We start from the raw sequence: 230,686 nt of genomic DNA on the forward strand, positions 1-230,686 counted from the left end.
AACCCCAATTGCGAAAGCAGTTGGGGTTTTGTTTTGCCTGCGAAAAAGTGGCTGGCCGATTCTGCGGGCTCGAAGCGAGAAGCCGCACGAATCAGAACTTCAATCCTGCACAAAGCGCACGAATCTCGAAGGATCCAATCGTCGCCACGACAACCGTCTGAGGAATTCCTCATGAAGTAACCATTCGGTTTTTGTTATGGTGCAGCTCGTTTTTTTAACGGACTGATGTCTCGCCCAAGGATCGGCGCTCATTTTTCGTCAAAGAGTTGCTGTAGAAATGCCTGAACCGATACCTATCAAGGATCACGAAAAAGAGACGAAGCTGGTCAACAAGAGGTTGATCGCCTGTGCTTTGTTCGTCTTCGCGGTCAGTTGCGCGCTGGTCGTGCGCTTGTACATCCTGCAAGTGGTGGAGTTCGACTATCACTCCACGATCTCCGAGAACAACCGGGTTCACGTCCTGCCAATCCCGCCGACACGCGGCCTGATCTATGATCGTAACGGTGTGCTGTTGGCCGACAACCGCCCCAGCTTCAACCTGACCATCACCCGCGAACGCGCGACCAACGTCAATCAAGAGTTGGATGAGGTCATCAATCTTTTGCACCTGCCGGCTGAAGATCGCGGAGTCTTCGACAAAGCCATGAAGCAGTCGCGCCATCCGTTCACACCGGTGACGTTGTTCTATGAGCTGACCGAAGAACAGATCGCGGTGCTGGCCGTGAATGAGTTCCGCCTCCCAGGCCTTGATGTCGAACCACAGTTCGTCCGCAACTATCCGCTGGGCGCGCACTTCGCTCACTCTATCGGCTACGTCGGCCGGATCAACGAGAAAGAATCCAAGACCCTCGACTCCGTGGAGTACCGTGGCACGCAATCCATCGGCAAGACCGGCATTGAACGGTTCTACGAGCCGCAACTGCATGGCCACGTCGGTTACGAAGAAGTGGAGACCAATGCCCAGGGCCGGGTCTTGCGAGTGTTGAAGCACACTGATCCGGTGCCCGGTAAAAACATCGTCCTGAGCCTCGACGTCAAACTCCAGGAGGCTGCGGAAGCTGCGCTGGGCGATCGGCGCGGCTCGGTGGTTGCGCTGGATCCTTCGACCGGTGAAGTGCTGGCCATGGTCAGCAATCCGAGCTTCGACCCGAACCTGTTCGTCACCGGCATCAGTTCCAAGGAGTATTCGGCGCTGCGTGATTCCATCGACCGGCCGCTGTTCAACCGCGTTTTGCGCGGGTTGTATGCGCCCGGTTCGACGATCAAACCGGAAGTGGCGATCGCCGGCCTCGATGCCGGGGTGGTCACGCCGCAGACCCGGGTGTTCGATCCGGGTTATTACCAACTGCCGGACTTCGATCACAAATACCGCAACTGGAACCACAGCGGCGACGGCTGGGTGGACATGGACGCCGCGATCATGCGTTCCAACGACACCTACTTCTACGATCTGGCACACAAGCTGGGTATCGATCGTCTGCATGATTACATGGCGATGTTCGGTCTCGGCGAGAAAGTCTCGCTAGACATGTTCGAAGAGTCGCCTGGCCTGATGCCATCGCAAGCCTGGAAGCGCGCAACCCGTCGTCAGGCCTGGTTCCCCGGCGAAACCGTCATCCTTGGCATCGGCCAGGGCTACATGCAGGTCACGCCGCTGCAACTGGCTCAAGCTACGGCGCTGATCGCCAATAAAGGTGTCTGGAATCGTCCACACCTGGCCAAGACCGTCGATGGCGTCGCTCCGGTGGACGAACATCCGATGCCGAACATCTTGCTCAAGGACCCGCGCGACTGGGATCAGGTCAACCACGGCATGCAGATGGTCATGCACGATGCTCGGGGTATTGCCCGCGCGGCAGCGGCGGGCGCGCAATATCGTATCGCCGGCAAAAGTGGTACGGCGCAGGTGGTGGCGATCAAGCAGGGCGAACGCTACAACCGCGAGAAAACCCTCGAACGCCATCGCGACAACGCCTTGTTCGTTGGCTTCGCGCCGGCCGAGCATCCGAAGATCGCGATTTCGGTGATGATCGAGAACGGCGAGGCCGGTGGCCGGGTTGCCGGCCCTGTGGTGCGGCAGATCATGGATGCCTGGCTGCTGGATCAGGACGGCCACCTCAAGCCGCAATACGCGGCGCCGACCAAGGCGCCGGGTGATCCGCACGTATAACCGCTCCAGTCGCAGTCCCAAGTGTCGCAAGGCTATTGCCATCGCCCTGACGTTAACGTAAACATTGGCGTCAGGGCGCTGAAATAATAAAAGCGCAAAGCGGACCGCTCCGGAGCGCTTGATGACACTTATAAAAACAACCGATCCCAAGTCCCCTCACGAAGCCCGTCTCGCCCGGGAAAAACTGCATCTCGAAGGCCAGGTGCCGGACGGCGTGCTGCGTGCGGAGATCGACGCCTCTTGGCGGCGCAGCCTGAGCCACGGCGTGCATTTCAATGGCAAACATGAGCTGAGCCTGGAGTCCAGCGCCAGCCTCGACGTGCTGCTGGCGAGCAATCGCCTGCTGATCGACGCCGCGATGCCGGCCATCGATTACCTTGCCGAACGCCAGGGCAAGGAAGGTCTGATTATCCTCGCCAACTCCGATGCCACCATCCTCGCAGTCGAGGGGCGCGCCGATCGTCTCAAGGGCAGTGGTCTGCAAGACATCACGCTGGGTGCCTGCTGGAGCGAAGCCGCCCGTGGCACCAATGCCCTCGGCACCGCGCTGGTGGAGGCACGGCCCACCCTGATCGACTGTGGTGAACACTACCTCGACCGCCTCACCGATTTCTCTTGCACCTCGGTGCCCATTCACTGTCCGCAGGGCGAAATCCTCGGTGTCCTCGACCTGACCCGCGAAGGCCCGCTCGGCCGGGTGCATGACAGCACCGCGTTGCTGAGCATGGCGGTCAGTCAGATCGAGAGCCGGGTGTTCAATAACAGCTTTGCGGATCAGATCGTTCTGGCGTTTCACAGTCGCCGGCAGTATCTCGAATCGCCGTGGCAGGGCCTGCTTGCGGTCAGCCTCGGCGGGCAGATCCTGGCGGTCAGCGCCCAGGCCTGCCAGTTGCTGCGGGCCGAGCGCTCGGCGTTGGTCGGGCACCGGTGCGAGGAGTTTCTCGGAGTCGATGGCGTGCAATTGCTCTCGCGCCTGCAGCAGGGCTGTATCGGCAGTCTGCAAACCGCCAAGGGTGAGTTTTTCTACAAAACCCTGCGGGCACCGGTGCGCTCGGTCAACCTCGGCGGCTCGCCGCGCAGCGTGGCGAAAACCGCCAAACCGCAACCGGATCTCGACGCTCTCGCCGGCAGCAATACCCGCTACGCCCGTGCGCTGCGCATGGCCCGGCAAGGACTGGCCAACGAGTTGCCGGTGTTGCTGCTCGGCGAAACCGGCACCGGCAAGGAAGTGATCGCCCGCGCGCTGCACATGGCCGGCAGCCGCTGTGACAAACCTTTCGTTGCGGTGAATTGTGCAGCGATTCCCGAAGGCCTGATCGAGTCGGAACTGTTCGGCTACCGCGAAGGCGCGTTCACCGGTTCGCGCCGGGGCGGGATGATCGGACGCCTGCAACAGGCCCACGGCGGCACGCTGTTTCTCGATGAGATCGGCGACATGCCACTGGCCTTGCAGGCGCGGCTGTTGCGGGTGTTGCAGGATCGTAAAGTGGCGCCACTCGGTGCGGGGGAAGAACAGGACATTGACGTCGCGCTGATCTGCGCCACCCACCGCGACCTCAAGCGCCAGGTCGAGGACAAGCAATTCCGCGAAGACCTGTTCTACCGGGTCAACGGTATCAGCGTGATGCTGCCGGCCCTGCGCGAGCGTGATGATTTCGCCGCTTTGGTCGAGCGTCTACTGAGCAAACTCGATGCACCGAAAGTGCTGCTGCACGATGACCTCGAACGACTGCTCGGCGCCTATCACTGGCCGGGTAACATCCGCCAATTGGAGATGGTCCTGCGCACCGCGCTGGCGATGCGCGAACCCGGCGAAACCGTGCTGACCCTCGATCACCTGCCTGACAGCATGCTCGACGAACTGTCCGCCAGCGAGAAACCCCAGGCCGGCAGCATTCGCGAGAACGAACTGGAAATGATCCGCCAATCCCTCGACACCCATCAGGGCAATGTCTCGGCCGCCGCCGACGCGCTGGGCATCAGCCGCGCGACCCTGTACCGCAAACTCAAACAGTTGCGCTCATGATGCAGCGCCTGATCGTGCGGCTGATCGACAGCCACAACCCAGCCGCGCTGCAAGCGGCGTTGCGCTGGCTGTACGGTTTCGTGCGGCCGCAGCGGCTGGCGATTGCCGGGTTGCTCGGGTTGTCGGTGTGCGCTTCGTTGCTGGTCCTGGTGCAGCCCTGGCTGGTGAAGTTGCTGATCGACGACGGGCTGCTCGCGCGCAATTTCCCGATGCTGGTGTTGATCGCGGTGCTGATGATCGTTGCCGGACTGCTCGGCACCGCGTTGTCGGGGATCAATCGCTACCTGCACACGCGTCTGTCCGGGCGAATTCTGTTTGCCCTGCGTGACGACCTCTACCGGCATTTGCAGACCCTGTCCCCAGGCTTCTACGGTCAGCGGCGGATCGGCGACCTGATGTCACGGCTCGACGGCGATGTTGCCGAGATCCAGCGCTTTGCGGTCGACTCATTGTTCTCGGCGGTGTCGAGCGTGATTGGCCTGGTAGTGGCGATCGCGATGCTCTTTACCCTCTCATGGAAACTTTCATTACTGGCGGTGGTGCTGATCCCGCTCGATGTGTTGTGGCTGCGCTGGATGCGGCGCAAGGTCGAGCGTGATGTGCGGCAATTGCGCGAGCGTTCGGCGGACATGTCGTCGTTCATGGTCGAGACCTTGCCCGTGATGAAATTCATCCAGTCCGCCGGCCAGCAGCAGCGTGAAGCGCGGCGCCTGGAAAGCCTCGGCCAGGGCTACATGAATCAGTTGCTGCGCCTGCAAGTCACCGAGTTTTTCACCCAGGCAGTGCCGGGCACGTTGACCTCGTTGTCCCGTGCCTGTGCGTTTCTGATCGGCGGTTACTGGGTGGTTCAGGGCACCTGGCAACTGGGCGCGCTGATTGCGTTTTCCACGTACCTGGGCATGGCGGTCGGGCCGGTGCAGAGCCTGTTGGGGTTGTATGTGGCGATCCAGCGCATGACCGTCAGCCTTGGCCGGGTCATGGAGTTGCGCGGTGAAGAGCCGACGGTGCGTTCGCCGGTCACGCCGCAACCGTTGCCGAGTTCTGGCGAGCTGCGTTTCGACGATGTGCATTTCAGTCATCCGGGACGCGCGAGCACCCTGAGCGGGATAGCGGCGACGATCCCCTACGGTTTGAAGGTCGCGTTGAGCGGCGGCTCCGGGGTCGGCAAATCGACCCTGATCGATCTGCTGCAACGCCATCACGATCCACAGTCCGGGCGGGTGCTGCTGGGAGAGGTGGACCTGCGGGAACTGAATCTGTTCGAACTGCGCCGCCGCATTGCCGTGGTCAGTCAGGACATCGTGCTGTTTCGTGGCAGCCTCGCTGACAACCTGGCCTACGCGGTGCCGGATGCCAGTCGCGAAGCAGTTGCCGAAGTGGCACGACTGGCGCAACTCGACAGCCTGATCGCGTCCTTGCCCGAAGGCCTCGACAGTCCGCTCGGGGAGCGCGGGCAGCAGTTGTCCGGCGGGCAGAAGCAGCGTATCGCCATCGCTCGGGCGCTGTTGCAGGATCCGTTGATTCTGGTGCTCGACGAAGCGACGTCGGCAGTAGACGAAGCCACCGAGCGTGAAGTGATCGAAGCCATCGACCGTTTGTTTGCCGGGCGTACGCGGATCCTGATCAGTCACCGGCCGTCGACCCTGGCGGATGCCGACCTGCGCTTTGAACTCCTCGATGGCGTGCTGGTGTCGAAGACGGTGCTGCATGAAGCCTGAATGGCGTATCGGCGTGGTCGACAGCGGACACTCGGCGGCCCAGCGGGTGCAAGTGGTCGCCGGGCGCCGGTTTACCCTGCTGGAAGACGGCTTGGTGATGTCGGAGTTGCGCGACGATCCCCTCGGTCATGGCAGCGCAGTCATCGAGGCGATCAGTCGTCGTGCACCGGCCGCGCAGATTTGCGTGGCCCAGGTGTTCGATCAGCGCGGCGTGACCAGCGCGTTGCAAATCGCTTCGGCCATTGATTGGCTGGTGGCCGAGGATGTGCGGCTGATCAACCTGAGTCTGGGGCTGCGTCAGGATCGCAGTCTGTTGCGCGCAGCCTGCGAAGCGGCGGTGGCTCGCGGGGTCTTGTTGTGTGCATCGAGCCCGGCGCAGGGCGCTGCGGTGTTTCCGGCGAGTTATCCGCAAGTGTTGCGGGTGACCGGGGATGCGCGTTGCACCGATGAGCAGTGGTCGTGGCTCGACAGCGCCCAGGCGGATTTCGCCGCGTGTGTGCATGGCACGTATCCGGGGCAGTCAGGCGCGAGTCTGGGGTGTGCGGCGCTGAGTGGGCATATCGCTGCTTTTCTTGTGGAGCATCCCGAGGCGAGCAATGCGGAGGTGATTGACTGGCTCCGGCAAAACGCCCGCTATCGTGGACCAGAACGGCGAACGGGGCCATGACGACCCTGGTGATACTCGGCGCGGGGCCGGCGGGCGCAGCGGTGGCGCTGGGGCTGCGACGGTTGGGCTACGCGGTCACGCTGGTCAGCGAGTGGCGACGCTTTGCGGCGCTTGAGGGCGTCTCGCAACGGGTGCTGGAGGCGTTACGCGGAGCAGGGTTGCAACGAGCGCTGACGGACGCGACATTGCCGTCCCAGCGTCAGGTGGCGTGGAACGGCCAGCAGCATGCGCAGAACATCGAGTTTCTGCTGGACCGACCGACCTTCGATCGTGGTTTGCGCGAAGACTTGGCGTTGGCCGGGGTCGAGTTGATCGAGGGCCGGGTGCTCGGTGTGCAATCCACATCGGGCGGGCATCGGATCGAACTCGATGGCGGCAAGGCTCTCGAGGCGGATTTTCTGGTGGAGGCTCGCGGGCGTCAGGCACCGGCGTCGGGCAAAGGCCTGCGCGGGCCGGAAACCGTCAGTCTGCTCAATCGCTGGCAAGGCACGCCGGGCGCGACTGCCAGTGCCGTGGAAAGCCTGGAGGATGGTTGGGCGTGGATGGCGCGCCGGGCCGATGGGCAATGTTATTGGCAGTGGACGGTGGATGTGGCGAGCGCCGGGCTGCCGGGCAAGGCGCAGTTGCTCGATTACTGTTGTGAGCGGCGCCGGCGTTCGGGTTTTGCCCAGGCCTTTTTTGCCGGCGGTGCCGAATCGGATCTGCAACTGCACGCCCGCAGCAGCACGGCGATTCTGGCGCCGCAGGTCTGTGGTGAAAACTGGATTCGTGTCGGCGATGCGGCAATGGCGGTGGACCCGCTGTCCGGCAACGGGATTTTCCAGTCACTGTCTTCGGCGTTGCAGGCGCCGGTGGTGATCAACACTTTGTTGGTCAAGCCTGAGCGAGCGTTGTTGGCGCAAGCCTTTCATCGGCAACGGGTGGAGCAGTTGTTCATGCGCTTTGCGCGGATCGGCCGGGATTTTTATGCCGATGAACAGCGTTGGGCCGAGCAACCGTTCTGGCTGGCGCGGCGGCAGTGGCCGGATGCGGAAGTGGCGCATGCGGCAGCGGACTTTTCGGCGTTGCGGATCGAGCGGATGCCGGTGCTGCACGACGGGTTGGTCGATGAGGCCGAGGTGGTGATCACGGCGGATCAGCCGCTGGGGATCTGGCATGTGCAGGGGGTGGAGTTGGCACCGTTGGTACGGCAGTTGCGGGTCGAACCGGTCGGGCAGGTGTTGGCGGGGTTGAGCGAAGAGCAGGGCAGGGTGATCCGGGGATGGTTGTTGAGTCAGGGATACCGGCCCTGACCCTCTCCCTATGGGAGAGGGAACCTGCTCTGGGGTGAGGGACTTTTGATCTTCTACAACTTGATCAACACCGATTTCAGTTCGGTGTAGTGCTCTATCGCCGCATACCCCATCTCCCGTCCAACCCCCGACATCTTGTAACCGCCAAACGGCAGCGCCGGATCCAGCGCGCTGTGACAGTTGACCCACACCGAGCCCGACTTGATCCGTGGAATCATCCGATGCACCGCCGCCAGATCATTCGACCAGATACTGGCGCCCAGGCCATAAGGACTGTCATTGGCCAGGCGCAACGCATCCGCCTCGTCATCGAACGGAATCGCCACCAGCACGGGGCCAAAGATCTCTTCCTGCACCAGCGAATGCTGTTGATCGACATCGACGATCACCGTCGGCTTGACGAAGAACCCCGGCCCGAACTGCTCGCCACCGCAGGCGATGGTCGCGCCGCTTTCCCGGCCCATTTCGATGTAGCGGTAGACGCGCTCCTGCTGGCGCGCGGAAATCAGTGGACCCATCTCCACGCTCGGGTCGAGGCCGTTGCCCAGTTTCATGGCGTTGGCGATGTCGCTGATGTCCGCCACCACATTGTCGAAATGCTTGCGCTGCACATACAGGCGCGAACCGGCGCAGCAGACCTGCCCCTGGTTGAAGAAAATCGCGCTGGCCGCACCGGCTGCTGCGGTTTTCAGGTCGGCGTCGGCCATGACGATGGTCGGTGATTTGCCGCCCAGCTCCAGGGTCACGCGGGTCATCGAATCCATGGCGATCTTGCCGATCTGTTTGCCGACGGCAGTGGAACCGGTGAAGGTCAGTTTGTCGACCAGCGGGTTGTGGGTCAGGGCCGAACCGGCGGTGATCCCGGTGCCGGTGACCACGTTGAACACGCCTTCGGGGTAACCGGCCTCAAGCACCAGTTCCGCCAGTTTCAGCGCGGTCAGCGGGGTTTCGTCGGCAGGCTTGAGCACCACGGTGCAACCGGTGGCGAGCGCAGGGCCGAGTTTCCAGCAGGCCAGCAGCAACGGGAAGTTCCAGGCGACGATGGCGCCGACCACGCCCACCGCTTCGCGGCGAATGAAACTGTGGAACTGATCGCCAGGCATCAGTGGCAGCGATACCTCGACGCTGGAGCCTTCGATCTTGGTCGCCCAGCCAGCCATGTAGCGCAGGAAGTCGATCGCCAGTTGCACGTCCATCACTTGCGCCACGGCCGCGCTTTTGCCGTTGTTCAGGCATTCCAGTTGCGCCAGCAACTCGGCGTCGCGCTGCATCAGGTCGGCGAGTTTCCACAGCAGGTTCTGCCGCTCACGGGGACGGGTGCAGCTCCAGGGCGAATCATCGAAGGCCTGACGTGCAGCGAGTACCGCGCGGTCGACATCCTCCGCAGTGGCCCTGGGCACCACGCACAGTATTTCCCCGGTGGCGGGGTTGTGGAGCGGCATGGTCTGGCCGTCGGCAGCTTCGACCCAATCGCCGCCGATCAGCATGCGTGGCGGGCGCTGGATGAAGGCCGAAGTGGCGGGAAGCAGATAGGGCAGGGACATGGCGGGACCTCTTGTTCTTCGATGGTGTGAGCAGGGTTTCGCAATGGCTGTGCCAACACTCCGGAAAGGGCGTGCAGCGCTGTCATGCGGGGGGGAAGGCAGAGCGTGGAGGGTGTGATGAGAGGGAATTTGTCGCAAAACGCGACAGTCATTGAGATGCAAGATACGGATTGGAGCCGTGTTGTCGGGCTCGGGACAAAACAGTGGCCGATCTGCTGTAGGAAGAGTCGCTGGCCTGTTGGTTTACAGCGGCTGGTAGATAAAAGAGGTTCGAGCTAACGTCCTTTTCCATCGGCGTCTCGGGGGTGGACGCGGATTCGGCGGGTGATTCGTTGCCGCCGGTTTTTCAGCTTTGTCTGCCATGGAACCGGCAGGTTCGGGTTTTCACAAGGATGTCGATGAACAACAAAACCATTCGATGGACGACCAACTTAATGATGGGTATGGGGACTGGATTCATGGTGACGGGGGCTGCTGCATTCGTGATTGGCAACGTGAGTGATGCCGACACGATCCGCACAAGTGCTGCGATGACGGTCAGCAGTTTTTTCGTCATCGCTGCCTCTTTCGCCGTAGCCCTGCTCGAGGATAAATCATGACTTACCCAATGATTTTGGGCTTGTGGGTACTCGCGATCGCTTTGCTTATCGCGTTCGCGTTTTACCGGGATTATCGGATTGAAACCAAATCGCGCGGCACCAGAGAGTTGGCCGCAAAAGCGCAAGTACAGGAGACGAACTCAATGGTTTGTGAGTCTTGTGGGCGCTACAGGGTTCACCCGGACAACTCCGTTCGCTAGCCCCGAATGGGCGCTTGCCAATACAGGTCCGCCCGAGGGTGAGACCTGTATTGGCAAGGAGAATCGGTCAGCGCTCAGGGTTGGTATAAACCTTGTGCCCACCTTTCCAGGTTTCGCAGACCTTGATGTCACGGATGCTGGTGGCCGGGACGTTTTCGTCGAGCGGGTTCTGCCCGAGGATCACGAAGTCGGCGAAGTATCCGTCCTGCAACGAGCCGGTGAATTTATCCGCGTGACATTGCCAGGCCGCGTCATAGGTGATGGCTTTCAACGCCTCTTCTCGGCTCAGGCACTGGGCCTTGTTGAGCACCGGTTGTTGCGCTGGATCATCAATGAAGGTGCCGTCCTCGCCGCGTTTGCCTTCGAGTTTTCGGGTCACCGCCTGTTCCATGGAGCGCAGCGGTCCCAGTGGCGTGACCGTGCAATCGCTGTGCAGCGAGATGCGCAGACCGCGGCCCAGGGCGTCCTTGCACAAGTCGAGCATGTCGGTGGCTTTGGATTCGAAAATCGCCTGCTCGAACACATAACCCCAATAACCCACATGACCGATCAGGAAGCTGGGCGAGATGCCCAGGGTCTGCAGTTGATCGAGGGTGTCGGTTTTCAGCAGTGAGCAGTGTTCGATGCGATGACGTTTCTCCAGGCCGCTCTGACCGTTCAGCGCAGTCTTGTACGCCTGTAGGGTGAATTCGATCGCACGGTCGCCGTTGGCGTGGATCATCAGCGGCCAACCCGTGGCCACGGCCTTGTTCAGGGTCGTCTGATAGGCGTCGGGGAGGGTGGTCGGTGTGGTGTTTTCCGCGCCGGGATCACAGAAGTTGAAGTTGCCTTTTTCCGCTGTGGTCTCGCAGCAGTAGCGATGCTCCTGATAACCCGTCAGCCCCTGGTTCGAGCCGTCGGAGATCAGTTTCACCGAGCCCTGGTAAAACAGCCGGGCCGCTTCTTTGGTCACCGGTTTGTAGGGCGCGATGTGGCTGAAATCCACGCCGTCGCAAGCCGCCGCGTAACCCACGCGCAGGTTGCGTGAATGGGTCAGGCCGTACGCTTCGAGAATCAGTTTGGAGGTCTTGTCCACCATCGCGTCATACAGCAGGGTGATGCCGCGTTTTGAGGCCGTTTCAAAGTAGTGCTTCATGTACTTGAAGATATTCACGACATCCAGCGCCTGCGCCAGCGGGATCGACAGGATGGCCGGCATGATGCCGGCTTCTTCCTGCAGCCTGCCCTGGGTTTTCTCGAGGAAGTCCTCGTAGCTGGTGTAGTGACTGCGCAGCTTCTCGCTGGCCTTGTTCTGATGGTGATACACGGCGTCGCACGCGGCGGTATTCAGGTAAACGGTGTGCATCGAGGCGCTGATCATCAACAGCGGGCGGTCGGACACGATGCTGTCAAGGTTGCCGGTGTTGTCGGCGTTTTTGTCGAAGTGCCGGTCGCAGTAAAAGGACGTGAGGGTGTTCAATTCACCCTTTTTCCTTGCCTTGACGAAGGGCATCAGGGCGGGGTCGACCATGCGTCCCAGAAACCAGCTCGACTTTCCGTCGGGAAGGTTTTCACTGATCCTTTTTTTGAGCCAGCTCCAGTCATAACGGGGTTTCAAGCGCTGCGTAGCGTTGTCGATCGGCCCCAGATCGACCCAGCCTTCCATGATGCAGGACTGGACGATATGCATGTGCGGCTCGATCAGGCCCGGGATCAGCGTCTTGCCGTTCAACGGATAGGTCTTGTAATGAATGCTCCTGTCTTTCATGCACTGCTGAACGTAAGCCAGGGTGCCCGAAGCGACCACGTCGCCGCCATGGATGCCGAGCGCGTCGACCCGTTCCTTCATGTTGCCGTCTTTGAGGGGATAGATGATGCCGTCGGTGAAAATCAACGACTCGCTGCCGGGTTCCGGCAGCAGGCCGGCGACCGTGCCTGTGAAGGCTTTGAGGTCGACCGTGTGCTTGAGTGCGTTCCATACCGGGTTTTCACAGCCGCAGTGCGTGCAGTTGTGACCAGTTCCTTGTGATCCCATGATTCCATTCCTCAGGTTGTCGGTGGTGTGAGGTGTGTCGCACTGAACATGCGAACAGCAAGCGTAGCAGGCACATTGATATCAGACGGTCACTCGTCGGCCGTCCGCTGGCGGGCACGGCAACTATGCTTGTCTCACACTGCAACAGCTGTCGCGAAATTGGACGCTGGTGAACATCGCCACTGTCGTAAAGGCGCAGTGATCTTCACGTAACTGCTTGATTGAAAAGCTTATCGGCAAGCTGGCACGCTCCGTGTATTGCTCATCGCAGACGTTTCGCTTGCCTCCGTTCGCGGCGTGCCGCCAACGGCAGAAACCATAAAAACGATAAGCCACAACAATAAGAAAGCACCGTGCGAGGTTCGACGTTGATGAAGAGAAAACTCCGATCAGGCATGAGCGCCAGCCTGCTGGCCGTGGCCGCTTGTGTCGCCCTGCATTCCCCCCACAGCCTGGCGGCGCGCGATGCGCAGACCATCCTCAAGGAAACCTGCCAAGGCTGTCACACCCCGGAAGCCGATAATGCCCTGAGCCGCATCAGCCACCAGCGCAAGACCCCGGAAGGCTGGCTGATGAGCATCGCCCGCATGCAAACCATGCACGGCCTGCAGATCAGCGACGATGATCGCCGCACCCTGGTCAAATACCTGGCCGATACCCAGGGCCTGGCGCCGAGCGAAACCGATGGCGTGCGTTACGCGCTGGAGCGGCGGTTGAACACCGTTGAGCAGTTCGACGAGAAAACCGCGCAGATGTGCGGCCGCTGCCACTCCGGCGCGCGGGTCGCCCTGCAACGGCGTCCGGCACAGGAATGGGAACGGCTGGTGAATTTCCACCTCGGTCAATGGCCGTCGCTGGAGTATCAGGCCCTGGCCCGCGACCGCGACTGGTTCGATATCGCCCGCAAGGAGATGGTGCCGCTGCTGGCCAAGCGTTATCCGCTGGACAACCCGGCCTGGCAGAAGTGGCTGAAAACCGCACCGAAAGCCGACGCGCTGGTCGGTGACTGGAACTTCAGCGGCCACCTGCCGGGCAAGGGCGAACTGGCCGGCAGCATGAACGTCAGCGCCGACGGCAGCGACACCTTCAAGGTCAGCGTCAAGGGCCAGTACGCCGATGGTAGCCCGTTCAATGGCGACGGCAGCGCGATCCTCTACAGCGGTTACGAATGGCGCGGCAACGTGACCATCGACGGCGTGACCATGCGTCAGGTGTTCGCTGCGCAGGGCAATGCCATGCAGGGCCGGATGTTCGAGGCCGAGCATGACGAGCGCGGTCTGGACTTCGTGGCAGCCAAGCAGGGTTCGCAACGCTTGCTGGCGGTACAGCCGGGTTACGTGAAGGCCGGCAGTGAAACCGAAGTGACCCTGATCGGCAGCGGTTTGAGCGGCAAGCCGAACTTTGGCAAAGGCGTGGAAGTGGTCGAAGTGCTCGAGCAAAGTGCCGGGCAGATCAAGGTCAAGGTCAAGACGGCGGCCAATGCCCCGGCCGGGTTGCGCGCGGTCAGCGTCGGCAGCCTGAAAGGCCCGAGCCTGTCGGTGTACAGCCAGATCGACTCGGTCAAGGTCGTGCCGGAGTTTTCCGTGGCGCGGATCGGCGAGGGCGGCGGCTCGACGCCGAAAGTCCAGGGCCGTTTCGACGCGGAAGCCTGGGGCAAGGGCGCCGACGGCAAGCCGTATCGCATTGGTGTGTTCCCGGCGCAGTGGAAGGTCGAAGCCTTCGACGAGCGTGCCAGGGAGGACGAGGACGTCAAGTTCGCCGGCACCATGCAGGCCGATGCGGGCGTGTTCACGCCGGGTGATGCCGGGCCGAATCCGGCACGCAAGATGTCCACCAACAATGCCGGCAACCTCAAGGTGATAGCCGCCGTCGACGACGCAGGGAAATCCCTCACCGGCGAAGGGCACATGATCGTCACCGTGCAACGCTGGAACAATCCACCCATTCCGTAAGGCTGGCCAGAAACGCTTCCAGACACTTTTCGGAATGACCGCAGGCCTCGCCGGACGGGGCTTGCACAGGAGGTTTGCAATGGGCGCTATCTTGAATCTGGTCGAGCGTAACCTGCACGAAGTGCAGGTTGACGCCGACCGCATGCTGTTCCACATCCCCAGCAGTTCGCTGTTCGCCAGCGATGAGCTGACCGGCACCATCATCGACGCGTTGCGCGGCCCCGGTTGTTCTTCGGAAGACCTGATCCAGCGCCTTGGCGCGCGTTTCAACGGCGAGGAAATCCACGAGACCCTGCGCGAGCTGATCTCGCTGGAGCTGGTCAGCGACGGCTCGCCACTGACCCCGGACATCGCTGTCAAACGGGTCGAGCGCACGGCGATCAACACCGTGGTGCTCAACGTCAACACCGGTTGCAACCTGAGCTGCACCTACTGCTACAAGGAAGACCTCGACAAGCCGTCCGCCGGCAAGAAAATGGACGTCGAGACCGCCATCGCCTCCGTGGAAATGCTGCTGCGCGAGTCCCCCGACGAAGAGCGTTTCACCGTGGTGTTTTTCGGCGGCGAACCGCTGAGCAACCGCAAGCTGATCGAGTACATGGTCGACTACTGCGAAAAGCGCTTTGCCGAGGCGGGCAAGTTCGTCGAATTCGTCATGACCACCAATGCCACGCTGCTCACCGAAGAAACCGTGGACTATCTCAATGCCCACCGCTTCGGTTTGTCGGTGAGCATCGACGGGCCGAAAACCGTGCACGACCGCAACCGTATCACCGTGGGCGGGCAGGGCACCTATGACGTGGTGCGGCGCAAGGCCGAGATGCTGCTGTCGCGCTACAACAGCCGTCCGGTCGGCGCGCGGGTGACGTTGACCACGGGTGTCACCGATGTCGAAACCATCTGGGATCACCTGTTCAACGAGTTGAAGTTCGCGGAAGTCGGGTTTGCCCCGGTGACCTCCGGCGACATCAGCAGCTTCAACCTGAGCAACGCCGAACTGGTCGAGGTGTTCGCCAGCATGAAGCGCCTCGGTCGACGTTATCTGGACGCGGCACTGGAACATCGCAACATCGGCTTTTCCAACCTGCACCAGTTGATCACCGATATCCACGAAGGCCACAAAAAGGCGCTGCCGTGCGGCGCGGGATTGAAGATGCTGGCGGTCGATCACAAGGGCGAGCTGAACCTGTGCCACCGCTTCACCGGCTCATCGCTGCCGACCTTCGGCAACGTCCACAACGGTGTGAAACAGGTTGAACTGAACGACTTCCTGTCCCAGCGCCTGGATCGCACCAACACCGGTTGCCACGACTGCCGGATCCGCAACCTGTGTTCCGGCGGCTGCTACCACGAGAGCTACGCCCGTTACGGCGATGCGGCGCACCCGACGTATCACTATTGCGAACTGATGCGTGACTGGGTCGATTTCGGCATCGAGGTCTACACCCGGATCATGGCCAATAACCCTGCGTTCATCAGCAGCTACATCACTCCGCGCAAGGCTCACTGATATGAAACATCTCAAGGCAATCAATAACAAAGCGTTGAAGCTGGATCAGGCGGCGGACGAGAACCGCATTGAAGAGGTGGTGGCGATGAGCTCAGTCGCCGGTTGCGCCTCGACCACCGATCCGGGCTGGGAAATCGATGCGTTCGGCGGGGTGTCGTCGCTGTGCCAGCCGATGGAGGCGGACCTGTATGGCTGCTCCGACCCGTGCTGGTGGCCGGCCCAGGTGCCGGACATGATGAGCACCTACCCGGACTGGAACAAGGATGCCCAGGCGTCCAACGAAAACTGGCGCAACCTCGGCACGGTCTTCCCGAAAGACAAATGATGCCCTTGAACAAGCAGCGTACAAGAAGAAGGATTCCAGCATGCCTAGCATCAACACAGCCTGCGGCCTGGCCGCGTTCGCCGCGCTGAGCGTTTGTTCGCTCAGTGTTCTGGCCGATGAGAACACCGCGCTGCAGGATGGTCACGAATACATGTTGACCACCAATTACCCGAACAACCTGAACGTCATCGACCTGGCCACCGACAGCCTGTACAAGACCTGCAAGATGCCCGACGCTTTCGGTCCCGGGACCGTGCAGCTGTCGCCGGATCGCAAGACCGCCTATGTGCTGAACAACCATTACGCCGACGTTTACGGTGTCGAACTGGACAACTGCAAACAGGTGTTCCACGCCAGCATCACCCAGCAACCGGGGGAAAAGGCGCGGTCGATGTTCGCCTTCACGGTCAGCCATGACGGCAAGGAAATCTACACCGTCGCCAACCCGACGCTGATGCTCAACGACCGCTACGAGGTCAGGCAGCCGCGCCTGGATGTCTACGCCGCTGACGCCGGGATGAACGCCAAACCGGTGCGCAGCTTTGCGGCGCCACGGCAGTTGACGATCATGCAGAGTGGCGATGACGGCACGTTGTATGTGGCCGGTGCCGATGTGTACAAGGTCGATGTGAAAACCGGCAAATTCGATGTGCTGATCCCCAGCCGTCACTGGAAGCGCCCCAACTACAGCGCACCGGACGTGCTCTACGTGTGGAACCAGCAGACTTATCGCCACGACTTCTCGCTGCTCTACACCGCTGCCAAGTTCAAGGACAAGAAGCAGGACCCGGCCACCGCCGAATACCTGTACGGCCTGTTCAGCATCGACCTGAAGACCGGCAAGACCGAAACCACCGACTTCGGCCCGCTGACGGAAATCTACTTCAGCGGCATGCGCTCGCCGAAGGACCCGAACCTGATGTTCGGCGTGCTCAACCGCCTGGCCAAGTACGACATCAAGCAGAAGAAGCTGATTCAGGCGGCGACCCTGGATCATTCCTACTACTGCATTTCGTTCAACAAGGAGGGCACCAAGATCTACCTGGCCGGGACGTTCAACGATGTGGCGATCTTCGATGCGGAGACGATGAAACAGACCGGCAGTATCAAGTTGCCGGGTGGGGATATGGCGATTACCACGGCGCAGGTTTTCGTCCGGTAATTTGCCTCACCTTAACTGCCGCCATCGCGAGCCAGTCGAGTCGTTGTACCGAGTCGACTGGCTCGCGATGAGGCCGTCACAACCTTCAAGTCATCAGGCCCCAGGCACCGGGCACCCCAAATCACCTTCCTCACACTTCAAATACTGCTTGAGCGCCTCGACCCGTGCCTTGGTCACGCCAGTCATGCAGTTGCTGTAGATCAGCGGATAAACACTTCCGCCCGTCACCCCGGACGCAGAGAACTTGCACTCCGCATCGCGAAACCCGATCCACGCCCGTTGCGCGCCCACCAGCAGCTTTTTGCCGTCGGGGTTGTCCTTCAGTCGCGCGGTGATCTGCTGGTAGACAGTGTTCAGTTCCTTGTCCGCCGCCTTGAATTCCTGCCCGGCGCATTGGTTCATCGTCGACTGGTCGCTGGCGTTGGCACAGTCGACGGCGGCATGGGCCAGGGAGGTGAACAGCAATGGCGTCAGGAGCAAAAAGAGGCGTGGGGACATAAGGGTTCTCACTGTGATGAATGGACGTGCCGAGCAGTGTAGTGACTTCAATGCACTATTGAGATTCGCGCAGCCTGGACGCCTTGAACAACGGGTCAGCCGTCGCCGCGATCGAGCGTCCGCACGGGATTGATACAACTTCGCATTGGACATGTGGTCATACAAGCCTACTGTTCAAAACAGGAGGTGACGTATGAAACCAGTACCTAACAGCTTTGAACGTAAAATCACCCTAAAGTCGCCGCGTTCCCACGTCTGGCGCGCCCTGGTCGATGCGGAGGCGTTCGGCCAGTGGTTTGGTGTTGCGCTGGAGGGCCGGCGGTTCATCGCCGGTGAGTGGACGCAGGGGCAGGTCACGTATCGCGGTTATGAGCATGTGTTATGGAATGTGTTGGTGGAGCGCGTCGAACCGCAGACCTTGTTTTCCTTCCGCTGGCATCCCTACGCGGTGAATCCGAAGATCGATTACTCCACGGAGCCGACCACGCTGGTCAAGTTCGAGCTGGAGGATTACGAGGGCGGCACCTTGCTGAAAGTCTCCGAGACAGGCTTTGCGCACATCCCCGATTTTCGCCAGAAAGAGGCGTACTACATGGACAGTCGCGGCTGGGAGGAGCAAATGAGCCGGCTCGAGCAATTCCTCATTGAAAGTGATCGGGCCCGGGAGCGTGAGGGTGGCTGACGGCGACCTGTTCGAGCCGTGGCTGCAACGCTGGGCGCTGGTGCCGGACGGCGCGCCGATCATCACCCCGGGCAGCCGTCTGTTGCCGGTGCGCCGGGGCGATACCCCGGCGATGCTCAAGATCGCGGTGGATGCCGAGGAGAAGTACGGCAATCTGCTGGTGACCTGGTGGGATGGAGACGGCGCCGCCTGGGTGCTGGCCCAGCATCAGGACGGGTTGCTGCTGGAGCGGGCCATGGGCCGGCGTTCGTTGATGCACATGGCGCTCAATGGCGAGGACGACACGGCCAGCCGGATCCTGTGTACGGCGCTGGCGCGCTTGCATGCGCCGGGTCCAACGCCGCCACCGCCGCTGGTGGAGCTGGCGCCATGGTTCGCTTCGCTGCGAATGGCTGCCGCCGAACAGGGTGGGGTGTATAGGCGCAGCTTGCAGACCGCCGAAGCCTTGCTCGCCGAACCTCAGGAGGTTGTGGTGCTGCACGGCGACATGCACCACGACAATGTGCTGGACTTCGGCCCGCGTGGCTGGCTGGCCATCGACCCCAAACGGGTACGCGGTGAGCGCGGCTATGACTACGCCAACCTGATCTGCAACCCCGAGTTGCCCACCGCCACCGATCCCGAACGCTTTCGGCGACAGGTCGAGGTCATCGGCGAAGCGGCAGGGCTGGAGCGCCGACGTTTGCTGCAATGGGTACTGGCGTTCGCGGGACTGTCTGCTGCGTGGTTCCTGGAGGATGACGAGCAAACGGCCGCTGCGGGGCAACTGAAAGTCGCACAGCTCGCGGCTTGCGCGCTCGATGCCTGACAGGGCTAAGGGTTTTCGGAAGGGGCGCTATGGCGAATGTCTTACACGCGATGGTAGCTATGTCGACTATTGCCGATTGGATCCGAAGCGTAATCTAGCCTCATCAACTGAAGCACAGGGAGTGTTTCAGGATCACGGATGATCGACCAATGCAAGGATCGCTGCCGACAGGGAGTCGATATGGTCTTGGGAAAAACCCGCTTCGGCGGGTTTTTTTTCGCCTGTAGGAAAGTGCCGTCTCCAGCCGTGTTTGCAGATCGTCCCCCGCGCGGAGCGGGGGAACGATCAAAGCGGATCAAGAGGCAATCAACTGCCGCAACACGTAATGCAGGATTCCGCCCGACTTGAAGTATTCAACCTCGTTCAGGGTATCGATGCGGCACAGCACTTCGATTTTCTCCTGACGCCCGTCTTCGCGGGTGATCACCAGCGTCAGGTTCATGCGCGGTGTCAGCTCGACGCCGGTCAGGCCCTGGATTTCCAGGGTTTCCTTGCCGGTGAGGTTGAGACTCTTGCGGTTCTGATCGAGCTTGAACTGCAAAGGCAACACGCCCATGCCGACCAGGTTGGAACGGTGAATCCGCTCGAAACTCTCGGCAATCACCGCCTTCACGCCCAGCAGATTGGTGCCCTTGGCCGCCCAGTCGCGGCTGGAACCGGTGCCGTATTCCTGCCCCGCGATCACCACCAGCGGGGTGCCCGAGGCCTGATAACGCATGGCCGCGTCGTAGATCGCCAGTTTCTCGCCGGTAGGGATGTAGATCGTGTTGCCACCTTCTTCACCGCCGAGCATTTCGTTGCGGATACGGATGTTGGCGAAGGTGCCGCGCATCATCACTTCATGGTTGCCCCGGCGTGAACCGTAGGAGTTGAAGTCCCGTGGCTCCACGCCTTGTTCGCGCAGATAACGCCCGGCGGGGCTGTCGGCCTTGATGTTGCCGGCCGGGGAAATGTGGTCGGTAGTCACCGAGTCGCCGAGCAAGGCCAGCACTCGCGCACTCTGGACATCCTTGATCTGCGGCAACGGGCCGGCGATGTCATCGAAGAACGGTGGATGCTGGATGTAGGTCGAATCGTCCTGCCAGACATACGTCGCGGCCTGCGGCACCTCGATGGCTTGCCATTGTTCGTCGCCGGCGAAGACTTCGGCGTACTCCTTGTGGAACATCTCGGTGTTAACCCGCTCCACCGCGTCGGCAATTTCCTTGCTGCTCGGCCAGATGTCGCGCAGGTACACCGGATTGCCCTGTTGATCGTTGCCCAGGGGCTCGCTGCTGATATCGGTGCGCACGCTGCCGGCCAGCGCGAACGCGACCACCAGCGGCGGCGAGGCCAGCCAGTTGGTTTTCACCAGCGGATGCACCCGGCCTTCGAAGTTGCGGTTGCCGGACAGCACCGAGGCCACAGTCAGGTCAGCCTTCTGGATAGCTTTTTCAATCGGTTCCGGCAGCGGACCGGAGTTGCCGATACAAGTGGTGCAGCCATAACCGACCAGGGAAAAGCCCAGTTGGTCCAGATACTGGGTCAGCCCGGCGGCCTTGTAATAGTCGGTGACCACTTTCGAGCCGGGGGCCAGGGAACTCTTGACCCATGGCTTGCGGGTCAGGCCTTTTTCCACGGCTTTTTTCGCCAGCAGCCCGGCGGCCATCATCACGCTCGGGTTCGAGGTGTTGGTGCAGGAGGTGATCGCGGCGATCACCACTGCACCGTTTTTCAGGCGATAGGTGTGGCCGTCGGACTCATAGTCGGCTTCGCCCACCAGATCGGCATTGCCCACGGCAACACCACCGCCGCCCTCGCTTTCCAGACGACCTTCTTCCTTGCTGGTCGGCTTGAATTGCAGGTCGAGGAAGTCACTGAACGCCTGGCCGACCTGCGGCAGCGAAACCCGGTCCTGCGGACGTTTCGGTCCGGCGAGACTGGCTTCGACGCTGGCCATGTCCAGCGCCAGACTGTCGGTGAACACCGGCTCCTGGCCCGGCAGGCGCCACAGGCCCTGAGCCTTGGTGTAGGCCTCGACCAGTTTCACCACTTCGGCGGGACGGCCGGACAGACGCAGGTATTCAAGGGTCACGTCATCGACCGGGAAGAAGCCGCAGGTCGCGCCATATTCCGGTGCCATGTTGGCGATGGTCGCGCGGTCCGCCAGCGGCAGGTCGGCGAGGCCGTCGCCATAGAACTCGACGAATTTGCCGACCACGCCTTTCTTGCGCAGCATCTGGGTCACGGTCAGCACCAGGTCGGTCGCGGTGATGCCTTCCTTGAGTTTGCCGGTGAGTTTGAAGCCGATCACTTCCGGAATCAGCATCGACACCGGTTGCCCGAGCATCGCCGCTTCTGCCTCGATCCCGCCGACGCCCCAGCCGAGCACGCCGAGTCCGTTGATCATGGTGGTGTGGGAGTCGGTCCCGACCAGGGTGTCGGGGAAGGCGTAGGTGCGGCCGTCCTCGTCCTTGGTCCATACCGTACGGCCGAGGTATTCGAGGTTGACCTGATGGCAGATCCCGGTGCCCGGCGGCACCACGCTGAAGTTGTCGAAGGCGCTCTGGCCCCAGCGCAGGAAGGCGTAGCGCTCGCCGTTACGCTGCATTTCGATGTCGACGTTCTGCTCGAAGGCGCTGGCGCTGGCGAACTTGTCGACCATCACCGAATGGTCGATCACCAGGTCCACCGGCGACAACGGATTGATCCGCTGCGGATCGCCGCCGGCCTTGGCCATGGCGGCGCGCATTGCGGCGAGGTCGACCACGGCCGGGACGCCGGTGAAGTCCTGCATCAGCACGCGGGCAGGGCGGTACTGGATTTCCCGGTCGGAGCGGCGCTCCTTGAGCCAGGCGGCAATGGCCTTGAGGTCGGCGCCGGTGACGGTTTTGTCGTCCTCCCAGCGCAGCAGGTTTTCCAGCAGTACTTTGAGCGACATCGGCAGCTTGTCGAGATCGCCCAAACTCTTGGCGGCATCCGGCAGGCTGAAATAGTGGTAGGTCTTGTCGCCAATCGGCAGGGTTTTGAGGGTTTTCAGGCTATCGAGGGACGGCATTACGATCACTCCTTTGAATCCGCACGGCTACGGACTGAGGGGATGAATAGAGCTTTAAACCTAGCCCCGTTTTAGGTAGCTGGCTAATAACTGGACTCTATGGACAGAACCAAGGTTCCGACATGGGCTATCATGCGCCGGTTTTCGTGACAGGCTTTGCGTCAGCGCAAGCCTGGACATCGCGCAGCGGCCGAATGATCGCCCGCTGCCCAGGAGTAAGAATGAACACCCTATTCATGCATTGCCGGCCAGGCTTCGAAGGCGAAGTCTGCTCGGAGATTTCCGATCTTGCCGCCCGGTTGAACGTCGCCGGCTACGCCAAGGCCAAGCCGGCCACCGCTTGCGCCGAATTCGTCTGCACCGAAGAAGATGACGCCGAGCGTCTGATGCGCGGCCAGAATTTCGCCGAGCTGATCTTCCCGCGCCAGTGGGCGCGGGGCTTGTTCATCGATCTGCCGGAAACCGACCGCATCAGCGTGATTCTCGCGCAGATGGCCGGATTCCCGGTGTGCGGCAGCCTGTGGCTGGAGGTCGTCGACACCAATGACGGCAAGGAACTGTCGAACTTCTGCAAGAAATTCGAAGGCCCGCTGCGCAAGGCCCTGACCGGTGCCGGCAAATTGGTGGACGACGCCAGCAAACCGCGCCTGCTGCTGACCTTCAAGAGTGGCCGGGAAGTGTTCCTCGGTCTGGCCGATGCCGGCAATTCGGCGATGTGGCCGATGGGCATTCCGCGCCTGAAGTTCCCTCGTGAGGCGCCAAGCCGTTCGACCCTGAAGCTGGAAGAGGCCTGGCACCACTTCATCCCACGGGAGCAGTGGGACGAACGCCTGCACAGCGACATGACCGGGGTCGACCTCGGCGCGGCGCCGGGTGGCTGGACCTGGCAACTGGTCAATCGCGGCATGCTGGTGACCGCCATCGACAACGGCCCGATGGCCGAGAGCCTGATGGACACCGGCCTGGTGCAGCACCTGATGGCGGACGGTTTCACCTTCAAGCCGAAACAACCGGTGGACTGGATGGTCTGCGACATCGTCGAGAAGCCCGCGCGCAACGCGGCGATGCTCGAAGAGTGGATCGGCGAGGGGCACTGCCGGGAAGCAGTGGTCAATCTCAAGTTGCCGATGAAGCAGCGTTACGCCGAAGTGAAGCGTTTGCTGGAGCGCATCGCCGACGGCTTCAAGGCGCGGGGCATCAAGGTCGACATCGGTTGCAAACAGCTGTACCACGACCGCGAGGAAGTGACCTGCCATCTGCGCCGCCACGACGTGAAAAAGCCAAAGTCCCGCTGACACCGCCAATAAACCTGAGGGAGCGCATTTGCTCCCGCAGGTGTGGCGCAACGCCACAGGTGACCCGGCACCCGGCAATGCGCGACAATGCCGGCCAGTTTCAGGAGTGAATCATGAGTGAAATGATCGATACGCCGGTCGACGGCACCCTCGACGCCACCGGCCTCAACTGCCCGGAGCCGGTGATGATGCTGCATCAGCACATCCGCGATCTGGCACCCGGCGGCCTGCTCAAGGTGATCGCCACCGATCCCTCGACCAAGCGCGATATCCCCAAGTTCTGCGTGTTCCTCGACCATGAACTGGTGGGACAGCACGAAGACGCCGGCACCTATCTGTACTGGATCCGCAAGAAGTCCGCTTGATCGGACACAAAAAAAGACCTGCTTATGCAGGTCTTTTTTTATCGGTGATCAGCCCGCCGAGCGACTGATACGAATGCGCTTGCGGGCGCTGCGGGTCAGGCGGACCGACAGCATCAGCGCCGCGCAACTGAGGCCGACGATCAGGCCTTGCCACAAGCCGCTCGGGCCGCGTGCCTCGCCGAGCCAGTCGGTCAGGCCGAGGGCGTAACCCACCGGCAGGCCGATGCCCCAGTAGGCGAACAGGGTCAGGATCATCGTCACCCGGGTGTCCTGGTAGCCGCGCAGGGCACCGGCGGCGGTGACCTGGATCGCGTCGGAGAACTGGAACAGCGCCGAGTACACAATCAGCATCGCCGCGATGTGAATCACCATCGGGTCGGCGGTGTAGATCGCCGCGATGTGCTCGCGCATCAGCAACATCATGCTCGCCGACAGGCAGGCATAGGCCAGCGCGGTGCCCATGCCGACGCCTGCGGCGAACCGCGCTTCACGGGGTTCTTCACGGCCCAATGCCTGGCCGACCCGCACCGTCACGGCCATGCCCAGCGAGTAGGGGATCATGAACACCAGGGAGCTGACGTTCAACGCAATCTGGTGCCCGGCCACCACGGTGGCGCCGAGGCTGCCGATCAGCAGCGCGATCACCGCGAAAATGCTCGATTCGGCGAACACCGCAATGCCGATCGGCAGGCCGATGGCCAGCAACCGCTTGATCACCGCCCATTGCGGCCAGTCGAAACGGCTGAACAGCTCGCTCGACTGATAGGCCGGCGCCCAGCGCTCGTAACCGGCCAGGCCCAGCGCCATCACCCACATCACGATCGCCGTGGCCCAGCCGCAGCCGACGCCGCCCATGGCCGGCACGCCGAAGTGGCCATAAATGAAGATGTAGTTCAGCGGAATGTTCAGTGCCAGGCCGCACAGGCCCAGCACCATCGCCGGCCGGGTACGGCCCAGGCCGTCACTGAAGCAGCGCAGCACATGGTAGAACGCCACTGCTGGCAAACCGCTGGCGATGCCGTGCAGGTATTGCATGCACGGGCCGATCAGTTCCGGATCGACTTTCATCAGGTGCAGGATCGGTTCGGCGGCGACCAGCATCGACGTCGCGATCAGGCCCACCACCAGCGCCAGCCACAATGCCTGACGCACCACCGGGCCGATCTCGCTGTGGGTGCCGGCGCCGAAACGCTGGGCGACTTTCGGCGTGGTGGCCAGCAGGGTGCCGGTCATCAGCAGAAACACCGGCACCCAGATCGAGTTGCCCAGCGCCACCGCCGCCAGGTCCCGTGGCCCCACGCGGCCGGCCATCACCGCATCGACGAAGCCCATGGCCGTTGTCGCCAGTTGCGCGATGATGATCGGCAAGGCCAGGGCGAGCAGATTCCTCAGCTCCAGGCGAACCCGGGCGGGGCGATTGAGGGAAACGGCGGCAGGGCGGTCGGTCACGGAATTCACAGGCAAAGCGTCCACGGAGGTTGATGCGCAAGGCGGCGCATTCTACGCCCCTGACGCCTTGGTCAGGAAAAATCCTCTGTTGCGGATTTGTAAGCGCAAACCTGCTGGCCCATCGCGGCATCTGCACCTAAACTGCCGATCCGCCCAAGGAGCCTTGCCATGCTGATTGTTGCCGACGAAAACATCCCGTTGCTCGATGCATTTTTTGCCGGTTTCGGCGAGATTCGCCGCGTGCCGGGCCGCTCCATTGACCGTGCCACGGTCGAACAGGCCGACGTGTTGCTGGTGCGCTCGGTGACCAACGTCAATCGTGCGCTGCTTGAGGGCAGCCAGGTGCGCTTCGTCGGCACCTGCACGATCGGCACCGATCATCTGGATCTCGAATACTTCGCCGAGGCCGGCATTCGCTGGTCCAGCGCGCCGGGCTGCAATGCGCGGGGGGTGGTCGACTACGTCCTCGGCAGCCTGCTGACCTTGGCCGAAATCGAGGGTGCGGACTTGACCCGACGCACCTATGGCGTGGTCGGTGCCGGCGAGGTCGGCGGGCGTTTGATCAAGGTCCTGCAAGGGCTGGGCTGGAACGTGAAAGTTTGCGACCCGCCGCGTCAGGCCGCCGAGGGGGGCGACTATGTGAGCCTGGAGCAGATCATCGAGCAGTGCGACGTGATTAGCCTGCACACACCGTTGACCCGTAATGGCGATGGCGCAACCTGGCATCTGTTCGACCAGCAGCGCTTGCAGCGACTCAAACCCGGCACCTGGCTGATCAACGCGGCTCGCGGCCCGGTGGTGGACAACGCCGCGCTGCGCAAAGTGTTGCTGGAACGTGAAGACCTGCAAGCGGTGCTCGACGTCTGGGAAGCGGAACCTGAAGTCGATGTGGCCCTGGCTGAGCTCTGCGTGCTGGCGACTCCGCACATTGCCGGTTACAGCCTCGACGGCAAGCAACGCGGTACGGCGCAGATCTATCAGGCGTACTGCGAGTTCATCGGCCAGCCTGCCAGCATCCAGCTCGCCGATCTGCTGCCGTCGCCGTGGTTGTCGCAGGTTTCCCTGCATGCCGAGAGCGATCCGGCCTGGGCGCTGGCGATGCTGTGCCGTGGCGTGTACGACCCGCGCCGGGACGACGCGGACTTCCGTAACAGCCTGATCGGCAGCGTCGGCGAACAGCGCGCGGCGTTTGACGTGTTGCGCAAGCAGTATCCGGTTCGGCGCGAAATCGAAGGGCTGAAGGTGCGGATCGAAGGGGATTCGCCGCTGTTGCGCAAGATCGTGACGGCACTGGGCGCGGTACTGGTCTGATCGACCGGGCAGAAAAAACCCGGCCCAAGGGGCCGGGTCAGGAAGACGGTGGCTATATCACTCTTGTTCGGCAGGCTGCTTGACCAATCGCTTGTCCAGTTCGCGGCAGGCGTCCTGGATCATGTCTTCAGTGATCGGTACTTCACGGCCATCCTTATCGATGATCGAGCAACCCAGGGGCTGGCCGGGTTTGGTGCGGATCACTTGAATCTTGTCATCGCTGCTGTTTTGCAAGGACATGGCCTGTCTCCTCATCAGGTTGTGTACCCAGAATAAAACCGCCAGGTGACCGGGCTGTGACAACTCCCTGCGGTCGCTCTGGAACGGCATCTCCACTCAAGCAGAAATGACCGCTCGTCTCAACCCGGACTTTAGACCGATAGCGTCTAGGGGCTAGTCTTGGCGGTCATAATTAACCTGACTCATTGTGATTTGCAGAGTTCCACCCCATTGAATGTCCAGGCTGGCCCCATCCATCTGCACGAAATGTGAACCTGAATGATCCCGATGCTTTCCTCGCGCCATCGCCGCGCCTTGCGCCTGACCAGTCATTTTCTTGCGCCTTACCGCTGGCAGGCGTTCGGTGCATTGCTGGCGCTGATCGTCACCGCCGGCATCACCTTGTCGATGGGGCAGGGTATTCGTCTGCTGGTCGACCAGGGTTTCATGACCCAGTCGCCGCACTTGCTCAACCAGTCGATCGGCCTGTTCATGCTGCTGGTGCTCGGGCTGGCGCTCGGCACCTTCGCCCGGTTCTATCTGGTGTCGTGGATCGGTGAGCGCTGTGTGGCGGACATCCGGCGACAGGTGTTCAACCATCTGGTGTACCTGCATCCGGGGTTTTACGAGGACAACCGCAGCTCGGAAATCCAGTCGCGCCTGACCGCCGATACCACGTTGCTGCAATCGGTGATCGGCTCGTCGTTGTCGCTGTTCCTGCGTAATTTGCTGATGGTGATCGGTGGGGTTGTGCTGCTGTTCATCACCAACCCCAAGCTCACCAGCATTGTGGTGATCGCCTTGCCGCTGGTCATCGCGCCGATCCTGATCTTCGGTCGGCGGGTGCGCAATCTGTCACGGCTGAGTCAGGACCGGATCGCTGATATCGGCAGTTACGTTTCCGAAACCCTCGGCCAGATCAAGACCGTGCAGGCCTACAACCATCAGGTGCAGGACGAGCAGCGCTTTGCCACGACCGTCGAGCAGGCGTTCGAGACGGCGCGCAAACGGATCTTCCAGCGCGCGTGGCTGATCACGCTGGTCATCGTCCTGGTGTTGGGCGCGGTGGCGGTGATGTTGTGGGTCGGCGGCATGGACGTGATGGCCGGGCGCATATCCGCCGGTGAGCTGGCGGCCTTCGTGTTCTACAGCCTGATCGTCGGCAGCGCCTTCGGCACCTTGAGCGAAGTCATCGGTGAGTTGCAGCGCGCGGCCGGCGCCGCCGAGCGCATCGCCGAGCTGCTGCGTTCGGAAAACATCATTCAGCCGCCCACAAGCGGGCTGGTGACGTTGCCGGAGCGGGTCAAGGGCGAACTGGAACTGCAAGACGTGCGTTTTTCCTACCCGTCGCGTCCGCAAAGCTACGCGGTCGATGGCTTGAGTCTGACGGTCAGGGCGGGCGAAACCCTGGCGCTGGTCGGACCGTCCGGCGCGGGCAAGTCCACGGTGTATGACTTGCTGCTGCGTTTTTACGATCCCGGCGAAGGGCAAGTGCTGCTCGATGGCGTGCCGCTCACCAGTCTTGATCCGCTGGATCTGCGTCGCTGCTTCGCGCTGGTTTCACAAACGCCGGCACTGTTCTTCGGCAGTGTGGAGGAAAACATCCGCTACGGCTGCCCGACAGCCACGTCGGAGCAAGTCCGCGAGGCGGCGAAAATCGCCCACGCCCACGACTTCATCGAACAAATGCCCGACGGCTATCAGACGCACCTGGGCGACGGCGGCCTCGGCCTATCCGGCGGTCAGCGCCAGCGTCTGGCCATTGCCCGCGCGCTGCTGGTGGACGCGCCGATCCTGCTGCTCGACGAAGCCACCAGCGCCCTCGACGCGCAGAGCGAACACCTGATCCAGCAAGCCTTGCCCAGGCTGATGCACAACCGCACCACCCTGGTCATCGCCCACCGCCTGGCGACAGTGAAAAACGCCGACCGGATCGCGGTAATGGATCAGGGCAAACTGGTCGCCGTGGGGACGCATCAGGCGTTGATCGCGAGCAATCCGCTGTATGCGCGGCTGGCGGCGTTGCAGTTCAATGATGGTCATGGCGCCTAGACCGACCAAGTAACCGACCAAGTAATCGACTAAGTAATCGACTAAGTAATCGACCTGGAGGGGCGCCATAAAAAACGCCCGCATCTCTCGATGCGGGCGTTTTGTTTGTACGAAACTATCGGTAGTGCGGGTATCCATCACTGATCGTCAAAATACCGCTCATGCCAATCCACCAGCGGTTGTGGCGAGTTGAGTTTCTGGCCGTAGATCACCGAATAGGACAGCACGTTCTGCACGTACTGGCGGGTTTCGTCGAACGGGATGCTTTCCACCCACACGTCGAAACTCAGGTGGTCGGCGCCGCGCAGCCATTGGCGCACGCGGCCGGGGCCGGCGTTGTAGGCGGCGGAGGCGAGGACGCGGTTGCCGTTGAACTGGCTGTGTACCTGGCTAAGGTAGGCAGCGCCGAGCTGGATGTTCTTGTCCGGGTCCAGCACCTGCTGAGGCGAAGCCAGCGGGATGCTGAACTTGCGTGCGGTTTCCTTGGCGGTGCCGGGCATCAGTTGCATCAGGCCGCTGGCGCCGACGCTGGAGCGGGCGTCGTCCATGAAGGCGCTTTCCTGACGGGTGATGGCGAATACCCAGCTCGAATGCAGGCCACGCACCTTGGCTTCGCGCACGAGGGTGTCGCGGTGAGCCATCGGGAAGCGAATGTCCAGGTCATCCCAGTATTGCGCCTGGCTGATGGTGCGGATCGCCGGGAAATACCATTTCAGGTCATAGGCCAGTTTGGCCTGGGCCACCATCTCATCGCGGTTGAAGTGACGGCTGACGTGATACCACTCGCGGCGACCGTCGACGATTTGCCCACGGGCGTGGAACTCCAGCGCGCGGCGTACACCGGGAGTGTTGCGCACCTTGTTGATGGTGGCCTGGCTGAGCACCAGCGGTTTGTTCACCAGCGAGTAAGGCGACTGCGAGCGGTCGGCCGCGAGGAACCCGTAGAAATCACGTTCCCGCGCGAGGTTCTTGTACAGCGTCTGCGCTTCCGGGTTCTGCGGCTGGGCCAGCTCCAGGCTGCGCGCCTGCCAGTAGCGCCAGCGGTTGGTGGTGGCCAGGTCTTGCGGCAGGCGTCGGGTCAGTTGATAGGCATCGTCCCAGCGCGCCAGGCGCAGCAACAGGCGCAGGCGCCATTCGGAGACGGTGTTGTCGCGCAGTTCCGGATCGTATTTGGTCATCACGTCCAGTGCGCGGCTGTCGAAACGCCGGGCCAGGGTCAGGCCGATTTCCCGGGCGATCGCGACTTTTTCATCGCGGGAAAAACGCATGCTGCTGGCATAGCCGTCGAGCAGGTCCATGGCCTTGTCCGGGTCCTGGCGGGCAAGACGGCGCAGGCCGAGGCTGACCACATCGGACATCGGCTCGTCGGCCGGGGTGAAGCGTGACGGCTGATTGAGCAGTTCGGGTTTCTGCGCCACGTCCACCAGCAGGCGACCGCGCGGGCCGAGGGTGGTCAGGCCGCTGACGAGGCTGTTGGCCAGGGGATAGTTGCGATGCTGGGCGGCGAGCTTGGCCCGCTCCCAGCGCTTCTGCTCGGTCAACTGGCCTTCGGCAGCCCACATGCCGAACAACGCATCGCAGGCGGCGGGTTGCGACTTGCCGGTGAGCCAGAGTTTCTCGGCGTTGGCGAAACCTTCGGCCTTTTTGTTGTGGCTGATCTGGTACTGCGCATTCAGGCAGTCCAGTTCGGTGAAGTTGAGTTTCGGATCGTAATACTTGACGAAGGTGGCCCAATCGCCGCGATCGGCCAGCCAGCGCAGCCAGCGCAACTTCATCCAGTTGGCCTGGGGCAGGTCACCGTGTTCGGCGAGGAATTTTTCGATTTCGGCATTGCTGGCGGTTTTCAGGCGAGCGGTCAGCTCGTCATAGGCCAGGTACGGCTCCAGCGGATAATCGGCCAGGGCCTGGCTGTAGCGGAAATAAGGGCCGGTATCGCCCTTGGCCAGGGCGCGTTTGGCTTCATCGTAATATTGACGTTGGGTGGACAGGTCCACCGCCTGAGCGGATTGAACGGCAGCGGCGGAAAGTAGCAAACAGGACAAGACACTGAGAAGGCGACTGCGCATGAGACATCCGGGCAGAGAAATCATGAATAAGTGCCGACCATTGCCGACACTGAATTATCCGTAGCTTAGCCTTTTGCCAGCAGGCGGTGAAAGCTTTGCGGGCCTTGTCGCACAAGTTCGCAACAAATGTTGTGCAGAGTGCGTCGACAGACAAATTGCCGGCCTGCTGAAGTCTCAAGTCAGGTAGAATGCGCGCCCGGTTTTTGGAGAAGCTCATGACCCTGCTCAAATTCAGCGATGTGTCCCTTGCATTCGGCGCGATGCCGTTGTTGGACAAGGTGTCCTGGCAGATCGCCCGTGGTGAGCGGGTGTGCATCATCGGTCGCAACGGCACTGGCAAGTCCAGCATGATGAAACTGGTCAAGGGCGACCAGAAGCCTGACGACGGCGCGGTGTGGCGTGCCCCCGGTCTGAAAATCGGCGAATTGCCCCAGGAATTGCCGGTGGCCGACGAACGGACCGTGTTCGACGTGGTCGCTGAAGGCCTGGACGGCGTCGGCGCATTGCTCGCCGAATACCATCACTTGAGCCAGAACATCGTCACCGACGCCGATCTGGAAAAACTGATGCACGTTCAGCACGACCTTGAAGCCCGTGACGGCTGGCGTCTGCAAACCCTCGTCGACAGCACCCTGAGCCGCCTGCAACTGCCGGCCGACAAGACCCTCGCCGAGTTGTCCGGCGGCTGGCGTCGTCGCGTGCTGCTGGCACAGGCGTTGGTGTCCGAACCCGATCTGCTGCTGCTCGACGAGCCAACCAACCACCTGGACATCGGTGCGATCGCCTGGCTCGAAGAAGCGCTGAAGGATTTCCAGGGCGCCGTGCTGTTCATCACGCACGACCGTTCTTTCCTGCAAAACCTCGCCACCCGCATTCTTGAACTGGACCGCGGCGGCCTGATCGACTGGAACGGCGACTACGCCAGCTTCCTGGTGCATAAAGAAGCCGCGCTGGCCGCTGAGGAAACCGCCAACGCGCTGTTCGACAAGCGTCTGGCCCAGGAAGAAGTGTGGATCCGCCAGGGCATCAAGGCCCGTCGCACCCGTAACGAAGGCCGCGTGCGCGCCCTGAAAGCCTTGCGCGTCGAACGCAGCGAGCGCCGTGAACGCACCGGCAAGGCCAACATTCAGCTGGAAACCGCCGAGAAGTCCGGCAAACAGGTGATGGTGCTGGAAAACGTCAGCTTCGCTCACCCGGGCGGCCCGTTCCTGATCCGCGATTTCTCCATGGTGCTGCAACGCGGCGACCGCATCGGTCTGCTCGGCGCCAACGGTACTGGCAAGACCACCCTGCTGAAACTGATGCTCAGCGGTCTGCAGCCGACCAGCGGCACGGTGGAAGAGGGCACCAAGATCGACGTGGCCTATTTCGACCAGTTGCGCCATCAACTGGAACTGGAAAAAACCGTGATCGACAACGTGGCCGAAGGTCGCGACTTCATCGAAATCGACGGCCAGAACCGCCATGTCCTGAGCTACCTCGGCGACTTCCTGTTCAGCCCGCAGCGCGCCCGCACGCCGGTCAAGGCGTTGTCCGGTGGCGAGCGTGCGCGTCTGTTGCTGGCCAAACTGTTCAGCAAGCCGGCAAACCTGCTGGTGCTCGACGAACCGACCAACGACCTCGATGTGGAAACCCTCGAACTGCTCGAAGAAGTGCTGCTGACCTTCAGCGGCACTGTGCTGATGGTCAGCCACGACCGGGCATTCCTCGACAACGTGGTCACCAGCACCCTGGTTTTCGAAGGCGAAGGCAAGGTGCGCGAGTACGTTGGCGGTTATCAGGACTGGATCCGTCAGGGCGGTTCGCCGCGCCTGTTGGGCGTGACCGAAAGCAAGTCCGGCAAAGCCGACTTGAACTCGGCGGTGGTGACCGCTGAGCCAGCTCCGGTGGCGGCGCCTGCTGCGGCGGCGCCGGCGGCCAAGAAGAAGCTGAGCTACAAGCTGCAGCGCGAACTGGAAGCCCTGCCGGGTGACATCGACGCCAAGGAGCAGCAGATCGCCGCTGTCGAAGCTGAAATGGCCGAGGCCGGTTTCTATCAGCGTCCGCCGGCCGAGACAGCCAAGGTCATCGCAACGCTTGAGCAGATGCAAGCCGAGCTGGACGCCCTGGTGGAGCGCTGGGCCGAACTGGATGCCTGATTGGCTCCCGTCGTGAAAAAGCCCGGCTCATTTGCGTGAGGCCGGGCTTTTTGTAGGTGCTTGAAGGGCTAGCGTTTTACCAGATGCACCGCCAGCACATCACAAGGCGCGCCATGCAGCACATCGTTGGCGGTCGAACCCAGCAGTAGCGCCAGGCCATGCCGGCCATGGCTGCCGACCACGATCAGGTCGCATTGCTGCTCCTTGGCGAAGTGGTGGATTTCCTGGCGCGGCTGGCCGTAGGTCAGGTGGCAATTGGCGCCTTCGAGTTCGTTGTACTTGTGCTTCAGGCGCTCGAGACGCTCCTTGGCCTGATCGAACTGCTGCTGTTGCAGTTGTGACAGATCCATTGGTACGTCACCCCCGAAGGCCATGGCCATCGGTTCGACAATATGCACCAGCGACAGCTTGGCGCCATTGCTCACCGACAGCTCTCGGGCGCGGTGAATCACAGGGTCGCACTCTTCGGTCAGATCTACGGCGACCAGGATATGGTGGTAGGGCATGAGGTGCTCCTCCTGAGGTTTCAATATTGTTAAGTATGGCTGGTTTCAAGCGCATTGGTTCCAAAGTGACACAATGGGCTCATCTAAAATCGGGAGTAGAGATATGACGGTCTGGTTGGTGGTGTCAATCCTGCTGGTGGTCTTGAGTCCGCTGGCGTGGTTGCGACCGTCGCGTGTGCAGAGTGGACGAATGGCCCTGCGCATGGAGGCCAGGCGCCTTGGCCTGGCCATGCAACTGGCCCCTCAGGAGTGGCCGCACTGGCTGGCGCCAGAGCCGCCGAACCCGTGCGCGCAATACCATCGTCCACGACGCGGCAAGCAGCCGGCATGCTGGACGTACTGGCAGAAGTCGCCGGGTGTGTGGGTCAATCAGTGGCAGGAAGTGTGTGAGGATCCGCTGCTGGTCAATCATTTCGAAAAATTGCCGGGCAACGTTTTCAAGATCGAAGCGGACAAACAGATGATTGCTCTTTACTGGGGCGAGAAGGGCGAAGCGACAGTTTTGCACGACATAGACGCCACGCTGAAAGCGCTGGCATGACTCGCGGACTTTTCGCGCTGCAACGGTGCGAAACGTCCGGCAGACGAGCAATAAAAAGCCCGACATGCTTCATCGGGCGGGATTGGCCAGGCAGGCCGGTAAATTTTTGCGCAGTGATCGGTTTCGGTCGGGCAGCAAAAGCGCGCCTGTTTTGCCCCGTAGTCCAGCCAGCGTAGCCTTTTAAACAGGGCGCGCCGTGAATTAGGGCGAATTTTCTAACAATTGATTCTATGAATGGCTTTCCATGCAACGGCGGGTTGCTGGCCTTTGTCTTACGGAAATGACTGCAAGGTCGCATTTCAACCCCTATTTCGGGCGATTGACAATTGTCGGAAATTCCGTGAAGGTGACATACCCAAATCAAACGGGCGTATGAATTGAGCGTTTGTATTGCAGAACGCTCCTACAGAATCCCGACTATCGCGTTGGCGGGTGTGCCGGGTGGATTGGCGTCAGCATCGACGAAAAAGCGTCCTGCCGAGTCATTCGCCTGCGTCCGACGTGTACTGTTCAGCTTCCATATCGTGGAGATCAGTTGATGATTTACGAAGGTAAAGCCATCACGGTTAAAGCTCTTGAAAGTGGCATCGTCGAACTGAAGTTCGACCTCAAGGGTGAGTCCGTCAACAAGTTCAACCGTCTTACCCTGAACGAGCTGCGTCAGGCCGTAGACATCATCAAGGCAGATGCTTCGATCAAGGGCGTGATCGTCAGCAGTGGCAAGGACGTATTCATCGTCGGCGCCGACATCACCGAATTTGTCGACAACTTCAAGCTGCCGGATGCCGAGCTGGTTGCTGGCAATCTCGAAGCCAACAAGATCTTCAGCGATTTCGAAGACCTCAACGTTCCGACCGTAGCCGCGATCAACGGTATCGCCCTGGGTGGCGGTCTGGAAATGTGCCTGGCGGCGGACTACCGCGTCATGTCCACCAAGGCCAAGATCGGCCTGCCGGAAGTCAAGCTGGGCATCTACCCTGGCTTCGGCGGGACCGTGCGTCTGCCGCGTCTGATCGGTGCCGATAACGCCATCGAGTGGATTGCCGCCGGCAAGGAAAACCGTCCCGAAGACGCGCTGAAAGTCGGCGCAGTCGACGCCGTGGTTGCTCCAGAGAAGCTGCAGGACGCTGCCCTTGAACTGATCAAGCGCGCCATTTCCGGCGAGTTCGACTACAAGGCCAAGCGCCAGCCGAAACTGGAAAAACTCAAGCTCAACGCCATCGAGCAGATGATGGCTTTCGAAACCGCCAAAGGTTTCGTGGCTGGCCAGGCGGGTCCGAACTACCCGGCACCGGTCGAAGCGATCAAGACCATCCAGAAAGCCGCGAACTTCGGTCGTGACAAGGCTCTGGAAGTCGAAGCCGCCGGTTTTGTGAAACTGGCCAAGACGTCGGCCGCACAGAGCCTGATCGGCCTGTTCCTGAACGATCAGGAACTGAAGAAAAAGGCCAAGGCCTACGACGAAATCGCCCAAGACGTGAAGCAGGCCGCCGTTCTGGGCGCCGGTATCATGGGTGGCGGTATCGCCTATCAGTCGGCGTCCAAAGGCACGCCGATCCTGATGAAGGACATCAACGAGCACGGTATCGAGCAGGGTCTGGCCGAAGCCGCCAAGTTGCTGGTTGGCCGCGTTGACAAGGGCCGCATGACCGCCGCGAAAATGGCTGAAGTGCTCAACGGCATTCGTCCTACGCTGTCCTACGGCGATTTCGGTCATGTTGACCTGGTCGTGGAAGCGGTCGTCGAGAACCCGAAGGTCAAGCAAGCCGTTCTGGCCGAAGTCGAAGACAAGGTCAAAGAGGACACCATCCTCGCGTCCAACACCTCGACCATTTCCATCAGCCTGCTGGCCAAGGCCCTCAAGCGTCCGGAAAACTTCGTCGGCATGCACTTCTTCAACCCGGTACACATGATGCCGCTGGTGGAGGTGATCCGTGGCGAGAAGTCCAGTGAACTGGCCATCGCCACCACCGTTGCCTACGCCAAGAAAATGGGCAAGAACCCGATCGTCGTCAACGACTGCCCGGGCTTCCTGGTCAACCGCGTGCTGTTCCCGTACTTCGGCGGTTTCGCCAAACTGGTCAGCGCCGGTGTGGACTTCGTCCGTATCGACAAGGTCATGGAAAAGTTCGGCTGGCCGATGGGGCCTGCGTACCTGATGGACGTGGTCGGTATCGACACCGGCCACCACGGTCGTGACGTCATGGCCGAAGGTTTCCCTGATCGCATGAAAGACGATCGTCGTTCGGCTGTGGACGTGCTTTACGAAGCCAAGCGTCTGGGTCAGAAAAACGGCAAGGGTTTCTACGCCTACGAGGCGGACAAGAAGGGCAAGCAGAAGAAAGTCGCCGATCCGTCGGTGCTGGAAGTGCTCAAGCCGATTGTCTACGAGCAGCGCGAAGTCACTGACGAAGACATCATCAACTGGCTGATGATCCCGCTGTGCCTGGAAACCGTGCGTTGCCTGGAAGACGGCATCGTCGAAACCGCCGCCGAAGCCGACATGGGTCTGGTCTACGGTATTGGTTTCCCTCCATTCCGTGGCGGTGCGCTGCGCTACATCGACTCGATCGGTGTTGCCGAGTTCGTTGCCCTGGCCGACCAGTACGCTGATTTGGGCGCGCTGTACCACCCGACCGCGAAGCTGCGCGAAATGGCCAAGAACGGCCAGAGCTTCTTCGGTTAAGCGCCCCCAACTAGAGTGAGAGTGAACTTATGAGCTTGAATCCTAGAGACGTCGTGATTGTCGACTTCGGTCGTACTCCGATGGGCCGCTCCAAGGGCGGCATGCACCGCAACACCCGCGCCGAAGACATGTCGGCGCACCTGATCAGCAAATTGCTGGAACGCAACACCAAGGTCGATCCTGCCGAAGTCGAGGACGTGATCTGGGGCTGCGTGAACCAGACCCTGGAGCAGGGCTGGAACATCGCGCGCATGGCGTCGCTGATGACCCAGATCCCGCACACTTCGGCCGGCCAGACCGTCAGCCGTCTGTGTGGTTCGTCGATGAGCGCCTTGCACACTGCCGCGCAAGCGATCATGACTGGCAACGGTGACGTCTTCGTCGTTGGCGGCGTCGAGCATATGGGCCATGTGAGCATGATGCACGGTGTCGATCCGAACCCGCACATGTCCCTGTACGCGGCGAAAGCTTCGGGCATGATGGGCCTGACCGCTGAAATGCTCGGCAAAATGCACGGCATCACTCGCGAACAGCAGGACGCCTTTGGCTTGCGTTCCCACCAACTTGCCCACAAGGCGACCGTGGAAGGCAAGTTCAAGGACGAAATCATCCCGATGCAGGGCTACGACGAGAACGGTTTCCTGAAACTGTTCGACTACGACGAAACCATTCGTCCGGAAACCACCCTGGAAAGCCTGGCGACCTTGAAGCCGGCGTTCAATCCAAAGGGCGGCACCGTGACTGCCGGTACTTCGTCGCAGATCACCGATGGTGCTTCGTGCATGATCGTGATGTCGGCGCAGCGTGCTCAGGACCTGGGTATCCAGCCGATGGCGGTGATCCGTTCGATGGCGGTGGCGGGTGTGGACCCGGCGATCATGGGCTATGGTCCGGTACCAGCGACCCAGAAAGCGCTGAAACGTGCGGGCCTGGGCATCAACGATATCGACTTCTTCGAGCTCAACGAAGCGTTCGCTGCACAGGCGCTGCCGGTGCTGAAGGATCTGAAAGTGCTCGACAAGATGAATGAGAAGGTTAACCTGCACGGCGGCGCGATCGCCCTGGGTCACCCGTTCGGTTGCTCCGGTGCACGGATTTCCGGCACTTTGCTGAACGTGATGAAACAGAATGGCGGCACCTTCGGGGTGGCTACCATGTGCATTGGTCTCGGCCAAGGCATCTCCACCGTCTTCGAACGCGTTTAAGCGTCTCGTCGATGGAAGCCGGGGCCAAGTGCCCCGGTTTTTGTTTTTGCGGGTTTATTTTGTTTTTATTTTGAAAAAAAATTGAGAGAGGGCCGAAGCATGCCGATACAACCTGGGCTCTACCAACATTACAAAGGTCCGCAGTACCGCGTATTCAGTGTCGCGCGGCACTCCGAGACGGAAGAGGAAGTGGTCTTTTACCAAGCCCTGTATGGCGAATACGGCTTCTGGGTTCGCCCCTTGAGCATGTTTCTGGAGTCGGTCGAGGTTGACGGCGAGCAGGTGCCACGCTTTGCTTTGGTGCAGGCCGAACCGAACCTTTTTTCCAAGCCATAGGGCGAGTACGCGCAGAACCCTGCGCTTGACCTCACCTTGTAGCCACTATATATAGCGGTGCCGCGTCAGGCGCCAACCGCCTTTCACTTTTAGAATTCAGGAATTTTCTGATCCATGGGCAAATCGCTGGTCATTGTGGAATCCCCGGCTAAGGCCAAGACCATCAACAAGTATCTGGGCAACCAATACGTGGTGAAGTCGAGTATCGGCCATATCCGAGACCTGCCCACCAGCGGTTCGGCTAGCGCCAGCAAAGAGCCTGCCGCCAAGCGCGGCAAGGCCGCCGCAGGCGAAGGTCCCGCGCTCACGCCGAAAGAAAAGGCGCGCAAGCAGCTCGTTTCGCGCATGGGTGTCGATCCCGATCATGGCTGGAAAGCCAAGTACGAGATCCTCCCGGGCAAGGAAAAGGTCATCGAAGAGCTGCGCCGGCTCGCCAAGGATGCTGACACCATCTATCTCGCAACCGACTTGGATCGCGAGGGGGAAGCCATTGCCTGGCACCTGCGCGAAGCCATCGGTGGTGACGACAGCCGCTACAAGCGCGTGGTGTTCAACGAAATCACCAAGAAGGCGATTCAGGAAGCGTTCTCCGAGCCGGGCGAGCTGGACATCGACCGCGTCAACGCCCAGCAGGCGCGCCGTTTTCTCGACCGTGTCGTCGGCTACATGGTTTCGCCGCTGCTGTGGGCCAAGATTGCCCGTGGTCTGTCCGCCGGTCGTGTGCAATCGGTTGCCGTGAAACTGGTGGTTGAGCGTGAGCGTGAAATTCGTGCGTTCAACCCGGAAGAGTACTGGGAAGTGCATGCCGATCTCGGCAGCGCCAAAGGTTCGACCGTGCGTTTCGAAGTGGCCCGTGAAAAAGGCGAAGCCTTCAAGCCGCTCAACGAAACCCAGGCCATGGCCGCGCTGGAGAAGCTCAAGTCTTCCAGCTACAGCATCGCCAAGCGCGAAGACAAACCGACCAGCAGCAAGCCGTCGGCACCGTTCATCACTTCCACGCTGCAACAGGCCGCCAGCAACCGCTTGGGCTTTGGCGTGAAGAAAACCATGATGATGGCCCAGCGTCTGTATGAAGCCGGCTACATCACGTATATGCGTACCGACTCGACCAACCTCTCGGCCGATGCCGTGGCGATGGCGCGTACCTACATCGAAAGCGAGTTCGGCAAGAAGTACCTGCCGGAAGCGCCAAACGTCTACAGCAGCAAGGAAGGCGCACAAGAGGCTCACGAAGCGATTCGTCCGTCCGACGCCAACACCATTCCGAGCAAGCTGTCGGGCATGGAGCGCGACGCTGAGCGCCTCTACGAGCTGATCTGGCGCCAGTTCCTGGCTTGCCAGATGCTGCCGGCGCAATACCTGTCGACCACCGTCAGTGTGGCCGCTGGCGACTTCGAGCTGCGCGCCAAGGGCCGTATCTTGAAGTTCGACGGTTACACCCGCGTTCTGCCGCAAATCGCCAAGCCGGGCGATGACGACGTGCTGCCAGACATGGCGCAGGGCGACGTGATGAAGCTGATCAAGCTCGATCCGTCCCAGCACTTCACCAAGCCGCCGGCCCGTTACTCGGAAGCCAGCCTGGTTAAAGAGATGGAAAAGCGTGGTATCGGTCGTCCTTCGACCTACGCCGCGATCATCTCGACCATTCAGGATCGCGGATACGTGACGCTGCACAACCGTCGTTTCTATTCGGAAAAGATGGGCGATATCGTCACCGAGCGTCTGTCAGAGAGCTTCTCCAATCTCATGGACTACGGCTTCACCGCCGGCATGGAAGAGAACCTCGATGACGTGGCCCAGGGCGAGCGCGACTGGAAAAACGTGCTGGACGAGTTCTACGGCGACTTCAAGAAGAAGCTCGAAGTAGCGGAAAACCCGGACGACGGCATGCGTGCCAACCAGCCGGTGATGACCGATATTCCGTGCACGACTTGCGGTCGTCCCATGCAGATTCGTACCGCGTCGACTGGCGTATTCCTTGGCTGCTCGGGTTACAGCCTGCCACCGAAAGAGCGTTGCAAGGCGACCGTCAACCTGGTGCCGGGCGACGAAATCGCTGCGGACGACGAGGGTGAGTCGGAATCCCTGGTGCTGCGTGGCAAGCACCGCTGCCCGATCTGCAGCACGGCGATGGATGCTTACCTGCTCGACGAGAAGCGCAAGCTGCACATCTGCGGTAACAACCCGGATTGTGCCGGCTACGAAATCGAAGAGGGCAGCTACCGGATCAAGGGCTACGAAGGCCCGAGCCTGGAATGCGACAAGTGCGGCAGCGAGATGCAGCTCAAGACTGGTCGCTTCGGCAAGTTCTTCGGTTGCACCAACCCGACCTGCAAGAACACCCGCAAATTGCTCAAGAGTGGTGACGCGGCGCCACCGAAGATGGATCCGGTGAAGATGCCGGAGCTGAAGTGCGAAAAGGTCAATGACACGTACATCCTGCGTGACGGCGCGTCCGGCCTGTTCCTGGCAGCCAGTCAGTTCCCGAAAAACCGCGAGACCCGTGCTCCGCTGGTGATCGAGATTCTGCCGCACAAGGACGAAATCGATCCGAAGTATCATTTCCTCTGTGACGCACCGCAGAAGGATCCTGATGGCTTGCCGGCGGTGATCCGTTACAGCCGCAAGACCAAGGAGCAGTACGTCCAGACCGAAGTCGACGGCAAGCCGACTGGCTGGAAGGCGTTCTTTGACGGTGGCAAGTGGACCGTTGAGGACAAGCGTCCGGCGGCGAAGGCTTAACGAGGCGTTCGTACTGAAAAGGCCGCATGAAACTTTCGGGTTTCATGCGGCCTTTCTGTTTTGGGCTTGCGGTGGGATCGGCTGATCCATGACACTGTCCGGCCTGTGTGAAGCAATTATTTCGTTGTGGAGAGCGCCGTCATGGCTCAAGAACTCTATACCCGTACCAATCAGAAGATCTATTTCGCTGGCTTGTCGCTGGAAGCCCTAGCAAGAGCCGAAGAGGGGCGGGCGATGAATGCTCTGGCACTGATTCAGGCCGGGCGCGAGTCGGCGCTGTTTCATCTGTATGGTGCGTTGTTGGGGCTTTGCCATGAAATTGCCGGGTTTTACCGACTGCCCGAGGCCAATGCACAGCGGGCTGAAGCGCTGTTGACCCGTGAGTTGCTGGAGTCGATCGCGATTCCGGAACTGGCTGAGATGATTGAGCTGGCTGGGAATCCGGAAACCTGGCTGGCCAAACTGTTGGCGGCGCATTCGGCGATGTTTCAGCCTCCGCGAGTGCCTCACAAGCCTAAAGGCGACGTGACGCAACCGCTGATTCAGGCAGTGAATCTGGATGAGGAAGAGGCGCCGCAAGAGCTGAGTCGCCAGGAGTTGGAAGTGTGGCGGCAAAACCTCAAGAGTCTGGCGATTCGCTTTCGCGACGGCCTGAACGAATGCTGAACGGGTTCGGGGTGATGGCAATCTGAAACATGCTGCTGGTCAAGATCCCGAGCGAAGCCTGAACGATGTCTATATAATCCCTGCCTTTCGTGGAGAACAGACCCCTATGCCAACGTCCTTTCTAGAAATTGTCGAGTTACCAGACGGCCGTATCGAGCTGCGCAGGGCCGAGGACGAGGGTTCTTTGGTTACTCTGGATTTCTCCGAGGATGCCAAGGCGTTCCTGCAGGGTCAGCATGTGGAAATCGCCAAGGCGATGCTCAGTGTCGGCGTCCAGATGGCAGGTCGCATGGTTGAGGGCGAGTTTGACAAGGATGAGGGGCAGCGGGTTCTTCATTGATCCCGGCTCAGTCGTTACCGCATCAGATCGGCTTCTCTGTCCCTGGAGAAGCCCTGCGCTTCACACAGCGCGCGTTACGTACAAGTGAATCAACCCAAGCGAATATTCAGGCTCTGCGCATCGCCGATGCGTGCGGCGCTGACCAGTTGTTGCCGCGAACTTGTGTTCAGAGGGTTGAGCCAAGTGACGACAGTGTGGCTGCGCCCCAGGCGCAATGCTTCGCAGGCCAGTTGCTGAGCACTTTGAGTGCCGCGCGGTTGCAACAGCAGAATGCGCTCCCTGTTCAGGCCGGCCTCCCGCAGCCAGGTCTGGGTGAGGCTGGCAGGTGGGGCGATCAAGGTCAGCCATCGCGCATCCTGATCCTCACTCAATTCGCGAAGAATGGGCGCCAGCAGGCTCAGACAGTTCCCGGCCGCACCACGCAATGACAGTTCGCTGAAGACTTCGGGTTGTGCATTCCAGGAGCGCTCGACCACGTCGTTGAGGATCGGGGCCAATGGCTGCGCCAGAAACGCATCGAATAACGGCAATTGTGTTTGCTGAGGTGCGTGTGGGAACTGCATGGAGCCTCCTTTAGCGGCGAATGACGCCGACACTCAAGCCTTCGATGACCAGTTCCTGGTCGTTCAGGTTGACTTCGATGGGCGCGAATTCCGGGTTCTCGGCAATCAGCCAGACTTTGCTGCCGTCGCGCTTGAAGCGTTTGACGGTCACTTCATCGCCGATCCGGGCCACGACAATCTGGCCGTTGCGCGCTTCGCGAGTGGTGTGAACCGCGAGCAGGTCGCCGTCGAAAATACCGATGTCCTTCATGCTCATGCCGTGTACGCGCAACAGGTAGTCGGCGCGCGGATGGAAGAAGGCCGGGTTGATGTTGCAGGATTCTTCAATGTGCTGTTGGGCGAGGATCGGGGCGCCGGCGGCCACCCGACCGATGATCGGCAACGTGGATTCGTCGTCCTTGGCCTCAAGGCCGGGAATCCGAATGCCGCGAGAGGCGCCAGGGGTCATCTCGATGGCGCCTTTGCGGGCAAGCGCCTTGAGATGCTCTTCCGCCGCGTTGGGCGATTTGAAACCCAGCTCCTGAGCGATTTCGGCGCGTGTCGGCGGGTAGCCGTTGTCTTCGAGGCAGCGTTTGATGAAGGCCAGAATCTCGGCTTGGCGTGGCGTCAGCTTTAGCATATTGATCGCTCTGTTTTTTTATACAGTGGCTGGGATTATATACAGTGAAGCGACCTTGGCAATGCCCGTTTTTTTGCCAGCTGCCGGACGGTCGGCGCGGGCGCGGATGGAAGCGTCTGCCTTGTGTGGTTAAATAGCTGACCGACCATTCCCAAAACGACTTCGCAAGCTTGACAACACACAGGCTGAAACGTATGTTTCAAACAAGTGTTTGTCAGGCGGAGTAGCCATGGCCCAGTCGGAAACCGTTGAACGCATTCTTGATGCTGCCGAGCAGTTGTTCGCGGAGAAAGGTTTCGCCGAAACCTCGTTGCGTTTGATCACCAGCAAGGCCGGGGTCAACCTGGCGGCGGTCAACTATCACTTCGGCTCAAAAAAGGCGCTGATCCAGGCGGTTTTCTCGCGTTTTCTCGGGCCGTTCTGCATCAGCCTCGATAAAGAGCTTGAGCGGCGTCAGGCCAAGCCCGAAAACAAGCCGACCCTGGAAGAGTTGCTGGAGATCCTGGTCGAGCAGGCATTGGTCGTGCAACCGCGCAGCGGCAACGACTTGTCGATCTTCATGCGCTTGCTCGGTCTGGCCTTCAGCCAGAGTCAGGGTCACCTGCGGCGTTATCTGGAAGACATGTACGGCAAGGTTTTCCGCCGCTACATGTTGCTGGTCAACGAAGCCGCTCCGCGCATTCCTCCCATCGAATTGTTCTGGCGTGTTCACTTCATGCTCGGTGCGGCAGCATTCAGCATGTCCGGGATCAAGGCCTTGCGCGCGATTGCCGAGACCGATTTCGGCGTCAACACATCCATCGAGCAGGTCATGCGCCTGATGGTGCCGTTCCTGGCCGCCGGCATGCGTGCCGAAACCGGCGTCACTGACGATGCCATGGCCACCGCTCAGTTGCGCCCGCGCAGCAAGACCGCACCGGCGGTTGCCAAGGCCTGATCGACTGCGATATCCGGGTGGGCGCGGCAGCTGACATCCGCTAAGCTAGCCGCCCATGCCGACTCTCGTTCTGAACCCGTCTCCATTGAAATCGCCGCCTGGGATAATCCCGGCGGCGTTTTCGTGTGCGACGGGTTTTTCGTTTTAAAGGAATCTCTATGACTGCAGGCCTGCAAGGCTCGTTGATGGTGGACGTCGCCGGTACCTGGCTGACGGCTGAAGATCGCCAACTGTTGCGCCAGCCCGAAGTGGGCGGCCTGATCATTTTTGCCCGCAACATCGAGCATCCACGCCAGGTTCGCGAGCTGAGCGCAGCGATCCGCGCCATCCGTCCGGATCTGCTGCTGGCGGTGGATCAGGAGGGCGGTCGCGTGCAGCGCCTGCGTCAGGGTTTCGTGCGTCTGCCGGCCATGCGCGCGATTGCCGACAATCCGAATGCGGAATACCTGGCCGAACAATGTGGCTGGATCATGGCCACCGAAGTGTTGGCGGTCGGCCTCGACCTCAGTTTCGCGCCGGTGCTGGATCTGGATTACCAGCGCAGCGCCGTGGTCGGCACCCGCTCGTTCGAAGGTGATCCCGAACGCGCCGCGTTGCTCGCCGGGGCCTTCATTCGTGGCATGAACGCAGCCGGCATGGCGGCCACCGGCAAGCATTTCCCCGGTCATGGCTGGGCAGAGGCTGACTCTCACGTCGCGATCCCCAACGACGAGCGCAGTCTCGACCAGATCCGCGCCAATGACCTGGTGCCGTTCGCCAGATTGAGCAAGCAATTGGCGGCGGTCATGCCGGCCCATGTGATCTATCCGCAAGTCGACGCACAACCTGCCGGTTTCTCCCGTCGCTGGTTGCAGGACATTCTGCGTGGCGAGTTGCAGTTCGATGGCGTGATCTTCAGTGATGACTTGTCGATGGCCGGTGCTCATGTGGTCGGCGATGCGGCCAGTCGTATCGAAGCGGCGCTGACGGCCGGTTGCGACATGGGCCTGGTGTGTAACGATCGCGCCGCCGCCGAGCTCGCCCTGAGCGCTGCACAGCGCCTGAAGGTCAAGCCGTCGGCGCGTATCGCGCGGATGCGCGGGCAGGCGTTCGCCAATACCGAATACCGTCAGGATCCACGCTGGCTGGCCGCTGTCGGCGCGCTCAAAGACGCTCAACTGATTGATTAAGGATTTTTCGCTATGACGGTTTACGCAATCATCGGTGGCACCGGCCTGACCCAGCTCGAAGGCTTGAGCATTCGTCAGTCACTGGCGGTGGACACGCCCTACGGCGCGCCATCGGCCGACGTGCAGATTGGCGAATACGCCGGCAAGGAAGTGCTGTTCCTCGCCCGTCACGGCCATCCGCACCGCTTCCCGCCGCACAAGGTCAACTACCGCGCCAATCTATGGGCGTTGAAGCAGGCCGGGGCCGAGGCGATTATCGCGGTCAACGCCGTGGGCGGGATTCATCCTGCAATGGGCACCGGGCATTTCTGTGTGCCACATCAGATCGTGGACTACACCAGCGGTCGCGAACACACCTATTTCGCCGATGACCTGGAACATGTCACGCATATCGACTTCAGCTTTCCCTACAGCGAGCCGCTGCGTCAGCAACTGATCGCCGCGCTGGCCGCCGAAGGCTGCGAGTACAGCGATCAAGGCGTCTACGCCTGCACCCAGGGGCCGCGCCTGGAAACGGTGGCCGAGATCGTGCGCCTGGAGCGTGACGGTTGCGACATCGTCGGCATGACCGGCATGCCGGAAGCGGCGCTGGCCCGTGAGCTGGAGCTGGATTACGCCTGCCTGTCGTTGGTGGTGAACCCGGCCGCGGGCAAGACCACGGCGGTGATCACCATGGCCGAGATCGAGCAGGCCTTGCATGACGGGATGGGCAAGGTGAAATCGACGCTGGCGCGGGTGCTCAAGGGCTGAGTCCGGTTTTGAATTGAGTTGCCCCTTTCGTGAGCAAGCCCGCTGCCACAGGTTTTGTATGACGCCTGTGGCAGCGGGCTTGCTCGCGAATGAGATCTGACAAGCGCTGAGATTCAGCGCTTGTCGAACTTGTCCGGCAACGGCGCAAACAACGCGTCGATATCGTCGTTCTGCAGTTTCCAGTCTCCGGCCTTGCGCCCATCCAGCACGCCCGCCGCCAGGTCGGACTTTTCCTTTTGCAGGTGCTGAATCTTCTCTTCCACCGTGCCTCGGGCAATCATCTTGTAGACGAATACCGGCTTCTCCTGGCCGATTCGGTAGGCGCGGTCGGTGGCCTGATTCTCGGTGGCCGGGTTCCACCACGGGTCGTAGTGAATCACCGTATCCGCTTCGGTGAGGTTCAAGCCAACGCCGCCGGCCTTCAGGCTGATCAGAAAGATCTGACGCTTGCCGCTCTGGAATTCCTTCACTGGCGTGCGCCGGTCACGGGTCTGCCCGGTCAGCAGGGCGTAGGCGACGTTGCGTTTTTTCAGTTCGTCTTCGATCAGGGCCAGCATCGACGTGAACTGCGAAAACAGCAGAATCCGCCGACCTTCCTCGAACAACTCTTCCAGCATCTCCATCAGGCTGTCGAGTTTGCCCGAGGTGCTGCCACGAGCGGGCAGGGGAGCGTCGTTGACCAGGCGCAGATCGCAGCAGACCTGACGCAGCTTGAGCAGCGCCTCGAGAATGATGATCTGGCTGCGTGCCACGCCCTTGCGGGTGATCTCGTCGCGGACTTTCTTGTCCATCGCCAGACGCATGGTTTCGTACACGTCGCGCTGGGCTTCGTTGAGTTCGACCCAGTGGATGATCTCGGTTTTCGGCGGCAACTCGGTTGCCACCTGTTCCTTGGTGCGGCGCAACAGGAATGGCTTGATCCGGCCGTTAAGGTGCTGAAGCCTGACTTCGCTGGCGTGTTTTTCAATCGGCACGCGGTAAGAGGCATTGAAGCTTTTGACGTCGCCGAGCCAGCCGGGCAGCAGGAAGTGAAACAGCGACCACAATTCGCCCAAGTGGTTTTCCAGCGGCGTTCCGCTCAGGCACAGACGCTGGCGAGCGTTGAGTTCGCGCGCGGCCTGCGCCGCCTTACTGTTGGGGTTCTTGATGTATTGCGCTTCGTCCAGCACCAGCACATGCAACGGTTGCTGCGCCAGACGTTCGACATCCTTGGGCAGCAACGCATAAGTAGTGAGGATCAGATCGTAGTCGGCCAGATGTTCGAAGTGTTTTTTGCGACTGGGACCGTACAGCGCAACCACCTTGAGTTGCGGGGTGAAGTGCGCTGCTTCGTCGAGCCAGTTCGGAATCAGGCTGGTGGGCATCACCACCATGCACGGACGATCCAGGCGTCCGGCGTTTTTCTCGCTGAGAATGTGCGCCAGGGTCTGTAGGGTTTTGCCCAGGCCCATGTCGTCCGCGAGAATCCCGCCGACTTCGAGTTCCCGCAGCGATTGCATCCAGCTCAGCCCTTCGAGCTGATAAGGGCGCAGTGTCGCGTTCAGGCCTTTTGGCGCCTTGGCGTTGTAGCTGCGAATATCGCGCAGGCGCTGGGCGAGGCTGCGAATCTGGTCGCCGCCCTCCCACAGCAAGGGAATGCCTTCCAGTGCATTGAGTCGGGTGGCGTCGGCCTTGCTCAGACGCAAAGTGGTTTCGCCCGGCTCTTGCAGGTAGAAGTTGCCGAGGGTCGCCAGCACCGGTTTCAACCGACCCAGAGGCAGCGCCACCTGCAACGGCCCGTGTTCGCTGTTGCGTTGCGGAATGTTGACCAGGATCAGCTCATCGTCGCGCCGGCGGGCGAGGCGCTCGGGGACAAGAATCTCGGTGTGCGAGCGCATCAGGTTGAGCAGAATCGGCAGCAGGCTCAGGCGCTCGCCGTTGACGATGATCCCCAGTTCCAGGTCGAACCAGTCGCGTTCCGGCGTCTGCTCGACGGTGGCGTACCAGTCGTCGACGGCGGTCAGGTCGAAACCGAACTCGTCGTCGATCTGCAATTCCCAGCCCTGGGTGCGCAGCTTCGGCAAGTCATTGAGGGTAAAGGTCAGCCAGGCGCTGTCATTGACCATCTCGTACAGCTCGCCGGCGCTTTCCGGCAAGGCCTTGCTCTGCCGGGTGGCGATGCGGAAACCGAGGATGCGCAGTTGCTCGCGATACGTCTGCTCGACGTCCGGATGACGCTTGATGCGCAGGGTCTGGGTTTCCTGGCGAATCAGGATGTCGCTGTTTTTCTGCCCGCTGACGTATTCGTCGAGATAGCTGAAAGACAGTGCCGCGCGATGCTGGATGTAGCGCTGCATTTTGCCGTTGCGTGGCTCGAAGGCGCTGAACTCGACGCTCGCCAGCCACAGGCGCGGCATTGGCTGGACGTTGTCCACCAGCACTTGCGGCGGCGCTTTGGGGCTGCGGTTTTCCAGCACGGCCTGGAGTTTCTCCAGCAGTTCGGCGTCCTTGGCGGCGGCGGGGTATTCGAGGGTTTCCTGCACTTGCAGCAATACGGCTGCACAGTGTTTGCAGTTGCTGTGAACAGGGCAGGTACAGGTCGCGTCGACCATCAGCAGCGTGCCTTTGGCCGACTCGCGCAGGCGAATCGTCTGGCGATAGACGTTGCCGCCAGAGCCTTCGCAACTGGCGGTGATGGTGGCGTCGCCAACCTGAACGATGCGTACCCGGTTTTCCAGAGCGTAGCGGCGGCCACGCTCCAGGCTCTGTTCCTTGAATCGGCTGACCCAGGAGGGTGCCAGCGGTTTGCTCAGAGACGCGGACATAACGACTGCGATCAGTCCGGAACGACTTCAGGCGCTTCCCGTGGCGCGGGCGCCGTCAGGGAAGTGATCTTGATCAGCAGGGCCAGGTGGCCGTTGTCGAGGTAGTTGAGCTGGCCATTCTTGGTGTGGCTTTCCTGTTTCAGCCGTTCGCTGGCGGTGACCATGCCGTTGCCATCTATCTGATTGACCCAGAAGTCGGCGTTCACGTCGGTAAAGCGCCCGAGCTGCATTTCCAGGGTGCCTTCGATCGGGTATTGCCCGAACTGCTCCTGGCCCTCGCTGACTGCGACCTTTGCTGGCGCCTCGCCCAGGGTCTGTTGCCAGGCCTTGTGCATCAATACGCTGTACTCGCCGCTGGCGGTCAGCTTCGCCGCGACGTCGCCCAGTGCCGGGGTGCGTCTGGTTTCATCGCCGAGGCGCTGGGCGCCAGCGGCCCAGTCTTCCGGTGCGGCACGGCTGACAATCGCCGGCACCGCGTTCTGGCGGACCAGAATCATTTCGACCTGATACGTGTCATCGGCAAATGCCGTGGGGGCCAGCAGCGTCATCAAGAGCGAGGTCATCAACAGGGTTGGTGAACGAAACAGGCGCATGCGGCGTCCTTCAAGCAGTTTTCGGGATGAGGCGCTCGAACAGCGCCTCCACAGTATTAAAGCGCTCTTCCGGGCGCTCCATCGGCACCATGAACTTGAACATCGTGGCGCCTTCGAATTTGTAGCGTTTGGGCTGGCCCTGGATCAGTTTGATCAGGGTCAGCGGGTCGACCGGTGTCTGCGCGGCGAACTCGATGCGTCCGCCCTGCGGGCCGCCGTCGACTTTTTTGATGCCCAGCTGTTCGGCCTGCAATTTCAGCGCGGTGATCCGCACCAGGTTCTTGGTCGGTTCCGGCAGCAGGCCGAAGCGGTCGATCATCTCCACTTGCAGGTCTTTCAGGCCCTCTTCGTCGGTGGCCGAGGCGATGCGCTTGTAGAGGATCAGTCGGGCGTGAACGTCCGGCAGATAGTCTTCCGGAATCAGCGCCGGCACCCGCAGATTGACCTCCGGGCCGCCGCCGAGCGGTTGGTCGAGGTTCGGCTGCTCGCCCTTGCGGATCGACTTGACCGCGCGTTCGAGCATTTCCATATAAAGGGTGAAGCCCACGGCCTGGATCTGCCCGCTCTGGCCATCGCCGAGCAGTTCGCCGGCGCCCCGGATTTCCAGGTCGTTGGTCGCCAGCACGAAGCCCGCGCCAAGGTCCTGGGTGTTGGCAATCGCCTCCAGGCGCTTTTCCGCATCGGCGGTGATTTGCTGGCGCGGCGGCGTCAGCAGATAGGCGTAGGCCTGGTGGTGACTGCGGCCGACGCGTCCGCGCAACTGGTGCAGCTGCGCCAGGCCGAACTTGTCGGCGCGCTCGATGATGATGGTGTTGGCGCTCGGCACGTCGATGCCGGTCTCGATGATGGTCGAGGCAATCAGCACGTTGAAGCGCTTGTGGTAGAAGTCGCTCATCACCTGTTCGAGTTCGCGCTCGCGCATCTGCCCGTGGCCGATGCCGATCCGCGCTTCCGGCACCAGTTCGGCCAGGTCGGCGGCGCACTTCTCGATGGTCTTCACGTCGTTGTGCAGGTAGTAGACCTGACCGCCGCGCAGCAACTCACGCAGCAGCGCTTCCTTGACCGTGCTCTTGTTCTGCTCCATGACGAAGGTGCGCACCGACAGGCGTCGTGCCGGCGGCGTGGCGATGATCGACAGGTCGCGCATGCCCGACACCGCCATGTTCAGCGTGCGCGGAATCGGCGTGGCGGTCAGCGTAAGGATGTCGACTTCACTGCGCAGGGCCTTGAGCTGTTCCTTCTGACGGACACCGAAGCGGTGTTCCTCGTCGATGATGACCAGTCCGAGGTTTTTGATCTTCACGTCGTCGGACAGCAGCTTGTGCGTGCCGATCACGATGTCGATCTTGCCTTCCGCCAGATCGGCGACCGCGGCGTTCACTTCCTTGGCCGACTTGAAGCGGCTCATCACTTCCACGGCCACCGGCCAGTCGGCGAAACGATCGCGGAAGCTGTTGTAATGCTGCTGGGCGAGCAGGGTGGTCGGCACCAGGATCGCCACTTGTTTGCCGCCGTGTACGGCAATGAACGCGGCGCGCATCGCCACTTCGGTCTTGCCGAAGCCGACGTCGCCACAGACCAGGCGATCCATCGGCTTGGGCGCGAGCATGTCTTCGCGCACGGCTTCGATGGTGGCTTGCTGGTCCGGGGTTTCCTCGAACGGGAAGCCGGCGCTGAAGGTCGCGTAATCGGCTTTCGGGTCGGCGAAGGCGTAACCCTCGCGAGCCGCGCGACGGGCATAGATGTCGAGCAGTTCGGCGGCCACGTCGCGCACCTGTTCGGCAGCCTTGCGCTTGGCTTTCTGCCAGGTCTCGGAGCCGAGGCGGTGCAGCGGGGCGAGGGCGTCGTCGCTGCCAGTGTAGCGGGCGATCAGGTGCAGGTTGGCCACCGGCACATAGAGCTTTGCGCCCTCGGCGTATTCCAGGGTGAGGAATTCGGCGGCTTGATTGTCGATCTCGAGGATCGTCAGGCCCAGGTAGCGGCCGACCCCATGGTCGATATGCACCACCGGCGCGCCTTCGCGCAGTTCGGTGAGGTTCTTGATGACGGCGTCGTTGTTGGCATCGGCGCGTTTTTCGCGACGGCGACGCTGCATCACGCGCTGGCCGAACAGCGGGCTTTCCGCCACCAGCGCCAGCGCCGGGTTGTCGAGCATCAGGCCTTCATCGAGCGGGGCGATGGTGATTGCCAGGCGCTCCTTGCCAGCGACGAAGTCCGGCCAGCTCTCGACGGTTTTCGGTCGCAGCTTCAGGCGTTCCAGCAGCTCCAGCAGCACCTCGCGGCGGCCGGCGGATTCGGCGGTGAACAGCACTCGCCCGGGGAACTCGTCGAGGAATGCCGAGAGCGCGGCCAGGGGTTGTGTGGCCTTGGCTTCAATCGCCAGATTCGGCAGCGCCTGGGCCGGGAAGCGCTCGCGGCCGATCCCGGTTTCCACGTCCTGCTGGCTGGCGACCACGCGCGGCCAGCTCTTGAGGCGGGCGAAGCAGTCTTCCACCGGCAGGAACAGTTCGGCCGGCGGCAATAAAGGACGGGATGGGTCGACGCGGCGTTCTTCATAACGATTGCGCACGTCGTTCCAGAAGTTTTCCGCCGCCTGCTCGATACCCGGCAGCGAGAACACCTGAGTGTCCTGGGGCAGGTAATCGAACAGGGTCGAGGTTTCTTCGAAGAACAGCGGCAGGTAGTACTCGATGCCGGCCGGTGTGATGCCGCTGCTCAGGTCCTGGAAGATCGGGCAGCGACGGAAGTCGACATCGAAGCGTTCGCGAAAGCGTGCCTTGAAGCGGGTGACCGCTTCCTTTTGCAGCGGGAATTCCTTGGCCGGCAGCAACTTGACCGAATCGACCTTGTCGATGGACCGCTGGTTTTCCGGATCGAAGGTGCGCAGGGTTTCGATTTCGTCGTCGAACAGGTCGATGCGGTAGGGCAGTTTGCTGCCCATCGGGAACAGGTCGATCAGCGCGCCGCGCACGGTGAACTCGCCATGCTCGTAGACGGTGTCGACGTAGCGATAGCCGCTGGCCTCGAGCCGCGTGCGCATCTGTTCGACATCGAGCTTCTGGCCGACATCCAGCACCAGGCTGCTGCCGAGCAGGAATTTGGTCGGTGCCAGACGATGCAGGGCGGTCGTGATCGGCACCACCAGCACGCCGTGTTCCAGCTCCGGCAGTCTATAAAGGCTGGCGATGCGCTGGGAGATGATGTCCTGGTGCGGCGAGAACAGGTCGTACGGCAGGGTTTCCCAGTCGGGGAAATGCAGTACGGGCAAATCCGGGGCGAAGAAACTCAGCTCCTGTTCCAGCCGTTCGGCGCTCTGGCTGTCGGCGGTCAGTAGCAGGGTGAAGCGCTTGGCAGCGCTGGCAGCCTCGGCAATCGCCAGGCTCAGGGCGGCACCGGGCAGATTGCCCCAGTGCTGTTTACCTGCCGCGGCAGGGAGAAGCGGTAGACGCAGAACAGGCACGGAAGGTTGAGCTCCAGGCTTTGCGACAAAGTCGGTAATTGTAGCGGCGTCCGGTGCCGCCTGTCAGTTGCAGACTGTGTCTATCTTCGTGGTTTGGGCGAAATGTAGTGGTAACCATAAAAACGAGCACTTTTTTTGCGGTTATGTAGTGCCGAAAGTTGGTGGTGTTACGGAGGGTTACAGACATCGTCTAACAGTCGTCGGAAAATTGACTGCGCTGGAGGCCCCGGTTTTACTGGGCTGGCGCGGGGCGCAAATTTTTTTACCGGCGTTTTGTTACCGATTGCGCGACAAGCGCGCATTGCTACAGGAGGATCTGGGCGGCATAATGTAGCCCCTTTTTTCTGCCCCTACATGTGGAAGGTTACCGTGACTCAGAAGCCCGACCAGTGTCTTGGTGAATGGATCGACCGTGAAGCACTCGCAGAAGCGATGATTCCGCTTATCGGTCAGCTCTACCGCAATAACAACGTGGTGAGCTCGATCTATGGCCGCAGCCTGATCAACCAGTCTGTCATCGCGATTCTCAAAGCTCATCGCTTTGCTCGCCATCGTTCTGCCGACGATAGCGAACTCTCCGTCCACGAAACATTCCCACTGCTCAAGGCCATGAGCGAGCTCAAGCTCGGCGCGGCTTCGGTGGATCTGGGCAAGTTGGCGTTCAAATTCCGCAACGAAGGCAACGGCCGCACCGCCGAGCAATTCGTTCGTGAAGAAATGGCTGACGTGGTTGGCCAGCAAAACGCTTCGGCCCGCAAAGGCACCGACGTTGTTCTGTACGGCTTCGGTCGTATCGGCCGTCTGCTGGCGCGCATCCTGATCGAGAAAACCGGTGGTGGCGACGGTCTGCGTCTGCGTGCCATCGTGGTGCGCAAGGGCGCCGAAAACGACCTGACCAAGCGCGCCAGCCTGCTGCGCCGCGATTCGGTACATGGTTCGTTCAACGGCACCATCACCATCGACGAAGAAAACAACACCATCACCGCCAACGGTAACCTGATCCAGGTGATCTACGCGAAGAACCCGACCGAGGTGGATTACACCCAGTACGGCATCAAAGACGCGCTGCTGGTGGACAACACCGGTGTATGGCGTGACGCCGATGGCCTGGGTCAGCACCTGCAGTGCCCGGGTATCGACCGCGTTGTTCTGACTGCGCCTGGCAAGGGCAAGCTGAAGAACATCGTTCACGGTATCAACCACGGTGAAATCACCGCTGACGACAAGATCGTGTCCGCCGCTTCCTGCACCACCAACGCCATCGTGCCGGTGCTGAAGGCTGTGAATGACAAGTTCGGCATCGTCAACGGTCACGTCGAAACCGTTCACTCGTACACCAACGACCAGAACCTGATCGACAACTTCCACAAGGGTGATCGCCGTGGCCGCAGCGCCGCGCTGAACATGGTCATCACCGAGACCGGTGCTGCCACCGCTGCTGCCAAGGCCCTGCCTGAGCTGGCCGGCAAGCTGACCGGTAACGCGATCCGCGTTCCGACGCCGAACGTCTCGATGGCCATTCTCAACCTGAACCTTGAGAAAGCCGCCACCCGTGAAGAGATGAACGAGTACCTGCGCTACATGGCGCTGCACTCCGAGCTGCACAAGCAGATCGACTTCGTCAATTCGCAGGAAGTGGTTTCCACCGACTTCGTTGGCTCGCGCCACGCAGGCGTTGTGGACGCTGAAGCGACCATCACTCAGGATAACCGCGTTGTTCTGTACGTCTGGTACGACAACGAGTTCGGTTACAGCTGCCAGGTGATCCGCGTGATGGAAGACATGGCCGGTGTAAACCCGCCAGCGTTCCCGCGCTAAGCCTTAGCCGCAAATGAAAACGCCCCGACTCTGGTCGGGGCGTTTTTGTTTGTGTATCCGTTGGGTCTTTGTTGTCCGTGCCCGCGAAGGCGTCCTAGCGGGCGCCGCCAGGTACAGCCGCCTGCGCCGTGCGCAATTCATGTTTGTTGCCACGGAACAGCACCAGCGTCGCGATCAGCCCCAGCACTGCCGCGCCGCTGAGCCAGATCCCCGGCGCAGCCTTGTTGTCCAGCACATGAATCAGATAGGTGCAGGCCGCTGGCGTGAAGCCGCCGAACGTCGCGGTCGCCAGGCTGTAGGCCAGAGAGAACCCGGTCGTACGAACTTCCACCGGCATGATCTCGGTCAGCGCCACCACCATCGCCCCGTTGTACGAACCGTACAGGAACGACAGCCACAGTTCGACGATCAGCAGATGGCTGAAACTCGGGTTCGCCACCAGCCACGACAGCGCCGGATACGCGGTGAGAATCGCCAGAATCGTCGCCGCCAGCAGCAGGGGTTTGCGGCCGATCCTGTCAGACACTGACCCCATGACCGGCAGCCAGAAGAAGTTCGACAGGCCGATGCACACGGTTACCAGCAAGGCATCGAAGTCGGACAGGTGCAGTTCCGCCTTGCCGAAGGTCGGCGTGTAGGCAGTGATCAGGTAGAACGACACCGTGGTCATCACCACCAGCGCCATGCCGGCGATGACGATGCCGAAATTCTGGCCGATGGAGCGGACGATTTCCCGTAGGGTAGGGCGGTGTTTGCGCGCCTGAAACTCTGGGGTTTCCTCCAGTGAGCGACGAATCATGAAGATCGCCGGGACGATCATGCAGCCGACCAGAAACGGTACGCGCCAGCCCCAGTCACCCATTTGTTCCGGACTCAGCCAGTGGTTCAGGCCCACGCCAAGCAGGCCGGCGAAGACCACGGCCGCCTGCTGGCTTGCGGATTGCCAACTGACGAAAAAGCCCTTGCGGCCCGGTGTGGAGATTTCCGCCAGATACACCGACACGCCGCCCAGTTCCACGCCAGCGGAAAAGCCTTGCAGCAACCGGCCGAGCAGTACCAGCAGCGGAGCGGCGACGCCGAGGGTGGCGTATCCCGGAACGCAGGCAATCAGCACCGTCCCGGCCGCCATCAGCGCCAGCGTGATGATCAGGCCTTGTCGACGGCCATGGCGGTCGATATAGGCACCGAGGAAGATCGCTCCCAGCGGACGCATCAGGAAACCGGCGCCGAAGGTCGCCAGTGAGAGCATCAGGGAAGCGAAGGCGCTGTCGGCCGGGAAGAACGTCTTGGCGATGGCCGTGGCGTAGAAGCCGTAGACCATGAAGTCGAACATTTCGAGAAAGTTGCCGCTGACAACGCGAAAAATCGCTTTGCCTTTGCCCGTGGTCGAGGACATTTTTAGTTACTCACTTTTGAGTTTTGTATAAAGGCGTTGCATTCGTATGGGAGCGAGCGGGCGCTGTATTCATAATGGCGGGCGCGGTTTTGCGGGGAGATGAAGAATTGTTAACTGGACGGTTAGCGGCAATTGTGATGCTGATGGTGACTTTGCCTGGCTGCGGTAACGGCGATGCCATGGAAAGCTTCGGCGGGCCGACCATGGGCAGCACTTACTCGATCAAGTACGTGCGCCACGCCGGTCTGGCTGACGCCGAACAAGTGCGCAGTGAAGTGGAAGCGATCCTCGGCGAAGTGGATCGGCAAATGTCGACTTATCGCAGCGACTCGGATATCGAGCGTTTTAACGCCTTACCGGCCAATCGTTGTCAGACCATGCCGGCCCCGGTGCTCGAATTGATTCGCGTCGGCGAGCAGCTGTCAGAGCAAAGCGAAGGCGCCTACGACCTGACCGTCGAACCGCTGATGAACCTTTGGGGCTTCGGCCCGCAAGGGCGCGAAGAAAAAGTCCCGAGTCCTGCGGCACTGGCCGAAACCCGGCAACGGGTCGGTTACCGGCACCTGCGCATCGAAGGCGATCAATTGTGCAAGGATGCGGCGGTCGAGGTCGATTTCAACAGCATCGCCGCCGGTTATGCCGTCGACACCATTGCCGCCCGGCTCGAAGCGATGGGCATCCATGACTACCTTGCCGAGGCCACTGGCGAGCTCAAGGCCTCTGGCAAGAAGCTGGATGGCTCGCCCTGGCGTATCGCGCTGGAAGAGCCACGAGACGATCAGCAGGTCGCCGAGCGCATCATCAGCGTCGATGGCTATGGCGTCTCCACCTCCGGCGACTACCGCAACTATTTTCAGCAGGATGGCCGGCGTTATTCCCACACCTTCGATGCCCGCAGCGGCGCCCCCGTCCTGCATAACCTGGCGTCGGTCACGGTAATTCATCCTTCAGCGTTGATGGCCGATGGACTATCGACGCTGTTGCTGATTCTCGGTCCCGAAGCGGCGTGGGACTATGCCGAAAAACACGACATTGGTGCATTCTTTGTGATTCGTGCCGATACAGGTTTCGTCACACGCACCAGTCAGGCTTTCGAGCGCCTCAGTGGTGGAAAAACTGACTGAGGACAATACGAAAACTGGCGTTCCAGTGCAGGCAAAAGTAGCCTACGACGCGACCAAGGGTTAATGTGCGCGGCGTTGACGCTTCTATAGACTGTGTCCGGGTTCTTCACTGGCCCCCAATTGTTCCTTCGCGCCGTCGTTCGGCGTGATTTAGCCGCCGGTGCTGCTGGCATCGCGGCCTGTTCTGAGGAGTACGCATGGCTGTCTACAACTACGACGTGGTGGTGCTGGGTTCCGGCCCGGCGGGAGAAGGCGCGGCAATGAACGCCGCCAAAGCAGGGCGCAAGGTGGCGATGGTCGACAGCCGTCGCCAGGTCGGCGGTAACTGCACCCACCTGGGCACCATCCCGTCCAAGGCACTGCGTCATTCGGTGCGGCAGATCATGCAGTTCAACACCAACCCGATGTTCCGGGCCATTGGTGAGCCGCGCTGGTTCTCGTTCCCGGACGTGCTGAAAAGCGCCGAGAAGGTCATCTCCAAGCAAGTCGCCTCGCGTACCGGTTACTATGCCCGTAACCGCGTCGACGTGTTCTTCGGCACTGGCAGCTTCGCCGACGAGCAAACCATCGAAGTGGTCTGCGCCAACGGTGTGGTCGAGAAACTGGTGGCCAAGCACATCATCATCGCCACCGGCTCGCGCCCGTATCGTCCGGCCGACATCGATTTCCACCACCCGCGCATCTACGATAGCGACACCATCCTCAGCCTCGGCCACACCCCGCGCAAACTGATCGTTTACGGCGCCGGCGTGATCGGTTGCGAATACGCCTCGATCTTCAGCGGCCTGGGTGTGCTGGTTGAACTGGTGGACAACCGTGGCCAGTTGCTGAGCTTCCTCGACTCGGAAATCTCCCAGGCGTTGAGCTACCACTTCAGCAACAACAACATCACCGTGCGCCACAACGAAGAATATGACCGCGTCGAAGGCGTGGACAACGGCGTGATCCTGCACCTCAAGTCCGGCAAGAAAATCAAGGCCGACGCCTTGCTCTGGTGCAACGGCCGGACCGGCAACACCGACCAGTTGGGTCTGGAAAACATCGGCGTCAAGGTCAACAGCCGGGGCCAGATCGAAGTCGACGAGAACTACCGCACCTGCGTGCAGAACATCTACGGTGCCGGTGACGTGATCGGCTGGCCGAGCCTGGCCAGTGCCGCCCACGACCAAGGTCGTTCGGCCGCCGGCAGCATCGTCGACAATGGCAGCTGGCGCTTCGTCAATGACGTGCCGACCGGCATCTACACCATTCCTGAGATCAGCTCGATCGGCAAGAACGAGCAGGAGCTGACCCAGGCCAAGGTCCCGTACGAAGTGGGCAAGGCGTTCTTCAAGAGCATGGCGCGGGCGCAGATCGCCGGCGAGCCGCAAGGCATGCTGAAGATCCTGTTCCACCGCGAGACCCTGCAAGTGCTGGGCGTGCATTGCTTCGGTTATCAGGCGTCGGAGATCGTCCACATCGGTCAGGCGATCATGAACCAGCCGGGTGAGCTGAATACCCTGAAGTATTTCGTCAACACCACGTTCAACTACCCGACCATGGCCGAAGCCTATCGGGTAGCGGCGTATGACGGCCTCAACCGGCTTTTTTGAGCGGCTCCGGCCGGTGGCCTGAGCCGGCCGGGGAGACCGATTTCAGCAATTCTCGAGGGTGGCAGTGGCCAAACCGGGAAAGTCTGTAATCAGGCTGTCAACGCCGAAGTCGGCGAGTCTGCGCATCAGCGCAGGCTCGTTGACGGTCCACACCGACACATGCAGCCCCTGACGCTGCGCCTTCTGCAAGCGTTCCGGCGTGCAGAGTGTCCAGTTCAACGCCAGAATCTCGCAGCCATAGTTTTGCGCCACCTTCAGCGGGTCGAGCCAGGCGTACTCGGCGACCAGTCCGCGCGAGACGTCCGGCACCAGTTCCTGCGCAGCCTTCAATACTTCCCGCGAGCTCGAAGTGATTGTCACCTTGTCGAGCAGGCCATGCCGTTGCACCATTTCGCGGATGGCCAGCACGGTGGTCGCGGCGCGAGTGCGCGAGGCGCTTTTGACTTCCAGCTGCCAGTGATCGAAATCACACTTTTCGAACAGTTCTTCCAGTGTCGGGATCGGGCAGGGCTTGATCCAGCCCGGGCCGCCCTTGCGCGCATCGTAGGTCACCAGCTCTGCAGCCGTGTGCTCGACGACCTTGCCACGCCGGTCGGTGGTGCGTTTGAGGGTCGGGTCGTGGATGACCATCAGCTCGCCGTCACTGGACAGGTGCAAGTCCAGTTCGCAACGGCGCACGCCGTGCTTGAGGCATTCCTGAAAGCTGGTCAGGGTGTTTTCCGGTGCTTCGCCCTTGGCGCCGCGGTGGCCGTAGATAAGGGTCACGGTTCTTCCTTAATTTAAATGCCTGAATCGTTTTGTTCGCGGGCCAGACGTCGTTCCTGGGCCTGCTTTTGCAAGATGTAGCGGGCGAGCAACTGGCGCTGGGCATCGGTCAGGTGTTCGAACTCGGTGCCGATGTCGTAGCCGTCGCCCTTGCGGTCGCAATGGGTCACGCGGGCGCGCAGCAGCAGGCCGTGTGCCTGGGGCATCAGCACCATTTTGACCGACAGGTGCGCGCCGGTGGCGATCGGGGCCGGATTCTGGAAGTCGATGCCGCCCTCGGAAATGATCACCGGTTGCGGCTCGCCGATCTGGCCGAGCGCGGTCAGGGCGATCACCTGGCTGAGCAGGTCGATGCGTTTGTTCTGGGATTTGAGGAACGCCGCGATCGCCCGGTCGCGCTCGTTGATCTGGCGCAACAGGTGCTGCGACTCGAATTCGCTCAGGTGCAGTTCGCTGAGCACGTTGAAAAGTGGAGAAGCATCCTGCAACACTTCCTGGCCTGCGGCTTCGAGAGCGGACAGGGGCCGAATTTCCAGTGCGATCGAGTCCTCGATACGGTAGTATTCGCGGCGATCTTCTTCATCTAATGTCGACATGGCGAACCCATGGTAGCGGCGGTGGTCTGAGTGTAAAGCTGGTTATCGACCCCCGCCACAAGGACGTTCCTTTTCCCTCCGAACAAGCCCCGACATGTTCAGACCTCTCTTCGTATTTATCGGCACGCGTTATACCCGTGCAAAGCGTCGCAATCATTTTGTGTCATTCATTTCCCTGACTTCGATGATCGGGCTCGCGCTTGGCGTGGTCGTGATGATCGTGGTGCTGTCGGTGATGAACGGCTTCGATCATGAGATGCGCACCCGCGTGCTGGGCATGGTGCCCCACGCGACCATCGAATCCGGTGAAGCCATCAGTGACTGGCAGAGCCTGGCTGCCAAAGTGAAGCAGAACCCGCAGGTGACGGCCGTCGCGCCGTTCACCCAGATGCAGGGACTGCTGACCAACAACGGCCAGGTGTCCAAGGTGTTGCTCAATGCCATCGATCCGGCGCTCGAGCGCAACGTGTCGATCATCGACAACTTCATGAAGCAGGGCAAACTCGACGACCTGACGCCGGGCAGCTTCGGCATCGTCATCGGTGACAAGGCCGCGACCAAGCTTGGCGTGGGCATCGGCGACAAGATCACCTTCGTCGCCCCGGAGGTCAGCGTGACCCCGGCCGGGATGTTCCCGCGCATGAAGCGCTTCACCGTGGTCGGCATCTTCCATGTCGGCGCCGGCGAGCTCGACGGCTATCTGGGCGTCACCAACCTGCAGGATCTGGCGAAGATGCATCGCTGGAAGCCGGATCAGGTGCAGGGCCTGCGGCTGAAGTTCGACGACTTGTTCCAGGCGCCGCGCGTGGCCTGGAACATCGCCCAGCAGCTCGGCGAAGACCATTACTACGCCCGCGACTGGACCCGTACCCACGGCAACCTGTATCAGGCGATCCGCATGGAAAAAGCCATGATCGGCCTGCTGTTGCTGCTGATCGTTGCCGTCGCCGCGTTCAACATCATTTCTACCCTGGTGATGGTGGTGAACGACAAGAAGGGCGACATCGCCATTCTGCGTACCCTCGGCGCCACGCCGGGCACGATCATGCGCACGTTCATGGTGCAGGGCACGGTCATCGGCGTGGTCGGTACAGCCATCGGCGCGGTGGTCGGGATCTTTGCCGCACTCAACGTCAGCGCGGCGATTTCGGCTCTCGAAGGCCTGATCGGACACAAGTTCCTTAATGCTGACGTGTATTTCATTGATTATCTTCCGTCGCAGATACAGACCCAGGATGTGGTCATGGTCTGCGCCGCTGCGTTGGTCCTGAGTTTCCTCGCCACCCTGTATCCAGCCTGGCGTGCCGCGCGCACCCAGCCGGCGGAGGCGCTACGTTATGAGTGAGTCGGGCATGAGTGAAAAAGCAATCTTGAGCTGCCGCAACCTGGGCAAATCCTACGAGGAAGGCCCGGAGTCGGTGCAGGTGTTGGCCGGTCTGCAACTGGAGTTGCACCCAGGCGAGCGGGTAGCGATCGTAGGCACGTCGGGTTCGGGCAAAAGTACCTTGCTCAACCTGTTGGGCGGTCTCGACACCCCGACCAAGGGTAGCGTCTGGCTCGACGGCGAAGAACTCTCGGCGCTCAACGAGAAGAAGCGCGGCCTGCTGCGTAACCGTGCACTGGGTTTCGTCTACCAGTTCCACCACTTGCTGCCGGAATTCACCGCACTGGAAAACGTCTGCATGCCGCTGCTGATCGGCAAGACGCCGATCCCGGAAGCGCGTCAACGCGCGACCGCGCTGCTGGAGCGGGTAGGGCTGGCCCATCGCCTGGAGCACAAACCGGCCGAGCTGTCCGGTGGCGAGCGTCAGCGCGTGGCCATCGCCCGCGCGCTGGTGAACAAGCCAGGCCTGGTGATGCTTGACGAGCCGACCGGCAACCTCGACTCCCACACCGCCCAGGGCATCCAGGATTTGATGCTGGAACTCAGCACTTCGATGCGTACCGCGTTCCTGGTGGTGACCCACGACATGAACCTGGCCCGCCAGATGGATCGCGTCCTGCACCTCAACGAAGGTTGCCTGACACCTATCTGATGGGTTGAAACCCGAAGCCTGAAAAGGCTTCGGGTCTTTTATTTTTATACGGTGCCCCAGCGAATGTTCAGACCGTTATCGATCTTTATCGGCACGCGCTATACCCGCGCCAAGCGCCGCAATCGCTTTGTTTCGTTCATTTCGATGACCTCGATGATCGGCCTCGCCCTCGGCGTGCTGGCGATGATCGTGGTGTTGTCGGTGATGAACGGCTTCCAGCGCGAGATGAGCTCGCGCATCCTCGGCATGGTGCCCCACGCGACCATCGTCGGCGTCAAGCCGATCGATGACTGGCAGCCGGTGGCCGCCGCCGCGATGAAAAATCCCGAAGTCACCGCCGCCGTACCGTTCACCGAGATGGAAGGCATGCTGTCCTACAAGGGCTTGATGCAGCCGATCCAGATCAGCGGCGTCGATCCGGCGCAGGAAGGCAAGGTGTCGATCGTCGCCCAGCACATTGTGCAAGGTCGTCTCGACGCCCTGAAGCCGGGCGAATTCGGCGTGGTGCTCGGTGAAATCACCGCACGGCGCTTCCGCCTCAACGTCGGCGACAAGATCACCCTGATCGTGCCGGAAGTCAGCACCGCACCGGGGGGCATCACCCCGCGCATGCAGCGCTTGAATGTGGTCGGCGTGTTCAAGGTCGGTGCCGAGCTGGACGGCTCCATGGGCCTGATCCATGTGGCCGATGCCGCGCAGATGCAGCACTGGGAGCCGAATCAGGTGCAGAGCGTGCGCCTGGCGGTGAAAGACCTGTACGCCGCGCCGAAAGTCTCCTCGGACATCGCCGCCGGCCTTGGCGCCGAGTTCAAGGCTGACGACTGGACGCACACCCAGGGCAGCCTGTTCAGCGCGATGAAAATGGAAAAGACCATGATCGGTCTGTTGTTGCTGATGATCGTCGCGGTGGCGGCGTTCAACATCATCGCGACCCTGATCATGGTGGTGAACGACAAGGGTGCGGACATTGCAATCCTGCGCACCATCGGCGCCACGCCACGGCAGATCATGGCGATCTTCATGGTGCAGGGCACGGTGATCGGGATTGTCGGCACACTGATCGGCGGCGTGCTCGGCGTGATCGCCGCGCTGAACGTCAGCGAGCTGGTGGGCTGGATGGAGCGGGTGACCGGGCAGCACATCTTCAGTTCCGACGTGTATTTCGTCAGCAACCTGCCGTCCGAATTGCAGGGCGGCGACGTGCTGCTGATCTGCTCGGCGGGCTTTATCCTCAGCTTCCTGGCAACGGTGTATCCGGCCTGGCGTGCGGCGAAGATCGAGCCGGCGCATGCGCTGAGATATTCGTAAGCTTCAAGGCTGCTTTCGCGGGCAAGCCCGCTCCCACAGGGATTTGTGCATGACACAGGTCTATCGTAGGAGCGGGCTTGCTCGCAAAAGGGCCTAAATGCCTTTGGGCAACTCAATCACAAACCGCGTCCAGCCCTGATCCGATTCGCAATGAATCTGCCCACCGTGGGCCTTGATGATTGACTGAGTGATCGCCAACCCCAATCCCGCATGTTCGCTGCTACCTTCCTGCCGCGCCGGATCGGCCCGGTAGAAGCGGTCGAACAAACGCGGCAGCAGCTCCGCCGAAATCCCCTCGCCACTGTTCTCTACGCTCACCCGCAGTCCTTTCGAGTGCTCGGCGATCCGCACCCGCACTTCGCCTTCGGCCGGGGTAAAGCGCAAGGCGTTGTCCAGCAGGTTCGACAAGGCCCGGCGCAGCATGGCGCGGTCGCCGTCGAACGGCCCTTGGCCTTCGCGACTCAGGCGCACCCGGGCGTCTTCGGCCAGCGGCGCGAAAAACTCCAGCAGGATGTCCGATTCCTGCCCCAGTTCCAGCGGTTCACGCTTGGGCACCAGCAAGCCATGGTCGGCCTTGGCCAGGTAGAGCATGTCGTTGACCAGTTGCGCCATCCATTGCAGTTCTTCGAGGTTACTGTGCAGCGCCTCGCGGTAATCCTCGATCGGCCGTGGCCGGGTGAGGGTGACCTGAGTGTGGGTCAGCAGGTTCGACAGCGGGGTGCGCAGTTCATGGGCGATGTCGGCGGAAAACGCCGAAAGCCGCTGAAAGGCGTCATCGAGGCGTCCGAGCATGGCGTTGAAGCTGTGGGCCAATTCGCCAAGCTCCGTAGGCATCTGCGCTTCCGGCAGGCGTGCGTTGAGCGATTGCGCCGAAATGCCCCGGGCCACCGCACTCATGCGGCGCAACGGACGCAAGCCGCTGCGGGCGGCCCAGGCCCCGAGCAGCGCGGTCGCCAGGGCCGAGAGACCGACCGTCAGCCAGATCAGATGCTGCATCCGCTGGAGGAAATGCTGGTGATGGGTGATGTCCAGCAACAGGGTCAATTGCGCCGAATCGGGATTGCCCGGCTCCAGCGCGGCATTGAGCAGACGATAGTCGGTGCCGTTGTCATTGATGGTCGACAGTCCGGGCTGTGACGACAGGTTCGTCGGCATTTGCAGTGTCCGGCCAAACCAGCGCTCGCCGTCGCTGTCGCGGATACGTAACGTCAGATCGCCCTGATGGCTCAGTTCTTCGGCTATCCGCGTCTGGCGGTCGGCGGACTGCCTGTTTTGCGCGACCTGCCGCAAGCCGATCAGTTTGCTTTCCAGCAGTTGTTGGTCGAGTTCGATGAAGTGCGCTTCGCTGGCCCGGTTGAACACCACCCCGGCGACCAGCGAAACCGTTGCGGTGCAGGCGGCGAACAGCAGCGCCAGACGACCGCTCAATGACAGTCGGCGCATCAGGCGGGACGCTCTTCGAGGACATAACCCATGCCGCGGACGGTGTGAATCAGCTTGTCGGGAAACTCATCGTCGATCTTCAGGCGCAGTCGGCGGATCGCCACTTCGATGACGTTGGTGTCGCTGTCGAAGTTCATGTCCCAGACCTGCGAGGCAATCAGCGATTTGGGCAGCACTTCGCCCTGGCGGCGCAGGAGCATTTCCAGCAGCGCGAACTCCTTGGCGGTGAGATCGATGCGCTGGCCGCCGCGTTCGACGCGGCGACGGATCAGGTCCAGACGCAGGTCCGCCAGTTGCAGGCTGGTTTCCTGCGGGGTGGTGCTGCCGCGTCGCAACAGGCTGCGCACCCTGGCCAGCAGTTCGGAAAAGGCGAAGGGTTTGACCAGATAATCGTCGGCGCCGAGTTCGAGGCCGTGAACCCGGTCTTCCACGGTGTCCTTGGCCGTCAGAAACAGGATCGGCGTTTCCAGCCCGGCGCTACGCACCGCTTGCAGAATCTGCCAGCCATTGCGGCCGGGCAGCATCACGTCGAGGATCAGCAAGGCATAGTCCCCCGTGAGTGCCAGTTGCTGGCCTGTCGTGCCGTCGGCCACCAGTTCGGTGTTGAACCCGGCCTCGGTCAGGCCCTGGCGCAGGTAATGACCGGTTTTCGGTTGGTCTTCGACGATCAGCAGTTTCATGGCGTGGCTCTGGTGGACATATCTGGCGTTGGGAACAGGGGCTTTATACCGTGCGAGCCGCCAGCGCGGCCCAACCTGACAAAGTTGTAATCTGCCTGTCAGGTTGATGCCAGCCCAGGCCGGCTAGAGTTTCCCACAGGCTGAACCTTTCTTTGTTGGAGTACGACTATGTTTTTGCGCAATCGTCTGGCCCTTGCCGCGTGTCTGCTGGCGCTGAGTTCGCCGCTGTGGGCAGCGCCGGCCCATACCTATGATTTCGGCCAGCCGGCCAAGGCCGCGCAGGCCACCCGCAGCATTGAAGTGGTGATGGGCGACATGTCCTTCGATCCGAAGGCGATTCAGATCAAGGCCGGTGAGACGGTTCGTTTCGTTCTGGTGAACAAGGGTCAGTTGTTGCACGAATTCAACCTCGGCGACGCGGCGATGCATGCCAAACACCAGCAGGAAATGTTGCAGATGCAGCAAAGCGGCATGCTTACGCCTACTGGCATCAAGGAAATGTCCCACGATATGGCGGGCATGGATCATGGCTCGATGGATCACAGCGCGATGGGGCAGGGCATGAAACATGACGACCCCAACAGCGTGCTGGTCGAGCCGGGCAAGACCGCAGAACTGACCTGGACCTTCAGCAAAGCCGTGAGCCTGGAATTCGCCTGCAACATTCCCGGGCATTATCAGGCCGGGATGGTCGGCAAACTGACTGTCAGTCAGTAAGCACTCAAAGGCGGGAGCAAAGGCTGGTAGAATCCGCTGATTCTTCAGTCAGGTTTCCGCCATGCATCCCGCAGCCGAACATTCGCCGCTGGGCAAGTCCAGCGAATACATCGCCACGTACACACCGTCCTTGCTGTTCCCGATCCCGCGCACCGCGAAATGGGCCGAGCTGGGCCTGACCGCCGAGACGCTGCCGTATACCGGCGTGGATTTCTGGAACTGCTTCGAGCTGTCGTGGCTGCTGCCGTCGGGCAAACCGGTGGTGGCGATCGGCGAGTTCAGCATTCCAGCGGATTCGCCGAACATCATTGAATCCAAGTCGTTCAAGCTGTACCTGAACTCCCTGAACCAGACCCCGTTCGCCGACATCGCCATGCTGGAAGCGACGCTGGTCAAGGATTTGTCCGCCGCCGCCGGCAAACCGGTGGGGGTGCGGGTTCGCAGTCTGAAAGACGTCGAGGCCGAAGGCGTGGTCGCACTGCCGGGCGTTTGCATCGATGATCTGGATATCAGCGTCAGCAATTACGAGCATCCACGGCCGGAGTTGCTGCGTTGCGACGAATCGCGGATTGTGGAGGAGAGCGTGCACAGCCACCTGCTCAAATCCAACTGCCCGGTGACCAGCCAGCCGGACTGGGGCAGCGTGGTGGTCGAGTACCGTGGCGCGGCGCTGGATCACGCCAGCCTGCTGGAGTACATCGTCAGCTTCCGCCAGCACTCGGACTTCCATGAGCAATGCGTGGAGCGGATTTTCCTCGATCTGCAGCGTCTGCTGAAACCGGAAAAACTGACGGTGTTTGCGCGTTATGTGCGTCGCGGCGGTCTGGATATCAACCCGTACCGCAGCACTGAAAGCGTGCAACTGCCGAACCATCGTCTGGTTCGTCAGTAACCTCTTTTGCGGGAGCGGGCAAACCCGGCCCCACAGACATGAAAAAGCCCTGCCAGCGATGGCAGGGCTTTTTTGCATCCGCAGGGCTCAGATACCCATGCTGACCAGGGAGTTGGCGATATTGCGCAGGGTGCCGGCAATGGTCGGGTGTTCGAGTTCGAAGCGTTCGACCGCCAGATTCACGCCGTCGGCGATGCTGGTGTCCTGGGTGGATTGTTCCAGTTTGATCTCGGATTCGATCTGCGCCATCAGTTCATGCAGATGTTCGCGCTCGGCGTCGGTCAGCGGCGGGTTCTGATCCAGTTGCTCGCGCAGGGTGTTGAGCTGTTCTTGCAGTTCGCGGGCGGGCATGGCGGTTTCCTTTTATCGAGAGGCACTGGCATAGACCGCAGCCTCGGGCCAAAGGTCTATGGCTCTCTTAAGACTAATCCACTCTCGGCCAGGCTGCATGATCCCGGTCAGGGCTTTTCGCCTTTGAGTCGGCGCAGGCTGATGTCCGCCAGGCAGGTGTCGAGATCGCCCAGATGATCGATCACCGAATGCACGCCGAGGCCGAACAGCTGCACCGTGGCCTTGCCGCGCAGTTGTTCGCGCTCTTTCTGGCTCAGGGCCTGCCACTCGCCGGGTGGCAGGCCGCAGAGCGATCCGCAGGATGCCAGGCCAATCGTCCACAGCCCGGCATTCAGGCCCGATTGCAGCAGGCGCGGCTCGCCGCTGACCAGCACGCAACCGTCGAGACGGTCGACGTTCAGTGTCATCAAGGCCTGCCAGCAGGCGTTGGGTGCCGGCCATGGGGAGTGTGTTGCCGGATGTTGCGATGGTTTGATCCAGTCCGGCAGCGCCGACGAAAGTTGCTGCGTGAGGGCTGGGGGCAGCTCGTCGAGCCAGGCGCAGGGGATCAGTTGACGTTGCAGGCTGTGCAGACTGTCGAGGGCGCCGGGCGTGGCGTCGGCGTGTTCGGTGGTCGGGTTGGCGTGATGTCGGGCACGGGCGCCGAAGTCCACCAGGCAACCGCTGAGCCCGAACAGCACGGCAGTCAGGTTGGGCGCGGCGACAGGCAAGGCTTCGGCGTGCGGCATGAAAAACGTCCCTGAAATAGGGATCAGGCTATGCACGGTCGGTGACAGTTGAATGACAAGCGCATGACGAAGCGTCCTACGGAACGATTCGCCGGGGGAAGTGCCTAAAGCGCCTTTCCGTCTTATACTTAGCGCCATCTCACCGTGGCCAGGTTGCCGCGTCCGTACAATCCAAGGAGTTTTCTATGCGCTGGAGCCATCCTCTCGCTCAGCTTTGTGTATGTGCCAGCGTGATGCTGGTGCCGTTCGCCGCTCAGGCTGCAACGGAAGAAGACCCTTGGGAAAGCGTCAACCGTCCGATCTTCGAGTTCAACGATTTCGTCGACACTTACGCACTGAAGCCGCTGGCCCAGGGCTATGAATTCGTGACGCCGCAGTTCCTCGAAGACGGCATCCACAACATGTTTCGCAACGTCGGTGATGTCACCAACCTGGCGAACAACATTCTCCAGGCCAAACCGGCCGCTGCCGGCGTCGACACCGCGCGCCTGATCTTCAACACCACTTTCGGCCTGCTCGGCTTCTTCGATGTCGGCACCAAGATGGGCCTGCACCGCAGCGACGAAGATTTTGGCCAGACCCTCGGCTACTGGGGCGTCGGCAGCGGTCCGTACGTGATGCTGCCACTGCTCGGCCCAAGCACCCTGCGTGATGCGCCGTCCAAGTACGTCGACAGCTACACCGGCCCGTATCGCTATATCAACGATGTGCCGGTGCGTAACTCGATTTTCGGCCTGAACATCGTCGACACCCGCGCCAGCCTGCTGTCCAGCGAGAAGCTGATCAGCGGCGACAAGTACACGTTCATCCGCAACGCCTACCTGCAGAACCGCGAGTTCAAGGTCAAGGACGGTCAGGTCGAAGACGATTTCTGATCCTCCTCGTTGAAAGGCCGAAGGCGACCGCAAGGTCGCCTTTTTTGTGCGCCAACCTTTCATTGGGTTACGGTTGAGGGCGTTTTTATAACTCTCTGTGATTTGACAAACAAAGTCGTCAAGCGACCATCGGCGCATGCTTGAAACGCTCTGCGGATGGGAGTACCGTCTGCGCCTTAGAAGGGCACCTCTGGTGCAATCGTGTGCAGGGCAAAGGCTCTGAAACGGTGCAACAGAGAGGCTAGAAAGCGAATCCAGTAGTCTGCGCCGGGCCGTTGCCCCGCCTGCTACGCCAACCTAATTCTGGCGCCGTTTGCCCACATGCCAAAAACCAGTGCCACGCTGCTGATAATCGATGATGACGAGGTAGTGCGCGCGAGTCTCGCGGCCTATCTGGAAGACAGTGGTTTCAGCGTCCTGCAGGCCAGCAACGGTCAGCAGGGTCTTCAGGTATTCGAGCAAGACACGCCCGACTTGGTCATCTGCGATCTGCGCATGCCGCAGATGGGCGGTCTCGAACTTATCCGTCAGGTCACCGAGCGGTCGCCACAGACCCCGGTGATCGTGGTCTCGGGTGCCGGCGTGATGAACGACGCGGTCGAGGCCCTGCGCCTGGGCGCGGCGGATTACCTGATCAAGCCTCTCGAAGATCTGGCCGTGCTCGAGCACTCCGTGCGCCGGGCCCTGGATCGTGCGCGCCTGCTGCTGGAAAACCAGCGCTACCGCGAGAAGCTGGAAAAGGCCAACCGCGAACTCGCCGCCAGCCTGAACCTGCTCCAGGAAGACCAGAACGCCGGTCGTCAGGTGCAGATGAACATGCTGCCGGAAAGCCCGTGGAGCATCGACGAATTCAAATTTGCCCACCAGATCATCCCGTCTTTGTACCTGTCGGGTGATTTTGTCGACTATTTCCGGGTCGACGAGCGCCGGGTGGCGTTTTACCTGGCGGACGTTTCCGGTCATGGCGCCTCTTCGGCGTTCGTCACCGTACTGCTGAAGTTCATGACCACGCGCTTGCTGTTCGAGTCCAAGCGCAACGGCACGCTGCCGGAATTCAAGCCTTCGGAAGTCCTCGGTCATATCAACCGGGGGCTGATCAGTTGTAAGCTGGGTAAACACGTCACAATGGTCGGTGGAGTCATCGACGAGGAGACCGGTTTGTTGACCTATAGCATCGGCGGCCATCTGCCGTTGCCTGTGTTGTACACGCCTGACAGTGTTCGCTACCTCGAAGGACGCGGTCTGCCGGTGGGGCTTTTCAACGAAGCCACCTACGAAGATCACGTACTCGAGCTGCCTCCGACGTTCAGCCTGACGCTGATGTCTGATGGCATTCTGGATCTTTTGCCAGAGCCCACACTCAAAGAGAAAGAAGCTGCTTTGCCCCAGCGGGTGAAGTCGGCGGGCGGCAGCCTGGATGGTCTGCGGCAGGTTTTTGGATTGGCCACGCTAGGGGAGATGCCGGATGATATCGCCCTGTTGGTGTTGAGCAGGAATCTTTAATGAGTACCGGTAGAATCCAGTTCGCCGAGCAGGACGGCACCTTCGTCCTGAAGTTCGTCGGTGAAGTTCGCCTGACCCTGTGTTCGGCGTTGGATGCGACTATTGAGAAAATCTTCACCGCGCTGAATTTCAGCTCGATCGTGATCGATTTGACCGAAACCCGCAGCATTGACAGCACCACGCTGGGCCTGCTGGCCAAGCTGTCGATCCTGTCGCGGCAGAAAGTCGGCTTGCTGCCGACCGTCGTCACCACCAATGAAGACATTACCCGTCTGTTGTATTCGATGGGCTTCGAGAACGTGTTCAACATCGTCAACTATCCGGTGCCATGCCCGGAGTGCCTTGATGACCTGCCGGATCAGGATCAGTCTGAAGAGACCGTGCGGATCAAGGTTCTGGAAGCGCACAAGATCCTCATGGGCTTGAACGACTCCAACCGTGAAGCCTTCCATGATCTGGTGAATGCCCTCGAGCGGCATTGATTCAGTCGATCCGGTTTTCAGCGACAAGCCAATAAAAAAGGGCGAACCCGAGAGGGTTCGCCCTTTTTGCGTGGCTGCGGCCTGAATTACAGCTTGGCTTGCAGCAACGCCTCGAGTTTTTCCTGGTCGCGGGCAAACTGACGAATGCCTTCGGCCAGTTTCTCGGTGGCCATCGCGTCTTCGTTGGACAGCCAGCGGAACTGCGATTCGTTGAGGCTCAGGCGTGCCTCGCCGGCGTGCCCTGGCGCCAGTTTGCGTTCGAGCTTGCCAGTGTCCGCCGCCAGCTTGTCGATCAGGTCCGGGCTGATGGTCAGACGGTCGCAGCCGGCCAGATGCTCGATCTGGTTCAGGTTGCGGAAGCTCGCACCCATGACCACGGTCTTGTAGTCATTGGCCTTGTAGTAGTTGTAGATGCGCGTCACAGACTGCACGCCTGGATCGTCGGCACCGGTGTAGTCGTTGCCGTTGACCTTCTTGTACCAGTCGTAGATACGGCCCACGAACGGCGAGATCAGGAACACCCCGGCGTCGGCGCAGGCAGCGGCCTGGGCGAAGGAGAACAGCAGGGTCAGGTTGGTCTGGATGCCTTCCTTTTCCAGGATCTCGGCGGCGCGGATGCCTTCCCAGGTCGAGGCGATCTTGATCAGTACGCGCTCGCGGCCGATGCCGGCCTTGTCGTACAGCTCGATCAGGCGATGCGCGCGCTTGAGCATCGCATCCTTGTCGAACGACAGGCGCGCATCCACTTCGGTGGAGATGCGGCCGGGGATGACCTTGAGAATTTCCTGCCCCACCGCGACGCCGAAGCGGTCGCTGGCCAGGCCGATATCGCCCTTGCAGTCGCTGACGGCAGCGTTCAGTTTGTCGGCGTACGCGGGAATGGCGGCGGCCTTGAGCAGCAGGGACGGGTTGGTGGTGGCGTCGACCGGTTTGACCCGGGTGATCGCATCGACATCGCCGGTGTCGGCAACGACGGTGGTGAACTGTTTGAGTTGTTCCAGCTTGGAAGTCATGAGCGTGCTCTGTCCTATGGGTCTGGTGACATTACCCGAGCGCTGACAGCCACTCAAGGGCATCGAGGGGTATCGACCGCCCCGGTGGCAACAACCTGAAAACGGCTGTTTGAATGGCCGGGGCGTGGTATCGATTCATACGATGTCAAAACAGACCACAGGTTCCAGGCAACTGATCTGTGACCGTGATGCTTACTCGCTATTCAACTGCGTTCTGGCGGCGGTTTGTGCCGGTTTCGGCTGACCGTCAGAGGTCAGCAGGCCGAAGTTCTTCTCCCGGTCGTCCTTGCCCGAATCGCTGTTCTTCCATTCGTAAATGGATGTGAGCGGGATCTTCAGTCTTTTCACGTCGGCGATGAATGCAGCGATCTTGCTGGCTTGCCCGTCAGGCCCGCCATTGGAGGTGAGCGCCGAGATCCCCCACTCGCTGATGACCCCCGGCAGTTGGAAATTCTGCTGGATGAAAGTCTGGGCGTTGCTGATCTGCGTGGCTGTCATGCCATAGGGGTGGTAGGAAATGGCGTTAAGGCACTTCGGATAAGTACCGAGGATGCTGTTCAGCGCCACAGTCGAGGCCGAGCCTGCACTGGGCGGGCGGGCGAAACCAAAGCCGATCAGGGGCGTGGAAGGTGGTTTGCCTTGCAGCGTCTTGCACATGGCCGTCATGAACGGCACGAACGTGGTTTTGAAGTTGCCGGTGGGCCAGTAGGTGTCCAGATCCGGCTCATTCCAGATTTCGATCGCTACCAATTGCGAACCGTAGGTTTGCTCCAGTCCCGATACCGCGTTGGCAAAGGTTTCGCCAGCCGTGGTCAGTTCACCGCTCAGCGGCTTGGTGGCGCGAACCGTCAACAGAACCGGCAACCCGGCGGATCTGGCCGCGACAAACGCATCGCTGACCTGCTTCTGATAGGCCTTGCCGCCGAGGCTGTCGCTCCAGACGCCGAAGCGCACGAAACTGAACCCGGCCGCCTTGATCTGCTCGGCGTCGGCCGCAGAAAAACTCTGGATCTTGACCTGAACACCGATGGTTTTGCTGGGCAGCGCCGGAAACAGTTCGCTGGCCTGGGCCTGACTGGCCGCGCCCAGTAATAACAGTGTCAGGGCGCCGAGCCGTTTGAGATGTGCTGATTTCATGTCTGCTCTCCTGATGAGAATGACATCTAGCCAATAGTTATCTCGTTACAGGAGTTTCGATAACGACAAGGGTGCTAAGTGCACGAATGTTATTTTTTGTCGGAAAACCACGAGTCGAAAATCACAGTTATTTTTAGTCCGGTAATTCTGGTTGGGTGACTTTTAGGGTCATGGTACTTAATGCACTCGTATTGGCCGGGCGAATCTATTTCCGAGTTCAGGAAGGTCTTGTGGGTTCATTAAATCCACGAGCGGTATTGGCCGATTGACATTACACGGGAAAGTAAACCTTGTTCAAAAAGATCCTTGTCGTCTGCGTTGGCAATATCTGCCGAAGTCCGACAGCAGAGTTGTTGCTGCGTAATGCGCTGACCACCTCGTCGATCACAGTGTCCTCCGCAGGCCTTGCCGCACGGGTCGGCGAGGGCATGGAGTCGTCGGCGCGCCAGGTGCTCGAAGACCACGGGCACAGCGCTGCGGACTTCACGGCACGGCAGATCACCTCCGATATCGTCAATGAATCGGACCTGATTCTGGTCATGGAAAAAGAGCATGTAAAACAAGTACTGAAGATTGCCTCGCATGCGCGGGGCAAAGTGTTTCTGCTCGGAAAGTGGCAGAGCGAGCGAGAAATACAGGATCCGTATCGTCAAGGCCAAGCCGCTTTTATTCATGCACATGCATTGATTGAAGATGCTGTCAGCTCATGGGCGCAGCGCCTCGGACATTGATGAATATTCTTCAGATCAGTGAATGGTAAGAACAGACTTATGCAGTTACCGTCAGTAATCGGCACCCGGGACAACGAACGAGACGATATTGATCTTCTCGGTATATTCGGCTCTTTGATCGATCAGAAATGGTTGATAGGCGCGCTTACCGGCGCATTCATGATGACCGGCGTTGCCGTTGCGGTGTTGTCGACGCCGGTGTACCTGGCCAACGCCTTGGTCCAGGTCGAACCGAAAAAGAACGACATGCTCGGGTTTTCCGATCTCAGCAGCATGCTCGGCGGACAATCGCCGTCGGTGACTGAAATCGGCATCATCAAGTCTCGCGCGGTGATCGGCAAAACCGTCGATGACCTGCACCTGGATATCGAGGTCACGCCCAACACGTTTCCGCTGATTGGCGGGTTTCTCGCCCGGCGTTATCGCGGCACCGGCGAGTTCAGCGTGGCACCGGCGCGTTTCGGTCTGAGCCGCTATGCCTGGGGTGGTGAGCGGCTGGACATTCCCCGGCTCAATCTGCCCAAGGAACTGCTGGGCAAGAAGCTCACGCTGATCGCTGGCGAGCAACATCAATTCCAGTTGTTCGACGACAACGACAATCTGCTGGTGGAAGGCGTTGCCGGCAGTGCTTTTGCGCAAGACGGCGTCGAGGGGCTGGTCGGCCAACTGGAGGCCAATCCCGGCACCCGTTTCGAAGTGGTGCGCAACCCACGGATCGTGGCGATCCAGGATTATCAGGATGCGCTGGAAATCACCGAGCAGGGCAAGGAGTCGGGCATCATCCGCCTCGCCCTGGCCAGTGCCGACGCGCCGCTGGCGGTGAAGATCCTCAACAAGGTTTCGTCGTTGTATGTGCAGCAGAACGTGCAGCGCACCTCGGCCGAAGCGGCCAAGAGCCTGGATTTCCTGCAAGGCCAGTTACCCCAGGTCAAGCGTGATCTGGCCAAGGCCAGCGAGGCGCTCAACGGTTATCAGACGCGCGGCAAGACCGTGAACATCTCCCTGGAAACCCAATCGGTGCTGGGCCAGATCGTCAGTCTGGATACCCGCCTGTCCGAGCTGAAAATGCAGCAGGCGGAGATGGATCGCAAATTCACCAGGCAACATCCGGCGTATCGCGCGCTGATGACCCAGATCGGTGAATTGACCCAGCAGCAGAAGTCGCTGGAAGGCAAAGTCGGCGATCTGCCCGCCACGCAGCAGGAATTGCTCAACCTGACCCGCGATGTGGAAGTCGCGTCGCAGATCTACACGCAACTGCTGAACAAGTCCCAGGAGCTGGACATCGTCCGTGCCGGGGCGGTCGGCAATGTGCGCCTGATCGACACGGCGGATGTCGACCTGACCAGCCCGGTCAAGCCGCGCAAGGCGATCATCGTGCTGATCGCCACGTTCCTGGGGGCGTTCCTCGGCGTGGCGCTGGTGCTGCTGCGCAAATCCCTGAGTCGCGGACTGGAAGGCCCGGAAGCCATCGAGCAACTGGGTCTGCCGGTGTACGCATCGATTCCCTACAGCGCGTTGCAGCAGGAAGAGGATACGAAAAAAGTCCGCGCGAAAAACCCGGACACACCGGCCTACCTGCTGGCCCTGCGCAACCCGACGGACCTGTCGATCGAGTCGATCCGCAGCCTGCGCACCTGTCTGCACTTTGCCGGGCTGGATTCGACCAACAACCGCATCATGATTTCCGGTCCGAGCCCGCAGGTCGGCAAGACCTTCGTTTCCTCCAATCTCGCGGCGGTCATGGCGCAAAGCGGCCAGCGAGTGGTGCTGATCGATGCCGACATGCGCAAGGGGCATTTGCACAAAACCTTGAACACGCCGATTGCCAATGGCCTGTCGGATCTGCTGGTCAAGCGCTGCAGTCTCGAACAGGCGATCAACAAGATCGAGGTCGACAACCTGCATTTCATCAGCCGAGGTCAGGTTCCGCCGAACCCTTCGGAACTGCTGATGCACGCCAATTTCCGCGACCTGTTGGCACAACTCAGTGAGATGTACGACGTGGTGATCATCGACACGCCGCCACTGCTGGCGGTCACCGATGCGGCGATCGTCGGCCGTGAGGCGGGGATCAGCCTGATCGTCACGCGCTTCGGGGTGAACCCGGCCAAGGAGATCGAACTGACCATCCGCCGCTTCGCCCAGAACGGCATCGAGTTGAAGGGCGCGGTGTTCAACGGCGTCGAGAAACGTGCGGCGAGCTACTACGGCAACGGCGGCTACGGCTATTACAACTACGAATACGCGTCGGACAAATCCTGAGTGTCAGCGATTGTTCTTACAGGCAGGGAAGTGGGTGGATTGTGAAAAAAATACTGCACGTGGCGGAAACGATCAAAGGTGGCGTCGCGACGGTGATCCGCACGATTTCGGCGTCACCCGAAAACGAGACGGCGAACTACGAGCTGGTTTATCTGGTGCCGCTCGACCAGAAGCAAGAGCTGCACGGCATTGATGAGCGGCAGATCCGCACCTTCGCCCGCAACGGGCGCAATGTGCCTTCGCTGCTGCGCTTCGCCTGGCAACTGACCAAGATCATGCTCAAGGAAAAACCCGACGTGGTGCATTTGCACAGCACTTTTTCCGGGGTGATCGGGCGGTGCGTCTGCGTGCTGCTGCGACCGTGGCGCAAACCGAAAATCGTCTATTGCCCGCATGCCTTTTCGTTCCTGATGGAGAGTTCGCCGGCCAAGCAGAAAGTCTATTCGCTGATCGAGCGGGTGTTGCAGAAGGTCACCGACACGATCATCTGCGTCAGCCAGTACGAGCTGGACAAAGCGGCGGCGTTTTGCATCGAGCGCGAGCGCATGACTTTGATCTACAACGGCATTCACCCCAAGGATGAAACGCCCAAGGCCAGCGATCCGGAGCCGATTCATCTGCTGTTTGTCGGCCGGCTCGATTACCAGAAAGGCTTCGATGTGTTGCTCAAGGCTTACGCCAAGGTGCAGCGCAGCGACTTGAAGCTGACGGTGGTCGGCAGTGCGGTCAACGAGGACAGCGTCGAGTGCCCGCCGATGGAGTCGGTGGAGTACCTGCCGTGGGTCACGCCGAGTGAAGTGCAGGCGCTGTACCAAAAGGCCGACGCACTGATCGTTCCCAGCCGTTGGGAAGGCTTTGCCATGGTGCCTCTGGAGGGCATGGCGTTGGGGCTGCCGGTGATTGCCAGTGATTGCACGTCGCTGCCCGAACTGGTCAGCCACGGTGTGTCCGGCTACGTCTTCCCGACCGGTGACCACCAGGCGCTGGCCGACCGTTTGATGAAAATCCAGAAACCGGCATTGCAGGCCCTGGGAATCGAGAGCCGGCGCATCGTCCGCGAGCGCTTCAGCGCCGCGTTGATGATCCGCCAGACCTACGACGTGTATTGCGCTCCCACTTATTAAGAAGAACTCAGTTTATGAACGTAACGATCTTGCATGGCTACAGCGCCTCCAACTCCGGTGACGGTCTGCTCGTGGATCTGGCGATTGCCCTGGTGCAGCGCAACTTCGGCGCCGACACGTCGATCAACGTCGTGGCATCCGATCCGCAATCCTTCAGCTATTTGCCGCACAAGCGCTACGACGCACCGGTGATGGCGGCCAAGGGACTGGGGCGGGTCAAGGAAGCGGTGTTTCTCAATCAGTCCTATGCGGGCCTCGCGGATCTGTTGAAGACCACTGACCTGATCGTCGGCGTCGGCGGCGGCTACATGCGCTCCAAAAGTGCCTTCGAACACATCAAGCTGAAACTCGGCCACGCCAAGCAACTGGAAACCGCGATTCTCAGCAAAGTCCCGTCGGTGTACCTGCCGCAGAGCATCGGGCCGTTCCACGGCGAGAGCAGCAAGATTGTCGGCCACTACGCCAGCGCCGATGCGGTGTTCGTCCGCGACAATCGTTCGTCGGCGCTGTTCGATGCCTGTGAAAATGTCTACCGCGCACCCGATCTGGCGGTGCAGGCCCTGGCCGGCAAAATCCTCCTGCAATCGAAGTTCGCCCACTGCGCATCGGCGCCGGCCACCGTGTGTGTGGTGCTGCGCAAGCCGCCAGCGTGGAGCAAGGAAAAGAAGCTCGCCTACGTCGCCAACCTGAAGGTGCTTTTGCAGCGCTTGAAGAACAAAAGCAAGGTGGTCTGCGCGGTGCAGAGTTCGGTGCGTGGCAACGATGACGGCGCGTTCTATCGCGAACTGGGGATCACCGAAGACCTGCTGCCGTTGAAGGCGACACTGGCGAAGTATCAGCCGGATCTGGTGATTTCCGTGCGCCTGCACGGTGCCATCGAATCGCTGCTGTCCGGTGTTCCGGCGTACCACATCAGCTATGAGCGCAAAGGCTTCGGCGCCTATCAGGACATGGGCGTGGAAGACTGGGTCATCAATGGCGGCGACATCAACGTCGACACCATCCTTGAAACGGTTTATGCGCCGAACGCCCTGGCCAGTTTCGGCAAGCGCCTGACCGACACCTGCCGCGAGATCGAAGCCAAGACCGTGATGATGGACGAGATCATCAAAGGGATCGTTCGATGATATTTCGGCTGTTGCTGCGGGGCGGGGCACTCGGCGCGAAGTTTCTGCTGGTGCTGGCCATCACCCATTACCTGGGCTATGAAGCGCTGGGGTTTTACGGCGTGGTGGTCGCGGCTTCGTTGATCGCGTCGAAGTTCTACAGCGTCGGCTTCAGTTCCGAGATCAATCGGCTGATCAGCGTTGGCGGCAGCTCGCGGCGGGTGGTCGACAAGGTGCTGCTGCTGTACCTGGCCGTGGGGCTGCTGCTGTCGGTGCTGACGGTGCTGATTTATTCACTGTTTCAGGACGTCCAGGCGCCGACCGCACTGATTGCCTGTGTGACGCTGGTGCTGCTGACCGAGCACCTGTCCTTCGAGATCAACTCGCTCGTGTTTTCCGCGCAGAAAGCCACGTGGGGCGCGGTGCTGTTTTTCATCAAGACCGGTTTGTGGGCGCTGCTGGCGGTGGGCGGGATGATGCTCGGCTGGGTGTCTGGAATCGCCAGCGTGCTGTGGTTGTGGGTTGCCGCCAACGTGATAGTGATGGTGGCCGGTTACGCGATTGTGGCGAACGTCCATCAGGGTCGGGCAGCGACTGAACTGACTACGGGCACGGTCTGGAAAGCCGGGTTGCCGTTTTACCTGGGCACCGGCCTGATCGCCTTGAGTCAGTACGCCGAACGCTTTCTGATCATCGACCTGGAACCCTACGCCAGCCTGGGCAAATACGTGTACGCCTGGTCGGCGGCCAATACCTTGCAGGCGTTGTCCTATGCGGTGGTGGCGGTGGTGGGCATTCCGCTGCTCGCCAAGCGCTATCAGGCCGAGCAGCAACCGTTCACGGTCAGGCAACTGTTCGTGAACAAATGGGTCATGCGCTCGCTGCTGGTATCGGTGGCGGTGGCGGTGCTGATTTATCTGTTCTTCAACGTGGTGCTCGATTACGTCGCCACCAGCGTTCCGCGTCCGGATAACGGGATTCTCGGCGTGCTGATTTTCTCCTTCGCGTTACGCGCGATGGGCGACATCGTCTGGGGCGGCCTGATTGCCTCGAAAAACAGTCGGGTGTCGCTGGCGAGCGCCGCGATCTGCCTGCTGGTTTCCGTGCCGGTCAGCTATGTGCTGATCAAGCACTACTCGATCTACGGCGCGGCGTGGGGCAACGTGTTCGCGATCATCGTGCAGCTCGGGGTGATTGCCGTGCTGACCCGTACCACCCAGGCGAAAAGGGCGCTGGCATGGGGTTGAAGCTGCCGCGTATCGAGTTTCGCGGCCGCAAACTCGATTCGTCGATTTCGTTCCTGATCCTCTTCAGCGGCCTGTTTCTGTCGGTGGCGATGCCGTTGCTGGTGCCCCGGGCCCCAGGCCCGGATGCCATGACCCTGTGGATGTCCTACGCCCGCGCCGACAATTGCAACTTCTGGAATCCGTTCTCGCCGGATCGCTCGTCCTACGAGTGTTCGGCGTTTCTGCTGCGGCCCACCGGCATCAATCTGACCAATGCCTGGGCCTACGGGATGTTCTGCAATTTCCTCCTGACGACGATCCCGGTGTTCATCTTCCGGCGCATGCCGCTGACGATATTTTTTACCCTGTGTCTGTGGGGCGTGGTCCGCTCGTTTTTCCTGGAGAACCTGACCAAGGAAATCATCGTTTCGGTGGCCGTGCTGTCGATTCTGTTTGCCTCGTATACGCGCAAGTATCGTGGCGGCTTTTTCTTGTCCGCCGCGATCTACGGCATCTTGATCCGGCCGTACTGGATTCTGTTTTCCCTGGCCTGGTTCGGCGTCTGCGTGATGAAGAAATACGTCTCGCGCTTCACCTTCTTCCTGATGCTGTTCCTGTTCTACCTGGCGATCGCCACGGCGATCCAGTTGGCCCTGGGCTATTCGGTGTCATCGATCCGCGCGAGCAACAACGAGCTGCGCACGGCGGGCGAGGAGGGCTCGAAGTCGTTGATCGTGTCCTGGCTCAGCGGCGGCGACTTTGTCTCGCAGGCGCTGGACTCGATGATCATTTTCTTCCGGCTGTCGTTTCCCGTGGAGCTGATCCTGCTGTCCGGGCCGGGTCAGGCGATCTTCGTCGCGTTGATGATCATGACCTCGCTGCTGCTGTTCAAAGTCATTACCTCGACCAACTACAAAGGCGTGCCGATCCAGACCAAGGCCAAGGAACTGATCGCGATTCCTTTGTCTTTCCTGCTGGTCCAGGGCCTGTTCGAGCCGGACTTCGGCTCCTTCGCCCGACACTTTTCCATGGTGGTGCCGGTGTTGTTCGTCGGGTTGGGATTGATGTTGCGGGCAAACAAACCGGTGTTGGTTGAATCAAGAATCCTGAGTTGAGGCTTGTGCTTTATGTCGAGCAAAAATAAGTCGCTGGAGATCGAAACCCTGCGCGGCCTGGCGTGCCTGTTGCTGGTGCTTTATCACGTGATCGGCCCATTGGGCGGCGGCTTGAAAATAGACCTGGGCTCGCCGTTCCGGGTGATCGCCGATTCCATGGTCTACGTGCGCATGCCGCTGTTCACCTTCATTTCTGGCTACATCTATTCCATCTACAAAATCCGGGGCAACGACTTTTCGGCGTTCTTCACCGGCAAGGTGCGGCGGCTGATCGTGCCGCTGTTTTGCGTTGGTGTGCCGTTTTCCGTGTTGCAGGCGGTGGGGCCGGGCGTGAACAAGGATGTCGGTGTGGTCGACGCGTTGTTGTCGTTCTACGTGCCGGTCAACCATTTCTGGTTCTTGCAGGCAGTGTTCATCATTTTCATGTTCGTCGGCCTGCTGGAGTGGCGTGGCCTGCTGCGCTCGGCTACGCGCTTGTACCTGCTGTTTGCGTTTGCAGCGCTGGTGTTCCTGCTGCCGCCGTTCAAGGTCGATGCGTTTGGCATCAATGGCGCGACCTATCTGTTGCCGTTCTTTGTGGCGGGGATGATCGGCCAGGAGAAAGTCGACACCCTGAGGCATTTCCTCAAGGTGATCGGGCCGTGGGTGTTCGTGATGATTTCGCTGGCGCTGCTGTATGTGGCGGCGAAGGATCGCGAGCTGATCGTCGATCGCCGCAGTCTGGTCGGTCTGACGGTGGGCTGCGTGTCGTGCTTCGCACTGCTGTCGAGTGATATGCGCTCGAAGTGGCTGACCTGGCTCGGCGGTTATTCCTACGCGATTTTCCTGTTCCATGTGTTGTTTGCCGCCACTTCGCGGTTTGTCCTGGGGCGTCTGGGGGTGCATGAAGACGCGGTTCTGGTGCTCGGCGGCGTGGCTCTGGGCTTGTTGGGGCCGGTGCTGCTGTCGATGCTTTTCAGTCGGTTCAACTTCACCTCCGTGCTGTTTCTGGGGGAGCGTGCCGCTGTCAAAAAACCTGCGGCGAAAGTCGCTCCGGTGGCGCAGGCCTGATGATTGTCTGGATAAAGGAAATACCCCATGGTGGCTGTCGATAACGCTCAACCGGTTGCCGCGTCGGTGGTCGAGGTCGGCGACGCACGCGAGCGCTTTGCCCAGTGGCGCGAGGGCAAGGCCGGGAAGGTTCTGTCGATCTCGGTGATTGGCGACAGCTACAGCGCCGGCCAGGATTTCTATCTGAACCGGTTCGTGCAGCGGCTGGTCGGGGAGGCGGGTTTCGCCGGCCCCGGCTACATCGGTTTCAATCACGGCGCGGCGCTCGGCGGCACTCATTTCAAGTACACCCGAACCAGTGAGAAATACTTTGGCGGCGACTGGCAGGTCTCCCGCCTCGGCCAGGCCAGCCCCGACAGTCGTACCGTGACGGGCCGCCCCGGTGCCTGGCTGGAAGTCGATGCCCATCCAACCCCGGCGATCAACACCGCCGTCAGCCAGGCCAAATTGCTTTACCTGGGCAACGGCGAAAACAGCGAGTTGCGTTATCGCTGGGCGCCCGCGCAAGCCTGGCAACCGCTGAAACTGGCAGGCGAGGGCGTTCAGGAAGTACCGCTGTCGGGCGCATCGGCAGTCGCGGACTGGGCGTTCAGGCTCGAAGTGGTGAAAGGTTCGCCGACATTGTTCGGCCTGTGGATGAGCAACGAGCAGGGCGGCGTGCGAGTGTCCAAACTGGCGGCCTCCGGTGCGGCGTCCGCTGACTTCTATCACGCGGATGGTCGCTGGCAGGCGCAGTGGAAAGCGGCGGTGGCGAAGATTCCTGCTGACATCTACCTGATCATGCTCGGCGGCAACGATCAGGGCTTCGGCGTCAAACCCGAGCAATACCTGAAGAACATTCAGGGCCTGGTGGGGATGGTGCGCGAGATTCAACCGCAGGCGAGCATCAACCTGATCCTGCGTCAGGACACGTCACGCGCCAGCGCCTATCCGATGTCCGCTTATGCACAAGTGCTGCAACCCTGGGCGCGCAAGGAACATCTGGGCTACGCCAATCTGCAATGCGCCTTCGGCAGCGACGTCAAACGCTATGCCCTGGGTGGGCCAATGCCGATGATCGGTCCGGACCGGATTCATCCGCTTCCGGACACGGGGGGAAAGGTGATTGCCGACTACTTCCATCGGCTGATCGTGGGTGGCCACAACGCGGTTTCGCCGCAGGACACCTGTGGCGAAACCACGCGCTAAGTCGTTAGCGCAAAACCTGTTCGAAGCGATCCAGTTGACTCAGCAACTGCGCCGTGCGCAGCGGCATCAGTTGCAGATCGCAGCGGGTTTCCACATTGATGATGATCGCCGGGTCGTTGCAGCAGATGCGCACCCGGAAGCGCCAGTCGCTGAAAATCACTTTCAGGCCGTCGCGGTCATCGATCTCCAGCGCCTGTTCGGCATAGAGCTGTTTCAGGTGGGCGAGCAGGGGGTAGGGATCGGGCAGCGGGCGGCGAATGTCCCCGGACGAGGGGAACATGCCGATGCGTTCGACCATCAGCAGCGGCCCCAGCCAGGATTCATTGGCGCTGGGCAGTGGCTGATGCCGGGACAGCCAGCTCATCACCCCGAGGTTGCCCACCTCCGGTTCAAGGTTTGCCGCGTGTTGTGCACTGTTCATGGTTGCCTGCCTGAATGGAAAGTGGGCCTGGGGTGGTGGCTGACGGGGCCGACTCAGCGCCCTTTGTACAGGTTCTCGTAGCAGAAATTGGTGGCTTCGATGTAACCCTCGGCGCCGCCGCAATCGAAGCGCAGGCCTTCGAATTTGTAGGCCAGCACGCCACCGTTGCGTGCCTGTTTCATCAGGGCGTCGGTGATCTGGATCTCGCCGCCCTTGCCAGGCTCGGTGTCGGCGATCAGGTCGAAAATATCCGGGGTCAGGATGTAGCGGCCGATGATCGCCAGGTTCGACGGAGCGTCCTGCGGGGCAGGTTTCTCCACCATGTTGTTGACCCGGTAGAGGCCGTCGGCAATCTGTTCGCCAGCGATCACGCCGTACTTGTGGGTCTGGTCGTGCGGCACTTCCTGGATGGCGACGATCGAGCAGCGGTGCTTCTTGTAGAGCTGGATCATCTGCGTGAGCACGCCGTCACCGGCAAGGTTCAGGCACAGGTCATCGGCCAGCACCACGGCGAACGGTTCTTCGCCGATCAGCGGGCGGCCACTGAGGATCGCGTGGCCCAGGCCTTTCATTTCCACCTGGCGGGTGTAGGAAAAGGTGCAGGTATCGATCAGCTCGCGGGTGCCGGCGAGGAATTCTTCCTTCGCGGTGCCACGGATCTGGTGTTCGAGTTCGTAGCTGATGTCGAAGTGGTCTTCCAGCGCGCGTTTGCCCCGCCCGGTCACGATCGCCATGTGTTGCAGGCCGGCGTCCCGTGCTTCTTCAACGGCGTATTCGATCAGCGGCTTGTTGACGATCGGCAGCATTTCTTTGGGCATGGCTTTGGTGGCCGGCAAGAAACGCGTGCCGTAGCCGGCAGCGGGGAACAAACATTTACGAATCATAAAAGTATCCTGGGACATTCATGGAACGCAGCCAGCGGCCGCGCGCAAATAGCGAATGGTTGCAAGTTTCAATGATTATTGAAGGTTTACTTTAATACCCGAGTCGGATAGCCAGTGGCAATTAGTAATTAGTGCGGGGCGGGTCAATGTTATTAGATGTCGGCTGGATACTTGTTAGTTATTTTTAGTCGGTATCTGTCGATAGTGGTGAGTGCGTTTCGAGTGCTAATAAGTACCAGGCAATACAGTTTGGCCTGCAAAAATATTTATTGCCAGTGGTTGAACTGTTTTTGTTTTGAGTTGTTGTCGAGCCTGTTTGTGTGCGTCACGACACATATTCAATAAGTGGGGCTTGACACGTTAGTTGGCACTTTTACCCACCATGGACCGCGCTATGAAGATTCTGGTAACGGGTGGAGCCGGATATATCGGCTCGCACACCACACTTGCGCTGCTTGAAGCAGGCTATGAAGTCGTTGTTCTGGATAATCTTTGCAACAGCAGCGATGCGGCCCTGCACGCCGTGGAAGCCATTTGCGGCAAAAGTGCGCTGATGATTCGCGGCGACGTGTGTGACCGGGCGCTGCTGGACCGGATCTTCGAAGAGCACGCGATTGACGCGGTGCTGCATTTCGCCGGGCTCAAGGCCGTCGGCGAGAGCGTGCGAAAGCCGCTCGAATACTACGAAACCAACGTCGGCGGCAGCATCGCGCTGTGCCAGGCGATGGCGGCGGCGGGGGTGTTCCGTCTGGTGTTCAGTTCATCGGCCACGGTCTACGGCGAGCCGGCGCAGATGCCGATCAGCGAGGATTTCCCGACGGGCACTCCGACCAATCCTTACGGGCAATCCAAGCTGATCGTCGAAAACGTCCTGCGTGACCTGGGCAAGGCCGAGCCGCGCTGGAGCATCGCGCTGTTGCGTTACTTCAACCCGATCGGTGCCCACGACAGCGGCCACATGGGCGAGGACCCCAGCGGTATCCCGAATAATCTGGTGCCCTACATCAGTCAGGTAGCGGTCGGTAGCCTTCAGGAGCTGTCGATCTTTGGCAACGATTACCCCACGGTCGACGGCACCGGCGTGCGCGATTACATCCACGTTGTCGACCTCGCTGACGGGCATCTGAAGGCGTTGCAGTCCATTGTTGGCCGCACCGGCATTCATACCTGGAACCTCGGCACCGGCGATGGCTACAGCGTGATGCAAGTGCTGCGGGCGTTCGAACAGGCGTGCGGGCAACCGGTGCCGTATCGGCTAATGCCGCGCCGTTCGGGGGATATCGCCGAGAGCTGGGCCGACGCTTCCAAGGCCGAAAAAGAGCTGGGCTGGAAGGCCACGCGCAATCTGCAGCAAATGATGACAGACACCTGGCGCTGGCAATCGAACCATCCCCGGGGCTATCTCGAGTGATGTCATTTTGGCCCGATGTTAGTTTCAGTCAGGTTGTTAGATATCGTCGGGAAAATACGCTGGCAATGACTTTTACAAGTCCGTAGATATAAACCCGCCGTTGGACATTAACAGGCAGGTAGTGCTGTTAATGAATAGCGGATCTTGTCGCGTTTTTTGCGACTTGAACTCTACCACCTCTAACGGAAGACCCGATGTTATAAGTCGGATGTTAGAAAGGAGTTGATATGAAAAAAGTGATGGCGATTGCTCTGTTGACGATGTTGAGCAACTGGGCATCCGCAGCTGAAGCGCCGCTTACAGCGGTGACCAATGTAGTGGGAAGTGTGGCGGCCTCGTCGGCGCCCGCAGCCAGTACTGCAATGGTCGCCAGTGCCGTAGCGGCGTCCAACAGTGGTGGAAGTGCCAACGGCGGTACCACCGGTACGACAGGTACTACTGGCACAACCGGCACGCACAACTAACTGAAACAACTGTTGGTGCAGTACAAGGTCGCCCGACGAAAGTCGGGTGACTTTGTTTTTGGATTCGCCCTTGAATAGCGTAGTGCCATTATGACTCGTAGTTTTTATCTTTTAATGTTGGCAAGTATCGCTTTGCAAGGTTGCATGTTTTCCCCCGGCCAGTACCTGAGCACCAGTAGCATCACCCGCCAGGGCGCCAGTGAAAGCAGCCGGGTCGAGCTGATCCCGATCACCCCCAAGCTGATCTCCATGAACCGCGCCACCGCCAAGCGTGAGTCGGTGCCCGCCGAGTTGCTGGAGACGCCCGCCGAGTACCGCATCGGCAGGAACGACGTGTTGTACATCACCGTCTGGGATCACCCCGAGCTGACGGCGCCGTCGGGCGCGCAACAGCAGATCGATGCCAACGGCCGTCTGGTGCGCTCCGATGGCACGCTGTACTACCCGTTCATCAAGGAAGTCCAGGCCGCCGGCCGGACCATCCAGCAACTGCGCTCGGACATCGAACAGCGTCTGTCGGCGTTCATCGCCGAGCCGCAGGTGGATGTCGCCGTGTTGCGTTTCGCCAGCCAGAAAGTCGTGGTCACCGGCGCTGTGGCGAAGGCCGGCCCGCAAGCCATTTCCACCAACCCGCTGAGCGTGGTCGAGGCCCTTGGTTCGGCCGGCATCGATACCAACAATGCCGACTTGTCCGGCCTGCTGCTGACGCGCAACGGACGGGTGTACCCGCTCAATCTCGATACCCTCAATCAGCAGGATTCCGAGTTGCAGAACGTCTACCTCAAGGGTGGCGATCAGCTGTATCTGCCGTACAACGACAACAAGCGCATTTACGTCATGGGCGAGGTCAATCAGCCCCGCGCGCTGAGCTTCAAGACCGCGACCATGAACCTCTCCGATGTCCTCGGGTCGGTCGGCGGATTGAGCCAGACCACCGCCAACGGCAACGCTGTGTACGTGATCCGGGGCGTTGAGAATCTCGATGTCGAACCGGCGAAGGTCTATCAACTGGAAGCCGAATCGCCGACCGCCATGGTCCTGGCCACCCACTTCGAAGTGCGTCCCCAGGACGTGGTGTATGTCGGACCTGCCAACGTGACTCGCTGGAACCGCCTCATCAGTCAACTGGTGCCGTCGGCATCGATTGTCGGGACCGGTGCTTCCGCTGCGAAGAACTGGAGCGAATTCAGTAACAACAGCAAATAAGGCCAGGCCCGACTGTGAAAACGTTGAAAGTTGGCGTCTGCCTGATGGCGGCCTCGTTGCTGTGCGGCTGCAACCCGCTGATGGTCGCCTCGGTGACCAACCTCAAATCGGCGGTGACCGGGCCGGATGACCTGGAAGTGACGGCGGCCCAGGTCGCCGAGGTGCGTTATCCGCAAATCAAACTGACCACGCCGTCCGGCTCCGGGGTGCTGGCGCTGGTGCGCGAGCGCGAAGACCTGCAGTTCTGGGTCGCCTCCGGCAAGCAAGTGCTGCTGCTGCGCGACGGCCTGGCGGTGCGCAGCATCGGCCTGGGCACCGAGGGTGATCTGGACGGCACGCGGCTGTCCGACGCCGCGCCGTTCAAGCGCGGCTTGCACCAGGTCACCGATGGCTACACCAGCCAACGCTGGATCGACCTCTACAAAGGTCAGGAAGTCGGGCTGATCGTACACAGCCGCTTCTCGCGCAAATCCATGGAAACCCTCGAAATCCTCAACAAGGAATACGCCGTGTTGCGTGTCGATGAGCGCATCGACGTCCCGGCCATCGGCCTGCGGGCGACCAATCGTTACTGGGTCGATCCGGTTGACGGTTTCATTGTGCAGAGCGAACAGCAACTGACCTCGCAACTGCGGGTGAAGATCGTGCAACTGACCCCCGATCGCAGGCATGTGCCATGAAGCGCCTGCGCACGTTATCCGCGTGCCTGCTGTTGCTCAGCGCGGCGAGTCAGGCGGCGGTTACCGTCACCGGTGATGTTGCCAATCCCGGCCCGGTCGAGTTGCCGGCCGGCGGGCGCCTGCTGGACGTGATCGGCGAGGCGGTGCCGAATGCCGAAGGTTATTGGCTGGCGGGGGTATTGCTGCGCCAGTCGCTGCTGGAGGAACAGACCCGGCTCAAGGCTGGCGTGCTGTTCGACCTCGATGTGTTGCATCGCCTGTCCTCGTTGTTCGACCGACCGAGTCGGGCCGCCCTGGCCGTGCGCGTGTCCGAGGAGGTGCGGCAGATGCCGGTCACCGGGCGGCAGATCGCCGATCTGGACCCGGTCGCACTGGAAGTCGGCTTCGCCCGCAATATTCGTCTGGACGATGGCGATCGCCTGATCTACCCGAAGCGAGTCGACGAGGTCGAGGTACTGGGCGCAGTCGCCGAGCCGTGCCGCTTGCCTTATCAGCCGTTGCAGGAGGCCCGTGAATACCTGCAAGGCTGCACGTTGCTGGAGGGTGATGCCGACGCCGATTACCTGTGGCTGATCCAGCCCAATGGTGTTTCCCGGCGGATCGGCATCGCTCACTGGAACCGCGAGAGCGGGCATCTGCCGGTCGCCGGCAGCAAGATTCTGGTGCCGTTGAAAAACGATGATCTGGACCCGCCGATCCCTGAACTGAATCAGCAGTTGGCCGAATTCATTGCCACGCAGCTGGCTGAGGTGGTTCGTTGAATTTACGTTTTGCAGCTGTATTTCTGTTGCCGTGCGGTCTGGTTCATGCGGAGCCGCGCATTACTCAAAATGACTTCGGTGGCACCGGGCTGTTGCAGACGCCGACGGCGCGCATGGCCCCGGCCGGCGAGTTGAGCGTCAACGCCAACCGCACCGAACCCTACAGCCGTTACAGTGTTTCGTTGCAGCCGCTGGACTGGCTCGAAGGCTCGTTTCGTTACACCGCGATCACCAACCGGCCCTACGGCTCCGAGGCCCTTAGCGGCAGCCAGAGCTATAAGGACAAGGCGGTCGACGTCAAGGCCCGCCTGTGGGAGGAGAGTCACTGGGCGCCGGAAGTGGCCCTGGGTTTCCGGGACGTCGGCGGTACGGGCTTGTTCTCCAGTGAATTCCTGGTGGCCAACAAGCGCTATGACAATTTCGATTTCAGCGCCGGCATTGCCTGGGGCTACATCGGCAATCGCGGCGACGTCGACAACCCGCTGGGGTGGGCTTCGGATCGCTTCAACACGCGACCGAATCTCGAAGGCACCGGTGACGTCAACGCCGGCTCGTACTTCCGTGGCAGCCCGTCGTTTTTCGGCGGCGTGAGCTACCAGACACCCTGGGACCGGCTCAGCCTGAAACTCGAATACGAAGGCAACGATTACAAACACGAGCCGAAGGACAACGTGATCGAGCAGGACTCGCCGATCAACCTGGGCGCGGTGTTCAAGGTGACCGATTCGATTGATGTCAGCGCGGCATGGGAGCGCGGCAATACGGCGATGTTCGGCGTCACCTTCCACACCAATTTCGTCAGTCGCAAGGCCCCGGCCAAGACCTTCGATCCACCGGCCGAACCGTTGCCGGCGAAGGCGCCCGTTACCGCGATGGATCAGGTGAACTGGCCCGAGGTTTCGCAACGCTTGCAGCAGAATGCCGGCTACAAGGTCGAGCGCATCAGCCAGCGCGGTTCCGAGTTGATCGTGTACGGCGAGCAGCAGCGTTATTTCCATTCGGCCAAGGCCGTGGGGCGTGCCAGCCGGATTCTCGACAACAGCGTCAACGACGACATCGACTGGTTCACCGTGGTCAACAAGCGCTACGACCTGCCGCTGGAAGAAACCAGTGTGCCGCGCCAGACCTTCCGCGAAGTCATCAACAACGAGGAACCGCTGCAATCGCTGCACCGTACCACCGAAGTCAACCCGGCGATGCCGCACAACGAAACCACGCTCTACACCGAGGCGCCGCAGCACTTCAGCCACGGCATCGGCCTGGGCTTCAAACAGAACGTCGGCGGTCCGGATGGTTTTCTCTATCAACTCAGCGCCGATGCGGACGCCGAATACCGGTTCAACCGCAACACCTGGTGGAGCGGCTTGCTCAGCGCCAACCTGATCAACAACTTCGACAAATTCGGCTACGACGCACCCAGCGGCTTGCCCCGCGTGCGTACGGATCTGCGCCAGTACCTGACCACCTCCGAAGTCACCATGCCGTTGTTCCAGGTCAGCCACGCCGAACAGTTGGACAAAGACCTGTATGGCATGGTCTACGGCGGTTATCTGGAGTCGATGTTTGCCGGAGTAGGGGGCGAGGTGCTGTTTCGTCCGACCGGCCAGCGCTGGGCGGTGGGGGCGGATCTGAACTACGCGCGCAAGCGCGATTTCGACCAGGGCTTCGGTCTGCAGGACTACTCGGTAGTGACCGGGCATATTACCGGCTACACCGATTTGCCCTATGACACCCTCGCGGCGGTCAGCGTCGGGCGCTATCTGGCCGGTGACTGGGGCGCGACGGTCGACATCTCCCGGGAGTTTTCCAACGGCGTGCGCTTTGGCGCCTGGGCGACGATGACCACCGCCTCCAGCGCCGAATACGGCGAAGGTAGTTTCGACAAAGGGCTCTACCTGTCCATCCCGTTCGACGAACTGATGAGCATGTCGACCATGCGCCGCGCCAACCTCGTCTGGGCACCGCTGACCCGCGACGGTGGCGCTCGACTCAATCGCGCCTATCAACTGCACTCGATGACCGACAGTCGTGATGACGACATGTTCTACCGCAACTTCGGGAAGATCACCGAGTAAGCCTGTAACCGCAAAACATCCCGATGGGTGCGGGCTTGCTCGAGAACGCGGTGGGTCAGCCACTTCAATGTTGACTGACCTGACGCCTTCGCGGGCAAGCTCGCTCCCACAGGTGTTGTCCGGTCAGTCGCCTCCCCGAATCCCGCCCACAAAAAAGGGGACTTGCGTCCCCTTTGCGGTATTGCCTTTTGCAGTGCTAGCCCATCAGTAGATGTCTTTCGACAGCAGGGTAAACGGCGTCTTCACCAGGATCTTCAGATCCAGCCACAACGACCAGTTGTTGATGTACTTCAGGTCGATCTCCACGCGTTTCTGCATCTTGTCGAGGGTGTCGGTCTCGCCACGGCAGCCGCTGATTTGCGCCAGGCCGGTGATGCCCGGTTTGATTCGGTGACGGGCCATGTAGGCGAGAATTTTTCCCGAGTAGTAGTTGTTGTGCGCAACGGCGTGAGGGCGCGGGCCGACCAGCGCCATATGCCCTTGCAGCACGTTGAACAGTTGCGGCAGTTCGTCCAGCGAGGTCCGGCGGATGAAGCGTCCAACGGCGGTGATACGCGAGTCGTTGCGGCTGGCCTGTTTGACCTCGCGATCATCGTGGACGCGCATCGAGCGGAATTTCCAGACCTTGATCACCTTGCCGTTCCAGCCATGACGGTCCTGCTTGAAGAACACCGGGCCGGCCGAGCTGAGTTTCACCGCCAGCGCGACAGCCAGCAGCACCGGGCTCAACAGTATGATCGCCAGCAGCGCGACGATCTTCTCCACCAGGCTTTTGCTCAGTGCAGCGGTAGGGCGGCTGGTCAACGGGCTTTCGTTGAGGTAGATCGCCGGCAGGCCGTCCACGACTTTCACCGAATGATTGAGCAGCGTCAGGCTGTTCAGGTCCGGCACCCACACCACGTCAACGTTGGCGCCCAGCAGATCGACGTACATCGCTTCGATCTTTGCCGCTTCCGACAGGGGCAGGGTGATGTACAGGCGACGGATGTCGTAGGTCTGGATCAGCGCCAGCAGATCTTCCTGGTCGCCGACGACGCGCGGTGCGTCAGCCTCCAGGGACGGTTTCGTACCGTTGCTGACCAGACCCACCAGCGGCAGGTTTTCCAGCTGACTCAACTTCTTCGCCAGCCCCAGTGCCAGTTCGCCAGTGCCGACGATCAGGGTCTTGTGCTCGCTTTTACGCGAGCGCTGGTAGTACTTCGAGAACGCATGCAACGGCGCGTACAGGAAGGCCTGACCGAGGAAACCATACACCGCCCAGCTCAGGATCACCTGCCGTGAAAACAGCTCATCGGCCTTGCACACGAACGCGATGCACGCCAGCGCCGCCATGGTCATGGACCAGCCCATGAACAGACGTCCCAGCCCTGTCACGTAGTTGTCTCTTTTTCGATACACGCCGCTGAAGGTGTAAGCCGGAACCGAAGCCAGTACCGCCAGTGTCGCGCACATCCGGTAATAGAACGCGACGGTCCCGGTGTGTTGCTCGGCAAGTATGAACAACAGCGAAACAATAAAGCCTTGCGCCAGCGCCCATTGGCCCCAAAAGGTCAGTCCCTTGAGGCCGGTGTTTCGATTGATACGAAGAGTAAGATCCATACGATATCCCCAAAAGACGTCCATTCAGGTTTCAACAGTTGAAATCCGAGTTGTTAAACAGACTTATTGTTTTTGTTGGTGCGAGTGTTCTGAGGTAACAACGTCGATATGCCGAACTGTCGTCAGTCAATAGACTAAGTTATCGATGGAATTGCTGTGCTGACGAGTTCTAACAAAGATGGCACAGTGCCAACTATCTAAATTGTAAATAGAGTGAGCGTTAGAAAAGGTCAAATAGAAGGGGGTGAATTATTTATGTTGTGTTTGATACTGTAGGAGGGGTCGGGGCAACAGACTTTAATCAGGGAGGGAGGAAACCAAACAGAGTGCTCTTGTTGTTTTTGTAATCGCACTTTTTTCTGTTTGTCTGGCAGGCGTGCGTATTACGCGACGACTTCCTGGATCAGGCAATAACCGCGATTGCGCACGGCACGAAACAGTCGCTCACCATTGCTGGCGCTTTTGAATTTGTCTTGCAGGCGACTCAGGCACATTTCCAGTCCGCGATATTGTTCCGGTTCTCTGCCGATGCTGAGGATCAGTTCATCCCGGCTGACAACCCGCTCTTCATGGTGCAGCATTTTCCTGACCAGCGCAGTTTCGAGCCCAGTGAGACTGATCTCGACGCCTTCTTTGGTCAGTGCGCCCTGATCATTGTCCAGATGCCAGGCATCTGTGCAGGGCGTGTCGCATTCGAGGGTTCGGGAAGTGGCGCCGGTTTCTCCGCTGATGGCTGTGGAGCTGTGGAATGGATTTGCCGATTGCGCTGCCAGCCATTCGGACTCGAGGGTGGCCAATATTCTCTGGGTATCATGTTCGATGCTGTGTGCGACAGGCTTCCTTGTGCCGCGTGGGTAAGTGAATTCCATCAGCATCGGAGTGGAAGAGGGCGAAGCAACACCTTCAATGAACATTTGTGCCTGGGACGTGCCGAACGAATTGAAACGCTCGCTGGAAAGAATACTCTCGAGTTCACGTTGCGACGCTGAGTTGTTGGTCACGACAACAAAGTATTTCCTTGGGAGGGTTGTACTAGTTTCCATGTCTCTCTCCTAAAACACACCAAATTTGGCTAAAAGATAATCGGCAGTCGAGCAATGATTTCCTCGGAATCAATCGATAGGCAGGGTCTGGACCCAAAGATGGCCCTCGATAAGTTCCACTCGGTCTGCTGTTAGAGTAATGATTTATTGTTATGTTTAAGTGTTGCAGCGCTCATGCAATTGACTGCTTATTATTAAATATGTGATGTAAGTAACACTGTGAGACATCGGATCTTTATAGCGTTGCATCAGACGTTCCCTCGTATGCTGCAAAAGATTGCCTTCCTGATTCAGGCGGTTGAAATCAACCCCCTCATCAGACGATAGCCATACCCGCGAATGCTCTGGATGGCGTTCGTACCGTACACGTCCTTGATTTTTCCACGCAAGCGGCTTATCGATTTTTCCAGCGCCCGGGGATCATAGAAATTGCTGTTGAGGCCCATGATGCTGGCGATTTCGTCGTGACTGAGGATGTGATTGCCGGTCTGCGCGAACGCTTCCAGAATCTTCATCTCGGCAAAAGATATGTCCAGTTTCCTGCTGGTGTCCGACAGGCAGATGCGGGTGGGATCCAGCATCAGATTGATATCTCGTTGCCATTCTTCGCTGTTGAAGAATTCGGCGAGCAACTCAGAGCCTTCGTCGGAAACGGTATTGAACTTGATACAGAAATCGGCACCGGCAAGAAAGTACTTGATCTTGTTGAAGGCGCCACGTCCCGTGATCGCGACACAAATGATCGGTTTCAAGTTGTCGGCGCGCAGGTTTTCCACCAGCGCCAGGTTGTCTTCGAGTGCCTGAGGGCTGTCGATGACAATGAATATGGCCCGGTACGAACCAGGGAATTCATTCTTGTATGAACTAGTGTAGGTATCTGCCTCAAGGGCAATATCGGTCCGCAAATGTCTGGCGACCAGCGCACTAAAATGTTCGGCCACGCCACGGGTACGACCCAGAGTGAGAACACCCGGCTCGTCGCTTATCCGCTGCTGGCGGCTAGTCGCTAAGTTCCCTGTGAGCATTATGCATTGACTCGAAAAAGTGCTGACATCGGGATGTTAAAGCACCGGTTCTCATCTGTGACTGACAATTGGTAACATTTACGCGGTTTTTAGACTTGGCTCCCGAGTTTTCTAACAATAATTAAGCTTTTCAAGCTTTTAGTTGCTTTTCTCGGTGCTCTGAACTAGCGGAATAGAGCGGTTTAGATGGTGGCAATATGAAATTGTGCCACTATTTTGAATCTATGGCGACTGAATAATTAATGTCCCTTTGCCACTGTTTTCCGGGTCATGAGTTCATCTCATGGCTTCCGTTTTTTTCTGCAGATGCCCGATAGTGTGAGACGGATCACATTTTATGGAGTGATGAAATTATTTTCTACCGAGGCCCTAAATATTTTTCAGGAAGTTCGTAGCCGGACGATTATTAACATGGCTTGAGTGTGTCTTTTAATAAGACATATTCTCCGTCCCCGAGTCAGGCAATGGGTGTGGATATGCCGATTGTTGTACTTCAGATGCTCAATTCCGAGTGCAGTTAACCGGGCGCTCTCCAGGAGCGGTCTGACGGAGGATTAATGGATTTCTGGACCTTTTTCCAGGTGTTGATATTGGGTGCGGTTGAAGGCCTTACCGAGTTTTTGCCCATCTCCAGTACGGGCCACCAGATCATCGTTGCAGACTTGCTGGCGTTCGGCGGTGAACGCGCCATGGCGTTCAACATCATTATTCAACTGGGTGCGATTCTGGCCGTCGTGTGGGAGTTCCGGCCGAAGATCTTCGAAATCGTCAAAGGCCTGCCGACTCAACGCAATGCACAACGGTTCACGGCGAACCTGTTGATCGCCTTTCTTCCGGCCGTCGTGTTGGGCGTGCTGTTCGCCGATGCGATTCATCATTATCTGTTCAACCCGATCACCGTTGCTGTTGCATTGGTCGTGGGTGGCATCGTGATGTTGTGGGCGGAGCGGCGGAATCATGTGGTGAGCGTCGATCATGTCGACGATATGCGTTGGTCTGACGCGCTGAAGATCGGTTTCGTACAGTGTCTGGCGATGATTCCGGGTACGTCGCGTTCCGGCTCGACCATCATCGGCGGTTTGCTGTTCGGACTGTCGCGCAAGGCCGCCACGGAGTTTTCGTTCTTCCTGGCGATGCCCACCATGGTCGGCGCCGCCGTGTATTCAGGCTACAAATACCGCGAACTGTTCGAGGCCAGCGACTTGCCGGTGTTCGCCCTGGGCTTCGTGATTGCGTTTATCTTCGCGATGATCGCCGTGCGCGGTTTGCTGAAGTTCATTGCGAACCACAGCTACGCCGCTTTTGCCTGGTATCGGATTGCGTTCGGCTTGTTGATCCTGGCGACCTGGATCTTCGGCTGGGTCAACTGGACGGCTGCGGCCGCCTGACCTTTTTATGCCAGGCGGCCCAGGCCGCCTGGCTGCTTTATCTTCAACGGCCCTCAAGCAATTGAGCGGCCTGATCCAGCAGCGCCAACGGATCCTTGGCCTTGTGGATATCCACCGACAACAACTGGCGAAACTTGCGCGCCCCCGGAAACCCGGTGCCCAGCCCCAGTACATGTCGGGTGATGTGATGCATCGCGCCCCCGGCCAGCAAATGCTCGGCAATGTAAGGTCGCAACTGCGCCAACGCCTCGGCCCGGCTGATCACCGGTGCGGTGCTGCCGAACAACTGCTGATCCACCTCGGCCAGCAGATACGGATTGTGATATGCCTCGCGCCCCAGCATCACGCCATCGAAGGTCTGCAAATGCTCGTGGCAGGCCTCCATGGTCTTGATCCCGCCGTTGAGAATGATCTCCAGCTCTGGAAAGTCCGCCTTCAACTGCGCCGCCACGTCATAACGCAGCGGCGGAATGTCACGGTTCTCCTTCGGCGACAAGCCCTCCAGAATTGCAATCCGCGCATGCACGGTAAAACTGGTACACCCGGCATCCCGCACCGTGCCGACGAAATCGCACAGCTCGGCATAACTGTCGCGCCCGTTGATCCCGATGCGATGCTTCACCGTCACCGGAATCGACACCGCATCACGCATCGCCTTCACACAATCGGCCACCAACTGCGGATACCCCATCAGGCACGCGCCGATCATATTGTTCTGCACCCGATCGCTCGGGCAGCCGACGTTCAGATTCACCTCGTCGTAACCATGCTCCTGTGCCATACGCGCACAGGCCGCCAGATCCAGCGGAACACTGCCGCCCAATTGCAATGCCAGCGGGTGCTCGGCCTCGTTATGACGCAGGAAGCGTTCATGATCGCCATTGAGCAGAGCGCCGGTGGTGACCATCTCGGTGTAGAGCAGGGCGTTTTTCGACAGCAGGCGCAGGAAGTAGCGGCAGTGGCGGTCTGTCCAATCCATCATCGGCGCCACACTGAAGCGGCGAGAAGGCTCGGAACGGGTAGGGCGAGTGTTTACGGGCGCTTCAGCTTTTTCGAAATTCATTGATACTGATCTTTTATACAGCGGTTTTTACCCATTTTTTCTTGTTTTCTGAGGTCGGTTGCTACAATGTAGCAAGCGAATTCAGCAATGTAGCAACTGGAAATGGGCACGATCACATCACGCAAGCGCAAGGACAATTCGACTGCCTACACGGCGCAGATACGGATCAATCGAGACGGGCGCACAGTTTATCAGGAAAGCCAAACCTTCGACCGCAAGCAGGTTGCCCAGGCCTGGATCAAACGGCGGGAGACGGAGCTGGCCGAGCCTGGTGCGATTGAGCGCGCCAACCGTAAGGGTGTGACGATCAGGAAGATGATCGAGCAGTACCTGGACGAGTACGAAAAGATCCGGCCGTTGGGTAAGACAAAGAACGCCACACTCAATGCGATCAAAGATACCTGGTTGGGCGACCTTGATGACTCGGCACTGACCAGCCAGAAGTTGGTGGAGTTTGCGCAGTGGCGGATGGGTAAGGAAGGCGGCGGCGTCCAGGCGCAGACGGTTGGCAATGATCTCTCGCACCTAGGCGCAGTCCTATCCGTCGCGAGACCAGCATGGGGCTACGAAGTGGATCCGCTGGCCATGCCTGACGCACGCAAGGTCTTGCGCAAACTAGGCATGGTGAGCAAGAGCAAAGAGCGTAACCGCCGGCCGACGCTCGAGGAGTTGGACAAGCTCATGGCGCATTTCTTCGAAATGCAGGAGCGCCGCAAGGCTCAGATCGACATGCCGAAGGTGATCGCTTTCGCGCTCTTTTCGACACGTCGGCAGGAAGAAATTACAAGGATTCGCTGGGATGATCTCGACGATTCGCGACAGGCTGTACTGGTGCGCGATATGAAGAATCCCGGTCAGAAGATCGGCAATGACGTGTGGTGTCATCTACCGGATGAGGCTTGGGCAATTCTGCAGAGCATGCCCAAGGTCGAACGAGAGATCTTTCCCTACAACGCAAAGTCGGTCTCCGCCTCTTTCACCAGGGCGTGCCCTATGCTCGGCATTGAGGATCTGCATTTCCATGATTTGCGGCATGAAGGGGTGAGCCGGCTGTTTGAAATGGACTGGGATATTCCGAGGGTGTCAAGCGTGTCTGGCCATCGAGATTGGAACTCACTTCGTCGCTACACGCATATGAGAGGTCGCGGGGACATATATAAAAGCTGGGCATATCTTGAGCGAGTCCTGTCGGGCAAGAGGAAGGCAGGAGTTCCCATCTCCTTCCTCACGGTCGATAGTCATGATCAAGTATAAAAAGATTGACATGTTTTCGTTTTGAGGTGATATCGTAATGATGTCATTGAGCTGCGCATCTCGTCTCAAAGTTCGATGGCGCTGGAGGAAATCTTGCTAAACTGCGAGGTTGGCGGCGCTGTTTATGAGTAACGCCCGATTTTAGGGGCTTGAGATGGGTCTGAAAGGTAAGCATGAGATGTTGAGTACCAAGGACGCTGCGAAAATTTTCAGCAGCAAAGGTATAAATGATGTTGCTCATGGCGACTTTGATTTTGTATTAAAGGTTGCAAACGCATTTGGTGATGCTCTGGGGGACGTTTTCAGTGTTGAAGACGTATTTCAAGAGTGCTATCGGCGGCTAAAAAGTAGCTATAAGTTTGAGTACTATATAAAGAATATAATCGCCGAGAAAATTTTACTTGGGCGGTACTCCATGAATACGGCAACTCTCTTAAATGAGTTTCGTGTTGGAGAAAGTAAGGCTGATAGTGTGATTCTAAATGGCATTAGCACCTGTTATGAGATTAAATCTGAGTACGACAGCCTTAATCGGCTAGAGCTTCAGTTATCTTCTTACTTGAAAATATTTGACAAGGTTAACGTTGTCACTACAGAAGCCCACCTTGGCAAGGTTGAGAAGATTGCTCCTGAATCTGTAGGGATATTGCGTTTAGGTAAAAATGATGTATTGACTCCGATTAGACCTGCATTACTTTCTTCAGAGCCCATGGATGTAGATATTCTCATGGCCTCATTGCGGCGTAATGAGTATCTTTCGTTGGTCTATGAGTTGTGTGGGCAGATTCCCGTCTCAACAAATACAGGGATTTATGATGAATGCCGCACGCTCTTGCGTACCGTGGATTCCTCTAAGTTGAGACCGGCATTTTGCCGCATCGTCAAAAAGTCGCGCAAAATCGACAAGGGTTATGTCGAATGTTTGCCAAAAAGTTTATTGGTTGCGGGTATCGAGTATCGCGTTCCGGTCGCCAATAAGGCTCAGTTGCTGCAGAACTTGAAAATACATTTCAGTAAGGAAGCTCTATGTACTACCCCATACTCAAGGCGAAGCGTCACGAACTGAACACTTTATTCGATCTCGCTCCGATTTTGCCTGCAGCGAAATACAGGCCCGTAATTGAGCCAGTGAATGCGAAGTATAAACCACTTATCGCCACCATTGAGCAATTACACAGTAACTCTGTATCACCTCTTGTAGTGATCAATCCATCGCAGGGGCATTTTGCAAAGAATACCTCTGCTGGCCTTTTTGGTCAGCTACAGGCTGATCCTAAGTCTGCAAACAAATTTGTTCCCTGTATTAAAGTAAAGGATGCTGCGGATAGTGCGGCGCTAAGTTTGCTCGCGTCCTATCCTAATGCCGCCATATACCTAGAGAACGATATCGGTGTCGGCTCTTTAAGTATTTTGAATAGTGCATCTTGTGTGTTGCTTAATCAGCAAAAGGTTGATGAAAGTATCGTTGATCAACTGAATAACGTAGTAGTATATTCGGACAGTTTTGCGAAAAAGAAGCGTAACGCCGACTATACGTCGAAATCCTTTTACTCTGGATTGCATGTTTCTTATAAGAAAAAAAGCAATGTGTCTGGATTTGGCGATTTTACTATAATGGGTGAAGAGTATTTAGATTCAGGCGGCCCGGCGTATGTCGTGGCTATACACGTGTCATATATTGATAATGCTGCTCCGAATTCAATGCACGTACATCATTACTGTTCGACGGTTGATGATAAACTTCCTACGAACGCCGGCAGTAAGTACAAAGAAGCGTTGGTAAAAATGTTTACATTCATCGCTGCCAATCCAACGGTGTATGACAATACATTAGGATTGGGCGAGTTTCGCGCGTCTCATTCTGTGATGCATTTTCCGGGACTGGGGTTGGTCAAGGAAATGTCTATGAAGCATCACATCGAAAGCCTTTGTAATTATATTTAAAAATGTAGGAGGCGTTTATATGACGCCTCCTTGTTATCTAGCTGCGGTTCATTAGTTTATTTTGTTCCGTAGTGGCCAGTTCACGCTGTCGATCGATATAAATTGCCAAGTCGTTTAAGTGGATTCCGAGCGCCGCCTTCTGGGATTTAGTGCCCAGGCGCATTAGCGGGATATCAATATCGCCACTCAGTCTCTTGAGCTTAAACTTCTCCACGGTAAGATGCAGGTAGTCTCGACAGACTACCTCAATCGGGATTACAGCCTGTCCGCTGTATTGAGCCATCAGAAGAAAAAGTGTGTTCATGGTTTCGTCTGCTTTGTCCGTTTTCAGGTTGACTGTAGGCAGGTGTATCAGTAGCGTGGAATTTCTAGTGCATCCAACGCTTCTTGAATTGTGTTTCCATATGCTCTATCACAAGGTTCGTCACTATCCCAATAACGCCAAATGTGACAACCTCCTTCGTACTCCCACGTCAGACATATGCGCTCTGTCTGGATTTTATGAATGAGATCGATTGTCCCTTTACCTTGTGTTGATGGTTCTTCTCTTATGCTCTTAGAGCGGCCATCAATTTGCCCAGTACGATAGCCCGACCAATAAATCAGGCCTGAGAGCAAGAAGAGCGCAATCAACGCGCCGATCTGTATTGCTGTCATATTTTTACTCCTCATATATCCCGCAGCGGTAAAGTTGGTTGCCCCCCTGTTGAGGGGGGCTTAAGTTCAGTCAAGCCGCTACCTTCGTTGCTTGAGCGTCGAGATACTCGGCCAGGTTATGCAAGTACACCACCGGCTTTGCACGTGTAGAACAGTGCAGGCGCGTTACTACCAAGGCTATGCGCCCGGCCTTAATCTCAGCTAGCAAGTAACGGTCGGTACGGATGTGTGCGAAGTACTGCTCGCGTACTGCCGACAACGTTGGGCACGGGGTGGTGAACTGTTTACGTAGTTGATCAAGGGTATGGCTCACGCTGCGTTCTCCCTGAACCCCTCCGAAGGGGGCAGCAACTTGAGACGAATTAACTCGGCGAGGCCTTCCTTACTTTTGCCCATTGCAGCCGCGCAGATGTTGCCCTTGGCATCAGCCACCACCGCGCCGAATGGGAACTCAGGCGAGTTGGTCGGCGTAACGTAGGCGACTTGCCCTTCAAGGATCACGTTGTTAACGCAGCGAAATACTTCGGCCAGCTCGGTGCTTAGTACAGGCATGCTTTCCAGCAATTGAATGGCTTCCGTCGAAGCGCCAATGAGCGTTGAGCGACTGACCACCCCCGGGCAGTTCAAGTAGATCGGGATTAGTTTCAGGGCGCCGAGGGCTTGCGTGTAGGCATTAAGGTTGTTGGTTTTCATGCGGCGGCGTCCTTTTTGGTAATGATGATTCCCAGCTTCTTGGCCAACCATTCGATCCCTTCTTCTTTCACCATGACAACCGTGTAGTGATGGCACTTGTTGAGGGACGGAATCACGGTGCTGCGCGGATCTGAAAACAGATAGCCGCGATCACGGTGCTTGCTGGCTAGATCGCCACTGCTGTTGAGAATGCTCAGCTCGCGCAACCTGGTGCGGAGGGCGCGGGGCTTGAGTCCGAGCAATGCGGCTGTTTCGTCCAGGGTGCGATTCATGGCGCAGTCCTCAGGCAGCGATCAGTTTGCGAACGCGGGCAAGCAATGCTTCCGAGTCCGCAAGTGCTCGATCAATTTGCGCCAGTCGGCCGGACTGCTCGGGTGGCGCGGGTTGAGCTGATTCAATTCGGCCGTTCGCAATGTCCTGGATGAAATCCCGCAGGTGCAGGTGATTGGCTCGGTCCGACCGCTTGAGGGTCAGTTCGCCGGTGTGACCTCCCAATTCAACGCTGACGACTGCGCTGTTTTGAGTGAGCTCCACATCAAAGCTTGCATAGATGGTTTGCTCTGGTCGTTGAAGAGGGCACACGGCACCTCCACCAACCTGGAGCATGTGATGCAACAGGTCTTGTTTAGTGAGGGGGATGAGGTAGTTATTCATGCCGCATCGTCTCCGAGCGGCCCGGCAGTGGCTTCGGATGCGGTTACGATAATTACTTGCCTGATAGCGGCGGTACGGCCCTTGGGGTTGCTGACGACGGTAAGCCCCGTGCGAAGCTGTAGGTCTTCAACTGCGGCGCGACTGCTGCATGCGGAAGGGTGCGGGTAAACAGGGCAGCGGGTATCGCTTTGCTGTGTGATTTGCATGGGTTGATCTCTTTGGTGAGAGGTAGATTCCGATGCAAAATTAGTGTTACTGATTTAATATGTCAACAGTAACACTTATAAAAAATGGTAAATAAAATTAGTAGACGAAAAAAAAGACCCTTGCGGGCCTTTGGGGAGAGATCTCTTAAAGCATTACCGAGTACCAGAAAACCTTCCCGATGATACGAATGTGCTGTTGGACGTAGTCGCCATCGTAGCGTTCGTCCGGGTGTTCCTCAGTGTTGTAGCTCCGTAGGCGCAAACCTGAGCCTGGCAATCGATAGAGAAGCTTCACGCGTAACTGTCCGTCATGATCAATGGCGTACATCTTGCCGTCCTGAACGACTATATTCGCGGTGTCTACGCCCACGGTACTGCCATCCGGAAGCACTGGCTCCATGCTGTTTCCAGTTACTGGAGCGCAACCTGCAGAAGCAGGATCGATGCTTTTTCTTTTGAGAGTGCGTTTCCCGAAGCGGAGCTTACGTCCGTTTGTTTCAAGCCTGACCTGAGATCCATTACCCGCAGACAATTCCACTTCCTTAAAGAATGGCAGCTCAACCTCATCAGGCCCGAGTGGGGTCTCGTCATCCCACACTTCTATCTGATGCATTTCCCAGTCGGGGGTTCTTGAGCTTTCATTGCCGCCCTGCGAATGCCGCAGGCGGGGCATTTCGGCGAGAGCGGCGAGACGTGGACTTACCTCTTCAAGCGAAAAGCCCAAGACATTCGAAAATTTGATCAGCGCTCCGATGTTGAGAGGGATTCGGCCATTTAAGTATTGGCTGACAACGCTTTGCCCAGCCCATTCGCATAGATCGGCGATTTTGTCCTGGGTAAGGGAGGGATCATGCCGTTTGCGGTCCTGATAAATAGCCTTCAAGCGCATGGCTTCGGCTTTTCGGGTCTCGTCGTCGGCAGAAAAGGGTATCGAGGTAATCATGCATCCCAATTTATAAGGAAGACTTATTTTATCAAAACAGCACCACGTCTTTTTTCTTGCTGTTTAAAAGAAGTAACACTAATATCTGTGCCGCAACACCCATTCGAGGAAACGTGGATGGCAAACGAAATAGGAATTCCCTTGGGAGATTTCGCCGAGGGTAAGACTCAACCAGAGCTCGCTTTACTGATTGGGGTATCCCAAAGCGCGGTCTCTCAAATGCTCAACTCAGCTCGGGATATTCGAGTTCAGGTTGATGAGAAGGGGGCCTGTACAGCGGTAGAGATTCGTCCAATAGGATCGCGCCGCAAGGTCAGGGCCGCTTAAAAGGTGTCGAGCTGGGGCCTCTCACCAAAGAATCCCCCAGCCCGACTACGACGATACACAGCACATGCACATCGGTCGTGGTCATAGGATAGGGTTTGCCCTAGGCTATTGCTACACCGTAAACAGGGGATTTACGGTTTATGAGTCGCACAGATCTTTTGCCGGACGCTGGTCCGGTCCTGCCACTACGCCAAGCGATTTATCGCGCTGGTCGTGACTACAAGGGCGGAATCACCGCCCTTGCCTTTGAAATGGTGTTGGACAACGACACCCTCCAGAAAAAACTCAAGCTCGATGAAGAACGCCGCTGGCTGAATCCAGATGAGCTTGAGGAAGTGATCAGGCTAACCGCTGATCCACGCTTGCTGGACGCATTGATGCGTCCAGCAGGTGCGGTTTGGTACCGGCCCGTGGCCGTACCGGCAACCCGTGATGCCTTGAAAGCGGTTGGGAAGCTACTCGGGGAAACCGGTGAATTCGTGGCGAAGATGCACGACGGCGCGGCGGACAACGTCTGGGAGCTTCATGAAGTCGTGGATCTCGAAAAGCACGGAATGGATGTGATCCGCGAAGTCCTTGGAATTATGGCGGGCGCTCGTCAGGCGATGGAGGATCGCATCAATGGCTGATGATATCGACCGCGCAAACGAGCAGGCGCAATACCTGCTTGATGTTGCTATTCATCGCAGTCGTCGCGTGCCATCGAGCCGCGTTAGCGCGCAGTTCTGTGACGACTGCGACGAACCAATCCCGTTGCTTCGACAGCAGAAGGTTGAAGGTTGCGAGACCTGCGTCTCTTGTCAGGAGTTGCGGGAGGCCCGGCGATGAGTGAATCGGGCAAAGGAACAGCCATCGCTACATGGGCAAAGCGTTACATCAGTACTTTTGACTTTGCACTCGTATCGATTGATCCAGGTGAAAAGGCTCCGAAAGGCCTAGGGTGGAATAAGCCCGGAGGCTATATCACCGACGCCGAAACGGCCGAGGCGTTCTGGCAACGAAACCCAAATCACAACCTTGGCGTCGTGCTGGGGCCGAGCCGCGTTTGTTCACTGGATGTTGATGACGTTCAATGGACGCGACATGTTCTGTATGAACTGTTGGGCCTTGACCTTGATGCGATGGCAGTAGTGTTCCCGACTATCGTCGGGAATCCGCTGCGATTCCGGGTGGTGTTCAAGGTGCCGGAAGGCATCGAACTCACGCGTCATTCACTTTCATGGCCGAATGAAAAAGACCCGGACGGTTCGATTTTCAAAGGGTTGATGGACAAGGCTAAGGTTGCGAAAGAGCAGGGTGATCTTGCCGCAGAAGCTGCTGCACGAACCGAAGCCGAGCCGTTCAAACGCTTCACGGTCTTTGAACTACGTGCGGGATTGGTGCAAGACGTATTTCCACCATCAATTCATCCCGGTACCGGCAAACCTTACATCTGGAAAACTGCTCCAAGTGCTACTGACGGGCTGCCGACGCTGACCAACGAGCTGCTTACCATTTGGCAGAATTGGGAGTTTTTTAAGCGAGATGCTGAAGCTGCGTGTCCATGGGCGGTTGCGCCACCAAAGCCACCGGTCAAAGCCCAAAAGCGTCCTGCACTCGGTGGCGGCAAACAGCCCTCGGTAATTGATGAATTCAACCGTTGTCACGATGTTGCGGAGCTTCTTCGTGCCCATGGATACATCAAGCGAGGCAATAAGTGGCTGTACCCTCAAAGCAGCACCGGTCTGCCAGGGGTGACGATCAGTGAGGACAAGGTTTATTCGCACCACGGTGCTGACCCTCTCGCGAACGGGCATCAGAACGACGCCTTTGAAGTGTTCTGCTTACTCGAGCACGGTGGCGACCAGTCGAAGGCTGTGAAGGATGCTGCGCGAATGTTGGGCATGCAATACGCCGCCCGTCCAGATCCGAATGATCTTCCCCCCACCCCATCCGGTGAATTGAGCGGGCCGATCTCAGACGAAACATGCCCGTCCAGCGAGGCCGCTCCTGCTCCTGACGGGGGGGCGGGGGAGGTCATAACGTTGGATCACATTCTGCGTCGTTTTGCGTTGGTCGAGGGCACCACGCACGTGTGGGACTGCGACCAATCGAAGGTAATGAAGAAGTCCGCTTTCGAAGCTCGCGTGGGCAAGCCTCTAGCTAAAGCCTGGTTGGACCACACCGGAAAGAGGCTGATTTCTGACGACCATGTTCGCGACATCGAGCAGGCGCGCCGCATGGCCGGGAAGAAGGGCGGCGCATTCGGGATGTCTCCAACTGATCGCTACGTTTACATCGATGGCACCAAAGACGTTTGGGATCGCGAAAAGAAGCGGCGCATAGCCGAGGGCGCGGTCAAGATGGCTCTGGGAGACACTTATCCGTTGTGGTTGAACAGCAGCGAGCGCCGCACCGTCGATGTTGAGCACATCGTGTTTGATCCGACCATGACGAAGGATCCTGCGGTGTACATCAATACCTTTGACGGGTTGCCGCTTGAGCCAGTCAGGGATGATGCAGCGTGTGCCAACCTGCGTTGGCTGATCTCATTTCTTTGTAACCATGATGAGGCGGCAACCGATTGGTTAACTCGCTGGCTGGCGTATCCGCTGCAGCACTTGGGCGCCAAGATGGATACCGCTGTGTTGATGCATTCGATTATGGAAGGTTCGGGCAAGAGCCTGTTGTTCGCTGACGCACTCGGCATGCTTTACGGCCAATACGCGGCGACTGTTGGTCAGACGCAATTGGAAAGCAGTTTCAACGCGTGGCAAAGCCGCAAATTGTGGTCCGTCTTCGAAGAGGTGGTCAGTCGCGATCAACGTTACAACCAAGTGGGCAAGATCAAGCACTTGATCACTGGTAAAACGGTGCGGATGGAGTCGAAGTTCATTAATGGATGGGAAGAAGCCAACCATATGAACGCGGTATTTCTCAGCAACGAGATTCTTCCGTGGCCAATCAGCGACAGTGATCGACGAATGCTGGTTATGTGGCCTATGGAGACCCTACCAGTCGCTCGGCAAAAGGCGATTGGTCGTGAACTGGAGCAGGGTGGGGTGGCGGCGCTCTATGGTTGGTTACTGTCGGTCGATCTAGGGGACTTCAACCAGCGCACGCGGCCGCCATCGACTGAGGCGCGTGAGCGTTTGGTGGCCTTGAGTCGGGCCGGCTGGCAAACATTCTTGCATTTGTGGAAGTACAGCGAGCTGGGGCATGGGCTATGGGGGCCATGTCTATCGACCGACCTCTATTCGTTGTTTCTCGAATGGTGTCAGCGCAACAAAGAGCATGTGATGAGTCAGACGAAATTCTCTCTGTTCATCAGTTCCGAGGTGGATAAATCGCGTGCAATACCTTGGACTGATGGCAATAACCGTCGTTTCGGCGCGTTTTTCTTTCCCGCGGACCTGGATGCTTCCCCGCCCCCATCACTCAAGGCGGCCGAGCTGGGCAAGCAGGTGGAAAACTGGCGGGCAAAGGCCAGGCTGGCGGGCTGGCACGTGGACAGCTGGGATCACATCAAGGCGCTTGCAGCATGACTATTTTCAAAAGTGTGTTGGGTGTGTTGGGTTTGTGTCGGGTTGATTTTGAATACTCCACACAATTTGAGTGCCCGAATTACATGCCTTCGCGGGTGTTGTGTGGGGTGTGTTGGGTTTTGTGTCGCGCACGCGCATGCATGACGTTCTTTGCAACGAATTCAACGGAAGGAATTTTTTCTTATGCGAAGACTGATAAACCCAACAAACCCAACACACTCAACTCAAGTTTGATTGAAGCATTGAATTTAAAGGGATTTATGTGTGTTGGGTTTGTGTCGGGTTGGGGTATTTCTGTGTCGGGTTGGGTTTTACGGGGGGCAGGGCAATGATTGAGGCGATGGAGTTATTGCTGAAACATTGGGGCGAGCAATGCCGACACGGCGGTGAAGCCGGAGGCATGGGTAGCCCGATGGCGACGATCATGGAATGGGGCGGTTGCGCGCCGCGAGGCACACCCGGTTCTCGGATCCTTCTCGGCGGTGGTGCGGGTCCAGATGCAATTGCGCAGGAAATTGGTGCCGCCCTTTCCGAGATCGCCCGGCAAGATGGTCGGGGCGAAAGGCTGCAACAGCTGGCAGTTATGCGTTACGGCTTTGACCCTGCACCGACATGGGCAGCGCAGATGCATGAATTGGGCTACGTCTCAAAGGCGAAGCAAACCTACTACGATCTTGTGCACCGCCTTCATGTGCGACTCTTTGAGGTGCTGACCGAGCGTAAAGATGCACGTAAGTGGCTGACCGTTGGTCGGGGTGCTTTACCTCAAAGTCTCCTCAAAGTTGCGTCAAAGTTGCGTCAAGTTGGATAACCGAAAATGCCCCCTTTTCGGTTCCGTACTCAGGGGGTAAAAAGTCTCCACGATATGGATTCTGCGCCTTGGCGCTACCCCGAGCACGTGCTGTGCACTTCGTCCTGGCGTATGCCGCGACTTTGAAAACCCTGCCCTCCGGCGGGGTTTTCTTTTTTGTGTTCGGCATGCTCCTTCACTTGAGGCACAACATGACAAATGAGCAGCAAGCGCTGGCAGAAATGCCGATCTGGTTGGTGATCGTCCTGGCTCTGGTCGGCGGCGTATCCGGTGAGATGTGGCGAGCAGACAAGGATGGTGCCCGGGGCTGGGCGTTGATACGTCGGCTCGCGCTGCGATCCGGTGCCTGCATTGTCTGCGGAGTCTCGGCAATGATGCTGATGATCGCGGCGGGCATGTCGCTTTGGACGGCGGGCGCCTTGGGGTGTCTCACGGCAATGGCTGGTGCAGATGTTGCCATCGGCTTGTACGAACGCTGGGCTGCCAAGCGGCTTGGCGTGTGCGATGTCCCGCCGAATGGCGGCGGACCAGCCTGAAACCGCCGGGGACCCTGGGGTTATTCGAAGGGTACGGGGTCGGAAACCCGCGGGATCTTGCGACTGGCCGATTTTTTCACGTTGGTTGACAGAGGTTGACAGAGGTTGACGGCCCTAGGTTGACAGGAGGTTTACATGACCGTTTTGAGCCGAACGGAATACGCGGCCAGCAAAGGTTGGTCTCGCCAGTACGTCGGCAAACTGGCCAAGCAAGGCCGATTGATTTACGCCTCGGATGGCAAGATCGATGTCGAAGCCACCGATCAGTATTTGGAAATGACGGGCGATCCAGCACGCAGCAACTCGGGTACCCGGATCGCACCGGTCGCCACTACCTCGGTCCAGCAGCCATGGAGCATTCCCGCGCTCCCCACTTCCGCCCCACAAGCTGCGCCGGACTATCACCAAGCTAAAACGCGGCTGGCTCTAGCCCAAGCTGAGAGGGCCGAAGCTGACCTTCAAAAGATTGCCGGTGAATTGGTTGATCGGGAAGTCGTCGACGAAGCTGCTTTTGCGACTGGGCGCATGACTCGCGATTTGCTACTCAGCTTGCCACCCAAACTTGCCCCAACGTTGTCGGCCATGACCAGCACCTGGGACATTGAAAAGCACCTGTTCAGCGAGATCCGCCAAGCACTTGAAGAGGCTGAACGCCTCTCTACCGAAGACTTCAGCCACGCCTTAACCCTCGGAAACTGATCCTATGGAAGCAAAACTTGCAGATGGTACCGAGGTTTACCGGGCAGCTTACTTTCGTGGCCTTCGCCCTGAGCCTGAGTTGTGGGTCGATCAATGGGCTGACGAGTACATGCGCATTCCGCGCGACACAGGTGCTGCTGAACCTGGCCGGTACCGCACTTCCCGTACGCCATATGCTCGCGAGCCTATGCGTTGCCTGTCACCGGCACATCGCAGCAAACGTGTAGTCACTATGGTGGCTTCGCAGTTGATGAAAACCCAGATTGCGCTGAACTGGATTGGTGGGCTGATCCACATGGCGCCGTCGAATATCTTGACCTTGCTGCCAAGCTTGGGCCTTGCCAAACGGGTGTCGTCACGGATCGGAAAGACCATCAAAGCTACACCTGTTTTACGTGAGCGAATCGCGACCGGGCGTGATGCAGTCAACACGATGGACACCAAGGAGTTTGAAGGCGGATCCCTGTATGTCACCACAGCAGGCTCCGCTGCTAACTTGTCTGAGTTGTCGGCGCGCTACATTTACGGTGATGAAATCGACCGCTGGGAAGTCGATATCGGAGAGGAGGGGGACCCCATCGAATTGGCGGAGACCCGAGCGAGTACCTTCGGTCGTAACGCCAAATTCTATTTCTCCAGTTCGCCAACGATCAAAGGTGCATCGCGGATAGCGGATCTCTTTGAAGGTAGCGACCAACGTCACTACTACGTGCCATGTCCAGACTGCGGTTATATGCAGGTACTGGAGTGGGAGCGTCTGCATTACAGCGACGATTTCAGCACAGTCCATTACGAATGTGCTGGAGCGGAATGTGACGTGCTGATTGAGGAACACCACAAGGGTGAAATGCTCGCTAAAGGCGAATGGCGTGCGCATGCTGAAGGTGATGGCGAGACAGTTGGATTCCACCTGAACGCGCTCTATTCGCCGCCGGGGTGGATGGACTGGCGTACTTTGGCCATGCAGTTTGAGAAAGCCAAAATCGCTCAAAGCAAAGGTGATCTCGAACCCATGCAGGTGTTCTACAACACCCGATTAGCCAAGGTTTGGGACAGCGCACAAGAGCAAACCAAGGCGGAAGTGCTGATAGCACGGGCGCGGCTGGAGAACTATGCCCTCGGCGCGATGCCGGCCTGTGTACTGATGCTAACCGGAGCCGTCGACGTTCAGGCCAACCGCCTGGAACTGATGGTTATGGGCTTCGGCGTCGGCATGGAACGCTGGGTGGTCGATCACCAGATCATCTGGGGCGATCCGGCAGACGAACGCACCTGGGCGGTACTGGACGAGAAGCTCAAGGCGCGTTACCGGCATCCTTGTGGTGTCGGATTGGCGATTCTTGCCGTCGGCGTCGACTCCGGCGGTCACCACACCGATGAGGTCTACCAGTTCTGCCGCGTTCGCCGCTGGCGCAACATTTTCGCTATCAAGGGCGCGAGCAAGCCGGGCCGACCGGTGATTGCACAGCGCCCGTCCATGGTCGACGTTACGTGGAAGGGCCAAACCGAACGCAACGGCGCCGAGCTGTGGTTCGTCGGTACCGATACAGCGAAAGACTGGATCTACAACCGCTACCCGTTCCCGGACGGACCCGGTTCGCTGCACTTTGCCAATGACCTGCCGGACGAGTTCTTCGCCCAGTGCGTCGCCGAGCGCAAAGTCGTGCGCTACGTGCGCGGCCACAAACGCATCGAATGGGTCAAGGGCAAAGCCGAGCGCAACGAAGCGCTCGACCTGATGGTGTATTGCCTCGCGATGGCGCACTACCTTGGTATCAATCGCTACCAGGAACACGACTGGGATCGGGTGCGCCAAGCGCTGGCTCAGTCCGGTCTGTTCGACGACGCCCTAGGCATCAAGCCGGCTCAGGGTGAACGCGTCGATGAAGGCGAAACACCCGAACCTATGGCTGTGCGACAGGCACAACCAGTTCCACCATCACCCGTTGCTCCGGTCGTGCAGACACGGCCAGCATCCCCCCTTCAACGCCGTAGCTCCACCAGCGGTTACTTGAAGAGGCGGTAACTTTAGGTCAGGCCAATGATAGGACTGAGAATCTTAACCCCAAGACCTAAAGCTTCAGATACCAACCCACGAGCGACTTCTTTGCCACTCTCTTTCGCGGTGGTGGCTAATTGTTCTCCGATGCTTTCCTTTGACTCCACGCTCTCTGGGGTGGCTTTCAAGACCTCTAGGCCTTTGGCCGTCAGGACAGCGTTGGACACATAGAGATAAGGATCAGGAGTGCAGTTGATGTAGCCCGCCTGCCTCAGCCATTCAGCTGTTGCGAGAAAAAACTCAGCTTCATCTGTAGGTACTTCGGTGCCTAGGAAGTCGTCGAGCTGCGTGGCGTTCTCGACAAAATCTTCAGCCAGGAGTCCTTGGGGGATTGGAAAATGTTGGTAAAGGACGGCAAAAATTTTGCCGGTGATGTCGTCAAATTTTTCAATGTTGGAGACAGCCATGTCAGAAAACTCCGAAGGGAAGGCGCAACAGGCGCAAAAAATAAAGGCTGCAGCAGAGCTTCAGCATGAGCTACGTCGAGTAGTTGCAGAACAGTTAACTGGACGAATGGACTGGGTGCGTGCTCGTACCTTCTGGCACATGAGATTGCCTGAAATTGAGCCTGAAGAGCTGGCCGACGCATTGGCGCACGTTTTAGCAGGCGGCAGCTTCAGACAGGAAATTCAATCGAGAACCCAGAACTTCGTCTGACGGTTTATACCCCACACAGCCGGAGACCATCTAGAGCATTCCCCATGTCATTCACACCCAAACACCTCGAAACCATCGAGCGCGCCATCGCACGTGGCGAAAAGATCGTGCGCTACAGCGACCGAACGGTGGAATACCGCGACGTCGACGAACTGCTCCGCGCACGTGAAGAAATCCGCAGCTCGCTCACCAGCGCTGCTGGCCCGCGCTCGCGGGTTGTGCGGCTCAGTCATGGAGGCAAGGGAATCTGATGGCTCGACAATTCCCGGCGCTTTCACGTAGCGGATTCTTGCTGCCATCGAACATAAAGGCCAGTTACGAAGGCGCCGGGGAGGGTCGCCGATCTGCTAGCTGGGACGCCACCGACGATGGTATCAACAGCATCAACACCCCGGCGCTACGCAACCTGCGTGCCCGTTCACGGGCGGCGGTGCGCAATGATCCGTATGCGGCCAACGCTATTAACAAACGGGTCAGCAACCTGATCGGCACCGGCATCACGCCACGCCCAAAGGTAAAAGACGAAGAGCTGCGCAACCTGCTGCAAGAATTGTGGGACGACTTTGCCGACGAGTCGGACGCCGACGGTCTCTGCGACTTCTACGGCCAGCAGGCGCTGGTGGCTCGCACCGTGGAAACGGCGGGCGAGTGTTTTGTGCGGTTGCGTCCGCGCAGTTTGGACGAAGGTCTGGTGGTGCCGCTGCAGCTGCAGACCTTGGCACCGGAGTTCGTGCCGCATGACAAGTTCGAGATGTCCAAGTCCGGCAACATCATCCGCGCCGGGATCGAGTTCAACCCAGCCGGCAAGCGCGTGGCTTACTGGATGTACCGCTCGCACCCGCGTGATGCGTCTTCGCTCAACAGTGGGTACAACCAACTGGTGCGCGTACCGGCCAGCCAGGTGCTGCACATCTTCGAACCTCTAGAACCGGGGCAGTTGCGCGGCGTGCCACGCATGTCACCGGTGCTCAAGCGCCTGCGCAGCCTCGATAACTACGACGATGCGGTGCTGTTCAGGCAGGAGGTTTCCAACCTGTTCGCCGGCTTCATCAAGCGCCCGTCGCCGGACATGGGGCAGGTGCCACGCGACCCCGTCACCGGCCAACTGATCACCGCTGACCGCGACGGCTTCACACCGATGGTTGCACTCGAACCCGGCACGATGCAGGAGCTGGGCGCGGGTGAGGAGGTCGAGTTCTCCAAACCACCGGATGCCGGCAACAACTACCCGGATTTCATGCGGCAGCAACTGATGGCAGCGGCAGCGGGTACCGACACGCCCTACGAGATCCTCACGGGCGACATGAAAGGGATCAACGACCGTGCGCTGCGCGTCGTGCTCAACGAGTTCCGGCGCCGCCTCGAACAACTGCAATTCAACGTCTACATCCACCAGCTTTGCCGGCCAGTCCGCGCTGCCTGGCTGGACATGGCGGTATTGAGCGGCGTGATCGAGTTGCCGGACTACGCCAAGCGTCGTCGCGAATTTCTGCGCACGCGCTGGGTGCCTCAAGGCTGGGCCTACATCCAGCCGGTGCAGGACGTACAGGCGCGAATGCTTGAGGTCAATGCCGGGTTCGGTTCGCGCAGTGAGATGTGTCTGCGAACCGGTTACGACTCCGAAACGGTCGACGCGGAAAACGCCGCCGACGCTCAACGTGCCCGCGAATTGGGCCTCAATTACCGAACGCTCGTCGAGGTTGATAGTGAACACGACGATCAGGAGAAACCATGAAACCGCCGTTCCATCTACGAATCTTCAACAAACTGGACAGGCAACTGCCCGTGCAAGACAAACACTGGTACAGCCTCCGGGCCAGCGGTGAAGCCGAACAGCGCACTATCGAGGTGTACGTCTACGGCGAGATCGGCACCTGGGGTATTACGGCCAATCAGTTTGTGCGTGACCTGGCCGCGTTGGATGACGGTACTTCACCGATTGTTGTGGCGTTCAACAGCATTGGTGGCGATCTGTTCGACGGTCTGGCTATTCATAACGCCCTGTCACGTCTGGGCGAGCGCTGCACCGGCCGCGTCGACGCCCTGGCCGCCAGTGCCGCGAGCGTTGCAGTCTGCGGCGCTCACCGGGTGGTAGTCGCGGAAAACGCCGCACTGATGATCCACAACCCGTGGACCTATGCCTCGGGTGATGCCGAGGATATGCGCAAGGTAGCGACCGCGTTGGATCAAGCGCTGGAGCTCATCATCACGGCTTACAAGGCCAAGGCGCCGGATATCGACGAGGTCGAGTTGCGGCGCCTGGTCAATGCAGAAACCTGGCTGACTGCTCGAGAAGCGGTGGCCCTCGGATTGGCCGATGAAGTCGGCGACGGTGTGCAAATCAAGGCGTGTCTGGGGCAGGGCACGGTCATGCAGAAATACCAGCGCACGCCCCAGGCGCTGCTGGATCTGCTCAACGAACCCGCGAACCCGACCGAGCCGGTGGTCGACAAGCCTGAGCCATCGGCGCCTGGTCTGGATGCGGCTGCGCTGGCTCTGCTGATCACCCAGTCATGTACTCAGGCCAATATCAGCAACTTGATCGAACCGCTTATTGCAGCGACCAAGCTGGTTGACGAAGCGACTGTGCAGGCCGCGATCATCCAGGCCAAGTCGATCCGCGATCTGTGCGTTGCTGCCCGGCTGCCAGAGTTTGCGGTGGAGTTTGTACAGGCCGGACTGGACACCGGTGCCGTGCGTGCGCGGCTCTTCGATAAGGTCGTAGGGAAAGGCGGGGGCTTCGAGATCGACAACAGTCTGCCGCAGAACGAAGACCCGGCTCCCAAAATTCAAGCCAAACAACCCGATCCGTCCTCGATCTGGGCAGCCCGTCAGGCTGCGCAATCACCAACCTCGAAAGGAGCAAAACCATGACCTCTAAACTGGAGCCGATGCACGCGGGTGAGTTCCTGCTGTCCGAGGGCGCCGGCAACATCTCGCGTGAAGCGATCAACGTCGCCGCCGGTCACGCACTGGAGCCGGGGCAGATCCTCGGCCTGGTGACCGCGACCAGCGAATTCGCCCCGTACAGCCCGACCGCCGAAGACGGTACCGAAAACGCCGTTGCGATCCTCTACGGCCCGCTCGGCGAGTCGGATGTAGTTCGTCGCGGTCGCGCCGTGGTGCGGCTGGCCGAGGTCAGCGAAGCCCATCTGACTGGCCTCGACCCGGCTGCCGAGAAAGCCCTGGCCGCGCATTTTCTGATCGTCCGCTAAGACGTTTCTTCCTTTATATGCATCCCGCTGTGTGCGGGATTTTTCGTTTCTGGAGAGTACACCCATGGCCGATATCGCCATTTTTGAAGACGACGCTTTCAGCGTCCCCTCGCTGACCGCCGCGATCAACGAGCAGGAATACCTGCCGGGCCGCATCAGCAGCCTTGGCCTGTTCCACGAGGAGGGCACCACCAACCTTACGGTGCAGGTCGAGAAGGACGGCGACACCCTGGCTCTGGTGCCGGCTGGTGAGCGCGGCAGTTCGGGTCTGGTGGTCGGTGGCAGCAAGCGTAATCTGATTCCGTTCAACACCGTGCACCTGCCGGAGCGCTTCACCATCAAGGCTGATGAGATCCAAGGCATCCGGGCTTTCGGTACGCGAACCGAGCTGCAGTCGGTGCAGGACGTGGTCAACCGGCGCCTTGCCAAAGCGCGGCGCCAGTTGGACGCCACTCATGAATTTCAGCGGATGGGTGCTCTGAACGGCCAGATCCTCGATGCTGATGGCAAGACGGTTTTGCTGGACATCTATAAGTCCTTTGGCGTGAACCGTCAGAAAATGCCCATGGGGCTCAATGACCCTGAAGCGGACCTGCGAGTGAATGCTGGCGAAGCGTTGGACATGCAGGCGGATGCGTTGGGCAGTGTGACCAGCTCGGGTTCTCGTGCCTTCTGCGGCAAGAACTTTTGGAACAAGCTGGTCAGTCACAAGTCGGTCAAGCAAACCTATCTCAACACTCTGCAGGCAGCGTCTCTTCGCGGTGATGCCCGCGAGAGCTTTGAATTTGGTGGCATTGTCTGGGAGCGCTATCGCGGCAAAGTGGCGGGCGTGCTGTTCGTGCACGATGACAAGGCGCTGCTGGTTCCCGAAGGTGTGCCGGATCTGTACATCTCGGTCTTCGCGCCGGCCGACTACATGGAAACGGTCAACACCGAAGGTTTGCCTTATTACAGCAAGCTTGAACCGCTGCCATTCAACAAGGGTGTGGCCGGCGAAGCCCAGTCCAACCCGCTGCATCTGTGCACACGACCACGGGCGCAGATCCTCCTGGAACTCTGATCATGGCCTTCCGGGAGCTGCTGGAAGACATCGACGACACGGTGTTCGAAACGCTGGGCGATTCGGCACGGATCGAGGGTTATGACGAACCGGTACTCGGCATGTTCGCAGCACCCTGGCTTCAACCCAAAATGGGCAGCCAGAGAACGGCGTTGCGTGAGCCCAAGTTTGAGATTCGCGTCCGCGATTCGCATGGACTGAAAAAAGGACTGTTGGTCAGCGTGGATTTGCCGGCTTTGGACGGCGGTGGAGACTACGACCTGCTCCAGCTGGAGCCGGGTGGTGACGGTCTGGTCGCTCTCATTCTGAGGAAGCGACCATGAGCGTCGGTAGCCACTTCAAGCCCTCGGCTGGCGGCGGGATGATCTCGCTGCAAACTTCGGCGGCAGACCTGAAAGCCTTTCAGGATTTTGCCGCACTGGTGCCGAAGGCCGCTGCTGCTGCACAGCGACGAGCCATCAACAAAACCCTGCGCTGGCTCGCCTCGCAAATTGCCCGTGCCGTGGGGCGACAGGAGCGGATTGCAGTCGCCGCCGTTCGGCAACGCCTGCGGGCCTATCCGGTCAGCGGCGGAGCCAAGAGCGGCAAGTTGTGGTTCGGCCTCAACTCTATCGAGGCGAGCCGAATCGGCCGCCCACGGCAGAGCCGTTCCGGTGTGTCCGTGGCGGGGCGCCGCTTTCAAGGGGCGTTCTTCAAGAAGGTCTACGGCAACAGTGCCGACATCTGGATCCGCACGGCCAGCAAACACTTTGATCCCGCCGATTATCCCGACAGCGAAGTCAGCGCGGCCGGTGGAGTCAGTTCGGGCTGGATCGCCGAACACGACAACCGCTTCCCCCTGGCCAAGGCCAAAGTTTCGCTGGAACAGGCTCGCCCGCACTTCGAGAGCTGGGTGCGCAAGGCTGACGAGCAGCTGGTGCATGTGCTGCAGCAGGAACTTAATTTTGAAGTGCAGAAGCACTTGAAGGGGAAATAACGTGACGGATGAAGTCGACGAGCCGTTCAGTCTTGAGCAGTTGTATCAAGCCATTGAGCGGCGCATTCAGGATCATTTGCCGGACCTTCAAGTCGTTGCGACTTGGCCGATCATCGAAAGCAGCATTCCACTGCCAGCGGTGCTGGTCGAACTGGCAGAGATGGAGCCAGGCATCGACCCGGGAACGGGTGAGACGGGCCTGTCGTGCAAGTTCGAAGCACGGGTGATTACCGATCCGATCCAGCCCGATCACCACCAGCAAGCGGTGTTTATTGTCGGGCAATTGGCTGTGTTACTTCGGATGCAGTCCTGGGGTGTCGAGGTCGAACCGGCCGAGTTTGTTCAGGCCATGCCGGACTGGACCAAGCCCGAGCTGGACGGCTACACCGTCTGGGTCGTGGAGTGGACCCAGCAGATCTACCTCGGCGAAGCGCAGTGGCCGTGGCCAGATCAGCCACCGGGCACCTTGCTGTTAGGTGTCGAGCCGGATGCGGGGCTGTCCAACAAGGACAAATATTTTGCACCGGAGAATCTGTCATGAGTGGCGGCTACGTGAGCGCCCAGCATGACCGCATGCTCGCTGGCCTGGTCAAGGACTGTTACGTGGTGGCGGTAGATCTGACCGCTTCACCACCGGTGTGTCGGGTATCGGACGGGGAATGGGTCAGCGGCTGGGTGCGCTGGCACAGTGTTGCCGCCGGCAAGGCCCGGCACTGGCGGGCGCCGAGCCTGAACGAGCAGGGCACCTTGATCAGTGCCAGCGGCGAGGTGGCGCAGGGCACGTTCATTCCCGGTCTGTATGGCAACGGTGGTCCACCGCCGGACAACCGCGACCATGTCGAAGTCTGGCATTTCGACGATGGCGGGCGTTTGGTCTACGACTGGCACGACAGCACCTACAGCATCACCCTGCCCACCGGCACGGTCACCATCGAGGTCGGGGCGACCTTGGCTGAAGTGACCGATAACGCCGTCACCGTGAAGTCCGGAACGATCGATCTGGAGGGCGTTGTGAACATCAAAGGGCAGGTCAACATCGACGGCCCGTTGCACGCTACCGAAAGCATCACCAGCGATGCTGACATTCTGGCCGCCGGCCAAAGTGACAACCATCACAAGCACTAACTCAACATTTACTCAGCCCGCCGTGTGCGGGCTTTTTCATGCCTGGAGTACCCATGGCCAAACATCAAGATGATTCATCCGCACCCGAGCTTGTTCCGATCAGCCCGGTGCTGACGGCAGCGGTCGTGACCTTTCGCGACAGGCTGTACACCTCGCGCACGGTCGTCCTGCCCGACGGCCGCACGCTGGCGGTGGTGAAAAGCGAGGTCTCCGTCGACGGCGCCGAGGATGTGGCGCTGAAAACGCTCAAAGCCCACGCCGAGTTCGAGCAACTCAAGGAATAGTCCCGATGATCGGAATGGATCGCCACACCGGGCAACCCATCTCCGGCATCGAGCATTTACGCCAGTGCATCGGGGACATCCTCGGCACGCCATTGATGAGTCGGCGTGAGCGCCCGGAGTACGGCAGCAAGCTGCGGCGCATGGTCGATTTGCCTGTTAACGAGGGCTGGAAAAGCGCCGTGCAGGCGGAAGCGGCTCGCGCACTTGGCCGGTGGGAGCCACGGTTGAAGCTGGAGCGAGTGCGCGTGCTGTCCGTCCTGGGCGGCCAAATCAACATACAGATCAGCGGCGAATACCTCGGTGTGCGCGGCACGATGGAGGTGTGGGTATGAGTACTCTGGTGGATCTGTCGGAACTGCCGGCCCCGGACGTGCTGGAGCCGCTGGATTTTGAAGAGGTTTATAGCGAAGCGCTGGACGTGTTTCGCGGCCATATGGGTGATAACTGGAGCGCTTCACTGGAAAGCGATCCGGTCACCAAGCTGCTGGAGGTCGGCAGTTACATCAAGCTCGGCAACCGGGCGCGGGTTAACGACGCCGCCAAGGCGCAATTGCTGGCGTATGCCGTCGGCGCCGATCTGGATCACCTGGCGGCAAACGTCAACCTCAAGCGCTTGGTGATACAGCCGGCTGATCCGCTGGCGGTGCCGCCGGTCGACGTGGTGATGGAGTCGCATGACGCTCTGCGTGAGCGTGTACAACTGGCCTATGAGGGGCTGACCACGGCGGGGCCGCGTAACAGCTACATCCTGCACGCGCGCAACGCTTCGGCGCTGGTGGCCGATGCCACGGCTGAAAGTCCGTCACCGGCCTGCGTTGACGTCACGGTGCTGGGGCTGGAAGGCGACGGCACTGCCAGTCCCGATTTGCTGAGCCTGGTCGCCATCGCTGTAAATGACGACGACGTGCGCCCGGTAGGTGACCGCGTCACGGTGCGCGGTGCGCAGATCCTGCGGTATCGCATCGACGCCGTGCTGCACATGAAAGGTGCCGGCCCAGAGAACGATGCGGCACTCGTCGAGGCGAAAAAGCGCCTTGCGGCCTGGATCAACCCACGCCGGCGCCTCGGTGTCGAGGTGGCCCGGTCCGGCGTCGATGCGCAATTGCATGTGGCCGGCGTGGCCCGCGTGGAGCTGATGGGCTGGCAGGATCTGAAGCCAACCAAAGCGCAGGCCGCGTACTGCACCGATTACACCGTCGTGTTGGGAGGCTGAAATGCGCAGTCTTTTGCCGCTCAACAGCACTCCCCTGGAACGGGGAATTGAGGCGACGTTCGCTGAAACCACACTGATTCCGCTGCGCACCCTGTACAGCCCCGATACCTGTCCATCACATCTGTTACCGCATTTGGCCTGGGCCTGGTCGGTCGACCGTTGGGACCCGGCGTGGCCGGAGTCAGTCAAGCGCGGGGCAATCAGATCCTCGTTCTTCATCCATAAGCACAAGGGCACCATCGGTGCATTGCGTCGAGTGGTCGAGCCGCTGGGCTATCTGATCGATATCGTCGAATGGTTCAACACGGTGCCGCAAGGCGTGCCCGGAACCTTCGCACTGAAGGTTGGTGTGCTGGATACCGGTATCACCGAGGAAATGTATCAGGAGCTGGAGCGCCTGATCGATGACGCCAAACCCGTCAGCCGACAGCTTACGGGGCTGGCCATCAGCCTCGAAACCCAAGGTCGTTTGCATGTGGGTGTGTCCCTGTACGACGGCGACGAACTCGACATCTACCCGCCCGAAATGAGCGACATCGAAGTCAGCGGCAGCTTCGGCGTCGTTGGCTGTGAACACTCCATTGACACTCTGGACATTTATTCATGATTGATGCGAATTCTAAGTTTTTCGCGATCCTTACGGACGTGGGGGCGGCCAAACTGGCGAACGCCAACGTCCTTGGCGTGCCCTGGAACATCACCGAAATGGGCGTGGGGGATGCGAACGATACCGACCCCCAGCCTAGTGCCAAGCAAACCAAACTGATCAACGAATGGCGTCGCCGGCCGCTGAATCAGCTCCGACTCGATCCGGCCAACGCGGCTGTCATTGTGGCCGAGCAAGTCATTCCCGCCGACGAGGGCGGCCGCTGGATCCGCGAGGTCGGTCTGTACGATGCGGACGGGGATCTGGTGGCGGTGGCCAACTGTGCCCCGACCTTCAAGCCTTTGCTGTCGCAAGGCTCCGGCCGTACGCAGGTGGTGCGGATGAACCTGATCGTCTCCAGCACCGCACAGATCGCGCTCAAGATCGATCCGGCGGTAGTGCTGGCCACCCGTGAATATGTCGATTCGCGCATCCTGGAAGAGCTGGGCAAGCTCGATGTGAAGCAATCGGTTCGCGCGGCGACCACGGCCAACGTCGCGCTGGTCGGGCTGCAAACCATTGATGGCGTTGCCCTGGTCGCGGGCGAACGGGTGTTGGTGAAAAATCAGGCCGCCGCCAAGGACAATGGCCCGTATGTGGTGGCGGTCGGTGCCTGGACGCGGGCCAAAGATGCCGACAGCAACGTGAAGGTGACGCCCAACCTGACAGTGGCGGTTGAGTCGGGTACGACGCAGGCCGATACCATCTGGCAGTTGGTGACGGATGGACCGATCGTTGTGGGCACCACCGCGCTGACGTTCAAGGACATCACCGATGGTTTTGCCCGGTTGTTGTCGCCGAGTTTCGCCGGCAACCCTACCGCGCCGCTGGCGAGCCAGTTCGACAACAGCAAATCGCTCGCCACTACTGAGTTTCTGAGGCGTCGCGGCGTTGAGTTCTCGGGCTTTACCACTCCCACGGCCAGCCTGGTGATGACCGCTGCGCATGTCGGCGGCGTGCATAGTTTCTACAGCGCCGCAGCTCTCACGGCGATGTTGCCACCATTGGCGGGAATTCCTGTAGGGGCGACGGTTATGCTGGTCTGTGCAGGTTCTGGTGGGCTTTCGGTGGTGCCGAGTGCTGGTGATGCTGTGACGGCGGTTAACGGGGGGGTTGGCATTATCCCGTTGGCGATTGGCGATACCGCTGAGTTTATTCGCACTTCGGATCAGTGGCGGCTGATCGGTGGCACGCTGGTGTTGCGTTATGCCGGGGTCATGGCGGGCGAGAACTTTCAGACGCGGCCGCAGTTCGACAACAGCAAGGCGCTGGCAACGACCGAGTTTGCACAACGCTCTCAGGGCAGTTATGCCGGTTCAACCATTTACACCGGCAGTACGTCGACCATGACCTCGGCGGATGTTGGGAAGTTGACTGTGGTCAATGGCACTACCGCGACGTTGGTTTTGCCTGATGCAGGGCCGTGTCCAGTGGGAAGTCTTCTCCCGGTGCTGGCCAGTACAACGGTCGGCTTGACGGTTCAGGCCAAGGGTTCTCAAACGCTGCTTACGCTGTCGGGGCTGACTGGCCCGATTGCGCTACAGCCCTCGTCAATGGCGGTGTTTCGCCGCCTGAACGATGGCACGGGCTGGGTGCTGGAAGGTGGGGATTCCGCACTGAAATACTCGCCTCTGTTCGCGGCCAGCAGTGGCGGTGTGGCTGGATATTCCAAAAGTCCAAGCGGTCGCATTGACCAGTGGGGGCAAGGGACGACCGATGCAAACGGCAACGTCTATGTATCGTTTCAGACGGCGTTTCCCAATGGGGTGCGTAGCATCATGTTGCTGCATAGCGGGGGTCAGCCGGTCATGGGCTGCGTTGTTGCAGAAACCATCACAAAAACGGGCTGCACCTTGAAAATTGCGCAGCCTGCGAATGCACAGGCTAGCTGGTCGGTGTTCTGGCTGGCGATAGGGTTCTAATCATGAATGAAGTCATTTATTTCAGTCCGTCCACTCGTGGGGCCTACACGGTGGAGGTGCATGGTTCTGACATGCCGGCGGACGTGGTGGAGGTCGCCGCGAGTGCCTGGCGGGCGCTGATAAAGGAGTTGGAAACCAGCCCCAAAATGGTGTCGTCACGGCCTGACGGTCATCCCATTCTGGTCGATCCGCCCCCGCTGGAGCCGGCCGAAGTGGCCGCGAATGAGCGGGCGTGGCGTGACGCGCAACTGGCATTGACTGACCCGCTGGTGTCCCGGCATCGCGACGAGCTGGAAGAGGGGCGCGATAGCTCGCTCACCGCCGAACAGTATGCCGGGTTGCAGGTGTACCGCCGGCAGTTGCGCGACTGGCCTCAGGGCGAGCAATTCCCGCTCGCCGAACATCGACCGCCGGCACCGGCCTGGCTGGCCGAGCAAACCGGTAACGCCCCGCGCTGACGGGGCGTTTTTCATTCCACAACACGACAACCCTCACGGCCTCGCTCATGCGGGGCTTTTTCGTTTCGGGAGAACGAGTCTTATGAGTTTCTTTCACGGCGTCACAACCACGGCGGTCGATACCGGCGCGCGCACTATCTCGCTACCGTCCTCATCGATTATCGGCCTGTGCGACACATTCAGCCCTGGCTTGGTGGCCGGCGGTACGGCCAAGGCCGGCGAACTCAAGCTGATCACCACCGAGCGTGAAGCCATTGCAGCGTTCGGCGCCGATTCAGCGATCACCAAGGCCTGCAAGGCTATTTACGCCAAGGCCAAGGCAGTAATCGTTGCCATCGGCGTGCCGAAGATGGATGACCCGGCGTTGCAGACCTCGGCCATTATCGGCGGTGTTCTGGCGTCCGGTCAGCGTACCGGTCTGCAGGCGCTGCTCGATGGCAAAAGCCTGTTCAACGCGCAGCCCCGCTTGCTGATCGCGCCGGGTCATTCGGCCACGCAGGCGGTGGCCACGGCGATTGATAGCCTGGCACAGAAGCTGCGCGCCATCGGCATCATCGATGGGCCATGCACCACCGACGAAGCTGCAATGGCCTACGCCGATAACTTCGGTAGCCGCAACCTGTTCATGGTTGATCCGGGCGTGCAGTTCTGGGACACCGGGGAAAGCAAAACGGTGGATGCACCGGGCTCTGCGTGGGCGGCCGGTCTGTTTGCCTGGACCGATGCGACTTACGGTTTCTGGGCCTCGCCATCGAACAAGGAATTCACCGGCATCACTGGCACCACGCGCGCCGTTGAGTACCTGGACGGCGACGAGACCTGCCGGGCCAACCTGCTCAACAACGCCAATATCACCACGATCATTCGTGACGACGGCTACCGCCTCTGGGGCAACCGCACGCTGTCGAGCGATCCGAAATGGGCGTTCGTCACCCGCGTTCGCACGCTGTTCATTCTCATGGACGCAGTGCAGGCCGGGCACAAATGGGCGGTTGACCGCTCGATCACCAAGACCTACGTCAAAGCCGTTACCGACGGCCTGGAAGCGTTCATGCGCGACCTGAAGAACGAAGGCGCGGTGATCAACTTCGAAGTGTTCCCGGACCACGAGCTGAACACGGCCAGCCAGATCGAGCAGGGCAAAGTGTATTGGCGCATCCGCTTCACCGACGTGCCGCCGGCTGAAAACCCGAATTTCCTTTTCGAGGTCACCAACGAATGGATGACCGAAGTGCTTGAGCCTGCCTAAGGAGGCGCCCTGATGATTCCTGAAGTTCTCTCCAACTGCGTCGGGTTTATCGACGGCGTCAGTTTTGCCGGCGAAATGCCGAGCCTCACCTTGCCCAAGGTGGTCCTGAAAACCGATCCCTATCGAGGCGGCGGCATGGCCGGCGAAGTCGAGGTCTCGACCGGCGTGGAAAAGCTCGAAGCCGGTTTCACCACCAACGGTGTGCGCCGTGAAGCACTTAAGTTCTTCGGCCTGTCTGACCGCACCGCCTGCAGCGCGGTGTTCCGAGGCTCGTTCAAGGGGCTGAAGGGCAAGGTCACCCCGGTGATCGTCACGATGCGTGGTGGCATCAAGGAAGTCGACATGGGCGACTGGAAGGCCGGTGATAAGGCCGAGACCAAACACAACATGGCGTTGACCTACTACAAGCTCGAGGTCGGTGGTCGAGTGATCTACGAGATCGACATGCTGGGCATGGTGCTGGTCGTTGACGGCGTCGACCAACTTGCAGAAGAACGTACGGCCCTGGGCCTTTAAGGACACGAAGAAATGACTCAAACGAATCAAACTACAGCGGAAAAAAAACTCCCATCCTGGCTGCACCTGACCGAGGAAGGGTTTCGTATCTCGCTGCGACACCCCACCGAGCTGTCGGGCGTGCTGGTCGACACGCTGACCCTTCGCGCGCCATGTGTGCGTGATATCCGGGCCGCGCAAGCCGCCTGCAACGGCGACGAAGAAAAGCGCGAAATGTCGCTGTTTTCCTCGCTGACCCAGACCCCGGAGGCGGATCTGATGGCCCTCAAGCTGGTCGACTACATGCGCCTGCAGAAGGGCTATTTTCGTCTGGTCCAGGACGACGAGGTTTGACGGACCGACGTTGAAAGGGCTTGCCAAGCGTCTGGCCAGGGAGACCGGTTTCTCTGCCGCCGAGATCACGGCCATGCCGTTCAACGAAATCGTGTGGTGGCTCACGGACTGAGCTGCCCCATCCATCCCTGACCCATAGGCACGCACATGGCGAAGAACATCGCGTTGGGCTTTGTCATCGGCGGGGCCGTCGATCCGACGGTCGGCAAAGCCTTCAAGGACGTCGAAAGCAAGATCAAGCATCTGGACACGGTAGGCAGCAAAGTACGGGTCCTGCAGAACACCATCGGCGACACCATGCGACTGCGCGAAGAATGGCGCAAGGCGCACGCAACCGGCGCCGCCGGGGCAGACAAGTTGCTGGCCAAGTACGAAAAGAACCTCGACCTGCTCAAGAAACAAGGCGTTGAGGTCGGGCGTCTGACCAAGGCCTACGCCACGATGGGCCGCGTTGCCGCCGGGGCTGAACTCAAGGCGCTCGGGCATCGGCAAATGGAGGAAGGCCGGCAGGGAATGAAAAGCACCCTCGGCCAGGCCGGTGCTCTGTCGGCCGCCGTGGCCATCCCGACGAAGGTCAGCGCGGACTACGGCGCGATCATTCGTGACATCGCAATCAAGGCCAACATTGCCAACTCGCCAGAAGAAACGCAGCTCTCCAAAACCGTGATCGACACATCACGCGATACGGGCATGGCGCGCAACCAAGTGGCGGAGCTGGTCAACGCCCTGGTCGGCGCCGGCATGGAGCTGGATAAGGCGCTGGCTTATGCGCCGACGGCGGCCAAGTTCGCTGTGGGGCAGGGATCGGACGGCACGGAAACCGCCAAGATGATCAACGCCTTGGGACAGAACGCCAAGATCACCGACCCGGCCGTGATGCAAAAGGCGCTGGAGGCCATCGCCTATCAGGGCCAGGCAGGCAGCTTTGAAGCGGTCGACATGGCCAAGTGGTTTCCGGAACTGTTGGCCGGCATGGGCAAGCTGGGCATCACCGGCATGGACTCGGTGTCGCAATTGGGCGCGATGTTGCAGGTACAGATGAAGACGGCCGGCGGCTCGGACGAGGCGGCCAATAACCTCAAAAACTGGATGGAGAAAATCGGTTCCAGCGAAACGGTCAAGGCCTATGAGAAGGCGGGCATCGACTATAAGGGGTCGCTGCAGACCGGTCTGCAGAACGGCAAATCCACACTGGAGTCCAGTTTCGCGCTGGCCCAGAAATACATCGAGGCGACTGACCCGAAGCGAGCGGCCGAGATGGCGAAAGCCGTGGCCGGCATCAGCAAGGAGAGTGACCCGGAAAAAGCCAAGGGCATGATGAAGTCCCTGGAAGAGGCCTTGCGTACCGGCGACCTGTTTGCCGACATGCAGGTCAAGGCTGCTTTGACCGCGTACATGCAGAATAAGGATCTGTATGAGCAATTGAAGAAAGATTCGGCCAATGCCACCGGGATCCTCGACAAGAACCTGGCTGAACGCCGGCAGACGTCCGCGCAAAAATGGTCCGAGATGGCCCAGAGCATGGACGATGCCATGCGCAGCATCGGTGATGCGATTCGGCCGGTTACGGATGCGGTCGCGGACGGCATCACCAACGTCAGCCGTCAGCTCGCGGGGTTGGCCGACGAATCGCCGCGATTGGTGACTGCCATCGGCACGGCCGTCGCAGGCCTGGTCGCGCTCAAGGGCGCCGTCAGTGCGTTCAAGATGGGCAAGGGCTTGATGAACATCGGGCGCGGCACCCTGATGGGCAATCCGAACATCCCGCAAAAGGTCATCGTTACCAACCTGCCGTCCGTTGGTGGTGGTCTTGATGCCGGCGACCTCGATTCCGGTGGTGATGGCAAAAAAGGTAAGGGGGGTAAAGGCAGCAAAGGCGGTGGTCGTGGGGGCGGCGTTAGAGGGATGGGCACCGGTACTGGCGGGATGATCAAGGGCACAGCGGTGTTAGCGGTGGCGGAGGCGGGATTCAAAGCCTGGGACACCTACCAGAACGCCGAGACCCAAGACGAGAAAGCCGAGGGTTACGGCGGCGCTGCAGGCGGATTGGCCGGTACATTGGCGGGGGCAGCGGCGGGGGCCGCCATCGGCTCGGTGGTGCCGGTCATTGGTACTGCCATTGGTGCATTGGTCGGTGGCATTCTTGGCAACATGGGCGGTGATGCTTTGGGTCGCTACGCCGGTAAAGAGTTGTTTGGCACGGACGAGTCGCTGAAGAAAGTGCCGGATGCCGGGCCGCTGATGATGACCAACGCCGGACAGAACATACCGCCGGTGATGGGCGATATGTCGCGTTCATTCGCGCCGGTACCGATTGTCAAAGACTTGGTCCAGCCGCAGCCGAAAATGTTGCCCTTGATGACGGGAGCGGTGCCCAACGCTCAAGCGGATATCGAGGCCGCCAAACCCGTCGGGGTGATACCAGCAACGTTGCCGGCGCCTGCAACCCGGCAACTGTTACCCGAGCGGGGGCCGGCCAGCGCCGCCTTGGGCGATGTGACCCGCTCACTGAGTCAGCCGGCACCACCGAGCGTTCCTGCAACACTGGCACCGCCAGCCGAGGCGAAAGTCCAGTCGACCAAGACCGAACAACGTTTCGAGATCCAGGCACCGCTGCACATCACCGTGCAAGGCGACGTGAAGGATCCGGCGCAGTTGGCGAGGGAGCTTCAGCCCTATATCGATCAACAATGGCGTCAGTCCACGCAGCAACTGCAGAACCGTTCGCTGTATGACGAGCCGCATGTGTAAGGAGGGGCAATGGCCTACATGGAACAATTGCAGTCGGGCCTGAAGCAACTGGCGGCGGCAGGGGAGAGCGGTCGCCGAAGCCTTGACGGCATGATGGGACCGGTCAACGGGGCGATCAGTGAAATCAGCGGTGCGGCGCTGGAGCTGGAGGGCGTCCCATTTGTTGGGCCGGCCATCGGAGCGAAGCTGCAGCGCGTGATGCGCGGCGTCAATGCCGCCCAGGCCAAGGTCGGCCAGGTGGTCGCCACCTACAACAAGGCGACCCGCGCCGTGTCGCAGATCGATGAGCGCATGGGCGAACTGAAGGAACAGGCCGCGCGGGTGTCCACCGCGATCAACAAGGTCGCGGGCAAGGTCAGCCCGTCGCTGGCCAATATCGTGCCGACCAGTTCCCTGGGCGGCGATGCCACGCCGGTGCCGGAAGCGGTGAAGCCGTTCCCGCATCTGCTGATCGTGCAACCGCAGGATCCACAGGCGCAGCCGTACTACTTCAACCTGGACACAGCAGCCTTTGATGAACTGCGACGGTCGACCGAATTTCGGTGGGCTTCGCAGGAGCGCCTGAGCCGGCGACCGGCGCAGCAGGCGGTGGGCATCGGTGAGGAAAAAATCACCCTCAAGGGCGCGATCTTTCCCGGCTTCAAGGGTGGCATCAAACAATTGGACACACTGCGCAGTCTCGGTGCCCAGCTCAAGCCGCTGACCCTCACCACCGGTTATGGCGACGTGCTTGGCACCTGGTGCCTGAAGAGCGTTGAAGAAGAACAGAGCGCGCTGCTGCAGGGCGGGATTCCGCGCAAGCAGGCGTTCACTTTGGAGTTTGTGCGTTATGGCGACGACTTGCAGAACGTCTGACGGGGATCTGCTGGATACCTTGTGTTACCACGCTTATGGACATCTGGAAGGCACCGTCGAGGCGGTGCTCGATGCCAATCAGGGGCTGGCCGATGAGCCGCAACCCTACCGTGCCGGCATCGTGATCGAGCTACCGGATTTGCCTGTTGCTACCGAGGAAACCTTAGCGTTGTGGAATTGATGGACTATAGTTGTTTGGTAACACTTCATTTCTGCAGCTCCACCCCTTTAAAACCCGCCCAGTGCGGGTTTTTTTTTGGAAAAAATAATGACTCCAGCGTTTCGAATAATTGCCGATGGTGCCGACATTACTGCGCTGATCAACGACCGATTGCTGCAGCTGAAAACCACCGACAAGCCTGGCATGGAGTCGGATGAGTTCGAACTGCGCATCGATGACCGTGACGGTGCGGTGGTCCTGCCTCCGCGCGGGGCCACCATCGAGATCTTCCTGGGTTATGCGCAAACGTCGCTGACCCGCATCGGACGTTATGTCGTTGACGAGATCGAGCTGTCCGGCCCACCCGATACATTGGTGATTACTGGCAAGGCCAGCGACATGCGCGGCAGCGGCAAAACCATCCGCAGCGGCAGTTGGGAAAACGTGCCGTTGTCACGGATCGTCGCCGATGTTGCCGCACGCAATGGCTGGCAACCCGTGTGTTCGGTGCAAACCAAGGTGCCGCGTGCCGATCAGCTCAACGAGTCGGACTTCAACTTCATCACCCGTCTGGCCAAGCAATATGACTGCACGGCCAAGGTGGCTGACGGCAAGTTGCTGGTGATGCCGCGTCAAGGTGGACAGAGCGCTTCGGGCAAATCATTCGGTGTGGTTCTGATCCAGCGCGGAGATGTTAGCCGCTTCCAGTTCCGGCTTGGTGACCGCAATACCCACAAGGCGGTGTCGACCAAGCATCAGGACAAGAAAAGCGGAAAGCTCGCCGTGGTCACCCTGGACAACGACGAGTCTCCGGATGGCCTGCCGCCGGTCCACACCGACCGCCACATCTATCCAAACAAGTCGGCCGCCGAAGCGGCGGCCCAGGCCCGCCTCACCGCGTTCAACCGGTCCACTGCCGGTGTTCGCTTGGAGATGCGCGGCCGTACTGATCTGTTTGCCGAGCGATCGATTAACGCTCAGGGCTTCAAGGTCGGTCTCGATGGCGAGTACCTGGTCGACTCGGTAGAGCAGGTATTCACCCAGGCCGGCTGGAGCACGACGGTGGAGTGCAACGGCGGCAAGAAGGGCAAGGCGAAAGCCAAAGGCAAGAAGAAAAAAGCGGCGAAGGATCTGAAAGTCGTTCAGCTCAAGCAGTAGCGTCGCATTCCCCAACCTCACGGAGAACCTCCATGTCACTGACCGAACAACAGTTGCTACGCATCATGCCCAACGCCCGCCGCCAAGCGGGCGTTTTTGTTTCTGCACTCAACGCAGCGATGGCTCGTCGTCAGATCAACACACCGCAACGCCAGGCGATCTTCCTGGCTCAGGTCGGCCACGAGTCCGGCGAGCTGAATTTCGTTCGCGAGCTGGGTGGCGACCAGTACCTGAGCAAGTACGACACCGGCACTCTGGCCGCGAGGCTGGGCAACACGCCTGAAGCCGACGGTGATGGTCAGCGCTACCGAGGTCGGGGGCTGATTCAGGTGACCGGCCACGACAACTACCTGCGCTGCAGCTTGGCACTGTTCGGCGACGAGCGATTGCTGCGTACTCCGGAGCTGTTGGAGTCGCCTCAGTGGGCGGCTGAATCGGCCGCATGGTTCTGGTCGGTGAATGGGTTGAATGCGCTGGCCGATCAAAACGAATTCAACACGATCACCCGCAGGATCAACGGCGGTCTCAACGGCCTGCAGGATCGGCTGGAGTTGTGGGGGCGGGCGAGGGCGGTGTTATGCGTCTCGGCGAACTGATCCCGGCTCCGTACCGATGGCTCGCGAAGGCTGCATTGCTGGCCGTCTTGGCCGGCGGATCGGCCGCCATCGCCTGGCAAGTGCAGGATTGGCGCTATGGCAAAGCGCTTGCCGAACAGGAGCAACTGCACGCCGACACGCTCAATCAACTGGCCCAGGCCACGGCCGCACAACAGCAAGCCGAGCAAAGTAAACGCCTCGCGCTTGAGCAGCGTCTGGCGACCAGCGAACAAACCCATTACCGAGCCTTGAACGATGTCCAACGTGATCAGGGTCGTCTGCGCGACCGTCTTGCCACTGCTGATTTGCGCCTGTCAGTCCTACTCAGCGCCTCCACCGGCGCCGGCAATGGATCGGTGCCAGCCACCACCGCCACCAGCGGCGTGGTTCATGGTCCCACAAGAGCCGAACTTGACCCGGCGCATGCTCAACGAATTGTCGGCGTCACCGACGACGGTGACCGGGGGCTGATCGCCCTTGCGGCCTGTCAGGCATACGCCAAAGAAGTCTCAACACCGAAGTAAAAAGAGCGGTCGATCCGGATGCGTCAACATCCGGATCGACCGCCGTCCCTGCAGATTGCCCCTGCAAGTCCAGCCAAGGCTCTTGCTCCGTGCACAAAGCGCGGCGAGCCTAGCACCTGTTTATCTATACAGTAAAGGTCTTGCTTTTTATGTCTACACCCATCATCCCTTGGATGGGCGGCAAACGCCGCCTGGCCGACCGCCTCATTCCGCTTTTTCCGCCTCACGAATGCTATGTTGAAGTCTTTGCCGGCGGTGCCGCGCTCTACTTCATGAAGCCCCAGCCATCGCCCGTGGAAGTCCTCAACGACATCAACGGCGATCTGGTCACGCTTTATCGCGTCGTGCAGAACCACCTCGAAGAGTTCGTGCGCCAATTCAAATGGGCGCTCAGCTCACGGCAGGTGTTCGAATGGCAGAAAATGACCCGCCCCGAAACCCTTACCGACATCCAGCGCTCCGCCCGATTTTTCTACCTGCAGCACCACGCCTTTGCCGGCAAGGTCTCAGGGCAGACATTCGGCACGGCGACCACCGCTCCGGCCATCAACCTGCTACGCATCGAGGAAAATCTCTCGGCCGCGTGGCAGCGCCTGTCCGGCACCTATGTCGAAAACCTCCCCTGGCTTGAATGCGCTGAACGCTACGACCGTGCTCACACCTTTCACTACATGGATCCTCCTTACTGGCAGACCGCCGGCTACGGTGTGGACTTTCCTTTCGAGAACTACGAACGGATGGCCGACTTCATGCGCCGCTGTAAAGGCAAGGTGATGGTCAGTATCAATGACCACCCGGACATCCGCCGCGTGTTCGAAGGTTTCCATTTCGAAACTCTGGACATCCGTTACACCACGACCAACCAGCGGCAGGGAAAAGCCGACGTCAGTGGCGAGTTGGTGATCATGAATTGGGAACCGGAGGCTTTGGGAGGCCTTTTTTAATCGCGCCGGTGGAAGTGACACTGCGAGTGGTCAGTCGCGAAGAGCCGCATGCACTCGAGCGAACCGGTTTTCGTGTTCGCTCTACAGTAAATCAATCAGAGAGCTGGGGCGTTAGAAGGACCTGTGCGTTTTATAGGGTGCCCAGGCTGCAAAAGTGTAGCGACGGAAATAACAAGGTCTTCTAGCGACCAAGGTTTATGCAGATAGATCGTTGAGTGTGGAATGGAAGTGGGATCCAAGGCGTATCCAGAACTGAGAATCGATTTTACAGATGGCCATTTGCTTTCAACCATCGTTATAAATTCGATTCCCTTGAGCTGTCCTGGCAAACCTTGGTCGACGACGATCAACGGGCAGGGGAGTTGGGATTCAAGCATGTAAGTCAAGGCGTCGTCTGCTGTCTGGAATACTTTTGGAAGTCCACCGATTTCAATAATGATGTCCCCCATAAGATCGCTCAGCACGGGGTCGTCCTCAACGACAATGATCTCCCCTGGGATCGGCAGCATCCCCTCCCAGCTAACGTTCACTTGTCGTCCTCCTTCATCGAGTTGGTGGGCAGCCTATCAAGTGGCCTGAAATGCTCCCATCGCGAACTGCCCGAAAAGTGACAGACTTCTCAACGCTGTGGCTCATCCCAATCAATGGTAGCTGACGCTCGCCATTTCACCTCGGTGATGCCAAATTTTTCAGCTTGAGGCTTGCTGATAACCTTCAGAGGTGGACGCCCTGGTTTTGGAATAGGCGCGATCCCTGCGTCGCAGCTTGCCCAATGCCAAGCGTCTGCATCCTTCATTGATTGGGCTCGGATCACGAATTCTTTGGGGCTTCCGTGCAGCAGATACCGGATATGGTATGTCGCGTAATTGCTCATTTTGAACTCCGTTTCTGGATTTTCAAAAGAGCATTTTGCGAGCCATTAATTCCAAAGAGTCTTGGACTCGCCGCAGATTCTTTCGTCAGTCCGCAAGTCGGCAGGTCCCGGAGACGATGCCTGATCAATGACCGCTATTTCATAGCAGGTTGTGGCTGCTGAACGCTATGGCGAACTATAGGCGAGCTTTAGAGAGGTAGGTCAAGGCACGTAGTTAACCCAGATTTGTTGACCGACGAGAAACAACCATCTCTTCCAGGATTTCCCGTACCAGTCTGTTAGCACCTGATTCGCCATGATATTGGGTCCGATCAATATTTGCGATGGTGAACTGACGTAGGTCAGGACCTATAACCTCCACAGAAAGCGTACGATCAGAATTTATAGTGCAGGTGATGGTGCATTGGGGAAGGCGGCGGGACAGCAGTTCTCCGATTTCACCTTTGCTCATTGTATCCACGATCTGTGGTTCCTTTTTCTTGAAAGATAGAAGCTAATAATGGAGGTTCGAGCAATTATGGCCAGTTGATGTCGCTCGGTCGAGAGATGAGCGTTTGCTTGACAATGGCTCTGGAACGGGGTGACTGGATATGCAGGCTTGTGAATTCTTTCCCGACGCTCTATGGCGGAAAAATCCTGCTAGTGTTAGTGGAATTTGCCAGAGTATGACGTCATGGAAGAAGTTTTTATCGTTCAAAAACGGCCGTGCGGAGGGATAGAGGCAGGTTTCTATTTCAGAATTGTCGACACGCGTACCGGGGAGCAACTCATGTCCAGCTTTCTTAATGAGTCGCAGGCCTATGAGCAATGCAGCCGATTAAATATCCATGCGGCCCGCCTACAGCCAAGCGCTCTGGCTAATCCGAATGGCCGCTGATTAAAGCATCCATCCCATGTGTAGATGCTGAGCGAGCCAGGGCGTTACCTCTCGTAGCGCCCATCCAGCCCCGCAAAGCATGCTCAAATAAATGGCAAAAAATTTGAGTTCCCAATTCATCGTGATACCCCTAGTAAGGCACTCGGGCAAGGATGGACAATCGCGCTGAACAGACTATATTTCGAATCGTGTCTACCTTACCAGTGCGCCCTCAGCTCGTCCCTGTAGCAGTGGTGAGGTAGGCCATTTAGATTTTAGACATCCCTGCTCTTTTGCTTTTCTAAATGGGTGGATGACGTACGCCCGATAACTTGATGAGCATAACGGTAGCTGCGGCTTGCTGATCCGGAGTCAGAGCTGTCGAGCGTGATCGATCTCGAAGGTTTATGAGGGTTCGGTGATTAGGAGCACATATGCGTCTCGAGTCTGCCGAAAGCACAATCAGACATCTTAACGAATACCTTGAAGTGGCGGGGTAGGCTAGAGACCTTGAAAATAGTGGGACGGGTGAATGGAATCTAGCCCTCGTTATCAGCTTGGGAAAAGCTGCCAGACTGACTGCTTTCGGCCAGAATCTGTCGTTTATGTTCATGATTAAGTTGTGCTCACTTCGGATTCTGGACGACCGATCAGTTAGCCGTTTTACTCACGAAAAAGATTATAACTTGCCGCCCCTGAGTTATAACGCCGTAAGCACGCCCTGATACAGCACCGGACCAGTCGGCTGTCCTGTCGGCGATCCGCCCTCGGGCTCAAGACTGACGGCCAGAGTGATGGATTCACCAATGAGAGCTTTCTGCGCGCTGCCCAATTTGATTTCCCCGTCTCCGCCTGGGGGTATCACCCCAAGCGAAACGGGCTTGCCATCTTGCGGAATAACCCACATTTCCAGGCTGCGTTCCTTTTCAACCTTCGCCAAAGCCAACAGTTTAATTTTCAGGTAATTCTCGTGAGCTTCGATGCTCATCCACGACTGTGCGTCGGCACTGCGCAACGTGGCGCCGTAGTGCACATCGTCGCGGTTGTAGATAACGCCCAGTGTTACTGCTGCTACCAACGAACATGCTGCAATCGTCACCCGGAGCCAGTTCCAAAATGGCTGCCTCAAAGTGAGCTGCGGTGTATGCGGATCTATACGCGCCGTAACTCCGCGCCATACACGATCCGGTACAGGTTGTTCAGCCAGAGTCTCAGTAAGGCTCATGAGGCTGTCCTGCCATTGTGCAAGTTCCGCGCGAAGTTCCGAGTCTTCGAGTAACAGCTGCTCAAAGCGCCGGCACGCGGTTGGTGGCATTAAACCGATCGCATAGTCGGCAGCAAGTGCACGACGCAGACTTGGAGTTTGGTAGTTCATGACTCAAGGCACCTGCGCAAACGCTCCATGCCTCGGCGGATCCAAGACTTTACCGACCCAAGCGGTGCGGACAGCTGCTCGGCCAACTCTGAACAGGAAAGTCCCTCAAAATAAGCAATGGTGATCGATTGGCGTTGCATCCCTTCGAGCCTATCTAGGCACCGATTCAATGAAGCGGCCTCACGGAAGCTGTTCAACTGATCATGTGCCGAGGGGCTGTCGTCGACCAGCATCTGCGCGTCGAGATCACTCAGCGGACGTTCGCGATGCTTTCGCAATTGGTCGATGGACTGGTTTCGCGTGATGTTGATCATCCAGGTCATCGGCGCCGACAGGTGCGATTGGTAGCGTGAAGCATTGTTCCAAATACGCACAAAACTTTCCTGCAGCACCTCTTCAGCCAGATCCGCGCGTCCCATGAACCGCAGAGCCACGCCATGCAGACGCGGACTCACGGTACGATACAGCGCTTCAAAAGCACCTCGATCGCCGAGGGAACACTGGGCTAGAAGGTGTTTGAGTTGGTCAGTGTCGGCGATGGGAATAGCCTTTCTCCAAACGATTGGGTCGTGAGGTGATTCGAGTCGATTGCAGCCAGAGGGTAGCCCACGGCGCGCGGTTGTTCCATTCACGGGTGGGCTCCTCGGAAGACTCGCCGGTCTGCTGAGATCGACCGGCGACGCCGGTCAACTTTTCGGCATCAACACCTTGTCGATGACCTGTATCACACCGTTCGACTGGTATACGTCATAGGTGCTGATGTCGGCGACGTCACCCTTTTCGTCTTTGATGGTGATGTTGTGTGGTCCATTCATCATTGCCCACAGCTTGCCGCCCGAGACGGTGGTCAATTCGGTCTTTCCACCGCCGGCCTTGATCTTCTCGGCAAGGGTGGCCATGTCCAGTTTGCCGCTCACAACGTGGTAAGTAAGGATCTTGGTGAGGGTTGCCTTGTTTTCCGGCTTGAGCAAGGTATCGACGGTTCCGGCGGGCAGAGCTGTAAAGGCTGAGTTGACCGGTGCGAATACGGTGAAAGGCCCCTTGCCCTTGAGGGTGTCGACCAGACCGGCAGCTTTGACAGCGGCGACCAGGGTGGTGTGATCCGCGGAATTTACTGCGTTATCGATGATGTCCTTGCTGGGCGACATGCTTTGACCGCCTACCATTATGCTGTCGTGGCTCATCGATGCAGCCTGGGCACCATTGAGCATTAAGCCGGTAGCGGCCGCCAAGGTCAGAAGGCCCGCAATCAATGGCGTTTTGATCGAAATGCGTTTCATCGTGATGATCCTTTGTGAGGAAAATCGGCCAGGAGAGTCTGTCCGTGTTTGATATACGTGGCGGCGTTCGGAATGGATGCAGTAGCGCCTATTTTTTCGCAGGACCTGAGAGTGGGTGATCCAATGACCGATGCTTCTTAAGCGACCAATCCCAGATTGAATGGGGGGAATGGATGCTTTTGGACGAAAGCATCTCCCCGTGAGCGCTTGGTATCGAACAAGATCGGTCGCCCATCAGGTCATGGTTCATGGAACAGTTACGCTCGGCATGACACTAATTCATTATTGTTAAACGAATATCCGTAGCAATGTCGTGAATAACAGTCGCATAAGTTAAAGTTTCTGAATAACTAGCGTTGAGATTAGTGTTTCTCGCTGACATTGCACGGATGTCAGTGCTTAATTTCCTCCAGACTACTTAAAAAGTCTCTACTTTGTGCCGTCCGTACATTGTGATTACATATTAACCTGCTGAAGGTGCTTTTTCCTTCCTGGCAAAGTTTCTCATCTTATATATTTACTTGTGAAATGGAAAAGCAAAGCTATAATTTACGATAAGTTAGGTGCTTGGTAACAAGTCTCGCTAATTTTTATTCACGCGGAAAAGTATGTTCAAAAACTTATCAGCAAGGAGGCAATTTACACGTAAGAAATTTTGTAAGGTGGCAATCTAAAAATAACAGTAAGCATGAGATATTTCTATGGCGAGCATCGCAGATGAGGTTGAGAGTATTTCCCCAAGCAAAAAAACGTGCTTTCGGTGTAGAGCGCAAGCATCCTGCATGCTTAGAACAATCGATAGAGAAATATTAGGCCACTATCAAAGCGATAGTAAAATCCAAAGAATGAATGAAAAAAAGGGACGCTTTGTATTCAGGCAAGGCTCAATAGCAGCATATTTATTTAAAATAAAAGCTGGCTCAGTTAAAGTTGTCATTGAATCGTATAGAAATTTTGAGCACTTGCTGGACTTTAAGATGGCTGGAGATAATATTGGGCTTGATACATTTGTTGGTGATCCTCATCGGACTAGTGCTATAGCATTGGAAGACACAGAAATATGCAAAATCAACATCAGTCGACTAAAAAACGAGCCAGCCAGTCAACTATACTTACACGGTAAAATTCACAGTGCCACTAATCTAGATGTTGATCGCCTGCAAAAAAAAGCATTGCTGCTCGCCAAAATGACCGCCGAGCAAAGGTTATGTTGGCTTCTCTGTGATTTATCAGAAAAATATGCATCTATGGGGTTTTCTGCCCAGTCACTTTATTTAAAGATGAGCAGGAATGAAATTGCATCATATCTAGGTCTACGCATGGAGACCGTTTGCAGATGTTTTACAAAACTGCATGAGCTCTCGCTGATAAATGTGGATGGAGCGAAAGTCGAAATAATTCATCTAGAAAAGATTAAAAATATAGCAATGGGCATCGATGAGGAAAGCCGGATTTAGGCCGAGTCTTCCTAGCGAATGACTGCTAATGGCCAGTAGCGGTCGCTTGTGAACGTTCGGCTGAAAGGGGCGCCTGAGAGGAGTTTCCCTAGGATGGTCGCAGAAGACCGGTGAGGGCAAGTTGAGGGTATACGTAGGCGTGAGTGCCCTGTTCGGCCTAAAGCGGTCCCGAAGGAGTTATGAAGGGCTTCGAAACCCCATCTGGATCGTCAGCGGTGGCACTCGATTTAAAAGGGGCGGGCTCGATTACCAATCGATCCACCGGATATGAGGGAAAGTTGGTCATGAAGTCGACCTAGCCCTTGCTATTGCTTTTCAGCCTCGCCAGCCCCTGTCTGATATGACCGGCGTTCTCACCAATAGCCCATAAGGCGCTTCGAACGTTGTCTCCAACCTCGGTCAGACCTTGCTTTTCAGCATGAAGCGTCAGCTCCATCAAGGCGGCCTCCAGTCCAAGTTGATTCTGATACATCCTTTCCAACACGTCCGATAACGAATATTCGTCTGACATGGCATGGCCTCCTTTCGAAAAAGTACAAGCATAGTACCGGTCATGCCGCTGTCAGGCAGTGATTGCGAATTGCTTAGAAATTGCTACAAGGCGAAGAAACTTCAGCTGATAAGCCCTTAAGGCTCGGGATTTGGCGGTTGCCTACACCCAATCCATCATCGGGGCCACGCTGAAGCGTCTGGACACCGTAGAGGCTTCATTTACGTGGGGTACAGCGGGCGTCTGGATCATTTTGCTCTACGTGTTTGAGGCCGATTTCAGGGAGAAAGCGGCGTTTTCGGGCGATGGGCGCAAGTTTACCAAGAGAGCCAGGCCTTCGCCTGAAAACGAGACCCGCTCGAGGTTGGATGGGGGTGGTGCCGTGACGGTCCCTGGACGATTTGTCGGCAGGTGATGAGTTAAATGCCAGGCAAAAAAAAACCGCCTTTGCGGGGCGGTTTTTCATGTAGGTGCCGGTTTGCGACCGAAGCCTACTGCTCACTGGCTACACTGACGTAGCCGCATGGTAAAAATTTTTGCTCCTCCTCGCAACGTTATTTTTGCTTGAAGCGGCGGTGTGCTGCGGACGAGAAGCGCAGTGCTGCTGCTTGAGAGTGACAGTATGGAAACTGACAGAAATAACAAATTACAGAAAATAAGGCCTTAGTCGGTTTGAATAGACCAAATGTGCGTTTTTTTACGGAGTTCCAAGTTAACATGGCGCCGCTCACACTTCGGTGTTGCGGTGAGAGTCGGCTGGAAACTTAACAGTTTCATGCCCTCTGACACGGTTTTGCACCCGTGCCGGAGTGATGGCTCGGAGGGATCTCAACCGGCCGCCTCACTGGTTACACTGACGTGTACGCCAAAGGCACACGTGATCCGGTAAGTGCGCTGGAGGTTTGGCCCCCAGCCTGGAGGCCAAAACGTATGAAGCTTTTGCTGCGTACGCTGAGCCTTGTATGGAGATTGTTTAAAGCGTTTCGCTTTTACGAGTTCCTGCGAGACCACTTTGACGACCTGAAGTAACGGCCGTCATCGCGGAGAAAAGCCCGTTTCAGTTTTGGCTGAGGCGGGCTTTTTTTGTTTCATTAATGCTGTCATAAGTAGGATATTTTATCTTTCGCTTGTAGGGAATTTCGTAGGTGATTGAAAGCGAGCACTTTGCAGTCGTTCTCAAGCGGAAATGGAGCATCGGTTTCGAGTCGGCGTAGCCCGTCCCAGCCCTCGGTGGCAGTCGGAGCAAATGGCTGCCACTGAGGGCCCCGCCAACCGCTATTCAAGGCTTCACAAACCGTAATTGCGCCACTCTCCAGGCGTCTGCCCCACCTGTGTCTTGAACAACCGAACAAAGAAGCTCACGTTTTCATACCCCACTTCGTAAGCGATCGACTTGACCGACATGCCACTGGAAAGCAGCAGTTTTTTCGCCTTGTCGATCCGCACTTTTTGCAGATAAACGTTGGGCGACAGCCTGGTCGCCAGTTGGAATCGACGCTTGAGGGTGCGTTCGGTCAGCCCGGCCTCGCGGGCCATTTGCGCCAGGCTGACGGCCTCGGCGTGGTGCGCTTCGATCCAGTCCTGAACCTTGAAGATCGCTTGATCCTGATGATTGCGGTGCCCCGGCAGGATCGGGCTCAAACGCTCCGGAGCGGAAACCAGCAGGTGCGTTGCGCACAGTTGGGCGAAGTGGTCACCGAGGTCCTGTGCGAGCATCTCCAGGAGTGCGTCGAAGCCGCCGCCGAGTGAACCGCTGCTCCAGATGCCTTCAGAGTGCATGAAGGATTGATGGGCGACGAAATCGTGTTGCGGGTAGCGTTTTTTCAGTTGCCGGGTGAACGCCCAGTGGGTCGCCAAAAGGCTGCCTTTGGCCAACCCGGCAGCGGCGACGTAGCAAGCGCCGGTGGTCATCGCCAGCACGCGCGCGCCATGCGCCTTGCGTGCCGCCAGCCATTGCAGTGTCTGTGGATCGGGTTCAAACCCTTGGGCGAGTCGAATGCCTTCAAGCGGAGGAATCACGATCAGGTTGCAGTCGTCTGCATCGTTCAACGCCGCATCCGGTCGGATCAAATGACCGCTCGCCAGGCTGATGTCGGCACCGTCCACGGACAGTACGCGGATGGTGTAGCTTTGAGCGACGTCGAGGTGTCGTTCCAGCAAGGTGACGATGCGAAAGAAGTCCGTCGCCGAGAACACGCCCATGCCCCAGCAGCCGTCGTAGGCCAGAATCGCAACGTTGATCATGAATTCTCCGTGGCCTGATCGGGCTATTGAATAACCCTTTAGAACATCGAACCTGAGCAACTGCAAGGATACGATCAGCAACACGTCGCGCAGCCCTACAAGGACAACATCCATGCAACACGTTTCCACCCGGCAGCACTGGATCGATACACCAGAAGGCGCGCTGTTTGCGCAAAGCTGGAACAGCGATGAGGCGCATAACCCGCCGATCATCCTGCTCCACGATTCTCTCGGTTGCGTCGCCTTGTGGCGCGATTTTCCCGAACGGCTTGCACGGGCGACCGGACGCAAAGTCATTGCCTACGATCGGCTGGGTTTCGGACGTTCGGCACCTTATCCCGGCAAGTTGCCAGGGAGTTTCATCGCGGACGAGGCCAGGAGCGGCTTTCGTGCAGTTTGTGAACATTTCGATGTAAATCGGTTTGTCGTATTGGGTCACAGCGTTGGCGGGGGGATGGCGGTAAGTTGTGCAGCGGCGTTTCCGGGAAGATGCCAAGGCGTGATCACCGAGTCCGCACAAGCATTCGTCGAGCAGGCAACTTGTGACGGGATTCGTGAAGCCGAGCGCCAGTTTGCCTTGCCCGGCCAAATGGAGCGCTTGCACAAATACCACGGCGACAAGGCCCATTGGGTGCTGCGGGCATGGGTCGATACCTGGCTTTCGGATACGTTCAGCGACTGGAGTCTGGACGAGCTGTTACAACAGGTTCGCTGCCCTGTGCTGGCGTTGCACGGTGATCGGGATGAGTACGGCTCCACCCGGCAACCCGAACGCATTGCGGCACGGGTCAACGGCCCGGCGAGCGTGCAGATTCTCGCGAATTGCGGGCATGTTCCGCACCGTGAGTTTCCGGATGCGGTGCTCGAGGTTCTATGCACGTTTCCGCCGCTTCGAAATCGCGACACATAAAAAAACGCCCTGACGGGCGCTTTTTTATGGCTTGAGGAAACATCCGCTCGGATTCAGTTCCATGAGCCTTGTGGACGGTTCGCTCGAATGTAGTCGGCGAATGGATCGCTGTTCGCAATTGCGACACCATGTTCGGCAAGGTACACGTCAGGCTTGAAGTCCGGACGTGGAGGCTGTGGGTTGATGCCGCTGGCCCATGTGCGTACGTAGCGTTGTACTGTCTGCTCGGTGTTGCCGTCCGGCGAGTTGAACAAACCGGAATCGAGGATGGTTTTGACATCCTGTTTTTCCTGCTGAGCTCGAGTAGCGGCGTTGGCGCCAATGGATTCAAGCTCTGCCACGTATTTGTCCATGTCGAAGTAGGCAGCAGATGCCTCATGGCTTCGATTGACTGCTTGTTCATACAACTCGCTGGAGTCGGCCAGCGCGAATATTTTCTGAACTGCGCTATCGACATCGAGATAGTCGGCGATGCACGACTCGCGCAATCCGCAAGAGGACAGGAAGTCCGAAATGCCTGTCGCCTTGTCGAAGCAAAGTACTGGCAGACGGGCGCCCATGGCGTCGATGGCGACGTTGGGTAGTGGGTCGAGTCGCGACGAGATAAACAGCAGGTCGGCTTCTTCGTAAGCGGTTTCGATCGCGGATGTTTCATCCAGCATCACAAAACGGTCTTTTAGCCCTGAACGCTTGATCTGGTCTGCGAGGTAAACCGAGTAACCATCTTCCACATCAGGGTTGTAGCCTTTGCCGATCCAGACAAAGCGAAACTTTTCGCCACCAGGTGTAAGCATTGTCTTGATGGCGGACTGAATGAAAAGGTCTGCGCCTTTACGGAAGTTGACATAGCCGGCACCGAGAATAACGAACTTTCTGTCGGTATCCGTGGTAGGACGCATTTTGTTGCGCAGGTAGTCGGATTCGCTTTGGGCCTTTTCCTTGCTCGGCGCTTGTTTTGGCAGTGCGCAGTGCCCTTGAGGAATGATATGGGCCGACAGGGGCTGCAGGGCAGGGCACGAGTCCTGCGCGCTTTCCCAGGTCAGGTCTGCGGAGAACACCAGATCGCTGGACCATAGTTTGGCGTCGGAGAACAGCATGTTCGAATTCGGATAAGCGGAAGCGAACTCATGGATCAAAGGAATGGCAGGAACATAGTGCCGAGCCAGTGGTTCCAGAACCACTCGGCATTCCATGCTGTTGACCAGTGCAAACTTGAACTTGAAGTCTTTGCACAACTTTTCAATAGCAAGTGGCGTGTATTGGACGTTGTTCTTCAATCGAGCGCTCGCCATTGTAGCGACGGCCGCCGTTTCAAAGGCTTCAAGCAGTGGACCATCGCCCAGGATCAAGGCGACCACGTTGTATTGGCTGGACAGGCGTTGTACAAGGTTTAGCGCAAGGATCGGCGCTCCCGAGCGCGACGCCTCATGGCTGACAACCATGACGGTTTCCCGCGCGGGATCGTATGCGCGGGTCGCGGAAAACCTGATTTCAGGAACGGTAACGATTCGCCAGCTTTCCTGGTGGCCGTGATTCAGGTAGTGAGCAACAGGGTCGACGGCGGTTCCAAGATCCGGGTTGAGCTTGAGATAGATCGCAGCATCAAAGTTGGCAGGCAATGCGACCTTGCCACGTTTTGCAGGAGTAGCAGACGCTGGTTTGGTTGGCGCCGACTGGGTGACGACTGGCTCGATAACTTCCGGCGTATTAGCGGCAACTTCAATGGCTGTCGGCTTGGCAGGATTCGATGGCTCGCTTGCCAACTTGGGTGACAGGTCAGGGGTTCGCAGGTTTTCTGATTGTTTATTAGAAAACTTGAGAAGTTTTGATAAGAAGCGGTTGCGAGCCAAGATCTATTCCTTTTAGTTAAGCTATTTCAAGGACGAAGGTTCGTCCGCGTATCTTTCGTTCCAAGAGCGGTACTGGAGTCTTCCCGAAACCAGCATGCATTCTTGTCATTTACCAATACCCAGACATGCCAGCATGTGTTGGCATCAACCGCACTTCTTCGTCAACCGAGCGGGGTCGGTGCTATCCCGCCGGGTAGACCATGATACACATCTTGTACAGTTTTCTGATGAATCCTCCCGAGGATTGTCCATATTTTTTTCACATTTGTATTGAAAACGTTACGATTTTGCGTGCGTTTTTTGGCGCCAATAATTTGAACGCTGCTTTCGCGGCTCAACCTGAACGAATGCTGTCGCTCAGGCATGTTTCATGTTCTGTTCATGCCTATGGCCCAGAATGAAGCCGGATCCAGCCAAGCCATGAGACGAAGGTGCTGAAGATGAATTCGAAGTTGCTCAAGATACTGGCGATAGCTGCGGTGTCATTGCTCAGCGCCTGTTCAGGCGTGACCACCAGCAGTTGTTTTTCCGCCAACTGCCAGTCACTGGATGGCCGTAATGCCAATAAGTTCAGTTTTGGTACAAATGCGATCGGCAACAATTTCAACGAATACAGTTCTGGCCTGTTGCATGACGATTAAAAAGGGCGCCCGTGAAGGGCGCCCTTTTGATTTTGCTCTTGGCGTTGGCCATTCACGTGCCCTGGGCCATGCTCACTGCGCCGCTGGCACGGCAATCCATTCGCCCAGCACTTTCTGATATTTGCCGGTGACCTTGCTCAGGTGCAGCCACTGGTCGACGTAGAGTTTCCAGCTGATGTCATCGCGCGGCAGCAGGTAGGCCTTTTCACCGTACTGCATGTACTGCTCCGGATTGACCGCGCACAGGCCGGGTTTGAGCTTTTGCTGATAACGCGCTTCCGATGCGTCGGTGATCATCACGTCGGCCTTGTTGTCGAGCAGTTGCTGGAAGATCGTCACGTTGTCGTGCAGGGCCAGTTGCGCCTTGGGCAGGAAGGCGTGGACGAAGGCTTCGTTGGTGCCGCCGGCCGGCTCGACCAGGCGTACGCCGGGCTGGTTGATCTGTTCGAGGGTCTGGTATTTCGACTGATCGGCGCAGCGCACCAGCGGGATCTTGCCGTCGACATCGAGCGTGTTGCTGAAGAAGGCTTTTTTCTGCCGCTCCAGAGTCACCGAAATCCCGCCCATGGCGATGTCGCACTTGCCGGCCTGCATGTCCGGCATCAGGGTTTTCCAGGTGGTCTGCACCCACTCGACCTTGACCCCGAGGCTGTCGGCCAGAGAGCGGGCCATGGCGATGTCGATGCCCTCGTAGTCGCCGTCCTCGCGCTTGAAGGTGTAGGGCTTGTAGTCGCCGGTGGTGCAGACGCGCAGTTCGCCCTGTTGCTGGACGCTGTCCAGGTGCGAGACCGGTTCCTGTGCCTGAGCGGCGCCAGCCAGGGTCAGCAGAGCGCAGAAGATCATCGTGCTTTTTGGAATTGTCATGGGGATCGGGCTTGTGCAGTGGGAGTGCGGGCCAGTGTAGTGAAAGCGTTCGCCGGGTGTCATCCCGGATCCGGGCTCAACGTTCCCAGCCAGGCCACCAGTCCCACGATCAGCAGCGCAATGCCCAGTTCCACCGACACGCTGCGACGCAAGGCATTGGCCGCCACTTGATGCTGCCCCTCGCGCAACGACCGCTCCAGCAACGGCCCAAGGTGGAAGCGGTTCAACGCCGCTAGAACCAGCATGCCCGCAAACAGCAGAACCTTGAGCGCCAGCAGAATCCCGTAAGTGCCGAGCAGGACTTCGCCCAGTTTCGGGCCGATGATGAACAGGTAATTCACCACGCCGGTTGCCGTGAGAACGAGCACAATCGCCGCGCCGACACCCTCGAAGCGCTTGACGGAATTGACCAGCAAACCAATGTGCGCAGCGCTGAACAGTGCGTCGAGCCGCGACATCCATACCAGCGCCAACATGGCACCCAGCCACGCACCTGCCGCGAGCAGGTGCAGGATGTCGCTGAGCAGGTGCCACGCGTTATCCATCGCCCCGTGTCCGCTCCAGGCCAGAGAGGCGAGGGCGAGTGCGCCGGCTATCGAGGCAAGCCACAACCCCGGCCTGATCATCGCGACGATCAGCGCAATCATCCGCACCGTCCACGCCAGCCCGGCGTCCGTTTCCAGCAACATCATTTGCAGGTGCGGCCATAGCGCTGCGATCTGCGTTTCGCCACTCATGGCGCTGGTCATCAGCACCAATCCAGCCACTGACAGCAGCGCACCGAGCAACGCCATCCCGCCCAGCATCGGGCGAAACGGCAATACGGCGTCCGTCCCTTTCGCGCTGTACAATCCAAACAGCGCGACCCCGAACAGCAGCAGTAAATCCACGTACAACGCCAGACGCAGGAGGATGTTGATCAGATCGGCCATCACTCACTTCACTTTGAAGGTGATGTTGCCGGTGATCGGGTGGGTGTCGGACGACACCGCGCGCCATTCGACCTTGTAAGTGCCGGCGGACAGCGGCGCGAGTGGAGTGACGAGCATGGTTTTCGGGTCGTTGCCGGCGCTGACTCGGGCTTTCATCGGCATGGGGGAGTGGGCCATGCCGGGCATTTCGGTCATCAGCAGTTTGGCGCCGGAGAACTGGGTCATCAGGTTCTCCGAGAAGTGCAGTTCGATTTTTTCGGGGGCTGCGCCATCCGCGCCTTCGGTCGGGGTCGACGTGAGCAGTTTCGGATGGGCCTGGGCCAGGGTGCTCAGGAGCAGGCTGGCGGCGAGTACTACGGCGGTTTTCAAGGTGCGCATGCAAGACCTCTTTGCCGCTCTTCGGCGGCGGTTTTCAGGGATGGATTGATCGGGGTCAGAACCACAGCCGCACGCCGAGCACGAGGCGCGTTTCGCTGCGATCTTCGCCGTCCTCCCGTGCGAAATCGGCGGTGTTGCCGTAGGTGCGGTTCCACGTCACGCCGATGTAGGGCGCGAATTCGCGGCGGATTTCATAACGCAGGCGCAGGCCGGCCTCGGTGTTGGACAGGCCGGCGCCAATGCCCCGTTGCGGGTCGTTTTTCCCGTAGACGTTGAGTTCGGCGGTCGGCTGCAGGATCAAGCGGTTGGTCAGCAGAATGTCGTAGTCGCCCTCCAGGCGTACGGCTGACTGACCGCCTTCGCCGATGAACGCCGTGGCCTCGGCCTCGAAGTTGTACAGCGCCATGCCCTGCAAGCCGAAGGCGGCCCAGGTTTGCGGAGCGCCGGGTTTGAAGTCCTGGCGCACGCCGCTGACCACGTCCCACCATGGCGAGATTGCGTGCCCCCACAAGGCCTGGATTTCCGCGTCTTCGGTCTTGCCGTTGCTGCGTTCGCCTTCGGAGCGCAGCCACAGGCGATCGATGTCGCCGCCAATCCAGCCGGACAGGTCCCAGGCCAGGGTGCCGGCGGTGTCGGCGTCTTGCCATTCGAGCTTGTCGGCGAGGAAGTAACTGTTAATTGCGCTGTCATGCACCTGATGCCCGCCGGGGCTGGTGAACACAGCGGCGCGGTCGGCATGGGTCAGCGCCGCAATCGGCGTGCGGCTTTCGCTGGGGGCGGCGGGCTGCATCCCGCCGTCGTCCATGCCTTGCAGGGCGGAATGATCCATGCCGGACATCTGGCTGTGATCCATGTCCGGCATGTCGCTGGCGGCCATGGTCGTACTGCCGACGAACAACAGGGTAAGCGCGGTGAATCGAGTCATGATCGGCCCCTTCATTCTTCCACCCGGACTTCACGGAACATGCCCGTCTCCATGTGGTACAGGAGATGGCAGTGATAGGCCCAGCGCCCGAGTGCGTCGGCGGTGACGCGGTAGCTGCGGCGGGTGCCGGGCGGCATGTCGATGGTGTGTTTGCGCACCTGGAAATCGCCGTTTTCGTCCTCCAGATCGCTCCACAAACCGTGCAGGTGAATGGGGTGGGTCATCATCGTGTCGTTGACCAGCACCAGGCGGATTCGCTCGCCGTACTTGAGGCGCAGCGGCTCGGCGTCGGAAAACTTCACGCCGTTGAACGACCAGGCGAATTTCTCCATGTGGCCGGTCAGGTGCAGTTCGAGGGTGCGGCTCGGCTCGCGGCCGTCAGGGTCTTCGAAGGTGCTGCGCAGGTCGGCGTAGGTCAGCGCCCGACGGCCGTTGTTGCGCAGGCCGAGGCCGGGGTCGTTGAGCTTCGGCGCGGGGCTCATGGCTTGCATGTCCACCAGCGGGTTGTCCTGTTCGCTGTCGGGGTGCGCCTGCATCGATCCCATGGCGGAGTGATCCATCGCGCTCATGTCCATGGCGCCGTGATCCATACCGCCCATGCCCATGTCGTCCATGGTGACCAACGGGCGTGGGTCCAGCGGCGGAATGGCTGCCGAAACGCCGGCCCGGGTGGCGAGGGTGCCTCGGGCGTAGCCGGTTCGGTCCATGGACTGGGCGAACAGGGTGTAGACGTCGGCGTCCGGCTCGACGATCACGTCATAGGTTTCCGCCACGGCGATGCGCAGCTCATCGACGCTGACCGGTTTGACGTGCAGGCCATCGGCGGCGACCACGGTCATTTTCAGCCCCGGGATGCGCACGTCGAAGTAGCTCATGGCCGAGCCATTGATCAGGCGCAGGCGCAGTTTTTCGCCGGGGCGGAACAGGCCGGTCCAGTTGGTATCGGGGGTGTGGCCGTTGATCAGGAAGGTGTAAGTGGCGCCACTGACGTCGGCGATGTCGGTGGGGTTCATGTTCATTTGCGCCCACATCCTGCGGTCGGCGACGGTCGCGCCCCAGCCGTTCTCGCTGACGTCATGGATGAAATCGCCGACGGTGCGTTTGTGGAAGTTGTAGTAATCGGACTGCTGCTTCAGGGTCTTCATCAGGCTGGCCGGGTCTTCGTCGGTCCAGTCGCTGAGCATCACTACGTAGTCGCGGTCGTACTGGAACGGTTCCGGCTCCTTCGCATCGATCACCAGTGGTCCGTAGACGCCGGCCTGCTCCTGCAATCCGGAATGGCTGTGATACCAGTAGGTGCCGTTCTGCCGGACCTTGAATTGGTAGACGTAGACGCCGCCCGGTTCGATGCCGTGGAAACTCAGGCCGGGCACGCCGTCCATGTTGGCCGGCAGCAGAATGCCGTGCCAGTGGATCGACGTACTGTCCTTGAGCCGGTTGCGAACTCGAAGTGTCACGGTGTCGCCTTCGCGCCAGCGCAGCAGCGGACCGGGCAGGCTGCCGTTGATGGTCAGTGCAGTACGCGGCTGGCCGGTGAAATTGACCGCTGTTTCGCCGATGAACAGCTCGAACTGCGTGCCGTTCAACTCGTTCACCTGGCCCGGACGGTTCAACGCCCAGACCGGCGTGTGCCACAGGCCGAGGCCGCCGAGCAGACCGCCGGCGGCCAGGCCTTTGACGAAGGTGCGTCTTGAAGTGTTGGAATGCATGCGCGCTGAGTCCTCCCGAGCCGTCTGGTGTGTCACATGACGGGGGAGGCTAGCGACCGGCAGCTTTCAGTTGGCTGAGGTGCGGATTACAGTTATGACAGGTTCAGGCAATGCGCGGGCGACCCCGCCCGGCGCATTGCCTGGCATCGTGGCGGTCAGGCGTCCTACAGCCCGAGTCCTTCCTGGACGACCAGCAGCAGGTTGTTTTCCGTCAGTGCAATAGCATCCAGTTGCTGCCCGGTTTCGATCGTCTGCAACCACCAGTGGCTTTCGCCATGTTCGTCGACGGTGCGCAGCAGCGAGGTTTCCTTGCCCGGCAGAAGAATCTGCACACGCCCGGCGCCGTCCTCGGTGAAGCGCGCAATGGGATCGAGCGTCAGGCTGTGATGGTTGGCTTCAATCAGCAACTGGTCGATGGCGTAGTCGTGGGTTTCACCATCCGGCGAACTTTCGCAAACATGCGTAGGATTGCGCCTTATCTTCAACCCGACCTCGGTGACCGGTTGCAGCCAGCCCTCGATACGGTGGTACAAGTCGTAGACCACGGCCGGCCAGCAATCGATTTCCAGTGCGGCGCGGCTGATTTCATCCGCGTGGGTGTGCCGGGTCTGTTTGAGTTTCGCGGCGAGTTCGTCTGCTTTACTCATTTCGGTTCCCTGTGGTGAGGTCAACATCATCGTAGTCCTTTCAAAGTAATGCAGGTTTTGCCCTGCGTCATGCGCTTGCAACACGCGCATGACTCAATCAAGCCCCTGACCCTCGCGGTCAGATCACGGAAACCATGGACGCAGGCGTCCCAAGGAGCGGGAACATGAAAAAGCTTTTTACAATTGTCGCGCTGATTGCGCTGACGGCCGGCAGCATCGGCCTGAGTTCGGCGCGTCAGTCGCACGCCAACAAGGCGCAGGCGGAATCGGTGGCGGGGGTGTTCGACTATTACCTGCTGACCCTTTCCTGGTCGCCGACCTTCTGTCTGACCCACAAGGACGATGCGCAATGCTCCGGCAAGGGTTATGGCTTTGTCCTGCATGGCCTGTGGCCGCAATACGCCAAGGGTGGCTGGCCGGAATCCTGCCCGCCGTTGACCAACCTGACGGCCGCCGAAACCAGCAAGGGCCTGACGCTGTTTCCGACACAGAAACTGCTCAACCACGAATGGTCCAAGCACGGCACTTGCAGCGGCCTCGGCGCCATGGGTTATCTGGATGAGGCGGACAAGGCTGTCGCCGCCGTGAAAATCCCCGAGGAACTGCAACCGTTCAGTACGTCGTATTACTTCGAGGCGCAGGAAATTGCCGACCTGTTCCGCAAGAACAATCCGGGCATCCCGTCAGACGGTATCGCCGTGATCTGCAACGGCCCGGAGCTCTCGGAAGTGCGGGTGTGCATGGGCAAGGATCTGCAATTCGGCGCGTGCGGCAAGGGTGTGAAGACCCAGTGCCGGGCCGGAGATATCCGGGTTCCGCCGTCGCGTTGAAACGGTCAGGAATCGAGCCAAGGTAAAGAAACGGGCACCGTGTCGGGTGCCCGTTTTGGTTTGGCCTCAAGCAAATCCCCCGGCATCCACCCCCAATTCCCCGCGCAAAAACTCCACCAACCCGCGCTGCAACCCGCTCAGCATCCCTTCACGGCTGACCAGCGCCAGTTCAGTGGGCGCCAGTTCCGGCAGATCCGTACACACCCGATGTTCGGGCAACACCGCCGACGCCGGCAGTACCGAAACCCCGAGACCCGAGGCCACGGCCGCCTGGATCCCGGTCAGACTGTGGCTGCCGAAGGCCACGCGCCACGGACGTTGTGCGACGTCGAGCAGGCGAATCGCCCGTTGCCGGTAGAGGCAGCCCTGAGGGAACAGCGCCAGTGGCAGCACGCCGGTGGATGCGTCGAAATCCGCGCCCTTGACCCACACCAGACGCTCTGGCCATGTCGCCCAGGCCGGGCCGCTGTCAGGCTCGCGTTTGATCAGGGCGATGTCGATTTCGCCGCGAGCCAGTCGCTGGCGCAGGTCGAGGCTCATGCCGCTGAGGGTTTCCAGGCGTGCCTGTGGATGGCTGCGGGTGAAACCGGCGAGGATCAGCGCCATGCGCCGGGCGTCGAAGTCTTCCGGCATGCCGATGCGCAGGATTTCCAGATCGAGTTCGCTGGACAGCGCTTCGCTGGCCTCGGCGGACAAGGCCAGCAGGCGCCGGGCGTAATGGATCAGCAATTCGCCGTGCTCGGTGACGCTGACATTGAGTCCGGTGCGATCGCGCAGCAGCAGGGCATGGCCGACCAGCTCTTCGAGTTTGCGCACCTGTTGGCTGACGGTGGACTGGGTGCGATGCACGCGGTCGGCGGCGCGGGTGAAGCTGCCTTCGTCGACCACGCAGACAAAAGTTTTCAGCAGTTCCAGATCCAGCATGACGGCGGCCTCGATATTTGAATAACAACTGACATGTGGCTATTTATTTAATTTCACACTATCACCGGTCGCTCATAAGCTGAAGTCCTCACCCCAGAGGAATGCTTCCATGACATTGGTAAACACCCCGCGCCCGCAATGGTTGACCTTCGACTGCTACGGCACGCTGATTCAGTGGGACGAAGGTCTGCAAGCGGTGGCCGGCCAGATCCTCAGCGAGAAGGGCGAACACCGGATCGAAGCCGGGCGCCTGATCGAGGTCTACGATCGTCACGAACATCGCCTCGAACAAACGCCGCCGCACCGCTCATTTCGCGAGTTGAGCACCCTCGGCCTGCAACTCGCCTTGCAGGAACTGGGATTGCCGAGCCTGCCCGAAGACAGCCAGCGGCTGGCTGCTGCGATTCCGCGCATGACACCGTTTGCCGAAGTGGTCGAGACTCTGGCTCGATTGAAAGCCATGGGGTTCAAGCTGTGCATCGTCTCCAACACCGATGACGACATCATCGCCGGCAACATCGCCCAGCTTGGCGGGCACATCGACCGAGTGATCACCGCGCAGCAGGCCGGGGCTTACAAGCCGGCACCGCGACTGTTCGACTACGCTCATGAGCAACTGGACGTCAGCCGCGATCAGGTGGTGCATATCTGCGCCAGCCCGATGCTCGATCACACCGCCGCGCGGGATATGCGGTTCCGTTGCGTGTGGATTGACCGTGGCACCGGTCGCCAATTGCTGCCGGACTATCGCCCCGACGCGATCCTCAACACCCTGGATCAGGTGCCGGTGTTGTTCGAGTCCCTCGGCTGGTAACCACGGAGATTTCCCATGGCTCATACCTTGACCGGCAACGCCCGGCCCGTGCGCTCGACCTCGCTGGATCTGGACAGCGAAGCGATCATCACCGCCCGCCACGAACTGGCGGCATGCTTTCAACTGGCGGCGCTGCATGGCCTGGAGGAGGGCATCTGCAACCATTTTTCGGCGATGTTGCCGGGGCGTGACGACCTGTTTCTGGTCAATCCCTACGGGTATGCGTTTGCCGAAGTCACGGCGCAGAACCTGCTGGTCTGTGACTTTCACGGCAATGTGCTGGACGGTGACGGCCAGCCCGAAGCCACCGCGTTCTACATTCATGCGCGCCTGCATAAACAGCAGCCACGGGTACGGGTCGCGTTCCACACCCACATGCCGCACGCCACGGCGCTGTGCCTGCTGCAAGGGCCGCCGCTGTTGTGGCTGGGGCAGACGGCGCTGAAGTTCTACGGTCGCACGGCGGTCGACGAACACTACAACGGTCTGGCGCTGGACGACAGCGAGGGCGACCGCATCGCCAGCGTGCTGGGCGATGCCGATATTCTGTTTTTGAAGAACCACGGCGTGATCATCGCGGCGCCGACCATCGCCGAAGCCTGGGACGATCTGTATTACCTGGAGCGCGCCGCGCAGGTGCAACTGCTGGCGATGGCCACGCAGCGAGAGTTGAAACCGGTGCCTGCGGCGATTGCACAGCGGGCCTATGAGCAGATGCGCGAGGGCGATCCAGAGAGTGCGCGGGTTCATCTGCGCAGTGCGATGCGGCGCTTGTCGGCGCAGGGTTGAGACGGGGGAAAACAGCCAGGCAAAAATAAATCGGCGCGACGGTCATCCAATTGCCCGGCGCGCCGATATCCATGGGATCGGGGTTGTGTCGGTAGCACTTGGTTGCCCCGCACAATTGCGTGGGCTACGCTCACAAAACCCAAGGGTTTCGGGCTTTTGCCCCTGTCGTACCTGCCCAGGACACACTTTTGCCATTCCCCACCCACGATCCTCATCAGGCCCCCGGCGCGCTCAAACGCTTGCCGCTGCGCAAAGCGGCGGCGCTGTTCATCGTTGCCGTGTGTCTGTGCCTGTTCGGTTTGCTGTATCTGCAACTGGAACAGTCGCGACAGCAGGATCTGGCGGTTGCGCAAACGTCCTCGGCCAACCTGACGCGGGCGATGGCGCAGCAGGCCGAAGACACGTTTCTCGCCGCCGACCTGGTGCTGACCAGCCTGGTCGACTGGATTGAGGACGACGGCTACGGCGCGGCGCAGAAACCGCGGTTGCAGAAAACCCTGGCGCGGCGCGTGCAGCAACTGGAGCAATTGCACGGGTTGTTCCTGTTCGACCGGGAAGGCCAGTGGGTCATCACCTCATTCCCCAATCTGCCACGGGGCAATGGCGTGGCCGATCGCGAATATTTCAAGTTCCATCAGCAGAATGTGTCGTCGGTGGCGCACATCGGCCCAGCGATCCGCAGCCGTGAAAACGGCGAGTGGATCATCCCGATCTCGAAACGCGTCAACGACCATGCCGGCAACTTTCAGGGCGTGCTGCTGGCCGGGATCAAGATGTCGTACTTCGACCGGTTCTTCAAAAGCTTCAGCCTCGACGACAACGGCACCATGTTCCTCGGCTTGACCGACGGCACCTTGCTGGCGCGTCGGCCGTTCGACGAGGGGCTGATCGGCACGTCCCTGGCGCAGGGCGATATCTACCGCAAGCTGCTGCCCAACGCCTCGGCCGGCACTGCGATGATCGAATCGGTGGTCGATGGCGTGCCGCGTCTGTACGGGTATCGGCAATTGGGCAGTTACCCGTTGGTGGTTTCCGCGTCGACGTCCCGCGAGACCATTCTCGAGGGCTGGCAGGCGAGGGCGTTCCAGTCCAGCGTCATCGTTGCCCTGGTGATTCTCGGGGTCGGGCTGTTCGGCTGGGTGTTCATTCATCAGGTGCGCGATGGTGAGCGGATCGAGAAGAACCTGCGCAAGGCCCAGCACTCGTTGGAGCTGATCGCCACCCACGACAGCCTGACCGGGCTGGCCAACCGGCGCTTGTTCGAGCGCTCCCTGGAAATCGAATTCGCCCGTGGCGCCCGGCAGTCGAGCCCGGTGAGCCTGATCATGCTCGATATCGATTTCTTCAAACGCTACAACGATGCCTACGGGCACGTGGCCGGCGATCACTGCCTGACCCAGGTTGCCCAGGTGTTGAAAAGCTGCTGCCAGCGCAAATCCGATCTGGCGGTGCGCTATGGTGGCGAGGAATTTGCTGTGCTGCTGCCGGACACCGACATCAACGGCGCCCTGGCGATTGCCGGGCAGATCCGTCGCAGCGTAATGGACAAGCACATCACCCACAGCGGCTCACCCACGGGTTATCTGACGGTGAGCCTGGGCTGCTACGCGTTTATCCCGGCCGGCAACGACAGCCCGGAACTGTTTATCCAGCGAGCCGATGCGGCGCTGTATCAGGCGAAAAATGCCGGCCGCAACCGGGCGGCGGTGGTGACGCTGGATGGCGGTATCGGCGAGTTGCTGCGTTCGGATCGCTGAGCTGTCCCACAAATAGCCTCCACAGCATTCCCGCCAAGGGGATTTCAGGCAGCCGCAGGCCGGGTACTCACCACGGCCTGCTCTTGTTCGTTCAGCCACCCGTCCCCCCGCCGGCGCCGCCCGTGCCGCCACCGGCCGCGCCGGTGCCACCACCCGCTCCCGAACCCGAACCGCTGGCGCCGCCATTGGTGCCGGTGCCCGAGCCTGGGCCGTCGGAGCTGTTGCCGCCGGAAGGGGAGCCGGGGGTGTTGTCGGGAGGCATTGTCGAGCCGCTGGTGGCGCCGGATTTTGTGCCTGTGGCATCGGCGCCGTCATTGGCGGCGAAACTGGCCGCGGATGCGCTGGCCAACAGGCCGGCCAGCAATAAGGCAGTGAGTTTGCGCGTGATCATGGTGTGTCTCCGCAAAAGGGTATGTACCTGATATTGGTCTGACGCGAGAACCCGGGGTGCCGTCCGGATGACAGGCGGTCATCGCCTCATGCGCCGGCAGTGATCGAGTGGACTCCTCGTCTTCCGGGAGATTGGCTATTTGCCTGACCGGACTGCGGGACTAACGTAGCCACACATTCACTTCACATCCCCTGCCGGAGAGTCACCATGAAACCTCGTGTCGATTTCTACACCGCTTCCCCTGATGCCCTGAAGGCGATGATGGCCCTGGAAGGCGCCGTTTCGAAGCTGCCGCTGGAAAAGACCCTGATCGAACTGGTCAAGCTGCGTGCTTCGCAGATCAACGGCTGCGCCTTCTGCATCGACATGCACACCGCTGACGCCATCAAGGGTGGCGAGACGCCGCGTCGCCTGTTCGCCGTGACGGCCTGGCGTGAAGCGCCGTTCTTCAGCGACCGTGAGCGCGCCGCGTTGCTGTGGACCGAATCGCTGACCCAACTGAGCCTGACCCACGCGCCGGATGAAGACTACGAAACCGTCGCCGCCCAGTTCTCGCCCAAGGAAATGGTCGACCTGACCGTGGCGATCAGCACCATCAACAGCTGGAACCGTCTGGCGGTGGGCTTCCGCAAAACCCCGCAGGCCTGACAGGCCGTCCCAGTCCCTGTGGTTGATCCACAGGGACACGATGGGTGTAGGAAAATGTTGCATTTGTGTTGCCGAGGCTCGGGGTTTCTCTGGTACTCGGCATGGCGATTTGCAAGCCCCTGACCCGGACACCGATCAATTATGGGGATTGATGGGGCAGGGCCACGGCGCCGCAGACCCTGGTTTGTCCCTGGCTGACAGGGGCGAAATTGACCTTCACGCCTGCCGCAAAAGCCCTCGGGGAAACCCTGATGACCTGCAAATCGCTGGCACAACGACTGGCGATTCGAGCAAAAACGGCATTTGTTTAATAAATGTAATGGCTGTTTAAAGAACCTTGCAATTTGCACGAAGCACTCTGACTATCACTGACAGTGATGGAGTTGTATTTCGTCTGTTGATAGCAAGGATTCCGCGTGCTCTATTCGTTTCACGCTGTTTTACGTCGTCCTTCCATGTCCTGCCGGTTGTTTTCGGCGTTTGTGTTGAGTGCACTGCAATGGCCTCTTCACGCGGCCGAACCTGCATCCCCAGGCCAGGAAGTGCTGCGTCAGCAGCAACAGCAGCAACGGGATCTGCAACAACTGCAAATGGAACAGCGTCGCCGGCAACTGGAGCGCGGCGCATTCGGCCCCACGCCCGCCACACCGGCGATTCCCGCCCATGTCATTCCGGATGAACGCTGCTGGCCCCTGAGCGGGACGCGCATCGGCGGTGTGACGCTGATCAATAGTGACAAACTCAACGTCCGCATCAAGCTGTTGCTGGCGCCGTGCATGGGTGTCGGCCAGATCAATCATCTGCTGGCCACGATCACGGCGATGTATGTGGAAAAGGGCTACATCGCCAGTCGCCCATACCTGAGCAGTGCGCCGGCGGCGGGGCAGTCGCTGGACATCGTGGTCGACGAGGGCTACATCGAGTCGATCGAGTTGGCCGACCAGAGCCTGCCGGTATCCCTCGGCGGAGCGTTTCCGGGCATGCTCGGCCAGCCGTTGAACCTGCGCGACCTGGAGCAGGGCCTGGACCAGTTGAACCGTCTGCGCTCCCTCGATCTCACGGCCGACATCGCACCCGGCAGCCAGCCCGGCGCTTCAAGAATCATTCTGCGCTCGCGGACATCCGGGCAGTCACGCTGGGCGTTGGGCCTGGGCGCCGACAACCTCGGCAGCGCCAGCACCGGGCGCGACCGCGACACCTTGAGCCTGACCCTCGACAGCCCACTGGAACTCAACGATTTGTTGAGTCTCAGCGCCAGCGACACCCTCAATCAGGGTGATCGCTACAGTCGCAACGCCAGCCTCTACTACGCCATTCCCTACGGTTACTGGACGTTCAGCACGTTTGCCAGCCACGCCGAATACCGCGCGCCGTTCAAGCTGCCCAGCACCACGCTGTACAGCACCGGCCTCACCGATCAACTGAGCCTGCGCGCCGACCGCGTGTTGTGGCGCGACCAGAGCCATCAGCTCAGCGCCAACCTGCAACTGGCGCACAAGGATGTCGACAGCTATCTGGAGAATGTCCGGCTCGGCATCCAGAGCCCGACCCTGACCGTGGCCGAAGCCGGACTCAACCTGTTCTGGCTCGACCGCGCGGTATGGAACCTCGACGTCAACTACGCCCAGGGCCTGCGCTGGCTGGGTGCCGATGACGACGGCCAGCGCCAGGTCAGCAACTTGCCCAAGGCACAGTTTCGCAAGTACCGCGCCGGCCTCAGCCAATGGCGCAACGGCCAGTTCGGCACCCAGGCCTGGCAATGGCAGAGCCAGCTCAACCTGCAATACAGCCCCGACCCGTTGCCGGCCATCGAACAACTGCTCGGCACCGACGATTCCGCCGTGCGCGGTTACCGGGTCAGTAGTCTGTCCGGCGCCAGCGGCGCGATCTGGCGCAACACTTTGCGTCTGCCGTTGCACCGCGAATGGCCGGTACAGGTCACGCCACGGCTGGGCCTCGACCACGGCTGGATCAAGGCCGATCACGGCACCGAGGGCAAGCGCCTGAGCGGTGCCAGCGTCGGACTCAACCTGGCCTGGCAGAACCTGCAAGTGGACGTCGATTACCAACGCAGCCTCAACACCCCCAGCGGCCTGCACCACGAGCCCGAGGCCTGGCTGATGCGGATCGGCCTGCAGATATGAATACAAAGGCAACCCACCAGCCGGCGGATCTGAGCGCGACAGCCCCGGCCTTCATCCCAACGCGCAGCGTGACGCCGTACTTACATGGAGAGTGACTTATGTCAGTGAACACCTTTGCGTTTCATCTTTCCCCTCGGGGCAAACTGCGCTGGGCGATCAGCAGCCTGTTCATCGCCGCCATTCCAGCGGCGCTGGCCGGCGGTGTCGTCGTCGCACCGGGGCCTGGCGGCACGGCACAATTGCAGACCCAGGGCGGCGTGCCGATCGTCAACATCGTCGCGCCGAACGGCGCCGGGCTGTCGCACAACCAGTTCCTCGACTACAACGTCGACCGTCAGGGCCTGGTGTTGAACAACGCCTTGCAGGCCGGGCAATCGCAACTGGCCGGACAACTGGCGGCCAACCCGCAACTGCAGGGCCAGGCCGCGAGCGTGATCCTCAACGAAGTGATCAGCCGCAACCCCTCGGCCATCAACGGCGCCCAGGAAATCTTCGGTCGCGCCGCCGATTACGTGCTCGCCAACCCGAACGGCATCTCGGTCAACGGCGGCAGTTTCATCAACACGCCGAATGCCAATCTGGTGGTCGGCCGTCCCGAGTTGAACGACGGCAAACTGCAAGGCCTGAACACCCGTGATGCCAGCGGCCAGCTGCAGATTCAGGGCGGCGGGCTGACCAACCGCGAAGGCTCGATCAACCTGATCGCGCCGCGCATCGACAGCCAGGGCAGCCTCGCGGCACGGGATCAACTGAACCTCACCGTCGGCCGCAACCAGGTGGATTACCCTAGCGGTCAGGTCAAAACCGTGGACCCGGCGTGCCACACCGCCGATCAACGGATCGACGCCAGCCTGTTCGGTGCGATGCAGGCCGGACGCATCAACATCGTCAGCACCGCTGAAGGCGCGGGCGTGAAAGTCGGCGCGGTGCAAGTGGCGGGGCACGACGGGGTGCAGATTCGTTCGGCCGGCGACCTGAGTGTCAGTGGTAAGGCTGTGCCCGACAGCCTCGACGTGACCCGCGCGGGGATCCGCAGTAGTCACGGTGACGTCGGCCTGCACAGCGGCAAGGATCTGACGCTCGCCGCTGCCGATGTTAGCGGTCGCGACGTCACGGTCGACGCCAAACGCAACCTGACCCTGACCACCGTCGAAAGCCGCAAGCTCCAGGAACAGCGCGAGAACTGGAGTAACAGCACGATAGGCATCACCTGGGAAACCTATGATCGCGTCGAGACCGACAGCGACTCCCGCCAGCATGGCAGCCAGATCGTCGCCAGCCGCGATGCGCAGTTGTCGTCCGGCAAGGACACCGAACTGCAAGCCGCCAAGGTGGAGGCGGCGAACAAGCTGAGCGTGCAAAGTGGCGGCGATCTGCGTCTGACCGCTGCCACCGAAACCCACACCAAAACCGACAAGGGCGACCACCGCAAGCACCTCTGGAAAGCCAACTGGAACAACAGCAGCGAAGAGCAGCGCAGCGTCACCAGCCAGTTGAAGGGCGGCAACATCGCCCTGCAGACCGCCGCGCTGTTGCGCGCTGAAGGCGCCGAGCTGAGCAGCGCCGGTGACCTGAATCTGGCTGGCAAACAGGTGGAAATCACCACCGCCACCCGCACCAACCGCAGCAGCGACAACCGCTATTCCGGCGATCTGGTGGGCGGTGGTTTCTTCGGCAAGACCGGCGACGCCGACAAGGGCCAGACCCAGCACACCGGCAGCAAGATCAACGCCGCCGGTAAACTGCTGGTCAAGGCTGACGACGTACGCATCAGCGGCAGTCAGGTACGCGGTGCCAGGGACGCCAGCGTGATCAGCGACAATGGCTCGCTGGTGATTGATGGCGTGCAGGACACCTCGCACAGCAATCAGCACGACAAGGACAGCAAGTTCTTCGGTGTCGCCAAGGACGAATCACGGCAGAACACCCAGGACAGCACCACTGTGCGCAGCGAACTGGCCTCCGACAGCAATCTCAAGCTCAAGAGCGCCAGGGACATCGAAGTGGCAGGTTCCACGGTCAAGGCCGGTGGTTCGCTGACGGCGGAGGCGGCGGGGGATGTGAACGTGCATTCCACCCGCAACACCCATGACAGCAGCACCACCAGCGAGTCCCGTGGTTTTGATCTCTACGCCGAAGAGAACACCGCCGAGCAGTACCGCGCGGGTGTGCACTACGAAGACAAAAAGCAGACGGTTACCGCCAATGACGTCACTCACCAAGGCTCCAGCCTCAGCGGCGGCAGCGTGCAGGTGCAGGCCGGTGGCGATCTGACGATCAAGGGCGGCGAGGTGAAGTCCACTGCTGGCGACACCACCCTCGGCGGCAAGAATGTTGCGTTGCTGGCCGAGCAGGACAGCCACCAGACGTCTGACGAACAGCGCAGCACTGGCGGCGGTTTGTATGTCAGCGGCGGTCTCGACCGGGCTGGCGTCGGCGTCGATTTCGCTCATGTCACTTCGAAAGACACCTCCAGCAAAACCAATGCGCAGATCACCGGCGTGCAAAGCAGCGGCGACCTGACCATCAATGCCGACAAACTCACCACCGAAGGCGCGCAACTCAAGGCCGACAGCGGTCTGCACGTCGCCGCCAATGAAGTGGACAACCGCGCGGCCAGCAACACCGAAAGCAGCACCCACGACAGCAGCAACTGGTCGGCGGACATTGGCGTCAACGCCGAGTACAAGGACATCGCCCGGCCGGTGGCTGGCGTGGTCAAAGAAGTACTCGACGGCAAGCTGCCGGACAAGGATGCGCTGGGCAAACTGGGCCAGCCGAACCTGGGTGTCGACGTGGCGATCGGTCACGCCGGCAGCGGCAAGACAGAGCAGGCCAGCAACGCGGTGGTCAGCCGTTTCGATGGCGGCAGCGTGGATGTGAATGTCGCCGGAACCTTGCACGATCAAGGCACCCGGTACAACGCCAGCGCCGGCCAGGTGAATATCGGCGCGGACAAACTGGTCGCCGACGCCGCGAGCAACACCCACAGCAGCCGTGATAAATCGGTGGACGCCAAGGTCGACGTGCGGGTCTACACCAAGACCGGTGAAGACCTGAACATCGCCGGCAGTGGCGCGGGCGGCAGCAGCCAGACCCGCAAGGACGAGAGCACGGCGGTGGTCGGTAGTTATGCCGGTAGCCAGGGGGTGAGCATCAAGGTTGGCGGCGACGCGCAGTTCGAAGGCAGCCGTTTCGACGGTGGGCAGGGCGGCGTGAGCATCAAGACCGGCGGCGATCTGGCGCTGAATCAGGCCAATGACCGCCAGACCAGCGACAGCTCCAGCCTGCGCGGCGATGGCTCGCTGACGGTCGGCACCTTGCCCGGCACTGACGGCACCAACGTCGATCTCGGCGCCGGGTTCCAGCTCGACCACACCGGCAAGCGGACTGAAGACAGCCAGGCGCAGGTCGCGAGCATTTCCGCCAACGGCCCGGTGCAACTGAGCAGCGGCGGCAATCAGGTTCAGCAGGGCACGAAAGTCGACAGCGCTGGCGCCATCGATGTGCAGGCCGGCGGCAAGCTCGATCTGCAAGCGGCGACCGACAGCCATGTCGCCACCGGCAGCAATCTGGGCGGCGGTCTGAAGGCCGGCGGCAGCAAGTCCAGCAGCGAGAAGAGCCTCGACAAGGGCGGCAATCTGAACGCCAGTTTCAACATCGGTCGGGTCGACGAAAACACCCAGACCCTGACCGGCGGACAGTTGAACAGCCAGAGCGGGATAGCGCTGAGTGGTGATTCGGTTCATCTGCAAGGCACTCAGGTCAGCGGGCCGAAGGTGAGTGTCGATGCGCAGAAGGGCGGCCTTGTGATGGAGTCGGCGCAGTCCACGGAAAGTCGCAACAACTGGAACGTCGCCCTGAATGCCGGCGGCAATCTGAGCAGCAGCACACCGACCGCTGAAGACGAAAAACCGAGCAGCGATCACGGCTTCAATGCCGGGGCCAAGGTTGGCGTGGACTATCTGCAAGCCACCACGCAGCAGAACAGCCAGATCAAGGCTGACAGCGTGGCGCTCAACAGCGCCGGCGATGCGCAACTGGCCGGGGCGCGAATCGACGGCAAAGCCGTCACCGGTCAGGTGGCCGGTGATCTGACGGTGGAAAGCCGCCAGGACTCGAAAACCGAAGCCAAAGTCGACGTGGACCTGGGCATCACCGGCAAGAAAAAGCCGGCGGACGACAAGGGGCAACTCGCCGGCACCGATTACAAGCCGACCCTCAAGGCCCAGGGCGAATACACCCGCAAGGACAGCGTGGGGCAGGCCTCGGGCATCAGCGGCAGTCAGGGTGTGAACCTCACGGTCGACGGCGCCACGCGGCTGGTGGGGGCGCGGGTTTCGTCGACGGCGGGGCAGGTTGATCTTGGCGACTCCAGCGTCAGCACTACCGACTTGAGCAACCGCGATACCGGGTTCAAGGCCGGGCTGGACCTGCCACAGAAAACCGAAGAAAACGCCCCCAAGGTGTCCTTCGAAAACGGCAACCTGAAAGTCGGCCCGGTCACCGTCAGCGGTCATTTCGACAGCCAGACGCTCCAGGCCGGCATCGACGAAAGAGGCTGAAAACCTAACGGTGGATGTGCCCCAATCAACATCCACCCCAACTCCAATGTGGGAACCGGGCTTGCCCGCGAAGGTGTCGGATCAGTCACTGCAAAGGTGCCTGAACCACCGCTTTCGCGAGCAAGCCCACACAGGTATCTCGCTCCAGATCGCAGCCCCTCACCCTAGCCCTCTCCCGGGGGAGAGGGGACCGATCGGGGAATGTTCGGGAAGATCGCCAGCCTTGAAGTGCATGGCTGAATCCATAATTGGCGCAGGCGTTCAGGTCGACGTGTAACGCCAGACACCCCGGTCGGCGCCCTCTCCCTCGGGAGAGGGCTGGGGAGCGGTTGACACCGATCCAATGGAGGTGATGTGCGGCGGGGAGCTTGACAGCTCTGCGATACTGGAAGCGATCCCATCACCACGCAAGGAAAGTGCTCCATGCGCAATGACGAACTCAAGGCCTTGTTCGACCAGCAATCCGCCGTCTACGACAAGCAATGGGCTGGCATGGCCCCGATCCGCGATGCGCTGTACATGTTGCTGGATTCGGTATTCGCCGGTCTGCCGGAAAACGCGCGGATCCTCTGTGTCGGCGTGGGCACCGGTGTCGAGCTGGCCCATCTGGCCGGGCAGTTCCCCGGCTGGCGATTCACCGCCGTCGATCCCTCGGGCGCGATGCTCGATGTCTGCCGCGAGCGAGCGGCGCAGGGCGGCTTCCTTTCCCGTTGCGATTTTCATGAGGGCTATCTTGATACGCTGCCAACCGGCCCCGGCCATGACGGTGCGACCTGTTTTCTGGTGTCGCAGTTTTTGCTCGAACCGCAGGCGCGCACCGCATTCTTCCGGGAGATTGCCGATCGGCTCGTCCCCGGTGCGATCCTGGCGAACGCCGACCTCGCCTCTGACACCGAATCACCCGCCTATGAAGCGCTGCTGCGCAACTGGATGACGCTGATGTCATCGGCCCAGGTGCCGCCGGCAATGCTGGAACGCGCGCGTGCCGCCTATGCCAAGGATGTGGCGATTGTTCCGTCAGCGCAGGTTGCCGGGCTGATAGAGGCGGCGGGGTTTACGGCGCCGGTGCAGTTTTTCCAGGCTGGTTTGATGCATGGCTGGTTCTGCACGCGCAAACCATAGATCAAGAGCTTCGTCGGCCTCTCCGAGGAATGCATTGCTTCGGCTTAATAGGAAGCATTACTATTCACGCCCCTTTCCACAGCACGCCGCAATGATCCCCATGCTGCCTCGCAGACCCGGCTTTCTCGAGCATTACGAAGAGTTGATCGGCACCTGGACCCGACGCCTGCGCAATCGTCAGCAGGCCGAGGATCTGGCGCACGACACCTTTGTGCGGGTGCTCGAGTCGGATGCTTCGGCGGTGCAGCAGCCACGGGCGTATCTGCACCAGACCGCGCGCAATATCGCGGTGGATGGTTATCGGCGTGAGGATCGGCGAGGCGCCATGGAGTCGGAGGCGATCGATCTCAGTGAGTCGCCAACCGGTGACCCGGAGCATTACATGCATGCGATCCAGTTGGCCGACTCCATCGAACGGGCGCTCACCGAGCTTCCGGTCAACTGCCGGCGGATTTTCGTCTGGCAGAAGATCGAAGGCCTGACCCAGGCGGAAATCGCCGAACGCCTGGGACTGTCCAAGAACATGGTCGAAAAGTATATGATCCGCACCCTGCGGCATTTGCGCGATCGTCTGGACGGATTGCAATCATGAGCGGCCGCGCCTTTTCATCCCCAGCCAAACAGGACATTCCATGATGGATACTCGTGATTGTGCGTGCGGGCAAACAACGGTGCGCGATGACGCGGCTCGCTGGTTTGTGCGTTTGCAGGAGCCGGCCGTCAGTACCGACGAGCAGCAGCGTTTCGACGTCTGGCTGAACGAACACCCGCAGCACCGCGACGAGTTCCAGTTGCTGCAAGGCCTGTGGAGCGCTGCTGACCTGCTGCCGGCGCCACGCCTGCAAGCCCTTGTCGACACCCCGCCCGGTCGTCGCGAGCGTCGTCCGCTGCTGCGTTACGCGGTGGCCGCCAGCGTGCTGGCGGTGGCGCTCGGACTGGGGTTGTTCAGCGGTCTGAACCACCCGCAGGGCTACAGCGCCGAATTCGCCACGGCCCTGGGTGAGCGCAGGCACGTAGCGCTGCCGGACGGTTCGGTGATCGATCTCAACAGCCGCAGCCGTTTGCAGGTGCGTTTCGAGAAGGATCGCCGGCTCATCGAACTGGCTGAAGGCGAAGCCATGTTCAGCGTCGAGCACGACACCTCGCGGCCGTTCGTGGTCGAGGCCGGTAATGGCAAGGTTACGGTCACCGGTACGCGTTTCGATGTGCGTCGCGACGTCACGCAAACCCGGGTCGCGGTGGAACAGGGCACGGTCAAGGTGCAGGGGCGCAATGCGCCCGACAGCCAGTTCATCAGCCTGACCGCTGGCCTGGGCACGCATATCGACGCCAATGGTGTGGTGGCGTCGGCCTACGCGGTCAACCCGGCGGAACTGACCGCCTGGCGCAGCGGCAAACTGGTGTTCAACAACGCCAGCCTCAGCGAAGTCGCGGCGGAAGTTTCCCGTTATCGCGAAAAGCCGTTGAAGGTCGCCAACCCGACCGTGGCCAGTCTGCGCCTGACCAGCGTGTTCAAATCCGACAACACCGATGCCTTGCTCAAAGCCTTGCCGAGCATCCTGCCGGTGGCCGTGCGCACCCTCGCCGACGGCAGTCAGGAAATAATTTCAAAATAAAATTCAGGTTTTTTTCGAGTTCGTCGTCTTCCTGTTCAACTGCAACTGGTTTGCATTAACAGCCGCACACTCTTGCGATCCACAGGACTACGTTCGACGTGAAAAACTCCACCGCCAAAAACAAAAAATCCCCTTGGTTGCCGCTGGCGCTCGCGCTGGCGGTCAACGCTGCCGTGCCGCTGGCATTCGCTGCCGACGCCATCCATATCCGCGCGCAGCCGCTGGGTCAGGCCCTGAGCGAGCTGGGTCAGCAAACCTCGTTGCAGGTGTTTTTCAGCCCGGACCTGGTCGCCGGCAAACAGGCGCCGGCGGTGGACGGCAATCTCTCTGCGGAGCAGGCCCTGCGCGAGTTGCTGCAAGGCAGCGGTCTGGATTACCAGATCAACGAAGGTTCGGTGACCCTGTCGCCCGCCGCGACTTCCGCCGCCAATGGGCCTCTGGAGCTGGGCGTGACCGACATCAAGGTGGTCGGCGACTGGCTCGGTGACGCCGACGCCGCCGTGGTGCAGAACCATCCGGGCGCCCGTACCGTGATCCGCCGCGAAGCGATGGTCGAGCAGGGCGCGATGAACGTCGGTGACGTGCTGCGTCGCGTGCCGGGCGTGCAGGTGCAGGAAGCCAACGGCACCGGCGGCAGCGACATTTCGCTGAACGTCGGCGTGCGCGGCCTGACGTCGCGCCTGTCACCACGCTCCACCGTGCTGATCGACGGCGTGCCGGCCGCGTTTGCGCCATACGGCCAGCCGCAACTGTCGATGGCGCCGATTTCGTCCGGCAACCTCGACAGCATCGACGTGGTACGTGGCGCCGGTTCCGTGCGGTACGGGCCACAGAACGTCGGCGGGGTGATCAACTTCGTCACCCGCGCGATCCCGGAAAAAGCCACCGGTGAAATCGGCACCACCCTGGAAACCTCCCAGCACGGTGGCTGGAAGCACATCGACACCGCGTTCCTCGGCGGCACCGCCGACAACGGCATCGGCATGGCGCTGTTGTACTCCGGCGTCAACGGCAACGGTTACCGCGAGCGAAACAACGGCAACGACATCGACGACGTGTTGCTCAAGACCCACTGGGCACCGACCGACCAGGACGATTTCAGCCTCAATTTCCACTACTACGACGCCAGCGCCGACATGCCCGGCGGCCTGACCCAGAAGCAGTACGACGACAAGCCGTTCCAGTCCGACCGCGACTACGACAACTTCAGCGGCCGTCGCAAGGACGTGTCGTTCAAGTGGATTCGCCAGATCGACGAACGCACCCAGGCTGAAGTGCTGACCTATTACACCGACAGCTTTCGCGGCAGCACCATTGCCGCCCGCGATCAGAAAACCCTCAGCTCGTTCCCGCGCTCGTACTACACCCTCGGTATCGAGCCGCGTGTGTCGCGTGTATTCGACGTCGGCCCGACCACCCAGGAGGTCAGCGTCGGTTATCGCTATCTGAAAGAGGCGATGCACGAACAGTCGAGCCGTCTGGCGCTGGTCAATAACGAGCCGGTGGTCACCAAGACGTCCGACGGCCATGTGTTCCAGGATCGCACCGGCGGCACCGAGGCCAATTCGGTCTACATCGACAACAAGATCGATGTCGGCAACTGGACCATCACGCCGGGCATCCGTTTCGAACACATCAGCACCGACTGGCACGACCGCGCCGTGCTCGACACTGCCGGCAAGCGCGTGCCGGAGAAAAACCGCAGCATCGAGAGCAACGAACCGCTGCCGGCCCTGAGCGTGATGTATCACTTGTCGGACGCGTGGAAGCTGTTCGCCAACTACGAAACCTCGTTCGGCAGCCTGCAATACTTCCAGCTCGGCCAGGGCGGCTCGGGTGATCAGACCGCCAACGGCCTGGAGCCGGAGAAGGCCAAGACCTACGAGATCGGTACGCGCTACAACGATGACGTGTGGGGCGGGGAAGTGACGCTGTTCTACATCGACTTCGATGACGAACTGCAATACATCAGCAACGATGTGGGCTGGACCAACCTCGGCGCGACCAAGCACCAGGGCATCGAAGCGTCGGTGCATTACGACATGGCGGCGCTGGACCCACGCCTTGATGGCCTGACCGCCAACGCCGGTTTCACCTACACCCGCGCCACCTATGAAGGCGAGATTCCGGGCTTCAAGGGCCGTGACCTGCCGTTCTATTCGCGTCAGGTGGCGACGGTCGGCCTGCGTTACGACATCAACCGCTGGACCTACAACATCGACGGGTTCGCCCAGTCCAAGCAGCGCTCGCCAGGCACCGGGGTCAACGCCGACGGCAGTTTCAACGGCAACTACATCACCGAAGGCACGGCGGACGGGCAGTACGGCGACATTCCAGGCTACGTGACCTGGAACGTGCGCGGCGGCTATGACTTCGGTTCGCAGCTGTCGAACCTGAAACTCGGCGCCGGGGTGAAGAACATCTTCGACAAGCAGTACTTCACCCGCTCCAGCGACAACAACTCGGGGATCTACGTCGGCACGCCGCGTACGTTCTTCGTACAGGCCAGCGTCGGTTTCTGATCACGCTGGAGGATCGTTCCCGCGCCGCGCGTGGGAGCGATCCTCAAACCTTCAATACCTTCCCGCCAATCGCCACCGCCACCAGCAGCACGGCCATCAATCCGAAGGCGAAGCTCAGGCTGCTGGCGTGTGCGACAAAGCCGATCACCGCCGGCCCTGCCAGAATTCCCGCATAACCCAACGTCGTGATCGCCGGCACCGCGATGCTTTCCGGCATCACCGTCTGCTTGCCTACCGCCGTGTACAGCACCGGCACGATGTTCGAACACCCGGCGCCGACCAGGGCATAACCGAACAGCGCGGCTTGCCAGCTCGGGGCGAAGGTGGCCAGGAACAAACCGGCTGCCGCCGTCAGTCCGCCAAACAGAATGATCCGCGTGGCGCCCAGACGCCGGACGATGCGGTCACCCATCAAACGTCCTGCGGTCATGGTCAGGGCAAACGCTGCGTAACCCAGCCCGGCGTATGCGGTATCGATGTCGCGCTCCTCGGTGAGGAACACCGCGCTCCAGTCCAGCGCCGCGCCTTCGGTGAGGAACACGATGAAGCACATGCCGCCGATGAACAGGACGATCCCGTGGGGCACCGCGAACGCCGGTCCCGAGCTTTCGCTGCCGTAAGGCAACATGTGCGGCACCGCTTTGAACAGCGCGGCGATCAGCAGCGCGATCACCACCAGCATCGCCGCCAGGGGCGACAGGCCGAGGCCGAGCAGGGCACTGACGCCCGCCGCGCCGACAATCCCGCCGAGGCTGAACAAGCCGTGGAAGCCCGACATCATGTTCTTGCCGCTGGCGCGCTCGACGATCACCGCTTGCAGGTTGACCGTCGAATCCACCGTGCCCAGCCCGGCGCCGAACATGAACAGCGTGGCGATCAACGCCGGGATCGACGACACCGTCGCCAGCAGCGGCAGCGCCGCGCAGATCAGCAAGGTGCCACCGGTCGCCACCCGCCGACAGCCGAAGCGCGTGGCGAGAATCCCCGCCAGCGGCATCGCCAGAATCGAGCCGACACCCAGGCACAACAGCAGCAGACCCAACATCCCTTCATCGAGCCCGGCCCGCGCCTTGGCATACGGCACCAAGGGCGCCCACGCGGCGATGCCGAGCCCGGCGATGAAGAAGGCGATGCGCGTGGACATCTGTTGCAGGCGTCCGGGAATGAACGTGTCTTGGGGGTTGAGGCTGGTCATATCGATCCTTGGCAAAAAACATCGCGTCCCCGAAGGACAGTGATCGCGCGTCGAGGTTCGATCGGGCGGTCAGGTCATCGGGGGCGGACGGACATCCTTGCACAGCCGACTCGTTGAGTCAGTCACCGTGTGTAACGGATGGCCCGACCGACCGACCGTCTTCGCGAGCAAGCCCGCTCCCACGCTGGAGTGTGTTGCCGTAGAGTGGTGCGCTATCGATATTCACGGAAGGGCGGTTCATGACGCAGTTCTACGATGCACGGGGCAATCTCTACGGGGTGGTTTCGCCGCAGGTGTTACGCGAAGCAGGGATTGATTTGCCCGTCAGCGCCGCCGAGTGTGCAGCATTGCGGCAGGCCTGGAGCCTGGCCGCCGTGGCTCACTGCTGCGACTGGCCCGAGGGGCAGCAGCCCGTGGGGGCCAAGGACCATCGCAGCGATGGTTTGCTGGTCGGCCCGTTTCAGTCATCGCCGCCGTTCGATGTGCTGATCGTCAACACCGATGGCACGCTCGCCGAGCGCAGCGGCAACGGTCTGACGATCTTTTCCCAGGCGCTGCTTGAGCAAGGGCTGATGCCGCACGAGGGCGCGTTGTTGCAGGTGCATCACGACAAGGCTGACGCGCTGTCGCCGGTGGCGACTTCGGTCAAACCGGCGCAGGTCGCGGATGTGCAGGGTTTTTGGCTCGACCTCGGCCAACCCGGTTTCGGCCCGGAGGCTGTCGGTGCGCACAACGTTGCAACGGTAACGCTGGAGAATCGCCAGGTGAGCCGCGTCCAGCCATTGGCGCAACTCGACGCGGCCTGGGGCCACAGCCAATTCGTGCGCATCGGCAATCCCCATTGCGTCACGCTGGTGAGTGACGTCGCCGCGCTGCCGAGCAATGAGCAAATGCGCACAGCGGCGCTGAGCGAGGGCCTGACCCGGATCGCCTACGCCATGCCGACGGGCAGCGGCCAGCCGTGTCCGGCCGGGGTCAACCTGCAATGGGCCATGCGCGAAGCCCTTCAACGCATCGTCGCGCGGGTGTTCGAGCGCGGCGAAGGGCCGACGGCGTCATCCGGCACCAGCGCCAGCGCGGTGGCGTGCGCGGCCTGGCGGGTCGGTTGGGTGGCCGCCGGAGAGGTGCACGTGGTGATGCCCGGCGGGACGGCGCCGATTCTGCTGGAAGAGTCGGAGGGGCAACTGGTGCGCGTCAGACTGTTCGGTACGGCGCGGTTGATTGGCTGAGGCCTACAATCGCGACACATCAATCAGATCTGCGCACCACTGAACTCCACCACCGGCATCTGCCGTTTCATCAGCATCTTGCCCGCGCGGATCGAATACAGCGGCAGGCCCTGGCTGCGGATCACTTCGTAATCGCTGTCCGCCGACAGGATCAGCAGGTTCGCCGGGCGCCCCTGTTCCAGCCCGTAACGCTCACCCAGGTGCAGGGCCTTGGCGCTGTTGTCGGTCACCAGATCCAGCGCACTTTGCAGGTTGCGATAACCGAGCATGTGGCAGATGTGCAACCCGGCCTCAAGCACCCGCAGGATGTTGCCATTGCCCAGCGGATACCACGGATCGACGATCGAGTCCTGGCCGAAACACACGTTCATGCCGGCTTCGAGCAACTCGTTGACCCGGGTCACGCCCCGGCGTTTCGGGAAGTTGTCGAAGCGCCCCTGCAGGTGAATGCTTTCGGTCGGGCAGGAGACAAAACTGATCCCCGAATGGCGGAGCAGGCGGAACAGCTTGGCGCAGTAGGCGTTGTCGTAGGAACCCATCGCCGTGGTGTGACTGGCGGTGACAAGGGCGCCCATGTCGCGGCTGCGCGCCTCTTCGGCCAGCACTTCGAGGAAGCGTGAATGCGGGTCGTCGGTTTCGTCGCAATGCACGTCCACCAGGCAACCGGTGCGTTCGGCCAGGTCCATCAGGAACTTCACCGAACTGACGCCCTGATCGCGGGTGTACTCGAAATGCGGAATGCCGCCAACCACGTCCGCGCCCATGCGAATGGCTTCTTCCATCAGCTCGCGGCCGTTGCGGAACGACTCGATGCCTTCCTGGGGAAACGCGACGATTTGCAGGTCGATCAGGTGCCGGGTTTCTTCGCGCACTTCGAGCATGGCCTTGAGCGCGGTGAGTTGCGGGTCGGTGACGTCGACGTGGGTGCGTACATGCTGGATGCCGTGGGCGGCCAGCGCCTGAATGGTCTTCTTGGCGCGGGTCTTGGTGTCTTCTTCGGTGATGGTGACCTTGCGTTCGCCCCAGCATTCGATGCCCTCGAACAGGGTGCCGCTCATGTTCCAGCGCGGCTCGCCGGCGGTCAGGGTGGCGTCGAGGTGGATGTGCGGTTCGACGAAGGGCGGCACCACCAGATTGCCGCCGGCATCGAGGTCGTCGGGGCCGAGGGTCGGGGCTTCGGTCTGACGCGCGATGCTGCGGATCAGGCCATCCTCGAGGTGCAATTCGTGCAAACCGTCCTGGTTGCGCAATCGGGCGTTGATGATGTGCATCAGGCGAATCCTTTTATAGATCTTGTAGAGGGGCGGCCGCGTTGCGGGCGCCGAGCAGGCCGGTCACTGCGATATACGTTAACGCGGCAACGGCGATGCCGACCAGCGGCGCGACCCACGGCGAGCCGAACGCAGCGACGGTTCCCGCCGCGTAAGCCGCCAGCCCCGGCCAGTTGAATGCGGGTAACCGTGCGTCGGCCAGACGCGGATAACGCCCGCGCCAGCGGAAGAAAAAGTCCGCCATGATCACGCCGCCAATCGGCGGGATTACCGTGCCGAGCAGGATCAGATAAGGCACCAGCATGTCGTACATGCCCAGCAGCGCGAGCGCCGTGCCGATCACGGCACCCGCCAGGGTCACGGTCTTGCGGTGACCGGTACGCAGCAGGTTGCAGCCGGCGACGGCGAAGTTGTAGATGGTGTTGTCCTGGGTGCTCCAGATGTTCAGTAACAGCATCGCCATCGCCGCCATGGCGAAGCCCTGTAACAGCAGCACTTCAACCACATCGGGTTGTTGGTAGACGATTGCTCCATAGGCGCCGATCAGCACCATCAGGCCGTTGCCGATGAAAAAACCGATCAGGCTGGCCAGTACCGCGACCCGCGCCGAACGGGAAAAACGCGTCCAGTTGGTGGCCTGGGTCGCACCGCTGACGAAGGTGCCGAACACCAGCGTGATGGCGGTCGACCAGTCCAGCGAACCCGTCGGTACGACGCTGAGCAAACCGTCGAGGCCACCGACTTTCACGGTCGCCACCCACATCGACAGCATCAGCAGCAACATCATCGCTGGCACCGCGATGTACGACAGAATTTCCAGTCCGCGATAACCAACATACGCCGTGGCGCAGAACACCAGGCCGAACAGCACCATCAGCCCCAGTACCGTGGCTTCATTCAGATCGAAATACTTGCCCAGCACCACCGCCGCCGTCGCGGTGCCCCAGGCGTACCAGCCGATCTGGGTGAACCCGAGGATCAGGTCGCTGAGCTTGCTCCCCACTTCACCGAAACAAAAGCGCCCCATCAGCACCGAATTCAGCCCGCTCTTGAAGGCGATGTAACCCAGGCCTGCGGCGTACACGCCGAGCAGCAGGTTGCCGATGACGATGACGGCGAGCATCTCGCCGAAGTTGAATGCCACGCCCAGCTTGCCGCCGGCAAACATGGTCGCGGTGAAGAAGGTGAAGCCCAGCAGCACCATGGCCGTGGAGGCCAGACCTTTACGCGCGTGCATCGGCACTTCACTGAGGGGGTAATCGTTACCGGGATCGTTTTGCGTCATGGGGCGTTCCTTGCTGGAAGGGGGAGGACGCGAAGAGGTTGCAGCGGTCGTGCCAGTCACGGATTGACGGGATTATGTATAGACGAGGTGGCGGATTTGGCGCGAAAGCGGTGCGCCTGCACACACCCAGGCACAATGTGGGAGCCAGCCAGCCAGCCAGCCAGCCAGCCAGCCAGCCAGCCAGCCAGCCAGCCAGCTGGCTGGCGATGGCGTTGTGTCATACAACACAAATGCTGGATGTGCCGGCCCTGTCGCCAGCAGGCTGTCTCCCGCGGGTCATTTTGGGGTCAGAGGAACCGCAGCAGGGCGGCGACGATGGCCTCGGGTGCATCTTCCTGCACCAGATGCCCGGCATTCGGGATCGGGTGAAATTGCGATGCGGGAATCATCTTGTGCAACTCGCGTCCTCGCTCAATGGGAATCCACTGATCGTCCTCGCCCCAGAGAATCTGCACCGGGCAGCGGATCGTCGGGTACAGCGGCTGCACTTGCCGCGTGTAGCGCTGATCCATCTGCGCAATCTGCCGGTAGAACGCCGCTTGCCCCGGATCGCCCAGCCACGGCTGCACATAGGGCGTCAGTTCATCATCGGGAATATTCCGGTGAATGGCCCCGCGAATGTAGGTCGGCACGATGGCGCGCTGGATGTAATCCGGCAGGCCGCTGAACGCCGCTTCATGCTCGCGCACGTGCTGCACGAACGGCGAACCCCAGGGCGTCAGCGCAACCGGATTGATCAGAGTGAGGCTGCGGTAATCCTTGCCGTTGAGCAGATGGGTGCGCAGGACGGTGGCGCCACCGAAGTCGTGGGCAACCACATCCGGGCGTTGCAGGCCCCAGTGCTCCAGCAACTGCGCGAGCAAATCGTTTTGCACACCGAGGGAGACATCGGCGTCCGGTTGCTCGGATTGTCCGTAGCCCAGCAGGTCGAAGTAATGCACCCGATGGGTGGCGAAAAAATGCGGCGCAATGCGGTGCCACACATAGGAAGAGAAGGGCGTGCCGTGCACGAACACCAGTGGCGGGCCGTCGCCGCGCACCCCGTGGCGAATCTGTCGCCCGTTGAAATCAAAGACCTGATCCAGCAGCCAGTCCGTCATGGGCCTGTCCTCTTGGCGGGTTCGAACCAAAAAGCATAGGCGTAAAAAAACAGCCTCGGGGGCTGTTCAATCAAACACTGAGGCGCCTTCTATCCCGGTGGGAGTGAGCGTGCTCGCGAAGGCGCCGTGTCATGGCGCAGCGCTTTCGCGAGCAAGCTCGCTCCCACAGGGTGTTCAGGGACGTCTGGACGGGTTACTCGCCGCGATAGATGCAACCGCTGGTGCAGGTTTCGTGAATGCGGATCGCGCTCAGTTCCGGCAGCAGGGGCTTCAATTCATTCCAGATGAATTTGGCCAGCACTTCGCTGGTCGGGTTCTCAAGGCCCGGAATGTCGTTCAGGTAGTTGTGGTCCAGGCGCTCGTACAGCGGTTTGAAAATCGCCTTGATCTCGGAGAAGTCACGAATCCAGCCAGTGTGCGGATCGAGGTCGCCGCTCAGGTGAATCGCCACCTTGAACGAGTGACCGTGCAGGCGCCCGCACTTGTGGCCGTCCGGTACGTGGGGCAGGCGATGGGCGGATTCGAAAGTAAATTCCTTGAAGATTTCCACAGTATTTTCGGCTCTGTTCAGATGGCGTTCGCCGCAGCGATTCGGGCAGGCGGCGAGTTTACCAGCTTGTCTGCGGCGATGCGGGAAAACACTGACTAAAGGGTCAGCAAGCGCTCGGCGAGGCGACCGTTGGCGCTCAGTTCGAGAAACTCGTCGCCCAGGCGTCGGCTTTCGTCCATCGCCGCGCGCCAGTATTTCTGGCGGCTCGGCGCATCGCCCATGAAACGCTTGAAGTCGTTACGGTCGGGCAGTTTGCCGTAGGGCAGGCGCGCCAGGTATTCCCTGGAGGGGGCGAGCAGCAGCACGTCCTGCAAACGCTCCACCGATGCCCGGCGCCACGGCAGGGTCTTGTCGAACCAGCCGGGGATCACCCGGTCGGTGAAGTGCGGATAAAGCACGATGCCGTCGCCGCTGTAGGGCAGGTCGAGGTGATAGTCCAGCAGACCGCCATCGCGGAAGGTGCCGGCACCGGCGCCCGGCAGGTCGCGCACGCCTTCCATGACCATCGGGATCGATCCCGAGGCCAGCAACGCCTGGCGCAGGTTGCCGGTGTCGAGGGCGATGAAGCGCGACGGAAAGTCATTCAGCGCATTGACCGGTGGCGCCAGGCGCGGGTCGTGGATGATCAGCCGTTCGAAGTGCCGTGACAGCCGCGAGCGGCCGCGCAGGTTGTCGGCGATCACCGAGCCCAGCGCCAGGCCAAGCCGGCCGCGATGATCGTCGGCCAGGCCGCCGTGGCTTTTGACCACCATGATGTTCAGGCGGTAATGGGCGTTGTCCAGCAGGACCGCGTCGCGGCCGTCGAGCAAGTCGTCGAGCATGCGCTGCGAACTGCGGCTGACTTCGCTGATGGTCACGCCTTTGTTGAAATTCTGCTCTGTGTACAGATGACCGAGGCGGCGGATGCCTTCGGCGGCGTCCGGCAGGCAGGCGCTGGCGAAGCGCCAGGAACCCACCGAGGCGCCGATCAGCGAGCGTTCCCGTGGCGCGCTCGGCAGCCATTCACCGAACAGCGCCAGGTCCAGCCCCTGGATCCCCAGCGCCTTCGGCCCGCCGGCGGCGCCGGGCAGGGTGCCGACGTCGGCGGCGTTCAGGCCCTGGGCACGGATGCGCGCCATGGCTCGTGGGCCGGCCTTGAGGGTGAGGGCGGGGAACTTGATGTGGATGGCGGTCATACCGGTCTCGATCGTTGGCAAGCGGGGGATTATAGATCCACGCCCTCTCCTGTGGGAGCGAGCGTGTTGTCATGACCAATGATGGCCATTCAGTTTCAGTTAAGTTCAGCCCGTTAAGGTGCCGGCCGTAGCGACACATAAAAATACGGAGACACCCCATGAAATCCCTGACTGCCCTGTCCATCGCCTCGATCATCGGTCTGACCGCCAGCCTCGCTCACGCCCGTGATCTTGGCCCCGACGAAGCCCTGCGCCTGCGCGACGCTGGTACTATCCAGTCTTTCGAGCAGCTCAATGCCACGGCGCTGGCCCGGCATCCGGGTGCGACGATCACCGACACCGAGCTGGAAGAGAAGTACGGCAAGTACCTCTACCAGATTGATCTGCGCGATCGTCAGGGTGTCGAGTGGGATCTGGAATTGGACGCGGTCAGCGGGCAGGTGCTCAAGGATCATCAGGATACGTAATGAAGGTTAATGCTCGCGCCTGCAGTCGGACTGCGTTGGCGCTTCTGTTTTTCTGCTCGCTGGTGGCGGCGCGCGACCTGGATCAGGACGAGGCTCTGCGTCTGCGTCAGCAGGGTGCGATTCTGCCGCTTGAGCAACTGCTCAAACAGGCGCTGGACCGCTATCCCGGCGCCAAACTGCTGGAGGCGGAGCTGGAAGAAAAGCACGACGTCTACATTTATGAGGTCGAGCTGCTGACGGTCGAAGGCGTGGTGCGCGAACTCGATCTGGAGGCCGCCACCGGCCGTTTACTCAAAGACAAGGAAGATTGACCGATGCGTTTGCTTCTGGTGGAAGACCACGTGCCGCTGGCCGACGAACTGATGGCCGGCCTGCAGCGTCAGGGTTACGCGGTGGACTGGCTGGCGGACGGGCGCGATGCGGTCTATCAGGGCAGCAGCGAGCCTTATGACCTGATCGTCCTCGACCTCGGCCTGCCCGGTGTGCCGGGGCTGGAGGTATTGGCGCAATGGCGCGCCGCCGGGTTGGCGACGCCGGTGCTGATTCTCACCGCGCGCGACTCCTGGGCCGAGCGCATCGAAGGCCTGAAGGCCGGTGCCGACGACTACCTGACCAAACCTTTTCACCCGGAAGAACTGCACCTGCGGATTCAGTCGCTGTTGCGTCGCTCCAAGGGCCAGGCCAATCAACCGACGCTCAAGGCTGCCGGTCTGCATCTGGATGAGGGGCGCCAGTGCGTCGTTCGCGACGGCGCGGACATTCAACTGACCGCCGCCGAATTCCGCCTGTTGCGCTATTTCATGCTGCACCCGGAACAGATCCTGTCGAAAAGTCACCTCGCCGAACACCTCTACGACGGTGAGACCGAGCGCGACTCCAACGTACTCGAAGTCCACGTCAATCACCTGCGCCGCAAGCTCGGGCGCAGCGTGATCGAAACCCGTCGGGGCCAGGGTTACCGGTTCGGCGGGCAGGCTTCGTGAGGTCGATCCAGCGCCGCTTGAGCCTGGGGCTGGTCAGCGTGATGGTGATCGTCGGTCTGGTGCTGGCGCAAACCAGTCTGTGGCTGTTCGAAATGGGTTTGCAGCGCTACCTCGAGGCAGGCCTGCGCAATGACAGCGAAAGCCTGCTGGTGGCGCTGGTCCGTGGCCCCCAGGGCCTGCAACTGGACGAGCGCCATTTGTCACCGGCCTATCAGCGGCCGTTTTCCGGGCATTATTTCCGTATCGATTTTGCCGAGAGCCACTGGCGCTCCCGCTCGTTGTGGGATCAGGACCTGCCGCTGCTCGACCATCCCGGCCTGCACAGCAACCTGCAATTAGGCCCGGACGGCCAGCAGTTGCTGGTGCTGCGTTCGGATTATCGGCGGCTCGGGCAGTCGATCTCGATCAGCGTGGCGCAGGACTACACGCCGGTGCGCGAGAGTTTCCAGCGCATGCGCCAGATCGGCGTGGGGCTGGGGCTGGCCGGCCTGCTGCTGATCCTGTTGCTGCAACGCATCACCGTGCGCCGGGCGTTGCGTCCACTGGAAAAGGCTCGCGAGCAGATCGCGCAATTGCAACAGGGCCAGCGTTCGCAACTCGACGAACAAGTGCCGGCGGAACTGGAGCCGCTGGTGGCGCAGATCAACCATTTGCTGGCGCACACCGAAGACAGCCTCAAGCGTTCGCGCAATGCGCTGGGCAACCTCGGGCATGCGCTGAAAACGCCGTTGGCGGTGTTGCTGAGCCTGGCGTCGAGCGAACGGCTTGATTCTCATCCCGAGCTGCGCAGGATCCTCAAGGACCAACTGGAGCAGGTGCAACAGCGGCTCAATCGCGAACTCAACCGCGCGCGGCTGTCCGGCGATGCGCTGCCGGGGGCGCTGTTTGATTGCGACGCGGAGCTGCCGGGGTTGCTCGCGACGTTGAACATGATCCATGGCGAGCATCTGGCGCTGAGCCATGTGGCGCCGCCGGGGCTGCAACTGCCGTGGGATCGTGAAGACCTGCTGGAACTGCTCGGCAACCTGCTGGACAACGCCTGCAAATGGGCGGATGCCGAGGTGCGCTTGAGTGTGACCGAGACGGCGCAAGGCTTTGCCCTGAGCGTGGAAGATGACGGGCCGGGGATTCCCGAGGAGCAACGGACGCAGGTGTTCAGCCGGGGAGCGCGCCTGGATGAGCAGACTGACGGGCACGGGCTGGGGTTGGGGATTGTGCGGGATATCGTGGCGACGTGGGGCGGGGTTCTGGTGTTGGGCGAAAGCGAGTGGGGCGGGTTGAAGGTGGAGATCCAGCTGCCCCGGCGCTGACCCCGAAAAGCCCCCTCATCCTGGCCCTCCCGAAACGTCGGACCGCCCGGAGGTCGAGGGGACTGACCGGGCTGTTTGGGTGAGGTGGTAGGTCTGGGATTCGAGCGAGCTCAGGTTTTGAAACGCACGCCAATCGGCTCCCTTTCCCCCTCGCCCCCTTGGGGAGAGGGTTGGGGTGGGGGAATCTTCCTGACACCCCGCCAATCGTGAATCAAACCCGGAACTGATCCATCAGGCTCTGCTGCTGATTCGCCAGGCTGTTGAGCGACTGGCTCACCCGCGCCGACTCATTGGCCTGACCCGACAGCGACTCGGTCACATCGCGAATGGTCGCCACGTTGTTATTGATCTCCTCGGCCACCGCGCTCTGTTCCTCGGCGGCGCTGGCGATCTGCAGGTTCATGTCGCTGATCACTGTCACTGCATCGCCGATCTGGCGCAGGGCGGTCACCGCCTGGCCGACCTGCTCCACGCTGCCCTGGGCCTGGCGATGGCTGTTGCCCATCGAACCGACCACATCCTGAGTGCCGCTCTGCAACTGTTCGATCACCTGACGGGTTTCTTCCACCGACTCCTGAGTGCGGCGGGCGAGGTTACGCACCTCATCGGCGACCACCGCAAAACCGCGTCCGGCTTCACCGGCGCGGGCGGCTTCGATGGCGGCGTTCAGGGCCAGCAGGTTGGTCTGCTCGGCGATGGCGCGGATGGTTTCCAGCACCGTGCCGATCTTCTCGCTGTTGGCGGCCAGGCCTTCGACCTGCACCATCGCCGCGCTCATGTCGGCGGCCAGGGTGTCGATGCTGTGGGTCGTGCGATCGATCACGGTCAGGCCCTGGCGGGTCGCGCGGTCGGCGTCCTTGGCGGCTTCGGCGGCCTGGGCGGCGCTGCGGGCGACGTCCTGGGCGGTGGCGCTCATTTCGTGGGACGCGGTGGCGACCTGATCGACCTGGCGGTATTGCTGCTCCATGCCGGCGCTGGTCTGGCTGGCGATGGCCGAGGACTGGTCGGCGGTGTTGCGCGCGTCCTGCACCGAGCGCTTCACCTCGGCGATGATCGGTTGCAGCTTGTCGAGGAAACGGTTGAACCAGCCGGCCAGTTGGCCGAGTTCGTCCCGCTTGTCGTAGGCCAGGCGCCGGGTCAGGTCACCTTCACCGCTGGCGATGTCTTCGAGCATGTGCGCCACGCCGAGGATCGGTCTGGTCACGCTGCGCGCCATCAGCCACACCAGTAGCAGGCCGAGCAGGGCGGCGAGGACGCCGAGGCTCAACTCGATCAGGGTGCCGGACGTGTTGCTGGCATCCAGTTGCTGCTTGAGCGCTTCGGCGCGGCTGACCAGAACCTTTTCCGGCACATCGAGCAGCACGCCCCAGGACGGCCCGCCGGGAATCGGCTGGAACGGCGACAGCACTTTCAACTGGCCATTGCTGTGCAGGCTGCTGACGCTGCTGCCGGATTTCAGACGTTGCAGCAGCTCGCTGCCGCTGATCTTGTCCACGGCATCCAGGCGCTGGCTGAGTTTGCTGGCGTCCGGGCTGTAACCGGCGAGCAGGCCGACCGGGCTGATGATGCTGACGGCGGTCTGGCCGTCATACAGCTTCTTGCTGGCGCCCTGGCTGATGGCTTGCAGGCTGTTGAGGTTGATGTCCACCGACAGCGAGGCGATGACTTTGCCGTTGACGGTCAGCGGGAACACAATGCTGGTCATCAGCACGTTCTGGCCGTCGATCACATAGAAGTAAGGTTCGATCACGCACGGTTTGAGCGTGGTGCGCGGGCAGGTGAACCAGGCGTTGGCGGCCTGACCGCTGGGGCCGGTGCTGGTGTCGGTCATGTCGCTTTCCGGCAGTGCCATCGAGGTGACCTTGCCCGGCGTCGGTTGCGACCAGTACAGGGCGAAGCGGCCCTTGTCGTTGCTGCCCAGCTCGGCCTGGCCGGCGAACAGCTCATCCTTGCCGTCCAGCGCATTGGCTTCAAACACCAGCGACAGACCGAGCAGATCCGGGTTGGCTTGCAGCGCCGACTTGACCTGACGGGTCATGTCTTCACGCAGATCGAAGGCATCGAGGAAGCGTTTCTCGGCCTGTTCGCGCAGGAACAGCACCTGACGCGAGAAACCGTGGCCGTACTGATAGGCATCCATGAACTGCTGGCGAATGCCGGCCGCCTGCACTTCGCCCTGGGACTCGATGCGCGCCTGGGCCGACTCGGTGAGCATCTCCATGCTCGATGCCTTCACCAGCTCGGAACTGTGCTCCATGCGATACAGCGAAAGACCCACCAGCAGGGTCACGATGCCGGCCAGACAGAGCCCGGCGAGCAGGGTGATTTTCCATTGGATGGAAAGTTGTCTGAGCGACATGGGGACGTCCTTATTCGATAAATATCTGAGACTTTGCACTGTAACGGCCGCGTTTGCGCTTTCTTTATGTTCGAAGCACAAGATGACGAATTGACGCACGTTTGTGACGTCTTCACCGATTGTTACATTGTGATTCGGCCGGTCACTTTGACACCGCCGCCACTCTGCGGCACAGTGCGCGCCCTTCTAATAAGACCCTCTATGCAAATCCGCTGACGGCCCTCGGGCGCTGTCGGGCGGACTCATCCTGTCTGGCGGTGAATTGCTCCATCGCAGTGTTTTTGAGGTAGTGAAATGAATGCAGTCATAGCTGCGGTCGGCGTCATGCTGATCCTCAGTCTATCCCGCGTGCACGTGGTGATCGCCTTGATCGTCGGCGCACTGGTCGGCGGCCTGACCGGAGGTCTGGGTATCGATGCCACGCTCAAGGCGTTCAACAGTGGCCTGGGCGGCGGGGCGACTGTGGCGTTGTCCTACGCCTTGCTCGGCGCTTTCGCCGTGGCGATTGCCAAGTCCGGCCTGGCCCACGCCCTGGCCGACAAGGCCCTGGCGATGGTCGACCGGCAGCATTCGAGCGGTGGTGGCAGCGTCAAGTGGCTGCTCATCGGCCTGCTGTGGGTGGTGGCCATCGCGTCGCAGAACATCCTGCCGATTCACATTGCGTTCATTCCGCTGCTGGTGCCGCCGCTTCTCTATGTACTGACCAAGCTGCAACTGGATCGCCGGCTGATCGCCTGCGTCATGACCTTCGGCCTGATCACCCCGTACATGGTGTTCCCGGTGGGGTTCGGCAACATCTTTCTCAATCAGATTCTGTTGGCCAACGTCAGCAAGGCCGGGGTCGATATCAGTCAGATCAACGTCATGCACGCGATGGCCATTCCGGCGATGGGCATGGTGTTCGGCCTGTTGCTGGCGGTGTTCTTCAGCTACCGCAAGAAACGCGTCTACGACCTGGAAAAGATCGAGCAGGTGGAGCAGGTCAGTGTCGCCTACAACCCGAGGACCATCGGCATCGCCGGCCTGGCGATCGCGGCGGCGTTCATTATTCAGTTGCTGCTGGACTCGATGATTATCGGTGCGCTGGCCGGGTTTCTGATCTTCTCGGCCTCGGGGATCGTCAAGTGGCGCGAAACCGATGACCTGTTCACCGAAGGCATGAAGATGATGGCGATGATCGGCTTCATCATGATCTCCGCCTCGGGTTTCGCCGAAGTGCTCAAGGCCACCGGTGAGGTGCGCTCGCTGGTGGAAAGCGCGGCGGCGTGGATCGATCACAGCCAGGCGATCGGTGCGCTGCTGATGTTGCTGGTGGGATTGATGGTGACCATCGGCATCGGCTCATCGTTCTCCACTGTGCCGATCCTCGCGGCGATCTTCGTGCCGCTGTGCGTGCAACTGGGCTTCAGCCCGATGGCGATTGTCTGCATCGTCGGCACTGCCGGCGCGCTGGGCGATACCGGCTCGCCGGCCTCGGACTCGACCCTCGGCCCGACCTCCGGTCTGAACATCGACGGCCAGCATCACCATATCTGGGACACCGTGGTGCCGACCTTCCTGCACTACAACCTGCCGTTGCTGGCGGCGGGCTGGGCGGCGGCGATGGTGCTCTAGACCTCAGCCCCTCGCTTTTGTGGGAGCAGACACAAACCCCTGGCTCAACTTTTGGATTGGCGTGCCGTTAAAGCCTTTAACCACGCCAATAAAACCAAAAGAGTGAGCCCCCATGCGCCTGAGTCTCAAGGCTAAAGTCCTGTCCCTTGCCGTCCTTCCGGTGTTGCTCTTTGCGCTGGTGATCAGCCTGACCACGCTGTTCATCCTTCAGGAACAGGCGCACAAGGAGGTCGAGCAGACCCGTGAGCGTCTGCTGGGCGACGCCAAGGCCACCCTGCAAAGTTACGTCGCCGTGGCGATGACCACGATCAAGCCTCTGTACGATGCCGCCGCTCCCGGCGACGTCGCAGCGCGGGCGCAAGTGATCAAGCTGCTGTCGGGCATCAAATACGGCAAGGACGGCTACTTCTTCGGCTACGACTCCGAGACCGTGCGCCTGTTCAAGGCCAACGACCCCGAAGGCGTGGGCAAGAGCTTCAAGGACAATCGCGATCCGAATGGCGTCTATGTCAACCGCGACCTGGTGAAGGTGGCGAAGGACGGCACTCACTACCTGCAATACAGCTCGCCGCTGCCGGGCAATGCGCAGGTGCTGGTGCCGAAACTCGGCTACACCGAATACCTGGCGAAGTGGGACATGGCCGTGGGTACGTCGGTCAACCTCGACGGCATCGAAGCGCAAGTGGCGCTGGTTGAGGCCCAGGTGCAGGAACGCATGCAAGGCGTGGTGTTGAGCATCGTTGGCGTGGCCGTGGTGGTGCTGTTGGTGATTGCGGCGGCAGGGCTGCTGCTGGCCAACACCATCCTGCGTCCTTTGCATCTGATGAAAGCCAATCTCGACGACATTGCGGCGGGCGAGGGCGATCTGACCCGACGCCTGGCTATCACCAGCCAGGACGAACTCGGCGAACTGGCCGGTTCGTTCAACCGTTTCGTCGACAAGATCCATGGTCTGGTGCGCCAGATCAGCGAGATGACCACGCAACTGACCGGGCTGGTGACGCAGGTCTCGGATCAGGCCCAGCGCTCCGACCAGGCCATGGAACGCCAGCGCCACGAGACCGATCAGGTGGCAACGGCGATCAACGAGATGTCGGCCGCCGCCCAGGAAGTGGCGAAAAGTGCGCAAAACGCGGCAGTCGCCGCACGCCAGACCGATGAAGAGGGCCAGGCGGCAAAGCGCGTGGTGGCCGGCAGCATTCAGCAGATTCATGCGCTGGTGGACGACATTCGCAACAGCGGCGTGTCCCTCGACAGCCTGCAGCAGGATGTGTCGTCGATTGTCGGTGTGCTCGGGGTGATCCGTTCGATCGCCGAGCAGACCAACCTGCTGGCGCTGAACGCCGCGATCGAAGCGGCGCGGGCCGGTGAGGCGGGGCGTGGTTTTGCCGTGGTGGCCGATGAGGTGCGGGCGCTGGCGAGCCGGACGCAGATCAGCACCCAGGAAATCCAGGGCATGATCGATCGGTTGCAGGCCGGCACCCAGTCGGCGGTGGATGCGATGCGCCGTTCCAGTGAGGCCGGTGACGGGACTTCGGCGCAGGCCAATCAGGCGGGCGCGTCGCTGGATGCGATGGCTGAGCTGATTGCGACGATCAATTCGATGAATGCGCAGATTGCCAGTGCTGCCGAGGAGCAGACGGCGGTGGCTGAGGAGATCAATCGCAGCGTGCATCAGATTGCGGTGGCGGTGGATAGCGTTGCCGATGAGACCCAGCTGGGGGCGCAGACTTCGCGGAGTCTGGCTGAGTTGGGGCAGGGGTTGGGGCGGTTGGTTGGGCAGTTTCGCATTTAGCCTTGGGGGGCTTGGCGGCCTTTGGGCCGGTCAGGCTCTTTGGGGGTTTGGGTGAATATCCGTTTCTGCGGGTGTTGCTGATGGCGGTTTCGCCCTGACGGTCGACTCCCTTTGGCAAACGCCCCAAAGGAAGCAAAGGTCTTGCCCCGGCGTACGGCCCCTCGCTGTGGCTCGGGGTTCCTTCGCTCCGGAATTCATCCGGGGGGCATCGCCTACGGTTTGCTTCGCTGCACCTCCTCTCGATGTGTTTGGCTTCGCCAAACGGTCGCTGCGCTCCCACCCCCGGATAAATCCCTCCACTCAGCCTGCCGAAGGGGCCGGCACGGCAAGATCAAGAGCGCAGGCGAGCTGACACTCGGCCTATTGGTGGGCGCGGGATCTGCTTTTGCTTTTGTTCTTTTGTGGGAGTGGGCTTGCCCGCGGAGGCGGCCTTCGGGCCGACCTGGTTTGGCCGGGTGTACATATTCTTTTCGGCCACCTCGGTCAGTCCCCTCTCCCTCCGGGCGGTCCGACGTTTCGGGAGGGCTAGGGTGAGGGCAGCGATCTCAAGTTTGCCCAAAAAAACATCTGAATCCGCGCGCACGCCCCACCGCCCCATTCATGCGCATTTGTGCAGGCCCTCGCCAAACGCTCCTACACTGCTCTCTACGGCTTGTTTTCCAAGCCTCAGACAACCACCACTGAAGGAGTCTGTCCCATGCCTGATAAAACCTGTGACTGTCCGAAGTGTAATTGCAAGCTCGGTGAGCATCCCGTGGTGCGGCACGGCAAGCATTATTGCTGCGAGGCGTGTGCCAAGCATCATGAGCATGGCGAGGAGTGTTCGAGCAAGGGGTGCAAGTGCGCGCATTGAGTGTCGGTGCGGGTGAAAAAAGAAGTGGAGTCTAGTCAGGCTCCACTTCCAGTTTCAGGCTGTCGTCGTCCAGTCGTTGGGTGTGGCGGACGGTGCCTTGCAGTTTCCGGCCTTCGACTTTGACGACAATGGTTTTGGCGTTTTCCAGGTCCTCCGGCAACGGTGCCGGAACCCGGAGGGCGAAGCGGTAGGGGTCGTTTTCGACGGGTTCCAGGCCGACCGGGCACTCCACGCTTTTGGTGATCCGGCCGAACAGGGTGTCGAGGCCGTAGTCCAGGTGTGCCGGGCTGTTGATGGTCGTCATGTGTGTTCCCCCGAATGAATGCCCGCCGTTGCCAGCAGCTTAGCTGGTCGGTCGCCAGGTGACGTTCTCCACGCCGAATTTCTCCGCCATCGGCTTGCTGGTCTTTTGCACTTTTTCCCGGCCGAAACGGGGGATCCGCCCCACGCCCGCGTCGCAGCTCGCCCAGTGCCAGGCCTCGGCGTTGTCCATTTTGTCCGAGCGGATAATGAACGATTTGGGCGCGCCGTGAAGGGTGTATTCGATGACAAACAGTTTTGCGTTGTTCATAAAGCCGGTCTTCCTCCCTGTGGTATTAGAGGGATCGCGGCGCTTGCGGAAAATTCATTCGGATTGTCCGACGGTCTCTCACATTGGCGATGGAACGGGCGGCTGGTTACCATGGCGTTTCCGTCAGCCCCGATGAATGCTTGCCATGGCCCTCGCTGCGCCCCCCGATCTGAGTGATACCGATGTGCCGGTGCAGCCGCTGGCGCGCACGTACCCGCGCGGGTTGTTCATCGAGCCCCATGAGCATGTCTGGGGGCAGTTGCTGTATGCGATGAGCGGGGTGATGTGGGTCGAGACGCCGCATGAGGCATTGGTGGTGCCGCCGCAGCGGGCGGTGTGGTTGCCGCCGGGAGTGCCCCACGGGATTCGGGTGGTGTCGGACTTGCAGATGCGCAATATCTACCTGCGCCCGGCGCTGGCGGCGACGCTGGATGCGCAGGTGCAGGTGATCGAAGTCGGCGGTTTGCTGCGTGAGTTGATCGTCGGGCTGGTGGAGCAGGGCGACAGTGGCGAGCCGGCGTACTACGAGGCGCTGGTGGGGCTGGCGTTGCTGGAGCTGAAGCGCGCCAGGCGTTCGCAGTTGAAGATCCCGTTGCCGGACGAGTCCGACCGGCGCCTGATGAATCTGTGCCAGGCGGTGATGGCCGCGCCGTCGCTGGAGATTTCTTTCGAGCAGCACGCGGAAAACGCCGGGGCCAGTGTGCGGACGCTGGCGCGGTTGTTCAAGGAGGGGCTGGGCATGGGCTTCGCCGAATGGCGCCGGCAGGTGCAACTGGCGACGGCAGCGGCGGAGCTGATTCAGGGCGTGGCGGTCAGCAGCATCGCCCGTGAGCTGGGCTACTCGCCAAGCAGTTTCAGCGACATGTTCCGCCGCGAGTTGGGCGTGGCGCCTTCGCAATACACCGCATGACACCGGCACACACGAACGCTGTGTGAGAGTTGGCCGAAATTCAGAAGTCCTTGGCCGATGCCTTCGGCCACGATTCCCTAGACTTTGCCCATTCCCTTCAAGCGGCGGAGTTTCCCCCCATGAATTACCTGATTTCGCTGGCCATCGGCCTGGGCGTCGGTCTGTTGTATGGCGCCCTGGATTTTCGTTCTCCCGCACCGCCGGCCATCGCGCTGGTCGGTCTGCTGGGCATGCTGGCCGGTGAGCAGTTGTGGCCGGTGGGGCGGCAACTGGTGGCGGGCTGGTTGTCCTGAATTTCTTTTTTCCTTCGGTGGAGATGTCCATGAAAGCGCTGCAATTCGATAAAACCGGTGATCTGTCCTCCCTGCGCTACGTCGAGGTGCCGACCCCGGTGCCGGCGGCGGATGAAGTGCTGGTGCAGATCAGGGCGGCCGGGCTCAATCCCAGCGACGTGAAAAACGTCCTCGGGCGTTTCCCTTACACCACGCTGCCCCGGATTCCCGGTCGGGATTTCGCCGGGGTGGTGGTGGAAGGGCCGCAGGCCCTGATCGGTCAGGAAGTCTGGGGAACCGGGCGCGAGCTGGGCTTCTTTGCCGATGGTTCCCACGCGCAGTTCGTCAAACTGCCGGCCAATGGCGTGGCACCCAAACCGTCGCACTTGAGTTTTGCCCAGGCGGCGAGCCTCGGGGTTCCGTACACCACGGCGTGGGATGCGCTGGAGCGCAGTCTGGTGAACGGCGAAACCCGTTTGCTGGTGATCGGTGGCGGGGCGGTGGCGACGGCGGCGCTGGCCCTGGCGAAGGTACGCGGCGCGCAGTTGCTGGCGGCGGCGCGCCGGCCGGAGCAGGTCAGGGAGTTGCAGGCCCAGGGCTACCCGACGATTCAACTGGATAAGCCCGAAGAGCTTGGCGCGCAGGTCAACGCCGTGTATCAGGGCGGTGCCGATGTCATCTTCGACACCACCGGTTTCTGGCTGCCGGCCTCGGTCGCCGCGCTGGCGACGTTCGGGCGGATCGCGATCATTGCGGCGCCGGTGGACGGCCATGTGCAATTGCCGGCGCTGGCGCTGTACCGCAAGGGCGGCTCGGTGGTCGGGATCAACTCGTTGCTGTACGGCGTCGAGGCGTGCGCGGCGATGCTGGATCAGTTCGGCCGGTTCTTCGACGAAGACCTGCTGCCATTGCCGCAAGGGCTGGTGGAGGCGCCGTTGGCCGAAGGCCTGGTGCGGTATGCCGAGGTGAATCAGGGCAGCGGGGACAAGGTCATCCTCATCCCTTGATTTCAACAACACCCCATAACCCCGTGGGAGCGGGCAAGCCCGCTCCCACTTGGGGCAGATCCAAATCCCGTTCAGAATTGATACCCGATCCCCGCGTAATACCCCCAGCCGTTGGAGCGGGCGCGGAAATTGCCGTCGCCGAAGTTCAGCTCGCTGCCGTCCTCCCAGTTGCCGCCGTTGTGGAAGTAACGGCCCACCAGGGTGAAACGCAGATGGGTGAAGGAGTAGAGCAACACGTTGGTCGCCACCGTGGCATTGGCGGTGCGCGCCGGGTTGTCCTTGTGCAGGTCCGAGCCGAAATCGAAGTTGGTGAAACCGATGTAGGTCAGTGACGCGCCGTTGCTGAAACTGCTGATCGGCACGATGTACTTGAGCTGCGCGCGGTAGCCGTCCCAGGAGTATTCATTGCTGGCGCCATAGTTTTCCCACTGATAACGCCCGTACAGGTTGGCCGACAGATTCACCCGCGAGCGGGTATCGATGTCCGTACCGAGGCCGCTGTAGAGCGTGTTGGCGCGATTGGCGCTGTTGCTGCCGTGGTCGTAGATCCAGTCGAACGCCACATACCATTCCTTGAACGGACCGATGGCCAGGCTGCGGCCGGCGAGGTAGTCGATGGAGATGCGCGGCTCGTGTTCCATGAACACCGGTGAGCCGTGATCCCACACGCCTTTGTCGTGGCTGTTGCCAATGTTGAAGATTTTCGGAATGTCGATGTAGCCGTACAGCTCGAACGGGCCTTTGCGTCCGAAGTATTCGTATTCAAGGTAGATGTCATCAGCCGGTTGCGGGCCGAAGCTGATGTCCTTGCTGCCGATCAGGGTCAGGTCCTGGTTGTACCAGTCCGACAGGTACGCGCCTTTTTTCGGCGGGCTGGCCTCGGGGCTGAGGGTTTCGCCCTGGGCGGACTCGTCGGCGGGGGCGGGTTGCGCCAGGACGCCGTGGCTGAGAAATCCGGTAACGCCGGCCAGTAGCAAGGAAACAGCGACAGTGCGCACGCCATGAGGGCGGCGGCAGGAAGAAACGTGCATTCAAAGTCCTTTTTGCAGATCAAGGCCCGGATTTCCCTGGCCTGTACGGTTTTGTTACGAAAATGTCGGCATCAACACTGCGCAAACGTTTGCACAAGCCGTACCAATTTCTTCAAAGCGCTGAAAGTTCGATCTTTTTACGGATTTTTCTGACAGAGCGGTCATCTTCTTTTGCGTCTTTTGGAAGCGCACCTGTTCGCGAAGATACCGGTTCAGAAACATTGTGTTTCACGGCTGAAGCGCTTTTGCGAGCGACTCCGCTCCCACACCGAATCCCTGCGCAAGCCCATGAATCCGGGACTTGGATCCTTATTCCGGAATCTTCCTACACCAAAGTATTAATGCCATTTAACCAATGCCCCATTGCAGGGCGTCTACTAGCGTGTGTCGGGAATGACACGGTTTTGTGATGACCGTCGCAGTCTTGATTCGCGTGTGGAATAAGCGTTTCGGGTACACGCGCTCAAGGAAGAATTTGGCCACGACAAGGAGTAGCCCGTGCAAGCAAGGTCCGGTATTGCCCTCGTTTCGCGTTTTTCCCCTCTTTCCCTTGCTGTGCAACTGAGCATTGCCGGATTGCTGTTCGGCGGCGTGAGTGCGCCGGCGCAGGCCACCTGCTCCACGGCCGGGTCGATCGTGACCTGTACCGGCGTGCCAAGCCTGCCGCTGTTTCTCAACAACTTCACCAGCCCCAGCAACAACCTGACGGTCAACGTCAACAGCGGGGCGCAGATGAACGCGACCCTCGGCGGCAGGGTGCTGGACCTGACCGGGGTCAACGTCACCCTGAACAACTCCGGGACCATCGACCCGGCGCTGCTCGGCCTGGTGTCGGTGCTCAGCGGCGGTGCCTTTGTCGGCTCCGGGCTGACCAGCACGGTCAGCGTGCTCAACAATGCCAGCGGCATCATGCGCGGCACCGGGATGTTGCTCGGGCTGAACCTCACCAGTGTCGATGGCCTGGCACTCGGGGTGAATAACGCCGGCGGCGGCACCACCAGTATCACCAACAACGGCACCATTACCTCGACCGGGCTGTCGATCGGCGGCATCACCCTGGCGGATACGCCGGTGATCGGGGTATGGGGTGGTTCGCAAGTCAACCTGACCAACAGCAGCTCGGGGACGATCAACGGGCGTATTGCCTTCGAAACCTCGGCGGGCGGCAACACCTTCATCAACGCCGGTTCCATCACCGGCGGCGTGTCGATGGGCGCGAGCAGCGCCAACACCTTTACGGCGGTGACCGGGTCGAGCGTCAATGTGGGGGACGGGATTCAGGTGACGGTGGGCCTCGGTGGCCTGCTTAACGTCAACCTGACGTTTGCCCCGACCGGGAAAGTCGACGGCGGTGCCGGCGGCGTCAACAGCCTGGTGCTGCAAAACCCGCTGGGTATCGGCGGCGGCACGACGGGCGTAGGCACGGCGTCGAGCGCCACCTACATCAACTTCAACAACCTGGCCATCAACAGCGGTACTTGGACCTTGCAGGGGCCACTGGTCAGCGGCGCTACCACCATCAATGGTGGTCTGGCGCAGTTCAACGACAACGCCACCTTCGGCAGCGGCATCCTCACGGTCAACGGCGGGATCCTGCAGGCCAGCACCGGCGGGCTGACGCTGTCGAACCTGATCACCGTTGGCACCAATGGCCTGACGGTGCAGGGCGGTAACGACCTGACCCTGGGCAGCGTGCTGTCTGGTGTCGGCGGCCTGACCAAGACCGGTGCCGGGCAGTTGACCCTCAGCACCGCCAACACCTACGGCGGTGCCACTACGCTCAATGGCGGCACGGTGGCGTTGGGCAATAACCTGGCGTTGAGCAGCGGCGCGATCAACGTCACGGGCGCTTCGACGCTGTCGGCACCGGGCACCCTCAACCTGAGCAACGCCATCAGCCTTGGCGCTGGCCTGACCACTTCCGGTGCCGGGGCGCTGACCCTGTCCGGTCTGCTCACCGGCAGCAGCGGCCTGACCAAGACCGGCAGCGGCAGCCTGACCCTCAGCGGCGCCAACACTGGCTACAGCGGCACCACCGCGCTGAACGCCGGCACTTTGCTGGTCACCAACAACAATTCGCTGGGCAGCGGCGCGCTCAACACCGCCGCCGGCACCAGCCTGGACAGCACCGCCAACGTCAGCCTGAGCAACAACATCGGCATGATCGGCGCACTGAGCGTGCTGGGCAGCAATGCCCTGACCCTGGCCGGCGTGCTGTCCGGCACCGGTTCGATCACCAAGAGCGGCACGGCCAGCCTGACCCTGACCGGCAACAACACCAACAGCGGCATCACCGCGCTCAACGCCGGCAGTCTGTTCGTCGGCAGCAACACGGCTCTCGGCACTGGCGCCTTGAACACCGCCGCCGGCACCACCCTGGATGCGACCGCTGCGGTGGCGCTGGCCAACGCCATCAACGTGGCCGCCAACCTGACCATCGGCGGCACTCAGGCGCTGACCCTCAACGGGGTCATCGCCGGCGCGGGGGGCCTGATCAAGAACGGCACCGCCGCCCTGACGCTGGGCAACACCAACACGTTCATCGGTAACACCGCGCTGAATGCCGGTACGCTGATCCTCGCCGCCAACAACGCGCTGGGCAGCGGCACCCTCAACACAGCGGCCGGTACGACGCTGGATGCCAGCACCGCCGTCAGCCTGAACAGCGCCATCGCGCTGGCCGGCAACCTGAACATCGGCGGCAGCGCCAACCTGACCCTCGGCGGCGTGATCAGCGGCAACGGCGGGCTGACCAAAAACGGCAGCGCCAACCTGATCCTCGGCAGCGCCAACAGCTTCCTCGCCGGCACCACCCTCAACGCCGGCACCCTGACCGTCGGCAATGCCGCTTCGCTCGGTGCGGGTGACCTCACCGTCGGCGGCGTGGCGACGCTGGACAGCAACGCGTCGATCACGCTGGCCAACAACGTTGTGCTCAACGACACCCTGCGCATCGGCGGCAGCAATGCGCTGACGCTGGGCGGCGTGGTCAGTGGCACCAATCAACTGGTGAAAAACGGCAGTGCCAACCTGAGCCTGACCGGCGCCAACACCTATCAGGGCGGCACCACCCTGAATGCCGGCACCCTCACCGTCGGCAACAACGCCGCGCTCGGCACCGGCCTGTTGTCGGTGGAAGGGGCGGGCAGCCTGGTCAGCAGCGGCAACGTCACGTTGAGCAATGCGATCAACCTCAATGCGACCCTCACCACCGGTGGCGCCAATCCGCTGACTCTGGGCGGCGTCATCAGCGGCGGCAGCGGCCTGATCAAGACCGGTGCGTCGACCCTGACCCTCAACGGCAGCAACACCTACAGCGGCACCACCGCGCTGAACGCCGGTTCGCTGATCGTCGGCTCCAACACCGCGCTCGGCACCGGCGTGTTGAACGCGGCCAACGGCACCACGCTGGATGCCGGGGCGGCGGTGTCTCTGGCGAACAACGTCAACGTCGCCGGCACCCTGACCGTCGGCGGCAGCAATGCCTTGACCCTCGGCGGCGTGGTCGCCGGGGTCGGCGGGCTGACCAAAAATGGCGCGGCCGACCTGACCCTCAACGGCGCCAACACCTACTTCGGCAACACCGCGCTGAACGCCGGCAAACTGATCGTCGGCAGCAACACCGCGCTCGGCAGCGGCACACTCAATGCCGCCGCCAACACCACGCTGGACAGCAACACCGCTGTCAGCCTCGGCAACGCGGTGAACCTGGCCGGTGCCCTGAACGTGGGAGGCTCGGCCGACCTGACCCTGACCGGACTGGTCAATGGCGCCGGCAGCCTGGTGAAAAACGGCAGCGCCAATCTGATCCTCAACGCGGCCAACGGCTTCCTCGGCGGCACCACGCTGAACGCCGGCACGCTGACGGTCGGCAACAGTTCCGCGCTGGGTTCCGGGGCACTGACGGTCGGTGGCGCGGCGACGCTGGACAGCAATTCGCCGCTGGTCAATCTGACCAACAACGTCGCGCTCAATGCGGCGCTGACCGTTGGCGGCACGCAGAATCTCGCCCTCGGCGGCGTGATCAGCGGTACGGGCGCGCTGGTGAAAAACGGGGCGTCCGAGCTGACCCTCAACGGCGTCAACACGTTCCAGGGCGGCACTACGCTCAACGCCGGCACGCTGACCCTTGGCACCTCCAGCGCACTGGGCAGCGGCGGCCTGACCGTCGGCGGCGCGGCAACCCTGGACAACAGTTCGGCGTTCAGCCTCGGCAACAACGTCACCCTCAACGCCGGGCTGACCCTGGCCGGCAACAACGACCTGACGTTCGGTGGGGTGATCGACGGCGCCGGCAGCCTGATCAAAAACGGTCTGGCGGACTTGACCCTGTCGGGCAGCAACACCTTCACCGGGGCGCTGAACATCGTCTCCGGCAGCGTCACTACGCTCAACACCAATGCGCTGGGCAACACCTCCGGGGTCAATATCGGCGCGGGTGCCGGCCTCAACCTCGGCAGCAGCGCCAGTCTTGCGGCATTGACCGGCAGCGGCAGTGTGCAGACCAGCGTCGGCACCACGCTGATCGTGGGCGGCGTCAGCAGCACCAGCACGTTCGACGGCGATATCAGTGGCGGCGGCGGTCTGACCAAGGTCGGCACCGGCACCCTCAACCTCACCGGGATCAGCGGCCTGACCGGCAACACCACGGTCAACGGCGGCACCCTGAACCTCAGTGGTTCGCTGGCCAGCACTCAGGTCAACGTCAACAGCGGCGGCAGCGTGACCGGTTCCGGATCGATGCTCGGCACCCTGAACGTCAACACTGGCGGCACGCTGGCACTGGCCTCGGGCAGCAATCTGTCCGCCGGTTCGCTGGTGCTGGGCGCGGGCAGCAATGTCGATGTGCAGCTTGGCGCGCCGTCCACCACGTCGCTGATGAACGTCGGCGGCAACCTGACCCTCAACGGCAATCTCAATGTCACTGATGCCGGTGGTTTCGGCGTCGGTGTCTATCGTCTGTTCAACTACACCGGTGCGCTGACCGATCTGGGCCTGGATGTCGCCAGCGTGCCGGTCGGTTTCGGCCTCGGTGATCTGGTGGTACAGACCGGGGTCGCCAATCAGATCAACATTCAAGTCTCGGCCCCGAACGTCAACATCCGCTACTGGGACGGCAGCCAGACTGTCGCGAACGGTTCGGTGGATGGCGGCACGGGCAACTGGACCGCAGTCGGCACCAACTGGACTAACGCCAACGGTACGCTGAACCAGACCTGGGCCGGCGACTTCGCGGTGTTCCAGGGCACGGCCGGCACCGTGACGGTGGACGGTACGCAGCTGTTCACCGGCCTGCAGTTCATGGTCGATGGCTACAACCTGGTCAACGGTACGGCGGGGCTGCTGACGGCGGTAAACGGCACCGGTGGCACTACGGCCGTGCGGGTCGATCCGGGCGTGACCGCGACCATCGGCGTCAATATCGATGGCAGCGGCATTCTCAACAAACTCGACACCGGCACCCTGGTGCTCAACGGCGCCAACACCTACAGCGGCGGCACCGCGCTGGACGGTGGCAAAATCGTCGTCGGCAGCAACACCGCGCTGGGCAGCGGTCAACTGACCGCCAATGCCGGCACGCAACTGGACAGCAATACCGCCGTCATCCTGAACAACGCGGTGGCGCTCAACGGCAATCTCACCGTGGTCGGCAGCAATGCGCTGACCCTTAACGGGGTGGTTGGCGGCACCGGTGGCCTGATCAAGAACGGCACCGCAAACCTGACTCTCGGCGGCAACAACTCGTTCATCGGTCCGGTGGCGCTGAATGCCGGCGGACTGATCCTGGCGTCGAACTCCGCGCTGGGTTCGGCCACGCTGAACGCAGCGAACGGCACCACACTGGACGCCAGCGTCGCCGTGAGCGCCGGCAACACGATCAATCTCGCGGGCAACCTCGGGATTGTCGGCAGCAATGGGCTGACCCTCGACGGCACGATCAGCGGCGCCGGCAGCCTGACCAAGAACGGTGCGGCCAACCTGACTCTCAACGGCAGCAACAACTTCCTTGGCGGCGTGACCCTGAATGCCGGCACCCTGACCGCCGGCAGCAACACCGCCATCGGCCTGGGTAATCTCACCGTGGGCGGCGCCTCGACACTGGACAGCAACAGCGCGCTGACCCTGGCCAACAACGTCGTGCTCAACGCCAACCTGACCAATGCCGGCAGCAGCGACCTGACCCTCGGCGGTATTGTCAGCGGCGCCGGTGGGCTGGTGAAAAACGGCGCATCAAACCTGACCCTCAATGGCGCCAATACTTACAGCGGTGGCACCACGCTGAACGCCGGCACCTTGACTGTCGGTTCTTCGGGCGCATTGGGCAGTGGTGTTTTGAATGCAGCAGGTGATTCGACCCTCGACAACAGCACGCCGCTGGTGCTGGCCAACGACGTCACCGTCAGTGCCAACCTGACGGTCGCCGGCAACAACAATCTGACGCTGGGCGGGGTGATCGGCGGGACCGGTACGCTGACCAAAAATGGCCTGTCGGATCTGACCCTTTCCGGCACCAACACCTTCAGCGGCGGCTTCGATGTGGCAAGCGGCAGCCTGACTACGCTCAGCAGTGGCGCGCTGGGCAACGGTGCCGGGGTCAATCTCGGAGTAGGGGCGGCGCTCAACCTCGGTGCTTCGGCAACCATCGACAGACTGACCGGCAACGGCACCGCAACCGTCGGTGCCGGCGATACCCTGAGCATTGGCAATAACACCTTGAGCAATGCTTACTACGGCGTCATCAGCGGCAGCGGCAGTTTGACCAAGCTCGGTAGCAACACGTTGACCCTCGTCGGACTCAACACCATCAGCGGCGACACCAACGTCAACGCCGGCACCTTGCTGGTCAACGGCTCGCTGGACAGCGCCAACGTGCTGGTCAACAGCGGCGGCACCCTCGGCGGCAACGGCAGCCTGACCGGCGCGGTGAGTGTGGCCGATGGCGGTCATCTGACGCTGTCCACCGGCAACGTGCTGTCGGTGAATTCGCTGGTACTCAACGCCAACTCCAATCTGGATGTCGGCCTCGGCGCACCGGTCTCCGGTGGCGGCAGCGCGCTGCTCAATGTCGGCGGCAACCTGACCCTCGAAGGCACCCTCAATGTCAGTGACATCGGCGGGTTCGGCAGCGGTGTCTACCGGATCATCAACTACACCGGCGGCCTGACCGACAACGGCCTATTGATCGGCAGCGTGCCGGGCAGCGTGACGCCGGGCGATCTGCAACTGCAAACCAACATCGGCAACCAGATCAACCTGCTGGTCACTGCGCCGGGCGTCACTGTGCAGTTCTGGGACGGCAGCCAGCTCGCGCCTAACGGCTCGATCGACGGCGGCAGCGGCACCTGGGGCGGCAGCAACACCAACTGGACCAACGTCGATGGCACGCTGAACCAGACCTGGGCCAACAGCTTCGCGGTGTTCCAGGGCACGGCCGGCACCGTGACCGTCAACGGCACGCAAAACATCACCGGACTGCAATTCGTCACCGATGGCTACAGCCTGCAGAACGGCACGGCGGGGGCGCTGAATCTGGTCAACGGCTCACTGGGCAACGCCACCGTGCGGGTCGACCCGAACGTCACGGCCACCCTCGGCGTGGCGCTCAACGGCAGCGGTATCCTCGGCAAATACGACGCCGGCACCCTGGTGCTCAACGCCGCCAACGGCTACACCGGCGGCACTGCGCTCAACGGCGGCAAACTGGTGGTCGGCAACGACGCAGCCCTCGGCACCGGTGTGTTGACCGCTGCCAACGGCACCGCGCTCGACAGCAACAGCGCCGTCAGCCTCGCCAACGCCGTGGTGCTCAATGGTGGCCTGACTGTCGCCGGCAGCAATGCCCTGAGCCTGGGCGGCGTGGTCAGCGGCAGTGGCAGCCTGATCAAGACGGGTGCTTCGAGCCTGACCCTCAGCGGCAACAACACCTACAGCGGCGGCACCCAGCTCTCCGCTGGTTCGCTGATTCTGGGCAACAACAGCGCGATCAGCAGCGGTGCGCTGAGCGTGCTTGGCAACGCCACGCTCGACAGCACCTCCGCGCTGCAACTGGCGAACGCGATCAACCTCGGCGCGCAACTGACCCTCGCCGGCAACCAGGACGCCACGCTGATCGGCGCCATCACCGGCAGCGGCAGTCTGCTGAAAAACGGCAGTGCGAATCTCGTGCTCAGCGGTGCCAACAGCTACAGCGGCGGCACCACGCTGAACGGCGGCAGTACCCGTGGCGATACCAGCAGCCTGCAAGGGGCGATCGTCAACAACGCGGTGCTGACCTTCGAACAGAACGCCGATGGCAGTTACACCGGCAACCTCACCGGCACTGGCACGCTGAACAAAACCGGCACCGGGCAATTGCTCCTGACCGGCAATAACGGCTTCACCGGCAACACGTCGGTGCAGGCCGGCACGCTGCGGGTCAATGGCGTGCTCGACAGCGCCATTGTCAACGTCGCCAGCGGGGCGAAGATCGGCGGCAGCGGCAATCTCGCCGGGGCGGTGCAACTGGCGAGTGGCGCGACATTGCTCGGCGGTGGCGGCGCGACGCCGTTGTCGGTCGGTTCGCTGGCGCTGTCCTCGGGGACCAACCTGGACTTCAGTCTCGGTTCGGCGGCCAGTTCCACCACCGTGGTCAACGTCGCCGGCAACCTGACCCTCGACGGCACACTGAACATCGCCAATGCGGGCGGCTTCGGCACCGGGGTCTATCAACTGTTCAGTTACGGCGGCACCCTGACCGACAACGGTCTGGTGTACGGCAGCCTGCCGGTTTCGGCGGCCAACCTGACCTTGCAGACCGCCATCGCCAACCAGATCAACCTGCTGGTGCAAGGCACCCCGGGCGAGGTGCAGTTCTGGAACGGCGGCAAGACCAATCCTGACGGCAGCATCGGCGGCGGCAGCGGCGTGTGGGGGCCTGGCACCAACTGGACCGACCCGACCGGCACCCAGGCACAGGGCTCGAGCGGTCAGTTCGCGGTGTTTGGCGGGCAGGGCGGGACGGTCAGCGTGGTCGGCAACCAGCACTTCACCGGGTTGCAGTTCCTGGCGAGCGGCTACAGTCTGACGCCAGGTGCGGGCGGCACGCTGACCCCGGTCAACGGCCCGGATGGCAGCCTCGCGCCCGTGCGGGTGAATGCCGGGGCAGGCACGGAAATCGGTGTGCCGCTGGTGGGCAGTGGCGGTATCGAGAAACTCGACTCCGGCACCTTGATTCTCAGCGGCGCCAACACCTACAGCGGTGGCACCACGGTCAGCGGCGGTACGCTGGTCGGTAACACCACCAGTCTGCAAGGCAACATCCTCAACAACGCGGCGCTGGTGTTCCAGCAGAACGTCGACGGTCGGTTCAACGGTCGCCTCAGCGGGACTGGCGCGATTGCCAAGCAGGGCACCGGTACGTTGTTGCTGACGGGCGATCAACCGTTCAGTGGCACGGTGTCGGTGGATCAAGGTGTCCTGCAAGTCGGCAGTCGCGCCGCGCGGGCTTCGCTGGGCGGGCAGGTCACTGTCGCCAACGGCGCGGGGCTGAGCGGCAATGGCAGCGTCGGCTCGTTGGTCAACCATGGGGTGGTGCAATCCGGGGCCGAGGCCGGCACCCTGAGTGTCAGCGGCAACCTGACCAACGCCGCCGATGGGGTGCTGGCGCTGACGGTCAGTTCGCCAACCGCCACACCGCTGGTGGTCGGTGGCGCGGCAGCCCTGAGTGGCGGCTTGCAGGTCAACAGCCTGGCGCCCTTCACCGGCAACTCGGTGTATTCGCTGATTACCGCCGGTGGTGGTGTGACCGGCACCTTCAGCGCAGCGGATCTGCCGCAATACGCGTTCCTCAGTACGGCGCTGGTGTATGACGCCAACGCGGTGAATCTGCAGGTCAGCCGCAACAACACCTCGTTCACCGACGTCGCCGCCACCGGCAACCAGTTCAGCGCTGCGTCGGCGTTGTCGCGCAATGGCGCGGCGGGTGCTGCGTTGCTCAATGAAATCGTCAACCTCAGCGTGGCCGGCGCACGGAGTGCCTTCGACAACCTGTCGGGGGAAATCCACGCCAGCACCGCCAGTGCGATGCTCGAGGACTCGCGCTATGTGCGTGACGCGGTCAACGACCGTATGCGGCAGCCATCGTGCAGTGCGGCGGACGATCCTCGTCGGGCGCTGGCGCCAAGTGACAACCAACTGAGCAGCAACGGTTGCCACGGCGAAATGGTCGGCTGGATCCGCGCACTGGGCGCCTGGGGCGATTCGGACGGCGACAGCAACAGTGCACAGATGGATCGCAGCCTCGGCGGCTTCATGCTCGGCACCGACAAACAACTGGACGATCAGTGGCGCGCAGGGATGGCCGCCGGTTACACCCGCAGCAACCTGAACGCTCATGATCGCAACTCGGACGCCACCGTCGACAGCTACCACCTGGCGGGCTACCTCAACTCGCAATTCGACGCACTGGCCGTGCGTCTGGGGGCGGCTTACAGCTGGCACAGCATCGAAACCAAACGTGACGTCAACGTCGGCGCCTACAACGACCGGTTGAAGGCCGATTACGACGCTCGCAGCGCGCAGGTGTTCGGTGAAGTCGGTTATGCCATCAATGCCGGCGGCGTGGCGCTGGAACCCTACGCCGGGCTGGCCTACGTCAACTACGACACCGACACCGCCAAGGAAAAGGGCGGGGCAGGGCGCCTGAAGGCCGATGCCGATCAGGACATTACCTTTTCGACCCTGGGCCTGCGTGTCGGCAAGCTCATCACCCTGGCCAACGGCAGCCAACTCACCCCGCGCGGGGCGATCGGCTGGCGGCATGCCTTCGGTGACACCAAGCCTGACGCCGACCTGACCTTCATCAATGGCGGCGCCTCGTTCAGCACCCAGGGCGTGCCGATTGCCAAGGACAGCGCCATCGTCGAGGCCGGCGTGGACTTCCAGATCAGCCCGGCCGGCAAACTCGGCATCGGCTACTCGGGGCAACTCTCGGGCCAGAGCAACGACCATGCGATGACCATCAGCTTCAGCCTCGGGTTCTGAACGGGAGCGAAGCGTTTTGACCGCCCGCGAGGGCGGTTTTTTTTGCGTGTCGCATGAACAGTTGCTCACCCTCTCCGGGGGAGAGAGGAATGATCGCGGGTTGCTGGGGAGCGGTCCGCTCGATTGCGCAGCAAACCGCGAGCCTGTCCCCAAAGCCCCCCTCTGCTAGAATCCGCCCCATTCCCTGCCAGAGACTCTCCCATGAGCGAGCCGATTCGTCTGACCCAATACAGCCACGGCGCCGGTTGCGGCTGCAAGATTTCTCCCCAGGTGCTGGAAGTGATTCTGGCCGGCAGCGGCGCGCAGAATCTCGATCCGAAACTGTGGGTCGGCAACGCCTCGCGCGATGACGCGGCGGTGTATGAAATCGATGCCGAGCGCGGCGTGGTCTCAACCACTGACTTCTTCATGCCGATTGTCGACGACCCGTTCGACTTCGGCCGCATCGCCGCAACCAACGCGATCAGCGATATCTACGCCATGGGCGGTGATCCATTGATGGCGATTGCGATCCTCGGCTGGCCGGTGAACGTGCTGGCGCCGGAAGTGGCCCGGGAAGTGATTCGTGGTGGCCGCGCGGTGTGTGACGCGGCGGGTATTCCCCTGGCCGGCGGGCATTCGATCGATGCGCCGGAGCCGATCTTCGGCCTGGCCGTCACCGGTCTGGTGGAAAAACGCCACATGAAGCGCAACGACACCGCCACCGCCGGTTGCCTGCTGTACCTGACCAAACCCCTGGGCATCGGCATCCTCACCACGGCGGAGAAAAAGGGCAAATTGCGCGCCGCCGATGTCGGTGTGGCCCGTGACTGGATGTGTACCCTGAACAAACCCGGCAGCCGCTTCGGCAAACTCGCCGGGGTGACCGCCATGACCGACGTCACCGGTTTCGGTCTGCTCGGGCATCTGGTGGAAATGGCCGACGGCAGCCACCTGACCGCGCGCATCGCCTATGACCGGGTGCCGCGTCTGGCGAGCGTCGAGTATTACCTCGAACAGGGCTGCGTGCCCGGCGGCACCTTGCGCAACTTCGACAGCTATTCGAGCAAGCTGGGGCGCCTGCAGGAACTGCACAAACGTGTGTTGTGCGATCCGCAGACCAGCGGCGGCCTGCTGATTGCCGTGACCCCCGAGGGTGACGCCGAATTCCTCGCCGTGGCGGCCGAACTGGGCCTGGAACTGGCGCCGATCGGCGAACTGGTCGAGCGACAGAGCAACGCGGTCGAGGTGATTTGATGTCCGTCGATTTCACCGATTACCGCGACATTTTTCTCAACGACCGGCCGCTGATGGATGCCCGCGCGCCGATCGAGTTTCACAAGGGCGCGTTCCCCGGCGTGGTCAACCTGCCGCTGATGAACGACATCGAGCGCCAGCGCATCGGCACCTGCTACAAGCAGCACGGACAGCAGGCGGCGATCGAGTTGGGCCATCAATTGGTGTCCGGCGCGGTCAAGGCCGGGCGCATCCAGGCCTGGGCCGATTTCGCCCGGGCGCATCCCGATGGTTATTTGTATTGCTTTCGTGGCGGTCTGCGCTCGCAGATCACCCAGCAGTGGCTGCGCGACGAAGCCGGCATCGACTACCCGCGTATCGGCGGCGGCTACAAGGCGATGCGCAGCTTTCTGATCGACACCCTCGACGATGCCGTGGCCCAGTGCGATTTCGTGCTGCTGGGCGGCATGACCGGCACCGGCAAGACCGAGGCGCTGGTGCAGTTGCGCAACGGCCTGGACCTGGAAGGCCATGCCAATCACCGGGGTTCGAGCTTCGGCAAACGCGCCACCGGGCAGCCGTCGAACATCGATTTCGAGAACCGTCTGGCCATCGACATCCTCAAGAAACGAGCGACCGGCATCGAGCAATTCGTGCTGGAGGACGAGAGCCGGGTGGTTGGCAGTTGCGCGCTGCCGTTGCCGCTGTATCAGGGTATGCAGCAGTACCCGATGGTCTGGCTGGAGGACAGCTTTGAACATCGGGTGGAGCGGATCCTGCGTGATTACGTGGTGGATCTGTCGGCGGAGTTTTGCGCCGTGCATGGCGAGGCCGGTTTTGCCTTGTTTGGCGAGCGTCTGCTGGCGAGCCTGAACAATGTGCAGAAGCGTCTCGGCGGCGAGCGCCACCGACGGATGCTGGTGTTGATGGAAGAGGCGTTGGCCGAACAGGGCCGCACGGGCGCGGTGGACCTGCACCGGGGCTGGATCGAGGGACTGCTGGGCGAGTATTACGATCCGATGTATGTGTTCCAGCGCGAGAAGAAGGGCGCGCGGATCGAATTTGCCGGGGAGCGGGAGGCGGTGATCGAGTATTTGCGGCAGCGGGTGAATCAGAAGGGTTGAGGGTGATTTCCCTGGCGCCTTCGCGGGCTTGCCCGCGAAGGCGCCGGATCAATCACTGCAACACTCAAGTCGGGCAGGTTTCCTTGCCGTGATCCAGCCCCTGCTTGTAGCTGTGGCTCTGCAGGCTGGCCTTGCCGTTGTGCCAGGTCAGGGTCAGCACGTACAGCGAGTCATAATCACCGGACGCCCAGTCATCGGTGATCTGCTGCTTCTCGCCCACCGCTTTGCCGGCGACCTTGTTGATCAGTTCCGGCAGGTAGCCGTGGGACCAGGCCGTGTAGATGGTCGAGTTGTGGTACTTGTCCTCGAGCAGCTCGCGGGCCAGGTCGCTAGTGTCGTTGGCGGAAAACTCGATGTTCACCGGCAGGCCCAGTTTGATCGCGGCGGGGCTGATGGTCATCAACGGGCGAATGTAGCTGTAGGAGTTGTCCAGTTCGCCTTCCTCGACATTGCGCGTCGGGTTGGCGGCGAACACGTAATCGGCCTTGCCGAATTTCTCCGGCAGCAGCGTCGACAGATCAATGGCGCGGTTCAGGCCCTGGCAATTGAGCTGACCCAGGCCGCCGGCCGGTTTCTCTGCGTGACGCAGGAACACCAGGGTCTGGGTGCCGTCCACCGGTTGCGCGCGGCTTTCGCTGGATTCAAGCGACAGGAACAGCGCACTGGCGGCCAGCAGGGCGGGAAGGGTCACGCACGCGCGGTGTTTGAAGCGTTTGGCGAATCTCAAAAGGTTCGTCATCTATAAGGTTCTTCAACGTATTCGGTTAAGGCTGACAAACCTCTGCACCACGGGCTCCCGGCGCCGGGGTGGTTTCCATGTCGTGAAGCGCGTCCATTGCAAAAGGACTAGCTCAGAGTCCCCAAAGGCCGTTTTGGTTCGATTGAACCGGTGCGCGGCACTTTAGCGGCCGTGGCAAACGGCTTGGGCGCAGGTTAGCGACAGGATGTTGCGGATTTAAGTAAACCGCCCCGGCTCGCTTAAAACATCCCGAGCCAGGGCGGGCGATCATGGATTATGCTCGGGCCTTTAATTTGTGACTGGATGCTTCCCATGACTGATCTGTCCGCGTTCCCGATCAATAACAAATGGCCCGCGCAATACCCAGACTGGATTCAGCTCTACTCCCTGCCGACCCCCAACGGCGTCAAGGTTTCGATCATGCTCGAAGAGATCGGCCTGCCTTACGAGCCGCACCGCGTCGGATTCGACACCAATGACCAGATGTCCCCCGAGTTCCTGTCGCTGAACCCGAACAACAAGATCCCGGCGATCCTCGACCCTCACGGTCCGGACGACAAACCGCTGCCCCTGTTCGAGTCCGGCGCGATCCTGATTTATCTGGCGGACAAAAGCGGTCAGTTGCTGGCCCAGGAAGGCGCGCTGCGCTACGAAACCATTGCCTGGCTGATGTTCCAGATGGGCGGCATCGGCCCGATGTTCGGTCAGCTCGGTTTCTTCAACAAATTCGCCGGCAAGGATTACGAAGACAAGCGTCCGCGTGATCGCTACGTCGAGGAAAGCAAACGCTTGCTCAAAGTCCTCGACGGCCGCCTGGAAGGACGCGACTGGATCATGGGCGAGCGCTACACCATCGCTGACATCGCGACGTTCCCGTGGGTACGCAACCTGATCGGTTTCTACGAGGCCGGTGATCTGGTCGGGATCAAGAACTTCCCCAACGTGACCCGGGTGCTGGAGCGCTTCCTGGCGCGGCCGGCAGTGGTGAAGGGGTTGACCATTCCTTCGTAATCTCCGCTGCCGCACGTCCTGCGACAGCCCGAAATCGCTGTGGGAGCGGGCTTGCCCGCGAAGGCGGTGGGTCAGTTAGATAAATACTGACTGACACCACGCATTCGCGGGCAAGCCCACTCCCACAGATCGTCTGCAGGTCTGAAAGATTGTTGCGCAGCCGGTAATGCACTCTTGATTGATCCAGGTTTGTACGCCAACCCCCGCAAGGCATAAGCTGCGCCCCCTACGACTTTCGTCTCGTCCGCCGTTTTTCAGGAAAGGCCCCATGTCCAGTCAGTTCCCCGAAGCACGTCCACGCCGTCTGCGCCGCAATGCGAGCCTGCGCAGCCTGTTCCAGGAAACCGAGTTCACCCTCAACGATCTGGTGCTGCCGATTTTCGTCGAAGAAGAGATCGACGACTTCGTGCCGATCAAGAGCATGCCCGGCGTGATGCGCATTCCCGAGCGCAAGCTGGCCAGCGAAATCGAGCGTTATGCCCGGGCCGGGATCAAGTCGGTGATGACCTTCGGCGTATCCCATCACCTGGACGGCAACGGCAGCGACACCTGGCGGGAAAACGGTCTGGTGTCGCGCATGTCGCGCATCGCCAAGGACGCGGTGCCGGAGATGATCGTGATGTCCGACACCTGCTTCTGCGAGTACACCGATCACGGTCACTGCGGCGTGATGCACAACCATGAGGTCGACAACGACCAGACCCTGATCAACCTCGGCAAACAGGCCGTGGCGGCGGCCCGTGCCGGTGCCGATGTGATCGCCCCGTCGGCGGCGATGGACGGCCAGGTGCAGGCGATTCGCCGGGCGCTGGACGAGGCCGGATTCACCCAGACCGCGATCATGGCCTATTCGACCAAATTCGCCTCGGCGCTTTATGGGCCGTTTCGCGAAGCCGGCGGCAGCGCGCTCAAGGGCGATCGCAAAAGCTACCAGATGAACCCGATGAACCGCCGCGAAGCCCTGCGCGAATCCTTGCTCGACGAGCAGGAAGGCGCCGACGCGCTGATGGTCAAACCGGCCGGCGCGTATCTGGACATCATCCGCGACATCCGCGAGGCCTCGAACCTGCCGCTGTCGGCGTATCAGGTCAGCGGCGAGTACGCGATGATCAAGTTCGGTGCCCAGGCCGGCGCCATCGACGAAGATCGCGTGGTGCGCGAAAGCCTCGGCGCGATCAAACGCGCGGGCGCGGACCTGATCTTCACCTACTTCGCGATGGACCTGGCCCTGGCCGGCATCTGACAGCGCCACACAACCTTGTGGGTGTCAGGGGCAGGCAAAGAACGGCCTGATCCCGTGATCCCGGAAATAGCGCTCGATCACCTTCGGATCGGCGCTGTTGTCGGCAATCGCCACATAGGTGTCCGGGCGCAACAGGTAGAACCCGTTGCGCCCCAGTCCCGCCGTTTCAAACGCCGGGCGCCAGTCGAACACATGCAGCGGCAGATGATGCTCGTGGCACCAGGCGATCATCTCGTCGCTGGTGTCGCCGTACACATGCACCTGCCAGCACGGTTGGCGCAGCGGTTCGTAGTTGTCGCCTTCACCGTCATGCGCCCAGGGCAAACGGTCGCCGCCGTGGACATGGCCGGCCACTCCCTGACTGAGCGTCATGCCCCGATAGTTGAGGGTGACCTGTGAAATGGTGCGGAACAGAAACTCGCGGCTCGCCTCGAACGAGGCCAGTTTCGGGATCAGGAACGGCGCCAGACGCGTGCGCAACAGGTCGGCCATGCGCCCGTCGGCGGTGACGAACGTGAACACCTTGTCGGTGGTGGACACCAGCCGCCGGGCGAAGGCGATGCGTTCGGTTTCATAGGTGTCGAGCAGTTTGGCCGTGGCGCCGCCGCTGAGCACGGCGGCGAGTTTCCAGGCCAGATTGATCGCGTCACCGATCCCGGTGTTCATCCCTTGACCGCCGGCAGGGCTGTGGACGTGCGCCGCATCGCCGAGCAAGAACGCCCGGCCGCTGCGAAAGTGATCCGCCACCCGATGATGCACGCGGTAGGTGGAGAACCAGTTGACCTCTTCGATATGGATTTTCAGGTGTTCGATGGCACGGCTGCTGACATCGGCGAATTGCAGGGTTTCGGCGCGCTGCGCACGCTCGTCGCGCACGGTGCCGATCAGCCGCGCGCGGCCTTCGCCGGCCAGTGGAAACACCGCGAGAAAGTCCGCTTCGTCCAGATCCACATGCAAATCACCATTGAGCGGCGGGCCGCTGGCCTGGACATCCGCCACGTAGAAAATCTGCTGGTAGGTGCCGCCGGGAAAACCGGTGTCGAGGGTTTTGCGTACCACCGAGCGGGCGCCGTCGCATCCCGCCAGGTAGCAGGCCTGACAGACTTCCTGACGACCGTCCGGCAAGCGCAGGTGGGCGGTCAGGCCGTCGCCGCTTTCCTCGAAACTTTCCAGTTCGGTGTTGCGTTCGACCACCACATCGTAGTCTTCCAGGCGCTCGATCAGCAGGCGTTCGTGTTGGTCCTGCGGGTAGATTTCGACGAATGAATAGGCGGTCAGGCCTTCGCCGATGCGGTTCAGGGGCAATTGCGCGACCTGTTTGCCCTTGACCCAGAAATTCGCCGCCGCCACCCGATGGCCGTTGCGTACCACCGTTTCGGCCAGATCCAGTTGGCGGTACAGCTCCAGCGTCCGCGCCTGCACCGCCAGCGCCCGGGAAGTCGTACCGGGCGCGGAGGTCTTGTCGATGATGCGCACGCGCACGCCCAGTTTGCTCAGCCACAGGGCCAGCACCAGTCCGGTGGGACCTGCGCCGATGATCAATACATCGCTGCGGTTCATGGCCTGTCCTCCTTTTGGTGTGCAGCAAGTATGGATCAGACGGCGCGGGCGGCCAGTCCATCGGACAGGCGAAAAAAAGCCCCCGGGGCGGTTAAGCGGCGGGGGCTTCTGATCTGGCGCTTTAGAAGTCGATGGTCCCCGACAGCTTCGCCACCCGTGGTTCGCCTTGGGTCAGGTAGCCACCGAGGGCCGATTCCCAGTATTTCTCGTTGGTCAGGTTGTCCACGCCCAGGCGCACGGTGACGTCTTTCTGCTCAACCTTGAAGGCGTAGCGCGCACCGGCGTCGAAGCGGTTCCAGGTCGGCAGGCTCAGGTTGTTCGCCGCGTCGGCGTATTGGCCGCCGGTGCGCAGCATCCGTGCATCCAGGGCGACGCCTTGCAGGCCCGGTACGTCCCAGTCCACGCCAGCGTTGAACTGGAAGGTCGGCACGCCGATCGCACGGTTGCCGTCGTTGGCGCCGTTCTGGGTTTTCTTCAGCTCGGTGTCCATCAGGGTCAGACCGCTGATCAGGCGCAGGCCTTCGATCGGCTCGCCGAACACGTTCATTTCCACGCCTTTGTTGATCTGCTTGCCTTCACGCACGTACTGCGCGGTGGTGGCGTCGATGACCTGGGTGTAACCGTCGCTCGGCTGCTCGATGCGGTACACGCCGAGGCTCGCGCCGTAGGTGCCCATGTCGAGTTTCACGCCTGCCTCAAGCTGCTTGGAGCGTGCCGGAGCGTAGGCTTCGTTGCCGTTGACCACCACGCGTCCGCCGGCCGAAGTCGGCGAGGTCGGGCCTTGTGCCAGGCCTTCGATGCGGTTGGCGTAGAACGACACGTGTTCCCACGGCTTGAAGACGATGCCGTATACCGGGGTGGTGATCGATTCGTCGTAGGCCGACTTGCGGCTGCCGCTGCCGTAACTGGCATAGTTGTAGCCCTGGACGACCATCTGCTGACGACGCAGACCGACGGTCACCAGCAGGCGATCGTCGAAGAAGCCGAGGGTGTCGGACACCGCGCCGCTGCGCACGAAGGTCTTGCCGGTGATGCCTGGATCGTTCAGGTCACCACCGGAGAAGTTGCCGGTCGGCGATGGGGTTTCCACCGGATGGTAGATGTTGTTGGCGTACTTGGTCAGGTCGAAATCGTAGGCGCTGCGCTGTTCAGTCCAGATCCCGGCGAGGCCGAAGTTCAGCTTGTGGCTGACCGGACCGGTCAGGAAGCGGCCATTGAGGCCGGCCATGGCGCTGGTGTTGTCTTCATCGTGGGGGATGAACGAGCCGGTGGTGGTCGCGTTGCCGAGGTTGTCGGTCAGGGTCGTCGAGTTATAGCGACCGACTTCACGGGTGTGCTTGGCACCGCCAGCGGCATAAGCGGTCCAGTTGTCGTTGAGGTCGTACTCGGCGCGGAGCATGCCGAAGGTGTCTTCGATGTCGGTGAAACCCCATTTCGGCGCGTAGTTGGTGTCGGCCGACGGCGCGTCCGGGATTTTGGTCGCGGTGCCGAGGAACACCGAGTTGCGGCCGCCATTCACCCGTTGTTTCTGGTAGGCGAAGTCGCCGGAAATCCGCAGTGCGTCACCCCGGTAGTCGAGGCCGATGGCGAACAGTTTCGAGCGCTGGTTCTCGTGGTCGATGCCGGTATCGCCTTCGCGTTGAGCGAGGTTGATCCGTGCGCCGAAACGGTTGTCTTCGCCGAAACGCTGGCCGATGTCCAGGTGCTGACCGAGACGGCCCTCACTGTTGATGTCGGTGGTGAAGCGGCGCAGCGGCACGTCGCCGGCACGCTTGGGTTGCAGGTTGACGCCACCGCCGATGCCGGAACCGGTCGGGGTCACACCGTTGATGAAGGCGTTCGGGCCTTTGAACACTTCCACGCGCTCCAGGGCGTCGGTGGAAATGATCTGTCGTGGCAAGACGCCGTACAGGCCGTTGTAGGAAATATCATCGCCGTTGAGCGGCAGACCACGAATCACGAAGACTTGTGCCTGGTTGGCATAGCCGACGGCCTGGCGTACGGAGGAGTCATTGAGTAGCACGTCACCGACGGTTTCGGCCTGCTGATCCTGGATCAGTTGTTCGGTGTACGAGGCGACGCTGAACGGCACGTCCATCATGTCCTGATTGCCCAGCACGCCCAATTGGCCGCCGCGTGCGACCTGTCCGCCGGCAAACACCGGGGGCAGGGCGTTGCTCGGTGTCGGGGCCTGGGCGTTGATGTTGACGTTGTCCAGCACCAGTTCCTGGCCGGCGCTTTCGGTGGCGGCGTGGGCAGTGACGGTCAGGGAGCACAGCAGGGCGAGCAGCGTCGGACGGAAAGGCACGTTGGATCGGGCAGGAGCGAACATTCAAGGTTCCTGATGGCGCGCGGCCAATGAGAAAAAATAGGGCAGCGCGGGAACTCCTTGCGCAAATGCGACTCCAGGCGCAAATGCTAAGTGTTCTCAGTAACGTTTTGCAATCTCTTTGTCATCACTCTGTTGGTGGAGGGCGCTTGTGGGCAGTCGCAAGGAACAGCTCTGGCTCGCGGGAGTCCTAGCCTGCGCGGCACCATTGATCGTATGGTGAACCCGGCTCAACGGACTGCAATTGGAGCATCAATGCACACCTCTCGATTACTGATCAGCCTCGCCGCGCTGCTGGCCCTGGCCGGTTGCGCCGGCCAACGCAATGGCGAACCCGCGCCGCGTGCGCCCGCCGAGGTCAAGGCGCAGATCGTGCGGCTGATGCCGGCGAAGGCTGCGGATCGCCAGGGCTGGGCCACCGACATCTACGCCGCGTTCGCCGCGCAGAACATCAGCCCGACCACGCAGAACCTGTGTTCGGTGCTGGCCGTCGCCGAGCAGGAATCGACCTTTCAGGCCGATCCGACGGTGCCGGGGCTGGGCAAAATCGCCCGCGACGAAATCGACCGCCGCGCCGCCAAGGTGCATATCCCCAGCCTGCTGGTCAGCGGTGCGTTGCAAGTGCGTTCGTCGAACGGCAAGACCTACAGCGAACGCCTGAGCGCGGCGCGCAGCGAAAAGGAATTGAGCGCGATCTTCGATGACTTCATCGGCATGGTGCCGATGGGGCGCACGCTGTTTGGTGGGTTCAACCCGGTGCATACCGGCGGGCCGATGCAGGTCAGCATCGAATTCGCCGAACAGCACGCCAAGGATTATCCCTATCCGGTGGACGGCACGATCCGCCGGGAAGTGTTCAGCCGTCGCGGCGGCCTGTATTTCGGTATCGCCCATTTGCTGGGTTATCCGGTGAGTTATCGCGAGCCGCTGTACCGATTCGCCGACTTCAACGCCGGTTGGTACGCCAGCCGCAATGCCGCATTCCAGAATGCCGTCAGCCGTGCCTCGGGAATCCCGTTGGCGCTCGACGGCGACCTGATTCGTTATGACTCGATCATGCCCGGCAGCACCGAACTGGCGGTGCGAACCCTGGGCAAATCATTGGGCATGCGCAATCCGACCATTCGCGATCAACTGGAGAAGGGCAAAACCCTGGCATTCGAAGACACCCGACTCTACAAGCGAGTGTTCGAGTTGGCCGAGCAGGCCGAGGGCAAGTCATTGCCGCGCGCGGTGCTGCCGGGGATCGTCCTGCAAAGCCCGAAAATCACCCGCAAACTGACCACCGCATGGTTCGCCAAACGGGTGGACGAGCGCTACCGGCGGTGCATGGCCAAGGATTGAGGAGGCAAAAAAAGACGTAAAAAAACCCGGCTGACGGGAGCCGGGTTTTTTCTGGGTTGCTGCGGTAAAGCCATTCATTCAGGCAACGCGGCGGTCGATCAGACGATCCGAGCCACCTTCGGCGACGCGACGTTCCAGCAGACGATCCGAACCACCTTCAGCGACGCGGCGTTCCAGCAGACGATCCGAGCCACCTTCAGCGACGCGGCGATCGATCAGACGATCCGAGCCACCTTCGGCGACGCGACGTTCCAGCAGACGATCCGAGCCACCTTCAGCGACGCGGCGTTCCAGCAGACGATCCGAGCCACCTTCAGCGACGCGGCGTTCCAGCAGACGATCCGAACCACCCTCAGCGACGCGGCGGTCGATCAGACGATCCGAGCCACCTTCAGCGACGCGACGCTCCAGCAGACGATCCGAACCGCCTTCGGCAACGCGGCTTTCAATCAGGCGATCCGAGCCACCTTCGACGACAACCGGTTGGGTGGAAGTTGCGGCAAAAGCGTTAACTGCAAAAAGCGAGAAAGCGATGCTGAGGAGGGTTTGGCGTTTCATGATCGTGTGCTCCGGGGTGTTTTGGTTGGTATGGAGCAGATGTTACGCCCGGGATTTTTTATGAGAACTTCATTGCCATGATTGTGAACATCGATGGCAATGATGGTTTATCGGCGAGCCCTGCGTCGGGGGTGATAAAGACTCACCTCGTCAGTTGGCGCGGCCCGGACTCCTGTTAATGGGCTACAACTGATAGAGCGCCGGGCGGGACCGCGCGAATCGCCGCAGCGGTCGGCAGCCAATCGAGGGGGACACATGTATCAACTTTACGGGCACAGGAATTCAGGTGCGGCGGCCATCGAGGCGGCGCTTGAGCTGTGCCAGATTCCGTACCGCTTCATCGATATCGAAGTTTCCACCGAGGCCGCCGAGGCGCTGGCCCGACTCAACCCGCTGAAACAGATCCCGACCCTGCAACTGCCCGATGGCAGCGCGATTACCGAGAGCGCGGCGATCCTGATCCACCTAGGTCTGAGCTTCCCCGAATCCGGCCTGCTGCCAACAACGGCCGCCGAGCGCGACCAGGCCATTCGCGGCATGGTGTACATCGTCAGCAATTGCTACGCGGCCATCGGCGTCATCGACTATCCCGAGCGCTGGCTGGTGATGCCGGATGAAGCATCGCGGCAAAACCTCATGGCTGGCGCCCGCGAGCGGCTGTATTGGACCTGGGAAGTGTTCTCCGACCAGTTCTCCGCCAAGTTGTACCTGGGCGACGAGACGCCGGGAGCGCTGGATGTGCTGGCGGCGGTAGTGACGCGCTGGGCCGGCACCCGTGAACACCTGCGCCAGACCCGCCCCGGTTTCCACGCCTGGTTGCAGCGCATCGACCAGCATCCGGTGCTGGCGCCGGTGTTTGCCCGGCACTGGCCTACCTGAACAGCCCAACAACCCGGCGGGAGCCGGTGTGCAGTCTCACTCCCCGCGAATGTACTGTTCCAGTTGCTTGATCAGTTCTGCCTGTTCGGCAATCGCTTCCTTGACCAGGTCGCCGATCGACAGCAGGCCGAGCAGTTTTCCGTCTTCGACCACCGGCAAGTGACGCAGACGCTTGTCGGACATGATGCTCAGGCAGGTGTCGACGGTTTGGCGGGAGTCGACGGTAATCACCGGTGACACCATGATGTCGCGTACCGGCGTGCCCACCGACGAGCGGCCGTGGAGCACCAGTTTGCGCGCGTAATCGCGTTCACTGATGATGCCCACCACTTCGTTGTTTTCCACCACCAGCAGGGCACCGACGTTCTTCTCGGCCATTTTCATCAGCGCCTCGAGCACCATATGACCGGGCTGGATCTGGTGTACTTCCTGATTCTTCTGATCTTTGAGCTTGAGCAGTTGGGCGACGGTCTTCATGGCGGTTACTCAGGTGTTGTCGTTGTTCTTGAAGCATCGTAGACGCTGGCCCTGAGAGCAAGGCCGCAAAACGGCAGATAACACGCAAAAAACGTCATTTGGCCGAATAATTGCCGGGCGTGGCCCTTTTTGGGGTGACGGCGTCAGCTCCCGCGCCTTGCACGAGGCAGCGTAGAATGCCTACCTGATTCAATTTTTGAGGTTGCAGTGGTGGATTTACCGCAGGGCTTCGTCCTGACCCGGCATTGGCGCGATACCCCGGCCGGCACCGAAGTCGAGTTCTGGCTGGCGACCGACGCCGGGCCGCAGCGCGTGCGCTTGCCGCACCAGCCGTCGGTGGCGTTCATCCCGGCGCAGCAGCGCGAGCAGGCCGAGCGCGTGCTGGCCGATGAAAAGAACGTCGAACTGCGCCCCCTGGCCCTGCAGGATTTCGAGCATCGCCCGGTGCTCGGTCTGTATTGCCAGCAACACGGCCAATTGATGCGCCTGGAAACCGCGCTCAACCGCGCCGGTGTCGACGTCTTCGAAGCCGACGTGCGACCGCCGGAGCGCTACTTGATGGAGCGTTTCATCACCGCCCCGGTCAGCTTCCATGGCACCCCGGATGGCGACGGCACGCTGATCGACGCCCATCTCAAGCCCGCGCCCGGCTATCGGCCGAGCCTGCGCCTGGTCTCGCTGGACATCGAAACCACCGAGCAGGGTGAGTTGTACTCCATTGCCCTGGAAGGTTGCGGCGAGCGTCAGGTGTACATGCTCGGCGCGCCGAATGGCGACGCCAGCATCGTCGACTTCGACCTTGAATACTGCGACTCGCGCACCCTGATCCTGAAGAAGCTCAACGACTGGTTCGCCCGCCACGATCCTGATGCGATCATCGGCTGGAACCTCGTGCAATTCGACCTGCGCGTCCTGCATGAACACGCCCGGCGCCTCGGCGTGCCGCTCAAGCTCGGGCGTGGCGGGGAAGAGATGCAGTGGCGCGAGCACGGCAGCCGCACGCACTACTTCGCTTCGGCGGCCGGTCGGCTGATTATCGATGGCATCGAATCGCTGCGTTCGGCGACCTGGAGCTTTCCCTCGTTCAGCCTGGAAAACGTCGCCCAGACCTTGCTCGGCGAAGGCAAGTCCATCGACAACCCGTACCAGCGCATGGACGAAATCAACCGCATGTTCGCCGAGGACAAACCGGCGCTGGCCAAATACAACCTCAAGGACTGCGAACTGGTCACGCGGATCTTCGCCAAGACCGAATTGCTGACCTTCCTTCTGGAGCGCGCCAGCGTCACCGGATTGCCGGCCGATCGCAGCGGCGGTTCGGTGGCGGCATTCACCCACCTCTACATGCCGCTGATGCACCGTCAGGGCTTCGTCGCGCCGAACCTGGGCAGCAAACCGGCCCAGGCCAGCCCCGGCGGATTTGTCATGGACTCGCAGCCGGGACTCTACGAGTCGGTGCTGGTGCTCGACTACAAGAGCCTTTATCCGTCGATCATCCGCACGTTCCTGATCGACCCGGTGGGCCTGATCGAAGGCCTGCAGCACCCCGACGACGCCGATTCGGTGCCGGGCTTTCGTGGCGCGCGATTCTCCCGCACCCGGCATTGCCTGCCGTCCATCGTTGCGCGGGTCGCCGAAGGCCGCGAGACCGCCAAGCGCGAGCACAACGCGCCGTTGTCCCAGGCGCTGAAAATCATCATGAACGCCTTCTACGGCGTGCTCGGTTCCAGCGGTTGCCGTTTCTTCGATACCCGATTGGCCTCCTCGATCACCCTGCGCGGCCACGAAATCATGCTGCGCACCCGGCAATTGATCGAAGCCCAGGGCCATGCGGTGATCTATGGCGACACCGACTCGACGTTCGTCTGGCTGCGTCGTCCCCACGGTCAGGAAGAAGCGGCGACGATCGGCCATGCGCTGGTCAAGCACGTCAACGACTGGTGGCGCGCCCATGTGCGTGACGAGTACGGACTGGAAAGCGCCCTCGAACTGCAATTCGAAACCCACTACAAGCGCTTCCTGATGCCAACCATTCGCGGCGCGGAGGAGGGCAGCAAGAAACGTTACGCCGGTCTGGTGACGCGCGCCGATGGCAGCGAAGAAATGGTCTACAAAGGTCTGGAAACCGTGCGCACCGACTGGTCCCTGCTGGCCCGGCAGTTCCAGCAGGAGTTGTACCAGCGGATCTTCCAGCGCAAGCCCTATCAGGATTACGTGCGCGACTACGTGAACAAGACCCTGGCCGGTGAGTTCGATGATCGGCTGGTGTACCGCAAGCGCCTGCGTCGTACCCTCGACGACTACGAGCGTAACGTACCGCCTCACGTGCGCGCCGCGCGGCTGGCCGATGATTACAACGCGCAGCACGGGCGTCCCCGGCAATACCAGAACGGCGGCTGGATCAGCTACGTCATCACCCTGGCCGGCCCGGAACCGCTGGAGGCGCGACGCGCGGCCATCGATTACGACCACTACATCACCCGGCAACTGCAACCGGTGGCGGACGCGATCCTGCCGTTCGTCGACGACGATTTCTCAACCCTGATTGGGGGGCAACTGGGCCTGTTTTGAGTCCAGCAACTGCAACGTCCATTCGTCCTCGATGCCGTGGAAATAGCGCTCCAGAGCCTGATGGAACAGGCTGTCGTCGGCGCTGAACTGGGCGAACAGGGTGAGGGAGGAATGGAATTTCAGGTCGTCGGGGTGGCCGAAAATCTCAGCCACCGAACGCTGGCGCACATTCAGCACCAGCTGCGTGCAGGTGCGTAGCCGGGCGCCGAGCCGTTCGTGGGCCAGATAGGCCCGGGCCTCGGCGGCGGAGCCGATGGCGAAGCGCCGGGACATTTCGCTGCCGCCGAGTCCGGCGAATTGCGGGAAGACAAACCACATCCAGTGGCTGCGCTTGCGCCCTTCGTCCAGTTCCCGCTGGACCCGTTCGAACACCGGGTCCTGGGCCTGGACGAAGCGTTGCAGGTTGAACGGATCGTACTGATCAGTACTTCTCATGGGCCGCGCCCTCTGACAGTCGGCAGCGGCTCAGACCATCGCCAGCCGCTGCTTGCGTTGTGGCGCTTGAAACGCCTGGTCCAGCGCCGCCAGATCCCCGGCGTCCAGTTGCAGTTGCGCCGCTTGTGCATTGAGTCGCACGTGTTCCGGCCGCACAGCCTTGGGGATCGCAATCACACCATCCTGACGCAGAATCCACGCCAGCGAAACCTGCGCCGGGGTCGCGTCGTGACGAGCGGCAATCTGCTGCAGGACCGGCTCGGCGAGCAACGCACCGCCCTGGCCGATCGGGCAGTACGCCATCAGCGGCATGCGCTGTTGCTGACACCACGGCAGCAGGTCGAATTCGATGCCGCGTTCCTCCAGGTTGTACAGCACCTGGTTGGTGGCGCAGGCCGGAGCGGACAGTTCTTGCAGATCATCGACGTCGAAATTCGACACGCCCCAGCGGCCGATCTTGCCGTCCTCGCGCAGCCGTTCGAAAGCCTCGACGGTTTCTTCCAGCGGATACTGGCCGCGCCAGTGCAGCAGATACAGGTCGATGTAGTCGGTGTCGAGCCGGCGCAGACTGCGCTCACAGGCCTGGGGAATGCCTTTGCGGCTGGCGTTGTGCGGGTAGACCTTGCTCACCAGGAACACCCGGTCGCGCAGGCCGGCGATGGCTTCGCCGACCACCACTTCGGCGCCGCCTTCCGCGTACATTTCAGCGCTGTCGATCAGGCTCATGCCCAGTTCGATGCCGCTGCGCAGGGCCGCCACTTCACGCTTGTGCGCCGAGCGGTCTTCGCCCATGCGCCAGGTGCCCTGACCGATCACCGGAACCTGCACGCCTGCCAGTTCGAGGGTACGCATTCAAACCTCCTTTCTGAAATCGTCGATACCTGAGTGGGCAGCAGGATAGCCCACGGGTTCCGCGCGGTTCCAGAAAGGAGGCGGGCGATTATTTTGCGGAGAACTTCAGAACCACGCTCTGGGTATAGGTCTGCCCGGGATTCAGCCGCGTGCTCGGGAAGTCCGGCTGATTCGGCGAGTCCGGATAATGCTGGGTCTCAAGCGTGAACGCGCCCCAATGCGGATACACCTTGCCCGCCTTGCCCTTGACCGTGCCGTCGAGGAAGTTGCTGGTGTAGAACTGCACGCCCGGTTCGCTGGTGTACAGCTGCAGGTGACGGCCGGATTGCGGGTCACTGACCTCAGCGGCCAGTTGCTTGATATCGCCTTTGTTATCCAGTGCCCAGTTGAAATCGAACCCGCCCTGTTTCGGCTCGGCGAATTTCAGTTGCGGGTGATCGGCCTTGATGTGCTGGCCGATGGCGGTGGGTTTGGTGAAGTCCATCGGCGTGCCGGCCACCGGGGCCAGTTCGCCGGTCGGGATCAGTTTGGCGGTGACCGGGGTGTAGCGGCTGGCGTGCAGGGTGGCGAACTGCTTGAGGATGTCGCCGTTACCGGCGCCGGCCAGGTTGAAATAGCTGTGGTTGGTCAGGTTGAGCACCGTCGGTTTGTCGGTGCTGGCCTTGTAGTCGATGCGCAGCTCATTGCTGTCGGTCAGGCGATAGGTGACCTCGGTGGTGAGATTGCCGGGGAAACCCATTTCACCGTCCGCCGACAGGTACGTCAGGGTCACGCCCACCGAATCCTTGTCCTTGGTCTCCTGCGCTTTCCAGACCTTCTTGTCGAAGCCCTGGGTGCCGCCATGCAGCGCGTTGGTCTTGTCGTTCTGCGGCACCTGATAACGCTTGCCGTCGAGTTCGAAAGCGCCATCGGCCAGGCGATTGCCGAAGCGACCGATGGTCGCGCCGAAGTACGCCGTGCCTTTCTGGTAGCCCTGCACATCGTCGAAACCGAGTACTACATCGTCGAGCTTGCCGTGTTTGTCCGGCACTTGCAGCGCCTGCAGCGTCGCGCCGTAGGTGATGACGGTGGCCTGCATGCCGTGGCTGTTGCGCAGGAGGAATTGCTCGACGGGAGTGCCGTCATTGGTTTTGCCGAAAGCTTTGTGTTCGCTGGAGAGGCCAGCGGCCTGGGCGCAGAGGGTCGAGAGCATCAGGGACAGTCCGAGGCCGGGGAGCAGGTGACGGGATTGAAGCATGGTTGATCTTCCTTTTTGTTGTTGTTTTGAGAAATATCGATAAATAGTCAATCTAATTTACGTACTTGAGGACATTTATAGTGGATTAAACGTTTATTGCAAAAATAAAGTCCGACTAAATTGAATGATGGTATTCGCACCGAAGGTCGGGAAACGATATTGGCACCGCACTTTTCCGTGATCGCCGGCTCTATCCATGGCCAGGTTGCGGTGACTCCCGCCGCACAGGAATGTGTCCGTTCGAGAATTCATGCCCCGAGTCGTTACCCAGATCACTTTGTTTTTGCGTTGTCTGTGCCTGTTGCCGGCGTGTCTGTCGACGCTGTTGCTCGGCGGTTGCAGTCATCAGGACGGCAACGATTTCGTCACCCAGTTTCGCCAGGCCAAACCCCAGGAGTTTCTCCAGACCAGCGTCGACCGCATGGCGACCCTGGCGATGCGCGACAACCTCGACAGCCTCTATCTGCTGATGAGCAAGCTCTACCTGCGCAACCCGGACGAGTTGCGCAAATCAGGATTTCTCGACGTCAACACGGCGGTGAAACAGGTGCGCCAGGCCATCGAGCAGCAACAACCGCTGCCCACCCTGGGCGGTAAGAAGGACCTGGCGGCGCTGAGCTACGCCATGAGCCCGGAGTTTCTCGGGGATCGGGTCGGCGCCTTCATCTATGCGATCGGCAGCATGTTGGTGACCGCTCACGGCAACCGCCTCGAGTTCTACATGACCGACGCGATCAACCCGACCTTCGTCAACAACGCCGCGCGCAACATCGAGAAAGCCACATGGATTCTGTCGCAGCGTCAGAACAAGGAAGGCCAGCCGCTGTTGTTCTCCAATGAAATTTCCGAGGAGGGCAGCAACCTGAGTTTCGCCACCGAGTTCGGCAAAGTCGTGGCGCGCCTGGACCTGCTGACCCAGATGCTCGATGAGCGCTACCGGCGCATCGGTCTGAATTACGCGCAGAGTCTGTTGTTCCTGAATTTCCTGCCGGTGCAGTGAACGCCGTCTCGCGGAGTATGGTGGAAAGGCATAACGATAGATCCTATCGATATAGGAGGTTATAAGAAAAATCGCTATGCTGCGGGCCAGATTTTTCCTGTCGTTTTTCTGGACGTCTTAATGGAATTGGCAAATTTCGGCCTGGTGATTGCCGGGTTGGTGGTGGGTTTTATTGTCGGCATGACCGGTGTCGGCGGCGGTTCGCTGATGACGCCGATCCTGCTGTGGTTCGGCATCAACCCGGCGACAGCGGTGGGCACTGACCTGCTGTACGCCGCCATTACCAAATCCAGCGGCGTTCTGGTTCACAAGAAAAACAACAACATCGACTGGTCCATCACCGGTTGGCTGACCCTCGGCAGCGTGCCGGCGGTGGCAATGACCTTGTGGTTTCTCAGCACCCTGCACACCGCGCCGGATGCGATGAACGCCATCATCAAACAAGCCCTGGGCTTCGTGCTGTTCGCCACGGCGATGGCGATTTTCTTCAAGAAGCGTCTGCTGGCGTTCGCCCACAAACGGGCTGGCGGCAACTACAACCCGAGCGGCGCACGCCTGAATGCCATGACCGTGCTCACCGGGCTGATCCTTGGCACCATGGTTGCGCTGACCTCGATCGGTGCCGGCGCCCTGGGCACTGTTGCGCTGTTCATTCTCTATCCGCTGCTGCCGACCCGGCGCCTGGTCGGCACCGAAATCGCTCACGCCGTACCGCTGACCCTGGTCGCCGGCCTTGGCCACGCGAGCATGGGCAACATGGATTGGGGCGTGCTGGGCTACCTGTTGCTCGGCTCGCTGCCGGGCATCTGGCTCGGCAGCCACCTCACCGGGCGCATCTCCGACGAACTGCTGCGCCCGTGCCTGGCGACCATGCTGGTACTGATCGGGTACAAACTGGCGTTCTGATCTGACGCCAATCCCTGCGATTTTCCCCGCATCAAACCGTCATGAAAGATCATCAAATGCCGGTCAGGATCAGCACCTGGCCGGTTGCGCAAAATCGTTGCTGACCTACGCTTTGAGCAAGGCGAAACACTTTTGCCGGGCGCCCCCCGGAACAATCGCCACGATGCGCAATCATTAGAGCGTGGATATCAAAAGGAGATGCGCATGCTCATCAGGTCATTGACCCTGACACTCTTGCTGGCGATTGCCGGCCCCTTGTTCGCCGCTGAAAACGACTCGCCGACTGCCGGGGATGTGGGGAGGTTCCGGCCACTGATCGTGATCGCGTCCAGCACTGTTGATCCCAAGTGGACGAGCCTGAAAAAGGAGCTGGAAGATCCAGCCAACAAAAAAGGCGTCGCCGATCGCAATATCAAGGTCTACACGATCCTCAACATGGCCGGCCAGCTCGATGGCAAGGACCTCGGTCAGCAGGACACCATGGCGCTGCTGCGCTCCCTGAAAATGGGCGCCGGGGCTTATCCGAAGTTCTTCCTGATCGGCAAGGACGGCGAAACCAAACTCTCCGCATCGGGCGACGAAACGGCGTCGGTGAACCTGAAGAAAATCTTCGACACCATCGATGCCTTGCCGGCGTCCGAGAAGGAGGTCGTCGTACCGAGCGTGGCAACGCCAGCCGCCACCGAGCCGGCACCGGCGAAAGGCACGAAGGGCACCAAACCCGCCAAGCCAGCCAAACCGAGCAAGCCGCCGGAAATGCCGGATGATTGAGGGGTTGCTTCAGGGGTGATGAATTTTAGTCGTCTTGGACTGGCGATTGCAGGCGTAGCCTCAAGCACAATAAAAATGGGCGACCTTTACAGGTCGCCCATTTTTATTGCTGGATCACTCGGCCAACTCTCCGAGAATCCGGTGCGCAATCTTCACCCGTTCCGCATTCGGATAATTACGGTTGGCCAGAATCACAATGCCGATCTTCTTCGACGGTACGAACGCCGCATACGCGCCGAAGCCGCTGGTGGAGCCGGTCTTGTTGAACAGTACGTTCTGCGGTTCCGGTTGTGGCGGGTTGAGCCATTGGACCTTGTGCGCTTCCATCGCCATCGGCGTGGAGTTGCCATCCAGCAAGCGCTCAAGGCTGATCGGGTAGCTGTAGCGTTCCCAGCCCAGGCCCTGGGTCATGTCGCCGACGCTGTAGTAACCGGTGTGGGTGAGGGCGATGGCTTTTTGTAGCGGGGCTTCGAGTTTTGCGCTGTTGAGGTTGGCGTCGAGGTACTTGAGCAGATCTGCTGCGCTGGTCTTCACGCCGTAGGCTTCACCGTCGAGGGCGCCGGGGCCGACGCGTACCGGTTTGTCAGTCTTGTCATAGCCCTGGGCGTAGAGATCCGCGTGCGTCGTTGGCACCTTCAGGAAGGTGTGCTGCAAGCCAAGTTTCGGCAGCAGCGTTTCGGTCATCGCCTGATCGAACGGTTGGCCGAGGCTTTTGGCGGCCAGGAAGCCGAACAGCCCGATACTCGGGTTGGAGTACTGGCGATGGCTGCCTGCGGGATAAACCGGTTTCCAGTGTTGGAAATAACCGAGCATCTTGTCGGAAGAATCCGCGTTGTCCGGAAATTGCAGCGGCAGGCCGCCAGCGCTGTAGGTGCCCAGTTGCAGCACGCTGATCTTGTCGAAGGCGCTGCCGCGAAGGGCGGGGAGGACGCTGCTGGCCATAGCCGAGAAATCCAGTTTGTCGCTGGCCTGGGCGTAACCGCCGAGGGTTGCGGTGAAGGTTTTGCTCACCGAGCCGATTTCGAACAGGGTGTTTTCGCTGACTTTCTGACCGGTATCCTTCGCCGCGACGCCGTAGTTAAAGTAATGCGGCTGGCCATCGATCGTGATGGCCACGGCAAGGCCGGGAATGTTCTGTTGTTGCATGACGGGCGCGACCGTCGCATCGACCAGCGCTCGCATCTGCTCCTCGGAATGAGGCGCGGCCAGGCAGGCGGCGGTGCTGAAGAAAAGTCCGAAGGCGCTGTAGGACTTGAGTCTGGTCAGTTTTCTTGGATGCATGTGGGAACCACTCTCCATGAGTGTTGATTGTCTTATGCCGCTACACTGCGAGCGGTTTTCGTCAGGCGGCTGATCAGCGCCGCCAAATCTAGGCAGTCCGGCGGCGATCGACAAACGACGATATCTCGGATGAGCCATTAGAAAAATTTGGGACTGGCCATGATTCGACCTCAATTGCCCCTCAATGCCCTGCGTGCGTTCGAAGCTTCCGCGCGTCATCTGAGCTTCACTCGTGCCGCCGTGGAGTTGTGCGTGACCCAGGCAGCAGTGAGCCATCAGGTAAAAAGCCTTGAGGCGCAGCTCAACGTGACCCTGTTCAAACGCTTGCCCCGTGGGCTGATGCTGACCGGGGAAGGGGAAACCTTGCTGCCGGTTCTGACCACCTCTTTCGACCATATCGCGCAGATGCTCGAGCGTCTGGCGGGCGGGCAGTATCGGGAAATGCTCACGGTCGGGGCGGTCGGGACGTTCGCTGTCGGCTGGTTGTTGCCGAGGCTGGCGGACTTCCAGGCGAAACATCCGCTAATAGATTTGCGGCTGTCGACCAACAACAACCGGGTCGATGTTGCCGCTGAGGGGCTGGATTATGCGATCCGCTTTGGCGCGGGTGCGTGGCATGGCATCGAAGCAACGCGCTTGCTTGAAGCGCCGTTGTCGGTGTTGTGCGTGCCGGAGCTGGCCCGGCAACTGCACACGCCGGGGGACTTGCTGCAACAGCGCCTGTTGCGCTCCTATCGCACCGATGAATGGCCGGAGTGGTTTCACGCCGCAGGTCTTGCGACCCACGCCGCGCCGCCGCAAAGCATTGTGTTCGACTCGTCGCTGGCGATGATGGAGGCGGCGTTGCAGGGCAGTGGCGTGGCCCTGGCGCCGCCGATGATGTTTGCCCGGCAACTGGCGGCAGACACCATCCGCCAGCCGTTTGCCATCGAAATCACCACCGGCAGCTATTGGCTGACCCGGTTGCAGTCGCGGCCGGAAACCTCGGCGATGACGGCGTTCAAACACTGGCTGCTGCAAGCCTCCGCCTGAGACGCGACCTCGATCTGTGGGATGTTCAGCGCACCAGGCACGGCTTTTTGTTATCGAACTTCCAGCCGGGAATCAGAAACTGCATCGCCACGCTGTCGTCCCGCGCGCCCAGGCCCATGCCTTTGTACAGCTCGTGGGCCTTGGCGACTTGATCCAGATCCAGTTCCACCCCCAGCCCCGGTTTCTGTGGCACTTGCACGCAACCGTCGACAATCTGCAGCGGCGCTTTGGTCAGGCGCTGGCCGTCCTGCCAGATCCAGTGAGTGTCGATGGCGGTGATATCACCTGGTGCCGCTGCCGCGACGTGGGTGAACATTGCCAGGGAAATGTCGAAGTGGTTGTTGGAGTGCGAGCCCCAGGTCAGGCCCCACTCGTGGCACATCTGCGCCACGCGCACCGAGCCCTGCATCGTCCAGAAGTGCGGGTCGGCCAGCGGAATGTCCACTGATTGCAGCTGGATTGCATGGCCCATTTCCCGCCAGTCGGTGGCGATCATGTTGGTCGCGGTTTTCAGGCCGGTGGCGCGGCGGAACTCGGCCATCACCTCGCGGCCCGAGTAGCCGTTTTCCGCGCCGCACGGGTCTTCGGCGTAAGCCAGAACCTGATGCTGATCGCGGCACAGGCGCACGGCTTCTTTCAGTGACCACGCACCGTTCGGGTCGAGGGTGATGCGTGCGTCGGGGAAACGTTCGGCCAGCGCCGTCACCGCTTCGATTTCGGCATCGCCACTGAGCACGCCGCCCTTGAGCTTGAAGTCCTGGAAGCCATAGCGTGCGTGCGCAGCCTCGGCCAGACGCACCACGGCGTCGGCGCTCAGGGCTTTTTCGTGGCGGACGCGGAACCAGTCGTTGTCGGCGTCCGGTTCGCTGCGGTAGGCGAGGTCGGTTTCCCGCGGGTCGCCGACGTAGAACAGATACCCAAGCATTTTCACTGCATCGCGTTGCTGGCCTTCGCCGAGCAGCGCCGCCACCGGCACGTCGAGGTGCTGGCCGAGCAGGTCGAGCAGGGCGGCTTCCAGGCCGGTGACAGCGTGGATGGTGATGCGCAGGTCGAAGGTTTGCAGGCCCCGGCCGCCGGCATCGCGGTCAGCGAACGTCTGGCGGACTTGATTGAGGATTTTCTGATAGGTGCCGATTGGGCTGCCGACTACCAGGGCGCGTGCGTCTTCCAGGGTCTGGCGGATGCGCTCGCCACCGGGCACTTCGCCAACGCCAGTGTGCCCGGAATTGTCCTTGAGGATGACGATGTTGCGGGTGAAAAACGGACCGTGGGCGCCGCTAAGGTTCAGCAGCATGCCGTCGTGGCCGGCCACCGGAATGACTTGCATGTCGGTGATGATCGGGGCTTTGGCGATGTCGTGGATGGTCATGGTTGTTGTCCTTCGTAACGGAATTCAGGCGTGCTTCGGCGCGGCATCGGCCACGGCGACGTCAGGTGCGGATTTGGGTTGGGTGCGGGCGTAGAAGACGATGATCGCGGCGATGATCGAGGTCCCGGCCAGGCCATAGAGGCCGCCCTGGATCGAGCCGGTGTGTTGTTCGAGCAGGCCGAAGGTGGTCGGCGCGACGAAGCCGCCGAGGTTGCCCACCGAGTTGATCAGCGCGATCACCGCAGCGGCGATGCGCGCATCGAGGTACGCCTGGGGAATCGGCCAGAACAGCGACGAGGCGGATTTGAAGCCCAGTGCGGCAAAACAGATCGCCACGAAGGCAAAGACCGGCCCGCCGGTGGTCGACATGAACATCCCCGCGGCGGCGATCAGCAATGCCGTGGCAACCCACGCCTGCTGGTGCTTCCACTTCGCCGAGAACGACGCGAAGGCGTACATGCCGAGGATCGACAGCAACCACGGAATCGAGTTGAACAAACCGACCTGGAAGTCGCTCATCTCGCCCATCTTCTTGATGATGCTCGGCAGCCAGAAGGTCGCGGCGTAGATGGTCAGTTGAATGAAGAAGTAGATCAGGCAGAACAGGATGATCTGACGGTCCTTGAGCAGCTTGCCCAGTGACGGCTTGATCGCCGTCGCGGCTTCCCGCGCCCGTTGTTCGGCGTCGATGGCGTCGACCAGCGCGTCCTGTTCGGCGCGGCTCAGCCACTTGGCGTCGTGGGGTTTGGCGTCGAGCCAGAACCAGACGAACACGCACAGGCCGACCGAGAACATCCCTTCAATGAAGTACATCCATTGCCAGCCGTGCATGCCCAGGCCGTTGATTTGCAACAGCAGGCCGGACAGCGGGCCAGAGATCAGCGAGGCCACCGCCGAACCGCTGAGAAAGATTGCGATCGCCTTGCCGCGCTCGGCCGCCGGCAGCCAGCGAGTGAAGTAATAGATCACCCCTGGAAAGAAGCCGGCCTCGGCCACGCCGAGCAGAAATCGCAGGATATAGAAGTGGGTTTCGTTCTGGATGAACGCCATGCCGGCGGCCACCAGGCCCCAGGTGAGCATGATCCGGGTCAGCCAGATCCGTGCGCCGACCTTTTGCAACAACATGTTGGAAGGGACTTCGAACAGCGCGTAACCGATGAAGAACAGACCGGCGCCGAAACCATAGGCGGCGGCACCGATGCCCAGGTCGTGTTCCATGTGGGTGCGGACGAAGCCGATGTTCACCCGGTCAATGTAATTGACGATGAACATGATCACGAACAGCGGCAGGATGTGGCGTTTGACTTTGGAAATGGCCGAGGACAGCGCTGAGTCGACGCCCTCGTTCATCCCGGTAATGGATGTTTTCACTGGATTTTCTCCCACTCGTTATTTTTATGCGGGGTGCGGCTGGATGTTGCTTTGTTGATAGACATCATACAACTAGATTTTTTTGTCCTACAAGGTTGGTGAGCCAATCAAATTTTTCTGTATGGGATGTTTTTTATGCTTTTTTGATTTGATTGTGCCGTTTTATGGGGCTGTTGTGGGTTTTGTAGGCGACGTCTTGCGGTGGGCTTTCTTCAGGATGTTTCATGGGAAAGTAGATCTTTGAGCCGGGATTTGTAAGTTTCTTGAATGTTGTCATACAAGTTGAGGCGTATTTCCACGCAGATTTCACTCAATGCTCAAGCCTCGCGGTGCTACGATCCGAAAGCCCCGTCCACCGGAACCGACCATGCAAGAAGACCTCGACGCCCCGGCGCGCAAGCGCAGCCACAGCCTGGCCCACGACCTGGTGGAAAAACTGGCCCAGAGCATCCTGCTCGGCCAGATGCTGCCGGGGGACAAGTTGCCTTCGGAAAACTCGATCGTTCAGGAGCACGGTGTCAGTCGCACGGTGGTGCGCGAGGCGATTTCCAAGTTGCAGGCTTCAGGTCTGGTGGAGACGCGTCACGGCATCGGCACGTTTGTCATCGAGCGTGCGCCGGAGCAGGGCTTGCGACTGAATGTCGACACGGCGCTGGGGGTGCGCAGCATTCTGGAATTACGCATGGGTCTGGAAACCCAGGCAGCGGCGCTGGCGGCGCAACGCCGGACCGAGCAACAGCTGGTGCAGATGCGTCAGGCCCTGGACGACTATCAGCGCCTGCTCGCCAACAACGACAGTTGCGTCGAGGCCGACCGGCGCTTTCATCTGTTGATCGCCGAGGCTACCGGCAATGCCTGTTTCACTGAAATCACCCAGCATCTGGGCAACGCCATGATTCCGCGCACCCGGGTCAATGCCGCCGAGCGGGGGGCGACGGACTTGAGCAAGCTCGGGCAACTGGCCAATCTGGAACACGAGGCGATTCTCAACGCGATCAAGCGTCAGGACCCGGACGCTGCCCGCGCGGCAATGTGGCTGCACCTGACCAACAGCCGCGACCGGTTCTCGGCGGGAGATGCCTGACCACAGTGCTTCGTGGGAGTGGGCTTGCCCACGAAGGCATCGGCACATACAACTGCATCATCGACTGACCTGGCGCATTCGCGAGCAAGCCCGCTCCCACGGGGCTCGGAGCAATGTGGGCGCGAGGTCAGTTCAGCAGTCCCTTCAAGCCTTCCAGCGGTAGCGGGCGGCTGTGCAGGTAGCCTTGGTACAAGTGGCAGCCCAGGCCTTGCAGGAACGCCAGTTGTTCCGGGGTTTCCACGCCTTCGGCGATGACTTCCAGTTCCAGGCTGCGGGCCATGGCGACGATGGCGCGAATGATTTCGGCGTCGTTGGGGTCGGTGGTGGCGTCGCGGATGAACGACTGATCGATCTTCAGCGTGTCCACCGGCAAGCGCTTGAGGTAGGTCAGCGATGAATAACCGGTGCCGAAATCGTCCATGGCGAAGCTCACGCCGAGCTTCTTCAGGCGGCGCATTTTGCTGATGGTGTCGTCCAGGTTCTGAATGACGATGCCTTCGGTGATTTCCAGTTTCAGCAGCGAGCAGGGCAGGCCATGGCTGCTCATGCTGTGTTCGATGCGTTCGGCGAAATCGTTCTGGCGGAACTGGCGCGGGCTGATGTTCACGCACAGGGTGAAATTCAGCGGATCGACCAGGCCTTCGGCAATCAGGTTTTTGAACGCGCAGCAGGCCTCGTCGAGAATCCAGGTGCCGACTTCGAGGATCAGGCCGCTGTCTTCCAGCACTTTGATGAATTCCCCCGGCGATTGTGCGCCGAGTTCCGGATGGTTCCAGCGCACCAGGGCTTCGGCGCCGATGATGCGATTGTCCTGAGCGTCGATCTGCGGTTGGTAATGCACGTCGAATTCGCCACGGGACAGCGCCAGGCGCAGGTCGGTTTCCATGCGCAGCCGCTCGCTGGCCGCTTTCTGCATGGTGTTGTGGTACATCTGCGTGGTGTTGCGCCCGGAATCCTTGGCCCGGTACAGGGCAATGTCGGCGCGCTTGAGCAGGTCGGTCGGGGTCGAGCCGTGATCGGGAATCAGCGCCACACCGATGCTCGGTGTCACTTGCAGGCGCTGGCCGTCGAGGAACATCGGTTCCGAGAGCAGTTCGCGGATGGTGTCGGCCAGGGCGCGCACCTGGGTGCTGACTTCGTTGCGTGTGCCCTCCAGACCACTGAGCAGCACCACGAATTCATCGCCGCCGAGGCGGGCAACGGTGTCTTCCATGCGCACGCTGGCTTCGAGTCGCGCGGTGATGATTTTCAGCACGGTGTCGCCAACCGGGTGGCCCAGCGAGTCGTTGATGTGCTTGAAGTGATCCAGGTCGAGAAACAGCAATGCGCCGCGCAGGTTGTGGCGTTTGAGCAGGGCGATCTGCTGGCTCAGGCGGTCCATCAGCAAGGCGCGGTTGGGCAGGTTGGTCAGCGGGTCGTGATAGGCCAGGTGGCGGATCTGCGCTTCGGCGTTTTTCAGCAGGCTGACGTCCCGGGCGGTCAGCAGCAGGCACGCGGTTTCGTTGAGGGTGATCGGCTCGACCGAGACTTCCACGGTCAATATTTCTCCGCGCTTATTGCGCCCAAGCATCTCCTGGTGATGAACGCGGCCCTTGATCTGCAATTCGGCGAGCAGCGCCGAGCGTTGTTTTTCCTCGGCCCAGATGCCGACCTGATACACGGTCTTGCCCACCACTTCATCGGCGCGATAACCGGTGAGGCGGCAGAAACCGTCGTTGACCTCCAGATAACGCCCGGTGTCGCGTTCGGTGATGGTGATCGCGTCGGGGCTGGAGTGGAACGCCTTGGCGAACTTCTCTTCGCTGGCCTTGAGTGCCGCTTCCGAGCGTTGTTGCTGGGTGATGTCGCGCAGGGTGGTGACGATGCACGGTTGGTTGCCGACGCTGATCTGTCGGCTGGAAATCACGCAGGTCAGCGACTGGCCGTCCTTGTGCTGGACGATGATCGCGACATTGCTCAGGCCTTGTTCGCGGATCACCCGTTCGATGCGTTGCAGGCTTTTCGCCGAGGCGTCCCACAGGCCGATTTCTTCGGCGGTGTGGCCGATCACGTCGTGGGTGGTCCAGCCGAAGGTCTGGGTGAAACTGGAGTTGATCTCGATGAATTCGCCAGTGTCCTGGCGGGTCACGCAGATCGGGTCGGGGCTGACCTGGAACAGCGTGGCGAATTTCTCTTCCGAGGCTTCGAGGCGCTGTTCGCGTTCGACCTGATCGGTGATGTCCAGCAAGGTGCCGGCCATGCGCAGTGGCATGCCCTGGTCGTCGCGGTAGAGGCGGGCACGGCTTTCCAGATAGCGCGAGCTGCCGTCCGGCAGTTGAACGCGATAGGTCAGTTGATAGTTGCCTGCCGGGCCTTCGCGCAGGCTGCGATAAGCGTTGCGCATGGTGTCGCGCTCTTCGCCGGGCACGCCTTCGAAAAACTCCTCGAAGGGTTCGTGGAAGGGTTTCGGGTCCAGCCCGTGCAATTGCGCGGCCCGCGCCGAGCCGTAGAGCATGCCGCTGGGAATGTGCCAGTCCCAGGTGCCCAGTTGCGCCGAATCCAGCGCCAGGTCGAGGCGTTCCTGGCTGTCCTTGAGGGCCAGTTCCGCCGCTTTGCGCTCGGTGGTGTCGAGAAAAGTGCTGAGCAGGTACGGCTGGCCTTCGAGTTCGACCTTCTGTGCGCTGAGAATGCCGTCGTGAACCTGGCCGTTGCTGGCGCGAAATTGCACCTCCATGCTGATCAGTTCGCCCTTGGCCTTGGTCTTCTTGACCAGTTCCGCGCGCTGCTCGGGATGTACCCACAGGCCCAGCTCCAGGGTGGTGCGACCGATGGCGTTCTGCACCGGCCAGCCGAACAGGCTTTCGAAATACTGGTTGGCTTCGCTGATCAGGCCGTCTTCCTGGCGCGTCAGCAACACCATGTTCGGACACAGATGAAACAGCGTGGCGAAACGTTTCTCCGAGCTGCTGAGCGCCTGTTCCCGTTGCCTTTGGTGGGTGATTTCCCGGATCACCCCGATCATTCGGGGCCGGCCATGCTTGTCGGGCAGCAGGCTGCCGTTGATCTCCAGCCAGTGCAGGCTGCCGTCGGGCCAGCGGATGCGATGGTGCATCGCCTGTTCCAGCGGCGCGCCGGCAATCACCGCGTGGAACGCGCGAATGGTTTTTGCCCGGTCTTCCGGGGGCAGCAGGTCGAGATATTCCAGATCTTCGGGCAGGGGTTGCCGTGGGTCGAAGCCGAACAACGCCTGGGTGCCGCGTGACCAACTGATCTGCCCGCGCTCGATGTCCCAATACCAGGCGCCGAGGCGGGCGCCATTGAGCGCCGCGAGCAATTGCGGCGCACTTTCCCAACTCTGCTCGGAACGCCGTGGATCAATGGCCTGAATACGCGGCATCGGCGGAATACGGTCAACAGATTTCGGCATTGTTAAGGGGCCTTGGGCTGGTTTGGGCGTTTGGCACGGGGATCGCAGCTCTATAGGAGTAGCACAAGTCAGCCGTGAGTCCCTGGCAGATCGATTTGTGCATCCAGCAAGGCCATAAAGGCCCGTGCCGCGTTCGACAGCGTCCGTTCGGTGTGCAGGATATAGCCTAGCTGGCGACTGAGCTGTATGCCCGGCAAAGGTATCCGCGCCACCTGGTCGTCGAGCATGGTGCGCGGCAGGACGCTCCAGGCCAGGCCAATGGAGACCATCATCTTGATGGTTTCCAGATAGTTGGTGCTCATGGCGATGTTCGGCGTCAGGCCCTGGGCCTCGAACAGGCGCTGGACGATATGGTGGGTAAAGGTGTTGCCGCCGGGAAAAACCGCCGGATGACCGGCGATGTCCGCCAGATTGACCGCGCCGTTATTGATCAGCGAGTGCTCCGGGGCGACCACGAAATCCAGCGGGTCGTCCCATACCGGGGTGGCCTTGACCAGTGCGTGAGGGTCCGGAGCCAGCGTAATCACCGCCAGTTCGGCCCGGCCGTGGAGAATTTCCTCGTAGGCCACTTCCGAATCGAGGAACTGAATATCCAGCGCAACCTGTGGGTAGCGGCGAGTGAACTCCCTTAATAAGGGCGGCAGGCGGTGCAAGCCGATGTGGTGACTGGTGGCCAAGGTCAGGCGGCCGCTGACCTCGCCGGTCAGGTTGGTCAGGGCGCGGCGGGTGTCGTCCAGCACGTTGAGAATCTGGTAAGCCCTTGGCAGCAAGGCCCGGCCGGCCTCGGTCAGGCCGACTTCACGGCCCAGCCGATCGAACAGCCGCACCTTCAATTGCTGTTCCAGGCCGGCGATGCGTTTGCTGATTGCCGGTTGCGTCAGGTGCAGGCGCTCGCCGGCACCGGAGAAGCTGCCGGTTTCGGCAATCGCGATAAAGGCATTGAGATTGGCCAGATCCATGGTCGTATTCCAGTTGGTTATTCAAAGCATAAAAAATATGAATTTGAGTTATTCAATCTAACCTCATAGGATCGACCTCACAAGCCAAAGGGATATAGAAAAGCCCAGGGCATAGAAACAAGCTGATGAGGAAA

At 60.7% G+C, this 230,686-nt stretch carries 204 protein-coding genes and 1 pseudogene; 129 read left to right on the plus strand and 76 right to left on the minus strand.

From position 1 onward, the window contains the following. Positions 1–277 precede the first annotated feature (277 nt). The 5 genes from mrdA (at position 278) to qhpG (ending at position 7,873) form a co-directional block, all read left to right on the plus strand. Positions 278–2,170 (plus strand): penicillin-binding protein 2, encoded by a 1,893-nt coding sequence (mrdA, locus tag KVQ74_RS13125; protein WP_217831517.1) that lies wholly within the window; start codon positions 278–280, stop codon positions 2,168–2,170. A 121-nt stretch (positions 2,171–2,291) separates the two neighbouring features. Further along, the gene (locus tag KVQ74_RS13130; protein WP_217831518.1) at positions 2,292–4,196 is read left to right on the plus strand and encodes a sigma-54-dependent Fis family transcriptional regulator; all 1,905 of its coding nucleotides are present in this window, start codon (positions 2,292–2,294) and stop codon (positions 4,194–4,196) included. Beyond that, positions 4,196–5,914, plus strand: coding sequence for an ABC transporter ATP-binding protein (locus KVQ74_RS13135; RefSeq protein ID WP_217831751.1), 1,719 nt, complete (start codon positions 4,196–4,198; stop codon positions 5,912–5,914). Before KVQ74_RS13130 ends, KVQ74_RS13135 begins: the two co-directional genes overlap by 1 nt. Beyond that, a complete protein-coding gene (gene qhpE, locus KVQ74_RS13140; RefSeq protein WP_217831519.1) occupies positions 5,904–6,581 on the plus strand; it encodes a subtilisin-like serine protease QhpE in 678 nt (225 codons plus the stop codon). The genes KVQ74_RS13135 and qhpE overlap by 11 nt, the downstream gene beginning before the upstream one ends. Continuing rightward, entirely contained in the window at positions 6,578–7,873 is a 1,296-nt protein-coding gene (gene qhpG / locus KVQ74_RS13145; protein WP_217831520.1) for a flavin-dependent monooxygenase QhpG, read from the plus strand. Before qhpE ends, qhpG begins: the two co-directional genes overlap by 4 nt. A 53-nt stretch (positions 7,874–7,926) precedes the next feature. Here the strand turns inward: qhpG and KVQ74_RS13150 are convergent, their stop codons facing one another. Beyond that, entirely contained in the window at positions 7,927–9,417 is a 1,491-nt protein-coding gene (locus tag KVQ74_RS13150) for an aldehyde dehydrogenase family protein (protein ID WP_217831521.1), read from the minus strand. Positions 9,418–9,815: 398 nt separating this feature from the next. Between KVQ74_RS13150 and KVQ74_RS13155 the strand changes: the two genes are divergently transcribed. After that, positions 9,816–10,016: a hypothetical protein gene (locus KVQ74_RS13155; protein ID WP_217831522.1), complete on the plus strand. Its 201-nt coding sequence runs from the start codon at positions 9,816–9,818 to the stop codon at positions 10,014–10,016. Positions 10,017–10,283: 267 nt separating this feature from the next. Here the strand turns inward: KVQ74_RS13155 and KVQ74_RS13160 are convergent, their stop codons facing one another. Next, the gene (locus tag KVQ74_RS13160; protein WP_217831523.1) at positions 10,284–12,230 is read right to left on the minus strand and encodes an amidohydrolase; all 1,947 of its coding nucleotides are present in this window, start codon (positions 12,228–12,230) and stop codon (positions 10,284–10,286) included. Positions 12,231–12,601: 371 nt separating this feature from the next. Here KVQ74_RS13160 and peaA point away from each other — a divergent pair, with 371 nt between their 5' ends. From peaA to peaD, 4 genes are all read left to right on the plus strand, one after another. Then, positions 12,602–14,182 (plus strand): quinohemoprotein amine dehydrogenase subunit alpha, encoded by a 1,581-nt coding sequence (gene peaA / locus KVQ74_RS13165; protein ID WP_217831525.1) that lies wholly within the window; start codon positions 12,602–12,604, stop codon positions 14,180–14,182. Positions 14,183–14,261: 79 nt separating this feature from the next. Further along, entirely contained in the window at positions 14,262–15,692 is a 1,431-nt protein-coding gene (peaB, locus tag KVQ74_RS13170; RefSeq protein WP_217831527.1) for a quinohemoprotein amine dehydrogenase maturation protein, read from the plus strand. Position 15,693: 1 nt separating this feature from the next. After that, a complete protein-coding gene (gene qhpC / locus KVQ74_RS13175; protein WP_007971075.1) occupies positions 15,694–16,017 on the plus strand; it encodes a quinohemoprotein amine dehydrogenase subunit gamma in 324 nt (107 codons plus the stop codon). Between the two features lie 40 nt (positions 16,018–16,057). Continuing rightward, positions 16,058–17,179, plus strand: coding sequence for a quinohemoprotein amine dehydrogenase subunit beta (gene peaD / locus KVQ74_RS13180; RefSeq protein WP_217831528.1), 1,122 nt, complete (start codon positions 16,058–16,060; stop codon positions 17,177–17,179). A gap of 93 nt (positions 17,180–17,272) precedes the next feature. On the opposite strand, the gene KVQ74_RS13185 is transcribed toward peaD, so the two are convergent. Beyond that, positions 17,273–17,677 (minus strand): lysozyme inhibitor LprI family protein, encoded by a 405-nt coding sequence (locus KVQ74_RS13185; RefSeq protein WP_217831529.1) that lies wholly within the window; start codon positions 17,675–17,677, stop codon positions 17,273–17,275. Between the two features lie 193 nt (positions 17,678–17,870). Here KVQ74_RS13185 and KVQ74_RS13190 point away from each other — a divergent pair, with 193 nt between their 5' ends. Together KVQ74_RS13190 and KVQ74_RS13195 are read left to right on the plus strand one after the other, a co-directional pair. Continuing rightward, a complete protein-coding gene (locus KVQ74_RS13190; RefSeq protein ID WP_217831530.1) occupies positions 17,871–18,359 on the plus strand; it encodes an SRPBCC family protein in 489 nt (162 codons plus the stop codon). A gap of 7 nt (positions 18,360–18,366) precedes the next feature. Then, positions 18,367–19,167, plus strand: coding sequence for an aminoglycoside phosphotransferase family protein (locus KVQ74_RS13195; RefSeq protein WP_217831752.1), 801 nt, complete (start codon positions 18,367–18,369; stop codon positions 19,165–19,167). A 295-nt stretch (positions 19,168–19,462) separates the two neighbouring features. Here KVQ74_RS13195 and acnA read toward each other — a convergent pair whose 3' ends face one another. After that, the gene (gene acnA, locus KVQ74_RS13200; RefSeq protein WP_217831531.1) at positions 19,463–22,204 is read right to left on the minus strand and encodes an aconitate hydratase AcnA; all 2,742 of its coding nucleotides are present in this window, start codon (positions 22,202–22,204) and stop codon (positions 19,463–19,465) included. Between the two features lie 221 nt (positions 22,205–22,425). Between acnA and rlmM the strand changes: the two genes are divergently transcribed. Next, the gene (gene rlmM, locus KVQ74_RS13205) at positions 22,426–23,499 is read left to right on the plus strand and encodes a 23S rRNA (cytidine(2498)-2'-O)-methyltransferase RlmM (protein WP_217831532.1); all 1,074 of its coding nucleotides are present in this window, start codon (positions 22,426–22,428) and stop codon (positions 23,497–23,499) included. A gap of 113 nt (positions 23,500–23,612) precedes the next feature. Then, on the plus strand, positions 23,613–23,864 hold the full coding sequence (tusA, locus tag KVQ74_RS13210; RefSeq protein WP_217831533.1) for a sulfurtransferase TusA: 252 nt from the start codon (positions 23,613–23,615) through the stop codon (positions 23,862–23,864). 48 nt (positions 23,865–23,912) lie between these two features. Here tusA and KVQ74_RS13215 read toward each other — a convergent pair whose 3' ends face one another. Continuing rightward, positions 23,913–25,322, minus strand: coding sequence for an MATE family efflux transporter (locus tag KVQ74_RS13215; protein WP_217831534.1), 1,410 nt, complete (start codon positions 25,320–25,322; stop codon positions 23,913–23,915). A 159-nt stretch (positions 25,323–25,481) separates the two neighbouring features. On the opposite strand from KVQ74_RS13215, the gene pdxB reads away from it, so the two are divergent. Then, positions 25,482–26,624: a 4-phosphoerythronate dehydrogenase PdxB gene (pdxB, locus tag KVQ74_RS13220; protein ID WP_217831535.1), complete on the plus strand. Its 1,143-nt coding sequence runs from the start codon at positions 25,482–25,484 to the stop codon at positions 26,622–26,624. 57 nt (positions 26,625–26,681) lie between these two features. Here pdxB and KVQ74_RS13225 read toward each other — a convergent pair whose 3' ends face one another. Continuing rightward, positions 26,682–26,864, minus strand: coding sequence for a PA1571 family protein (locus tag KVQ74_RS13225; protein ID WP_217831536.1), 183 nt, complete (start codon positions 26,862–26,864; stop codon positions 26,682–26,684). Between the two features lie 258 nt (positions 26,865–27,122). Between KVQ74_RS13225 and KVQ74_RS13230 the strand changes: the two genes are divergently transcribed. Then, on the plus strand, positions 27,123–28,895 hold the full coding sequence (locus KVQ74_RS13230) for an ABC transporter transmembrane domain-containing protein (RefSeq protein WP_217831537.1): 1,773 nt from the start codon (positions 27,123–27,125) through the stop codon (positions 28,893–28,895). Positions 28,896–29,032: 137 nt separating this feature from the next. Here the strand turns inward: KVQ74_RS13230 and KVQ74_RS13235 are convergent, their stop codons facing one another. Beyond that, complete coding sequence (locus KVQ74_RS13235; protein ID WP_217831538.1) at positions 29,033–30,961, minus strand: transglycosylase SLT domain-containing protein; 1,929 nt, start codon at positions 30,959–30,961, stop codon at positions 29,033–29,035. A 215-nt stretch (positions 30,962–31,176) separates the two neighbouring features. Between KVQ74_RS13235 and KVQ74_RS13240 the strand changes: the two genes are divergently transcribed. Continuing rightward, the gene (locus KVQ74_RS13240) at positions 31,177–33,099 is read left to right on the plus strand and encodes an ATP-binding cassette domain-containing protein (RefSeq protein WP_217831539.1); all 1,923 of its coding nucleotides are present in this window, start codon (positions 31,177–31,179) and stop codon (positions 33,097–33,099) included. Between the two features lie 68 nt (positions 33,100–33,167). On the opposite strand, the gene KVQ74_RS13245 is transcribed toward KVQ74_RS13240, so the two are convergent. Beyond that, positions 33,168–33,605, minus strand: coding sequence for a universal stress protein (locus tag KVQ74_RS13245; RefSeq protein WP_217831540.1), 438 nt, complete (start codon positions 33,603–33,605; stop codon positions 33,168–33,170). A 103-nt stretch (positions 33,606–33,708) separates the two neighbouring features. Here KVQ74_RS13245 and KVQ74_RS13250 point away from each other — a divergent pair, with 103 nt between their 5' ends. The 7 genes from KVQ74_RS13250 to KVQ74_RS13280 all read left to right on the plus strand — a co-directional run bounded on the left by KVQ74_RS13250 (position 33,709) and on the right by KVQ74_RS13280 (position 42,121). After that, positions 33,709–34,146: a hypothetical protein gene (locus KVQ74_RS13250; protein WP_217831541.1), complete on the plus strand. Its 438-nt coding sequence runs from the start codon at positions 33,709–33,711 to the stop codon at positions 34,144–34,146. A 538-nt stretch (positions 34,147–34,684) separates the two neighbouring features. After that, complete coding sequence (gene fadB, locus KVQ74_RS13255; RefSeq protein ID WP_217831542.1) at positions 34,685–36,832, plus strand: fatty acid oxidation complex subunit alpha FadB; 2,148 nt, start codon at positions 34,685–34,687, stop codon at positions 36,830–36,832. A 29-nt stretch (positions 36,833–36,861) separates the two neighbouring features. Continuing rightward, positions 36,862–38,037 (plus strand): acetyl-CoA C-acyltransferase FadA, encoded by a 1,176-nt coding sequence (fadA, locus tag KVQ74_RS13260; RefSeq protein ID WP_217831543.1) that lies wholly within the window; start codon positions 36,862–36,864, stop codon positions 38,035–38,037. A 99-nt stretch (positions 38,038–38,136) separates the two neighbouring features. Continuing rightward, positions 38,137–38,373, plus strand: a complete 237-nt coding sequence (locus KVQ74_RS13265) for a DUF1653 domain-containing protein (RefSeq protein WP_217831544.1) — start codon at positions 38,137–38,139, stop codon at positions 38,371–38,373. 114 nt (positions 38,374–38,487) lie between these two features. Then, a complete protein-coding gene (topA, locus tag KVQ74_RS13270; RefSeq protein WP_217831545.1) occupies positions 38,488–41,115 on the plus strand; it encodes a type I DNA topoisomerase in 2,628 nt (875 codons plus the stop codon). Between the two features lie 141 nt (positions 41,116–41,256). Continuing rightward, positions 41,257–41,781, plus strand: a complete 525-nt coding sequence (locus KVQ74_RS13275) for a DUF6586 family protein (protein ID WP_217831546.1) — start codon at positions 41,257–41,259, stop codon at positions 41,779–41,781. Positions 41,782–41,887: 106 nt separating this feature from the next. Continuing rightward, on the plus strand, positions 41,888–42,121 hold the full coding sequence (locus tag KVQ74_RS13280) for a hypothetical protein (protein ID WP_217831547.1): 234 nt from the start codon (positions 41,888–41,890) through the stop codon (positions 42,119–42,121). A gap of 89 nt (positions 42,122–42,210) precedes the next feature. On the opposite strand, the gene sulA is transcribed toward KVQ74_RS13280, so the two are convergent. Both sulA and lexA read right to left on the minus strand, forming a co-directional pair. After that, positions 42,211–42,684, minus strand: coding sequence for an SOS-induced cell division inhibitor SulA (gene sulA / locus KVQ74_RS13285; RefSeq protein ID WP_217831548.1), 474 nt, complete (start codon positions 42,682–42,684; stop codon positions 42,211–42,213). Between the two features lie 10 nt (positions 42,685–42,694). Further along, a complete protein-coding gene (lexA, locus tag KVQ74_RS13290) occupies positions 42,695–43,303 on the minus strand; it encodes a transcriptional repressor LexA (protein WP_217831549.1) in 609 nt (202 codons plus the stop codon). 229 nt (positions 43,304–43,532) lie between these two features. On the opposite strand from lexA, the gene KVQ74_RS13295 reads away from it, so the two are divergent. The 3 genes from KVQ74_RS13295 to KVQ74_RS13305 all read left to right on the plus strand — a co-directional run bounded on the left by KVQ74_RS13295 (position 43,533) and on the right by KVQ74_RS13305 (position 46,159). Next, entirely contained in the window at positions 43,533–44,240 is a 708-nt protein-coding gene (locus KVQ74_RS13295; RefSeq protein WP_217831550.1) for a TetR/AcrR family transcriptional regulator, read from the plus strand. Between the two features lie 158 nt (positions 44,241–44,398). Then, positions 44,399–45,409, plus strand: a complete 1,011-nt coding sequence (nagZ, locus tag KVQ74_RS13300; RefSeq protein ID WP_225929995.1) for a beta-N-acetylhexosaminidase — start codon at positions 44,399–44,401, stop codon at positions 45,407–45,409. 12 nt (positions 45,410–45,421) lie between these two features. Next, positions 45,422–46,159: an S-methyl-5'-thioinosine phosphorylase gene (locus tag KVQ74_RS13305; RefSeq protein ID WP_217831551.1), complete on the plus strand. Its 738-nt coding sequence runs from the start codon at positions 45,422–45,424 to the stop codon at positions 46,157–46,159. A gap of 113 nt (positions 46,160–46,272) precedes the next feature. Here the strand turns inward: KVQ74_RS13305 and KVQ74_RS13310 are convergent, their stop codons facing one another. Genes KVQ74_RS13310 through mfd form a run of 3 tightly spaced genes read right to left on the minus strand, consistent with a single transcriptional unit; the run spans position 46,273 to position 53,016 of the window. Beyond that, positions 46,273–48,963 (minus strand): DEAD/DEAH box helicase, encoded by a 2,691-nt coding sequence (locus tag KVQ74_RS13310; protein WP_217831552.1) that lies wholly within the window; start codon positions 48,961–48,963, stop codon positions 46,273–46,275. An 11-nt stretch (positions 48,964–48,974) separates the two neighbouring features. Continuing rightward, positions 48,975–49,556 carry a CsiV family protein gene (locus KVQ74_RS13315; RefSeq protein WP_217831553.1) on the minus strand — a complete coding sequence of 194 codons (582 nt, stop codon included), beginning with the start codon at positions 49,554–49,556 and terminating at the stop codon, positions 48,975–48,977. A gap of 10 nt (positions 49,557–49,566) precedes the next feature. Continuing rightward, entirely contained in the window at positions 49,567–53,016 is a 3,450-nt protein-coding gene (mfd, locus tag KVQ74_RS13320) for a transcription-repair coupling factor (RefSeq protein WP_217831554.1), read from the minus strand. A 354-nt stretch (positions 53,017–53,370) separates the two neighbouring features. On the opposite strand from mfd, the gene KVQ74_RS13325 reads away from it, so the two are divergent. After that, entirely contained in the window at positions 53,371–54,834 is a 1,464-nt protein-coding gene (locus tag KVQ74_RS13325; protein ID WP_217831555.1) for a glyceraldehyde-3-phosphate dehydrogenase, read from the plus strand. A gap of 94 nt (positions 54,835–54,928) precedes the next feature. Here the strand turns inward: KVQ74_RS13325 and tcuC are convergent, their stop codons facing one another. After that, the gene (tcuC, locus tag KVQ74_RS13330) at positions 54,929–56,230 is read right to left on the minus strand and encodes an MFS transporter (protein WP_217831556.1); all 1,302 of its coding nucleotides are present in this window, start codon (positions 56,228–56,230) and stop codon (positions 54,929–54,931) included. A gap of 137 nt (positions 56,231–56,367) precedes the next feature. Here tcuC and KVQ74_RS13335 point away from each other — a divergent pair, with 137 nt between their 5' ends. After that, positions 56,368–57,354 carry an FAD:protein FMN transferase gene (locus KVQ74_RS13335; protein ID WP_225929996.1) on the plus strand — a complete coding sequence of 329 codons (987 nt, stop codon included), beginning with the start codon at positions 56,368–56,370 and terminating at the stop codon, positions 57,352–57,354. A 197-nt stretch (positions 57,355–57,551) separates the two neighbouring features. Next, positions 57,552–58,946 (plus strand): Si-specific NAD(P)(+) transhydrogenase, encoded by a 1,395-nt coding sequence (gene sthA / locus KVQ74_RS13340; protein ID WP_065260713.1) that lies wholly within the window; start codon positions 57,552–57,554, stop codon positions 58,944–58,946. Positions 58,947–58,988: 42 nt separating this feature from the next. On the opposite strand, the gene KVQ74_RS13345 is transcribed toward sthA, so the two are convergent. Both KVQ74_RS13345 and KVQ74_RS13350 read right to left on the minus strand, forming a co-directional pair. Then, positions 58,989–59,711 carry a glycerophosphodiester phosphodiesterase gene (locus tag KVQ74_RS13345; RefSeq protein ID WP_217831558.1) on the minus strand — a complete coding sequence of 241 codons (723 nt, stop codon included), beginning with the start codon at positions 59,709–59,711 and terminating at the stop codon, positions 58,989–58,991. 14 nt (positions 59,712–59,725) lie between these two features. Continuing rightward, the gene (locus KVQ74_RS13350; protein ID WP_217831559.1) at positions 59,726–60,307 is read right to left on the minus strand and encodes a PilZ domain-containing protein; all 582 of its coding nucleotides are present in this window, start codon (positions 60,305–60,307) and stop codon (positions 59,726–59,728) included. A gap of 94 nt (positions 60,308–60,401) precedes the next feature. Between KVQ74_RS13350 and KVQ74_RS13355 the strand changes: the two genes are divergently transcribed. From KVQ74_RS13355 to KVQ74_RS13365, 3 genes are all read left to right on the plus strand, one after another. After that, on the plus strand, positions 60,402–61,652 hold the full coding sequence (locus KVQ74_RS13355) for a lipoprotein-releasing ABC transporter permease subunit (protein WP_217831560.1): 1,251 nt from the start codon (positions 60,402–60,404) through the stop codon (positions 61,650–61,652). Between the two features lie 7 nt (positions 61,653–61,659). Further along, positions 61,660–62,343, plus strand: a complete 684-nt coding sequence (lolD, locus tag KVQ74_RS13360) for a lipoprotein-releasing ABC transporter ATP-binding protein LolD (protein ID WP_217831561.1) — start codon at positions 61,660–61,662, stop codon at positions 62,341–62,343. 63 nt (positions 62,344–62,406) lie between these two features. Then, positions 62,407–63,651: a lipoprotein-releasing ABC transporter permease subunit gene (locus KVQ74_RS13365; RefSeq protein WP_217831562.1), complete on the plus strand. Its 1,245-nt coding sequence runs from the start codon at positions 62,407–62,409 to the stop codon at positions 63,649–63,651. Positions 63,652–63,744: 93 nt separating this feature from the next. Here the strand turns inward: KVQ74_RS13365 and KVQ74_RS13370 are convergent, their stop codons facing one another. Together KVQ74_RS13370 and KVQ74_RS13375 are read right to left on the minus strand one after the other, a co-directional pair. After that, entirely contained in the window at positions 63,745–65,094 is a 1,350-nt protein-coding gene (locus KVQ74_RS13370; RefSeq protein ID WP_217831563.1) for a heavy metal sensor histidine kinase, read from the minus strand. Further along, positions 65,094–65,774 carry a heavy metal response regulator transcription factor gene (locus KVQ74_RS13375; protein WP_217831564.1) on the minus strand — a complete coding sequence of 227 codons (681 nt, stop codon included), beginning with the start codon at positions 65,772–65,774 and terminating at the stop codon, positions 65,094–65,096. The genes KVQ74_RS13370 and KVQ74_RS13375 overlap by 1 nt, the downstream gene beginning before the upstream one ends. Before the next feature lie 168 nt (positions 65,775–65,942). On the opposite strand from KVQ74_RS13375, the gene copI reads away from it, so the two are divergent. Both copI and queF read left to right on the plus strand, forming a co-directional pair. Continuing rightward, entirely contained in the window at positions 65,943–66,491 is a 549-nt protein-coding gene (gene copI / locus KVQ74_RS13380; protein ID WP_217831565.1) for a copper-resistant cuproprotein CopI, read from the plus strand. A gap of 61 nt (positions 66,492–66,552) precedes the next feature. After that, entirely contained in the window at positions 66,553–67,383 is an 831-nt protein-coding gene (gene queF / locus KVQ74_RS13385) for an NADPH-dependent 7-cyano-7-deazaguanine reductase QueF (RefSeq protein WP_217831566.1), read from the plus strand. Between the two features lie 87 nt (positions 67,384–67,470). Here the strand turns inward: queF and KVQ74_RS13390 are convergent, their stop codons facing one another. Both KVQ74_RS13390 and KVQ74_RS13395 read right to left on the minus strand, forming a co-directional pair. Further along, entirely contained in the window at positions 67,471–67,734 is a 264-nt protein-coding gene (locus KVQ74_RS13390) for a DUF4404 family protein (RefSeq protein WP_217831567.1), read from the minus strand. A 107-nt stretch (positions 67,735–67,841) separates the two neighbouring features. Further along, a complete protein-coding gene (locus tag KVQ74_RS13395) occupies positions 67,842–68,462 on the minus strand; it encodes an HAD family phosphatase (protein WP_217831568.1) in 621 nt (206 codons plus the stop codon). A gap of 185 nt (positions 68,463–68,647) precedes the next feature. Between KVQ74_RS13395 and KVQ74_RS13400 the strand changes: the two genes are divergently transcribed. From KVQ74_RS13400 to rssC, 3 genes are all read left to right on the plus strand, one after another. Continuing rightward, positions 68,648–69,337, plus strand: a complete 690-nt coding sequence (locus tag KVQ74_RS13400; protein WP_217831569.1) for an MlaA family lipoprotein — start codon at positions 68,648–68,650, stop codon at positions 69,335–69,337. Positions 69,338–69,658: 321 nt separating this feature from the next. Next, positions 69,659–70,840 carry a two-component system response regulator RssB gene (rssB, locus tag KVQ74_RS13405; RefSeq protein WP_064117871.1) on the plus strand — a complete coding sequence of 394 codons (1,182 nt, stop codon included), beginning with the start codon at positions 69,659–69,661 and terminating at the stop codon, positions 70,838–70,840. Next, positions 70,840–71,322, plus strand: coding sequence for an anti-sigma factor antagonist RssC (rssC, locus tag KVQ74_RS13410; RefSeq protein ID WP_217831570.1), 483 nt, complete (start codon positions 70,840–70,842; stop codon positions 71,320–71,322). Before rssB ends, rssC begins: the two co-directional genes overlap by 1 nt. An 86-nt stretch (positions 71,323–71,408) precedes the next feature. On the opposite strand, the gene tal is transcribed toward rssC, so the two are convergent. Together tal and KVQ74_RS13420 are read right to left on the minus strand one after the other, a co-directional pair. Continuing rightward, positions 71,409–72,335 carry a transaldolase gene (tal, locus tag KVQ74_RS13415; protein ID WP_217831571.1) on the minus strand — a complete coding sequence of 309 codons (927 nt, stop codon included), beginning with the start codon at positions 72,333–72,335 and terminating at the stop codon, positions 71,409–71,411. A gap of 192 nt (positions 72,336–72,527) precedes the next feature. After that, the gene (locus KVQ74_RS13420; protein ID WP_217831572.1) at positions 72,528–73,472 is read right to left on the minus strand and encodes a glycosyl hydrolase family 5; all 945 of its coding nucleotides are present in this window, start codon (positions 73,470–73,472) and stop codon (positions 72,528–72,530) included. Between the two features lie 290 nt (positions 73,473–73,762). Between KVQ74_RS13420 and KVQ74_RS13425 the strand changes: the two genes are divergently transcribed. The 8 genes from KVQ74_RS13425 to KVQ74_RS13460 are packed head-to-tail and all read left to right on the plus strand — an operon-like array spanning position 73,763 to position 83,277. Beyond that, positions 73,763–74,203, plus strand: a complete 441-nt coding sequence (locus KVQ74_RS13425) for a low molecular weight protein-tyrosine-phosphatase (RefSeq protein WP_217831573.1) — start codon at positions 73,763–73,765, stop codon at positions 74,201–74,203. 39 nt (positions 74,204–74,242) lie between these two features. Then, on the plus strand, positions 74,243–76,468 hold the full coding sequence (locus tag KVQ74_RS13430) for a polysaccharide biosynthesis tyrosine autokinase (protein WP_217831574.1): 2,226 nt from the start codon (positions 74,243–74,245) through the stop codon (positions 76,466–76,468). 41 nt (positions 76,469–76,509) lie between these two features. Next, positions 76,510–77,592 (plus strand): glycosyltransferase, encoded by a 1,083-nt coding sequence (locus KVQ74_RS13435; RefSeq protein WP_217831575.1) that lies wholly within the window; start codon positions 76,510–76,512, stop codon positions 77,590–77,592. Between the two features lie 14 nt (positions 77,593–77,606). Next, positions 77,607–78,719 carry a polysaccharide pyruvyl transferase family protein gene (locus KVQ74_RS13440; protein WP_217831576.1) on the plus strand — a complete coding sequence of 371 codons (1,113 nt, stop codon included), beginning with the start codon at positions 77,607–77,609 and terminating at the stop codon, positions 78,717–78,719. Continuing rightward, positions 78,716–79,945, plus strand: a complete 1,230-nt coding sequence (locus KVQ74_RS13445; protein WP_217831577.1) for an MATE family efflux transporter — start codon at positions 78,716–78,718, stop codon at positions 79,943–79,945. The genes KVQ74_RS13440 and KVQ74_RS13445 overlap by 4 nt, the downstream gene beginning before the upstream one ends. Next, the gene (locus KVQ74_RS13450) at positions 79,936–81,039 is read left to right on the plus strand and encodes a hypothetical protein (RefSeq protein ID WP_217831578.1); all 1,104 of its coding nucleotides are present in this window, start codon (positions 79,936–79,938) and stop codon (positions 81,037–81,039) included. Before KVQ74_RS13445 ends, KVQ74_RS13450 begins: the two co-directional genes overlap by 10 nt. 12 nt (positions 81,040–81,051) lie before the next feature. After that, on the plus strand, positions 81,052–82,089 hold the full coding sequence (locus KVQ74_RS13455) for an acyltransferase family protein (protein WP_217831579.1): 1,038 nt from the start codon (positions 81,052–81,054) through the stop codon (positions 82,087–82,089). Between the two features lie 27 nt (positions 82,090–82,116). Then, the gene (locus tag KVQ74_RS13460; protein WP_217831580.1) at positions 82,117–83,277 is read left to right on the plus strand and encodes an SGNH/GDSL hydrolase family protein; all 1,161 of its coding nucleotides are present in this window, start codon (positions 82,117–82,119) and stop codon (positions 83,275–83,277) included. 4 nt (positions 83,278–83,281) lie between these two features. Here the strand turns inward: KVQ74_RS13460 and KVQ74_RS13465 are convergent, their stop codons facing one another. Beyond that, entirely contained in the window at positions 83,282–83,698 is a 417-nt protein-coding gene (locus tag KVQ74_RS13465; RefSeq protein WP_217831581.1) for a phosphohexomutase domain-containing protein, read from the minus strand. Between the two features lie 53 nt (positions 83,699–83,751). Next, positions 83,752–84,582: a UTP--glucose-1-phosphate uridylyltransferase GalU gene (gene galU, locus KVQ74_RS13470; RefSeq protein WP_217831582.1), complete on the minus strand. Its 831-nt coding sequence runs from the start codon at positions 84,580–84,582 to the stop codon at positions 83,752–83,754. 394 nt (positions 84,583–84,976) lie between these two features. On the opposite strand from galU, the gene galE reads away from it, so the two are divergent. The 6 genes from galE (at position 84,977) to KVQ74_RS13500 (ending at position 91,179) form a co-directional block, all read left to right on the plus strand. Next, positions 84,977–85,993, plus strand: coding sequence for a UDP-glucose 4-epimerase GalE (gene galE, locus KVQ74_RS13475; protein ID WP_217831583.1), 1,017 nt, complete (start codon positions 84,977–84,979; stop codon positions 85,991–85,993). A gap of 227 nt (positions 85,994–86,220) precedes the next feature. Next, positions 86,221–86,457, plus strand: a complete 237-nt coding sequence (locus tag KVQ74_RS13480) for a hypothetical protein (RefSeq protein ID WP_217831584.1) — start codon at positions 86,221–86,223, stop codon at positions 86,455–86,457. 90 nt (positions 86,458–86,547) lie between these two features. Beyond that, on the plus strand, positions 86,548–87,663 hold the full coding sequence (locus tag KVQ74_RS13485) for a polysaccharide biosynthesis/export family protein (protein WP_217831585.1): 1,116 nt from the start codon (positions 86,548–86,550) through the stop codon (positions 87,661–87,663). Positions 87,664–87,677: 14 nt separating this feature from the next. Beyond that, entirely contained in the window at positions 87,678–88,343 is a 666-nt protein-coding gene (locus KVQ74_RS13490; RefSeq protein WP_217831586.1) for a YjbF family lipoprotein, read from the plus strand. Then, a complete protein-coding gene (locus KVQ74_RS13495; RefSeq protein ID WP_217831587.1) occupies positions 88,340–89,104 on the plus strand; it encodes a capsule biosynthesis GfcC family protein in 765 nt (254 codons plus the stop codon). Before KVQ74_RS13490 ends, KVQ74_RS13495 begins: the two co-directional genes overlap by 4 nt. Further along, on the plus strand, positions 89,101–91,179 hold the full coding sequence (locus tag KVQ74_RS13500) for a YjbH domain-containing protein (protein WP_217831588.1): 2,079 nt from the start codon (positions 89,101–89,103) through the stop codon (positions 91,177–91,179). Before KVQ74_RS13495 ends, KVQ74_RS13500 begins: the two co-directional genes overlap by 4 nt. A gap of 204 nt (positions 91,180–91,383) precedes the next feature. Here the strand turns inward: KVQ74_RS13500 and KVQ74_RS13505 are convergent, their stop codons facing one another. From KVQ74_RS13505 to KVQ74_RS13515, 3 genes are all read right to left on the minus strand, one after another. Continuing rightward, positions 91,384–92,778, minus strand: a complete 1,395-nt coding sequence (locus KVQ74_RS13505) for an undecaprenyl-phosphate glucose phosphotransferase (RefSeq protein WP_217831589.1) — start codon at positions 92,776–92,778, stop codon at positions 91,384–91,386. Between the two features lie 383 nt (positions 92,779–93,161). Further along, complete coding sequence (locus KVQ74_RS13510) at positions 93,162–93,821, minus strand: winged helix-turn-helix domain-containing protein (protein ID WP_217831590.1); 660 nt, start codon at positions 93,819–93,821, stop codon at positions 93,162–93,164. Positions 93,822–94,111: 290 nt separating this feature from the next. Next, entirely contained in the window at positions 94,112–94,849 is a 738-nt protein-coding gene (locus KVQ74_RS13515; RefSeq protein WP_318837830.1) for a winged helix-turn-helix domain-containing protein, read from the minus strand. Positions 94,850–95,403: 554 nt separating this feature from the next. On the opposite strand from KVQ74_RS13515, the gene KVQ74_RS13520 reads away from it, so the two are divergent. Beyond that, complete coding sequence (locus KVQ74_RS13520) at positions 95,404–96,234, plus strand: undecaprenyl-diphosphate phosphatase (protein ID WP_217831592.1); 831 nt, start codon at positions 95,404–95,406, stop codon at positions 96,232–96,234. A 43-nt stretch (positions 96,235–96,277) separates the two neighbouring features. Here the strand turns inward: KVQ74_RS13520 and dusA are convergent, their stop codons facing one another. After that, on the minus strand, positions 96,278–97,297 hold the full coding sequence (gene dusA, locus KVQ74_RS13525; RefSeq protein ID WP_217831593.1) for a tRNA dihydrouridine(20/20a) synthase DusA: 1,020 nt from the start codon (positions 97,295–97,297) through the stop codon (positions 96,278–96,280). A gap of 102 nt (positions 97,298–97,399) precedes the next feature. Between dusA and KVQ74_RS13530 the strand changes: the two genes are divergently transcribed. The 3 genes from KVQ74_RS13530 (at position 97,400) to KVQ74_RS13540 (ending at position 100,495) form a co-directional block, all read left to right on the plus strand. Then, complete coding sequence (locus KVQ74_RS13530; RefSeq protein WP_225929998.1) at positions 97,400–98,551, plus strand: site-specific integrase; 1,152 nt, start codon at positions 97,400–97,402, stop codon at positions 98,549–98,551. A gap of 178 nt (positions 98,552–98,729) precedes the next feature. Further along, on the plus strand, positions 98,730–99,617 hold the full coding sequence (locus KVQ74_RS13535; RefSeq protein WP_217831594.1) for a sce7726 family protein: 888 nt from the start codon (positions 98,730–98,732) through the stop codon (positions 99,615–99,617). Beyond that, on the plus strand, positions 99,578–100,495 hold the full coding sequence (locus KVQ74_RS13540) for a sce7725 family protein (protein WP_217831595.1): 918 nt from the start codon (positions 99,578–99,580) through the stop codon (positions 100,493–100,495). The genes KVQ74_RS13535 and KVQ74_RS13540 overlap by 40 nt, the downstream gene beginning before the upstream one ends. A 37-nt stretch (positions 100,496–100,532) precedes the next feature. Here the strand turns inward: KVQ74_RS13540 and KVQ74_RS13545 are convergent, their stop codons facing one another. From KVQ74_RS13545 to KVQ74_RS13575, 7 genes are all read right to left on the minus strand, one after another. After that, positions 100,533–100,799, minus strand: a complete 267-nt coding sequence (locus tag KVQ74_RS13545) for a pyocin activator PrtN family protein (protein ID WP_186621821.1) — start codon at positions 100,797–100,799, stop codon at positions 100,533–100,535. Positions 100,800–100,846: 47 nt separating this feature from the next. Then, positions 100,847–101,152 carry a hypothetical protein gene (locus KVQ74_RS13550; protein ID WP_217831596.1) on the minus strand — a complete coding sequence of 102 codons (306 nt, stop codon included), beginning with the start codon at positions 101,150–101,152 and terminating at the stop codon, positions 100,847–100,849. Positions 101,153–101,222: 70 nt separating this feature from the next. After that, positions 101,223–101,465 carry a pyocin activator PrtN family protein gene (locus KVQ74_RS13555; RefSeq protein ID WP_105705135.1) on the minus strand — a complete coding sequence of 81 codons (243 nt, stop codon included), beginning with the start codon at positions 101,463–101,465 and terminating at the stop codon, positions 101,223–101,225. Next, complete coding sequence (locus KVQ74_RS13560) at positions 101,462–101,845, minus strand: hypothetical protein (RefSeq protein ID WP_217831597.1); 384 nt, start codon at positions 101,843–101,845, stop codon at positions 101,462–101,464. The genes KVQ74_RS13555 and KVQ74_RS13560 overlap by 4 nt, the downstream gene beginning before the upstream one ends. Continuing rightward, on the minus strand, positions 101,842–102,117 hold the full coding sequence (locus KVQ74_RS13565; RefSeq protein WP_217831598.1) for a phage antirepressor KilAC domain-containing protein: 276 nt from the start codon (positions 102,115–102,117) through the stop codon (positions 101,842–101,844). Before KVQ74_RS13565 ends, KVQ74_RS13560 begins: the two co-directional genes overlap by 4 nt. Positions 102,118–102,127: 10 nt before the next feature. Further along, positions 102,128–102,499 carry a hypothetical protein gene (locus tag KVQ74_RS13570; RefSeq protein WP_201192731.1) on the minus strand — a complete coding sequence of 124 codons (372 nt, stop codon included), beginning with the start codon at positions 102,497–102,499 and terminating at the stop codon, positions 102,128–102,130. A 351-nt stretch (positions 102,500–102,850) separates the two neighbouring features. Next, positions 102,851–103,648 (minus strand): LexA family transcriptional regulator, encoded by a 798-nt coding sequence (locus KVQ74_RS13575; protein ID WP_225929999.1) that lies wholly within the window; start codon positions 103,646–103,648, stop codon positions 102,851–102,853. A gap of 117 nt (positions 103,649–103,765) precedes the next feature. On the opposite strand from KVQ74_RS13575, the gene KVQ74_RS29545 reads away from it, so the two are divergent. The 9 genes from KVQ74_RS29545 (at position 103,766) to KVQ74_RS13620 (ending at position 111,571) form a co-directional block, all read left to right on the plus strand. Then, positions 103,766–103,975: a Cro/Cl family transcriptional regulator gene (locus KVQ74_RS29545; RefSeq protein ID WP_217831599.1), complete on the plus strand. Its 210-nt coding sequence runs from the start codon at positions 103,766–103,768 to the stop codon at positions 103,973–103,975. Between the two features lie 140 nt (positions 103,976–104,115). Further along, positions 104,116–104,604, plus strand: coding sequence for a phage regulatory CII family protein (locus tag KVQ74_RS13585; protein WP_034156300.1), 489 nt, complete (start codon positions 104,116–104,118; stop codon positions 104,602–104,604). Then, positions 104,597–104,803 (plus strand): TraR/DksA C4-type zinc finger protein, encoded by a 207-nt coding sequence (locus tag KVQ74_RS13590; protein ID WP_101158491.1) that lies wholly within the window; start codon positions 104,597–104,599, stop codon positions 104,801–104,803. The genes KVQ74_RS13585 and KVQ74_RS13590 overlap by 8 nt, the downstream gene beginning before the upstream one ends. Next, positions 104,800–107,499: a DUF5906 domain-containing protein gene (locus KVQ74_RS13595; RefSeq protein ID WP_217831600.1), complete on the plus strand. Its 2,700-nt coding sequence runs from the start codon at positions 104,800–104,802 to the stop codon at positions 107,497–107,499. The genes KVQ74_RS13590 and KVQ74_RS13595 overlap by 4 nt, the downstream gene beginning before the upstream one ends. Then, positions 107,496–107,831 (plus strand): hypothetical protein, encoded by a 336-nt coding sequence (locus KVQ74_RS13600; protein ID WP_217831601.1) that lies wholly within the window; start codon positions 107,496–107,498, stop codon positions 107,829–107,831. The genes KVQ74_RS13595 and KVQ74_RS13600 overlap by 4 nt, the downstream gene beginning before the upstream one ends. Further along, positions 107,828–108,310: a hypothetical protein gene (locus KVQ74_RS13605; protein ID WP_134785636.1), complete on the plus strand. Its 483-nt coding sequence runs from the start codon at positions 107,828–107,830 to the stop codon at positions 108,308–108,310. Before KVQ74_RS13600 ends, KVQ74_RS13605 begins: the two co-directional genes overlap by 4 nt. A gap of 191 nt (positions 108,311–108,501) precedes the next feature. Continuing rightward, complete coding sequence (locus KVQ74_RS13610) at positions 108,502–108,846, plus strand: phage holin family protein (RefSeq protein ID WP_217831755.1); 345 nt, start codon at positions 108,502–108,504, stop codon at positions 108,844–108,846. A gap of 135 nt (positions 108,847–108,981) precedes the next feature. Further along, positions 108,982–109,545: a hypothetical protein gene (locus tag KVQ74_RS13615; RefSeq protein WP_217831602.1), complete on the plus strand. Its 564-nt coding sequence runs from the start codon at positions 108,982–108,984 to the stop codon at positions 109,543–109,545. Positions 109,546–109,549: 4 nt separating this feature from the next. Then, positions 109,550–111,571 (plus strand): phage terminase large subunit family protein, encoded by a 2,022-nt coding sequence (locus KVQ74_RS13620; protein ID WP_217831603.1) that lies wholly within the window; start codon positions 109,550–109,552, stop codon positions 111,569–111,571. A 2-nt stretch (positions 111,572–111,573) separates the two neighbouring features. Here the strand turns inward: KVQ74_RS13620 and KVQ74_RS13625 are convergent, their stop codons facing one another. Further along, positions 111,574–112,011, minus strand: a complete 438-nt coding sequence (locus KVQ74_RS13625; protein ID WP_217831604.1) for a hypothetical protein — start codon at positions 112,009–112,011, stop codon at positions 111,574–111,576. Between KVQ74_RS13625 and KVQ74_RS13630 the strand changes: the two genes are divergently transcribed. From KVQ74_RS13630 to KVQ74_RS13755, 26 genes are all read left to right on the plus strand, one after another. Next, positions 112,010–112,261, plus strand: coding sequence for a hypothetical protein (locus tag KVQ74_RS13630; RefSeq protein WP_217831605.1), 252 nt, complete (start codon positions 112,010–112,012; stop codon positions 112,259–112,261). The genes KVQ74_RS13625 and KVQ74_RS13630 overlap by 2 nt on opposite strands. A 44-nt stretch (positions 112,262–112,305) precedes the next feature. Further along, complete coding sequence (locus tag KVQ74_RS13635) at positions 112,306–112,512, plus strand: phage head-tail joining protein (protein ID WP_217831606.1); 207 nt, start codon at positions 112,306–112,308, stop codon at positions 112,510–112,512. Beyond that, positions 112,512–113,996 (plus strand): phage portal protein, encoded by a 1,485-nt coding sequence (locus KVQ74_RS13640; protein WP_217831607.1) that lies wholly within the window; start codon positions 112,512–112,514, stop codon positions 113,994–113,996. Before KVQ74_RS13635 ends, KVQ74_RS13640 begins: the two co-directional genes overlap by 1 nt. Beyond that, positions 113,993–115,135, plus strand: a complete 1,143-nt coding sequence (locus KVQ74_RS13645; RefSeq protein ID WP_217831608.1) for a head maturation protease, ClpP-related — start codon at positions 113,993–113,995, stop codon at positions 115,133–115,135. Before KVQ74_RS13640 ends, KVQ74_RS13645 begins: the two co-directional genes overlap by 4 nt. Continuing rightward, complete coding sequence (locus KVQ74_RS13650; protein ID WP_217831609.1) at positions 115,132–115,476, plus strand: head decoration protein; 345 nt, start codon at positions 115,132–115,134, stop codon at positions 115,474–115,476. The genes KVQ74_RS13645 and KVQ74_RS13650 overlap by 4 nt, the downstream gene beginning before the upstream one ends. 64 nt (positions 115,477–115,540) lie before the next feature. Next, positions 115,541–116,536, plus strand: coding sequence for a major capsid protein (locus KVQ74_RS13655; protein ID WP_217831610.1), 996 nt, complete (start codon positions 115,541–115,543; stop codon positions 116,534–116,536). Positions 116,537–116,538: 2 nt separating this feature from the next. Continuing rightward, complete coding sequence (locus KVQ74_RS13660) at positions 116,539–116,859, plus strand: head-tail joining protein (RefSeq protein ID WP_217831611.1); 321 nt, start codon at positions 116,539–116,541, stop codon at positions 116,857–116,859. Continuing rightward, positions 116,856–117,512: a hypothetical protein gene (locus tag KVQ74_RS13665; protein WP_217831612.1), complete on the plus strand. Its 657-nt coding sequence runs from the start codon at positions 116,856–116,858 to the stop codon at positions 117,510–117,512. The genes KVQ74_RS13660 and KVQ74_RS13665 overlap by 4 nt, the downstream gene beginning before the upstream one ends. Before the next feature lies 1 nt (position 117,513). Next, complete coding sequence (locus KVQ74_RS13670) at positions 117,514–118,053, plus strand: hypothetical protein (RefSeq protein WP_217831613.1); 540 nt, start codon at positions 117,514–117,516, stop codon at positions 118,051–118,053. Beyond that, the gene (locus KVQ74_RS13675) at positions 118,050–118,637 is read left to right on the plus strand and encodes a phage baseplate assembly protein V (protein ID WP_217831614.1); all 588 of its coding nucleotides are present in this window, start codon (positions 118,050–118,052) and stop codon (positions 118,635–118,637) included. Before KVQ74_RS13670 ends, KVQ74_RS13675 begins: the two co-directional genes overlap by 4 nt. A 53-nt stretch (positions 118,638–118,690) precedes the next feature. Further along, on the plus strand, positions 118,691–118,921 hold the full coding sequence (locus KVQ74_RS13680; protein WP_225930000.1) for a hypothetical protein: 231 nt from the start codon (positions 118,691–118,693) through the stop codon (positions 118,919–118,921). Between the two features lie 5 nt (positions 118,922–118,926). Further along, a complete protein-coding gene (locus KVQ74_RS13685) occupies positions 118,927–119,253 on the plus strand; it encodes a GPW/gp25 family protein (RefSeq protein WP_217831615.1) in 327 nt (108 codons plus the stop codon). Next, positions 119,250–120,134, plus strand: a complete 885-nt coding sequence (locus tag KVQ74_RS13690) for a baseplate assembly protein (protein WP_217831616.1) — start codon at positions 119,250–119,252, stop codon at positions 120,132–120,134. The genes KVQ74_RS13685 and KVQ74_RS13690 overlap by 4 nt, the downstream gene beginning before the upstream one ends. 1 nt (position 120,135) lies before the next feature. After that, complete coding sequence (locus tag KVQ74_RS13695; protein ID WP_217831617.1) at positions 120,136–120,741, plus strand: phage tail protein I; 606 nt, start codon at positions 120,136–120,138, stop codon at positions 120,739–120,741. Further along, positions 120,738–122,702, plus strand: coding sequence for a phage tail protein (locus tag KVQ74_RS13700; protein ID WP_217831618.1), 1,965 nt, complete (start codon positions 120,738–120,740; stop codon positions 122,700–122,702). Before KVQ74_RS13695 ends, KVQ74_RS13700 begins: the two co-directional genes overlap by 4 nt. 2 nt (positions 122,703–122,704) lie before the next feature. After that, a complete protein-coding gene (locus KVQ74_RS13705) occupies positions 122,705–123,160 on the plus strand; it encodes a phage tail assembly chaperone (RefSeq protein ID WP_217831619.1) in 456 nt (151 codons plus the stop codon). 82 nt (positions 123,161–123,242) lie between these two features. Then, positions 123,243–124,409 (plus strand): phage tail sheath subtilisin-like domain-containing protein, encoded by a 1,167-nt coding sequence (locus KVQ74_RS13710; RefSeq protein WP_217831620.1) that lies wholly within the window; start codon positions 123,243–123,245, stop codon positions 124,407–124,409. Positions 124,410–124,421: 12 nt separating this feature from the next. Continuing rightward, complete coding sequence (locus KVQ74_RS13715) at positions 124,422–124,925, plus strand: phage major tail tube protein (RefSeq protein WP_217831621.1); 504 nt, start codon at positions 124,422–124,424, stop codon at positions 124,923–124,925. 12 nt (positions 124,926–124,937) lie between these two features. Next, positions 124,938–125,258, plus strand: a complete 321-nt coding sequence (locus KVQ74_RS13720; protein WP_217831622.1) for a phage tail assembly protein — start codon at positions 124,938–124,940, stop codon at positions 125,256–125,258. 147 nt (positions 125,259–125,405) lie between these two features. Then, positions 125,406–128,009: a phage tail tape measure protein gene (locus tag KVQ74_RS13725; protein WP_217831623.1), complete on the plus strand. Its 2,604-nt coding sequence runs from the start codon at positions 125,406–125,408 to the stop codon at positions 128,007–128,009. 9 nt (positions 128,010–128,018) lie between these two features. Next, a complete protein-coding gene (locus KVQ74_RS13730) occupies positions 128,019–128,864 on the plus strand; it encodes a phage tail protein (protein WP_217831624.1) in 846 nt (281 codons plus the stop codon). Next, the gene (locus tag KVQ74_RS13735; protein WP_217831625.1) at positions 128,839–129,045 is read left to right on the plus strand and encodes a tail protein X; all 207 of its coding nucleotides are present in this window, start codon (positions 128,839–128,841) and stop codon (positions 129,043–129,045) included. The genes KVQ74_RS13730 and KVQ74_RS13735 overlap by 26 nt, the downstream gene beginning before the upstream one ends. 87 nt (positions 129,046–129,132) lie before the next feature. Then, positions 129,133–130,182 carry a phage late control D family protein gene (locus KVQ74_RS13740; RefSeq protein WP_217831626.1) on the plus strand — a complete coding sequence of 350 codons (1,050 nt, stop codon included), beginning with the start codon at positions 129,133–129,135 and terminating at the stop codon, positions 130,180–130,182. A gap of 32 nt (positions 130,183–130,214) precedes the next feature. Continuing rightward, a complete protein-coding gene (locus KVQ74_RS13745; RefSeq protein WP_217831627.1) occupies positions 130,215–130,778 on the plus strand; it encodes a glycoside hydrolase family 19 protein in 564 nt (187 codons plus the stop codon). Continuing rightward, on the plus strand, positions 130,760–131,302 hold the full coding sequence (locus tag KVQ74_RS13750) for a lysis system i-spanin subunit Rz (protein WP_217831628.1): 543 nt from the start codon (positions 130,760–130,762) through the stop codon (positions 131,300–131,302). Before KVQ74_RS13745 ends, KVQ74_RS13750 begins: the two co-directional genes overlap by 19 nt. A gap of 149 nt (positions 131,303–131,451) precedes the next feature. Next, complete coding sequence (locus KVQ74_RS13755; RefSeq protein WP_217831629.1) at positions 131,452–132,246, plus strand: DNA adenine methylase; 795 nt, start codon at positions 131,452–131,454, stop codon at positions 132,244–132,246. A 95-nt stretch (positions 132,247–132,341) separates the two neighbouring features. On the opposite strand, the gene KVQ74_RS13760 is transcribed toward KVQ74_RS13755, so the two are convergent. The 5 genes from KVQ74_RS13760 to KVQ74_RS13780 all read right to left on the minus strand — a co-directional run bounded on the left by KVQ74_RS13760 (position 132,342) and on the right by KVQ74_RS13780 (position 136,631). Beyond that, the gene (locus KVQ74_RS13760; RefSeq protein ID WP_217831630.1) at positions 132,342–132,776 is read right to left on the minus strand and encodes a DNA-binding transcriptional response regulator; all 435 of its coding nucleotides are present in this window, start codon (positions 132,774–132,776) and stop codon (positions 132,342–132,344) included. Between the two features lie 89 nt (positions 132,777–132,865). After that, a complete protein-coding gene (locus KVQ74_RS13765) occupies positions 132,866–133,120 on the minus strand; it encodes a DUF6555 family protein (protein WP_217831631.1) in 255 nt (84 codons plus the stop codon). 1,556 nt (positions 133,121–134,676) lie between these two features. Beyond that, positions 134,677–135,351 (minus strand): anti-sigma factor, encoded by a 675-nt coding sequence (locus KVQ74_RS13770; protein ID WP_217831632.1) that lies wholly within the window; start codon positions 135,349–135,351, stop codon positions 134,677–134,679. Further along, positions 135,348–135,983, minus strand: a complete 636-nt coding sequence (locus KVQ74_RS13775) for a sigma-70 family RNA polymerase sigma factor (RefSeq protein WP_217831633.1) — start codon at positions 135,981–135,983, stop codon at positions 135,348–135,350. Before KVQ74_RS13775 ends, KVQ74_RS13770 begins: the two co-directional genes overlap by 4 nt. Before the next feature lie 54 nt (positions 135,984–136,037). Continuing rightward, a complete protein-coding gene (locus KVQ74_RS13780; protein WP_217831634.1) occupies positions 136,038–136,631 on the minus strand; it encodes a fasciclin domain-containing protein in 594 nt (197 codons plus the stop codon). A 782-nt stretch (positions 136,632–137,413) separates the two neighbouring features. On the opposite strand from KVQ74_RS13780, the gene KVQ74_RS13785 reads away from it, so the two are divergent. Beyond that, positions 137,414–138,088: a Crp/Fnr family transcriptional regulator gene (locus KVQ74_RS13785; RefSeq protein WP_217831635.1), complete on the plus strand. Its 675-nt coding sequence runs from the start codon at positions 137,414–137,416 to the stop codon at positions 138,086–138,088. A 295-nt stretch (positions 138,089–138,383) separates the two neighbouring features. On the opposite strand, the gene KVQ74_RS13790 is transcribed toward KVQ74_RS13785, so the two are convergent. Continuing rightward, positions 138,384–138,599: a hypothetical protein gene (locus tag KVQ74_RS13790; protein ID WP_217831636.1), complete on the minus strand. Its 216-nt coding sequence runs from the start codon at positions 138,597–138,599 to the stop codon at positions 138,384–138,386. Between the two features lie 1,266 nt (positions 138,600–139,865). Beyond that, the gene (locus KVQ74_RS13795; protein ID WP_217831637.1) at positions 139,866–140,822 is read right to left on the minus strand and encodes a GlxA family transcriptional regulator; all 957 of its coding nucleotides are present in this window, start codon (positions 140,820–140,822) and stop codon (positions 139,866–139,868) included. Positions 140,823–140,934: 112 nt separating this feature from the next. On the opposite strand from KVQ74_RS13795, the gene KVQ74_RS13800 reads away from it, so the two are divergent. Next, positions 140,935–141,732, plus strand: coding sequence for an alpha/beta fold hydrolase (locus KVQ74_RS13800; RefSeq protein WP_217831638.1), 798 nt, complete (start codon positions 140,935–140,937; stop codon positions 141,730–141,732). A gap of 53 nt (positions 141,733–141,785) precedes the next feature. Here KVQ74_RS13800 and KVQ74_RS13805 read toward each other — a convergent pair whose 3' ends face one another. Continuing rightward, entirely contained in the window at positions 141,786–143,582 is a 1,797-nt protein-coding gene (locus KVQ74_RS13805) for a glycosyltransferase (RefSeq protein ID WP_225930001.1), read from the minus strand. A 440-nt stretch (positions 143,583–144,022) separates the two neighbouring features. Between KVQ74_RS13805 and KVQ74_RS13810 the strand changes: the two genes are divergently transcribed. Beyond that, positions 144,023–144,223, plus strand: a complete 201-nt coding sequence (locus tag KVQ74_RS13810; RefSeq protein WP_217831639.1) for a hypothetical protein — start codon at positions 144,023–144,025, stop codon at positions 144,221–144,223. 72 nt (positions 144,224–144,295) lie between these two features. Here KVQ74_RS13810 and KVQ74_RS13815 read toward each other — a convergent pair whose 3' ends face one another. The 6 genes from KVQ74_RS13815 to KVQ74_RS13840 all read right to left on the minus strand — a co-directional run bounded on the left by KVQ74_RS13815 (position 144,296) and on the right by KVQ74_RS13840 (position 149,678). Then, positions 144,296–145,087 carry a transporter substrate-binding domain-containing protein gene (locus KVQ74_RS13815; RefSeq protein ID WP_217831640.1) on the minus strand — a complete coding sequence of 264 codons (792 nt, stop codon included), beginning with the start codon at positions 145,085–145,087 and terminating at the stop codon, positions 144,296–144,298. Positions 145,088–145,146: 59 nt separating this feature from the next. Further along, the gene (gene copD / locus KVQ74_RS13820; protein WP_217831641.1) at positions 145,147–146,019 is read right to left on the minus strand and encodes a copper homeostasis membrane protein CopD; all 873 of its coding nucleotides are present in this window, start codon (positions 146,017–146,019) and stop codon (positions 145,147–145,149) included. A gap of 3 nt (positions 146,020–146,022) precedes the next feature. Beyond that, on the minus strand, positions 146,023–146,397 hold the full coding sequence (gene copC / locus KVQ74_RS13825; protein ID WP_217831642.1) for a copper homeostasis periplasmic binding protein CopC: 375 nt from the start codon (positions 146,395–146,397) through the stop codon (positions 146,023–146,025). 55 nt (positions 146,398–146,452) lie between these two features. Further along, positions 146,453–147,322, minus strand: a complete 870-nt coding sequence (locus KVQ74_RS13830) for a copper resistance protein B (RefSeq protein WP_217831643.1) — start codon at positions 147,320–147,322, stop codon at positions 146,453–146,455. A gap of 11 nt (positions 147,323–147,333) precedes the next feature. Beyond that, positions 147,334–149,031: a copper resistance system multicopper oxidase gene (locus KVQ74_RS13835; RefSeq protein ID WP_217831644.1), complete on the minus strand. Its 1,698-nt coding sequence runs from the start codon at positions 149,029–149,031 to the stop codon at positions 147,334–147,336. Positions 149,032–149,195: 164 nt separating this feature from the next. Further along, positions 149,196–149,678: a hypothetical protein gene (locus KVQ74_RS13840; protein WP_217831645.1), complete on the minus strand. Its 483-nt coding sequence runs from the start codon at positions 149,676–149,678 to the stop codon at positions 149,196–149,198. A 164-nt stretch (positions 149,679–149,842) separates the two neighbouring features. Between KVQ74_RS13840 and KVQ74_RS13845 the strand changes: the two genes are divergently transcribed. Beyond that, entirely contained in the window at positions 149,843–150,508 is a 666-nt protein-coding gene (locus KVQ74_RS13845; protein WP_217831646.1) for a ribonuclease T2, read from the plus strand. 66 nt (positions 150,509–150,574) lie between these two features. Here the strand turns inward: KVQ74_RS13845 and KVQ74_RS13850 are convergent, their stop codons facing one another. After that, positions 150,575–151,432: a LysR substrate-binding domain-containing protein gene (locus KVQ74_RS13850; RefSeq protein WP_217831647.1), complete on the minus strand. Its 858-nt coding sequence runs from the start codon at positions 151,430–151,432 to the stop codon at positions 150,575–150,577. A 109-nt stretch (positions 151,433–151,541) separates the two neighbouring features. On the opposite strand from KVQ74_RS13850, the gene KVQ74_RS13855 reads away from it, so the two are divergent. The 3 genes from KVQ74_RS13855 (at position 151,542) to KVQ74_RS13865 (ending at position 154,792) form a co-directional block, all read left to right on the plus strand. After that, on the plus strand, positions 151,542–152,246 hold the full coding sequence (locus tag KVQ74_RS13855) for a haloacid dehalogenase type II (RefSeq protein ID WP_217831648.1): 705 nt from the start codon (positions 151,542–151,544) through the stop codon (positions 152,244–152,246). A gap of 15 nt (positions 152,247–152,261) precedes the next feature. Next, a complete protein-coding gene (locus KVQ74_RS13860) occupies positions 152,262–153,035 on the plus strand; it encodes an aldolase (RefSeq protein WP_217831649.1) in 774 nt (257 codons plus the stop codon). A gap of 188 nt (positions 153,036–153,223) precedes the next feature. Next, positions 153,224–154,792: a sensor domain-containing diguanylate cyclase gene (locus KVQ74_RS13865; protein ID WP_217831650.1), complete on the plus strand. Its 1,569-nt coding sequence runs from the start codon at positions 153,224–153,226 to the stop codon at positions 154,790–154,792. A gap of 91 nt (positions 154,793–154,883) precedes the next feature. Here the strand turns inward: KVQ74_RS13865 and KVQ74_RS13870 are convergent, their stop codons facing one another. Next, positions 154,884–155,183, minus strand: a complete 300-nt coding sequence (locus KVQ74_RS13870; protein ID WP_217831651.1) for a hypothetical protein — start codon at positions 155,181–155,183, stop codon at positions 154,884–154,886. A gap of 207 nt (positions 155,184–155,390) precedes the next feature. Here KVQ74_RS13870 and KVQ74_RS13875 point away from each other — a divergent pair, with 207 nt between their 5' ends. The 7 genes from KVQ74_RS13875 to KVQ74_RS13905 all read left to right on the plus strand — a co-directional run bounded on the left by KVQ74_RS13875 (position 155,391) and on the right by KVQ74_RS13905 (position 167,800). Further along, positions 155,391–155,831: a carboxymuconolactone decarboxylase family protein gene (locus KVQ74_RS13875; protein ID WP_217831652.1), complete on the plus strand. Its 441-nt coding sequence runs from the start codon at positions 155,391–155,393 to the stop codon at positions 155,829–155,831. Between the two features lie 416 nt (positions 155,832–156,247). Then, a complete protein-coding gene (locus tag KVQ74_RS13880) occupies positions 156,248–157,975 on the plus strand; it encodes a ShlB/FhaC/HecB family hemolysin secretion/activation protein (protein ID WP_318837821.1) in 1,728 nt (575 codons plus the stop codon). A 98-nt stretch (positions 157,976–158,073) separates the two neighbouring features. Further along, a complete protein-coding gene (locus KVQ74_RS13885; protein WP_217831653.1) occupies positions 158,074–162,540 on the plus strand; it encodes a hemagglutinin repeat-containing protein in 4,467 nt (1,488 codons plus the stop codon). A 423-nt stretch (positions 162,541–162,963) separates the two neighbouring features. Then, entirely contained in the window at positions 162,964–163,662 is a 699-nt protein-coding gene (locus tag KVQ74_RS13890) for a class I SAM-dependent methyltransferase (protein WP_217831654.1), read from the plus strand. A 91-nt stretch (positions 163,663–163,753) separates the two neighbouring features. Beyond that, entirely contained in the window at positions 163,754–164,254 is a 501-nt protein-coding gene (locus KVQ74_RS13895) for a sigma-70 family RNA polymerase sigma factor (RefSeq protein WP_217831655.1), read from the plus strand. Positions 164,255–164,294: 40 nt separating this feature from the next. Next, on the plus strand, positions 164,295–165,278 hold the full coding sequence (locus tag KVQ74_RS13900; RefSeq protein ID WP_217831656.1) for a FecR family protein: 984 nt from the start codon (positions 164,295–164,297) through the stop codon (positions 165,276–165,278). A 98-nt stretch (positions 165,279–165,376) separates the two neighbouring features. Then, a complete protein-coding gene (locus KVQ74_RS13905; protein ID WP_217831657.1) occupies positions 165,377–167,800 on the plus strand; it encodes a TonB-dependent siderophore receptor in 2,424 nt (807 codons plus the stop codon). Positions 167,801–167,843: 43 nt separating this feature from the next. On the opposite strand, the gene KVQ74_RS13910 is transcribed toward KVQ74_RS13905, so the two are convergent. Further along, positions 167,844–168,995, minus strand: a complete 1,152-nt coding sequence (locus KVQ74_RS13910) for an MFS transporter (protein ID WP_217831658.1) — start codon at positions 168,993–168,995, stop codon at positions 167,844–167,846. A gap of 239 nt (positions 168,996–169,234) precedes the next feature. Here KVQ74_RS13910 and KVQ74_RS13915 point away from each other — a divergent pair, with 239 nt between their 5' ends. Beyond that, the gene (locus tag KVQ74_RS13915) at positions 169,235–170,224 is read left to right on the plus strand and encodes a diaminopimelate epimerase (protein ID WP_217831659.1); all 990 of its coding nucleotides are present in this window, start codon (positions 169,235–169,237) and stop codon (positions 170,222–170,224) included. Between the two features lie 23 nt (positions 170,225–170,247). Here the strand turns inward: KVQ74_RS13915 and codA are convergent, their stop codons facing one another. The 5 genes from codA to KVQ74_RS13940 form a co-directional block, all read right to left on the minus strand. Continuing rightward, on the minus strand, positions 170,248–171,495 hold the full coding sequence (codA, locus tag KVQ74_RS13920) for a cytosine deaminase (protein ID WP_217831660.1): 1,248 nt from the start codon (positions 171,493–171,495) through the stop codon (positions 170,248–170,250). Positions 171,496–171,508: 13 nt separating this feature from the next. Further along, positions 171,509–172,780, minus strand: coding sequence for a cytosine permease (gene codB, locus KVQ74_RS13925; protein WP_217831661.1), 1,272 nt, complete (start codon positions 172,778–172,780; stop codon positions 171,509–171,511). A 287-nt stretch (positions 172,781–173,067) separates the two neighbouring features. Continuing rightward, entirely contained in the window at positions 173,068–173,880 is an 813-nt protein-coding gene (locus tag KVQ74_RS13930) for an alpha/beta fold hydrolase (RefSeq protein WP_217831662.1), read from the minus strand. 193 nt (positions 173,881–174,073) lie between these two features. Next, the gene (gene queD, locus KVQ74_RS13935) at positions 174,074–174,430 is read right to left on the minus strand and encodes a 6-carboxytetrahydropterin synthase QueD (RefSeq protein ID WP_007955941.1); all 357 of its coding nucleotides are present in this window, start codon (positions 174,428–174,430) and stop codon (positions 174,074–174,076) included. A 95-nt stretch (positions 174,431–174,525) separates the two neighbouring features. After that, positions 174,526–175,605, minus strand: coding sequence for a patatin-like phospholipase family protein (locus KVQ74_RS13940; protein ID WP_217831663.1), 1,080 nt, complete (start codon positions 175,603–175,605; stop codon positions 174,526–174,528). A 158-nt stretch (positions 175,606–175,763) separates the two neighbouring features. Between KVQ74_RS13940 and KVQ74_RS13945 the strand changes: the two genes are divergently transcribed. The 4 genes from KVQ74_RS13945 to KVQ74_RS13960 are packed head-to-tail and all read left to right on the plus strand — an operon-like array spanning position 175,764 to position 178,365. Next, complete coding sequence (locus KVQ74_RS13945) at positions 175,764–176,072, plus strand: PepSY domain-containing protein (RefSeq protein ID WP_217831664.1); 309 nt, start codon at positions 175,764–175,766, stop codon at positions 176,070–176,072. Beyond that, complete coding sequence (locus KVQ74_RS13950; RefSeq protein ID WP_217831665.1) at positions 176,072–176,383, plus strand: PepSY domain-containing protein; 312 nt, start codon at positions 176,072–176,074, stop codon at positions 176,381–176,383. Before KVQ74_RS13945 ends, KVQ74_RS13950 begins: the two co-directional genes overlap by 1 nt. Before the next feature lie 3 nt (positions 176,384–176,386). Then, positions 176,387–177,055, plus strand: a complete 669-nt coding sequence (locus tag KVQ74_RS13955) for a response regulator transcription factor (RefSeq protein ID WP_217831666.1) — start codon at positions 176,387–176,389, stop codon at positions 177,053–177,055. After that, positions 177,052–178,365 (plus strand): sensor histidine kinase, encoded by a 1,314-nt coding sequence (locus tag KVQ74_RS13960; RefSeq protein ID WP_217831667.1) that lies wholly within the window; start codon positions 177,052–177,054, stop codon positions 178,363–178,365. The genes KVQ74_RS13955 and KVQ74_RS13960 overlap by 4 nt, the downstream gene beginning before the upstream one ends. A 211-nt stretch (positions 178,366–178,576) precedes the next feature. Here the strand turns inward: KVQ74_RS13960 and KVQ74_RS29550 are convergent, their stop codons facing one another. Beyond that, positions 178,577–179,332 carry a methyl-accepting chemotaxis protein gene (locus tag KVQ74_RS29550; RefSeq protein WP_404822679.1) on the minus strand — a complete coding sequence of 252 codons (756 nt, stop codon included), beginning with the start codon at positions 179,330–179,332 and terminating at the stop codon, positions 178,577–178,579. Between the two features lie 102 nt (positions 179,333–179,434). Beyond that, a pseudogene (locus KVQ74_RS29555) lies at positions 179,435–180,724 on the minus strand (HAMP domain-containing protein); the annotation flags it as partial. A gap of 294 nt (positions 180,725–181,018) precedes the next feature. Here KVQ74_RS29555 and KVQ74_RS13970 point away from each other — a divergent pair. The 3 genes from KVQ74_RS13970 (at position 181,019) to KVQ74_RS13980 (ending at position 184,986) form a co-directional block, all read left to right on the plus strand. Then, positions 181,019–182,338 (plus strand): Na+/H+ antiporter family protein, encoded by a 1,320-nt coding sequence (locus KVQ74_RS13970; protein WP_217831669.1) that lies wholly within the window; start codon positions 181,019–181,021, stop codon positions 182,336–182,338. Between the two features lie 112 nt (positions 182,339–182,450). After that, positions 182,451–184,133, plus strand: a complete 1,683-nt coding sequence (locus KVQ74_RS29760) for a methyl-accepting chemotaxis protein (protein WP_217831670.1) — start codon at positions 182,451–182,453, stop codon at positions 184,131–184,133. A 697-nt stretch (positions 184,134–184,830) separates the two neighbouring features. Further along, the gene (locus KVQ74_RS13980; protein ID WP_217831671.1) at positions 184,831–184,986 is read left to right on the plus strand and encodes a metallothionein; all 156 of its coding nucleotides are present in this window, start codon (positions 184,831–184,833) and stop codon (positions 184,984–184,986) included. A 31-nt stretch (positions 184,987–185,017) separates the two neighbouring features. Here KVQ74_RS13980 and KVQ74_RS13985 read toward each other — a convergent pair whose 3' ends face one another. Both KVQ74_RS13985 and KVQ74_RS13990 read right to left on the minus strand, forming a co-directional pair. Next, the gene (locus KVQ74_RS13985) at positions 185,018–185,290 is read right to left on the minus strand and encodes a hypothetical protein (protein ID WP_217831672.1); all 273 of its coding nucleotides are present in this window, start codon (positions 185,288–185,290) and stop codon (positions 185,018–185,020) included. A gap of 39 nt (positions 185,291–185,329) precedes the next feature. Beyond that, a complete protein-coding gene (locus tag KVQ74_RS13990) occupies positions 185,330–185,557 on the minus strand; it encodes a DUF6555 family protein (protein ID WP_217831673.1) in 228 nt (75 codons plus the stop codon). Positions 185,558–185,693: 136 nt separating this feature from the next. Between KVQ74_RS13990 and KVQ74_RS13995 the strand changes: the two genes are divergently transcribed. The 3 genes from KVQ74_RS13995 (at position 185,694) to KVQ74_RS14005 (ending at position 187,746) form a co-directional block, all read left to right on the plus strand. Continuing rightward, entirely contained in the window at positions 185,694–186,467 is a 774-nt protein-coding gene (locus tag KVQ74_RS13995; protein WP_217831674.1) for an AraC family transcriptional regulator, read from the plus strand. A 119-nt stretch (positions 186,468–186,586) separates the two neighbouring features. After that, positions 186,587–186,760 (plus strand): DUF1427 family protein, encoded by a 174-nt coding sequence (locus KVQ74_RS14000; protein ID WP_186533475.1) that lies wholly within the window; start codon positions 186,587–186,589, stop codon positions 186,758–186,760. 29 nt (positions 186,761–186,789) lie between these two features. Continuing rightward, positions 186,790–187,746: a quinone oxidoreductase family protein gene (locus KVQ74_RS14005; RefSeq protein WP_217831675.1), complete on the plus strand. Its 957-nt coding sequence runs from the start codon at positions 186,790–186,792 to the stop codon at positions 187,744–187,746. Between the two features lie 71 nt (positions 187,747–187,817). Here KVQ74_RS14005 and KVQ74_RS14010 read toward each other — a convergent pair whose 3' ends face one another. Continuing rightward, entirely contained in the window at positions 187,818–188,777 is a 960-nt protein-coding gene (locus tag KVQ74_RS14010; protein WP_217831676.1) for a nucleoside-specific channel-forming protein Tsx, read from the minus strand. Between the two features lie 498 nt (positions 188,778–189,275). Here KVQ74_RS14010 and KVQ74_RS14015 point away from each other — a divergent pair, with 498 nt between their 5' ends. The 3 genes from KVQ74_RS14015 to mnmH all read left to right on the plus strand — a co-directional run bounded on the left by KVQ74_RS14015 (position 189,276) and on the right by mnmH (position 202,138). Further along, positions 189,276–199,799, plus strand: coding sequence for an autotransporter-associated beta strand repeat-containing protein (locus tag KVQ74_RS14015; RefSeq protein ID WP_217831677.1), 10,524 nt, complete (start codon positions 189,276–189,278; stop codon positions 199,797–199,799). Positions 199,800–200,000: 201 nt separating this feature from the next. Further along, the gene (selD, locus tag KVQ74_RS14020) at positions 200,001–201,035 is read left to right on the plus strand and encodes a selenide, water dikinase SelD (protein ID WP_217831678.1); all 1,035 of its coding nucleotides are present in this window, start codon (positions 200,001–200,003) and stop codon (positions 201,033–201,035) included. Further along, the gene (gene mnmH, locus KVQ74_RS14025; RefSeq protein WP_217831679.1) at positions 201,035–202,138 is read left to right on the plus strand and encodes a tRNA 2-selenouridine(34) synthase MnmH; all 1,104 of its coding nucleotides are present in this window, start codon (positions 201,035–201,037) and stop codon (positions 202,136–202,138) included. Before selD ends, mnmH begins: the two co-directional genes overlap by 1 nt. A 64-nt stretch (positions 202,139–202,202) precedes the next feature. Here the strand turns inward: mnmH and KVQ74_RS14030 are convergent, their stop codons facing one another. After that, positions 202,203–202,877, minus strand: a complete 675-nt coding sequence (locus tag KVQ74_RS14030; protein ID WP_217831680.1) for a histidine phosphatase family protein — start codon at positions 202,875–202,877, stop codon at positions 202,203–202,205. Positions 202,878–203,189: 312 nt separating this feature from the next. Here KVQ74_RS14030 and KVQ74_RS14035 point away from each other — a divergent pair, with 312 nt between their 5' ends. Beyond that, positions 203,190–203,888, plus strand: coding sequence for a glutathione S-transferase family protein (locus KVQ74_RS14035; protein ID WP_217831681.1), 699 nt, complete (start codon positions 203,190–203,192; stop codon positions 203,886–203,888). A gap of 268 nt (positions 203,889–204,156) precedes the next feature. Beyond that, positions 204,157–205,131 (plus strand): porphobilinogen synthase, encoded by a 975-nt coding sequence (gene hemB, locus KVQ74_RS14040; protein ID WP_217831682.1) that lies wholly within the window; start codon positions 204,157–204,159, stop codon positions 205,129–205,131. A gap of 24 nt (positions 205,132–205,155) precedes the next feature. On the opposite strand, the gene KVQ74_RS14045 is transcribed toward hemB, so the two are convergent. After that, positions 205,156–206,691 (minus strand): FAD-dependent oxidoreductase, encoded by a 1,536-nt coding sequence (locus tag KVQ74_RS14045; protein ID WP_217831683.1) that lies wholly within the window; start codon positions 206,689–206,691, stop codon positions 205,156–205,158. Between the two features lie 121 nt (positions 206,692–206,812). Beyond that, on the minus strand, positions 206,813–209,023 hold the full coding sequence (locus KVQ74_RS14050) for a TonB-dependent receptor (RefSeq protein ID WP_217831684.1): 2,211 nt from the start codon (positions 209,021–209,023) through the stop codon (positions 206,813–206,815). Positions 209,024–209,275: 252 nt separating this feature from the next. Here KVQ74_RS14050 and KVQ74_RS14055 point away from each other — a divergent pair, with 252 nt between their 5' ends. Further along, positions 209,276–210,364, plus strand: coding sequence for a DUF1615 domain-containing protein (locus KVQ74_RS14055; RefSeq protein WP_217831685.1), 1,089 nt, complete (start codon positions 209,276–209,278; stop codon positions 210,362–210,364). Between the two features lie 78 nt (positions 210,365–210,442). Here the strand turns inward: KVQ74_RS14055 and KVQ74_RS14060 are convergent, their stop codons facing one another. Further along, positions 210,443–210,922: a phage infection protein gene (locus KVQ74_RS14060; RefSeq protein ID WP_217831686.1), complete on the minus strand. Its 480-nt coding sequence runs from the start codon at positions 210,920–210,922 to the stop codon at positions 210,443–210,445. Positions 210,923–211,177: 255 nt separating this feature from the next. Between KVQ74_RS14060 and KVQ74_RS14065 the strand changes: the two genes are divergently transcribed. After that, a complete protein-coding gene (locus KVQ74_RS14065) occupies positions 211,178–211,801 on the plus strand; it encodes a glutathione S-transferase (RefSeq protein WP_217831687.1) in 624 nt (207 codons plus the stop codon). 36 nt (positions 211,802–211,837) lie between these two features. Here the strand turns inward: KVQ74_RS14065 and KVQ74_RS14070 are convergent, their stop codons facing one another. Then, the gene (locus KVQ74_RS14070) at positions 211,838–212,278 is read right to left on the minus strand and encodes a CBS domain-containing protein (protein ID WP_217831688.1); all 441 of its coding nucleotides are present in this window, start codon (positions 212,276–212,278) and stop codon (positions 211,838–211,840) included. Between the two features lie 210 nt (positions 212,279–212,488). On the opposite strand from KVQ74_RS14070, the gene KVQ74_RS14075 reads away from it, so the two are divergent. Next, positions 212,489–214,849: a DNA polymerase II gene (locus tag KVQ74_RS14075; RefSeq protein WP_217831689.1), complete on the plus strand. Its 2,361-nt coding sequence runs from the start codon at positions 212,489–212,491 to the stop codon at positions 214,847–214,849. Here the strand turns inward: KVQ74_RS14075 and KVQ74_RS14080 are convergent. The 3 genes from KVQ74_RS14080 to KVQ74_RS14090 all read right to left on the minus strand — a co-directional run bounded on the left by KVQ74_RS14080 (position 214,814) and on the right by KVQ74_RS14090 (position 217,373). Then, positions 214,814–215,284, minus strand: a complete 471-nt coding sequence (locus KVQ74_RS14080) for a DUF1810 domain-containing protein (RefSeq protein WP_217831690.1) — start codon at positions 215,282–215,284, stop codon at positions 214,814–214,816. The genes KVQ74_RS14075 and KVQ74_RS14080 overlap by 36 nt on opposite strands. 30 nt (positions 215,285–215,314) lie before the next feature. Beyond that, the gene (locus tag KVQ74_RS14085; RefSeq protein ID WP_217831691.1) at positions 215,315–216,136 is read right to left on the minus strand and encodes an aldo/keto reductase; all 822 of its coding nucleotides are present in this window, start codon (positions 216,134–216,136) and stop codon (positions 215,315–215,317) included. 88 nt (positions 216,137–216,224) lie between these two features. Further along, positions 216,225–217,373, minus strand: a complete 1,149-nt coding sequence (locus KVQ74_RS14090) for an aldose epimerase family protein (RefSeq protein WP_217831692.1) — start codon at positions 217,371–217,373, stop codon at positions 216,225–216,227. 250 nt (positions 217,374–217,623) lie between these two features. Between KVQ74_RS14090 and KVQ74_RS14095 the strand changes: the two genes are divergently transcribed. The 3 genes from KVQ74_RS14095 to KVQ74_RS14105 all read left to right on the plus strand — a co-directional run bounded on the left by KVQ74_RS14095 (position 217,624) and on the right by KVQ74_RS14105 (position 220,050). Continuing rightward, positions 217,624–218,373 carry a hypothetical protein gene (locus KVQ74_RS14095; protein WP_217831693.1) on the plus strand — a complete coding sequence of 250 codons (750 nt, stop codon included), beginning with the start codon at positions 217,624–217,626 and terminating at the stop codon, positions 218,371–218,373. Between the two features lie 120 nt (positions 218,374–218,493). Next, on the plus strand, positions 218,494–219,279 hold the full coding sequence (locus tag KVQ74_RS14100) for a sulfite exporter TauE/SafE family protein (protein ID WP_217831694.1): 786 nt from the start codon (positions 218,494–218,496) through the stop codon (positions 219,277–219,279). 204 nt (positions 219,280–219,483) lie between these two features. Next, positions 219,484–220,050: a DUF4174 domain-containing protein gene (locus tag KVQ74_RS14105; RefSeq protein WP_217831695.1), complete on the plus strand. Its 567-nt coding sequence runs from the start codon at positions 219,484–219,486 to the stop codon at positions 220,048–220,050. 114 nt (positions 220,051–220,164) lie between these two features. Here the strand turns inward: KVQ74_RS14105 and ampC are convergent, their stop codons facing one another. After that, positions 220,165–221,331, minus strand: a complete 1,167-nt coding sequence (gene ampC, locus KVQ74_RS14110; protein ID WP_217831696.1) for a class C beta-lactamase — start codon at positions 221,329–221,331, stop codon at positions 220,165–220,167. 159 nt (positions 221,332–221,490) lie between these two features. Here ampC and KVQ74_RS14115 point away from each other — a divergent pair, with 159 nt between their 5' ends. After that, entirely contained in the window at positions 221,491–222,363 is an 873-nt protein-coding gene (locus KVQ74_RS14115) for a LysR family transcriptional regulator (protein ID WP_217831697.1), read from the plus strand. A 25-nt stretch (positions 222,364–222,388) separates the two neighbouring features. On the opposite strand, the gene gudD is transcribed toward KVQ74_RS14115, so the two are convergent. After that, entirely contained in the window at positions 222,389–223,732 is a 1,344-nt protein-coding gene (gene gudD, locus KVQ74_RS14120) for a glucarate dehydratase (protein ID WP_217831698.1), read from the minus strand. Between the two features lie 24 nt (positions 223,733–223,756). Further along, positions 223,757–225,103 (minus strand): MFS transporter, encoded by a 1,347-nt coding sequence (locus KVQ74_RS14125; RefSeq protein ID WP_217831699.1) that lies wholly within the window; start codon positions 225,101–225,103, stop codon positions 223,757–223,759. 367 nt (positions 225,104–225,470) lie between these two features. On the opposite strand from KVQ74_RS14125, the gene KVQ74_RS14130 reads away from it, so the two are divergent. After that, positions 225,471–226,187, plus strand: a complete 717-nt coding sequence (locus KVQ74_RS14130; RefSeq protein ID WP_217831700.1) for a FadR/GntR family transcriptional regulator — start codon at positions 225,471–225,473, stop codon at positions 226,185–226,187. A gap of 127 nt (positions 226,188–226,314) precedes the next feature. Here the strand turns inward: KVQ74_RS14130 and KVQ74_RS14135 are convergent, their stop codons facing one another. Beyond that, entirely contained in the window at positions 226,315–229,593 is a 3,279-nt protein-coding gene (locus KVQ74_RS14135; RefSeq protein WP_217831701.1) for a bifunctional diguanylate cyclase/phosphodiesterase, read from the minus strand. Between the two features lie 68 nt (positions 229,594–229,661). Beyond that, positions 229,662–230,552, minus strand: coding sequence for a LysR family transcriptional regulator (locus tag KVQ74_RS14140; RefSeq protein ID WP_217831702.1), 891 nt, complete (start codon positions 230,550–230,552; stop codon positions 229,662–229,664). Between the last annotated feature and the right edge of the window lie 134 nt (positions 230,553–230,686).

It is taken from the genome of Pseudomonas botevensis (assembly GCF_019145475.1).
In the GTDB taxonomy this organism is placed as follows: Bacteria; Pseudomonadota; Gammaproteobacteria; order Pseudomonadales; family Pseudomonadaceae; genus Aquipseudomonas; species Aquipseudomonas botevensis.

Coding starts and splice junctions, on each gene's coding strand:
- tcuC (WP_217831556.1), bottom strand. CDS start 56,230: ATGTCCTCGACCACGGGCAAAGGCAAAGCGATTTTTCGCGTTGTCAGC.
- KVQ74_RS13730 (WP_217831624.1), top strand. CDS start 128,019: ATGGCCTACATGGAACAATTGCAGTCGGGCCTGAAGCAACTGGCGGCG.
- nagZ (WP_225929995.1), top strand. CDS start 44,399: ATGACTGCAGGCCTGCAAGGCTCGTTGATGGTGGACGTCGCCGGTACC.
- codA (WP_217831660.1), bottom strand. CDS start 171,495: ATGCACATCATCAACGCCCGATTGCGCAACCAGGACGGTTTGCACGAA.
- KVQ74_RS13430 (WP_217831574.1), top strand. CDS start 74,243: ATGCAGTTACCGTCAGTAATCGGCACCCGGGACAACGAACGAGACGAT.
- KVQ74_RS14030 (WP_217831680.1), bottom strand. CDS start 202,877: ATGACGAACCTTTTGAGATTCGCCAAACGCTTCAAACACCGCGCGTGC.
- KVQ74_RS13715 (WP_217831621.1), top strand. CDS start 124,422: ATGATTCCTGAAGTTCTCTCCAACTGCGTCGGGTTTATCGACGGCGTC.
- acnA (WP_217831531.1), bottom strand. CDS start 22,204: ATGCCGTCCCTCGATAGCCTGAAAACCCTCAAAACCCTGCCGATTGGC.
- KVQ74_RS13550 (WP_217831596.1), bottom strand. CDS start 101,152: ATGACAGCAATACAGATCGGCGCGTTGATTGCGCTCTTCTTGCTCTCA.
- KVQ74_RS13445 (WP_217831577.1), top strand. CDS start 78,716: ATGATATTTCGGCTGTTGCTGCGGGGCGGGGCACTCGGCGCGAAGTTT.
- KVQ74_RS14000 (WP_186533475.1), top strand. CDS start 186,587: ATGAATTACCTGATTTCGCTGGCCATCGGCCTGGGCGTCGGTCTGTTG.
- KVQ74_RS13955 (WP_217831666.1), top strand. CDS start 176,387: ATGCGTTTGCTTCTGGTGGAAGACCACGTGCCGCTGGCCGACGAACTG.
- KVQ74_RS13485 (WP_217831585.1), top strand. CDS start 86,548: ATGACTCGTAGTTTTTATCTTTTAATGTTGGCAAGTATCGCTTTGCAA.
- KVQ74_RS13545 (WP_186621821.1), bottom strand. CDS start 100,799: ATGAACACACTTTTTCTTCTGATGGCTCAATACAGCGGACAGGCTGTA.
- KVQ74_RS14085 (WP_217831691.1), bottom strand. CDS start 216,136: ATGCGTACCCTCGAACTGGCAGGCGTGCAGGTTCCGGTGATCGGTCAG.
- KVQ74_RS13790 (WP_217831636.1), bottom strand. CDS start 138,599: ATGTCAGACGAATATTCGTTATCGGACGTGTTGGAAAGGATGTATCAG.
- rssB (WP_064117871.1), top strand. CDS start 69,659: ATGCCAAAAACCAGTGCCACGCTGCTGATAATCGATGATGACGAGGTA.
- KVQ74_RS13350 (WP_217831559.1), bottom strand. CDS start 60,307: ATGTCGACATTAGATGAAGAAGATCGCCGCGAATACTACCGTATCGAG.
- KVQ74_RS14060 (WP_217831686.1), bottom strand. CDS start 210,922: ATGAAACGCCAAACCCTCCTCAGCATCGCTTTCTCGCTTTTTGCAGTT.
- KVQ74_RS13590 (WP_101158491.1), top strand. CDS start 104,597: ATGGCTGATGATATCGACCGCGCAAACGAGCAGGCGCAATACCTGCTT.
- KVQ74_RS13620 (WP_217831603.1), top strand. CDS start 109,550: ATGGAAGCAAAACTTGCAGATGGTACCGAGGTTTACCGGGCAGCTTAC.
- KVQ74_RS14055 (WP_217831685.1), top strand. CDS start 209,276: ATGCACACCTCTCGATTACTGATCAGCCTCGCCGCGCTGCTGGCCCTG.
- KVQ74_RS13690 (WP_217831616.1), top strand. CDS start 119,250: ATGAGTACTCTGGTGGATCTGTCGGAACTGCCGGCCCCGGACGTGCTG.
- KVQ74_RS13845 (WP_217831646.1), top strand. CDS start 149,843: ATGAAAAAGCTTTTTACAATTGTCGCGCTGATTGCGCTGACGGCCGGC.
- KVQ74_RS13130 (WP_217831518.1), top strand. CDS start 2,292: ATGACACTTATAAAAACAACCGATCCCAAGTCCCCTCACGAAGCCCGT.
- fadB (WP_217831542.1), top strand. CDS start 34,685: ATGATTTACGAAGGTAAAGCCATCACGGTTAAAGCTCTTGAAAGTGGC.
- KVQ74_RS13280 (WP_217831547.1), top strand. CDS start 41,888: ATGCCAACGTCCTTTCTAGAAATTGTCGAGTTACCAGACGGCCGTATC.
- KVQ74_RS13540 (WP_217831595.1), top strand. CDS start 99,578: ATGTACTACCCCATACTCAAGGCGAAGCGTCACGAACTGAACACTTTA.
- KVQ74_RS13915 (WP_217831659.1), top strand. CDS start 169,235: ATGACGCAGTTCTACGATGCACGGGGCAATCTCTACGGGGTGGTTTCG.
- KVQ74_RS13785 (WP_217831635.1), top strand. CDS start 137,414: ATGCTTAGAACAATCGATAGAGAAATATTAGGCCACTATCAAAGCGAT.
- KVQ74_RS14070 (WP_217831688.1), bottom strand. CDS start 212,278: ATGAAGACCGTCGCCCAACTGCTCAAGCTCAAAGATCAGAAGAATCAG.
- KVQ74_RS14035 (WP_217831681.1), top strand. CDS start 203,190: ATGACTGATCTGTCCGCGTTCCCGATCAATAACAAATGGCCCGCGCAA.
- KVQ74_RS13875 (WP_217831652.1), top strand. CDS start 155,391: ATGAAACCTCGTGTCGATTTCTACACCGCTTCCCCTGATGCCCTGAAG.
- KVQ74_RS13990 (WP_217831673.1), bottom strand. CDS start 185,557: ATGAACAACGCAAAACTGTTTGTCATCGAATACACCCTTCACGGCGCG.
- KVQ74_RS13355 (WP_217831560.1), top strand. CDS start 60,402: ATGTTCAGACCTCTCTTCGTATTTATCGGCACGCGTTATACCCGTGCA.
- KVQ74_RS13830 (WP_217831643.1), bottom strand. CDS start 147,322: ATGACTCGATTCACCGCGCTTACCCTGTTGTTCGTCGGCAGTACGACC.
- KVQ74_RS13190 (WP_217831530.1), top strand. CDS start 17,871: ATGAAACCAGTACCTAACAGCTTTGAACGTAAAATCACCCTAAAGTCG.
- KVQ74_RS13365 (WP_217831562.1), top strand. CDS start 62,407: ATGTTCAGACCGTTATCGATCTTTATCGGCACGCGCTATACCCGCGCC.
- KVQ74_RS13600 (WP_217831601.1), top strand. CDS start 107,496: ATGACTATTTTCAAAAGTGTGTTGGGTGTGTTGGGTTTGTGTCGGGTT.
- KVQ74_RS13335 (WP_225929996.1), top strand. CDS start 56,368: ATGCTGATGGTGACTTTGCCTGGCTGCGGTAACGGCGATGCCATGGAA.
- sulA (WP_217831548.1), bottom strand. CDS start 42,684: ATGCAGTTCCCACACGCACCTCAGCAAACACAATTGCCGTTATTCGAT.
- KVQ74_RS13225 (WP_217831536.1), bottom strand. CDS start 26,864: ATGTCCTTGCAAAACAGCAGCGATGACAAGATTCAAGTGATCCGCACC.
- KVQ74_RS13250 (WP_217831541.1), top strand. CDS start 33,709: ATGACGGTCTGGTTGGTGGTGTCAATCCTGCTGGTGGTCTTGAGTCCG.
- KVQ74_RS13185 (WP_217831529.1), bottom strand. CDS start 17,677: ATGTCCCCACGCCTCTTTTTGCTCCTGACGCCATTGCTGTTCACCTCC.
- KVQ74_RS13160 (WP_217831523.1), bottom strand. CDS start 12,230: ATGGGATCACAAGGAACTGGTCACAACTGCACGCACTGCGGCTGTGAA.
- KVQ74_RS29545 (WP_217831599.1), top strand. CDS start 103,766: ATGGCAAACGAAATAGGAATTCCCTTGGGAGATTTCGCCGAGGGTAAG.
- KVQ74_RS14095 (WP_217831693.1), top strand. CDS start 217,624: ATGCCCCGAGTCGTTACCCAGATCACTTTGTTTTTGCGTTGTCTGTGC.
- KVQ74_RS13610 (WP_217831755.1), top strand. CDS start 108,502: ATGACAAATGAGCAGCAAGCGCTGGCAGAAATGCCGATCTGGTTGGTG.
- KVQ74_RS13940 (WP_217831663.1), bottom strand. CDS start 175,605: ATGACCGCCATCCACATCAAGTTCCCCGCCCTCACCCTCAAGGCCGGC.
- KVQ74_RS13510 (WP_217831590.1), bottom strand. CDS start 93,821: ATGGAAACTAGTACAACCCTCCCAAGGAAATACTTTGTTGTCGTGACC.
- KVQ74_RS13900 (WP_217831656.1), top strand. CDS start 164,295: ATGATGGATACTCGTGATTGTGCGTGCGGGCAAACAACGGTGCGCGAT.
- tal (WP_217831571.1), bottom strand. CDS start 72,335: ATGACTTCCAAGCTGGAACAACTCAAACAGTTCACCACCGTCGTTGCC.
- KVQ74_RS13675 (WP_217831614.1), top strand. CDS start 118,050: ATGAGTGGCGGCTACGTGAGCGCCCAGCATGACCGCATGCTCGCTGGC.
- KVQ74_RS13995 (WP_217831674.1), top strand. CDS start 185,694: ATGCTTGCCATGGCCCTCGCTGCGCCCCCCGATCTGAGTGATACCGAT.
- KVQ74_RS13695 (WP_217831617.1), top strand. CDS start 120,136: ATGCGCAGTCTTTTGCCGCTCAACAGCACTCCCCTGGAACGGGGAATT.
- pdxB (WP_217831535.1), top strand. CDS start 25,482: ATGCTGATTGTTGCCGACGAAAACATCCCGTTGCTCGATGCATTTTTT.
- sthA (WP_065260713.1), top strand. CDS start 57,552: ATGGCTGTCTACAACTACGACGTGGTGGTGCTGGGTTCCGGCCCGGCG.
- KVQ74_RS13840 (WP_217831645.1), bottom strand. CDS start 149,678: ATGAGTAAAGCAGACGAACTCGCCGCGAAACTCAAACAGACCCGGCAC.
- KVQ74_RS13400 (WP_217831569.1), top strand. CDS start 68,648: ATGCGCTGGAGCCATCCTCTCGCTCAGCTTTGTGTATGTGCCAGCGTG.
- KVQ74_RS13480 (WP_217831584.1), top strand. CDS start 86,221: ATGAAAAAAGTGATGGCGATTGCTCTGTTGACGATGTTGAGCAACTGG.
- KVQ74_RS13890 (WP_217831654.1), top strand. CDS start 162,964: ATGCGCAATGACGAACTCAAGGCCTTGTTCGACCAGCAATCCGCCGTC.
- KVQ74_RS13755 (WP_217831629.1), top strand. CDS start 131,452: ATGTCTACACCCATCATCCCTTGGATGGGCGGCAAACGCCGCCTGGCC.
- KVQ74_RS13520 (WP_217831592.1), top strand. CDS start 95,404: ATGGATTTCTGGACCTTTTTCCAGGTGTTGATATTGGGTGCGGTTGAA.
- KVQ74_RS13660 (WP_217831611.1), top strand. CDS start 116,539: ATGGCCTTCCGGGAGCTGCTGGAAGACATCGACGACACGGTGTTCGAA.
- KVQ74_RS13505 (WP_217831589.1), bottom strand. CDS start 92,778: ATGGATCTTACTCTTCGTATCAATCGAAACACCGGCCTCAAGGGACTG.
- KVQ74_RS13230 (WP_217831537.1), top strand. CDS start 27,123: ATGATCCCGATGCTTTCCTCGCGCCATCGCCGCGCCTTGCGCCTGACC.
- qhpE (WP_217831519.1), top strand. CDS start 5,904: ATGAAGCCTGAATGGCGTATCGGCGTGGTCGACAGCGGACACTCGGCG.
- KVQ74_RS13530 (WP_225929998.1), top strand. CDS start 97,400: ATGGGCACGATCACATCACGCAAGCGCAAGGACAATTCGACTGCCTAC.
- peaB (WP_217831527.1), top strand. CDS start 14,262: ATGGGCGCTATCTTGAATCTGGTCGAGCGTAACCTGCACGAAGTGCAG.
- KVQ74_RS13930 (WP_217831662.1), bottom strand. CDS start 173,880: ATGACGGACTGGCTGCTGGATCAGGTCTTTGATTTCAACGGGCGACAG.
- KVQ74_RS13150 (WP_217831521.1), bottom strand. CDS start 9,417: ATGTCCCTGCCCTATCTGCTTCCCGCCACTTCGGCCTTCATCCAGCGC.
- copC (WP_217831642.1), bottom strand. CDS start 146,397: ATGCGCACCTTGAAAACCGCCGTAGTACTCGCCGCCAGCCTGCTCCTG.
- KVQ74_RS13390 (WP_217831567.1), bottom strand. CDS start 67,734: ATGCCCGCCCGCGAACTGCAAGAACAGCTCAACACCCTGCGCGAGCAA.
- KVQ74_RS14010 (WP_217831676.1), bottom strand. CDS start 188,777: ATGCACGTTTCTTCCTGCCGCCGCCCTCATGGCGTGCGCACTGTCGCT.
- KVQ74_RS13605 (WP_134785636.1), top strand. CDS start 107,828: ATGATTGAGGCGATGGAGTTATTGCTGAAACATTGGGGCGAGCAATGC.
- KVQ74_RS13310 (WP_217831552.1), bottom strand. CDS start 48,963: ATGTCCGCGTCTCTGAGCAAACCGCTGGCACCCTCCTGGGTCAGCCGA.
- KVQ74_RS29550 (WP_404822679.1), bottom strand. CDS start 179,332: ATGGAGCAGCAATACCGCCAGGTCGATCAGGTCGCCACCGCGTCCCAC.
- KVQ74_RS13585 (WP_034156300.1), top strand. CDS start 104,116: ATGAGTCGCACAGATCTTTTGCCGGACGCTGGTCCGGTCCTGCCACTA.
- KVQ74_RS13735 (WP_217831625.1), top strand. CDS start 128,839: ATGGCGACGACTTGCAGAACGTCTGACGGGGATCTGCTGGATACCTTG.
- KVQ74_RS13655 (WP_217831610.1), top strand. CDS start 115,541: ATGGCCGATATCGCCATTTTTGAAGACGACGCTTTCAGCGTCCCCTCG.
- KVQ74_RS13850 (WP_217831647.1), bottom strand. CDS start 151,432: ATGCTGGATCTGGAACTGCTGAAAACTTTTGTCTGCGTGGTCGACGAA.
- lexA (WP_217831549.1), bottom strand. CDS start 43,303: ATGCTAAAGCTGACGCCACGCCAAGCCGAGATTCTGGCCTTCATCAAA.
- mrdA (WP_217831517.1), top strand. CDS start 278: ATGCCTGAACCGATACCTATCAAGGATCACGAAAAAGAGACGAAGCTG.
- KVQ74_RS13700 (WP_217831618.1), top strand. CDS start 120,738: ATGATTGATGCGAATTCTAAGTTTTTCGCGATCCTTACGGACGTGGGG.
- tusA (WP_217831533.1), top strand. CDS start 23,613: ATGAGTGAAATGATCGATACGCCGGTCGACGGCACCCTCGACGCCACC.
- KVQ74_RS13985 (WP_217831672.1), bottom strand. CDS start 185,290: ATGACGACCATCAACAGCCCGGCACACCTGGACTACGGCCTCGACACC.
- peaD (WP_217831528.1), top strand. CDS start 16,058: ATGCCTAGCATCAACACAGCCTGCGGCCTGGCCGCGTTCGCCGCGCTG.
- KVQ74_RS13535 (WP_217831594.1), top strand. CDS start 98,730: ATGTTGAGTACCAAGGACGCTGCGAAAATTTTCAGCAGCAAAGGTATA.
- topA (WP_217831545.1), top strand. CDS start 38,488: ATGGGCAAATCGCTGGTCATTGTGGAATCCCCGGCTAAGGCCAAGACC.
- KVQ74_RS14130 (WP_217831700.1), top strand. CDS start 225,471: ATGCAAGAAGACCTCGACGCCCCGGCGCGCAAGCGCAGCCACAGCCTG.
- KVQ74_RS13750 (WP_217831628.1), top strand. CDS start 130,760: ATGCGTCTCGGCGAACTGATCCCGGCTCCGTACCGATGGCTCGCGAAG.
- qhpG (WP_217831520.1), top strand. CDS start 6,578: ATGACGACCCTGGTGATACTCGGCGCGGGGCCGGCGGGCGCAGCGGTG.
- dusA (WP_217831593.1), bottom strand. CDS start 97,297: ATGAATTTCGAAAAAGCTGAAGCGCCCGTAAACACTCGCCCTACCCGT.
- KVQ74_RS13265 (WP_217831544.1), top strand. CDS start 38,137: ATGCCGATACAACCTGGGCTCTACCAACATTACAAAGGTCCGCAGTAC.
- KVQ74_RS13810 (WP_217831639.1), top strand. CDS start 144,023: ATGAATTCGAAGTTGCTCAAGATACTGGCGATAGCTGCGGTGTCATTG.
- KVQ74_RS14135 (WP_217831701.1), bottom strand. CDS start 229,593: ATGCCGAAATCTGTTGACCGTATTCCGCCGATGCCGCGTATTCAGGCC.
- KVQ74_RS14090 (WP_217831692.1), bottom strand. CDS start 217,373: ATGCTTCAATCCCGTCACCTGCTCCCCGGCCTCGGACTGTCCCTGATG.
- codB (WP_217831661.1), bottom strand. CDS start 172,780: ATGACGCAAAACGATCCCGGTAACGATTACCCCCTCAGTGAAGTGCCG.
- KVQ74_RS13895 (WP_217831655.1), top strand. CDS start 163,754: ATGATCCCCATGCTGCCTCGCAGACCCGGCTTTCTCGAGCATTACGAA.
- hemB (WP_217831682.1), top strand. CDS start 204,157: ATGTCCAGTCAGTTCCCCGAAGCACGTCCACGCCGTCTGCGCCGCAAT.
- KVQ74_RS13235 (WP_217831538.1), bottom strand. CDS start 30,961: ATGCGCAGTCGCCTTCTCAGTGTCTTGTCCTGTTTGCTACTTTCCGCC.
- rssC (WP_217831570.1), top strand. CDS start 70,840: ATGAGTACCGGTAGAATCCAGTTCGCCGAGCAGGACGGCACCTTCGTC.
- KVQ74_RS13650 (WP_217831609.1), top strand. CDS start 115,132: ATGACCTCTAAACTGGAGCCGATGCACGCGGGTGAGTTCCTGCTGTCC.
- KVQ74_RS13615 (WP_217831602.1), top strand. CDS start 108,982: ATGACCGTTTTGAGCCGAACGGAATACGCGGCCAGCAAAGGTTGGTCT.
- KVQ74_RS13665 (WP_217831612.1), top strand. CDS start 116,856: ATGAGCGTCGGTAGCCACTTCAAGCCCTCGGCTGGCGGCGGGATGATC.
- KVQ74_RS13305 (WP_217831551.1), top strand. CDS start 45,422: ATGACGGTTTACGCAATCATCGGTGGCACCGGCCTGACCCAGCTCGAA.
- KVQ74_RS13710 (WP_217831620.1), top strand. CDS start 123,243: ATGAGTTTCTTTCACGGCGTCACAACCACGGCGGTCGATACCGGCGCG.
- KVQ74_RS13910 (WP_217831658.1), bottom strand. CDS start 168,995: ATGACCAGCCTCAACCCCCAAGACACGTTCATTCCCGGACGCCTGCAA.
- KVQ74_RS14115 (WP_217831697.1), top strand. CDS start 221,491: ATGATTCGACCTCAATTGCCCCTCAATGCCCTGCGTGCGTTCGAAGCT.
- KVQ74_RS13275 (WP_217831546.1), top strand. CDS start 41,257: ATGGCTCAAGAACTCTATACCCGTACCAATCAGAAGATCTATTTCGCT.
- KVQ74_RS13770 (WP_217831632.1), bottom strand. CDS start 135,351: ATGAACTACCAAACTCCAAGTCTGCGTCGTGCACTTGCTGCCGACTAT.
- KVQ74_RS13440 (WP_217831576.1), top strand. CDS start 77,607: ATGAACGTAACGATCTTGCATGGCTACAGCGCCTCCAACTCCGGTGAC.
- KVQ74_RS13835 (WP_217831644.1), bottom strand. CDS start 149,031: ATGCATTCCAACACTTCAAGACGCACCTTCGTCAAAGGCCTGGCCGCC.
- KVQ74_RS14045 (WP_217831683.1), bottom strand. CDS start 206,691: ATGAACCGCAGCGATGTATTGATCATCGGCGCAGGTCCCACCGGACTG.
- KVQ74_RS14140 (WP_217831702.1), bottom strand. CDS start 230,552: ATGGATCTGGCCAATCTCAATGCCTTTATCGCGATTGCCGAAACCGGC.
- peaA (WP_217831525.1), top strand. CDS start 12,602: ATGAAGAGAAAACTCCGATCAGGCATGAGCGCCAGCCTGCTGGCCGTG.
- KVQ74_RS13455 (WP_217831579.1), top strand. CDS start 81,052: ATGTCGAGCAAAAATAAGTCGCTGGAGATCGAAACCCTGCGCGGCCTG.
- KVQ74_RS13980 (WP_217831671.1), top strand. CDS start 184,831: ATGCCTGATAAAACCTGTGACTGTCCGAAGTGTAATTGCAAGCTCGGT.
- KVQ74_RS13495 (WP_217831587.1), top strand. CDS start 88,340: ATGAAGCGCCTGCGCACGTTATCCGCGTGCCTGCTGTTGCTCAGCGCG.
- KVQ74_RS13560 (WP_217831597.1), bottom strand. CDS start 101,845: ATGAAAACCAACAACCTTAATGCCTACACGCAAGCCCTCGGCGCCCTG.
- KVQ74_RS14005 (WP_217831675.1), top strand. CDS start 186,790: ATGAAAGCGCTGCAATTCGATAAAACCGGTGATCTGTCCTCCCTGCGC.
- KVQ74_RS13885 (WP_217831653.1), top strand. CDS start 158,074: ATGTCAGTGAACACCTTTGCGTTTCATCTTTCCCCTCGGGGCAAACTG.
- KVQ74_RS13745 (WP_217831627.1), top strand. CDS start 130,215: ATGTCACTGACCGAACAACAGTTGCTACGCATCATGCCCAACGCCCGC.
- copD (WP_217831641.1), bottom strand. CDS start 146,019: ATGGCCGATCTGATCAACATCCTCCTGCGTCTGGCGTTGTACGTGGAT.
- KVQ74_RS13780 (WP_217831634.1), bottom strand. CDS start 136,631: ATGAAACGCATTTCGATCAAAACGCCATTGATTGCGGGCCTTCTGACC.
- KVQ74_RS13800 (WP_217831638.1), top strand. CDS start 140,935: ATGCAACACGTTTCCACCCGGCAGCACTGGATCGATACACCAGAAGGC.
- gudD (WP_217831698.1), bottom strand. CDS start 223,732: ATGACCATCCACGACATCGCCAAAGCCCCGATCATCACCGACATGCAA.
- fadA (WP_217831543.1), top strand. CDS start 36,862: ATGAGCTTGAATCCTAGAGACGTCGTGATTGTCGACTTCGGTCGTACT.
- KVQ74_RS14080 (WP_217831690.1), bottom strand. CDS start 215,284: ATGAGAAGTACTGATCAGTACGATCCGTTCAACCTGCAACGCTTCGTC.
- KVQ74_RS14065 (WP_217831687.1), top strand. CDS start 211,178: ATGTATCAACTTTACGGGCACAGGAATTCAGGTGCGGCGGCCATCGAG.
- KVQ74_RS13855 (WP_217831648.1), top strand. CDS start 151,542: ATGACATTGGTAAACACCCCGCGCCCGCAATGGTTGACCTTCGACTGC.
- KVQ74_RS13375 (WP_217831564.1), bottom strand. CDS start 65,774: ATGAAACTGCTGATCGTCGAAGACCAACCGAAAACCGGTCATTACCTG.
- KVQ74_RS13370 (WP_217831563.1), bottom strand. CDS start 65,094: ATGCGCCGACTGTCATTGAGCGGTCGTCTGGCGCTGCTGTTCGCCGCC.
- mnmH (WP_217831679.1), top strand. CDS start 201,035: ATGTCCGTCGATTTCACCGATTACCGCGACATTTTTCTCAACGACCGG.
- KVQ74_RS13725 (WP_217831623.1), top strand. CDS start 125,406: ATGGCGAAGAACATCGCGTTGGGCTTTGTCATCGGCGGGGCCGTCGAT.
- KVQ74_RS13950 (WP_217831665.1), top strand. CDS start 176,072: ATGAAGGTTAATGCTCGCGCCTGCAGTCGGACTGCGTTGGCGCTTCTG.
- KVQ74_RS13395 (WP_217831568.1), bottom strand. CDS start 68,462: ATGCCGCACGCCGAAGCCTTGCCTGTCGCCGCGCCCAACCTGACTGCC.
- KVQ74_RS13680 (WP_225930000.1), top strand. CDS start 118,691: ATGGCCAAACATCAAGATGATTCATCCGCACCCGAGCTTGTTCCGATC.
- KVQ74_RS13970 (WP_217831669.1), top strand. CDS start 181,019: ATGAATGCAGTCATAGCTGCGGTCGGCGTCATGCTGATCCTCAGTCTA.
- queF (WP_217831566.1), top strand. CDS start 66,553: ATGCATCCCGCAGCCGAACATTCGCCGCTGGGCAAGTCCAGCGAATAC.
- KVQ74_RS13325 (WP_217831555.1), top strand. CDS start 53,371: ATGTGGAAGGTTACCGTGACTCAGAAGCCCGACCAGTGTCTTGGTGAA.
- KVQ74_RS13740 (WP_217831626.1), top strand. CDS start 129,133: ATGACTCCAGCGTTTCGAATAATTGCCGATGGTGCCGACATTACTGCG.
- KVQ74_RS13245 (WP_217831540.1), bottom strand. CDS start 33,605: ATGCCCTACCACCATATCCTGGTCGCCGTAGATCTGACCGAAGAGTGC.
- KVQ74_RS13135 (WP_217831751.1), top strand. CDS start 4,196: ATGCAGCGCCTGATCGTGCGGCTGATCGACAGCCACAACCCAGCCGCG.
- KVQ74_RS13645 (WP_217831608.1), top strand. CDS start 113,993: ATGAAACCGCCGTTCCATCTACGAATCTTCAACAAACTGGACAGGCAA.
- copI (WP_217831565.1), top strand. CDS start 65,943: ATGTTTTTGCGCAATCGTCTGGCCCTTGCCGCGTGTCTGCTGGCGCTG.
- KVQ74_RS13630 (WP_217831605.1), top strand. CDS start 112,010: ATGTCAGAAAACTCCGAAGGGAAGGCGCAACAGGCGCAAAAAATAAAG.
- qhpC (WP_007971075.1), top strand. CDS start 15,694: ATGAAACATCTCAAGGCAATCAATAACAAAGCGTTGAAGCTGGATCAG.
- KVQ74_RS13860 (WP_217831649.1), top strand. CDS start 152,262: ATGGCTCATACCTTGACCGGCAACGCCCGGCCCGTGCGCTCGACCTCG.
- KVQ74_RS13625 (WP_217831604.1), bottom strand. CDS start 112,011: ATGGCTGTCTCCAACATTGAAAAATTTGACGACATCACCGGCAAAATT.
- KVQ74_RS13565 (WP_217831598.1), bottom strand. CDS start 102,117: ATGAATCGCACCCTGGACGAAACAGCCGCATTGCTCGGACTCAAGCCC.
- KVQ74_RS14050 (WP_217831684.1), bottom strand. CDS start 209,023: ATGTTCGCTCCTGCCCGATCCAACGTGCCTTTCCGTCCGACGCTGCTC.
- rlmM (WP_217831532.1), top strand. CDS start 22,426: ATGAACACCCTATTCATGCATTGCCGGCCAGGCTTCGAAGGCGAAGTC.
- KVQ74_RS13635 (WP_217831606.1), top strand. CDS start 112,306: ATGTCATTCACACCCAAACACCTCGAAACCATCGAGCGCGCCATCGCA.
- KVQ74_RS13720 (WP_217831622.1), top strand. CDS start 124,938: ATGACTCAAACGAATCAAACTACAGCGGAAAAAAAACTCCCATCCTGG.
- KVQ74_RS13945 (WP_217831664.1), top strand. CDS start 175,764: ATGAAATCCCTGACTGCCCTGTCCATCGCCTCGATCATCGGTCTGACC.
- KVQ74_RS13685 (WP_217831615.1), top strand. CDS start 118,927: ATGATCGGAATGGATCGCCACACCGGGCAACCCATCTCCGGCATCGAG.
- galU (WP_217831582.1), bottom strand. CDS start 84,582: ATGATTCGTAAATGTTTGTTCCCCGCTGCCGGCTACGGCACGCGTTTC.
- KVQ74_RS14105 (WP_217831695.1), top strand. CDS start 219,484: ATGCTCATCAGGTCATTGACCCTGACACTCTTGCTGGCGATTGCCGGC.
- KVQ74_RS29760 (WP_217831670.1), top strand. CDS start 182,451: ATGCGCCTGAGTCTCAAGGCTAAAGTCCTGTCCCTTGCCGTCCTTCCG.
- KVQ74_RS13705 (WP_217831619.1), top strand. CDS start 122,705: ATGAATGAAGTCATTTATTTCAGTCCGTCCACTCGTGGGGCCTACACG.
- KVQ74_RS13465 (WP_217831581.1), bottom strand. CDS start 83,698: ATGAACAGTGCACAACACGCGGCAAACCTTGAACCGGAGGTGGGCAAC.
- selD (WP_217831678.1), top strand. CDS start 200,001: ATGAGCGAGCCGATTCGTCTGACCCAATACAGCCACGGCGCCGGTTGC.
- KVQ74_RS14100 (WP_217831694.1), top strand. CDS start 218,494: ATGGAATTGGCAAATTTCGGCCTGGTGATTGCCGGGTTGGTGGTGGGT.
- galE (WP_217831583.1), top strand. CDS start 84,977: ATGAAGATTCTGGTAACGGGTGGAGCCGGATATATCGGCTCGCACACC.
- KVQ74_RS13155 (WP_217831522.1), top strand. CDS start 9,816: ATGAACAACAAAACCATTCGATGGACGACCAACTTAATGATGGGTATG.
- KVQ74_RS13450 (WP_217831578.1), top strand. CDS start 79,936: ATGGGGTTGAAGCTGCCGCGTATCGAGTTTCGCGGCCGCAAACTCGAT.
- KVQ74_RS13815 (WP_217831640.1), bottom strand. CDS start 145,087: ATGACAATTCCAAAAAGCACGATGATCTTCTGCGCTCTGCTGACCCTG.
- KVQ74_RS13575 (WP_225929999.1), bottom strand. CDS start 103,648: ATGATTACCTCGATACCCTTTTCTGCCGACGACGAGACCCGAAAAGCC.
- KVQ74_RS13460 (WP_217831580.1), top strand. CDS start 82,117: ATGGTGGCTGTCGATAACGCTCAACCGGTTGCCGCGTCGGTGGTCGAG.
- KVQ74_RS13240 (WP_217831539.1), top strand. CDS start 31,177: ATGACCCTGCTCAAATTCAGCGATGTGTCCCTTGCATTCGGCGCGATG.
- KVQ74_RS13595 (WP_217831600.1), top strand. CDS start 104,800: ATGAGTGAATCGGGCAAAGGAACAGCCATCGCTACATGGGCAAAGCGT.
- KVQ74_RS13870 (WP_217831651.1), bottom strand. CDS start 155,183: ATGATCACGCGCAAACTCACTGCCTTATTGCTGGCCGGCCTGTTGGCC.
- ampC (WP_217831696.1), bottom strand. CDS start 221,331: ATGCATCCAAGAAAACTGACCAGACTCAAGTCCTACAGCGCCTTCGGA.
- lolD (WP_217831561.1), top strand. CDS start 61,660: ATGAGTGAAAAAGCAATCTTGAGCTGCCGCAACCTGGGCAAATCCTAC.
- KVQ74_RS13570 (WP_201192731.1), bottom strand. CDS start 102,499: ATGAATAACTACCTCATCCCCCTCACTAAACAAGACCTGTTGCATCAC.
- KVQ74_RS13295 (WP_217831550.1), top strand. CDS start 43,533: ATGGCCCAGTCGGAAACCGTTGAACGCATTCTTGATGCTGCCGAGCAG.
- KVQ74_RS13315 (WP_217831553.1), bottom strand. CDS start 49,556: ATGCGCCTGTTTCGTTCACCAACCCTGTTGATGACCTCGCTCTTGATG.
- KVQ74_RS13765 (WP_217831631.1), bottom strand. CDS start 133,120: ATGAGCAATTACGCGACATACCATATCCGGTATCTGCTGCACGGAAGC.
- KVQ74_RS13420 (WP_217831572.1), bottom strand. CDS start 73,472: ATGAAATCAGCACATCTCAAACGGCTCGGCGCCCTGACACTGTTATTA.
- KVQ74_RS13640 (WP_217831607.1), top strand. CDS start 112,512: ATGGCTCGACAATTCCCGGCGCTTTCACGTAGCGGATTCTTGCTGCCA.
- KVQ74_RS13795 (WP_217831637.1), bottom strand. CDS start 140,822: ATGATCAACGTTGCGATTCTGGCCTACGACGGCTGCTGGGGCATGGGC.